General features: G+C 67.0%; 222 protein-coding genes, 5 tRNA genes and 1 pseudogene (2 of these 228 only partly in view). 150 read left to right on the top strand and 78 right to left on the bottom strand.

Annotated features, from left to right (window positions below; genetic code table 11):
- A protein-coding gene (locus OY559_RS15465) for a glycosyltransferase (protein ID WP_277727095.1) crosses the window boundary here: on the bottom strand, positions 1-103 show its beginning. The gene continues 1,994 nt to the left of window position 1, outside the view; the window shows 103 of its 2,097 coding nt (coding positions 1-103); the start codon lies at positions 101-103; its stop codon lies off the left edge, out of view.
- A gap of 95 nt (positions 104-198) precedes the next feature.
- Here OY559_RS15465 and mrcB point away from each other — a divergent pair, with 95 nt between their 5' ends.
- From mrcB to tsaB, 4 genes are all read left to right on the top strand, one after another.
- Positions 199-2,610, top strand: coding sequence for a penicillin-binding protein 1B (gene mrcB, locus OY559_RS15460; RefSeq protein WP_277727094.1), 2,412 nt, complete (start codon positions 199-201; stop codon positions 2,608-2,610).
- A gap of 29 nt (positions 2,611-2,639) precedes the next feature.
- The gene (locus tag OY559_RS15455; RefSeq protein WP_277730025.1) at positions 2,640-3,194 is read left to right on the top strand and encodes a hypothetical protein; all 555 of its coding nucleotides are present in this window, start codon (positions 2,640-2,642) and stop codon (positions 3,192-3,194) included.
- Between the two features lie 61 nt (positions 3,195-3,255).
- Entirely contained in the window at positions 3,256-5,301 is a 2,046-nt protein-coding gene (locus tag OY559_RS15450; protein WP_277727093.1) for a DNA repair helicase YoaA, read from the top strand.
- 55 nt (positions 5,302-5,356) lie between these two features.
- Positions 5,357-6,097: a tRNA (adenosine(37)-N6)-threonylcarbamoyltransferase complex dimerization subunit type 1 TsaB gene (gene tsaB / locus OY559_RS15445; protein WP_277727092.1), complete on the top strand. Its 741-nt coding sequence runs from the start codon at positions 5,357-5,359 to the stop codon at positions 6,095-6,097.
- Positions 6,098-6,108: 11 nt separating this feature from the next.
- Here tsaB and OY559_RS15440 read toward each other — a convergent pair whose 3' ends face one another.
- Together OY559_RS15440 and gshB are read right to left on the bottom strand one after the other, a co-directional pair.
- On the bottom strand, positions 6,109-6,984 hold the full coding sequence (locus OY559_RS15440) for an energy transducer TonB (protein ID WP_277727091.1): 876 nt from the start codon (positions 6,982-6,984) through the stop codon (positions 6,109-6,111).
- Between the two features lies 1 nt (position 6,985).
- On the bottom strand, positions 6,986-7,930 hold the full coding sequence (gene gshB, locus OY559_RS15435) for a glutathione synthase (RefSeq protein ID WP_277727090.1): 945 nt from the start codon (positions 7,928-7,930) through the stop codon (positions 6,986-6,988).
- A gap of 242 nt (positions 7,931-8,172) precedes the next feature.
- Between gshB and OY559_RS15430 the strand changes: the two genes are divergently transcribed.
- From OY559_RS15430 to OY559_RS15405, 6 genes are all read left to right on the top strand, one after another.
- On the top strand, positions 8,173-8,574 hold the full coding sequence (locus OY559_RS15430) for a response regulator (protein ID WP_055940451.1): 402 nt from the start codon (positions 8,173-8,175) through the stop codon (positions 8,572-8,574).
- Positions 8,575-8,628: 54 nt separating this feature from the next.
- A complete protein-coding gene (locus OY559_RS15425; protein WP_185742153.1) occupies positions 8,629-9,159 on the top strand; it encodes a chemotaxis protein CheW in 531 nt (176 codons plus the stop codon).
- A 34-nt stretch (positions 9,160-9,193) separates the two neighbouring features.
- On the top strand, positions 9,194-11,230 hold the full coding sequence (locus tag OY559_RS15420; RefSeq protein WP_277727089.1) for a methyl-accepting chemotaxis protein: 2,037 nt from the start codon (positions 9,194-9,196) through the stop codon (positions 11,228-11,230).
- Positions 11,231-11,320: 90 nt separating this feature from the next.
- Positions 11,321-17,440 carry an Hpt domain-containing protein gene (locus OY559_RS15415; protein ID WP_277727087.1) on the top strand — a complete coding sequence of 2,040 codons (6,120 nt, stop codon included), beginning with the start codon at positions 11,321-11,323 and terminating at the stop codon, positions 17,438-17,440.
- Positions 17,433-18,668: a chemotaxis protein CheB gene (locus tag OY559_RS15410; RefSeq protein ID WP_277727085.1), complete on the top strand. Its 1,236-nt coding sequence runs from the start codon at positions 17,433-17,435 to the stop codon at positions 18,666-18,668. Before OY559_RS15415 ends, OY559_RS15410 begins: the two co-directional genes overlap by 8 nt.
- A 10-nt stretch (positions 18,669-18,678) precedes the next feature.
- The gene (locus tag OY559_RS15405) at positions 18,679-19,149 is read left to right on the top strand and encodes a chemotaxis protein CheW (RefSeq protein ID WP_277727084.1); all 471 of its coding nucleotides are present in this window, start codon (positions 18,679-18,681) and stop codon (positions 19,147-19,149) included.
- A gap of 111 nt (positions 19,150-19,260) precedes the next feature.
- On the opposite strand, the gene OY559_RS15400 is transcribed toward OY559_RS15405, so the two are convergent.
- Both OY559_RS15400 and bioA read right to left on the bottom strand, forming a co-directional pair.
- Positions 19,261-19,992, bottom strand: a complete 732-nt coding sequence (locus OY559_RS15400; protein WP_277727083.1) for a 16S rRNA (uracil(1498)-N(3))-methyltransferase — start codon at positions 19,990-19,992, stop codon at positions 19,261-19,263.
- 166 nt (positions 19,993-20,158) lie between these two features.
- Positions 20,159-21,526 carry an adenosylmethionine--8-amino-7-oxononanoate transaminase gene (bioA, locus tag OY559_RS15395; protein WP_277727082.1) on the bottom strand — a complete coding sequence of 456 codons (1,368 nt, stop codon included), beginning with the start codon at positions 21,524-21,526 and terminating at the stop codon, positions 20,159-20,161.
- A gap of 101 nt (positions 21,527-21,627) precedes the next feature.
- On the opposite strand from bioA, the gene nudE reads away from it, so the two are divergent.
- The 5 genes from nudE to OY559_RS15370 all read left to right on the top strand — a co-directional run bounded on the left by nudE (position 21,628) and on the right by OY559_RS15370 (position 24,530).
- The gene (gene nudE / locus OY559_RS15390) at positions 21,628-22,176 is read left to right on the top strand and encodes an ADP compounds hydrolase NudE (protein WP_142125793.1); all 549 of its coding nucleotides are present in this window, start codon (positions 21,628-21,630) and stop codon (positions 22,174-22,176) included.
- On the top strand, positions 22,173-23,009 hold the full coding sequence (gene cysQ, locus OY559_RS15385) for a 3'(2'),5'-bisphosphate nucleotidase CysQ (protein ID WP_277727081.1): 837 nt from the start codon (positions 22,173-22,175) through the stop codon (positions 23,007-23,009). Before nudE ends, cysQ begins: the two co-directional genes overlap by 4 nt.
- The gene (mazG, locus tag OY559_RS15380) at positions 22,993-23,826 is read left to right on the top strand and encodes a nucleoside triphosphate pyrophosphohydrolase (protein ID WP_277730024.1); all 834 of its coding nucleotides are present in this window, start codon (positions 22,993-22,995) and stop codon (positions 23,824-23,826) included. The genes cysQ and mazG overlap by 17 nt, the downstream gene beginning before the upstream one ends.
- A 61-nt stretch (positions 23,827-23,887) precedes the next feature.
- Positions 23,888-24,211, top strand: coding sequence for a YnfA family protein (locus OY559_RS15375; protein WP_277727080.1), 324 nt, complete (start codon positions 23,888-23,890; stop codon positions 24,209-24,211).
- A gap of 16 nt (positions 24,212-24,227) precedes the next feature.
- Positions 24,228-24,530, top strand: a complete 303-nt coding sequence (locus tag OY559_RS15370; RefSeq protein ID WP_192310220.1) for an Mpo1-like protein — start codon at positions 24,228-24,230, stop codon at positions 24,528-24,530.
- Between the two features lie 92 nt (positions 24,531-24,622).
- On the opposite strand, the gene OY559_RS15365 is transcribed toward OY559_RS15370, so the two are convergent.
- The gene (locus OY559_RS15365; RefSeq protein WP_142125799.1) at positions 24,623-24,961 is read right to left on the bottom strand and encodes a DMT family protein; all 339 of its coding nucleotides are present in this window, start codon (positions 24,959-24,961) and stop codon (positions 24,623-24,625) included.
- 128 nt (positions 24,962-25,089) lie between these two features.
- On the opposite strand from OY559_RS15365, the gene OY559_RS15360 reads away from it, so the two are divergent.
- The 10 genes from OY559_RS15360 (at position 25,090) to OY559_RS15315 (ending at position 34,854) form a co-directional block, all read left to right on the top strand.
- Positions 25,090-25,791, top strand: a complete 702-nt coding sequence (locus OY559_RS15360) for a response regulator transcription factor (protein WP_055940490.1) — start codon at positions 25,090-25,092, stop codon at positions 25,789-25,791.
- 53 nt (positions 25,792-25,844) lie between these two features.
- A complete protein-coding gene (locus OY559_RS15355; RefSeq protein WP_277727079.1) occupies positions 25,845-27,116 on the top strand; it encodes a sensor histidine kinase in 1,272 nt (423 codons plus the stop codon).
- A gap of 96 nt (positions 27,117-27,212) precedes the next feature.
- Positions 27,213-28,748 (top strand): efflux RND transporter periplasmic adaptor subunit, encoded by a 1,536-nt coding sequence (locus OY559_RS15350; protein WP_277727078.1) that lies wholly within the window; start codon positions 27,213-27,215, stop codon positions 28,746-28,748.
- A gap of 2 nt (positions 28,749-28,750) precedes the next feature.
- Positions 28,751-29,476, top strand: coding sequence for an ABC transporter ATP-binding protein (locus OY559_RS15345; protein WP_277727077.1), 726 nt, complete (start codon positions 28,751-28,753; stop codon positions 29,474-29,476).
- A complete protein-coding gene (locus OY559_RS15340) occupies positions 29,473-30,714 on the top strand; it encodes an ABC transporter permease (protein ID WP_277727076.1) in 1,242 nt (413 codons plus the stop codon). The genes OY559_RS15345 and OY559_RS15340 overlap by 4 nt, the downstream gene beginning before the upstream one ends.
- Before the next feature lie 74 nt (positions 30,715-30,788).
- The gene (locus OY559_RS15335) at positions 30,789-31,745 is read left to right on the top strand and encodes an isoaspartyl peptidase/L-asparaginase family protein (protein ID WP_277727075.1); all 957 of its coding nucleotides are present in this window, start codon (positions 30,789-30,791) and stop codon (positions 31,743-31,745) included.
- Complete coding sequence (locus OY559_RS15330) at positions 31,746-32,462, top strand: RNA polymerase sigma factor (RefSeq protein WP_277727074.1); 717 nt, start codon at positions 31,746-31,748, stop codon at positions 32,460-32,462. It begins immediately after the preceding gene.
- Positions 32,441-32,818, top strand: coding sequence for a VOC family protein (locus OY559_RS15325; RefSeq protein WP_277727073.1), 378 nt, complete (start codon positions 32,441-32,443; stop codon positions 32,816-32,818). The genes OY559_RS15330 and OY559_RS15325 overlap by 22 nt, the downstream gene beginning before the upstream one ends.
- The gene (locus OY559_RS15320) at positions 32,819-33,331 is read left to right on the top strand and encodes a hypothetical protein (RefSeq protein ID WP_277727072.1); all 513 of its coding nucleotides are present in this window, start codon (positions 32,819-32,821) and stop codon (positions 33,329-33,331) included.
- A gap of 149 nt (positions 33,332-33,480) precedes the next feature.
- Positions 33,481-34,854: a S8 family peptidase gene (locus OY559_RS15315; RefSeq protein ID WP_277727071.1), complete on the top strand. Its 1,374-nt coding sequence runs from the start codon at positions 33,481-33,483 to the stop codon at positions 34,852-34,854.
- Positions 34,855-34,916: 62 nt separating this feature from the next.
- On the opposite strand, the gene OY559_RS15310 is transcribed toward OY559_RS15315, so the two are convergent.
- A complete protein-coding gene (locus tag OY559_RS15310; RefSeq protein WP_277727070.1) occupies positions 34,917-35,651 on the bottom strand; it encodes an SGNH/GDSL hydrolase family protein in 735 nt (244 codons plus the stop codon).
- A 213-nt stretch (positions 35,652-35,864) separates the two neighbouring features.
- Between OY559_RS15310 and OY559_RS15305 the strand changes: the two genes are divergently transcribed.
- From OY559_RS15305 to OY559_RS15270, 8 genes and pseudogenes are all read left to right on the top strand, one after another.
- Positions 35,865-36,245, top strand: coding sequence for a diacylglycerol kinase (locus tag OY559_RS15305; protein ID WP_192201937.1), 381 nt, complete (start codon positions 35,865-35,867; stop codon positions 36,243-36,245).
- A gap of 29 nt (positions 36,246-36,274) precedes the next feature.
- Complete coding sequence (locus OY559_RS15300) at positions 36,275-37,009, top strand: TerC family protein (RefSeq protein WP_142125807.1); 735 nt, start codon at positions 36,275-36,277, stop codon at positions 37,007-37,009.
- A 162-nt stretch (positions 37,010-37,171) separates the two neighbouring features.
- Positions 37,172-37,810 carry a LemA family protein gene (locus tag OY559_RS15295; RefSeq protein ID WP_277727069.1) on the top strand — a complete coding sequence of 213 codons (639 nt, stop codon included), beginning with the start codon at positions 37,172-37,174 and terminating at the stop codon, positions 37,808-37,810.
- Positions 37,811-37,829: 19 nt separating this feature from the next.
- Positions 37,830-38,711, top strand: a pseudogene (locus OY559_RS15290) (TPM domain-containing protein).
- Positions 38,711-39,202 (top strand): TPM domain-containing protein, encoded by a 492-nt coding sequence (locus OY559_RS15285; protein ID WP_277727068.1) that lies wholly within the window; start codon positions 38,711-38,713, stop codon positions 39,200-39,202. The pseudogene OY559_RS15290 and the gene OY559_RS15285 overlap by 1 nt, the downstream one beginning before the upstream one ends.
- Before the next feature lie 87 nt (positions 39,203-39,289).
- Entirely contained in the window at positions 39,290-40,180 is an 891-nt protein-coding gene (gene lgt, locus OY559_RS15280) for a prolipoprotein diacylglyceryl transferase (protein WP_277727067.1), read from the top strand.
- A gap of 22 nt (positions 40,181-40,202) precedes the next feature.
- Complete coding sequence (locus OY559_RS15275) at positions 40,203-40,997, top strand: thymidylate synthase (RefSeq protein ID WP_277727066.1); 795 nt, start codon at positions 40,203-40,205, stop codon at positions 40,995-40,997.
- A 6-nt stretch (positions 40,998-41,003) separates the two neighbouring features.
- Positions 41,004-41,498, top strand: a complete 495-nt coding sequence (locus OY559_RS15270) for a dihydrofolate reductase (protein ID WP_277727065.1) — start codon at positions 41,004-41,006, stop codon at positions 41,496-41,498.
- Positions 41,499-41,696: 198 nt separating this feature from the next.
- Here OY559_RS15270 and OY559_RS15265 read toward each other — a convergent pair whose 3' ends face one another.
- From OY559_RS15265 to OY559_RS15220, 10 genes are all read right to left on the bottom strand, one after another.
- Entirely contained in the window at positions 41,697-42,275 is a 579-nt protein-coding gene (locus OY559_RS15265; protein WP_277730023.1) for a DUF1287 domain-containing protein, read from the bottom strand.
- An 89-nt stretch (positions 42,276-42,364) separates the two neighbouring features.
- Positions 42,365-43,219, bottom strand: coding sequence for a symmetrical bis(5'-nucleosyl)-tetraphosphatase (locus OY559_RS15260; RefSeq protein WP_277727064.1), 855 nt, complete (start codon positions 43,217-43,219; stop codon positions 42,365-42,367).
- A 10-nt stretch (positions 43,220-43,229) separates the two neighbouring features.
- Positions 43,230-43,610 carry a Co2+/Mg2+ efflux facilitator ApaG/CorD gene (apaG, locus tag OY559_RS15255; RefSeq protein WP_277727063.1) on the bottom strand — a complete coding sequence of 127 codons (381 nt, stop codon included), beginning with the start codon at positions 43,608-43,610 and terminating at the stop codon, positions 43,230-43,232.
- Between the two features lie 50 nt (positions 43,611-43,660).
- A complete protein-coding gene (gene rsmA, locus OY559_RS15250) occupies positions 43,661-44,449 on the bottom strand; it encodes a 16S rRNA (adenine(1518)-N(6)/adenine(1519)-N(6))-dimethyltransferase RsmA (RefSeq protein ID WP_277727061.1) in 789 nt (262 codons plus the stop codon).
- A 38-nt stretch (positions 44,450-44,487) separates the two neighbouring features.
- On the bottom strand, positions 44,488-45,471 hold the full coding sequence (pdxA, locus tag OY559_RS15245; RefSeq protein WP_277727060.1) for a 4-hydroxythreonine-4-phosphate dehydrogenase PdxA: 984 nt from the start codon (positions 45,469-45,471) through the stop codon (positions 44,488-44,490).
- A 1-nt stretch (position 45,472) separates the two neighbouring features.
- Positions 45,473-46,801, bottom strand: a complete 1,329-nt coding sequence (locus OY559_RS15240) for a peptidylprolyl isomerase (RefSeq protein ID WP_277727059.1) — start codon at positions 46,799-46,801, stop codon at positions 45,473-45,475.
- Positions 46,798-49,266, bottom strand: coding sequence for an LPS assembly protein LptD (lptD, locus tag OY559_RS15235; protein ID WP_277727058.1), 2,469 nt, complete (start codon positions 49,264-49,266; stop codon positions 46,798-46,800). Before lptD ends, OY559_RS15240 begins: the two co-directional genes overlap by 4 nt.
- 117 nt (positions 49,267-49,383) lie before the next feature.
- A complete protein-coding gene (locus OY559_RS15230) occupies positions 49,384-50,292 on the bottom strand; it encodes a histone deacetylase family protein (protein ID WP_277727057.1) in 909 nt (302 codons plus the stop codon).
- A gap of 115 nt (positions 50,293-50,407) precedes the next feature.
- Positions 50,408-50,965, bottom strand: a complete 558-nt coding sequence (locus tag OY559_RS15225) for a cob(I)yrinic acid a,c-diamide adenosyltransferase (protein WP_277727056.1) — start codon at positions 50,963-50,965, stop codon at positions 50,408-50,410.
- A gap of 16 nt (positions 50,966-50,981) precedes the next feature.
- A complete protein-coding gene (locus OY559_RS15220; RefSeq protein WP_277727054.1) occupies positions 50,982-51,584 on the bottom strand; it encodes a hypothetical protein in 603 nt (200 codons plus the stop codon).
- Positions 51,585-51,681: 97 nt separating this feature from the next.
- Here OY559_RS15220 and ubiH point away from each other — a divergent pair, with 97 nt between their 5' ends.
- The 3 genes from ubiH to OY559_RS15205 are packed head-to-tail and all read left to right on the top strand — an operon-like array spanning position 51,682 to position 55,254.
- The gene (gene ubiH, locus OY559_RS15215; protein WP_277727052.1) at positions 51,682-52,890 is read left to right on the top strand and encodes a 2-octaprenyl-6-methoxyphenyl hydroxylase; all 1,209 of its coding nucleotides are present in this window, start codon (positions 51,682-51,684) and stop codon (positions 52,888-52,890) included.
- Entirely contained in the window at positions 52,887-54,074 is a 1,188-nt protein-coding gene (locus OY559_RS15210) for a UbiH/UbiF family hydroxylase (RefSeq protein WP_277727051.1), read from the top strand. The genes ubiH and OY559_RS15210 overlap by 4 nt, the downstream gene beginning before the upstream one ends.
- Positions 54,075-54,129: 55 nt before the next feature.
- On the top strand, positions 54,130-55,254 hold the full coding sequence (locus OY559_RS15205) for a Gfo/Idh/MocA family protein (RefSeq protein ID WP_277727049.1): 1,125 nt from the start codon (positions 54,130-54,132) through the stop codon (positions 55,252-55,254).
- 6 nt (positions 55,255-55,260) lie between these two features.
- On the opposite strand, the gene OY559_RS15200 is transcribed toward OY559_RS15205, so the two are convergent.
- The 6 genes from OY559_RS15200 to OY559_RS15175 form a co-directional block, all read right to left on the bottom strand.
- Positions 55,261-55,983 (bottom strand): hypothetical protein, encoded by a 723-nt coding sequence (locus OY559_RS15200; protein WP_277727048.1) that lies wholly within the window; start codon positions 55,981-55,983, stop codon positions 55,261-55,263.
- Positions 55,984-56,055: 72 nt separating this feature from the next.
- Positions 56,056-56,991 carry an SMP-30/gluconolactonase/LRE family protein gene (locus OY559_RS15195; protein WP_277727047.1) on the bottom strand — a complete coding sequence of 312 codons (936 nt, stop codon included), beginning with the start codon at positions 56,989-56,991 and terminating at the stop codon, positions 56,056-56,058.
- A 40-nt stretch (positions 56,992-57,031) separates the two neighbouring features.
- Positions 57,032-58,084: a 23S rRNA (cytidine(2498)-2'-O)-methyltransferase RlmM gene (gene rlmM, locus OY559_RS15190; protein WP_277727046.1), complete on the bottom strand. Its 1,053-nt coding sequence runs from the start codon at positions 58,082-58,084 to the stop codon at positions 57,032-57,034.
- Between the two features lie 90 nt (positions 58,085-58,174).
- Positions 58,175-58,735: a nucleoside deaminase gene (locus OY559_RS15185; protein WP_277727045.1), complete on the bottom strand. Its 561-nt coding sequence runs from the start codon at positions 58,733-58,735 to the stop codon at positions 58,175-58,177.
- Entirely contained in the window at positions 58,735-59,154 is a 420-nt protein-coding gene (locus OY559_RS15180) for a hypothetical protein (RefSeq protein WP_277727044.1), read from the bottom strand. Before OY559_RS15180 ends, OY559_RS15185 begins: the two co-directional genes overlap by 1 nt.
- A 77-nt stretch (positions 59,155-59,231) precedes the next feature.
- Positions 59,232-60,989 (bottom strand): glutamine--tRNA ligase/YqeY domain fusion protein, encoded by a 1,758-nt coding sequence (locus OY559_RS15175; protein ID WP_277727043.1) that lies wholly within the window; start codon positions 60,987-60,989, stop codon positions 59,232-59,234.
- A gap of 91 nt (positions 60,990-61,080) precedes the next feature.
- Between OY559_RS15175 and OY559_RS15170 the strand changes: the two genes are divergently transcribed.
- From OY559_RS15170 to msrA, 3 genes are read left to right on the top strand one after another with little or no spacing between them, the layout of a single operon-like run.
- Positions 61,081-61,749 (top strand): glutathione S-transferase family protein, encoded by a 669-nt coding sequence (locus OY559_RS15170; RefSeq protein ID WP_277727042.1) that lies wholly within the window; start codon positions 61,081-61,083, stop codon positions 61,747-61,749.
- 38 nt (positions 61,750-61,787) lie between these two features.
- A complete protein-coding gene (locus tag OY559_RS15165) occupies positions 61,788-62,057 on the top strand; it encodes a putative signal transducing protein (protein WP_277727041.1) in 270 nt (89 codons plus the stop codon).
- A 32-nt stretch (positions 62,058-62,089) separates the two neighbouring features.
- On the top strand, positions 62,090-62,740 hold the full coding sequence (msrA, locus tag OY559_RS15160; RefSeq protein WP_277727040.1) for a peptide-methionine (S)-S-oxide reductase MsrA: 651 nt from the start codon (positions 62,090-62,092) through the stop codon (positions 62,738-62,740).
- 94 nt (positions 62,741-62,834) lie between these two features.
- Here the strand turns inward: msrA and OY559_RS15155 are convergent, their stop codons facing one another.
- The 6 genes from OY559_RS15155 to ahpC form a co-directional block, all read right to left on the bottom strand.
- Positions 62,835-63,341, bottom strand: a complete 507-nt coding sequence (locus OY559_RS15155; RefSeq protein ID WP_277727039.1) for a hypothetical protein — start codon at positions 63,339-63,341, stop codon at positions 62,835-62,837.
- A gap of 131 nt (positions 63,342-63,472) precedes the next feature.
- The gene (locus OY559_RS15150; protein WP_277727038.1) at positions 63,473-64,438 is read right to left on the bottom strand and encodes a transaldolase; all 966 of its coding nucleotides are present in this window, start codon (positions 64,436-64,438) and stop codon (positions 63,473-63,475) included.
- A 788-nt stretch (positions 64,439-65,226) separates the two neighbouring features.
- A complete protein-coding gene (gene rnk / locus OY559_RS15145; RefSeq protein ID WP_277727037.1) occupies positions 65,227-65,667 on the bottom strand; it encodes a nucleoside diphosphate kinase regulator in 441 nt (146 codons plus the stop codon).
- Between the two features lie 111 nt (positions 65,668-65,778).
- A complete protein-coding gene (oxyR, locus tag OY559_RS15140; protein WP_277727036.1) occupies positions 65,779-66,750 on the bottom strand; it encodes a DNA-binding transcriptional regulator OxyR in 972 nt (323 codons plus the stop codon).
- A gap of 71 nt (positions 66,751-66,821) precedes the next feature.
- Positions 66,822-68,423 carry an alkyl hydroperoxide reductase subunit F gene (gene ahpF, locus OY559_RS15135; RefSeq protein ID WP_277727035.1) on the bottom strand — a complete coding sequence of 534 codons (1,602 nt, stop codon included), beginning with the start codon at positions 68,421-68,423 and terminating at the stop codon, positions 66,822-66,824.
- A 235-nt stretch (positions 68,424-68,658) separates the two neighbouring features.
- Positions 68,659-69,222 (bottom strand): alkyl hydroperoxide reductase subunit C, encoded by a 564-nt coding sequence (ahpC, locus tag OY559_RS15130; RefSeq protein ID WP_055940616.1) that lies wholly within the window; start codon positions 69,220-69,222, stop codon positions 68,659-68,661.
- 386 nt (positions 69,223-69,608) lie between these two features.
- Between ahpC and prmC the strand changes: the two genes are divergently transcribed.
- From prmC to OY559_RS15110, 4 genes are all read left to right on the top strand, one after another.
- Positions 69,609-70,481, top strand: coding sequence for a peptide chain release factor N(5)-glutamine methyltransferase (gene prmC / locus OY559_RS15125; RefSeq protein ID WP_277727034.1), 873 nt, complete (start codon positions 69,609-69,611; stop codon positions 70,479-70,481).
- A gap of 30 nt (positions 70,482-70,511) precedes the next feature.
- Complete coding sequence (pip, locus tag OY559_RS15120) at positions 70,512-71,453, top strand: prolyl aminopeptidase (protein WP_277727033.1); 942 nt, start codon at positions 70,512-70,514, stop codon at positions 71,451-71,453.
- Between the two features lie 26 nt (positions 71,454-71,479).
- Positions 71,480-72,373 carry a dienelactone hydrolase family protein gene (locus OY559_RS15115; protein ID WP_277727032.1) on the top strand — a complete coding sequence of 298 codons (894 nt, stop codon included), beginning with the start codon at positions 71,480-71,482 and terminating at the stop codon, positions 72,371-72,373.
- Positions 72,374-72,512: 139 nt separating this feature from the next.
- Positions 72,513-72,929 (top strand): DUF4019 domain-containing protein, encoded by a 417-nt coding sequence (locus OY559_RS15110; RefSeq protein ID WP_277727031.1) that lies wholly within the window; start codon positions 72,513-72,515, stop codon positions 72,927-72,929.
- Positions 72,930-72,935: 6 nt separating this feature from the next.
- Here OY559_RS15110 and OY559_RS15105 read toward each other — a convergent pair whose 3' ends face one another.
- Genes OY559_RS15105 through OY559_RS15095 form a run of 3 tightly spaced genes read right to left on the bottom strand, consistent with a single transcriptional unit; the run spans position 72,936 to position 75,036 of the window.
- Positions 72,936-73,502 carry an NUDIX hydrolase gene (locus OY559_RS15105; protein ID WP_277727030.1) on the bottom strand — a complete coding sequence of 189 codons (567 nt, stop codon included), beginning with the start codon at positions 73,500-73,502 and terminating at the stop codon, positions 72,936-72,938.
- 51 nt (positions 73,503-73,553) lie between these two features.
- Positions 73,554-74,462: a 5'-3' exonuclease gene (locus tag OY559_RS15100; RefSeq protein WP_277727029.1), complete on the bottom strand. Its 909-nt coding sequence runs from the start codon at positions 74,460-74,462 to the stop codon at positions 73,554-73,556.
- Positions 74,455-75,036 carry a nitroreductase family protein gene (locus OY559_RS15095; protein ID WP_277727028.1) on the bottom strand — a complete coding sequence of 194 codons (582 nt, stop codon included), beginning with the start codon at positions 75,034-75,036 and terminating at the stop codon, positions 74,455-74,457. Before OY559_RS15095 ends, OY559_RS15100 begins: the two co-directional genes overlap by 8 nt.
- Before the next feature lie 154 nt (positions 75,037-75,190).
- Between OY559_RS15095 and OY559_RS15090 the strand changes: the two genes are divergently transcribed.
- Together OY559_RS15090 and OY559_RS15085 are read left to right on the top strand one after the other, a co-directional pair.
- Complete coding sequence (locus OY559_RS15090) at positions 75,191-77,503, top strand: PacR family protein (RefSeq protein WP_277727027.1); 2,313 nt, start codon at positions 75,191-75,193, stop codon at positions 77,501-77,503.
- Between the two features lie 91 nt (positions 77,504-77,594).
- Positions 77,595-78,701: an NAD(P) transhydrogenase subunit alpha gene (locus tag OY559_RS15085; protein WP_277727026.1), complete on the top strand. Its 1,107-nt coding sequence runs from the start codon at positions 77,595-77,597 to the stop codon at positions 78,699-78,701.
- Between the two features lie 9 nt (positions 78,702-78,710).
- On the opposite strand, the gene OY559_RS15080 is transcribed toward OY559_RS15085, so the two are convergent.
- From OY559_RS15080 to OY559_RS15065, 4 genes are read right to left on the bottom strand one after another with little or no spacing between them, the layout of a single operon-like run.
- On the bottom strand, positions 78,711-79,154 hold the full coding sequence (locus tag OY559_RS15080; protein ID WP_277727025.1) for a DUF3106 domain-containing protein: 444 nt from the start codon (positions 79,152-79,154) through the stop codon (positions 78,711-78,713).
- Positions 79,151-79,555, bottom strand: a complete 405-nt coding sequence (locus tag OY559_RS15075; RefSeq protein ID WP_277727024.1) for a hypothetical protein — start codon at positions 79,553-79,555, stop codon at positions 79,151-79,153. Before OY559_RS15075 ends, OY559_RS15080 begins: the two co-directional genes overlap by 4 nt.
- On the bottom strand, positions 79,552-80,124 hold the full coding sequence (locus tag OY559_RS15070; RefSeq protein ID WP_277727023.1) for an RNA polymerase sigma factor: 573 nt from the start codon (positions 80,122-80,124) through the stop codon (positions 79,552-79,554). The genes OY559_RS15075 and OY559_RS15070 overlap by 4 nt, the downstream gene beginning before the upstream one ends.
- A 23-nt stretch (positions 80,125-80,147) precedes the next feature.
- A complete protein-coding gene (locus tag OY559_RS15065; protein WP_277727022.1) occupies positions 80,148-80,483 on the bottom strand; it encodes a hypothetical protein in 336 nt (111 codons plus the stop codon).
- A 166-nt stretch (positions 80,484-80,649) separates the two neighbouring features.
- Here OY559_RS15065 and OY559_RS15060 point away from each other — a divergent pair, with 166 nt between their 5' ends.
- Positions 80,650-80,949: an NAD(P) transhydrogenase subunit alpha part 2 gene (locus OY559_RS15060; protein WP_142125856.1), complete on the top strand. Its 300-nt coding sequence runs from the start codon at positions 80,650-80,652 to the stop codon at positions 80,947-80,949.
- Positions 80,946-82,334, top strand: a complete 1,389-nt coding sequence (locus OY559_RS15055) for an NAD(P)(+) transhydrogenase (Re/Si-specific) subunit beta (RefSeq protein ID WP_277727021.1) — start codon at positions 80,946-80,948, stop codon at positions 82,332-82,334. Before OY559_RS15060 ends, OY559_RS15055 begins: the two co-directional genes overlap by 4 nt.
- A gap of 75 nt (positions 82,335-82,409) precedes the next feature.
- Here the strand turns inward: OY559_RS15055 and OY559_RS15050 are convergent, their stop codons facing one another.
- The gene (locus tag OY559_RS15050) at positions 82,410-84,785 is read right to left on the bottom strand and encodes a TonB-dependent receptor (protein WP_277727020.1); all 2,376 of its coding nucleotides are present in this window, start codon (positions 84,783-84,785) and stop codon (positions 82,410-82,412) included.
- Positions 84,786-84,952: 167 nt separating this feature from the next.
- On the opposite strand from OY559_RS15050, the gene OY559_RS15045 reads away from it, so the two are divergent.
- Positions 84,953-87,133, top strand: a complete 2,181-nt coding sequence (locus OY559_RS15045) for an alkaline phosphatase D family protein (protein ID WP_277727019.1) — start codon at positions 84,953-84,955, stop codon at positions 87,131-87,133.
- A gap of 10 nt (positions 87,134-87,143) precedes the next feature.
- On the opposite strand, the gene OY559_RS15040 is transcribed toward OY559_RS15045, so the two are convergent.
- Positions 87,144-87,557 (bottom strand): hypothetical protein, encoded by a 414-nt coding sequence (locus OY559_RS15040; RefSeq protein WP_277727018.1) that lies wholly within the window; start codon positions 87,555-87,557, stop codon positions 87,144-87,146.
- A gap of 110 nt (positions 87,558-87,667) precedes the next feature.
- Between OY559_RS15040 and sufT the strand changes: the two genes are divergently transcribed.
- The 10 genes from sufT to OY559_RS14990 all read left to right on the top strand — a co-directional run bounded on the left by sufT (position 87,668) and on the right by OY559_RS14990 (position 97,490).
- Positions 87,668-88,219 carry a putative Fe-S cluster assembly protein SufT gene (gene sufT / locus OY559_RS15035; RefSeq protein WP_277730022.1) on the top strand — a complete coding sequence of 184 codons (552 nt, stop codon included), beginning with the start codon at positions 87,668-87,670 and terminating at the stop codon, positions 88,217-88,219.
- 51 nt (positions 88,220-88,270) lie between these two features.
- Positions 88,271-89,368, top strand: a complete 1,098-nt coding sequence (locus tag OY559_RS15030) for a branched-chain amino acid aminotransferase (protein WP_277730021.1) — start codon at positions 88,271-88,273, stop codon at positions 89,366-89,368.
- A gap of 379 nt (positions 89,369-89,747) precedes the next feature.
- Positions 89,748-91,541 carry a S8 family peptidase gene (locus OY559_RS15025; RefSeq protein ID WP_277727017.1) on the top strand — a complete coding sequence of 598 codons (1,794 nt, stop codon included), beginning with the start codon at positions 89,748-89,750 and terminating at the stop codon, positions 91,539-91,541.
- A 276-nt stretch (positions 91,542-91,817) separates the two neighbouring features.
- Positions 91,818-92,873 carry a hypothetical protein gene (locus OY559_RS15020; RefSeq protein WP_277727016.1) on the top strand — a complete coding sequence of 352 codons (1,056 nt, stop codon included), beginning with the start codon at positions 91,818-91,820 and terminating at the stop codon, positions 92,871-92,873.
- Entirely contained in the window at positions 92,870-94,234 is a 1,365-nt protein-coding gene (locus OY559_RS15015) for a hypothetical protein (protein ID WP_277727015.1), read from the top strand. The genes OY559_RS15020 and OY559_RS15015 overlap by 4 nt, the downstream gene beginning before the upstream one ends.
- A gap of 51 nt (positions 94,235-94,285) precedes the next feature.
- Positions 94,286-94,849, top strand: coding sequence for a hypothetical protein (locus OY559_RS15010; RefSeq protein WP_277727014.1), 564 nt, complete (start codon positions 94,286-94,288; stop codon positions 94,847-94,849).
- Positions 94,850-95,105: 256 nt separating this feature from the next.
- Positions 95,106-95,894 carry an alpha/beta fold hydrolase gene (locus OY559_RS15005; protein WP_277727013.1) on the top strand — a complete coding sequence of 263 codons (789 nt, stop codon included), beginning with the start codon at positions 95,106-95,108 and terminating at the stop codon, positions 95,892-95,894.
- A 173-nt stretch (positions 95,895-96,067) separates the two neighbouring features.
- On the top strand, positions 96,068-96,283 hold the full coding sequence (locus OY559_RS15000) for a DUF4287 domain-containing protein (protein WP_277727012.1): 216 nt from the start codon (positions 96,068-96,070) through the stop codon (positions 96,281-96,283).
- Positions 96,284-96,503: 220 nt separating this feature from the next.
- Positions 96,504-96,848, top strand: a complete 345-nt coding sequence (locus OY559_RS14995; protein ID WP_277727010.1) for a GNAT family N-acetyltransferase — start codon at positions 96,504-96,506, stop codon at positions 96,846-96,848.
- A gap of 159 nt (positions 96,849-97,007) precedes the next feature.
- On the top strand, positions 97,008-97,490 hold the full coding sequence (locus tag OY559_RS14990; RefSeq protein ID WP_277727009.1) for a hypothetical protein: 483 nt from the start codon (positions 97,008-97,010) through the stop codon (positions 97,488-97,490).
- 110 nt (positions 97,491-97,600) lie between these two features.
- Here the strand turns inward: OY559_RS14990 and OY559_RS14985 are convergent, their stop codons facing one another.
- The 4 genes from OY559_RS14985 to wrbA are packed head-to-tail and all read right to left on the bottom strand — an operon-like array spanning position 97,601 to position 99,739.
- Positions 97,601-98,086 (bottom strand): asparaginase domain-containing protein, encoded by a 486-nt coding sequence (locus OY559_RS14985; RefSeq protein WP_192201835.1) that lies wholly within the window; start codon positions 98,084-98,086, stop codon positions 97,601-97,603.
- Between the two features lie 2 nt (positions 98,087-98,088).
- Positions 98,089-98,811 carry a hypothetical protein gene (locus OY559_RS14980; protein WP_277727008.1) on the bottom strand — a complete coding sequence of 241 codons (723 nt, stop codon included), beginning with the start codon at positions 98,809-98,811 and terminating at the stop codon, positions 98,089-98,091.
- Complete coding sequence (locus OY559_RS14975) at positions 98,811-99,143, bottom strand: DUF2069 domain-containing protein (RefSeq protein ID WP_277727007.1); 333 nt, start codon at positions 99,141-99,143, stop codon at positions 98,811-98,813. The genes OY559_RS14980 and OY559_RS14975 overlap by 1 nt, the downstream gene beginning before the upstream one ends.
- On the bottom strand, positions 99,143-99,739 hold the full coding sequence (gene wrbA, locus OY559_RS14970) for an NAD(P)H:quinone oxidoreductase (RefSeq protein ID WP_277727006.1): 597 nt from the start codon (positions 99,737-99,739) through the stop codon (positions 99,143-99,145). Before wrbA ends, OY559_RS14975 begins: the two co-directional genes overlap by 1 nt.
- Positions 99,740-99,816: 77 nt before the next feature.
- Between wrbA and OY559_RS14965 the strand changes: the two genes are divergently transcribed.
- The 3 genes from OY559_RS14965 to OY559_RS14955 are packed head-to-tail and all read left to right on the top strand — an operon-like array spanning position 99,817 to position 101,929.
- Positions 99,817-101,094, top strand: coding sequence for a YihY family inner membrane protein (locus OY559_RS14965; protein ID WP_277727005.1), 1,278 nt, complete (start codon positions 99,817-99,819; stop codon positions 101,092-101,094).
- Positions 101,091-101,663, top strand: coding sequence for a TlpA family protein disulfide reductase (locus OY559_RS14960; protein ID WP_343228725.1), 573 nt, complete (start codon positions 101,091-101,093; stop codon positions 101,661-101,663). Before OY559_RS14965 ends, OY559_RS14960 begins: the two co-directional genes overlap by 4 nt.
- Positions 101,663-101,929 carry an acylphosphatase gene (locus OY559_RS14955; RefSeq protein WP_277727004.1) on the top strand — a complete coding sequence of 89 codons (267 nt, stop codon included), beginning with the start codon at positions 101,663-101,665 and terminating at the stop codon, positions 101,927-101,929. The genes OY559_RS14960 and OY559_RS14955 overlap by 1 nt, the downstream gene beginning before the upstream one ends.
- A 292-nt stretch (positions 101,930-102,221) precedes the next feature.
- Here OY559_RS14955 and OY559_RS14950 read toward each other — a convergent pair whose 3' ends face one another.
- The 8 genes from OY559_RS14950 to hemA all read right to left on the bottom strand — a co-directional run bounded on the left by OY559_RS14950 (position 102,222) and on the right by hemA (position 109,054).
- On the bottom strand, positions 102,222-102,626 hold the full coding sequence (locus OY559_RS14950) for a hypothetical protein (RefSeq protein ID WP_277727003.1): 405 nt from the start codon (positions 102,624-102,626) through the stop codon (positions 102,222-102,224).
- A 3-nt stretch (positions 102,627-102,629) separates the two neighbouring features.
- The gene (gene ppk2, locus OY559_RS14945; protein ID WP_277727002.1) at positions 102,630-103,409 is read right to left on the bottom strand and encodes a polyphosphate kinase 2; all 780 of its coding nucleotides are present in this window, start codon (positions 103,407-103,409) and stop codon (positions 102,630-102,632) included.
- Between the two features lie 27 nt (positions 103,410-103,436).
- Positions 103,437-103,772: a helix-turn-helix domain-containing protein gene (locus tag OY559_RS14940; RefSeq protein WP_192201819.1), complete on the bottom strand. Its 336-nt coding sequence runs from the start codon at positions 103,770-103,772 to the stop codon at positions 103,437-103,439.
- 16 nt (positions 103,773-103,788) lie between these two features.
- Positions 103,789-104,307, bottom strand: coding sequence for a molybdenum cofactor biosynthesis protein B (gene moaB, locus OY559_RS14935; RefSeq protein ID WP_277727001.1), 519 nt, complete (start codon positions 104,305-104,307; stop codon positions 103,789-103,791).
- A gap of 25 nt (positions 104,308-104,332) precedes the next feature.
- The gene (locus tag OY559_RS14930) at positions 104,333-106,057 is read right to left on the bottom strand and encodes an O-linked N-acetylglucosamine transferase, SPINDLY family protein (protein WP_277727000.1); all 1,725 of its coding nucleotides are present in this window, start codon (positions 106,055-106,057) and stop codon (positions 104,333-104,335) included.
- A gap of 204 nt (positions 106,058-106,261) precedes the next feature.
- A complete protein-coding gene (locus OY559_RS14925) occupies positions 106,262-106,708 on the bottom strand; it encodes a GNAT family N-acetyltransferase (RefSeq protein ID WP_277726999.1) in 447 nt (148 codons plus the stop codon).
- Positions 106,705-107,790, bottom strand: a complete 1,086-nt coding sequence (prfA, locus tag OY559_RS14920) for a peptide chain release factor 1 (RefSeq protein WP_277726998.1) — start codon at positions 107,788-107,790, stop codon at positions 106,705-106,707. The genes OY559_RS14925 and prfA overlap by 4 nt, the downstream gene beginning before the upstream one ends.
- The gene (gene hemA / locus OY559_RS14915) at positions 107,768-109,054 is read right to left on the bottom strand and encodes a glutamyl-tRNA reductase (protein ID WP_277726997.1); all 1,287 of its coding nucleotides are present in this window, start codon (positions 109,052-109,054) and stop codon (positions 107,768-107,770) included. Before hemA ends, prfA begins: the two co-directional genes overlap by 23 nt.
- Before the next feature lie 119 nt (positions 109,055-109,173).
- Between hemA and OY559_RS14910 the strand changes: the two genes are divergently transcribed.
- The 54 genes from OY559_RS14910 (at position 109,174) to OY559_RS14645 (ending at position 151,772) form a co-directional block, all read left to right on the top strand.
- Complete coding sequence (locus tag OY559_RS14910; RefSeq protein WP_277730020.1) at positions 109,174-110,817, top strand: tetratricopeptide repeat protein; 1,644 nt, start codon at positions 109,174-109,176, stop codon at positions 110,815-110,817.
- A complete protein-coding gene (lolB, locus tag OY559_RS14905) occupies positions 110,814-111,464 on the top strand; it encodes a lipoprotein insertase outer membrane protein LolB (RefSeq protein ID WP_277726996.1) in 651 nt (216 codons plus the stop codon). The genes OY559_RS14910 and lolB overlap by 4 nt, the downstream gene beginning before the upstream one ends.
- Positions 111,461-112,351, top strand: coding sequence for a 4-(cytidine 5'-diphospho)-2-C-methyl-D-erythritol kinase (gene ispE, locus OY559_RS14900; RefSeq protein WP_277726995.1), 891 nt, complete (start codon positions 111,461-111,463; stop codon positions 112,349-112,351). The genes lolB and ispE overlap by 4 nt, the downstream gene beginning before the upstream one ends.
- Positions 112,350-112,425 (top strand) — tRNA-Gln (locus OY559_RS14895). Before ispE ends, OY559_RS14895 begins: the two co-directional genes overlap by 2 nt.
- Before the next feature lie 36 nt (positions 112,426-112,461).
- Entirely contained in the window at positions 112,462-113,421 is a 960-nt protein-coding gene (locus OY559_RS14890) for a ribose-phosphate diphosphokinase (RefSeq protein WP_055940747.1), read from the top strand.
- 111 nt (positions 113,422-113,532) lie between these two features.
- Complete coding sequence (locus OY559_RS14885; protein WP_277726994.1) at positions 113,533-114,186, top strand: 50S ribosomal protein L25/general stress protein Ctc; 654 nt, start codon at positions 113,533-113,535, stop codon at positions 114,184-114,186.
- A gap of 51 nt (positions 114,187-114,237) precedes the next feature.
- Positions 114,238-114,819, top strand: a complete 582-nt coding sequence (pth, locus tag OY559_RS14880) for an aminoacyl-tRNA hydrolase (RefSeq protein WP_277726993.1) — start codon at positions 114,238-114,240, stop codon at positions 114,817-114,819.
- Between the two features lie 76 nt (positions 114,820-114,895).
- The gene (ychF, locus tag OY559_RS14875) at positions 114,896-115,987 is read left to right on the top strand and encodes a redox-regulated ATPase YchF (protein ID WP_142125895.1); all 1,092 of its coding nucleotides are present in this window, start codon (positions 114,896-114,898) and stop codon (positions 115,985-115,987) included.
- Between the two features lie 109 nt (positions 115,988-116,096).
- Positions 116,097-116,182, top strand: a tRNA-Tyr gene (locus tag OY559_RS14870).
- 38 nt (positions 116,183-116,220) lie between these two features.
- Positions 116,221-116,294: transfer RNA gene (locus OY559_RS14865), tRNA-Gly, on the top strand.
- 52 nt (positions 116,295-116,346) lie between these two features.
- Positions 116,347-116,422, top strand: a tRNA-Thr gene (locus tag OY559_RS14860).
- Between the two features lie 35 nt (positions 116,423-116,457).
- On the top strand, positions 116,458-117,648 hold the full coding sequence (gene tuf / locus OY559_RS14855) for an elongation factor Tu (protein WP_192272445.1): 1,191 nt from the start codon (positions 116,458-116,460) through the stop codon (positions 117,646-117,648).
- Positions 117,649-117,797: 149 nt separating this feature from the next.
- Positions 117,798-117,873, top strand: a tRNA-Trp gene (locus tag OY559_RS14850).
- A 62-nt stretch (positions 117,874-117,935) separates the two neighbouring features.
- Positions 117,936-118,325 (top strand): preprotein translocase subunit SecE, encoded by a 390-nt coding sequence (secE, locus tag OY559_RS14845; protein WP_277726991.1) that lies wholly within the window; start codon positions 117,936-117,938, stop codon positions 118,323-118,325.
- 13 nt (positions 118,326-118,338) lie between these two features.
- Complete coding sequence (gene nusG, locus OY559_RS14840) at positions 118,339-118,896, top strand: transcription termination/antitermination protein NusG (RefSeq protein WP_142126302.1); 558 nt, start codon at positions 118,339-118,341, stop codon at positions 118,894-118,896.
- Between the two features lie 200 nt (positions 118,897-119,096).
- A complete protein-coding gene (gene rplK, locus OY559_RS14835) occupies positions 119,097-119,525 on the top strand; it encodes a 50S ribosomal protein L11 (protein WP_055945202.1) in 429 nt (142 codons plus the stop codon).
- A 3-nt stretch (positions 119,526-119,528) separates the two neighbouring features.
- Positions 119,529-120,227, top strand: coding sequence for a 50S ribosomal protein L1 (gene rplA / locus OY559_RS14830; protein WP_142126301.1), 699 nt, complete (start codon positions 119,529-119,531; stop codon positions 120,225-120,227).
- A 370-nt stretch (positions 120,228-120,597) separates the two neighbouring features.
- A complete protein-coding gene (rplJ, locus tag OY559_RS14825; protein WP_192201795.1) occupies positions 120,598-121,134 on the top strand; it encodes a 50S ribosomal protein L10 in 537 nt (178 codons plus the stop codon).
- Positions 121,135-121,194: 60 nt separating this feature from the next.
- On the top strand, positions 121,195-121,566 hold the full coding sequence (rplL, locus tag OY559_RS14820) for a 50S ribosomal protein L7/L12 (protein WP_277726989.1): 372 nt from the start codon (positions 121,195-121,197) through the stop codon (positions 121,564-121,566).
- A 236-nt stretch (positions 121,567-121,802) separates the two neighbouring features.
- Positions 121,803-125,954: a DNA-directed RNA polymerase subunit beta gene (gene rpoB, locus OY559_RS14815; protein WP_277726987.1), complete on the top strand. Its 4,152-nt coding sequence runs from the start codon at positions 121,803-121,805 to the stop codon at positions 125,952-125,954.
- 91 nt (positions 125,955-126,045) lie between these two features.
- Positions 126,046-130,278, top strand: a complete 4,233-nt coding sequence (gene rpoC / locus OY559_RS14810; protein ID WP_277726986.1) for a DNA-directed RNA polymerase subunit beta' — start codon at positions 126,046-126,048, stop codon at positions 130,276-130,278.
- 234 nt (positions 130,279-130,512) lie between these two features.
- Positions 130,513-130,887, top strand: a complete 375-nt coding sequence (gene rpsL, locus OY559_RS14805) for a 30S ribosomal protein S12 (protein ID WP_055945224.1) — start codon at positions 130,513-130,515, stop codon at positions 130,885-130,887.
- A 12-nt stretch (positions 130,888-130,899) separates the two neighbouring features.
- Positions 130,900-131,367, top strand: coding sequence for a 30S ribosomal protein S7 (gene rpsG / locus OY559_RS14800; RefSeq protein WP_192201789.1), 468 nt, complete (start codon positions 130,900-130,902; stop codon positions 131,365-131,367).
- A 175-nt stretch (positions 131,368-131,542) separates the two neighbouring features.
- Entirely contained in the window at positions 131,543-133,633 is a 2,091-nt protein-coding gene (gene fusA / locus OY559_RS14795; RefSeq protein WP_192201787.1) for an elongation factor G, read from the top strand.
- Between the two features lie 74 nt (positions 133,634-133,707).
- Complete coding sequence (gene tuf / locus OY559_RS14790) at positions 133,708-134,898, top strand: elongation factor Tu (protein WP_192272445.1); 1,191 nt, start codon at positions 133,708-133,710, stop codon at positions 134,896-134,898.
- Positions 134,899-135,494: 596 nt separating this feature from the next.
- Positions 135,495-135,806, top strand: a complete 312-nt coding sequence (rpsJ, locus tag OY559_RS14785; protein WP_027070119.1) for a 30S ribosomal protein S10 — start codon at positions 135,495-135,497, stop codon at positions 135,804-135,806.
- Positions 135,807-135,817: 11 nt separating this feature from the next.
- The gene (rplC, locus tag OY559_RS14780) at positions 135,818-136,471 is read left to right on the top strand and encodes a 50S ribosomal protein L3 (protein ID WP_192310114.1); all 654 of its coding nucleotides are present in this window, start codon (positions 135,818-135,820) and stop codon (positions 136,469-136,471) included.
- Positions 136,472-136,482: 11 nt separating this feature from the next.
- Positions 136,483-137,088, top strand: coding sequence for a 50S ribosomal protein L4 (gene rplD / locus OY559_RS14775; RefSeq protein WP_142124597.1), 606 nt, complete (start codon positions 136,483-136,485; stop codon positions 137,086-137,088).
- Positions 137,085-137,384: a 50S ribosomal protein L23 gene (rplW, locus tag OY559_RS14770; RefSeq protein ID WP_055941273.1), complete on the top strand. Its 300-nt coding sequence runs from the start codon at positions 137,085-137,087 to the stop codon at positions 137,382-137,384. The genes rplD and rplW overlap by 4 nt, the downstream gene beginning before the upstream one ends.
- Before the next feature lie 11 nt (positions 137,385-137,395).
- Positions 137,396-138,223 (top strand): 50S ribosomal protein L2, encoded by an 828-nt coding sequence (gene rplB, locus OY559_RS14765; RefSeq protein ID WP_277726985.1) that lies wholly within the window; start codon positions 137,396-137,398, stop codon positions 138,221-138,223.
- A gap of 6 nt (positions 138,224-138,229) precedes the next feature.
- On the top strand, positions 138,230-138,505 hold the full coding sequence (gene rpsS / locus OY559_RS14760; RefSeq protein ID WP_183638682.1) for a 30S ribosomal protein S19: 276 nt from the start codon (positions 138,230-138,232) through the stop codon (positions 138,503-138,505).
- 11 nt (positions 138,506-138,516) lie between these two features.
- Positions 138,517-138,852: a 50S ribosomal protein L22 gene (gene rplV, locus OY559_RS14755; RefSeq protein ID WP_055943295.1), complete on the top strand. Its 336-nt coding sequence runs from the start codon at positions 138,517-138,519 to the stop codon at positions 138,850-138,852.
- A gap of 2 nt (positions 138,853-138,854) precedes the next feature.
- The gene (gene rpsC, locus OY559_RS14750) at positions 138,855-139,574 is read left to right on the top strand and encodes a 30S ribosomal protein S3 (RefSeq protein WP_142124596.1); all 720 of its coding nucleotides are present in this window, start codon (positions 138,855-138,857) and stop codon (positions 139,572-139,574) included.
- A 6-nt stretch (positions 139,575-139,580) separates the two neighbouring features.
- Positions 139,581-139,994 (top strand): 50S ribosomal protein L16, encoded by a 414-nt coding sequence (gene rplP / locus OY559_RS14745; protein WP_055941282.1) that lies wholly within the window; start codon positions 139,581-139,583, stop codon positions 139,992-139,994.
- Positions 139,994-140,179 (top strand): 50S ribosomal protein L29, encoded by a 186-nt coding sequence (rpmC, locus tag OY559_RS14740; RefSeq protein WP_055941284.1) that lies wholly within the window; start codon positions 139,994-139,996, stop codon positions 140,177-140,179. The genes rplP and rpmC overlap by 1 nt, the downstream gene beginning before the upstream one ends.
- Before the next feature lie 12 nt (positions 140,180-140,191).
- Positions 140,192-140,458, top strand: coding sequence for a 30S ribosomal protein S17 (gene rpsQ, locus OY559_RS14735; RefSeq protein ID WP_055941286.1), 267 nt, complete (start codon positions 140,192-140,194; stop codon positions 140,456-140,458).
- A 15-nt stretch (positions 140,459-140,473) separates the two neighbouring features.
- Positions 140,474-140,842, top strand: coding sequence for a 50S ribosomal protein L14 (gene rplN / locus OY559_RS14730; protein WP_013535986.1), 369 nt, complete (start codon positions 140,474-140,476; stop codon positions 140,840-140,842).
- Between the two features lie 15 nt (positions 140,843-140,857).
- Complete coding sequence (gene rplX / locus OY559_RS14725; RefSeq protein WP_142124593.1) at positions 140,858-141,175, top strand: 50S ribosomal protein L24; 318 nt, start codon at positions 140,858-140,860, stop codon at positions 141,173-141,175.
- Between the two features lie 11 nt (positions 141,176-141,186).
- On the top strand, positions 141,187-141,729 hold the full coding sequence (gene rplE / locus OY559_RS14720) for a 50S ribosomal protein L5 (protein ID WP_055941290.1): 543 nt from the start codon (positions 141,187-141,189) through the stop codon (positions 141,727-141,729).
- A gap of 20 nt (positions 141,730-141,749) precedes the next feature.
- On the top strand, positions 141,750-142,055 hold the full coding sequence (gene rpsN / locus OY559_RS14715; protein WP_062352415.1) for a 30S ribosomal protein S14: 306 nt from the start codon (positions 141,750-141,752) through the stop codon (positions 142,053-142,055).
- A gap of 204 nt (positions 142,056-142,259) precedes the next feature.
- Complete coding sequence (rpsH, locus tag OY559_RS14710) at positions 142,260-142,658, top strand: 30S ribosomal protein S8 (RefSeq protein ID WP_055941294.1); 399 nt, start codon at positions 142,260-142,262, stop codon at positions 142,656-142,658.
- 16 nt (positions 142,659-142,674) lie between these two features.
- Complete coding sequence (gene rplF / locus OY559_RS14705; protein ID WP_192201780.1) at positions 142,675-143,202, top strand: 50S ribosomal protein L6; 528 nt, start codon at positions 142,675-142,677, stop codon at positions 143,200-143,202.
- A 29-nt stretch (positions 143,203-143,231) separates the two neighbouring features.
- Complete coding sequence (gene rplR / locus OY559_RS14700; RefSeq protein ID WP_192201777.1) at positions 143,232-143,588, top strand: 50S ribosomal protein L18; 357 nt, start codon at positions 143,232-143,234, stop codon at positions 143,586-143,588.
- Positions 143,589-143,744: 156 nt separating this feature from the next.
- Positions 143,745-144,287, top strand: a complete 543-nt coding sequence (gene rpsE, locus OY559_RS14695; RefSeq protein WP_055941300.1) for a 30S ribosomal protein S5 — start codon at positions 143,745-143,747, stop codon at positions 144,285-144,287.
- Positions 144,280-144,471, top strand: a complete 192-nt coding sequence (gene rpmD / locus OY559_RS14690) for a 50S ribosomal protein L30 (protein WP_142124590.1) — start codon at positions 144,280-144,282, stop codon at positions 144,469-144,471. The genes rpsE and rpmD overlap by 8 nt, the downstream gene beginning before the upstream one ends.
- Complete coding sequence (gene rplO / locus OY559_RS14685) at positions 144,471-144,914, top strand: 50S ribosomal protein L15 (protein WP_185742067.1); 444 nt, start codon at positions 144,471-144,473, stop codon at positions 144,912-144,914. Before rpmD ends, rplO begins: the two co-directional genes overlap by 1 nt.
- A gap of 7 nt (positions 144,915-144,921) precedes the next feature.
- Positions 144,922-146,283: a preprotein translocase subunit SecY gene (gene secY / locus OY559_RS14680; RefSeq protein WP_277726983.1), complete on the top strand. Its 1,362-nt coding sequence runs from the start codon at positions 144,922-144,924 to the stop codon at positions 146,281-146,283.
- A 342-nt stretch (positions 146,284-146,625) separates the two neighbouring features.
- Positions 146,626-146,982, top strand: coding sequence for a 30S ribosomal protein S13 (gene rpsM / locus OY559_RS14675; protein ID WP_062352394.1), 357 nt, complete (start codon positions 146,626-146,628; stop codon positions 146,980-146,982).
- A gap of 12 nt (positions 146,983-146,994) precedes the next feature.
- Positions 146,995-147,387, top strand: a complete 393-nt coding sequence (gene rpsK / locus OY559_RS14670) for a 30S ribosomal protein S11 (protein WP_055941307.1) — start codon at positions 146,995-146,997, stop codon at positions 147,385-147,387.
- A 15-nt stretch (positions 147,388-147,402) separates the two neighbouring features.
- On the top strand, positions 147,403-148,032 hold the full coding sequence (gene rpsD / locus OY559_RS14665; RefSeq protein ID WP_055941309.1) for a 30S ribosomal protein S4: 630 nt from the start codon (positions 147,403-147,405) through the stop codon (positions 148,030-148,032).
- A 50-nt stretch (positions 148,033-148,082) separates the two neighbouring features.
- Positions 148,083-149,081 carry a DNA-directed RNA polymerase subunit alpha gene (gene rpoA, locus OY559_RS14660; RefSeq protein ID WP_142124588.1) on the top strand — a complete coding sequence of 333 codons (999 nt, stop codon included), beginning with the start codon at positions 148,083-148,085 and terminating at the stop codon, positions 149,079-149,081.
- A gap of 193 nt (positions 149,082-149,274) precedes the next feature.
- Positions 149,275-149,649: a 50S ribosomal protein L17 gene (gene rplQ, locus OY559_RS14655; RefSeq protein ID WP_142124587.1), complete on the top strand. Its 375-nt coding sequence runs from the start codon at positions 149,275-149,277 to the stop codon at positions 149,647-149,649.
- A gap of 161 nt (positions 149,650-149,810) precedes the next feature.
- Complete coding sequence (locus OY559_RS14650) at positions 149,811-150,326, top strand: disulfide bond formation protein B (protein ID WP_277726981.1); 516 nt, start codon at positions 149,811-149,813, stop codon at positions 150,324-150,326.
- Positions 150,327-150,377: 51 nt separating this feature from the next.
- The gene (locus OY559_RS14645) at positions 150,378-151,772 is read left to right on the top strand and encodes a class II 3-deoxy-7-phosphoheptulonate synthase (RefSeq protein WP_277726980.1); all 1,395 of its coding nucleotides are present in this window, start codon (positions 150,378-150,380) and stop codon (positions 151,770-151,772) included.
- A 22-nt stretch (positions 151,773-151,794) separates the two neighbouring features.
- On the opposite strand, the gene OY559_RS14640 is transcribed toward OY559_RS14645, so the two are convergent.
- From OY559_RS14640 to typA, 4 genes are all read right to left on the bottom strand, one after another.
- On the bottom strand, positions 151,795-155,316 hold the full coding sequence (locus OY559_RS14640; protein ID WP_277726979.1) for a bifunctional diguanylate cyclase/phosphodiesterase: 3,522 nt from the start codon (positions 155,314-155,316) through the stop codon (positions 151,795-151,797).
- A 101-nt stretch (positions 155,317-155,417) separates the two neighbouring features.
- Positions 155,418-157,019, bottom strand: coding sequence for an amidase (locus OY559_RS14635; protein ID WP_277726978.1), 1,602 nt, complete (start codon positions 157,017-157,019; stop codon positions 155,418-155,420).
- Positions 157,020-157,070: 51 nt separating this feature from the next.
- The gene (locus OY559_RS14630; RefSeq protein WP_277726977.1) at positions 157,071-157,541 is read right to left on the bottom strand and encodes a DUF2127 domain-containing protein; all 471 of its coding nucleotides are present in this window, start codon (positions 157,539-157,541) and stop codon (positions 157,071-157,073) included.
- 15 nt (positions 157,542-157,556) lie between these two features.
- On the bottom strand, positions 157,557-159,386 hold the full coding sequence (gene typA, locus OY559_RS14625; RefSeq protein ID WP_192201761.1) for a translational GTPase TypA: 1,830 nt from the start codon (positions 159,384-159,386) through the stop codon (positions 157,557-157,559).
- A gap of 329 nt (positions 159,387-159,715) precedes the next feature.
- Between typA and OY559_RS14620 the strand changes: the two genes are divergently transcribed.
- The 6 genes from OY559_RS14620 (at position 159,716) to prpE (ending at position 166,529) form a co-directional block, all read left to right on the top strand.
- Complete coding sequence (locus tag OY559_RS14620; RefSeq protein ID WP_277726975.1) at positions 159,716-160,213, top strand: peptidylprolyl isomerase; 498 nt, start codon at positions 159,716-159,718, stop codon at positions 160,211-160,213.
- A 52-nt stretch (positions 160,214-160,265) separates the two neighbouring features.
- Positions 160,266-161,048, top strand: coding sequence for a hypothetical protein (locus OY559_RS14615; RefSeq protein WP_277726974.1), 783 nt, complete (start codon positions 160,266-160,268; stop codon positions 161,046-161,048).
- Between the two features lie 127 nt (positions 161,049-161,175).
- On the top strand, positions 161,176-162,378 hold the full coding sequence (locus OY559_RS14610; protein ID WP_277726973.1) for a pyridoxal phosphate-dependent aminotransferase: 1,203 nt from the start codon (positions 161,176-161,178) through the stop codon (positions 162,376-162,378).
- Positions 162,379-162,457: 79 nt separating this feature from the next.
- Positions 162,458-163,444 (top strand): malate dehydrogenase, encoded by a 987-nt coding sequence (locus OY559_RS14605; RefSeq protein ID WP_277726972.1) that lies wholly within the window; start codon positions 162,458-162,460, stop codon positions 163,442-163,444.
- A gap of 87 nt (positions 163,445-163,531) precedes the next feature.
- Entirely contained in the window at positions 163,532-164,512 is a 981-nt protein-coding gene (locus OY559_RS14600) for a hypothetical protein (RefSeq protein WP_277726971.1), read from the top strand.
- Positions 164,513-164,627: 115 nt separating this feature from the next.
- Positions 164,628-166,529 carry a propionate--CoA ligase gene (gene prpE / locus OY559_RS14595; protein ID WP_277726970.1) on the top strand — a complete coding sequence of 634 codons (1,902 nt, stop codon included), beginning with the start codon at positions 164,628-164,630 and terminating at the stop codon, positions 166,527-166,529.
- 4 nt (positions 166,530-166,533) lie between these two features.
- Here prpE and OY559_RS14590 read toward each other — a convergent pair whose 3' ends face one another.
- Together OY559_RS14590 and OY559_RS14585 are read right to left on the bottom strand one after the other, a co-directional pair.
- Entirely contained in the window at positions 166,534-167,937 is a 1,404-nt protein-coding gene (locus tag OY559_RS14590; RefSeq protein WP_277726969.1) for a M14 family zinc carboxypeptidase, read from the bottom strand.
- Between the two features lie 87 nt (positions 167,938-168,024).
- Positions 168,025-169,251 (bottom strand): citrate synthase family protein, encoded by a 1,227-nt coding sequence (locus OY559_RS14585; protein WP_277726968.1) that lies wholly within the window; start codon positions 169,249-169,251, stop codon positions 168,025-168,027.
- A 145-nt stretch (positions 169,252-169,396) separates the two neighbouring features.
- Here OY559_RS14585 and prpB point away from each other — a divergent pair, with 145 nt between their 5' ends.
- From prpB to OY559_RS14570, 3 genes are all read left to right on the top strand, one after another.
- Entirely contained in the window at positions 169,397-170,281 is an 885-nt protein-coding gene (gene prpB, locus OY559_RS14580) for a methylisocitrate lyase (RefSeq protein ID WP_277726967.1), read from the top strand.
- Positions 170,282-170,434: 153 nt separating this feature from the next.
- Positions 170,435-171,583 (top strand): bifunctional 2-methylcitrate synthase/citrate synthase, encoded by a 1,149-nt coding sequence (gene prpC / locus OY559_RS14575; RefSeq protein ID WP_277726966.1) that lies wholly within the window; start codon positions 170,435-170,437, stop codon positions 171,581-171,583.
- Between the two features lie 299 nt (positions 171,584-171,882).
- Positions 171,883-172,371 carry a hypothetical protein gene (locus OY559_RS14570; RefSeq protein ID WP_277726965.1) on the top strand — a complete coding sequence of 163 codons (489 nt, stop codon included), beginning with the start codon at positions 171,883-171,885 and terminating at the stop codon, positions 172,369-172,371.
- A 19-nt stretch (positions 172,372-172,390) separates the two neighbouring features.
- Here OY559_RS14570 and OY559_RS14565 read toward each other — a convergent pair whose 3' ends face one another.
- The 10 genes from OY559_RS14565 to OY559_RS14520 form a co-directional block, all read right to left on the bottom strand.
- Positions 172,391-173,002 (bottom strand): glutathione S-transferase family protein, encoded by a 612-nt coding sequence (locus OY559_RS14565; protein ID WP_277726964.1) that lies wholly within the window; start codon positions 173,000-173,002, stop codon positions 172,391-172,393.
- A gap of 228 nt (positions 173,003-173,230) precedes the next feature.
- Positions 173,231-173,686 carry a cell wall hydrolase gene (locus OY559_RS14560; protein WP_277726963.1) on the bottom strand — a complete coding sequence of 152 codons (456 nt, stop codon included), beginning with the start codon at positions 173,684-173,686 and terminating at the stop codon, positions 173,231-173,233.
- 466 nt (positions 173,687-174,152) lie between these two features.
- Entirely contained in the window at positions 174,153-176,192 is a 2,040-nt protein-coding gene (locus OY559_RS14555) for an NADPH-dependent 2,4-dienoyl-CoA reductase (protein WP_277726962.1), read from the bottom strand.
- 88 nt (positions 176,193-176,280) lie between these two features.
- On the bottom strand, positions 176,281-177,507 hold the full coding sequence (locus OY559_RS14550; protein ID WP_277726960.1) for a Wadjet anti-phage system protein JetD domain-containing protein: 1,227 nt from the start codon (positions 177,505-177,507) through the stop codon (positions 176,281-176,283).
- A complete protein-coding gene (locus OY559_RS14545; protein ID WP_277726959.1) occupies positions 177,504-180,932 on the bottom strand; it encodes an SbcC/MukB-like Walker B domain-containing protein in 3,429 nt (1,142 codons plus the stop codon). The genes OY559_RS14550 and OY559_RS14545 overlap by 4 nt, the downstream gene beginning before the upstream one ends.
- On the bottom strand, positions 180,919-181,560 hold the full coding sequence (locus tag OY559_RS14540; RefSeq protein ID WP_277726958.1) for a DUF4194 domain-containing protein: 642 nt from the start codon (positions 181,558-181,560) through the stop codon (positions 180,919-180,921). The genes OY559_RS14545 and OY559_RS14540 overlap by 14 nt, the downstream gene beginning before the upstream one ends.
- Positions 181,557-183,002, bottom strand: a complete 1,446-nt coding sequence (locus OY559_RS14535; protein WP_277726957.1) for a Wadjet anti-phage system protein JetA family protein — start codon at positions 183,000-183,002, stop codon at positions 181,557-181,559. The genes OY559_RS14540 and OY559_RS14535 overlap by 4 nt, the downstream gene beginning before the upstream one ends.
- A gap of 212 nt (positions 183,003-183,214) precedes the next feature.
- Positions 183,215-184,231 (bottom strand): zinc-binding alcohol dehydrogenase family protein, encoded by a 1,017-nt coding sequence (locus tag OY559_RS14530; protein ID WP_277726956.1) that lies wholly within the window; start codon positions 184,229-184,231, stop codon positions 183,215-183,217.
- On the bottom strand, positions 184,228-185,292 hold the full coding sequence (locus tag OY559_RS14525; RefSeq protein ID WP_277726955.1) for an aldo/keto reductase: 1,065 nt from the start codon (positions 185,290-185,292) through the stop codon (positions 184,228-184,230). The genes OY559_RS14530 and OY559_RS14525 overlap by 4 nt, the downstream gene beginning before the upstream one ends.
- A 32-nt stretch (positions 185,293-185,324) precedes the next feature.
- Entirely contained in the window at positions 185,325-186,548 is a 1,224-nt protein-coding gene (locus OY559_RS14520; protein WP_277726954.1) for an MFS transporter, read from the bottom strand.
- Positions 186,549-186,647: 99 nt separating this feature from the next.
- On the opposite strand from OY559_RS14520, the gene OY559_RS14515 reads away from it, so the two are divergent.
- A complete protein-coding gene (locus OY559_RS14515) occupies positions 186,648-187,568 on the top strand; it encodes a LysR family transcriptional regulator (RefSeq protein ID WP_277726953.1) in 921 nt (306 codons plus the stop codon).
- Here the strand turns inward: OY559_RS14515 and OY559_RS14510 are convergent, their stop codons facing one another.
- On the bottom strand, positions 187,569-188,372 hold the full coding sequence (locus OY559_RS14510) for a dioxygenase family protein (RefSeq protein WP_277726952.1): 804 nt from the start codon (positions 188,370-188,372) through the stop codon (positions 187,569-187,571).
- Between the two features lie 329 nt (positions 188,373-188,701).
- On the opposite strand from OY559_RS14510, the gene OY559_RS14505 reads away from it, so the two are divergent.
- From OY559_RS14505 to OY559_RS14490, 4 genes are all read left to right on the top strand, one after another.
- Positions 188,702-189,775, top strand: a complete 1,074-nt coding sequence (locus OY559_RS14505) for an OmpA family protein (protein WP_277726951.1) — start codon at positions 188,702-188,704, stop codon at positions 189,773-189,775.
- Positions 189,776-189,969: 194 nt separating this feature from the next.
- Positions 189,970-190,473 (top strand): hypothetical protein, encoded by a 504-nt coding sequence (locus OY559_RS14500; protein ID WP_277726950.1) that lies wholly within the window; start codon positions 189,970-189,972, stop codon positions 190,471-190,473.
- A 49-nt stretch (positions 190,474-190,522) separates the two neighbouring features.
- Positions 190,523-191,314: a pseudouridine synthase gene (locus OY559_RS14495; protein WP_277726949.1), complete on the top strand. Its 792-nt coding sequence runs from the start codon at positions 190,523-190,525 to the stop codon at positions 191,312-191,314.
- Between the two features lie 75 nt (positions 191,315-191,389).
- Positions 191,390-191,677, top strand: a complete 288-nt coding sequence (locus tag OY559_RS14490) for a hypothetical protein (protein ID WP_277730075.1) — start codon at positions 191,390-191,392, stop codon at positions 191,675-191,677.
- A gap of 21 nt (positions 191,678-191,698) precedes the next feature.
- Here the strand turns inward: OY559_RS14490 and kbl are convergent, their stop codons facing one another.
- Positions 191,699-192,898 (bottom strand): glycine C-acetyltransferase, encoded by a 1,200-nt coding sequence (gene kbl, locus OY559_RS14485; RefSeq protein ID WP_277726948.1) that lies wholly within the window; start codon positions 192,896-192,898, stop codon positions 191,699-191,701.
- 225 nt (positions 192,899-193,123) lie between these two features.
- Between kbl and OY559_RS14480 the strand changes: the two genes are divergently transcribed.
- The 5 genes from OY559_RS14480 to OY559_RS14460 all read left to right on the top strand — a co-directional run bounded on the left by OY559_RS14480 (position 193,124) and on the right by OY559_RS14460 (position 197,980).
- Positions 193,124-194,143 carry a sulfate ABC transporter substrate-binding protein gene (locus OY559_RS14480; protein ID WP_277726947.1) on the top strand — a complete coding sequence of 340 codons (1,020 nt, stop codon included), beginning with the start codon at positions 193,124-193,126 and terminating at the stop codon, positions 194,141-194,143.
- Between the two features lies 1 nt (position 194,144).
- A complete protein-coding gene (gene cysT, locus OY559_RS14475) occupies positions 194,145-195,005 on the top strand; it encodes a sulfate ABC transporter permease subunit CysT (protein WP_277726946.1) in 861 nt (286 codons plus the stop codon).
- A gap of 2 nt (positions 195,006-195,007) precedes the next feature.
- A complete protein-coding gene (gene cysW / locus OY559_RS14470) occupies positions 195,008-195,967 on the top strand; it encodes a sulfate ABC transporter permease subunit CysW (protein ID WP_277726944.1) in 960 nt (319 codons plus the stop codon).
- A 10-nt stretch (positions 195,968-195,977) separates the two neighbouring features.
- Positions 195,978-197,027 carry a sulfate/molybdate ABC transporter ATP-binding protein gene (locus OY559_RS14465; protein ID WP_277726943.1) on the top strand — a complete coding sequence of 350 codons (1,050 nt, stop codon included), beginning with the start codon at positions 195,978-195,980 and terminating at the stop codon, positions 197,025-197,027.
- 206 nt (positions 197,028-197,233) lie between these two features.
- Complete coding sequence (locus tag OY559_RS14460; RefSeq protein WP_277726941.1) at positions 197,234-197,980, top strand: TorF family putative porin; 747 nt, start codon at positions 197,234-197,236, stop codon at positions 197,978-197,980.
- 60 nt (positions 197,981-198,040) lie between these two features.
- Here OY559_RS14460 and tdh read toward each other — a convergent pair whose 3' ends face one another.
- Positions 198,041-199,075 (bottom strand): L-threonine 3-dehydrogenase, encoded by a 1,035-nt coding sequence (tdh, locus tag OY559_RS14455; RefSeq protein ID WP_277726940.1) that lies wholly within the window; start codon positions 199,073-199,075, stop codon positions 198,041-198,043.
- 181 nt (positions 199,076-199,256) lie between these two features.
- Between tdh and OY559_RS14450 the strand changes: the two genes are divergently transcribed.
- From OY559_RS14450 to OY559_RS14415, 8 genes are all read left to right on the top strand, one after another.
- Positions 199,257-201,425, top strand: a complete 2,169-nt coding sequence (locus tag OY559_RS14450) for a S46 family peptidase (protein ID WP_277726939.1) — start codon at positions 199,257-199,259, stop codon at positions 201,423-201,425.
- A 111-nt stretch (positions 201,426-201,536) separates the two neighbouring features.
- Complete coding sequence (locus tag OY559_RS14445) at positions 201,537-202,181, top strand: histidine phosphatase family protein (protein ID WP_277726938.1); 645 nt, start codon at positions 201,537-201,539, stop codon at positions 202,179-202,181.
- Positions 202,182-202,213: 32 nt separating this feature from the next.
- Positions 202,214-202,792, top strand: a complete 579-nt coding sequence (locus OY559_RS14440; protein ID WP_277726937.1) for a hypothetical protein — start codon at positions 202,214-202,216, stop codon at positions 202,790-202,792.
- A gap of 1 nt (position 202,793) precedes the next feature.
- The gene (locus OY559_RS14435; RefSeq protein WP_277726936.1) at positions 202,794-204,185 is read left to right on the top strand and encodes a bifunctional folylpolyglutamate synthase/dihydrofolate synthase; all 1,392 of its coding nucleotides are present in this window, start codon (positions 202,794-202,796) and stop codon (positions 204,183-204,185) included.
- 68 nt (positions 204,186-204,253) lie between these two features.
- A complete protein-coding gene (locus OY559_RS14430; protein WP_277726935.1) occupies positions 204,254-205,246 on the top strand; it encodes an SPOR domain-containing protein in 993 nt (330 codons plus the stop codon).
- A 43-nt stretch (positions 205,247-205,289) separates the two neighbouring features.
- Entirely contained in the window at positions 205,290-205,901 is a 612-nt protein-coding gene (locus OY559_RS14425; protein ID WP_277726934.1) for a CvpA family protein, read from the top strand.
- Positions 205,902-205,908: 7 nt separating this feature from the next.
- Positions 205,909-207,378, top strand: a complete 1,470-nt coding sequence (gene purF, locus OY559_RS14420) for an amidophosphoribosyltransferase (RefSeq protein ID WP_277726933.1) — start codon at positions 205,909-205,911, stop codon at positions 207,376-207,378.
- Between the two features lie 15 nt (positions 207,379-207,393).
- Positions 207,394-208,191, top strand: a complete 798-nt coding sequence (locus OY559_RS14415) for a ferritin-like domain-containing protein (RefSeq protein WP_277726932.1) — start codon at positions 207,394-207,396, stop codon at positions 208,189-208,191.
- Between the two features lie 85 nt (positions 208,192-208,276).
- Here OY559_RS14415 and lpxH read toward each other — a convergent pair whose 3' ends face one another.
- Complete coding sequence (lpxH, locus tag OY559_RS14410; RefSeq protein ID WP_277726931.1) at positions 208,277-209,014, bottom strand: UDP-2,3-diacylglucosamine diphosphatase; 738 nt, start codon at positions 209,012-209,014, stop codon at positions 208,277-208,279.
- 158 nt (positions 209,015-209,172) lie between these two features.
- Here lpxH and gltX point away from each other — a divergent pair, with 158 nt between their 5' ends.
- Together gltX and OY559_RS14400 are read left to right on the top strand one after the other, a co-directional pair.
- Complete coding sequence (gene gltX / locus OY559_RS14405) at positions 209,173-210,579, top strand: glutamate--tRNA ligase (RefSeq protein WP_277726929.1); 1,407 nt, start codon at positions 209,173-209,175, stop codon at positions 210,577-210,579.
- Between the two features lie 13 nt (positions 210,580-210,592).
- Positions 210,593-211,081 (top strand): Fur family transcriptional regulator, encoded by a 489-nt coding sequence (locus OY559_RS14400; RefSeq protein ID WP_277726928.1) that lies wholly within the window; start codon positions 210,593-210,595, stop codon positions 211,079-211,081.
- An 88-nt stretch (positions 211,082-211,169) separates the two neighbouring features.
- Here the strand turns inward: OY559_RS14400 and OY559_RS14395 are convergent, their stop codons facing one another.
- The 3 genes from OY559_RS14395 to OY559_RS14385 all read right to left on the bottom strand — a co-directional run bounded on the left by OY559_RS14395 (position 211,170) and on the right by OY559_RS14385 (position 215,147).
- Positions 211,170-212,405 carry an MFS transporter gene (locus OY559_RS14395; protein WP_277726927.1) on the bottom strand — a complete coding sequence of 412 codons (1,236 nt, stop codon included), beginning with the start codon at positions 212,403-212,405 and terminating at the stop codon, positions 211,170-211,172.
- Positions 212,402-212,857, bottom strand: coding sequence for a MarR family winged helix-turn-helix transcriptional regulator (locus OY559_RS14390; RefSeq protein ID WP_277726926.1), 456 nt, complete (start codon positions 212,855-212,857; stop codon positions 212,402-212,404). The genes OY559_RS14395 and OY559_RS14390 overlap by 4 nt, the downstream gene beginning before the upstream one ends.
- 118 nt (positions 212,858-212,975) lie before the next feature.
- Positions 212,976-215,147: a TonB-dependent receptor gene (locus tag OY559_RS14385; protein ID WP_277730019.1), complete on the bottom strand. Its 2,172-nt coding sequence runs from the start codon at positions 215,145-215,147 to the stop codon at positions 212,976-212,978.
- A 91-nt stretch (positions 215,148-215,238) separates the two neighbouring features.
- On the opposite strand from OY559_RS14385, the gene OY559_RS14380 reads away from it, so the two are divergent.
- Together OY559_RS14380 and OY559_RS14375 are read left to right on the top strand one after the other, a co-directional pair.
- Entirely contained in the window at positions 215,239-215,646 is a 408-nt protein-coding gene (locus OY559_RS14380; RefSeq protein ID WP_277726925.1) for a MerC domain-containing protein, read from the top strand.
- A gap of 143 nt (positions 215,647-215,789) precedes the next feature.
- Entirely contained in the window at positions 215,790-215,966 is a 177-nt protein-coding gene (locus OY559_RS14375) for a 30S ribosomal protein THX (RefSeq protein WP_142124535.1), read from the top strand.
- 66 nt (positions 215,967-216,032) lie between these two features.
- Here OY559_RS14375 and hutI read toward each other — a convergent pair whose 3' ends face one another.
- Positions 216,033-217,259, bottom strand: coding sequence for an imidazolonepropionase (gene hutI / locus OY559_RS14370; RefSeq protein WP_277726924.1), 1,227 nt, complete (start codon positions 217,257-217,259; stop codon positions 216,033-216,035).
- A gap of 4 nt (positions 217,260-217,263) precedes the next feature.
- Entirely contained in the window at positions 217,264-217,494 is a 231-nt protein-coding gene (locus OY559_RS14365; protein WP_277726923.1) for a hypothetical protein, read from the bottom strand.
- Between OY559_RS14365 and OY559_RS14360 the strand changes: the two genes are divergently transcribed.
- From OY559_RS14360 to OY559_RS14345, 4 genes are all read left to right on the top strand, one after another.
- Entirely contained in the window at positions 217,493-218,749 is a 1,257-nt protein-coding gene (locus OY559_RS14360) for a formimidoylglutamate deiminase (protein ID WP_277726922.1), read from the top strand. The two genes, OY559_RS14365 and OY559_RS14360, sit on opposite strands and share 2 nt — an antisense overlap.
- A 145-nt stretch (positions 218,750-218,894) precedes the next feature.
- Positions 218,895-220,526, top strand: coding sequence for a serine hydrolase (locus OY559_RS14355; RefSeq protein ID WP_277726921.1), 1,632 nt, complete (start codon positions 218,895-218,897; stop codon positions 220,524-220,526).
- A gap of 2 nt (positions 220,527-220,528) precedes the next feature.
- A complete protein-coding gene (locus tag OY559_RS14350; RefSeq protein WP_277726920.1) occupies positions 220,529-221,746 on the top strand; it encodes a sensor histidine kinase in 1,218 nt (405 codons plus the stop codon).
- Positions 221,743-222,504, top strand: coding sequence for a LytR/AlgR family response regulator transcription factor (locus OY559_RS14345; RefSeq protein ID WP_277726919.1), 762 nt, complete (start codon positions 221,743-221,745; stop codon positions 222,502-222,504). The genes OY559_RS14350 and OY559_RS14345 overlap by 4 nt, the downstream gene beginning before the upstream one ends.
- 6 nt (positions 222,505-222,510) lie before the next feature.
- Here the strand turns inward: OY559_RS14345 and OY559_RS14340 are convergent, their stop codons facing one another.
- The 3 genes from OY559_RS14340 to OY559_RS14330 all read right to left on the bottom strand — a co-directional run.
- Complete coding sequence (locus tag OY559_RS14340; RefSeq protein ID WP_277726918.1) at positions 222,511-223,008, bottom strand: methylated-DNA--[protein]-cysteine S-methyltransferase; 498 nt, start codon at positions 223,006-223,008, stop codon at positions 222,511-222,513.
- A gap of 95 nt (positions 223,009-223,103) precedes the next feature.
- Positions 223,104-224,606, bottom strand: coding sequence for a DNA-3-methyladenine glycosylase 2 family protein (locus tag OY559_RS14335; protein WP_277726917.1), 1,503 nt, complete (start codon positions 224,604-224,606; stop codon positions 223,104-223,106).
- A 49-nt stretch (positions 224,607-224,655) separates the two neighbouring features.
- On the bottom strand, positions 224,656-225,705 hold the 3' portion of the coding sequence (locus OY559_RS14330) for an alkaline phosphatase family protein (RefSeq protein ID WP_277726916.1). The gene runs 204 nt beyond the window's last position; only the last 1,050 of its 1,254 coding nucleotides appear in the window; its start codon lies beyond the right edge, outside the window — the gene reads right to left on this strand; its stop codon occupies positions 224,656-224,658.

Below are 225,705 nucleotides of genomic sequence, written 5' to 3'. Positions count from 1 at the left end.
AGGTGGGGCCGAGGCCCCGCGTGCGCAGGCTGGCCAACCCTCGACGGACCAGGCCGCGCGCGCGTTCCAGCATGAAGCGCACGTCGGCCCACGACATCGACATTCCGTTGCAACTCCAGCTGAGCGAAGGGAAAACGGGCCGGGCGCACCCTCGGCGGCTGCGCTAGACTCGCCCGAATTCCCATTGTCGCATCCCCTGTGGCCCGCAACGACTACGACGACGAAGCGCTGGACGAAGACGACATCGATGACGGCGATGGGCCCGGCTGGCGTCAGCGCCTGCTGACCTGGGGTCTTGCCGCGGTGGGCCTGGGCCTGGGATTCCTGATCCCGTACACGCTGTATCTGAACCACCAGGTCACCGAACGCTTCGGCGAGCTGCGCTGGCAGATCCCTACCCGCGTCTATGCGCGTCCGCTGCAGGTCGCGCCAGGGCTGGCGATGGATGCGCAGACCCTGAAGACCGAGCTGGATGCGGCATCGTACCGCGACGACGGCGCGGGCGAGCGTCCGGGCACGTACATGCGCGAAGGCGGGCGCTTCACCATTTCCAGTCGCGGCTACATCGACGTGGACGGCCGCGTGGCGCCCCGGCGTATCCAGGTGAGCCTGTCCAGTGGCCGGGTGGCGACGGTCCGCGACGTCGTACGCAAGCAGAACCTGAAGGTGGCGCGGCTGGATCCGGCGCGCATCGCCACGCTGTACGGGCAGAAGCAGGAAGAGCGCCGGCTGGTGCGGCTGGAGGAAGTGCCGGAACTGCTGGTGACCGGCCTGCAGGCGGTAGAGGACCGTGACTTCAAGGATCACCACGGCGTCGACCTGTCGGGCATGGTACGCGCGGCATGGTTGCTGGTGCGCTCGGGCGGCGACACGCGCCAGGGTGCCAGCACGTTGACCCAGCAGCTGGCCCGCAGCGGCTTGCTGGGCATCGGCAAGGAACAGACGCCGACGCGCAAGTTCAACGAGATCCTGTATGCGCTGATCCTGGAAGCCCGCTACGACAAGCGCACCATCCTGGAAGCGTATTTCAACCAGGTGTATCTGGGCCAACGCGGCAGCCAGGCGATCCATGGCGTGGCAGCAGGGTCGGAATTCTGGTTCGGTCGCGATCTGGACAGCCTGACCACCGAACAGGTCGCGCTGCTGATCGGCATGGTGAAGGGGCCCTCGCACTACGACCCGCGACGCAATCCGGACCGCGCCAAGGAACGCCGCGACTACGCGCTGCTGAAGCTCCATGAGACCGGGCTAGTCGACGACGCCGAATACAAGCGCGCGCTCGCCGCGCCGCTCGGGGTGACGAAGACGCCGGACATGGCCGCTGCGAACCGCTTTCCGGCCTATGTGGACCTTGTGCGCCGCCAGTTGGCGCGCGACTACCCGGAGAGCGCGTTGCAGGGGGCGGGCCTCAGCGTGCTGACCGGCATGTCGCCGTCGGCACAGGCCTACGCGGAAGCGTCGGTGACGCGCACGATCAAGGCGCTGGAGAACAAGCGCCGCCCGCCGCTGCAGGCCGGCATGGTGGTGACCGACGTGCACGACGGCGATGTACTGGCCGTTGTGGGCAGCCGCAACGTGTCGGAGGTGGGCTTCAATCGTGCGGTGGAAGCGCAGCGGCCGGTCGGCTCACTGCTCAAGCCCTTCGTCTATCTGCTCGCGCTGGCGCAGCCGGACCAGTATTCGCTGGCCTCGTGGGTCGATGATTCGCCGGTGACCGTGCAACTGGGCAAGAACCGGCGCTGGACGCCGGCCAACGCCGACCGTCGCAGCCACGGCACCGTGCGCCTGGTCGACGCACTGGCGCGTTCGTACAACCAGGCCACGGTGCGGGTGGGCATGAAGGTGGAACCGGACCGCCTGGCGCAGCTGATCCGCGTGCTGGCCGGCATCGAAGCCGAGCCGAATCCCGCCTTGATCCTCGGTGCGACCGACCAGAGTCCGTACGCGATGGCGCAGCTGTACCAGTTCCTCGCGTCCGGTGGCGAAATCCAGCCGCTGCACGCCGTGCGCGGCGTGCTCGACCCGGATGGCAAGCTGCTCAAGCGCTACGACAAGACACCGGCCCCGGCGCAGGAGGGCGATTCCATCGCCGCCAACCTCATCACCGTTGCCCTGCAGCAGGTAGTGTCCAGTGGCACCGGCCGACAACTGGTCGGCGATGGCCTGGGCCGCCTGCAGTCGGCCGGCAAGACAGGTACCAGCAACGATGGTCGCGACAGCTGGTACGCCGGCTACACCGGCGATCACCTGGCCGTGGTGTGGATGGGCAACGACAAGAACGAACAGACCGGCCTGTACGGGGGCACGGGCGCGATGCGCGTGTGGTCCGGCCTGTTCGCGCGCCTGCCGACGGCACCGCTGAAGGTGTCGGACAAGGGCCTGGACTGGCAGTGGGTGGTCGCCTCCAACAGCACCGATCCGGGATGCCCCGGTGCGCGCCAGTTGCCGTTCGTGTCGGGCTTCGCGCCCCCCTATGCCGCGTGCGTGGTCGAGCAGCCACTGATCGAGGGCGAAGAGCAGGAAGGCGGCGGATGGCGCAGCTGGTTCGGCCTGGACCGTAAGGAAGAAGCCGCGCCGCCACCCGAAGAGACTCCCCCGCAGCAGCCGTGATCATGAAGTACGTATTCCTCCTGTTCCTGATGTTGCTGGCCGGTTGCGTGTCCGCACCCGTGCCGGAAACCCCGGTCGCCCGCGACCCGGTGACGCCCGGGCAGCGCGTCGCCGCCATCCATGCGGCGGCGGGCGATGATGATCGCGAACTCGCTGTACAGCCGCTGCGCGATCCGCAGGTCGAGGACCTGCGCGAACAGGCACAGCATGCGCGCGCGGCGGGCAATGTCGCCGCGGCGGCCGAGGCGCTGAACCAGGCGTTGCTGCTTGTGCCCGAAGATCCCGCCGTGTTGCAGGAGCGCGCCGAAGTCGCCCTGCTGCAGGGCGACTTCGCGCGGGCCGACACGCTGGCGCAACGTGCCTTCCAGTTGGGTTCCCAGGTGGGGCCCCTGTGCCGCCAGCACTGGGAAACCGTGCGCCAGGTCCGCCAACATGAACTCGCGGTGCAGCCTTCGCTGCCCGCCCGCCATACGCCCGAAGACGCCGCGCAGCATGCGGCGCGCGCGGCGACCACCCAGGCAGCGGTCACCGATGCCGAAACCCGGCGCGATGCATGCACCGTGCCGGTGATCGAGCGCATGTGAGGGCGCCGCGTCCGCCGCGACGCGGTACCCTTGCCGCCGCACGCCGCTTTCCGTTTCCACGATGTCCCAGCTAGCCCAGGCCAGCCGCGACGCCCTCAGCGAGGGGGGCGCACTGGCGGAACGACTCGATGCCTTCACGCCCCGCGACGCCCAGCAGCGACTGACGGCGGCGATCGCCGATGCCTTCGATGCGCGCGACGTGCTGCTGGCCGAAGCCGGTACCGGCACCGGAAAGACCTTCGCCTATCTCGTCCCGGCGCTGTTGTCCGGGCTGAAGACCATCGTCTCCACCGGCACGCGCGCATTGCAGGACCAGCTGTACCACCGCGACCTGCCGCGCGTGCGCGACGCGCTCGGCGTGGCCGGGCTGAAGTCGGCGCTGCTGAAGGGACGCAGCAACTACCTGTGTCGCTACCGTCTGAACCAGGCCAGGGGCGATCCGCAGGCATTGCGCACCACCTTCACCAGCCGTGAGCAGGTGGACCAGTTCCAGCGCATCGTCGCGTGGGGCGGGCGCACCAAGTTCGGCGACATGGCCGAACTGGCCGCGCTGCCGGACGATTCCCCGTTGCTGCCGCTGGTCACCTCGACCATCGACAACTGCCTGGGCACCGAATGCCCGTTCTGGGACGACTGCTTCGTGGTGCAGGCGCGGCAGCGCGCGCAGGCCGCCGACATCGTGGTCGTCAACCACCATCTGCTGCTTGCCGACCTCGCGCTGAAGCAGGAAGGCTTCGGCGAAATCCTGCCGGGTGCGCAGGCCTTCGTCATCGATGAGGCGCACCAGTTGCCCGAACTCGCCGCCAATTTCTTTGGCGAAGGCTTCGGTATGCGTCCCCTGCAGGAACTGGCGCGCGATTGCCTGGCCGAATCGAAGGACGCGGCCGGCGCCCTGTCGGCCCTGCAGCCGCCGGTGCGTGCGCTGGAGCAGTCCTTGCGTGAATTGCGCGCGGCAATGGAAGGGCTGCCGGCACGCGGCACGCGCGAGCGCTTGCTGGCGAAACCTGAGGTGGCGACAGGCTTCGATGCGCTTGCCGGCGCGCTCGGCGACCTGTCCGCGGCCCTCGCGCCTCTGGCGCCCGCATCGCTCGGACTGGAAGCGTGCGCGGCGCGGGCGAAGGAGTTCGGCACGCGGCTGTCGCGCTGGTACGAGGCGCCGTCCGGCGCGGGTGCGTTCGACGACGATGCTGCCAAGGCCGACGACGCCAGCGATGTGCTGTGGTACGAACTGACGCCGCGAGCCTTCCGCTGCCAGCGCACGCCGCTGGATGTCTCCGGTCCGCTGCGGCAGCACCGCGAGCAATCGCGCGCCGCGTGGGTATTCACCTCGGCCACGCTTGCGGTGGGCGGGCGCTTCGACCATCTCGCCGTGCGCCTGGGCCTGGATGATCCGCCCACCTTGCTGCAGCCCAGTCCCTTCGATTGGCCGCAGCAGGCGTTGTGCTATCTGCCCACCGGATTGCCCGATCCGAATGCGCCGGGCTATGGCCAGGGGCTGATCGCGACGCTGCGGCCCGTGCTGGAGGCATCGCAGGGGCGCGCGTTCCTGCTGTTCGCCTCGCATCGCGCCCTGCGCGAGGCGGCGGAGGCGCTGCGTGGCGGACCGTGGCCATTGTTCGTGCAGGGCGAAGCGCCGCGCGGCACGCTGCTGCAGCGGTTCCGCGAGTCCGGCAATGGCGTGCTGCTGGGCGCAGCGAGTTTCCGCGAAGGCATCGATGTGGTCGGCGATGCTCTGAGCGTGGTGGTGGTGGACAAGCTGCCATTCGCCGCGCCGGACGACCCGGTCTTCGAAGCAAGGCTCGAGGCCGTGCGTCGCGCCGGCGGCAATCCTTTCCGCGATGAACAACTGCCGCAGGCGGTGATCGCGCTGAAGCAGGCGGTCGGCCGATTGATCCGCAGCGAGACCGACCGCGGCGTGCTGGTGCTGTGCGATCCGCGCTTGACCGGCAAGCCTTACGGGCGCGTGTTCCTCGATTCGCTGCCGCCGTTCCGGCGTACCCAGCGCGTGCAGGACGTACAGGGCTTTTTCGGAGTGGAGGCCTCCCCGGAGCCGGTGGCCGCAGCCGGTGGCGGCGGCGATGACTGGTTCGCCGATGCCCGCTTCTGAGCGCGTCGCGGATCGCAGCGTTTAAGCTAGGCACCTCACGAACTCCCTGTCGCCCATGAAGCTGCTCGCCTTCGAGACCGCCACCGAAGCCTGCTCCGTCGCCGTGTACGTCGACGGCGAGGTGCGCGAACGTTTCGAGGTGGCGCCGCGTCGGCACGCCGAACTCGCCTTGCCGTGGGCGGAACAGTTACTGGCGGACGCCGGCATCGCGCGCGCGCAACTGGATGCCATCGCCCTCAGCCGCGGCCCGGGCGCTTTCACTGGCGTGCGCCTGGCCATCGCGTTGGCGCAAGGCATCGCGCTGGCGTTGGATCGGCCGCTGGTGCCGGTGTCCACGCTCGCGGTGCTGGCGTCGCAGGTGCCGGCGCCCCGCGTGACGGCGGGCGAAGGCGGCTGCGATGTCGGCATGGCGCATGCGATCCTGGCGGCGATCGATGCGCGCATGGGCGAGATCTACACGGGCACGTTCGTGCATCGCGGCGACCGGCTGGAGGCCACGTCAGCCGAAGCCGCGGTGGCACCGGCCGGCTACGCGCTGCCGGGCGCGGACAGCGACTGGGTAGGCGTGGGCACGGGATTCGCTGCAGCCGACGGCGTGCTCGTCGCGCGCCTGCAGGAACGCTTCCTTCGGGTCGATGCGCAGGCACTGCCGCATGCCGCCGACCTCGCGCGACTGGCGGCGGACGCCTTGCGCCGTGGCGAGGTCATTGCGCCCGAGCACGTCGAACCGGCGTACCTGCGCAACAACGTCGCCCTCACCCTCGAAGAGCAGAAGGCGCTGCGCGCCTCGCGCTGAAGGGCCGCACGTTACTCGTCGCGTACTTCACCGCCGGCCAGGAAGCGCCAGGTGCGGGTGACGTGCAGGACGTCCACGTTCTCGGCGGTTTCGGGCAGGGGCGGGAACGGCGAGGACAGCTGCACGATGCGCTGCGCGGTGGAGTCCAGCAGGGGGATGCCGCTGGACTGGATGATGCGGGTCTGTTCCACGCTGCCATCGCGGCGCACCGCCACGCTGATCACCAGCGTGCCGGCCAGGCGCTTGCGGCGCGCCTCGTCGGGGTAGTTGAGATTGCCCACGCGTTCGGCGCGATCGACCCAGGCCCGCAGATAGTTCGCGTAGACGTACTCCTTGGTGCTGGCCGAGACGAACTTGCGCTTTGGCCGCTTGGCGTAGAGCTCCGAGCGCAGGTGGTACTCGGCAGCGAGCCGCGCCATCTCGGCATCGCGCTGCACCTTCTGTTCGCCCTGGGGAAGCTCGGGCCGGTCGGGTTGCGGCCGTGCTTCCGGTACCGGTGCGCGGGCTTCGCCGTCGCGGGTGGTGACGACACGGCTCTCCGGGGGAGGCACCGGAGCCGTGGTCTGCGCACGCAGCGGCTGCGGCGCCAGGCCGGTGTCGGGTTGCGGGATCCAGCCAGCCTGGCTGTCGCGCGGGCGCCTGGCCTGGTCGTGTTCGCCGCCGCCTTCCTGGTTGGCGGCGGCCAGGAAGTCGGCTTCCTTCGGCGTCAGCGGCGTGCTGGTCTGGCTGAGGATCACGTCCAGCGTCGGCATCACCGGTGCCGCGTCGTCCAGCGCGAAGCCCACGCCCAGCACCAGCAACCCGTGCACGATCAGCGACAGCGCCAGCGTGGCGCCGAGGCGCTCGTTCGCGCCGATCTTCGGCGGGGTCATGGGAACCGCCGACATCTCAGGCCAGCTTCTTCTCGATGGCGTCGAACAGCTGGCCGGCGATGTTCAGGCCGAACTGCGCGTCCAGTTCGCGCACGCAGGTGGGGCTGGTGACGTTGACCTCAGTGAGATAGTCGCCGATCACGTCCAGGCCGACGAACAGCATGCCGCGCTGCTTCATCTCCGGGCCCACCTGCGCCGCGATCCAGCGGTCGCGTTCGCTCAACGGGCGGCCTTCGCCGCGGCCACCCGCCGCGAGGTTGCCGCGGAACTCGTCGCCCTGCGGGATGCGGGCCAGCGCATAGTCCACCGGCTCACCATCGACCAGCAGCACGCGCTTGTCGCCGTCCCTGATGCCGGGGATGAAGCGCTGTGCCAGGGTCAACCGGCCGTCCCCGACCAGCGTTTCCAGGATGACGTTGGTGTTGGGGTCGCCGGCCTTCACCCGGAAGATCGAGCGCCCGCCCATGCCGTCCAGCGGCTTCAGCACGGCCTCGCCATGTTCGGCCACGAACGCCTTGAGCGCGACCGGATCGCGGCTGACCAGGGTGGGAGGGCAGCACTGCGGGAAGAGCAGGGCGGCCAGCTTCTCGTTGTAGTCGCGCAGGCCCTGCGGGTCGTTGACGATCAGCGCGCCTGCCTGCTGGGCGATGCCCAGCACATGCGTGTCGTAGAGGTACTGGTCGTCGACGGGCGGATCCTTGCGCATCAGCACCACCTGGCCGGGACCGAACGCCAGCTCGCGCGCTTCGCCCAGGGTGTACCAGTCCGCCTTGTCGTCCCTGACAGTCAATGGGGCGACCTGGGCGGTGGCCTGCCCGTCCCGCAGGGCCAGCCGGCCCGGGACGACGTAAAGGAGGCGATGGCCGCGCCGCTGGGCTTCCAGCAGCATGGCGAAAGTGGTGTCCTTGGCGATCTTGATGGACCCGATCGGGTCCATGACGACGACGACGTCCAGCGGCATGGGGGCGGTTCTGCAGGAGACGCGGGGATGGTATCAGGCGGCGCGCATTCCACGCCCCGGCGCTGGCGGAACGCCGCGTCTGCCGGGTCGCCGCAAAATTGAGACGCAGTTCGCATCGCGCCGTTCAGCGGCAGGTGCGCTGAAGGTGTCGCTTGACAGTGCGCAAGGGGATTGGGATATAAGTAGCAACGCAGCGGGGCCGGTTCGTCAATGAAGCGCCGCGCGCATGGGGAAATCAGGTAATGACGCAGAACGAAGGCCAGGCCGGTGGACTCCACGGCCTACGGGTCATGGTGATCGATGACTCGAAAACGATCCGCCGCACCGCGGAAACCCTGCTCAAACGCGAGGGTTGCGAAGTCGTGACCGCGACGGACGGCTTCGAGGCCCTGGCCAAGATCGCCGACCAGCAGCCGCAGATCATCTTCGTGGACATCATGATGCCGCGCCTGGACGGGTATCAGACCTGCGCGCTGATCAAGAACAACCAGGTGTTCAAGTCCACGCCGGTCATCATGCTGTCGTCCAAGGACAGCCTGTTCGACAAGGCGCGCGGGCGCATCGTCGGCTCGGAGCAGTACCTGACCAAGCCGTTCACGCGCGAGGAACTCCTCGACGCCATCCGCGCCCACGTCAGCACCTGAGGGGGCTGGCGGCATGGCGACCATTCGCACTGAACGCACAGGGGGCGGGCCATGATCCGCACACCGTTCGATACGCTCGCCGAATACGAGCGCCGCAGCCTGGCGCACGCCGTGGCGCAGCCGGCGCGGGAAATCGCGCAGGACCAGTACCGCGGCGTCGGCTACCGGGTCGGCAAGCGCCGGCTGATCTCCAATTTCGGGGAAGTGGTGGAAATCGTGCAGATGCCGCCGGTCACGCCCGTGCCCGGCGCGCACCCGTGGTTGCTGGGCATCGGCAACCTGCGCGGAAACCTGTTTCCGGTGGTCGACCTGAAACAGTTCCTCGAGGGCGAGCGCACGGTGCTGCACGAAGGCCAGCGCGTGCTGGTCATGCGCCAGGCCGGTGGCGATGTCGCGCTGACCATCGACGAGTTGTACGGGCAGCGCAGCTTCCATGAATCGCAGCAGGTCGAGCCGGGGGAGCTGGCAGACGGCCGCTACGCGCATTTCATCGAGCGGGCCTTCGCGAGCGACGACCAGCGATGGGGCGTTTTCGCGCTGGGACTGCTCGCGCGCACGCCCGAATTCCGTCAGACCGCGCTTTGAGCGCGGACAACAAGAACAATCCAGGGGTTGAACGATGAGCACTGCGACGGATTCTCCCAGCGCCAGCAAGATCGGCAGTTTCGGCAACAGTTTCTGGTTGCTGCTGCTCGCGCTTTCGGTGCTGGTCTTCGGTGCCAATACCGGCGTGGCCACCTACCAGGGCAGCCGCTTGTCCGGTGCCAGCACCGGCGCATCCGACATGCGCGTGCTGTCGCAGCAGCTAGCCAACCAGGGTCGCGAGGCCGTGGCCGGCAATGCCGAAGCCTTCAAGGCCTTCAAGGAGACCAAGCAGTCGGTCGAGTCCACCGTCTCCGACCTGCAGAGCCGCTTCGGCAATGAAGGCGCCATCGCCGGGCCGCTGGCCAAGCTGACCACCACCTGGGCGCCGCTGGGCAAGAACGCCGACCAGATCGTGACCTCCGAAGCCGCCGTGCTGGCGTTGGCCGGCAACGCCGACCGTTTCGCGACCCAGGTGCCCAACCTGCAGGCGCAGCTCAATGAAGTCGTCCGCGCGATGTCCGCTGGCGGCGCACCTTCGTCGCAGATCTACAGCGCACTGCAGCAGGTCGTGCTGGCCGGCACCATGGCGCGCCGCGTGACCGAAATCCGTGCCGGTGGCGCGGGTGCGGCCACGGCCGGTGACGCGCTGGGTCGCGACGCCGTGCTATTCGGCCAGGTGCTGGAAGGCCTGCGCAACGGCAACCCCGACCTCGGCATCGCAGCGGTCCGCAATGGCGCCGCCCTGTCCGCACTGGACAATTCGCAAACCTTGTGGACCGCGATGAAGAAGGACCTGGACGCGATCCTGGCCAGCTCGCGCAACCTCTTTGCCGCGCAATCGGCCGCCGGCGCGCTGACCAACGGCTCGGGCCAGATGCTCCAGGACAGCACCAACCTGTTCCAGGCCTTCTCGGCATTCGGCTCGGTCCGCGACACGCGCCTGTTCCCGAACTTCTGGCTGGGCATCGCCTCGGGTATCGCGGCGCTGATCTCCATCATCGGCCTGCTGTGGTCGCTGTACCGCACCCGCCAGCGCGAGCAGGAAATGCGCTACCAGACGCAGGTGGAATACAACAGCCGCAACCAGCAGGCGATCATGCGGCTGCTGGACGAAATCAGCTCGCTGGGTGAAGGCGACCTGACGGTGAAGGCCTCGGTGACCGAGGACATGACCGGCGCCATCGCGGACGCCATCAACTACGCCGTGGACGAACTGCGCAATCTGGTGACCACGATCAACGACACCTCCGTGCAGGTGGCGGCATCGACGCAGGAAACCCAGGCCACCGCCCTGCAGCTGGCGGAAGCCGCCGGCCACCAGGCCGACCAGATCACCACCGCATCCGACCGAATCAGCGAAATCGCGACCAGCATCGACCAGGTGTCGAAGAACTCCACGGAGTCGGCCGAAGTGGCGCAGCGCTCGGTGCAGATCGCCACCGAGGGCGCCGGCGTGGTGCGCGAGACCATCCGCGGCATGGACCAGATCCGCGACCAGATCCAGGAAACCTCCAAGCGCATCAAGCGCCTGGGCGAGTCCTCGCAGGAGATCGGCTCGGTGGTGGAACTGATCAACGACATTTCCGAACAGACCAACATCCTGGCGCTCAACGCGGCCGTGCAGGCGGCCTCCGCCGGTGAAGCGGGCCGCGGTTTCGCGGTCGTGGCCGACGAAGTGCAACGCCTCGCCGAACGTACCTCGGGCGCCACGCGCCGCATCGAATCGCTGGTGCAGACCATCCAGGCCGATACCAACGAAGCGGTCAGTTCGATGGAGCAGACCACCGCCGAAGTGGTGTCCGGTGCGCGACTCGCCGAAGACGCGGGTACCGCGCTGGGCGAGATCGAGCGCGTGTCCAACGACCTGAACAACCTCATCAAGGGCATCTCCGGCGCCGCGCAGCAGCAGTCGGCCGCCGCGCTGGACATCACCCAGACCATGGGCGTGATCCGCCAGATCACCTCGCAGACCTCGCTGGGTGCGGGACAGACGGCGGAATCCATCGGTCACCTGGCGCAGCTGGCCGCGGACCTGCGCCGTTCGGTCGCCGACTTCAAGCTGCCGGGCTGAGGACGGGACGCACTGCATGAACTTCCTACGCCATCCCGCCTGCCAGCAGCGCAAGGCTGACGGTCCTGCCGTCGCCGCGGGAGCCTGCCCATGAGTGCGCTGCGCGAAGCCATGAGCCACGCCGTGCTCGGCTGGGTCAAGCCCGAGCTGGACGAGACCCTGCGCCTGGTGCGGCAGGAAATCGAAGCCTTTGTCGAAACGCCCGCCGATAGCAGCCGCATGCGCTTCTGCGCCGGCTACCTGCACCAGGTGCAGGGCACGCTGCGCATGGTGGAGTTGTATGCGCCTGCGATGGTCGCCGAAGAGCTGGAACTGCTCGCCAAGGCGTTGCAGGAAGGTGGCGTGGCCGACCGTGACGAAGCCTGCTCCACCTTGATGCGCGGCGCGGTGCTGCTGCCGGACTATCTGGAGCGGCTGCAGGACGGTCACCGCGACATTCCCATCGTGCTGCTGCCGTTGCTCAACGAGATCCGCGCGTCGCGTGGCGCATCGGGCCTCAACGAAAGCATGCTGTTCCCGCCGGGTGCCCGCGACGACGTGACGCCCAGCGAGGCCGAGATCGACCACGCACGCAGCAGCCTCAGTGGTCGCAATCGTGAACTGCTCGACACCGTCGGCAATGCGGTCAAGGAAGAGCTCCTGCGCGTGAAGGACGCGCTGGACCTGCACCTGCGCACCGGCAGCGAGGCGCGCGAACTCGAATCGCAGGTCGCCGAGCTCGGCAATGTGGCCGACACGCTGGGCATGATGGGCCTGGGCGTGGCGCGCGACGTGGTGATGCAGCAGCGCGACACGCTGCGCGAAGTCGTGGCGGGCGCCCGCCCTGCGGACGAAGGCACGCTGCTCGATGTCGCCGGCGCACTGCTGTACGTCGATGCCTCGCTGGATGACCAGGTCGCGCACCTTGGCAGCGCTGGCGATGCGGCACCCGATCCCAGCACCGCCGAATCGCAACGCACGGTCGAAGTGCTGGCGCAGGAGGCCATCATCAATTTCGCCGGTGCGCGCGAGCGTTTCGTCGCGTTCATCGAAACCAACTGGGACCATGGCGAACTCACCGACGTGCCGCGCCTGCTGGACGAGGTCGCGGGCGCGCTGCGCATGCTCGAACTGGCGCAGGCGGGCGATTACGTCATCGGTGTGCGCCGCTATGTCAGCGGTGAGCTGATCGGCAAGAAGCGCGTGCCCGGTGGCCAGCAACTGGACACCCTGGCCGATGCGATGGCCAGCCTCGAGTACTACCTTGAAGCCTTGCGCGAGCGGCGCCCGAATCGCGAGGACATCCTCGAGATCACCCGCGGCAGCCTGGAAGCGTTGCGCTACTGGCCGTTGCCGCCCGAAGCGCCTGCGGTCGAAGAAGCAGCCTCGCCAGCCGCTGTGGCGCCCGTCGCTGCGCCCATTGCCGAAGTGCCCGTTGTTGATGCGCCGGCGGCCGGCGGAGTGCCTGTCCCCGTAGAGGAAACGCCCGCGCCAGTCTCGTTCGCCGGGCTGTCGCTGGAGCCGATCGACACCGCACCCGCCGTGTCTTCGCCCGGCAGCGCCAATCCGTTCGATCCGGTCGGCTTCGAAGAAGCAGACGGTGATGCCGAGGCGGCCTCGCCGGTGTCCGTGCCGGAAGAGGCGATCGCGCCCGTCGTGGAAGCCGGCGATGCGCCTGTTGCCGGGGATCGCATCGAAACGGCCGCGGACGTGTCCGAGGCGGCGTCTGACATCGCCGGTATCGATGCCGATACCGATGCACTCCCGGATCTGCGCCACGAGATTGCCGCTGCGGCGGCCGCGCTGCCCGCGGCGGGCGTCATGGGCGGCTTCGATGGCGATGCGACCGATATCGACGACGAGATCCGCGACGTTTTCCTCGAGGAGTTCGACGAGGAAATCGTCAACCTGCGCCAGCTGCTGCCGGCCTGGCGCAGCAACCCCGAAGATTTCGATCGCCTGCGCCCGATCCGCCGCGTGTTCCATACCCTGAAGGGCAGCGGACGCCTGGTGGGTGCAAAGACGCTGGGCGAATTCAGCTGGAAGGTCGAGAACATGCTGAACCGGGTGCTCGACCGCACGCGTGCGCCGAGCCATGCGGTCGAAGTCCTGCTGGAGCAGGCCTGCGACGCATTGCCGCAACTCAACGCCGCGCTGCGCGGCCAGGGCAGCGTGACGGCCGACTTGGCCGGCCTGCAGGACGTGGCGGATCGCCTGGCCGCGGGCGAAGAGGCGTACTACAGCGCACAACCGACCGTGCTGGACGAGGAAGCGGACTTCATCGAGCCGACGTTGGCGCAGACGGCCGCGCCCGTGGTCGAAGACGTGCCTGCGGTGTTCGAACCCGAAACCGAAGGCACGCCGGCGTCCGTCGACGCGGTGCTGCGCGAGATCCTGGAAACCGAAGTCGACAACCACCTCGATACGGTCGATACCTGGCTGCAGAAGGCCCAGGTGGAGGCCACGCCGGTCACGGAAGAACTGTTGCGCGCCGTGCACACCATGAATGGTGCGCTGGCGATGGCGGACGTACCGGAAATCACCGATGTCACCTCGTCGGCGGAGCAGTACGTCAAACGCCTGCTGTCGGCGGTCGAAACACCGACGCCCGAGGGCGTGGCCGCGCTGGCCGACACCGCGCAGGCGATCCGCCGCAGCATCGCGGCCCTGCAGGCCCCGTCGCCGCGCATCCCGGTATTCGCGGCGCTGGCAGGCCAGCTCGCCGCGCTGCGCGACAGCCTGCCCGACCTGCGCCACGGCGCCCAGATCGTGGATGACGCACACCAGGGCACTTATGTCGGGCAGATGCCGACGATCGCACCGCCGGTCGCGCCGTCCGACATCGAACTCTCCGCGCTGGACCTGTCCGCGTATCTCGACGATGCCGCCAACGGCGCGGGCGATCCTGCCGCGACCAGGACGACGGACGACGTCACGCCGGAAGTACCGGCCGTCGAAGCGGCCGATGCTGCATCCGGCGCCGCGATGCCTGCGGAGGAATCCACCACGGTGGACCTGGGGCAGCCCGCATCGCAGGGCGTGACGTTCTACGACATCGACTACCGCATCCTGCCTCGCGCACGGCAATCGGAAGTCGGACACGCGACGCCGCCGGCAGAGGTGGGCGAAGACGTTCATGCCGGGGTGGCGGATGGCGCCATGATCGACATGGAGTCCTCCTCCGTTGCCGACGCATCGACGGAAGCCTCCATGGAGGCGCAGGAAGAAGACGCATTCGCCGCGCCGATCGATGACGCCCTGGTGGTGGACGCCGATCTGCCCGCGTTCCTGGTCGAAACCGATGCTGTCGCGGCCGACACGACCCCCGTTCTCGACGACGCGAACGAGGATGTGGCGGACGCTGAATCCGCCGCACGCGAGGATGACATCCCTGACGCGAACGAGCCCGCTGACGTTCCGGCGGCGGATGTTCTGGAAGCCGGTGAGCCTGATCCGGCGGAAGTGCCGGGCGACGTGGCCGCTACCGTCGACGCCTCCGATGAGGTGCCGTCCGATGTCGATGCCGCGGATGCGCCGGCGGCGACGCTGGATCACGAAGTCGTTGTCGATGATGCAGCACTGTCTGTCGTCGAAGAGCGGGATGCCGCAGAGCAACGCGCCGAGGCCCCTGCAGTCGAGGGTATCTCCCTCGAAGAAGCGGCGACCGAAGCGCCTGCCGACGGGGCGACCGGTTTCGATGCCGTCGTGGAAGAACCGTCGGTGGACGATGCCGTCGCGGTGGAGTACATGCCTGTCGAAGACGTCGTTGAGCCGGTTGAAGCAGCGGAAGACGCGGAAGCCCTCGAAGCTGCCGTACAAGCGCCGTCCGATGTCGTCGCCTCCGTGGAAGCCGAGGAGTCTGCCGTGACCAGTGCACCCGCCGACATGCCGGAGCCGGAAGAGGCCCTCGACCTGACCGGGCTCGACCTGGACCTGGTCGAGATCTTCATCGAGGAAGGCAACGACCTGCTCGACCACTCCGACGATCTGATCGCCAAGTTGCGCGACACGCCGGAAGACCGCGCGCTGGTCATCGGCCTGCAGCGCGACCTGCATACGCTTAAGGGTGGCGCCCGCATGGCCGGCATCCACGCCGTGGGCGACCTGGGCCATGCGATCGAATCGATGCTGGAATCGATCGCCGGCCAGCGCACCGAGCTGGACCGTCGCGCCATCCAGTTGCTGGAGCGCGGCTTCGACGCGCTGCACGCCCAGCTTGCCCGCGTCACCGCGCGTCGCGCCGTCGCCATTCCGGACGGCATGATCGCCGAGTTCAATGCCCGTGCCCGCGGCATCGAACTGCCTGATGCGCCGACGGCAGCCGATGCATCCACCGTCCCGGTCGAACTGGCGCCACTGTCGGCGCCGATCGAAACCGACGTGGCGGCCCCGGTGGAAGAAGAGTTCTTCCCGATGGGCCAGCAGGAGCAGGTGCGCGTGCGCGCGGACCTGCTGGATCGCCTGGTCAACAACGCCGGCGAAGTCGCGATCTACCGTGCCCGCCTGGAGCAGCAGCTGGGTGCGTTCCGCGGCGCGATGGCCGAACTGGACCGCACCAACATCCGTATGCACGACCAGTTGCGTCGTCTCGATCTGGAGACGGAGGCACAGATCGTCGCCCGCTACCAGCGCGAGCACGACAAGCAGGACCCGACGTTCGATCCGCTGGAACTGGACCGCTTCTCCACGCTGCAGCAGCTCAGCCGCGCGCTGGCCGAATCGGCGGCCGACATCAGCGGCCTGCAGGGCGTGCTCGACGACCTGGCGCGCCAGTACGACGGCCTGCTGCAACAGCAGTCGCGCGTGAGTTCGGAGCTTCAGGATGGCCTGATGCGCGCGCGCATGCTGCCGTTCGAAGGCATCGTGCCGCGCCTGCGCCGCGTGCTGAGGCAGGCCGCCACCGAGACGCACAAGCAGGTCAGCCTGCAGTTCTCCGGAACGCACGGCGAAATGGATCGCAACGTGCTGGACCGCATGACCGCGCCGCTGGAGCACCTGCTGCGCAACTCCGTCGCGCACGGGCTGGAATCTCCCAAGGAACGCCGCAAGGCGGGCAAGCCGGAAGAAGGCACCGTGCACGTGGCGCTGCGCCGGGAAGGCTCGGAAATGGTGCTGGAGGTGTCCGACGACGGCGCCGGCCTCAACCGCGATGCCATCCGCAAGCGCGCCGAACAGCGAGGCCTGCTGCAGCCGGGCGCAGTGCTGCCCGACAGCGCGCTGGACCGCCTGATCCTGGAGCCGGGGTTCAGCACCTACGACCAGGTCAGCCAGTTGGCGGGCCGTGGCGTGGGCATGGACGTGGTGTACAACGAAGTGCGCCAGCTGGGTGGCTCGCTGGAAATCAATTCGGTGCCTGGCAAGGGCGCGACCTTCACCCTGCGCCTGCCGCAGACGCTGGCGGTCAGCCAGGCCGTGTTCGTGCAGATCGGCGAAACGCAGTTCGCGGTGCCCGTGGCGGCGGTCAGCGGCATCGGTCGCATCAGCCACGCCCGCTTCAGTGCAGGGGCTGGCAGCTACCACTACGCCGGCGAGGATTATCCGCTCTACAACCTGGGCCACCTGGTGGGACAGGGGCCGGCCAAGGCGGAGGGCCAGCCGCAGGTGCCGCTGTTGCTGGTGCGCGCGGGCGATCTGCGCGCCGCCGTCGCGGTCGACCAGGTGCTCGGCAACCGCGAGATCGTGGTCAAGCCGGTGGGGCCGCAGATCGCGTCCATCCCCGGCATCTACGGTGCCACGATCACCGGCGACGGCAGCGTGGTGGTGATCCTGGATGCCGCGCCGCTGGTGCGCCGCCACCTGGCGCAGCCACAGCAGCCGACCCAGCAGGTCGCCGCGGTCGAACAGCGCCGCGTGCCGTTGGTGATGGTGGTCGACGACTCGCTGACCATGCGCAAGGTGACCAGCCGCGTGCTGGAACGCCACAACTTCGAAGTCAGCGCCGCGCGCGATGGCGTCGAAGCGCTGGAGAAACTGGAAGAGCGCGTGCCCGACCTGATGCTGCTCGACATCGAGATGCCGCGCATGGACGGTTACGAGCTGGCCACCGCGATGAAGGCCGATCCGCGTTTCAAGGACGTGCCCATCGTGATGATCACCTCGCGTACCGGCGACAAGCATCGCCAGCGCGCCTTCGATATCGGCGTGCAGCGCTACCTGGGCAAGCCGTACCAGGAGCTCGACCTGATGCGCAACGTCTACGACCTGCTGGGAATCGCCCGTGTCCGTGAGTGAAGCCAAACGCGTTGCCTTGCTGGCACGGCCGGGCGAAGCGCGCGAGCGCCTGCGTGTGGCGCTGCATGAAGCCGGCGCCGACATCGTGCTGGAAGACGATCCCAATGCGCTCGATGCGGAAGCCCTCGGCGGCAGTGCGCCGCAGGTGGTGCTGGTGGCGCTGGAGCCGGCCATCGAGGAGTGCCTGGAGCGCTTCGACAGCGTGCTGCATGACCCCTCGGTGGCCGTGATCTTCGACGAAGCCGAACTGGCTGCGCGGCGCCAGGGCTGGGAAGCCCAGCGCTGGGCGCGGCACCTGGCGGCGAAACTGCACGGCCACCAGGACGTGTTGCCGCCCGGTCGCGAAGAAGACGTCGGCCTGCAGCTCGAGCCCGGCCTGCCGGTGACGCCCGCGCAACTGCACGAGGGCGCGGAGATTTCGCTGCATCTGGAAGAAGCGGCCGACATGGCGTTCGAACTTCCGCGTGACGATTTCGCCTACACCGGTGGCCTGGCGACGCGCCCGGCCGCGGAGCCGGTCATCGACGCGGACGACTGGCTGCGTCATGCCACGGTCGACGCGGAGCCCATCGCTGCGCCCTCCCTGCCGCCGCCGCTCCCGGAAGCGCCCGTCGTGGCGCCACCGCCCGTGCCTGCTCCGACCTTCGACCTGTCCAGCCTGGAACTGGAGCCGCTGGAATCCGGCGGCGCTGCGGGCGCCGTGCGGGTGCAGGGCGCGGTACTGGTGTTCGCCGGCATCGGAGGGCCCGATGCCGTGCGCAAGTTGCTCGCCGAGCTGCCGGACGGATTCCCCAAGCCGGTGCTGGTGCATCTGCGCCTGGACGGCGGCCGTTACGACAACCTGGTCCGGCAGATGGAGCGCGTGGCGCACATGCCCGTGTTGCTGGCCGAAGCCGGGAAGCCCGCCGAAGCGGGCCATATCTACATACTGCCCGGTGACGTGGTGCCCTTCGTGGATGCGGGCGCGGTGAGCTTCCGCCCGGGCGCCGTGATCCACACGATGATCCCGCAGCTGCCGCCGGCCGACAGCGCGGTGCTGCTGCTCAGCGGCAGCGACAGCGCACTGGTGGACCCGGTCGCCGCGCTGGGCGAGCAGGGTGCACTCGTGTTGGGCCAGTCGCAGGATGGCTGCTACGACCCGGTGGCACCGAAAGCGCTGGCGTCACGCGGTGCCGAACTTGGCGCGCCCGTGCAGCTGGCACAGCGCCTGACCGACCGCTGGTTCTGAGGAACATACGATGGCCCATTCCAACGACGAAATCCGTGGCGTCCTGATCCAGGCCGGCGAGTACCGCCTGTTGCTGCCCAACGCCACCGTGGCCGAAGTGCTCACGCGTGCGCCGGTGGAGCCGATCGCGGACATGCCCGACTGGCTGCCGGGCCGGATCGACTGGCATGGCTGGTCGGTGCCGCTGGTCGCGTTCGGCCGCCTGAGCGGCAATCCGAACGAGCCGGTGGCCCTCAACAGCAAGATCGTGGTGCTGAAGGCGCTGAGTGGCGACAAGGATCGCCCGTACTTCGCGCTGCTGACACCCTCGTTCCCGCGCCTGGTGTCGGTGCCGCGCGATGGCCTGCTGGCCGACGCGACCGAAGAAGACCTGCCGGTCGGGGTGAAGGTGCGCGTGTTGCTCGGCGACGAAGCCGCCGTGCTGCCCGACCTGGAAGTCGTCGAATCGATGCTCGGTGACGCGCTGGCCAACGCGGCCTGAGATATCGCTATCGTAGGGTGGGCCTTGGCCCACCTTCACTCATCGCACGCAAGATGCATGGCCCGTGCTCAGGCCCACCCGATACCGCTCCGCGGCGGGCCAGGGCCCGCCCTACAGATCGCCGAAACGCGATTGCAGCGCGGCGATGGCGGCCAGTCCCGCGGTTTCGGTACGCAGGATGCGGGGGCCGAGGCGCAGCCCGATGAAACCCGCTGCGGACAGCGTGTCGCGATCGCGTGGCGACCAACCGCCTTCCGGTCCGATCGCCACCACCACCGCAGCCGAGGCCACCTGCACGGTGGTCAGAGACACGTCGCCGGCAGGATCCAGCGTCAGCCGCATCGCGTCGCCGTCGACCGCACGTACCGCCTCGGCCAGTGCGGCCGGTGGCGACAACGACGGCAGGCGGGCACGTGCGCTCTGTTCGCACGCGGACGCGACGACATTGCGCCAGTGCGCCACGCGTTTCTCGGCACGCTCGGCGTCCAGCTTCACTTCGGTGCGTTCGGCCGTCACGGGGATGATCGCGGCTACGCCGAGCTCGGTTGCTTTCTGCAGGATCAGGTCCATCTTCTCGCCCCGTGCGATGCCCTGCAGCAGGGTGATGTGCAGCGGCGATTCGTTGTCCACCGCGCGCATCGATACGATCTCGGCCACCACCTCGCGCTTGCCGACGGAGGCGAGGCGGGCGTCGTAGTCGTGGCCGTCGCCGTTGAACAGCACGCAGGCATCGCCCTCGCGCAGGCGCAGCACGCGTGTCAGGTGGTTGGCGCTGGCTTCGGGCAGCGCGAGCCGCGCGCCTTCGTGCAGCGGCAGGTCGACGAAGCAACGGGTCAGGCGCATGCGACGCTCCCTGGAGAAGTTCCAACCCGCGCCACGACGACATGTCCGCCGTCATGACAACGAACGCGCTGCAGCGCGCCCATCGAGTGAGTGGCCATGTCGGTTCTTCCGCAACCACAGGCGGCGCTGAAGCCCCTCGGGCGGGAATCGCTCTGGTCGTGGCACGTCATGCCGTCGCCTCGTCGATCGCCGCGCGGGTGACATCGGCCAACATCTGCAGCTGTTCCTCATCCACGCAGTACGGCGGCATCCAGTACAGCACGTCGCCGAGCGGGCGCAGCACCACGCCGCGGGCCAAAGCCGCGCGGTACGCCTTCAGGCCGATGCGGGCGCTGGACGGGAAGGGCGTGGCCTTGTCGCCGTCCTGGGTCAGTTCGAAGGCCAGCATCATGCCGGCCTGGCGCAGGTCCGCCACGTGGCGGTGCCTGGCCAGCGGCTCGGCCAGCGTCGCCATTGCGCGGGCCGTAGCGCGATTGCGCGCCAGCACGTCGTCGGCACGGAAGATGTCCAGCGAGGCCAATGCCGCCGCGCATGCCAGCGGGTTGCCGGTGTAGCTGTGCGAATGCAGGAAGGCGCGTTCGCGCGCGTCATCGAGGAAACCGTCGTAGATCGTCTCCGTCGCCAGGACGGCGGCCAGCGGGAGGAAGCCACCCGTCAACCCCTTCGACAGGCACAGCAGGTCGGGCATCACGCCGCTCTGCTCGCTGGCGAACAGCGTGCCGGTGCGACCGAAACCCACCGCGATCTCGTCGGCGATCAGGAACGCGCCGCTGGCGTCGCAGAGTTCGCGCACGCGCACCAGGTAGTCCGGATGGTGCATCCGCATGCCGCCTGCGCACTGCACGCGCGGCTCCACGATCACCGCGCAGACTTCGCCCGCGTGCTGGTCCAGCAGGGCCGCCAGTGCGTCCGCAGCGCGCGTTGCGCAGTCGGCCGGCGATTCGCCGGGCCGCGCGAGGTAGGCATCGGGCGAGGGGGCGAACAGCGCTTCGGTCAGCAGGGGCGCATAGACGCGCCGGTACAGCGGGATATCGCCCACCGCCAACGCTCCCAGCGTCTCGCCGTGGTAGCCATTCTCCAGCGCGATGAACTTGGTACGGCGGTGTTCGCCCCGGTTGTGGAACCAGTGGAACGCCATCTTCAACGCCACTTCAACGCCGGCAGAGCCGTTGTCGGCGTAGAACACCTTCGATAGCGGCGTGCGTCCCTGTTGGCGTGGTGCGACCGCAAGCAGGCGTTCGGCCAGTTCCACGGCCGGTGCATGGGTGAAGCCGGCCAGCATCACCTGTTCCAGGGCCATGGCCTGGGTGGCGATGGCGGCGCCGATGCGCGGTTCCGCGTGGCCGAACAGGTTGGTCCACCAACTGCTGACCGCGTCCAGGTAATGCCTGCCATCGTGTCCGATGAGCCATGCACCATCACCGCGCGCGATGGGTACCAGCGGCAAGGTGTGCGGGTGCTCACGCATCTGGGTACAGGGATGCCACACCACCGACAGATCGCGGGCACGCCAGTCGTCCGCCTCTGTTAGCATTCCAGCTTGATGATCCGTTTGTCGCATCCCCGCATGATATCGGCCCCCACCCCCTTCCGTCGCCACGCCCTGCGTGCCGGGCGTGGACGCCGCGCCGCCGCATGAGCCGACTTCCCACCATCCACGGCATCACCCAGCGTGCAGACGGGCCGGACCGGCATGTCGAGGAACTGGATCTGGAGTTCAGCAACGGCGAACGCCGTCGTTACCACCGGCTCCGTGCGCAGGGTCATGGCGCGGTGGTCGTGGTGCCGATGCAGGACGAGGACACCGTGCTCCTGGTGCGCGAATACGCCGCCGGCATGCACCGTTACGAACTGGGCCTGGTAAAGGGCCGGATCGACGCGGGCGAAACGCCGGAGCAGGCGGCCGACCGTGAACTGAAGGAAGAAGCCGGCTTCGGTGCGCGCCGTATCGACGTGCTGCGCGCCCTGACCCTGGCACCTACTTACATGAGTCACCAGTCCTGGCTGGTGGTGGCAAGAGATCTGTACCCCGAGCGCCTGCCGGGGGATGAACCCGAGGAGTTGGAAGTAGTGCCCTGGAAGTTGCAAGACCTCGACCAGTTGATGCTGCGCGAGGATTTTTCGGAAGGTCGTTCGCTGGCGGCTCTGTTCATCGCCCGCGAATGGTTGAAAGAGCGGACATGAGTCGCATGACCGCCGACCTGCACGAAGCCGTCATCGTCATCGCCCGCGAAGCGGGCCAGGCCATCATGGCCGTGTACGAGGATGCCTTCGATGTGCAGCGCAAGAGTGACGACAGCCCGCTCACCGCCGCCGACATGGCCGCACACCAGGTCATCGCCGACGGCCTGCGCCGGCTGACCCCGCAATGGCCGGTGCTGTCGGAAGAAGCCTCCGACATTCCGTGGGCCGAGCGCAGTCAGTGGCCCACTTACTGGCTGGTGGACCCGCTGGACGGCACGCGCGAGTTCATCAAGCGCAATGGCGAGTTCACGGTGAACATCGCGCTGATCGAACAGAACGAGCCCATCTTCGGCGTGGTCCATGCGCCGGTGACCGGCGAGACCTGGCACGCGCGCCAGGGCCGCAACGCGTACCGACGCGTCGGCGAAGTGGACGCGCAGATCCGCACACGTGCGCCTGCCAGGGGCACGCTGAAGGTGGCGGCCAGCCGCTCGCACCGCGACGCGCGCACGCAGGCTTTCCTGGACGGCATGGGCGGGATCGAGGAAGTGTCGCTGGGCTCCTCGCTCAAGTTCTGCCGCATCGCCGAGGGCACGCTGGACGTCTATCCGCGCTTCGGCCCCACCAGCGAGTGGGACACCGCCGCCGCGCAATGCGTGCTGGAAGCCGCGGGTGGCGCGCTGCTCGCACCGGATGGACGTGCCTTCCGCTACAACCGCCGCGAGACCCTGCTCAACGGCGATTTCGTGGCGCTGGGCGACATGACGCTGCCGTGGCGCGACTGGCTGGCACGGGCGCAGGACGGCGACCATGGACATGCCCGCAGCGCCTGATGGCGATATCGCGCGCCTGCTGGGCATCATGGCCCGGCTGCGCAATCCCGAGGGCGGTTGCCCGTGGGACCTGGAGCAGGACTTCGCCTCGATCGCACCGTACACGATCGAAGAAGCGTACGAAGTCGCCGACGCGATCGACCGCAATGACCTGCCGGCGCTGAAGGACGAACTCGGCGACCTGCTGCTGCAGGTCGTCTTCCACGCACGGATGGCGGAAGAGCAGGGCGCGTTCGCGTTCGGGGACGTGGTCGATGCCATCTGCGACAAGATGGTGCGGCGGCATCCGCATGTCTTCAGCGCTTCGACGGCCCCGGGACAGGTTGCCTCGTTCGCCGATGCGGAAGCGCAGACCGTCAACTGGGAGGCGATCAAGGCCGCCGAGCGCAAGGCGGCCGGCGAGGAAGACAGCTCTGCGCTGGCCGGCGTCTCGCGTGGCCTGCCCGAATGGCAGCGCGCGGTGAAGCTGCAGGCGCGCGCGGCGCGGGTGGGCTTCGACTGGCCGGATACCGCGCCGGTGATCGACAAGCTGCACGAGGAGATCGATGAGGTGCGCGTCGAACTCGCTGCTGATCCCTCGCCCGAGCGCGACGCACGGCTGGAGGACGAGATCGGCGACCTGCTGTTCGTCGCCGCAAATCTTGCGCGTCACGCCAAGGTGGACGTGGGTGGTGCGCTGCGCCGGGCCAACCTGAAGTTCGAGCGGCGCTTCCGTGCGATGGAGGCGTTGGCGGCCGAAGACGAGACCACGATGTCCGCACTGACGCTGGAGCAGCAGGAAGCGCTGTGGGTGCGGGTCAAGCTGCAGGGCGCGTAGGAGGGGCTTCAGCCCCGACCACGCAAGGCATCGGGGCTGAAGCCCCTCCTACAGGGATCCCATGAAGATCTTGATGCTCTTCCTGCTGACCGCACTGGCCGAGATCGTCGGCTGCTACCTGCCGTACCTGTGGCTGCGCAAAGGCGGCAGCGCCTGGCTGCTGCTGCCGGCCGCCGTCAGCCTGGCGCTGTTCGCCTGGCTGCTGACCCTGCACCCCACGGCCTCCGGTCGTGTCTATGCGGCTTATGGCGGCGTCTACGTCACCGTCGCCGTGTTCTGGCTTTGGGCGGTGGACGCAGTAAAGCCCACCCGCTGGGACCTGCTCGGCGCCGGCTTGTGCCTGGCCGGCATGGCGGTGATCATGTTCTCGCCACGCGCCGCCTGACCCTGTGGGAGGGGACATGAGCCGCTTCGCCAGCTTCCGCGAGTTCTATCCGTTCTATCTCAACGAACACAGCAACCGCACCTCGCGGCGGCTGCATTTCATCGGCAGCTGCGGCGTGCTTGCCCTGCTCGTGTTGGCCATCGTCGAGCGCAACGCCTGGTGGCTGCTCGCCGCACTGTTCTGCGGCTACGGCTTCGCCTGGGTCGGCCACTTCTTCTTCGAGAAAAACCGGCCCGCGACCTTCAAGCATCCGTTCTATTCCTTCGCCGGCGACTGGGTGATGTTCAAGGACATCCTCACCGGCAAGATCCGGTTCTGAGCCCTTTTCTCCTGTAGGAGCGCCCCATGGGCGCGATGCTCTTCTTACGGTCTTGCAAAAAGCATCGCGCCCATGGGGCGCTCCTACAGGGCTCACTCGTAGAACATCAGGAACGCCGCGCCCACGATCAGGGCGAAGGCCGCGTAGTGGTTCCATTTCAGCGGCTGGCCCAGGTACCAGGTGCTGAAGCCCGCGAAGACCAGCAGGGTCAGGATCTCCTGGATCGTCTTCAGCTGCACCACCGAGTAGACCGCACTGCCCATCCGGTTGGCCGGCACCATCAGCGTGTACTCGAAGAACGCGATGCCCCAGCTGGCCAGGATCGCGACGAACAGCGGCGAGGACTTGTACTTCAGGTGCCCGTACCAGGCGAAGGTCATGAAGACATTCGAGGCCAGTAGCAGGAACAGGGGCAGGACGCGTTCGATCATGGCAGGGCCGTTGGGGAGGGGTGGCGAAGCGTAATCCCAACTGTGGGCTGAATGAAGCCGCGGCCTTCACATGATGTCCACCGGGAGGCCGGTAGCTTCACAAACCTGAAGCCTCTGAAGGAGTTGTCATGCGACACAGTCAGGAAACCGCAGGTCTGGTGCTGGTGGTGGAAGACAACCGGAACATCTCGGAGATGATCGGCGAGTATCTCGAAGGCCGGGGTTTCGAGGTCGATTACGCCACCGATGGCCTGGACGGTTACCGACTGGCGGTGGAGAACAGCTACGACGTGCTGGTCCTGGACCTGATGCTGCCACGCCTGGACGGGATGGAAGTCTGCAAGCGCCTGCGCACCGAGGCCCGCAAATCCACGCCGGTGCTGATGCTCACCGCGCGCGATACCCTGGACGACAAGCTGACCGGCCTGAGTTCCGGTGCCGATGACTATCTCACCAAGCCTTTCGCCATCCAGGAACTGGAGGCCCGGCTCCGCGCACTGATCCGGCGCGAGCGCCGCCAGGTGGGTGCCGAAGTGCTGAAGGTCGCGGATCTGGTGCTGGACCCGGTCAGCATGCGCGCCACCCGCGGCGGCACCGAGCTGATGCTGTCGCCGATCGGCCTGCGCCTGCTCACCATCCTGATGCGTGAATCGCCACGCGTGGTGACCCGGCAGGAGATCGAACGCGAGATCTGGGGCAACGGCCTGCCGGATTCGGACACGCTCCGCAGCCATCTGTACAACCTGCGCAAAGTGATCGACAAGCCGTTCGACAAGCCGCTGCTGCATACGGTGCAGAGCGCGGGCTACCGTATCGCGGACATCGGCTGACCCGACCGCCGGGCGCACGCGTCATAATCCCGTCCTCGCCCGACGACACGCCGATGCGCCACGGCCTGCCCCGAAAACTCAGGATCGCCTTCATCCTGCAGGCCGTGATGGTCAGCCTGGCCATCGTGCTGGGCGTGTACCTGATCTCCGCGGTGATCAAGCACAGCCTGATGAATACCGCGCTGCAGGAAGAGGCGACGCACTTCTGGGAGCTGTACAGCGCCAGCACCGCGCAACCTCCGCCCAACACCCACAACCTGCGCGGCTACCTGGTAGTGAAGGGGCACTCCAACCTCGTGCTGCCGGAGAACCTGCGCAACCTCGCGCCCGGGTTCCACGAGCTGAAGCAGGACGACCAGCTGGTGCTGGTGGACGAGGAGCCCGCCGGTCGCCTCTACCTGGTGTTCCTGCGCTCCCAGGCCGAACGGCTGGCGTTCTACTTCGGCACCGTGCCGATCATCATGACGCTGGTGGCGATCTACCTGGTGTCCTGGCTGACGTATCGCGCCTCCAAGCGGCTGGTCTCGCCGGTCAGCTGGCTCGCGCGGCAGGTGGCGGAATGGGATCCGCGCCGTCCTGACGTCAGCGTGCTGGCCCCTGACCGGCTTCCCAATGACGTGCAGGGCGAGGCACGGCAGCTGGCTTCCGCCTTGCACGGGCTGGCGCAGCGCGTAAGTGCGCACGTGGCCCGCGAGCGCGACTTCACCCGCGACGCCAGTCATGAATTGCGAACGCCGTTGACCGTGATCCGCGTGGCCACCGACATGGGCATGGCCGAAGACGCGCCGCCGCGCGTCGTGCGCGCGCTGCAGCGCATCCAGCGTGCGGGCCGCGACATGGAGGCGGTGATCGACGCGTTCCTGATCCTGGCCCGTGAGGCCGAGGTCGAACCGCAGAGCGAGGACTTCGACGTTGCCGATATCGTCATGGACGAGGCCGAGAATGCCCGCGCCCTGTTGTTGAACAAGCCGGTGGACCTGGAGGTCACCCTGCACGCACGGCCGAGGCTTCATGCGCCACCGAGGGTGTTCCAGGTGGTGGTGAGCAACCTGCTGCGGAATGCGTGCGCGTACACCGACCGGGGCCGCATAGACGTCGTGCTGGAGCCGGACCGGGTGATCGTGCGCGACACCGGCATCGGCATGTCGGCCGAATCGATGACGCGGGTGTTCGAACCGTTCTACCGCGCAGACCCCACGCGTCCGCATGGCAGCGGCCTGGGCCTGTCCATCGTCAGCCGGCTGTGCGACCGCTTCGGATGGAAGATCGAACTGGACAGCGAGCCGGGTCACGGAACCACCGCGACGATCCGCTTCGTTCCGTAATCCATACCGGGGCTGACCGGCGACGCGGACTGTCAACCACGTCGCCTCCCAGGCGTTCCCTTGCACGACTCCCCACCTTCCGAGCCGACTCACTGCATGAGCCAGCCTGCACGCACCTCTCCCCGCAAGAAATCCCTGCTGCCCAACCTCCTGCTCGGCGTCGCCGTCGTCGCCATCCTGGGCGCGGGGGGCTGGTACTGGACCTCGCGCGAGGCCGACGGCGCCGAGAGCGCCTATCGCACCGCCACGGTCGAGCGCGGCGACATCCGCGTGGCCATCTCGGCCACCGGCACGCTCAGCGCCATCTCCACCGTGACCGTGGGCAGCCAGATTTCCGGCCAGGTCACTGACGTGCTGGTCGATTACAACAGCGAAGTGAAGAAGGGCGAGGTGCTGGCCCGCATCGACCCCAGCACCTACGAAGCGCAGATCGAACAGGGCAACGCGCAGATCGCCAACGCGCAGGCCAGCCTGAGGCAGGCGCAGGCAACGCTGGCGAACGCCGAGCTCGACTACGCCCGCAAGGCCGACCTGGGCAAGCAGAAGCTGGTCGCGCAGAGCGATGTCGACCTGGCGCGCGCCTCGCGCGACCAGGCGCGCGCCCAGGTCAACGCGGCGCAGGCGCAGATCCGCCAGCAGACCGCGTCCACCCAGACCACGCGGGTCAACCTGGACCGTACCGTCATCCGCTCGCCGGTGGATGGCGTGGTGCTGACCCGCACCATCGAGCCCGGCCAGACCGTGGCCGCCAGCCTGCAGGCGCCGGAGCTGTTCACCATCGCCGAGGATCTGTCGAAGATGAAGATCGAGCTGGCCGTCGACGAAGCCGACATCGGCCAGGTCAAGGTCGGGCAGGCGGTGTCGTTCACGGTGGATGCGTTCGCCGACCGCCAGTTCCGCGGCGAGGTACAGCAGGTGCGTTTGTCGGCGACCACCACCAGCAACGTGGTGACGTACCCGGTGGTGGTCAGCGTGGACAACAGCGACGGCACGCTGCTGCCGGGCCTGACCGTCAACGCCGAGATCGAAGTCAGCAAGCGCGACAACATCCTGAAGATCTCCAACGCCGCCCTGCGCTACAAGCCGACCGGTGAACAGTCGGGCGCGGCGTCGCCCGCGCAGGCGGCACCGCAGGGCGCACAGAATCGCGGTGGCGGCGTCAGCGACGACCTGGTACGGGTGGCCGGCACCCTGCAGCTGAAGCCGGAACAGCAAGCCGCCTTCGATACGGCGCTTGCCGCGCTGCGCGAACGCCAGGCCGCCCGCATGGCGCAGGCGCAACAGCGCGGGGCCAGCATGTTCGGCGGACCGGGTGGCGGGCAACGGTCCGGTGGCAACGCCGGAGGGGGTTCGGGCGCGCTGCAGGCGCAGATGCGCCAGCGCATGGCCGACCGCATGCAGCAGGATTTCGCCCCCTTCCGGGCCACGCTGGACGACCGGCAGAAGCAGCGCTGGGATGGCGAGCTGCGCACGCTGCTCGGTGCCAAGCGCGCGCCCCTGTACGCACTGGTCGACGGCAAGCCCGAGATGGTGCAGGTGCGCGTGGGAGCCAGCGATGGCACCAGCACCGAAGTCTCCGGGCCGGTGAAGGAAGGCGACGTGATGGTCGTGGGCGAGCGCGCGAAGGAATGAGCATGCCCTCAGCGAATGCCGGCGACCGCGTGCCGGTCATCCAGACGCACGCGCTGGGCAAGGTCTACTCCGCCGGCACCGAGGCGGAAGTGGTCGCGCTGCGCGGCGTGGACATGCGTGTGGACCGGGGCGATTTCGTCGCGATCATGGGCCCGTCCGGTTCGGGCAAGTCGACGCTGATGAACCTGATCGGCTGTCTGGACACGCCCAGCGATGGTGCCTATTTCTGCGACGGCATCGACGTGGCCACGCTGGATGCCGAACAACTGGCCGTCCTGCGCCGCGAGAAGATCGGCTTCGTATTCCAGGGCTTCCACTTGCTGCCGCGCATGACCGCGCTCGAGAACGTGGCCATGCCGCTGGGCTACGCGCAGGTGCCACCGGGCGAGCGCGCCGAGCGTGCGCGGCAGGCGCTGGCTGCGGTCGGCTTGGCCGAACGCGCGGGCCATCGCCCGAACGAACTTTCCGGCGGCCAGCAGCAGCGCGTCGCCATCGCGCGCGCGCTGATCAACCAGCCCCCGATCCTGCTGGCCGATGAGCCCACCGGCGCGCTGGACAGCAAGACCGGCGAGGAAATCCTCGCCCTGTTCAAGCGTCTGCGCGATGACGGCCATACGGTCATCCTGATCACCCACGACGCCGAAGTCGCCGCGCATGCCGACCGCATTCTGGTGATGCGCGACGGTGAGCTGCACGAGGATATCGAGCACGCCGGAGGCCATCCATGAAATTCTCCGACATCCTGCGCACCGCGCTGCATGCGTTGCGCGGCAACTGGATGCGCAGCGCGCTGACCTCGCTCGGCGTGATCATCGGCATCGCCGCCGTCATCGTGATGGTGTCGGTGGGGCAGGGCACGCAGGCGGAAATCGACAAGCTGGTCTCCGGCCTCGGTTCCCAGCGCTTGGACATCAGCCCGGGTGCCGGCCGGGGCCCCGGCGGCGGTGGCGTGCGCATGAGTTCCAGCAGCTTCTACACCCTCAAGGAGGGCGACGTGGAGGCGATCCGCAACGAGATCCCGGAAGTGCAGTACGTGGCCGGCGCGTTGCGCGGCAACACGCAGATCGTGTTCGCCGAGAACAACGCGTCGACCAGCTGGCAGGGCGTGCAGGCCGACTTTTTCGACATCAACGGCTGGGTCATCGCCAATGGCGAGGGCTTCGATGCGCAGGATTATTCCAGCGCCGCCAAGGTCGTCATCCTCGGCGAGACGGTGCGGCGCACGCTGTTCGGCGAGGACAGCGGCGTCGGCCAGACCGTGCGTCTCGGGCGGGTGCCGTTCACCGTGGTGGGCACGCTGGCGCCGAAGGGGCAGGGTGGCTTCGGCCAGGACCAGGATGACGTGATGATGGTGCCGCTGGAAACCGCGCGGCGCCGACTGCTGGGCTCGATGGGCCTGCCGCCGGGCGCGGTGATGCAGGTGGCATTGACCGTGGCCGATGCCAAGGATCTCGGCTACGTGCAGGGCGAAGTGGAGGCGCTGCTGCGACAGCGGCACAAGATCGATCCGGGCGAAGAGGACGACTTCAACGTCCGCAACATTTCGGAGATCGTCGCCACCCGCACCGCGACCACCAAACTGATGTCGTTGCTGCTGGGCGCGGTGGCCACCATTTCGCTGATCGTGGGCGGCATCGGCATCATGAACATCATGCTGGTCTCGGTGACCGAACGCATCCGCGAGATCGGCCTGCGGATGGCCGTGGGCGCGGGCCCGGGCGACGTGCGCCGACAGTTCCTCGCCGAGGCCATGCTGCTGTCGCTGGGCGGCGGTGTGCTGGGCATCGTCATCGGTGTGGTCGGTGCGCTGCTGGTGGGTCGATTCAGCGAACTGCCGGTGGCGTTGAACGGGCAGGTGATCGGGCTCGCCGCGGGCTTTTCGATCGCCACCGGCCTGTTCTTCGGTTACTACCCGGCGCGCAAGGCCTCCCAGCTCGATCCCATCGAAGCGTTGCGCTCGCAGTAGCCCCCGATGCGGCTGGTGCGGTGCGACGGCGGGAGTATGCTGGAGCCCCGTCGTGCCCACCGGTGCCTGCCGCCATGAGCCCGCATTCCGTCCGCCGGCCGCTTGCCCTGGCCATCCATGGAGGCGCCGGCGTCATCGAACGGGACAGCCACGGTGTCGAGCTGGAAACGGCGATCCATGCCGAGCTTGCACGTGCGCTCGATGTCGGCCATGCGATCCTCGCGACCGGCGGCAGCGCCCTGGATGCGGTGGAAGCGGCGGTGACCGTCCTCGAGGATTCCCCGTACTTCAACGCCGGGCGTGGCGCGGTATTCACCGCCGACGGCAGGCATGAACTGGATGCTTCCATCATGGATGGCCGCCACCGCCGTGCTGGCGCGGTTGCCGGCGTCATGACCGTGCGCCACCCGGTGCGTCTCGCGCGGCGCGTGCTGGAGGATTCACCGCACGTGTTCCTGATCGGTGATGGTGCAGAGCAGTTCGCCGACACCCAGCCCGGCATCGATCGGGTGCCGAACGGCTGGTTCTCGACCGAGGCGCGGCGCGTGCAGTTGCGTGATGCGCAGCAACGCGAGCAGCGGGCATGGCATGGCAACGACGATCTGCGCGGCCGGTACTTCGGCACCGTCGGCGCCGTGGCGCTGGACAGCCGCGGCCACGTGGCGGCCGCGACCTCGACCGGCGGCATGACCAACAAGCGCTGGGGTCGCGTGGGCGATTCGCCGGTGATCGGTGCAGGCACCTGGGCGGATGCGCGCTGCGCGGTGTCGTGCAGCGGCTGGGGCGAGTTCTACATCCGCAATGCGGCGGCGCACGACATCGCCGCGCGCGTGGCCTACCGCGGTGATCGCCTGCGCGACGCCGTGGAGGACGTGATCCTCGGCGAAGTGCCGCAGCATGGCGGCGATGGCGGCGCCATCGCGGTGGATTGCGACGGCAATGTCGCGCTGGTCCTCAACACGCGCGGCATGTATCGCGGCTGGGTGCTGCCGGACGGTACGCGCGGTACCGCCATCTACCAGGACGCCTGAATGCCTGCTCCACCGGGGAAGGACGCCGCTGCGTTGACGCTCGCCGATCACCGCGCCCTCCGTGCGCAGGCCCTGCGCCTGTGCCGTCGTGCGCACGAAGCGGATGACCTGGTGCAGGAAACGCTGCTGGCCGGCCTGCTCGCCGGACGCCACGATCTGCCCTGGCTGTCGGGCGTATTGCGGCGCCAGGCAGCAATGGCGGCACGTGCGGGTGTCCGGCGCCGACGGCGCGAGGTCCTGGCCGGCACGGCGATGGATGACGCCGCCGAGCCGGCCGCCGCCCGGGACACATGGGTTCCAGCGCAACCCCCGGCGTGGCTGGCGACGCTGCCGCCGTCGGCGCGCCGGCTGGCGGTGCTCGCGTTGCACGGACTGTCGGCGGACGAGATCCGCTGGATCCTGCGCATCGAACCCACCGCATTCCGCCAGCGCCTGACCCGCATCCGCAAGGCGCTTTCCGCGCAATCCCCATCGTTGCGCGCGGAGAGCATCGCCCTGGCCTATCTGCGCGACCCCTCGCGCAGCGCGGACCTGCCATTCGGCCTGGTCCGGCGTGCGCTGAAGGCCGCCATGCGTGCAGGCGAGGGCCTGGGCACGCACGATCCGGACGGGCACCTGGTCCTGATCGATGCCGGTGCTCACACATGGCCTTCCCGCGGCAACCTGCAGACGGGAATCACACAGGAGGACAGCCCATGCTCACGCACTGCAAGGTAGGCGCCATCGTGTTCTTTGTTTCCGACCTCGCACGGTCGGTGGATTTCTATCGCGGCACGCTGGGCCTGCCGATCGACGCACTGGACGGTCACGATGGTCCGTGGGCGATGGGGGACGTCGGCGAACTGACCCTGGTCTTCATCCCGCGCCCCGCACGGGCGGGCGAATCGCCGGTCGTCGTCTTCAGCCTCGACGGCGGCATCGACGACCACGCGGAGGCGCTGGCCGCGAAAGGCGTGGAGATCGTCGTGCCGGTCAGCGAATCGCCCGATGGTGGACTGTCGCTGGATTTCCTCGATCCGGACGGCAATGTGCTGAGCCTGCACCAGCCGCCCGGTGCGGCCAGGAGAGCGTGAATGATGCTTGCGCGCATCGTGCTGGCGATGATCTCCAGTGTCGGCATCGTCGATGCGGCGCACAGCACGACCGTGTGGGATCGGTTGGCCGGACATTGGCAGGGAACCGGTGACGTCAGCGGCATGCAGGCGACGCTGGCCCTGAGCTTCGCACCCGTGCTGGAAGGGAAGGCGTACCGCCTTTCCTTCAGCAACCGCATGCGCGCTGCCGATGGCAGGGAGTGGCCGTTCGCGGCGGAAGCGACCTATCTCTGTCACGTCGACACGTCATGTCGTGGCCACTGGTACGACACGCGCGGCATGATCCTGCCGCTGGCCGCGACAGCGCAGGCCGATGCGCTTGCCGTCGAATGGGGCGACGCCACCACCGAGCGTGGCCGCACCACCTACCGGCTGGACGCCGACACCCTGCATGTCACCGATGAGGTGCTGGACAAGGAGGGGCAGTGGAAGGTGTTCGGGCGATCCCGGTTGCAGAGATCCAAGGAGGCTACGGGCGAAGATGCCAGGTAAACGGTGTCATGCGACAGTCATCGTGTCGCTCGCATGGCACATAAAAAATGTGAGCTGAAAACCCATATCTAGAACGAAAATTACAAGTTAGATTCGACCCACTGCGCTGTCCTGCGCGGCAATCACAACACTCGGAGTCGGATCGGCTTATGAAGAAGAATCGCATGGCGATGTGGGTGGGTTTGGTACTCGTGACGATGGGCGCGGCGCAGGCCGCCAACGCGGGTGGCAGGCCGGATCTGGTGATCAAGGGATTGAAGGCAGGCCAGCCCCACGTCAGTGGCGAACTGCTGGTGAAGTACCGCGATGGCGCGGCGTCGGCCGATCGCGACGCGGTGGTGCAGGGCCTGGGCGCGCAGAAGCTGGAAACCGTGCGCCGCGGCAACGGCCGCAACGGCGAAATCGCACTGCTCAAGCTGCCGGGCAACGTGGATCTGTCGGCGGCCGTGCAGGTACTCAGCGCCGATCCTGCCGTCGAATACGCCGAGCCGAACTGGACCTACCAGCACAACGCGGTTTCCAACGACACGTATTCCACCAACGGTTCGCTGTGGGGCATGTACGGTGATGCGGGCACGCCCGCAAACGCGTACGGCTCGCAGGCCTCCGAAGCATGGGCTGCCGGCCACACCAGTTGCGGCAATGTCGTCGTCGGCGTGATCGACGAAGGCATCTACTTCAACCACGAAGACCTGGCGGCCAACATCTGGGCCAATCCGTACGACCCGGTCGATGGCGTGGACAACGACGGCAACGGCTACGTCGATGACGTGCGCGGCTGGGACTTCGATGGCAACAGCAACAACATCAATTCCGGCGGCGCCAACGACGACCATGGCACGCACGTGGCGGGCACCATCGCCGGCGTCGGCGGCAACGGCAAGGGCGTGGCGGGCGTGTGCTGGAGCGGCGTCAAGCTGATCAGCGGCAAGTTCCTCGGCCGCCGCGGCGGCAGCACGGCCAATGCGGTCAAGGCGCTGGACTACTTCACCGACCTCAAGACGCGCCATGGCCTGAACCTGGTGGCGACCAACAACTCGTGGGGCGGTGGCGGCTACTCGCAGGCGCTGAGCGATGCCATCGACCGCGCCAGCCAGGCCGAGATCCTCACGGTCGTCGCGGCCGGCAACGACAGCGTCAATTGCGAAGGCAACACGTCGGGTGCGTGCTATCCGGCGGCCTATCCCAATGCCGGCATCCTGTCGGTGGCGGCGATCCGCTCCACGGGCGCACTGGTCTACAACTACGGCGTCACGACCGTGGACCTGGGCGCGCCCGGCTATGGCATCTGGTCGACGGTGCCCAAGGCATCCAAGGGCAACGTGGTGTCCGGCTACGCCAGCTACAACGGCACCTCGATGGCGACGCCGCACGTGACCGGCGCTGCGGCCCTGTACGCGTCGACCCGCCCGGGCGTGACGGCTGCACAGGTCAAGGCCGCCATCCTCAACGCCACCGTGCCGACGCCGTCGCTGCAGGGCAAGACGGTCACCGGCGGACGACTCAACGTCAGCGGCTTCTGACGCAACGCGAGCATGAACGAAGAAGCCCGGCATCGCCGGGCTTCTTTTTTTCTCGGCCTTGCCTACTTCACGTAAGGCGCGATCACCCGCTGCCAGATGTCGTAGCCGGCAGCATTCATGTGCAGGCGGTCGTCGATGAACAAGGCCTCGTCGGGCTGGCCCTTGGCATCCAGCATCGGCGTGAAGATGTCGATGTAGTCCACGCCGAGCCGCTTTGCTTCAGCCTGCACCAGCGCGTTGGCCTCGCGCTGCACCGGCAACAGGTGCGCACGCGATGGGCTGGGCTTGGTGCTGATGTAGGCGATCTTCGTCTTCGGCAGATCGCGACGCACGCGCTCGACGAAGGCGATGAAGTCCACGCGCAGTTGCTGCGGCGTGCGGCCGGCGTTGATGTCGTTGTCGCCTGCGTAGATCACGACCTGCCGAGGTGCATACGGCACGATGGTGCGGTCCGCGTACCAGGTGCTGTCGCGCAGTTCGGATCCGCCGAAGCCGCGGTTGATCACCGGCACGCCGGGGAAGTCCTGCGCCAGCGTGTCCCACAGGCGGATCGACGAGCTGCCGGTGAACACCACGCCGCCGCGCGGTGGCGGCGATTGCGCGTCTTCGGCCGCGAACCGCTGCATGTCGGTTTCCCAGGCGGCGTTCGACACCTGCTCCGGGATGCGCGGGGCGGTCGTTGCGGTGGCGTTCGTGGCCACGTCGGGCGTCGTGGGCGGGCTGCCGGCACAGGCGGCCAGCAGGGCCAGCAATGCGCTGGCGAACACGGCGGGGCGAACGGGGTTCAGGAAAGACACAGGGGAGGGCTCCTTCGGTTCAGGCAGGCCCCAGTGGACCAGCCGAGGGCAGCCGATGCAAACCGCGGCGGGGCGGTCCGGGGGTGCCTTGTGGCAAAATTGCGCAGTTGGCGCGGCGTCCGCGCCGGTTCCACCCGATCCGACCTCCCGCTGGCCCAGGCCCCGCCTGCCCGGCCAGGGACGATGCGGGGCCTCCTTCGCACCGACCTGCCCATGGCTGACGAAACCGGACACCTTCCCCGCGGCCCTGGCCGCATCCTCAAAGCCACCGTGTGGTCCTTCCAGGGACTGCGTGCGGCGTGGATGCATGAATCCTCCTTCCGGCTGGAGGTGTACCTGCTCGTCGTGCTCGCGCCGCTGGCGCTGTGGCTGGGCGGAACCGGTCTGGAGCGCGCGCTGATGATCGGCAGCTGCCTGCTGGTGCTGGCCGCCGAACTGCTGAACTCCGCCGTGGAAGCCGTGATCGAACGCTACGGTCCCGAGCACCACGAACTCGCCGGCCGCGCGAAGGACATGGGGTCGGCGGCGGTCTTCGTGCTGATGATGAACGTGCTGCTGTGCTGGGGACTGATCCTCGCGCCGCGCTACCTGTGAAATCCTGATATGAACAAGGTGTTTACCCGATGATGGAATTGCTTACCGATCCGCAGGTGTGGATCACGCTGATCACGCTGAGTGCGATCGAAATCGTGCTGGGCATCGACAACCTGGTCTTCATCTCCATCGCGGTCAGCAAGCTGCCGCCGCATCAGCGCGAAGTCGCGCGCAAGTTCGGCATCGCGGTGGCGTGCATCACCCGCATCCTGCTGCTGTTGACGCTGGCCTGGCTGGCCGGCCTGACCGCCGACCTGTTCACGCTGTTCGGGCAAGGCATCTCGGTGCGCGACCTGGTGCTGATCCTGGGTGGTGTGTTCTTGCTGGTGAAGGGCACCAAGGAAATCCTGGAACTGGTGAAGGGCGAACCCGATTCGGAAGACGTGCACACGCGCCCGGCCGTGTCGTTCGCCGGCGTGATCGCGCAGATCGCGGTGATCGACATCGTGTTCTCGCTGGACTCGGTGATCGCTGCGGTCGGCATGGCCAACCACACCCCGGTGATGGTGGCGGCGATCCTGCTGGCGGTGGCGGTGATGCTGCTGGCGGCCAAGCCGCTGGGACAGTTCATCGACAACAACCCGACCATCAAGATGCTGGCGCTGGCTTTCATCGTGGCTGTCGGTGCCTACCTGCTGCTGGACGGTTTCGAGATGCATATCCCGAAGGGCTACCTCTACGGCGCGATGGGCTTCTCGGCGGTGGTCGAGTGCCTCAACCTGTGGGCGAAGAAGCGGGCTGGCCGGCGCATGCTGCGCGAGTGAGCCTTGCATCCACCGCGTACCGCAAAGGGCTCCTCCGGGAGCCCTTTGCTTTTCACGTGAGGCTAACAAGTCGACGTGCCACGCACTGTGACGTGGCGGATGCTTGCGTGGTCATGGGCAAGGTGCTGCAATCGCCGCGTCTGTCCAAAGGAGTGTCGTGCCATGCAGGTTTCGCGTCTGTGGTTGCTCGTCGTGTTGACCGTGCTGCTGTCCGGCTGCGGTTACAACACCATCCAGCAGAAGGACGAAGCCGTGAAGGCAGGCTGGTCCGAGGTGCTCAACCAGTACAGGCGTCGTGCCGACCTCATTCCCAACCTGGTCAAGACCGTGCAGGGCTATGCGCAACAGGAGCGCCAGGTGCTGACCGACGTGACCAACGCGCGCGCCCGCGTGGGCCAGATCCAGGTCAATGCCGACGATGCCGCCTCGCTGCAGCAGTTCCAGCAGGCGCAGGGTGAACTGTCTGGCGCACTGTCGCGGCTGCTGGTCGTCACCGAGAACTACCCGAACCTGAAATCCGACCAGTCCTTCCGCGATCTGCAGGCGCAGCTGGAAGGCACCGAGAACCGCATCACCGTGGCACGCGGGCGTTATATACAGACGGTGCAGGACTACAACACCTACATCCGCCAGTTCCCGCAGGTGATCACCGCCAAGGTCACCGGTGCGAAGGAAAAGCCGAACTTCACCGTCGAGAACGAAGCCGCGATCTCGGAAGCGCCCGCCGTCGACTTCGGTACGCCGGCCCCGGTGACGCCGCAGGCGCCGACACCGCCGCCTCCGCCGCCGCCCGGCAACTGATCGGCGTCCCGGCGCTTCCATGCTGCGTGCGCTGGCGCTCTGCCTGCTGCTGATTGCAGCGCCCATCTGGGCGCAGTCGCTGGCGGCGATTCCCGCGTTCGATTCGCCGGTGGTCGATACCACCGGTACGCTGGATGCCGCGCAGAAGCAGCAACTGGAAGCGCAGGCATTGGCGTTGCGGCAGCGCAAGGGCAGCCAGCTGCAGGTGTTGATGGTGCCCAGCACGCAGCCCGAAACCATCGAACAGTACGCGGTGCGCGTGTTCGAACAATGGAAGCTGGGCCGCAAGGGCGTGGATGACGGCGTACTGCTGCTGGTGGCCAAGGACGACCGCCGCGTTCGGATCGAAACAGGCTACGGACTGGAGGGTGCGATTCCCGACGCCATCGCCAATCGCGTGATCCAGGAATACCTGGCGCCGAAGTTCCGTGCGGGTGACTACGCGGGCGGCATCACCGATGCGACTGCGACGCTGGTGAAGCTCATCGACGGCGAAGCGTTGCCCGAACCGGTCAGCACGCATCGCGTTTCCGGAGAGCGCGGCAAGGGTAGCGACCTGCTGTTTGCCGCATTCGCCGCCTTCATCGTGGCCACCATCGTGCGCGGCATGTTCAGCCGCGCGCCGTCCGGTATCCGCGGATTGTTCACTGGCGGTGCGGCCGGTGGAGTTGCGCTGCTGCTGTCGTCACTGCTTGCCGTCGGCGGTATCGCCGCCGTGCTGGGACTGCTCTACGGCCTGATGTCGGTGTCGACCCGCGGCGGATATGCCCGGCACCGGGACTGGGGCGGCTGGGGTGGAGGAGGCGGTGGCTTTGGCGGGGAGGCGGCGGCTTCGGCGGAGGCGGCTGGGGTGGTGGCGGTGGCATGTCGGGGGGGCGGTGGCGCCTCGGGGAGTTGGTGATGCGCGTTCTCCGCCATCTGTTCGCCCGTTCGGCGCGCCGGCTGTTCCCGGAATCGACCCTGCACCACATCACCGACGCCATTGCCGAAGGCGAACGCAGGCACCGCGGCGAAGTGATGTTCGCGGTGGAGTCGGACCTGCCATTGGGTGCGGTACTTTCCGGGGTGGATCCGCGCGAGCGCGCGCACGAGGTGTTCGTGCGGCTGCGCACCTGGGACACGGAAGCCAACAACGGCGTGCTCATCTACCTGCTGCTGGCCGACCACCGCATCGAGATCATCGCCGACCGCGGCTTGAACGGCCTCGTCAGCGACGCGGCATGGCGCGAGGTCTGCCATCTGATCGAAGTGGGCATGGTGGACAACAGGGCGGAACAGGCCGTCATCGACGGCATCCGCGCGGTTTCGGACCTGTTGGCGCTGCATTTTCCGCAGTTCGACGGTCATCCGGACGAGGACGAACTGCCCAACCGGCCGCACGTGCTGGATTGATCCGCCGATCCCGGATCAGTCCGGGATCAGCCACGCGCGGGCAGGGTGGGGCAAAATAGCCCATCTCCACCGGCCAAGCCGAGGCGCATGATCTACCTTCACCAGATCGATCCGATCATCCTTTCGCTGGGGCCGCTGAAGCTGCACTGGTACGGCCTGATGTACCTGCTGGCGTTCGTCACGGCCTGGTGGCTGGGACGCATGCGCGCATCGCAGGGGCGATTGCCCGGCGTGGATGCCAACGCGTTCTCCGACCTGATGTTCTACGGCATGCTGGGCGTGGTGCTCGGGGGCCGTATCGGCTATGTGCTGTTCTATGGCTTCGGCACCTTCCTCGAAAATCCCCTGTCGATCTTCAAGGTCTGGGAAGGCGGCATGAGCTTCCACGGCGGCCTGCTGGGCGTGATGGCCGCCGCATGGTGGTGGTCGCGCAAACATCGCCTGCATTTTTTCGACACGATGGATTTCGTTGCGCCGGTGGTCGCTCCCGGGCTTGGCTTTGGCCGTCTGGGCAACTTCATCGGCGCCGAGCTGTGGGGCAAGCCGACCGGTGCCGACTGGGGCGTCATCTTCCCGACCGATCCCGCGCTGCGCGGGCTGGATGCGGCGCAGTTGCAGGCCCAGTATGCGGCGGGCGCGCTGGATCAGTTCGCGCGCCATCCTTCGCAGCTCTACCAGGCGTTTCTCGAGGGGCTGGTGATGTTCGTGGTGCTGTGGGCGGTATCGCGCAAGCCGCGGCCGCGCTACACCATCTCCGGCCTGTTCGCCCTGATGTACGGCGTGTTCCGTTTCGTGGTGGAGTTCGTGCGCGTGCCTGATGCGGACATCGGCTACCTGGCCTTTGGTTGGCTGACGATGGGCCAGGTGCTGAGCCTGCCGCTGGTGGCACTGGGCCTGTTCCTGCTCGCGTTGTCGCGTCGCGCCCCCACCCTGCAGCCTGTCGCGCCCACCCCGGCCGCCGGCAAACAGACCACATGACGCCATTCGCCGGAGGCAGATGATGAAGCAGTACCTCGACCTGCTGCGCCACGTGCTGGAGCAGGGCACCGAAAAATCCGACCGCACCGGCACCGGCACGCGCAGCGTGTTCGGCTGGCAGATGCGCTTCGACCTCAACGAAGGCTTCCCGCTGGTCACGACGAAGAAGCTGCACCTGCGCTCGATCGTGCACGAACTGCTGTGGTTCCTGAAAGGCGAAACCAACATCGCCTATCTCAAGGACAACAAGGTCAGCATCTGGGACGAATGGGCCGATGCCGACGGCGAACTCGGCCCGGTCTACGGCAAGCAGTGGCGGCGCTGGGCCACGGCCGACGGCGGCGAGATCGACCAGATCAAATGGGTCGTCGACGAGATCAAGCGCAACCCGGACTCGCGCCGACTGATCGTGTCGGCTTGGAACGTGGCCGACCTGCCGAAGATGGCGCTGATGCCCTGCCACACGATGTTCCAGTTCTACGTGGTGGAGGGAAAGCTCAGCTGCCAGCTTTACCAGCGCAGCGGCGACATCTTCCTGGGCGTGCCGTTCAACATCGCCAGCTATGCGCTGCTGACGCACATGGTGGCGCAGGCCTGCGGGCTGGGTGTCGGCGACTTCGTGCACACCCTGGGCGACGCGCACCTGTACTCGAACCATTACGACCAGGCGCGCGAGCAGTTGGCGCGCGAGCCGCGCGCGCTGCCCAAGCTGCACCTCAATCCCGACGTCACGGACCTGTTCGCCTTCACCTACGAAGACATCGAGATCCACGGCTACGACCCGCATCCTGCGATCAGGGCGCCGGTGGCGGTCTAGGTTTCCGTGCGCATCTCGCTGATAGTGGCGCTTGATCGCCATCGCGCCATCGGCCGTGACAACGATCTGCCGTGGCGACTGCCGGATGATCTGAAACGCTTCAAGGCGCTGACGCTGGGCAAGCCGGTGTTGATGGGACGCAAGACGGCCGAATCCCTGGGCCGTGCGTTGCCGGGCCGGCTCAACCTGGTACTGACGCGCCGTGGCCACGTGCCGTTCGAAGGCATGCGGGGGGTGGCCTCGGTGGATGAGGCGATCCGGATCGCGGCGGAGCAGGGGAGTGAAGAACTGTGCGTGATCGGCGGCGGCGAGATTTACGCGCTGGCACTTGGCCGTGCGGACGTGCTGCAGGTGACCGAGGTCGATACCGTGGTCGAGGACGCGCATGCCTTCTTCCCCGAGTTCGATGCCGCGCAGTGGCATGAGATCGCGCGCGAACGGCATCCCGTGGACGCGAAGCACGCGTTGGCCTTTGACTTCGTCGAGTACCGGCGCACCTGAAAGCAGGCGGTACGCCTTCATCCCTGCTCCGTCATTCCGGCGAAAGCCGGAATCCATTGATTGTCAGCTGACGCACATCTGACCGCAGGATCAGGATGGATTCCGGCTTTCGCCGGAATGACGGGCGGAGTCCACCACTGCCGTCTTTGGGCGGGTCCGCAGTGAGCGGACGGCCTGCGGCATCGAGCGGGTCCTGCGCTAGGGAAGCGCGCCCGGCGTACGCGCTTCCGGTTGCCGGTAGTGTCCGATGATGGCGTGGCGGAACAGGATGTCGTCTTCCTGCGTGCCGGCGTTGATGTTGTGCAGGATCAATGGCGTGCCGTCGTGGCTGCGGCGGTCGGAGACGATGCCGATGTGCAGCAGGCCATTGCTCGTCAGTGTCCACGCGACGATGTCACCAGGCGCGAAGTCGTCGGCGCTTCGGCCGGTGGGCTGGCTCCATCCGTGCCGCTCGAACCAGCGCATCTGGTTGGGCACACGGCGGTGGTCGATGCTGCGGTCGGGTTGGCTGAGGTCCCATCGGTTCGGATAAAGATCGAAGTGGGAGAGCATGTCCTCATGGATCATCTGCTGCAGGTCGAGCCCCTGAATCCGCAATGCGCGGATCACGACGTCCGTGCACACGCCACGGTCGGCCGGCACGTCCCCGCCGGGATACGACAGTCCGAAGTAGGTGGGATCGTAGGTGCGGACTACACCGATCTGCGCACGTGCCGCCGCGACCAGAGGAGGCGATGTGGGCGGCTGGGCAACCTGTGTCGAAGCCTCCGCCGGCATGGGCTTGGAGGCGGACGGGGCGCCGTCGCGGCAGGCGCACAAGAGGGCGGGCAACAGACACAGCGTCAGGAGCCGCGCCAGCCGCATGCTCAGTCCTTCGGCAGTTCGCCCTTGGGCGGTGGCGGCACGTCGCGGCCGGGTACCTGCACGAGCCGGATATCGTCCGTATCCAGCTGCAACGCGGTGAGCTTGCCGCCCCACACCGCACCGGTGTCGATTGCATGCACGCCGTGCCCGATCATCAGCCCCAGCGTGGACCAGTGGCCACAGACGATCTTCAGGTCGCGCTCGGCGCGGCCCGGCACTTCGTACCAGGGATACAGGCCCTGGGCCTGCCGGCCCGGCGCACCCTTCTCCTCGATCGCCATGCGGCCGCGCGGCGTGCAGTAGCGCATGCGGGTGAGCACGTTGATGATGGCGCGCGAACGGTCATGGCCGGCAAGGTGCGGTGCCCAGTTCGGCTTGTCGCCGTACATGTTGCGGAACAGCTTGCGGTAGGCGTTGCCGTGCAGCTGCTGCTCGACCTCGCGCGCATGCTTCTCGGCCAGCGTGGTGGTCCACTTCGGCGCCAGGCCGGCGTGCACCATCATCCAGCCCAGGTCGCGGTCCACGTGCACCAGCTTCTGCAGGCGCAACCAGTCCAGCAGCATGCGCGCATCGTCTGCCAGCACCACGCGTTGCAGATCGGGATTGACCTTGCGCTGCTCGTCCGGCGAACGCTCGCCGATCGCAAGCAGGGACAGGTCATGGTTGCCCAGCACGACGACGCTGTGCTCGCGCAGCGAATGCACCAGCCGCAGCGTTTCCAACGACTGTCCACCGCGGTTGACCAGGTCGCCGCAGAACCACAGCCGGTCCTGCGCGGGATCGAAGCGGATCTTCTCGAGCAGTCGCTGCGTGGCGTCGTAGCAGCCCTGGAGGTCGCCGATGGCCCAGACCGTCATCGCGGCGGGCTCAGTGCAGCGTCCGCGGAACGGACAGGGTGAACGTGGCGATGGGGGCGTCGAAGCGGGTGCCGTCGTCGGCCAGCATGTCGTAGCTGCCTTGCATGGTGCCAAGCGCGGTTTCCAGGATGGCACCGGATGTGTAGCGGAAATCTTCGCCCGGTCTCAACCAGGGTTGTTCGCCAACGACGCCTTCGCCTTCCACTTCCTCCACCTTGCCGTTGGCATCGGTGATGACCCAGTGGCGGCGCAGCAGCTGCGCGGGCACGCGGCCGCGGTTGTGGATGCGGATGGTGTACGCGAACACGTAACGCCCGTCCTCGGGCGCGGACTGGTCGTCCAGGAAGCGCGTGGCGACATCGACGTCGATGGCGTAGTCGGGGGAATCCATGCGGGCAGTGTATTCAAACCCGGGTGAAAGCGGAAACCATCCGCCCCGTCTCAGGCAGCGGTCACCAGATTCGCCAGCCGGATGAAGTCTTCCACCGCGACCTGCTCGGCACGCGCATCCGGACGCACGCCGGCGGCTTCGATCTGCTCGCTGGTGCAGACATCCGACAACGCATTGCGCAGTGTCTTGCGGCGCTGGCCGAAGGCGGCGCGCACGACATGCTCGAAGCGCTTCGGGTCGCGGATGCCGATGCTCGCGGGATCGCGCGGGACCAGGCGGGCGACGGCGGAATCCACTTTCGGCGGCGGACGGAAGGCGCCCGGCGGCACCACGAACAGTGCATCCACCCTGCAGTACGCCTGCAGCATCACGCTGAGGCGGCCGTAGACCTTGCTGCCCGGCTCGGCAGCCATGCGGTCGACCACCTCCTTCTGCAGCATGAAGACCATGTCGGTGATCGCCGCCGCATGTTCGATGGCGTGGAACAGGATCGGGGAGGACAGGTTGTAGGGCAGGTTGCCGACCAGGCGCAGCTTGTCTTCGCCGGCCAGCTTGCCGAAGTCCACCGACAGCACGTCCTTGTGGATGATGGTGAGCCGCCCGATGCCTTCCGATGCTTCCATCAATGGCGTGATCAGATCGCGGTCGAACTCGATGGCGGTCAGCTCGCCATGCTTCTTCAGAAGCGGGAAGGTGATCGCGCCCTGGCCCGGGCCGATCTCCACCAGGCGGTCGCCGGGTTGCGGATTCACTGCCCTCACGATCTTGTCGATGTAGCTGCCGTCGGTCAGGAAGTGCTGGCCGAGGGACTTCTTGGGGGGAGCCTTGAAATGCGACATGGGCGGATTATGCGGGAACGCTCGCGTACTGCGTGGCGTCAGGCGCGGCCCGCGATGCGTTGGGCGGCCATCCGCGCGCAGGTCGCGACAGCCGCGAACAGGCTGGACGGGTCCGCGATGCCTTTGCCGGCCAGGTCCAGTGCCGTGCCGTGGTCGACCGCCACGCGCGGGTAGGGCAGACCCAGGGTCAGGTTCACCGCCTGCTCGAACCCGCTGTACTTGAGCACGGGCAGGCCCTGGTCGTGGTACATCGCCATGACAGAGTCGAACCCGCGCAGTTTCTGCGGCAGGAAAGCGGTGTCGGCGGGCAGCGGGCCTTCCAGGCGCATGCCTTCCGTACGCAGGGCGGCGAGCACGGGCCCGATCACCTCGATCTCCTCACGCCCGAGATGCCCGGCTTCGCCTGCGTGCGGGTTGAGTCCCAGGACGGCGATGACCGGCTCGTCGATACCGAAGTCCAAGCGCAGGGATGCGTGGGTGATGCGCAGGACGTCTTCCAGCAAAGCAGGCGTGATCGCTTCCGGGACATCGCGCAACGGCAGGTGCGTGGTCGCGAGCGCGACGCGGACGATGTCGTTGGCGAGCATCATGACGACCTTGCGACCTGCGTGTTCCGCCAGCAGCTCGGTGGTGCCGCTATAGGCGATTCCGCCTGCGTTGATGGCGGCCTTGTGCACGGGGCCAGTCACCATGCCATCCAGCGATGCCTGCAGGCATGCATCGGCGGCCTGCGTCAGCGCATCGATGACGGCGCGCGCATTGCGGGGATCGGTACCGCCAAAGGTGTTGGGCGCCGCATTGGGCACCGCCCGCAAGCGCAGGTCACCCGGCTCGACGGCGACGACGGCTTCGTCGAGCAGGCGCAGTGGCAGACCGAGTGCGTCGGCCGCGGCGCGGAGTGTGGCGGGATCACCGAACGCGAGCAGGGTACAGTCGCTGCGCGGGTGCTGCGCGAGCCGTACGCAGAGTTCGGGGCCGATGCCGCCCGGCTCGCCCGGTACCAGCGCCAGCCGCGGGATCACCTCAGCCGCTCGGCGTGGTCTCGGCGCGGTCGCCGCTGCGGAAGCTGACGTAGGCTTCGCCGCGCAGTTCCTGCAGGTAGCGGTTGTACTCGTCCTCGGCCTTGCGGCGGCCGATGGTGTCGCGGATCTGCGCGCGGCGGTTCTGGTCGGTCACGTCAGTCTGGCGGCTGCCCACGCGCTGGACGATGTGCCAGCCGGCATCGGTGCGGAACGGTGCGCCGACCTGGCCGTCCTGCAGCGCGGTCACCTGCTGGCCGAAGGCCGGACCGAACGCGTCGGCGGGGAACCAGCCCAGGTCGCCACCATCATCCCGGCTGTTCGCATCCTCGGTGGACTCCTTCGCCACGGCGACGAAGTCGGCACCGCCGGCGATGCGCGCACGCAGGGTGTCGATCTTGGCCTTGGCGGCTGCGGCATCCTGGGTTTCGGTGATCCGCACCAGGATGTGCCGCGCGTTGTACTCGGTCACGCTGCGTTTTTCGGCCTGGGCGGCATCGCGTACTTCCACCAGCTTCAGCAGTTGGAAACCGCTGGGGCCGCGCAACGGGCCGACCGACTGGCCGGGTGACATGCCCTTCAGCATCTCCACGAAGGCGGTGGGAATCTCGTCGAGGCTGCGCCAGCCGAGGTCGCCGCCTTCCAGTGCATTCGGGCTGTCGGAATAGCGGACGGCGGCGGCAGAAAAGTCCAGTTCGCCCTTGTCGATCAATGCCTTGATGCCATCGATCTTGCCCTGGCCGGCGGTGATCTGCTCGGCGGTGGCACCGTCCGGCAGGCTGACGAGGATATGCGCCAGATGGTATTGCGCACCGCTGTTCGCCTGCATGGCCAGCGCGGCGTCGACTTCACCCTCGCTCACCTGTACGCGGCTCTGCGCGAAGCTCTGCTTCAAGCGCTGGATGGTGATTTCGTCGCGCATCGAGTTCCGGAACTCGGCGAACGACATGCCATCGGCTTCAAGCCGCTGGCGCAGGCCGTCCGGCGTGGTTCCGTTCTGCTGGGCCACGGCATTCACGGCGTTGTTGAGGTCGGCATCGCTGACGCGGACACCGGTTTCTGCGGCCCGTGCCACCTGCAACTTCACCAGCACCAGGCGCTCCAGCACCTGGCGCTCAAGCACGGCGCGCGGAGGCAGCTGGCCGGGTTGATTGGCGTACTGGGCGAGGACGTTGCGGACAGCGCGGTCCAGTTCGCTCTGCAGGACGACATCTTCGTTGACGACGGCGGCGATCCGGTCCAGCGGCTGCAGGGTCTGCGCCGCGACGGGAGTTGCGGCTGCCGACAAGGCCAGCAGGCCGGCGATCAGGAGGTGGGAAAGAGGCTTGTTCATGGCATCGGATCCGGATCGTAGGTGTTGTCGTCCGGACGCTGCGCGATATTGCTCGGCGGGACGAGATAGAGGTCGTCTCGGTAATAACCGAGGATAGCACGGCGCAGGGTGCGGTCCGTGTTCTGGCCCGCCGAACCCAGGCCCTTCAGGACGAATTCGACCTGGAAGCCGGTGTTCATGTCGCCCTCGCGATTGCGGACATAGCGACGGACCAGCGCGCGCACGGCGAGGCAACAGCTGTCCCATTGCACGCCAGCCACGCCTTCCAGCAGGCCGGGCTCCTGGTCGGTGGCGGCATCGCGGTAGAAGGAGTGGTAGTAGCGACCCACTACGCTCCACGATGGCGTGACCGGATAGAGGAACGAGAAGTCGGCCTGTTCCAGCAGGTCGCGGCGACGGCGGTAAGTGATGTTGACCACGCCATCGTCAGGTAGCAGGTAGCGCGCACGGACGCTGGCAAGATCCTCGCGACGGAACTTCGGGTCCCACTGGTAGGAAGCGCCGATCGTCCACCGGTCGGTGGGCGCGTAGTTGGCGTCCACCACCCAGGCCGACTTGCCTTGTTCAAGCGGCGTTTCTGCAGACGAATAGGTGACCAGGCTGTCGTCGAAGTAGCGGATCTGGCCGATGCTGGCCGACAGCCGTTCGAAGCCGTCCTTCTGCCGCAGCAGGCGCGTGGTCAGTGCCAGCGTCAGCTGGTTGGCATCGGCCTGGCGGTCGGGGCCCGTGTAGCGGTTGTCGCGGAACAACTGGCCGTAGCTGAAGTTGAACGGACGGGTATCGAATATCGGCAGTCCGTCCTGCTCGCGGTACGGTGCGTTGAGGTAGAACAGGCGCGGTTCAAGCGTATGCAGGAAGCGGTCGCCCTTGATCTCGGTCTCGCGGTCGAAATAGACGCCCGCATCCAGCGAGCCGATCGGCAGGCTGCGGCTGGGCGAGCGGTCGTAGAATTCCGCCACCATCGCGGGCGTCACCTGTGCAGCCGGCACGCCGTACGCCTCGACGGCGCGATTGGTGGCGATCTCCTGCGCCAGATCAGCGTCGAGGCGGTACTCGGTATGGCGGTACGCCAGCGTGGGCGTGATGTACCAGGATGCACCCTGCAACGGGAACGAGATGGTCGGCTTGATGTCGATGCGGCTTCCGCCGGGCTTCTCGTCGTGCTGGAACTTCACCGCTTCCGCGTGCCCGCCCACGCTGATCCAGCTGCCCAGGGGCTGGTTCCAGTTGAGGTAAGTGCGCGGCAGGCGGTTGTAGGGCAGTGAACGCTCGGTGCTCAGGTAGTCGGCCAATTGCCAATGGTCTGCCATCAGCCCGGCGGCCCAATATTCACCAGACCCGTATATACCTGCGGTGCTGGTCACCGACGAGTAGGCTTGGCCGTACAGCGAACTGCCGAAATCTTCCTGGTAGCGTGCGTCGCTGAGCCACATCAGGTTCGCGCGCGCCTGCCAGTTGCGACTGAACCGGTGCGAGCCTGCATACGAGAAATAACCTCGACCGTCGTCCGGGTCAGGGTTGTTTGGATTGAGCGGGTCGTAGTCCGCCTCATTCATCCGGTCGCGGACCAGGTCGTCCTTGTTCATCCAGGCGCCCTGGATCTCGCCGCGGCCTTTTTCGTACAGGTAGCGGAATTCCGCACCCAGCTGGAATCCGCGCTCGCTCATGTAGCGCGGCTCCAGGGTGGCATCGTAGTTCGGTGCCAGGTTCAGGTAGATCGGCTGCTGGTAGTCGAAGCCATTGCGGCCGGACAGTCCCACTGCCGGGTACAGCAGGCCGGTGTGGCGCTGGTCGTCGATCGGGAACTTCAGGTATGGCACGTAAAGCACCGGCACCTTGCCCAGCCGGATCGTCGCGCCGCGCGCCACGCCCCAGCCGTCGTCGGTGTTGATGTCGATGCGACGCGAACGCAGTTCCCAGCGGCGGTCTTCGGGATCGCAGGTGGAGTAGGTCGAATGCAGCAGGCTGCCTTCCGGCCCCTTCATGTCGATGCGGTCGGCGCCGCCGTTGCCGCGCCGGGAGACCAGCTGGTAGCGGACGTTGTCGATCTGGTGCGAGTCGGCGCCCTGGTCGCCGCGGGCGCTGTCGGCGATCAGGCGGATGCCGGCATCCTGGTAGCGGATGTGGCCGTCAGCGACGTAGGTGTCCTGCGCCTGGTCATACTTCAGATTGTCTGCGCCGAGGAACTGGTCCCCGCGGGTGAGGACGACCTCGCCGCTGTACTGGGGATTGGCCTCGGTGCCGGAGAGCTGGTCGCCCTCGATCGAGGTCGGTTGCTCGGCGCGCTGCTCCCGCGACGCCTGGGCGCTACCCGCAGCCGGTGGCTGCGGCGCACCCCCGAATGTCGGAATCACATCCTGGATTGGACACAGCGCCCAGCTTTCGGGCTTTTCGTCAGCCGCCAGCGCGGGCAGGCACAGGGCAATGCTGAAGGGCAACGGGAGCAGGCGAAGGGCAGGGCGCACGCGGTGCTGGGCTCGCTGTCGAACGAAAAACGGCCGTTAGCTTGCCCCATCCCATGCATGCGGGCAATGAAGGCCTTCGGCCGATGTCGGGCGGGGTTCAGCGACAGGCCCGGGGTCTCAGCGCAGCGCGTCCAGGTGGGCCACGGCACATTCCCGAAGGGCTTCCAGGTCGTAGCCCCCCTCGAGCATCGAGACGATCCGTCCTCCGGCATGGCGCTGTGCCAGGGCGCGCAACTGCCGGGTCAGCCACCCGAAGTCTTCGGTCTCCAGCATCAGGTCCGCCAGCGGATCCCGCATGTGCGCGTCGAAACCGGCCGAGACCAGCAGCAACTGGGGCTTGAAGTCGTCCAGCGCAGGCAGAAGTTCGTCCGCCCAGGTGTTCTGGAAACGGAAACCGCCACTGCCCGGCGGCAGCAACGCGTTGAACACGTTGCCCACGCCTCGCTCGTAGGGCGCGCCGCTGTGCGGGTAGATCCCCGACTCGTGGCTGCTGAAGTAGGCCACCCGTGGGTCGTCGTAGAAAATCGCTTGGGTGCCGTTGCCGTGGTGCACATCGAAGTCGATGACGGCCACGCGCTCCAGCCCGTGCTTGTCGCAGGCGTACGCGGCCGCCACGGCGATGTTGTTGAACAGGCAGAAGCCCATGGCGGCACTGCTGGTCGCGTGGTGGCCGGGTGGCCTCACCGCGCAGAACGCGGTCAGGTCCTCGCCATTCATCACGGCATCCACCGCCGCTACGCCGGCACCGGCGGCACGCAGGGCGGCGGCACGCGAGGCCGGGCACAACACCGTATCCGGATCGAGCATGCGGTAGCCGGACACATCCGCTTCCAGCACTTCGCGCACGAGCGCCTCGTCGTGCACCCGGCGCAGGTCGCCGAGCTTCGCCATCGGGGCCTCGCGCCAATCGGCGTCGCCATGGTGCAGCCGGAGTGCCTCGAGCACTACTTCGAGCCGCGCCGGCCGCTCCGGATGGTCGGGGCCGGGATCGTGCAGCAGGCAGGCGGGGTGGGTGAAGATGATCAAGGTGCCGGCGTTGCCCTCGACGGGGCGGGATCCGCCTCTCCGCAATGGAAGTCCGGCGCCATTCTAAGCGCGGGGCCGGGTGCGCCGGCATCCGACCTTGGGGGAAGACGCCCGCTCAGGAATGGCGTCGTTCGTGCTTCCACAGCACTTCGCCCTGGCCGTCGGCGCGCGCCAGTACGCGGGCCAGCACGAACAGCAGGTCCGAAAGCCGGTTGAGGTAGCGGATCGCTTCCGGCCGCACCGCGTCGTGGCGGGCCAAGGTCACGGTCTCGCGCTCGGCGCGGCGCACGATGGTCCGGGCCAGATGGCAGCGCGACGCGGCCTCGCCGCCGGCCGGCAGGATGAAATCCTTCAGCGGCGGCAGGTCGTCGTTGTAGTGGTCCAGCTGCTTTTCCAGCGCATCCACGTCGTCGCCGGTGATCGCGGCATGGCCGGGGATGCACAGCTCGCCGCCCAGGTCGAACAACTGGTGCTGCACAGTGGTCAACAGCGCGCGGATGTCCTCGGCCACGCCGGGCACCGCGAGCAGCACGCCGATGGCCGAATTGGCTTCGTCCACCGTGCCGTAGGCGGTGACGCGCGCGGAATCCTTGCCCACGCGCGTGCCATCGCCCAGCCCCGTACTGCCGTCGTCGCCGGTGCGCGTGTAGATCTTCGAGAGGCGGTTGCCCATCGTGTCGCCGACCCGGTCAGTCCGCGGTGCGGCCGTGCGGCTTGGCCAGGCGCACGACCTGTTCGACCATCACGTGCACGATGACGGCCAGGCCCACGTAGATCGCGGCCACGCGCAGGTACGGCAGGTACCAGTCGCTGAAGTTCTTCCACCAGCCGGCCAGCGTCGGTTCGCTGACGACCGGGCTCAGCCAGTAGAAGCTGCCCTGGCTCAGCAGGTGGCAGACGGTGACCGAGGCCAGCAGGCTGCCGACCAGCAGCGCCAGCGTGCGGCCATGATTCGCGGTCTGGTAGCGGCGCAGCATCGTGCCACTCAGCCAGAGCGCGCCGTAGGCCGGCAGCAGGAACCAGTACGCCGGCGATACGCAGTAGTGCGTCCAGAAGTTGATGCCCTGGCCGCTGATGACGATGTAATCCACCACGACCGCTGCCGCCATGAACAGCGGGAACGCCCAGCGCGACCACGTGCGCAGATAGTAGCCGCCGATGAAGAAGGCGGCCCAGCTGGCGTCGGGCAACGGGCCGATGTGGCCGAACGTGGTGGGCAGGTGCAGGCGGGTGAGGACCAGCAGGGCGGCGACCAGCGCCAGCACGAGGGCGCGTTGGAAAGTGGTGTTCATCGGCAGGGTTCCGGAGACTCAGCCCCGCATTCTACCGGAGCCTGCGTCCGGCAGGCCGCAGGAAGGGGCCTGGAGACCGGGGCGGTATCATGGCCGCATGACAGAACGGCATGACGTGGTGATCGTGGGCGGCGGGCTGGTGGGTGCAAGCCTGGCCATCGCCCTGGACCGGCAGGGACTGGACGTGGGGCTGGTCGAAGCGACGCCTGCGGGCCAGATGCCGGCGGTGTTCGACCAGCGCAACCTCAGCTTCGCGGCGGCCACCGTCAATGCGCTGACCGTGCTGGGGGTGATGCAGCAGCTGCGTGCGCCGACCGGCCCGATCCGCCGCATCCACATCAGCCGGCAGGGCGATTTCGGTCGCGTGCAGCTCGATGCAGGCGACTATGGCCGCGAGGTCTTCGGGCAGGTGGTCGTCGCGCGCGATGTCGGCGAGGCGCTGGAAACGCGGCTCGACCAGCTGACGAGGCTGACGCGGTATCGGCCGGCACGCTTTGTCGGGTTCGCGTCGGGCGATGCGGGATGCCGCGTCCTGCGCATCGCCGATGCCGGCGGCGAACGCGAACTGCGCGCGCGGCTGGTGGTGGCTGCCGATGGCACGCGCAGCGCCGTGCGCGATGCGCTCGGCATCGGGGTGGACGAACACGACTACCTGCAGACCCTGTTCGTCGCCCGGGTGCGCGCCGCGCGTGCGCCGGATGGCACGGCATACGAGCGTTTCGGTGGTGCCGGTCCCACGGCGTTGCTGCCACGTGGCGATCGCCACTGGGGCGTGGTGCACGGCGTGGCACGCGCGGAGGCCGACGCCGTTGCGGCGCTGGACGAGGCTGCCTGGCTTGCGCGCTTGCAGCGCGAGGCAGGCTGGCGTATCGGCAGGCTGGTCGGCAGCGGGGAGCGCAGTGCCTACCCCCTTGTGCGTGTCGTTGCGCAGCGGCTGGTCGCCGAGCGCGCAGTGCTGCTGGGCAATGCCGCGCAGACGATCCATCCGATCGGCGCGCAGGGTTTCAATCTGGGCCTGCGGGATGCGCTGACGTTGGCGGAAGAGATCGCCCGCAGCGACGATCCCGGCGAGGCGGGCAGCCTCGCGGCCTATGCGACGCGCCGGCAAGAAGACCGCGAACGCACGCTGGCGTTCTCCGACGGGCTGGCGCGACTGACCGCCAACCCGTCGCCCCTGCTGAAACCGCTACGCAGCCTGGGCCTGGTGGCGGTGGATGCGCACGCTTCGCTGCAGTCGTTCCTGGTGGGAGGCGCCATGGGATTCCGCGGGGATGTGCCGGCGTTGTGTCGCGGGGAGACCGCATGAAACGTCGCGGACAGATCGATGTGGCCGTCGTCGGTGGCGGCGTGGTGGGTGCGGCATGCGCCCTGGTGCTGGCGCGCGAAGGATTGCAGGTGACGCTGGTCGAAGGCCGCGAGCCTCCGCGCTGGTCGCAGGACCAGCCGGACCTGCGTGTGTACGCGTTCGCGCCCGACAATGCGGCCCTGCTGGAGGAGGCTGGCGCATGGCACGCGGTGCGCGATGCGCGCGCGCAGCCCTATCGGCGCATGCGCGTGTGGGATGCCGCCGGTGGCGATGAACTCCAGTTCGATGCCGATGCCCTGGGGCGTTCGCAACTGGGCTGGATTGTCGAGAACGCATTGCTGGTGGACCGGTTGTGGGCGGCCCTGCCGGCGGCGGGCGTGCAGGTGTGCTGTCCCGCCCGCGTGGACGCGATGGAACAGGACGAAGCGGGCGTGACGTTGATGCTTGACGACGGCGCGCGCGTCGACGCCAGGCTTGCGGTCGCCGCCGATGGCGCCGACTCCACGCTGCGCCGGCTCGCTGGCCTGGATGTCGCCTCGCACGATTACGCGCAACAGGGCGTCGTGGCCTTCGTGCAGACGCAGCGGCCGCACGAGGACACGGCGTGGCAACGATTCCTGCCGACCGGTCCCCTGGCTTTCCTGCCCTTCACCGACGGCCGCAGCTCGATCGTCTGGACGCTCCCCGACGCCGAAGCTGCTCGGGTGCTGGCGCTCGACGATGCGGCGTTCGGCCATGAACTCGCGCTGGCGATGGGCGGGCAACTCGGCGAGGTGGTGGTGGCATCGGCGCGGGCGGCCTTCCCGCTGCGGCGGCAACTGGCGAAGGACTATGTCGCCGGCCGCGTGATCGTTGCCGGCGACGCGGCGCACGTGGTGCATCCCCTGGCCGGGCAGGGCGTCAACCTGGGCCTGCGTGATGTGGCGGCCTTGCGCGAAAGTGTCCGTGACGCGTTGGCCCGGCATGCGGACTGGTCGGCGCCCCACCGGCTTGAACGGTGGGCAAGGCAGCGACGCAGCGAGAACGCGACCGCCGCCCATGCTTTCGACGGCATCAACAAGGTGTTCTCGAACGATGAGATGCACCTGACCCTGGTGCGCGGGCCCTTGCTGGGCCTCGCGGGCAAGGTGCCGCCGCTGGTGGACTTCCTCTGGCGGCACGCGGCAGGACAACGCACGCGCTGACGACGCGCATGCAGCGCATGCGGTAGCCTCGGCGTTCCCGGCCGGAGTATCCGCGATGAGTCCTGCGCACCCCTCCCATGACCCTTCACGCCGCCGTGTGCTGGGCGGGCTTGGCGCCGCCGGCCTGATCGGCATGCTTCCTGCGGCGCGTGCGAAGCAGCAACGTCCGCTCGGCATCGCCCTGGTCGGCCTGGGCTACTACAGCCGCGACCTGCTCGCACCCGCGCTGCAGATGACGAAGCAGTGCCGGCTGGCCGGCATCGTGACCGGCACGCCGGCCAAGGCGGAGGAATGGCAGCGTCGTCACCGCATTCCCGACCGCAATATCTACGACTACGCAGGCTTCGACCGTATCGCCGACAACCCCGACATCGACGTCGTCTACGTCGTCCTGCCGAACCACCTGCACAAGCCGTTCACCCTGCGCGCCGCGGCGGCGGGCAAGCACGTGTGGTGCGAGAAGCCGATGGCGATGGACGCGGCGGAGGCGCGCACGATGATCGAGGCCTGCCGGCACCATCGCGTGCAGCTGACCATCGGCTACCGCATGCAGCACGAACCCAATACCCAGGCGGTCATGGCATTGGCCCGGTCGCACCCGTTCGGGCGCCTGCAGCGCATCCGCGCGGAAGCTGGCTTCCGCGGATTCGACGGTGCGAGCGGCGACAACTGGCGCCTGGATCCCGTGCGTGGCGGCGGCGCGATGTACGACATGGGCGTGTACGCACTGAATGCCGCACGCTATACCACCGGTACCGAGCCCATCGCGGTGACGGCGACGCCGCATGTGGAGCGCGCCGACATCTTCCGCGGCGTCGACGAGTCGATGCGCTTCCGGCTCGAATTCCCCGATGGCGTCATGGCCGACTGCGCGACCAGCTTCGGCCGCAACATGAACCTGCTGCACGCCGACTGCGCGGACGGATGGTACGAACTGTCGCCGTTCCAGGCTTACGAAGGCGTTCGCGGCGAAGCCAGCGACGGGCGCCGGTTCGATGCGGTGATCGGCGCGACACCCGCGCAGCAGGCGAGGCAGATGGACGCCGACGCGCTGGCCATCTTGCAGCGGACGCCGCCGCGCGTGCCGGGCGAAGAGGGATTGCGCGACATGGTGGTGCTGGACGCGATCTTCGCTTCTGCGCGTACCGGCGGCGCGCGGGTGGAGATTGCGGCGGCCTGAACCGGGTCAGCCCGGGATGAAAGGGAACACGATCTTCAGCAGCCCCTTCAGGCCGCCCTCGGCTGTGCTGGTCACCGCCTTGGCACCGAGGCTGTTGAGCGCATTGCGCGCGTCCTGCCAGCGCAGTTTGGTGACGTCTTTCTTCAGCAGGTCGGCGACCTCTTCGGCCGTGGGCACCAGCTTTTTCAGTTCGGCCGTCACGGCAGCCGGATCCGGTTGCAGATAGCCCCATCGCTCCGCGATGGCCAGCAGCGTATCGAATCGCACCGCCACCACGTCGCGATTGCGCTCGTACACGGGCAGCGCGCCCACGTCGAGGATGGCCTGTTCGAACTGCTGATGGTCGTCGGGATGCTCGATGCGGATGGCGAGGAAGCCTTCCTTGCGGCTGCGTTCGCTGACATGCTTCGCACCCGATTTCAGGTTGGTCTCGGTCAACGCCGTCGCGACGATGCGTTGCAGGGCGGCATCGCGCTCCTCGGGTACCAGTGCCCGCCAGCGTGCGTAACCATCACGACGCAGCGCCTTGATCTTGGCCGGCGTCACCCGCAGCTTGCCGGCGACGGTGAAATTGGATTCGTCGCGGCCGATGGCGCCGTCGCGTTCCAGCAGCACGAAGATCAGCAGTTCAAGGTCGCGCTTGGTCAGCGACTGGAAGCCCTGCAGCAGGGTCAGGCGCAGGAACTCGTTGCCGAAACCGGCGGGGTCCTTGAGTTCGATCGGCAGCATCGCGGGTCTCCATGTCAGGGAGGCATCTTGCCACGCCGGGGTGTCAGCGCCTGAGACGTCCGCGGCACGCCGTCACAGGCCGGTCTCGCGGCCCGGATAGTCCGCGCGGAAGGCTTCGATGGCGCCCCGGTCCTGAAGGGTGACGAAGACGGTGCGTCCATCCGGTCCGCCGAAGGCGACATTGGTGGGTTTCTGGCCCTTCAGCTTCACTTCGCGCAGGACCTCGCCCTGCGGCGACACCACCGCTACCGTGCCGGCCCCATAACGGGCGATATAGAGGTTGCCCCGAACGTCCGTGCGCATGCCATCCAGGCCGTGGTCGGGGAAGGCGACCAGCAGGCGCTTGCCGGAGATTTCGCCACTGCCGTCGAGATCGTAGGCCCACACGCGCCGCTGCACGCTCTCGTTGACGTACAGCACATCGCCCTTTGGGCCGACTTCCACGCCGTTGGTGGTGCCCATGCCGGTTTCCAGCAGCGAGGCCCTGCCATAGGGGAGGATCCGCCACAGCTGGCCGGTGCCGGTGCGCCAGTCGGGATCGCTGGCGTAGAACATGCCATTGGGCGCGAACGCGATGTCATTGGGCTGGTGCGCGCCCGGCAGCGTGGCGAACACGCCCACCGAACGGTCGCGCGGATCGATGCGCAGGATATGGTGGCCGGTGTAGTCGGCCACGTACATGAAACCGTCCGCATCGAAGCGGATGCCGTTGCCCGTGCTGCCTTCGGGCAACGTCATGAACAGGTCCGCGCGCCCGGTGCCGTCCGGATCGAACGTCACCCGACCGATAGTGCCGTCGTGGCCGAAACTCACTGCATAGAGTGCGCCGTCGGGACCGGACGCAGGCCCCTCGATGCCCGCACTGAAGACGCCATCGCCGACCACGTCGTACGCGACGTGCAACTTTTCCTGCTGCGGGGTTGGCACGGCTTCGTCCGTGTGGATGCAGCCGGTCAGTCCGGCGACCAAAGCCAGTGCGAGCAGCTTCTTCATTCCATGCAACGTCATCCGTATCCCCTCCGGTGGCGTGTAGGCCGGTCTCCCCGGCTCAGCCGGGCGTGGCGAACACCGTGATCTCTTCGCGGTCGTGGTAGAGCTGACGCGCGCGGACCTCCAGCGACCGGCCGGCCTGGTCGGCGAACAGGTCCAGGCAAAGCTTGGTCTCGTCCCAGCGCTTCTTCATCGGCAGCTTGAGATTGAACACCGCATGCCGGCACCAGCCTTCGCTGAACCACTGCGCCATGCGTTCGGCCACGCGCCGCGGTTGCTCCACCATGTCGCAGACCATCCAGTCCACCGGCTGCGAGGGTTTCCAGTGGAAGCCGTCGGCGCGCAGGTGCTCGACAAGTCCGGTCGCCAGTACATGCTCGCGCAAAGGGCCGTTGTCCACGCTGGTCACGCGCAGATGGTGGCGGGTGAGGACCCAGGTCCAGCCGCCCGGCGCTGCACCGAGATCGGCGGCCGTCATGCCCGGCTTCAGCAGCGCCTCGCGCTGGTGTTCGTCGAGCAGCGACAGGAAGGCTTCTTCCAGCTTCAGCGCCGAGCGCGATGGCGCATCGGGCAGCAGCTTCAGGCGGGGGATGCCGAGCGGCCAGGGCGCACTGTCGCGCGCGTCGGCGACGCACAGGAACAGGTGGTCGCCCTGCACGAACACCACGTGCAGGCGCGGCAGGCGCGCATCGTCCTTCTCGCTGAGGAAACCGGCCTTGCGCAGCGCCGGACGCAGCGCGTTGCCGAAACTGCGCGCCAGCCCGGCCAGCGGCTTGGCGCTGTCCGAATCCGGATGCTCCACCCACAGGTCGCCGTAACGTCCGCTGCCGGCCAGCGCGGCAAGCAGCGGCGTGATGCGGTCCTTCGGGTCGATGCCGCGCAGTTCGGCGAGCAGCCGCAGCTTCTGCCGGGCGAAGATCAGGTCACGCCAGGGCAAGGCGCGATCCAGCGCCACCGCCTCTTCGCAGACGAACGCGACGTAGCCATCGTTGCGCTGCGCGCGCGCATAGCCGCCGAACCCGGCCAGCGCGGCGCGCTCGGTCAGTTCGGCAGCAAGTTCGGGTTCGAATCCCTGGCGGCAATAAGCCAGCAGGCCGGTCGTCGATGACATGGCACGGTCGCGTGAAGCGGATGGCTGCGGCTCCTGCCGCGAGGACAGGGTACAGGAGAAGCCGCGGGCGATGGCTTCTCCGTGCGTCGCTCAGTATTTGTCGCCGCCCGACTCGCCGTACTGCTTGAGCACCGCACGCGCGTCGTCCCGGCACAGGTCGCGCACGACCTCGATGCCGCGCTTGTTGAGCTCGCCCACCCAGTCCGCCGGCAGCGGGCCTTCGTCGAACTCGGTCAGTTCCATCACGTCTTCCGCGCGCGCGCCGATCAGCAAGCGGTCGATACCGGCCCATACCGTCGCGCCGTAGCACTGGCAGCACGGCTGCGAGGAGGTGGCCAGCACCACCGGTGCGATGCGGTCGTTGAGGCGAGGCGTCTGCAGGCGCTGCTGCGCCAGCATGTAGGCCATGTTCTCGGCATGCGCCAGCGAGCAGGTGTGCGGCATCACGCGATTCACGCCGAAGGCGATGACGCGGTGGTCCGGGCCGAACACCACCGCGCCGAACGGTCCGCCGGTGTTGGCGTCCACGTTGCGGCGCGACAGGTCGATGGCCAGCGCGACCTTGTCCTCGTCGCTCGCGAACGTCGCGGCGGGATCGAGAAGGTCGTGGGTCCAGGCGGGCAGGGTGAGATGGATCTGTTGGTAGAGCATCAACGTGCGGGCAGTTTTGAGGAAGAGGAATCGGATTCGCAGCGGCCGCTGACGCACTGGCACGCGGTCACGTCGGCGAAGCCGCAGACGCCCATGCGACCGCTGGCCGCGCACTGCGCTTTCACGCCTTGTGGATCGGTCGGACTGTTCTTGTTGACGCACGCCGGCATCGTGCCGCAGCAGTTGCCCACGTCCTTCACCGCACAGTCCGCGCTGGTCTTGCAGGCGTAGTCGACGGTGATCGCGCCGGCTTCGCGTGGTGGCAGATTCCCGCCGGTCGGCTTGGGGGTGGGCGTCGACGCGGGTGGCGGCTCGGCCGCCACGCCATCGGAGGACGCCGGTGCCGCGCACCCCGTCATGGCGAGCAGGAACAGGCAGGACAGCAAGGCAGGCAACAGGCGCAGCGCGATGCGGGACATGGCGGACTCCTTCCTCGGTGGTGGTGTGCCGCCAGCCTGCCTTTCGCCACCTCAAGAAGCGGTGAAAGGCGCCGGCATCAGGCCTTGGTGGCCCAGGTGTCGCGCAGGGTCACGCTGCGATTGAATACGGGACGTTCCGGTGTGTGGTCGTAGCGGTCGGTGACGAAATAACCGGTGCGCTCGAACTGGAACGACTGCTCGGGCGCTGCACTCGCCGCTGCCGGTTCGACATAGCCGGTCACCGTGCGGCGCGATTCCGGATTCATGTAGTCGCGGTAGGTCTTGCCTTCCGACTCGTCGTCCGGGTTGGCGACGGTGAACAGGCGGTCATACAGGCGGATCTCGGCGGCCACCGCGTGCTTCGCGCTGACCCAGTGGATGGTGCCCTTGATCTTGCGCTCCGCACCGGCCATGCCGGGGCGCGATTCCGGGTCCAGCCAGCCGCGCAACTCGACGATCTCGCCGGTGTCGTTCTTGACCACTTCATCGCAGCGCACGATACCGGCGCCGCGCAGGCGCACTTCACCACCGGTGGTCAGGCGCTTGAAGCCCTTCGGCGGCACTTCCTCGAAGTCCTCGCGCTCGATCCACAGCTCGCGCGAGAACGGCACGCTGCGCTGGCCGAAGGATTCGTCCTTCGGGTGGTTGGAGAATGTCAGCGATTCCTCGTGGCCTTCCGGCAGGTTCGCGAGTACCAGCTTCACCGGGTCGATCACGCCCATGCGGCGCGGCGCGGCGGCATCCAGATCCTCGCGCAGCGCACCTTCCAGGATGGAGATGTCCAGCAGCGAGTTCTGCTTGCTGATGCCCACGCGGTCCACCATCAGGCGCAGCGCCGCCGGCGTATAGCCGCGGCGGCGGATGCCCTGCAGGGTCGGCATGCGCGGGTCGTCCCAGCCGTCGACCAGCTTGTCTTCCACCATCGCGAGCAGCTTGCGCTTGCTCATCACCAGGTAGTTGAAGTTCAGGCGCGAGAATTCGATCTGGCGCGGTTTGCTCGCTTCCTTCGGCAGGCCCTTCGCCAGCAGCGGCGCGATCAGGTCCGGCGAGTTGGCCAGGTCCACCTTGTCCACGCACCAGTCGTACAGCGGCCGGTGGTCTTCGAACTCCAGCGTGCACAGCGAATGGGTGATGCCTTCCACCGCATCGCTCAGCGAGTGCGCGTAGTCGTACATCGGATAGATCGGCCAGTCGTTGCCGGTGTTCTGGTGCTCGACGTGCTTGATGCGGTACAGCGCCGGGTCGCGCAGGTTGATGTTGCCGCTGGCCATGTCGATCTTGGCGCGCAGCGTGCGCGCGCCGTCCGGGAACTCGCCCGCGCGCATGCGGCGGAACAGGTCCAGGTTCTCTTCGACACTACGGTCGCGGTACGGCGAGTTGCGGCCGGGCTCGGTCAGCGTGCCGCGGTACTCCCGCACCTGCTCGGCGGTGAGATCGCAGACGAACGCGTCGCCCTGGCGGATCAGCTTCTCGCCGGCCAGGTACAGCACCTCGAAGTAGTCCGAGGCGTGGCGCAGGTCGTGCCAGTCGAAGCCCAGCCAGCGCACGTCGTCCTGGATGGCGCGGACGTACTCGGGGTCTTCCTTGGCCGGATTGGTGTCGTCCAGGCGCAGGTTGCACACCCCGCCGAACTCCCCGGCAATGCCGAAGTCCAGGCAGATCGCCTTGGCGTGGCCGATGTGGAGGTAGCCGTTGGGCTCGGGTGGGAAGCGCGTCTTCACCGCGGTGTGGCGACCGCTAGCCAGGTCCTCGCGCACGATCTGGCGGATGAAGTCCCGCTTTTCCGGGGCGGCATCGTCAGAAGGGAGGGCGGATGGGGCGGCGGTATCGGACATCGGGGTGGGGAGGCGTGGAAAAACGCCAGTTTAGCCGGTCTGGCGCCCGCGCTGGTCTATCCTGAACAGCCCGACGCGCGTGGATCCCCGCATGAGCCTTCCCGTCCTGGTCATCGGCAACAAGAACTACTCCTCATGGTCGCTGCGCCCGTGGCTGTTGCTGCGACATTTCGGCGTGGCGATCGAGGAAGTTCGCCTGCCCCTCGACACGCCCGAGTTCGCCACGGAGGTCGGGCGGCACTCGCCGACCGGCAAGGTGCCCGCCCTGCACGATGGTGGCGTGCACGTCTGGGATTCGCTGGCGATCTGCGAGTACGCCAACGAGCGTTGGCTGGATGGCCAGGGCTGGCCGCGCGACCTCGCTGCGCGGGCGGTGGCGCGTGCCGCTGCAGCGGAGATGCATTCCGGCTTCACGGCGCTGCGCACGCAGCTGCCGATGAACAGCAGGCGCACACCGGACGCCTACCGCTGGGATGCCGCCGCCCAGCGCGACATCGACCGCGTGCAGGCGGTGTGGCGCCAGCTTCGCGATACGCAAGGCCGTGGCGGGGACTTCCTGTGCGGTGATTTCGGCATCGTCGACGCGATGTATGCGCCGGTGGCGATCCGCTTCGACGGCTACGGCGTGCCGGTCGACGCCGTCGCGCGCCGCTACATGGACGCGCTGTTCGCGCTGCCGGCAATGCGTGAATGGCGCGAGGCGGCCGCGGCGGAAACTGAATCGGTTGCAGCCACCGATGCATTGCGCGCTCCGCTGTAACGGACGGCCGGTGTAGGCTGGTCGCGGAGGACACATCCATGCGCGTGGTCTACCTGGCCGACAACCTGTTCGATGCCCACCTGGTGAAGCACGCGCTGGAGGAGGCGGCGATCCCGGCGTTCGTCTTCGGCGAATCGCTGCTGGGGGGCATGGGCGAACTGCCGCTGTTCGGCGTACTGCGGGTCTGTGTGCCGGACCCGGCGTTTCCCGAGGCAGAGGGCATCGTGCAGGCGCTGGGGCTGGAATCGCGCGACGACGGCCCCATCTTGGAAGGCGACGATGAAGGTGTCGGCATCCTGCCCGCCTGATCCGTCCTTCCCCCACGATCACGAGGTTCGCCATGCTGGGTATCGGAGCCTACAAGCAGCGCATGCCGCGCACGGAAGACATGCTGCCGGGACGCAGCACGCCGTTGCCGCTGCACAACGTGCATTTCGTCAACGGACACCCACTGCGCGACACGTTCGACGGACTGGAGCAGGTCGAATTCGGCCTGGGCTGCTTCTGGGGCGCGGAACGCAAGTTCTGGAGCGTGCCGGGCGTGTACAGCACGTCCGTCGGCTATGCCGGCGGCGGTACGCCGAACGCGACCTACGACGAAGTCTGCTCCGGCCAGACCGGCCACAACGAAGTCGTGCGCGTGGTCTACGATCCGGCGCAGGTGTCGTTCGAACGCCTGTTGCAGGTGTTCTGGGAAAGCCACGATCCCACCCAGGGCATGCGCCAGGGCAATGACGTTGGCACGCAGTACCGTTCCGGCATCCACTGCCATACACCCGAACAGCGGGCCGCCGCGGAAGCGAGCCAGCAGGCCTACCAGCAGCACTTGAAGGCGGCGGGCTACGGCGATATCACGACCGAGGTCGTGTATCCGGCGCCTCCTTTCTACTACGCCGAGGACTACCACCAGCAATACCTGGCGAAGAATCCGAACGGGTACTGCGGCCTGGGCGGCACCGGCGTGAGTTGCCCGATCGGGCTGGACGCCTGAGGAAAGCTGGTGTGGGAGCGACGTGAGTCGCGAAGCCGTTTGAGCTGGCCTTGGCGGTTCGCGACTCACGTCGCTCCCACGACAGCCTCTTTTCCTACAGCCGGGTGATGCCACAGACGTAGATGACCTCGCAGGTGCCGCCGCCGGTGTCGGTGCGGCTGGTGGAACTGCGCCAACGCCAGCCGTCGCGCGCCTCCGCTTCGACCAGCCATCCGTCGATGCGCACGCGCTCTCCCTGACGGACGCCTGCGAGCGTCTGTGCGATGGCATCGCTGCCCGGGATCATGTGCATGTTGGCGCTGCTGCTGGCGATCTCGCGCGGTGGCAGCGGCGGCTGGTCGCTCCAGTGGTAGCGATACCAGCGCGAGGGCTGGCTGATATCGAGCGCGGCGATCACGGCATCGTCGGCCATGCGGTCCCAGCCGAGGGCAAGGTCGGTGGGCGAGAGATCCGATTCGCGACCCCTGTCGTAGTCCTCCCGCGACAACACGCGTGCGTCCACGCTGAAGCCGGCGATCGGCGTCAGCGTGGCGGCGTCCAACGAGAACGGCAACAGGTTGCCGGGTACGTACGTCTGCGGCGGCGGCTCGCCCGCCGCCACGCGGGGTGGCAGCGGGCAGGCAAGCGACAGGTCACCGGCTGCGGCCGGTGCGCGCGGGCCCGCACGATGGTCGGAAAATCACCAGCCGGCGACACAGGCCAGCATGGCGAGGACGAGCAGCGTGCGCAGGCTCAAACAGTGAGCTTCTCGCGGATGGTCGTGCGCAGCGCTGCCAGGTCCTTGGCGAACGCATCGATGCCGGTAGCCAGTTTTTCCTTCGCCATCGGATCGGCCTCGATCGCGGCGGCGAAGCTCTCGGCGGTCACCGGTGCGACGTTCACCGCCTCTGCGGCGCCAGGCGACAGCTTGCGGGGCAGGTCGCCCGTTTCCTGCTCCAGCTTCTCGAGCAGGTCCGGCGAGATGGTCAGGCGATCGCAGCCCGCCAGCGCTTCGATCTGCGCGGTCGAGCGGAACGAGGCGCCCATCACCACCGTCGCGGAACCACGCCGCTTGAACTCCGCGTACACGCCGCGCACGAACACCACGCCCGGATCCTCATCGATGTTGGCCGGTGCTTGGCCGTTGGCGACATACCAGTCGAGGATGCGGCCCACGAACGGCGAGATCAGGAACGCACCGGCTTCCGCGCAGGCGATGGCCTGGGTCGGGTTGAAGATCAACGTCAGGTTGCAGTCGATGCCTTCGGCCTGGAGTTGACGTGCCGCTTCCACGCCTTCCCAGGTGGAGGCGACCTTGATCAGGATGCGGTCGCGGCCGATACCCTGGTCGGCATACATCTGCACGAACTTGCGCGCCTTGGCGACGGTGGCGGCGGTGTCGTAGGCCTGGTCGGCATCGACCTCGGTCGAGACGCGGCCGGGAATCAGGCCGGCAAGCTTCGCTCCCACGCCGACGGTCAGGCGGTCCACTACTTCGTCCACCAGCGCTTCTCCGCCGCCCTGCGCGCGCGCCCATGCCAGTTGCTCTTCGATCAGGTCGGCGTACACCGGCAGATCCAGTGCCTTCTTCACCAGCGTGGGATTGGTGGTGCAGTCCACGGGCTTGAGGCGCTTGATGGCGTCGTAGTCGCCGGTGTCGGCGACGACGACGGACAACTCGCGGAGTTGCTGGAGTTTGGTGGATGCGGTGGAGTTCATGCGGTGGCTCGGCGGGCACAGGATGGGGAGGGGAAGTATGCCCTGTCACTCGGTGCGAAGGCTTGTGGCAGGCGGCGGAAATTGGCTTTGTTTTGGCATGGTGCCGCTCGTCGAAGAGAAAGGCTTGATGGCCATGGCCGCGCGGATCAAGCCCCTCTCCCTGCGGGAGAGGGGTTGGGGAGAGGGCCAACGAAACCGGTTTCTTCAGGCTACCTCTGGCGTCACCACAACCGCGATAGTCTTTGGTTCGATGGCCTTGCGGGATGTATCTTCTTTCAAGAATTATGGCGCCGCTCGCCGCGGAGGGCGTCCCTTTCTTTGCTCGTGCAAAGAAAGGAACCAAAGAAACACGCCCCAGGCGGCACGCCCTCCGCGCTGCGCGCTCCGGGTCCGCGAGTGAGCCGGGAATTTTCGTAAGGCACATCCATGTGCCATACGAAAACGCCGTCATCCATGACGGCGCCCTTCGGGTTTTGCCCGGCCCACTCGCCGTGCCTCATGGGGCCCCAAAAGCACGGGCAAAAGCAAATACGGCGCGTGCTGACGCAGCTTTGGCTCCTGGGCCCCCTGAGGTCCCGCCGGGACGGCGCACCCGCCGCTTGCGGCGGGCGGACCGCCGGGGTGTGCTTTCTTTTGCCTACTTTTCTTTGCACAAGCAAAGAAAAGTAGGGCCCCGCGGCGAGCGGCGCCATCTCCAACTACTCATAAAAATCGCCGCGAGCCGCCTGCGTTCTAGCGTCGACAACGTCCGCCGACGCCACCGGTCCGCATGTCGATCAAGGAATCAATCAGCGATGCAGGTCGCCGCTCGCTTCCGGCTGATAGTCGATCGCGGTGACCCGCAAGCGCAAGGGTCGATTGCCGGCTGCCTGCCAGTCGATCGTCTGCCCCACCGACAGTCCCAGCAGCGCACTGCCGACCGGCGCTAGTACGGAGACCAGGCCGGTCTCGACGTTCGCTTCGTGGGGGTACACCAGGGTGAGGCGATGGTGTTCGCCGGTGAGTTCGTCTTCGCACTCGACGCGCGAATGCATCGTCACCACGTTGCCGGGCATGTCGTCCGGCGCGCGCACGTCGGCGCGGTTCAATTCATCCATCAGGGCCAGCGCGGCGGGGTGCCGGCGCAGCACGGGCGTGTCGAGCAGGGCCTCCAGGCGTGACAGGTCGCGGCTGGAAATGACGAGCGGGGGCAGCGACGGCGGCAGGCCGCTGGTGCGGGTGTTGTTCATCGTGTGTTCTCTGGTTTTGGGGTCGCGCAAAAGGAAACGGGCGACGCGTTGCCGCGCCGCCCATCGGAGTCCTGTTTTGCGGGCCTACCGTAGCCCGGAAGCGGCGGGGGTTCAAGCCAGCGACGGCGGCCGGGACGATGGGGTGCGGTCGTGCGCTGCCTGCGCGCCGACGAAGGGCGCGTCCGGTTCGAAAAGGCTGGGCGGCAGCTCGCGGAACACGTTGGCGAGTTCCAGCAGGAAATCGTTCATGGCCGAGCTCTTGCGCCACACCATCGCGATCTGTCGGCTGGGATGGGAATCGCTGAATCCCAGCAGGTGGATGTTCTCGTAACGCGCGACGGGTGGCTTCACCGCCAATGTCGGCAGCAGGGTGATGCCGACATCGGCGGCGACCATCTGCCGCAGCGTTTCAAGGCTGGTGGCGCGGAACTCGGACTTCTCGTTCGCGCCGGAGAGGCGGCACACGTCCAGTGCCTGTTCGCGCAGGCAATGCCCGTCCTCAAGCAGCAGCAACTGGTGCTGCGAGAGTTCGGCCAGCGTCAGCGACTCGCGTTTCGCCAGCGGGTGCGATTCCGGCACGGCGAGCAGGAAGGGTTCCTCGAACAGGAACTCGGTATGCAACTGGTCGTCCGCCACGGGCAACGCCAGCAGGCCGGCATCGAGCTTGCCTTCGCGCAGGCGCGACAGCAGCACGTCGCTCTTCTCTTCGATCAGCAGCAGTTCCAGATGCGGAAACCGCGCGCGCAGCCGCGGGACCACATGCGGCAACAGATAGGGGCCGAGGGTGGGGAAGAGTCCCAGGCGCACCGTGCCGGCTTCGGGGTCCTGGCTGCGGCGCGCGGCCTCCTTCATCTGTTCGACTTCGGCGACGATGCGGCGCGCGCGGTCGGCCGCATCGCGGCCAGCCGGCGTCAGCATCACCTTGCGCGGCGCGCGCTCCACCAGCGGCACGCCCAGTTCGTCTTCCAGCTTCTTGATCTGCGTCGACAGCGTGGGCTGGCTGACGTAGCACGCGGCGGCGGCGCGGCCGAAATGCTTGTGGTCGGCCAGTGCCACCAAGTACTTCAGGTCGCGGAGATTCATCGGACTCCTCCCTCAGGGAACGGCGTTGCGTGCGACGGGGCGCGAACCAGCGTATGGCCCGCGCCCATGCATCATGCCGCTACCGCGTCCGGCGTTTCCACCGGCGCCGACGTGCGGATCAGATGATCGAAGGCGCTGAGCGCGGCCTTGGAACCCTCGCCCATGGCGATGACGATCTGCTTGTACGGCACCGTGGTGGCGTCGCCGGCGGCGAACACGCACGGCACGCTGGTCTGGCCGCGGTCGTCGACGATGATCTCGCCGCGCGGGCTCAACGCCACCACGCCCTTCAGCCATTCCGTGTTCGGCAGCAGGCCGATCTGCACGAAGATGCCTTCCAGTTCCACGCGATGCGTATCGCCGCCGGTACGGTCCTTATAGACCAGGCCATTGACCTTGCTGCCGTCGCCCAGCACTTCCGTCGTCTGCGCGCCGGTGACGATGCGTACGTTCGGCAGACTGCGCAGCTTGCGCTGCAGCACGTCATCGGCGCGAAGCTGGCTGTCAAATTCGATCAGGCTGACATGCGCCACGATGCCGGCCAGGTCGATCGCGGCCTCGACGCCGGAGTTGCCGCCGCCGATCACCGCCACGCGCTTGCCCTTGAACAGCGGGCCATCGCAGTGCGGGCAGTAGGCCACGCCCCTGTTGCGGTATTCGTTCTCGCCGGGCACGTTCATCTGCCGCCAGCGCGCGCCGGTGGACAGGATCACCGTCTTCGACTTGAGCGAGGCGCCGTTGGCGAGCTGCACTTCCACCAGGCCATCCTGGCCGGCGGGCAGCAACTTCTCCGCGCGCTGCAGGTTCATCACGTCGACCTGGTAGTCGCGCACGTGCTGCTCCAGCGCGGCGGCGAGCTTCGGGCCTTCGGTGTAGGGTACGGAAATGAAGTTCTCGATGGCCATGGTGTCCAGCACCTGGCCGCCGAAGCGTTCCGCCGCCACGCCGGTGCGGATGCCCTTGCGCGCGGCGTAGATCGCGGCCGCGGCGCCGGCGGGGCCGCCACCGACGACGAGCACGTCGTACGGCGCCTTCGCCTTGATCTTCTCGGCCTCGCGCTTGCCGGCATTCGTATCCAGCTTGGCCACGATCTCTTCCACTCCCATGCGGCCGGCGCCGAACACCTCGCCGTTGAGGAAGATCGTCGGCACCGACATCACTTCGCGCTGCTCGACTTCCTGCTGGAACAGTGCACCGTCGATGGCGACGTGCTGGATCTTCGGATTCAGCACCGCCATCAGGTTCAGCGCCTGCACCACATCCGGGCAGTTCTGGCACGACAGCGAGAAATAGGTTTCGAAGCGGTAATCGCCGTCGAGCGAACGGATCTGCTCGATCACGTCCTGCGCCAGCTTCGACGGATGGCCGCCGACCTGCAGCAGCGCCAGCACCAGCGAGGTGAACTCGTGGCCCATCGGCAGGCCGGCGAAGGTCAGGTGGATGTCATGGCCCGGCGAGGTCAGCGCGAACGACGGCGTGCGTTCGCCGCCGCGCTGTTCGTCGACGCGCTGTTCGTCGACGCGGATCTTGTCCGACACGTCCTGCAGATCCTTCAGCAGCGCCTGCAGTTCGGCCGAACCGGCGCTGTCGTCCAGGTGGGCGGTGATGTGGATGGGGCGCACGGCCTTTTCCATGTAGGCCTTCAGCTGCGTCTTCAGATTGGCGTCCAGCATGGCGAACGTCTCCGTGTAGGAAATCGGGGAAGGGGAGGTCAGGCGTTTGCAGGAGCGGCATGCGCCGGGGGAGGGAGCCGGCCAGGGAGAGAGAAACCGGCAAGCGGCACATGCCGCTGCTGCAAACGTCCGTCGGGGAGACCGACCTCCGGGCGCGTGGCCCGGAGGTGGCTTGATGCGTGTTCGTGGAGCGCGGCGCATCCATCGGACGGATGCGCCGGTGTTGCGGAGCGACTTAGATCTTGCCCACGAGGTCCAGCGACGGGGCGATCGTCTGCGCGCCTTCCTTCCACTTGGCCGGGCAGACCTGGCCGGGGTTGGCGGCGGTGAACTGCGCCGCCTTCAGCTTGCGCAGGGTTTCCGACACGTCACGGGCGATCTCGTTGCTGTGGATCTCGGCGGTCTTGATGACGCCTTCCGGGTTGATGACGAAGGTGCCACGCAGGGCCAGGCCTTCTTCTTCGATGTGCACGCCGAAGGCGCGGGTCAGCTGGTGGGTCGGGTCGCCGACCAGCGGGAACTGGGCCTTGCCCACCGCCGGGGAGGTTTCATGCCACACCTTGTGCGAGAAATGCGTGTCGGTGGTGACGATGTAGACCTCGGCGCCGGCCTTCTGGAACTCGGCGTAGTTGGCGGCGGCGTCTTCCACTTCGGTTGGGCAATTGAAGGTGAAGGCGGCCGGCATGAAGATCAGGACGGACCACTTGCCCTTCAGGGTGCCGTCGGTGACTTCGACGAATTCGCCGTTGTGGAAGGCGGTGGTCTTGAACGGCTGGACCGGGGTGTTGATCAGGGACATCGGAGATCCTCGTGAGTGGAGTGGGTGTGGTGAATCGATGGCGCCATGGTAGGCAGGGACTATTGATATCTCAAATCGATTGATGGAATTGAATAGATAGTTTTTAACTATCGAAATCCCGGCGCCGATGCGCTACCTGGCGACCGTGATGCCTGACGTAGGGATTAAAGTCATGTTTTTCAACAAGTTGAAGGAGATCCGGCTGGCTCATCATTCATGCCTGCTACGCGCATGCGATATCCGGCGGGCGCCCGGCACGCCGTGAACAGGGAAATGGTCCGGAGCAGGGTGGCCAGCCAGGCTCCATACGCCATTGAGCACCATGATGGTGCGCCGCGGCGATACGGCTGGGTCCTGCGGGCCCCGGCCCGCTACCATGCGCGGCAATGCCCGCCGACCTGATCACTGCCCGACTTGACCTGGCCCTGCGCGCCGCCGCGTCCCGCTTGCCCGGACCCGACGCGCGGCACGAGGCCGAGCAGCTGCTGCTGCATGTGCTGGGCCGCGACCGGGCGTGGCTGTTCGCGCATGGCGACGACCCGTTGCCAGAACGGGAGGCCGCGGCGTTCGACGCCCTGCTGGCGCGGCGTATCGCGGGTGAGCCACTGGCGTACCTGCTGGGCCGGCGCGGGTTTTGGACGCTGGACCTGGAGGTTTCCCCCGCCACGCTGATCCCGCGCCCCGAGACCGAGCGACTGGTCGAACTGGCACTGGAGCGGCTGCCGGGCGAGCGTCCGCTGCGCATCGCCGACCTGGGCACCGGCAGCGGCGCCATCGCGCTCGCGCTGGCCAGCGAAAGACCGTTGGCGCAGGTCGTCGCGACCGACCTCAGTGAAGAAGCCCTGCGGGTGGCGCAGTCGAACGCGCACGCGCACGGTCTGGCCAACGTCGCGTTCCGCCGCGGCAGTTGGCTGGTGCCATTGGCAGGAGAGCGCTTCGACCTGATCGCCAGCAATCCGCCCTACATCGCCGACGGCGATCCCCACCTGGTGCAGGGCGACCTGCGCTTCGAACCGCCCACGGCGCTGTCGTCCGGCGCCGACGGACTCGATGCGATTCGCGAGATCGTGTCCGCGGCCCCCGCGCACCTGCTGCCGGGTGGCTGGCTGCTGCTGGAGCACGGCTGGGACCAGGGCGAGGCGATCCGCGCACTGTTGGCCGGTTCGGATTTCATCGACGTGGCGACCTTGGCCGACCTTGAAGAGCGCGACCGCGTCACCCTCGGGCGCGTCACGGAAGGGCAGGACCGCAGCCGCTAGACTGTCGCTTTCATCCAGGACTGGCCGCCCATGCGCACGCTGTACCCCGATATCGAGCCGTTCGACACCGGCACGCTCAAGGTCGATGACCGCCACACGCTGTACTACGAGCAGTGCGGCAATCCACAGGGCAAGCCCGTGGTGCTGCTGCACGGCGGGCCGGGCGCCGGCTGCAGCCCGAAGATGCGCCGCTTCCACGATCCGGCGAAGTACCGCATCGTGCTGTTCGACCAGCGCGGCTCCGGCCGCTCCACGCCGCATGCCGATCTGGTCGACAACACGACGTGGGACCTGGTGGCCGACATCGAGAAGCTGCGCGAGACGCTCGGCATCGAGCGCTGGCAGGTGTTCGGCGGCAGTTGGGGCTCCACGCTGGCGCTGGCCTATGCCGAAACGCATCCGCAGCGCGTCACGGAGCTCGTGCTGCGTGGCATCTTCATGCTGCGCCGCTGGGAACTGGAGTGGTTCTACCAGCAAGGCGCGAGCCGTCTGTTCCCCGATGCCTGGGAGCACTACATCACCGCGATACCGCCGGTGGAGCGCCACGACCTGATTTCCGCCTTCCACCGCCGGCTGACGTCCGACGACAAGGCGACGCGCCTGGCCGCCGCGAAGGCGTGGAGCGTGTGGGAAGGGGCGACCAGCTTCCTTCACGTGGACGCGGATTTCATCAGCGGTCACGAGGAGCCGGAGTTCGCGCTGGCGTTCGCGCGCATCGAAAACCACTACTTCGTCAACGGCGGCTTCTTCGAGGTCGAAGACCAGTTGCTGCGCGATGCCTCGCGCATCGCCGACATCCCGGGCGTCATCGTGCATGGGCGCTACGACGTGGTCTGTCCGATCGCCAATGCGTGGGAACTGCACAAGGCGTGGCCGAAGGCGAAGCTCGAGATCACGCCAGCCTCGGGCCACTCGGCTTTCGAAGCCGAGAATGTCGACGCCCTCGTGCGCGCGACCGACGCCTTCGCCTGACGCCCCATCGCAGACGGGAGAACACCATGGAGCATTCGCGCGCCACCGCATCCGCGTTCGACCAGCGTGTGCTGGACCTGTACGACGACTACGTCCATGGCCGCGTCGACCGGCGCGGTTTCTTGGCTGGTGCCGCGCAGTTCGCCGTGGGCGGCACCACGGCGGCCGCGCTGTTGGCGGCGCTGACGCCGCAGTACGCGTTCGCGGCACAGGTGGCCGTGGATGATCCACGCATCACCACCGTCTACCGGACGTTTCCCGCGCCGCAGGGCCATGGCGAAGGCCGTGGCCTGCTGGCGATGCCGCGCGCGACGGGCCCGTATCCGGTCGTGCTGGTAGTGCACGAGAATCGCGGCCTGAATCCTTACATCGAAGACGTCGCTCGCCGGCTGGCGGTGGCGGGCTTCATCGCCTTCGCCCCCGACGCGTTGTATCCGCTTGGCGGCTATCCGGGTAACGACGACGCCGGGCGCGAGATGCAGGCCACGCTGGATCGCGCCAAGGTGCTGGCGGACATGGAGGCTGCAGCGCATTTCGCGCACGGGCTCCCGCGCACCAACGGCAAGCTGGGCGTGGTCGGATTCTGTTTCGGTGGCCTGGTCACCAACCTGCTGGCGGCGCGGCTGCCCGACCTGGTGGATGCTGGTGTGCCGTACTACGGCGGCCAGCCCCCAGCGGAGGAGGCGGCGCGCATCAAGGCGCCCTTGCTGCTCCAGTTCGCCGAACTGGATACGCGTGTCAACGCGGGTTGGCCTGCCTACGAACAGGCGCTCAAGGCAGCCGGCGTGCCCTACATGGCGCATGTCTATCCGGGCGTCAACCATGGATTCCACAACGACACCACGCCCCGTTACGATCAGGCGGCCGCCGACCTCTCCTGGCAACGCACGCTCGCGTTCTTCCGCCTGCAGCTCGCCTGATCGGCGCGCAGCCCACCGCGCCACCCGCGATGCGCCGGACGTGTCCGGTGCGCGCACAGCGGTGCGATCCAGTCGTGTGGGTGCCGCTCCTTCCTTGAGGCGTGACGGCGCAGGCCACGTGATGGGGGCGGATCGAGCAATGACGGCACACGCGGCAACGCAGGCGGGCGAGGCGAGGATCGGGCTGGAAGATGTCGACATCCCGCGGCTGGGGATGGCGGCCATGCGGTTCATCAAGGCGATCGAACAGGGTCAGCACGATGTCTTGTGGGATGCTGCCTCCGCATCGATCCGTCGTGCGATGGGACGTGAGGCGTTCGTCGCGTTGATGGCGCAGCGGCACGGTTCGCTGGGTCGGGGCCGCGGCCGTCGCTGGGCGGCCGTGCGGGTCGACCAACCCAGCCAGCGGCCGCGATGGCAGCCGGGCACGTATGCCGTGCTGGAGTTTTCGGTGATGTTCGGCGAAGCCGGCGCGCCGCATCGCGAAACGGTGACGCTGCGGCGCGAGGAGGAAGGCGTCTGGCGGCTGGCAGGCTATGCGGTCAAGGCGGACTGAGGCGCGTCAGTCCCGCGGCGTGCCGTCCAGGGTGTGGTCGATCATCCAAAGCCCCGCCCAGAGCTTGGCGTCCAGTTCGTATCCCTCCCGCATCTTCTGCACCAGCCACGCAGCCGCACGCACGCGCGGGATCGCATGTACGGTGATGTCTTCGTCACCGTCACCCCCGCCTTCTCCGATCCTACGCAACCCGGTCGCGCGGACGAAGGCGATCTTCTCGCTGCTGCTGCCGGAAGATGTCGGGCCGATCATCAACACCTCGGCACGCTCCGCCGTCCAGCCGGTTTCTTCCTCCAGTTCCCGGATGGCGGACACCTCGATCGATTCGCCGGCATGGATGTCGCCGACCAGGCCCGCCGGCATCTCGATGGTCCGCGCCTGCAACGGCACACGGAACTGCTCCACGAACAGCACATCGTCATCCGGCGTCACCGCGATGATGATGGCCGCCAGCCCACCGGCATGCGCGCGTTCCACGTATTCCCACGTGCCGCGGACCATCATTCGCTGGTATTTGCCCTGCCACACCACATGGGCGGGCTGTTGGCGCTTGTCGTCATCACGATCATTCATGGGGCGATGCTATCGGGTGCGCGTGACGATTCACAGCGGTTGATCGCGGGGCTATTCCAGCCCCGCCGCCACCCGCAACCTCCGCCGGGTCATCGGGCCGAAGCGCAATGCATCCGAGAGGCCGGCCAGCATGTCGCCATCGGCCTGGCCACGTGCGTGACCGGTTTCCACCTCGCCGAGCGGTGCGTCCAGGACGATCGTGGTGAGCTGGCGCCACAACAGGGCATGCTCGCGCTGCTCGCGCAGGCGCACGGCGAGTGTCGCGGCACCGCGCAGCCTCAGGAACGCGACTTCATCCATGCGTGCGAGCAGGGTGTCCAGATCGCCGAAGTGCGCCAGCAGCACGGCGGCGGATTTCGCGCCGATCCCGGTGACACCGGGAATGTTGTCCACCGCATCGCCCGTCAGCGCCAGGTAGTCGGCGATCTGCCGTGCTTCCACACCGTGCCGCGCCTTCACGCCCTGCATGCCCCAGCGCTGGCCGCGGGCGAAGTCCCATTGCTCGTCGTGCTCCTGGAGGAGTTGCGACAGGTCCTTGTCCGCGGACACGATGATGCCGCGGAACCCTTGCGGCCTTGCGGCATGCAATGCGCTGCCGATCAGGTCGTCTGCTTCGTATTCGCCATGGGCGAGCACGCTCAGTCCGAGCGCGGCGCAGAGCGCCTTGCAGTGCGTGAACTGTCGCCGGAGTTCTTCCGGCGCAGGATCGCGATTGGCCTTGTAGGCCGGATAGAGGCGATTGCGGAAGCAGCTGTCCAGTGCCTCGTCGAAGGCGATGGCGATGTGCGCGGGGCGCTCCTTTTCGAGCAGTTCCAGCAGGAAGCGCGCGAAGCCGTGCACCGCATTGGTGGGCCAGCCATCGGCATCCTGGAATTCGTCCGGCATCGAGTGCCAGGCGCGGAACACGTACAGGCTGGCGTCGACCAGGTGGAGCGGACGCATCACGGCCTGCTCAGGCATGGGGCGTCCAGTCGCTGAGCAGCGCGGCGGGATCGGGGCGTTCGCGTTCGGGGGCGTCCAACTGCGGTGTGCCGATGTGGATGAAGCCGGCGATCTTCTCGTTCGCAGCCAGGCCGAGCGTTTCCGCCACGGCATCGTCGTACGCCATCCAGCCGGTCAGCCATTGCGCGCCGAAGCCGAGTGCCTGCGCGGATTGCAGCAGGGCAAAGCAGACGCTTCCCGCAGTGAGCAGTTGCTCCTGCTCCGGCACCTTGTGGCCCGAGGTGAGGCGCGCGACCACGGTGATGATGAGCGGCGCATGCGAGAAGCGCGCGCGGTCCTTCGCGACCACGGCGTCCGCCGCAGCGGGATCGAGATGCAAGGTGCGTGCCGCCAGGCGTTCGCCGAGCGCATGCCGCGCTTCGCCCTGGATGCGGAGGAAACGGAACGGCACCAGCTTGCCGTGGTCCGGTACGCGGACCGCGGAAGCGAGCATCCTGAGCAACGTGGCGTCGTCAGGGCCGGGGGCGCCGAGCTGTTTGGAGGGCACGGAACGGCGTGCGTCGAGGAAGCGCAGGGGATCGGTAAGCGACATGCGTCAAGTTTACCGTGTCACATCTTGTTGCATGGCACTAAAATGCCGAGGCCATCACGGTTGCCGGTCCGCCGGATTTCCTACGATGTCTTCGCGGATCCCCGGTCCGTATCCCCCGAACTCCTTTCGCCTGCCAAGGCGGGGAACCTTGCGCATGTCGAACGTCCTCAATATCGCCGATCGGCCCGGTCGCGACACGCGCCTGCTGGATCAGGCGCGTGATGCGGCGATCCCGCCGCTGGTGGACGCCTTCGCGGTGGCGCTGGGTCGTTTCGACGATGCGCTGTTCGACCGCGCCGAGCGGGCCGGCCCCTCGCAGATGGCCTTCCTGGACGCGATGCGTGAACTGCGCCGCCGCCGCGAAGACATCATCGTGCGTTTCCGCGCCCACCTGCAGCGGGCCTGGAGCGCGCTGCAGGAAGGGCAGCCACTGTCCATGGAGCGCGCATTCGCGCAGGGGTCGGAAGACGGACTGACCCTGATAACGGACCAGGAGCTGGAATCCCGGCTGGCCGTACGCAACCTGGCCAGCGTCATCCAGCGCGACTGCAAGCCCGTCCTCGCGCGGCTGGACCGCCGCCTGGGCTGGATCGCCGGCAATGTCGTGCTGGACGTGGAGCTCAACCCCATCGGCCCCGAGCACATCGGCGTGGCCGTCCACCAGGCGTTCTCGGCGTGCGACCTCACGCCCGAGGTCCGGCTGGTGGTGATCAAGCTGTGCGAACGGGACCTCGTGCCCGCGATCGCGCGCATCTATGCATCGTTGGACCAGCGGCTCATGCAGGTCGGCGTGATGCCGGACCTGCCGTCGCGCCGCGCGCCGAAGCCGGAAGCTGGCGCGGCGCCGGACATGGAGAACGAGGGTGAAGGCGGTGAGGAGCCCGGCGCACCTGCGTGGGCAGCGCGTTTCCTCAATCGCATGGCCGGCGTGAGCCGTGGCCTCGAAGCCACGCGCGCCAACCCGATGATGGGCGGTTTCGGCGATGTGCCGCCAGGTTACGGCGCCGCACCCGGCGCACAAGGCGTCCTGCTTGAAGCGCTGCATCACCTGCTGCAGGAGTCGCGCCGTGGTCGCGATGCGGGCGATGCGGCGGAAGCGCGCGCGGCCGACCAGCGCCAGCGCGACCTGTCGCAGCGGGAAATGCTCTCGGTGCTGTCCCTGTTGCAGGCCACGCCCAGCGCCACGCTGCGTGCGGCGATCGGCGACAACGGAGAGTCGCTGGCGCAGCGTCTGAAGAACGAAGTGCTCAGCAGCGCCATGCAGCTCGGCGTGGACCCATCCACCGCGCGTCTGGCGCCCGTGGACGAGGACGCAATCGATCTGGTCGGCATGCTGTTCGACGTGATGCTGGACGAGCGCGACCTGGAGGGCCGTCCGCGCGAACTGATCGGCCGCCTCGTGGTGCCGTTCGTCAAGGTGGCGCTGCTGGACCGGCGCATGTTCGTGCAGAAGACACACCCGGCGCGCCGCCTGCTCAACGTGTTGGCGGAGGCCTGCGAGGGCAACAACGGCGAGAGCGCGGCCGAGCGCACGCTGCTCACCAAGGTGGAGGAGGTTGTCGACCGCCTGGTCGCCGAGTTCAACGAGAACCTCGCGATCTTCCTGACGCTGGAAGAAGAGTTCCGTGCCTTCCTGGAGCAGCATCGCCGCCGGATCGAGATCGCCGAACGCCGTGCCGCCGAGATCCAGCGCGGACAGGAGCGCCTGGAAGCCGCGCGCGCGCGCATGAACGCCGAACTGGACGAACGCCTCGCGGATCGCCGCGTCCCGCAGGCCATCGAGGATTTCCTGCGCCAGCCGTGGGCGCACCACGTCACCATGACGGTGCTGCGCGAAGGCGAGGAAGGCGAGGGCCTGCGCGAATCGCTCGCACTGGCGGACGGCGTGCTGGAGGAACTCACCGAAGCGCAGCGCCATGTCATCGGCAAGCCTTGGTTGCAGGCGTGGCGACCGGCGTTGCTGAAGGTGTTCGCCAGCGTCGGCATGAACCAGGATGCCGCGGGTGGCGCCGTGGATGCATTGCACGACACGCTGCAGGCGGTGGCCGCAGCGCGTCCCGACCTGGAAAAGGCGCTGCCGGAACTGCCGCAGGTGGTGCTGCCGAAACCGGTCATCGACGAGGAAGCCACGCCGATCCAGCTGGTCGCGGGCGCGGATACGCTCGAGTTCGACCACAGCGATGCCGACCACTTCCGCAACCTTGCGATCGGCACCTGGCTGGACTTCATCGACAAGGACAACAAGGTGCAGGCGGGCAAGCTGTCGTGGGTCAGCCCGATCTCCTCGCGCCTGCTGTTCGTCAATCGCCGCGGCGTGCGCTTCTGTGTCGCCTCGCCGGAAGAACTGGCCGCGATGGTGCGCCTGGGCCGCCTGCGCACGCACCAGAGCGAGGACGCGTTCGACAGCGCCATGCAGGGCGTGATCGAGCGCCTCGAGCCCGCCCCGTCCCCCGCCGCGGCGATCTGACCGTCCGACCCACCGCCGGTCCTCCGCTTCCGCGCGGGGATGCCGCGCTCTGTTAGCATCCAGACACGGATGACCTAACGACGAGGGGCGCATGGCGGTCGAAGTTCGGGTACTGAAGGAAACCGCGACCGGTGAGCGCCGCGTGGCTGCGACGCCGGAGACGGTCCGCAAACTGCTGGCCGCAGGCGCACGGGTGACCGTGGAGCGCGGCGCGGGCCAGGCGGCCGGTTTCGTCGATCAGGCGTATGCCGATGCGGGGGCGGAGCTCGTCGATGGCGAAGGCCGGGAGGGTGCCGACCTGCTGCTCTGCGTGCAGCCGCCGGCGCCAGACGCCATCCGCCATTTCAAGACGGGCGCCACGCTGGTAGGCGTGCTGCAGCCATCCGCCGATCCCGCGCGCGACGAAGCGCTTCGCGCACGCGGCATCCAGGCGTTCCCGCTCGAGCGGTTGCCGCGCACCACGCGTGCACAGGCGATGGACGTGTTGAGTTCGCAGGCGGGCATGGCCGGTTACAAGGCGGTGTTGATCGCCGCACAGCTGGCACCGCGTTTCTTCCCGATGTTGACCACGGCCGCCGGCACCATCCGGCCATCGAAGGTATTGATCGTGGGCGCTGGTGTGGCGGGCCTGCAGGGCGTGGCCACGGCCAAGCGCCTGGGCGCGCAGGTGGAGGGCTTCGACGTGCGTCCGGAAACGCGCGAGCAGATCGAATCGCTGGGCGGGAAGTTCCTCGACCTGGGCGTCAGCGCGGCAGGCGATGGCGGGTATGCGCGCCAGCTGACGGACGAAGAGCGTGCGCTGCAGCAGCAGCGACTGGCGGATCACCTGAAGGGTATCGACGTGGTGGTGTGCACCGCGGCGGTGCCGGGGCGGTCCGCGCCGAAGATCATCAGTGCGGCGATGGTGGAGGGCATGAAGCCCGGCAGCGTCATCGTCGACCTGGCCGCCGAAACCGGCGGCAACTGCGAACTTACCCGGCCGGGCGAGACCTACGAGCACCAGGGCGTAACCCTGGCCGGGCCGCTGAATCTCGCCAGTCTCGGCGCTGTCCACGCCAGCGAGATGTATGCCCGCAACGTGCTCAACTTCGTGTCGCTGTTCGTCAGGGAAGGTGCATTGCAGTTCGATTGGGACGACGAACTGCTGGCGAAGACGGTGTGGCCGGAGCGGCCGTTGGCGACGCCCGCCGTCGCCTGACGACGGATCTCAACGGTCTGGCCGCCGGTCGCGGTCGCGCGGCGGCGGCGCGTTGTCGCGCATCCAGGCCTCGCGCTGTTCGGGCGTCATCTTCTTCCACTGCTCGCGCAGCTCGGCGCGCTGCTCGGGGGTGAGCGTCTTCATGCGGCCATAGAGCGCACGCGCCTGTCGGCGTTGCTCCGGGTTCATGCCCTCGAAACGCTTCATGCCATGCCGTGCCTGCGCACGTTGTTCCGGTGTGAGCGCTTGCCAGCGCTGGGCGCGATCCATCATGCGCCGGCGCTCGTCCGGCTCGCGGTTCCAGCGATCGCGCACGGGTGCGATGAGCGCTTCGCGTTGCTGCGGTGTCAGCTTCTCCCACTCGGGCAGCGGCGCGGGCGTGGACTGCGCCCATGCGTGGCCGCTGGCAAGCAGCAGGCCAAGGACGAAAAGACGGGTGGCGCGGGCAATCATGGGGTCGACTCCATGGCGAGAGGCTGGGCATCGGCGGAAGCCAGCCACAGATACAGGTCGGGGTCTTCATCAAGCGCGCTGGGGACGCCGAGCGCGTCGGCCGTGATGTCGCTGGCCTGGGCATTGGACGATGTCGTGGCCACCGGGGAGGGCACAGGTGCATCCGGCGCACGCGGCAGCCACTGCAGTCCAAGCCCCACCGCGAGCACTGCGGAGAACGCTGTCGCCGTCAGCCAGCCCCAGGCGCGCGGGGTACCGGCCGCTGGCGCGCGACGCTGGTTCTCGTGGCGGGCGATCCGCAGCCGCAGCAGCGTCTGTGGCGACACCTGCGCCACAGCAGCCTGATGCAGGCGACGGGCCTGTTGGTCGAGGCCGTGGCCGTTGTCATGGGCGGGGTTCATCGGAATTCCTCCAGTTGCCGTTGCAGGGCATCGCGTGCCCGGGACAGGTGGGTCTTCACCGATCCCTCCGAGCAGCCCATCGCGCGCGCCGTGTCGGCCACATCCAGGTCTTCCAGCACGCGCAGGGTAAAGGCTTCGCGCTGCCGGGCGGGCAGATTGCGCAGGGCATCCACGAACCGCGCGTAGGCTTCACGTTGGTCGTGCGCCTGCGAAGGGCCGGCGCCGTGGTCGGGCGCCCAGTCCACCGGGCCTTCTTCGCCGCGGTCGCCGGTCGGCAGCAGCCAGCGCAGCCGGAAGCCCGCACGGCGCTGCAGGTCGACGATGCGCCGGCGCAGGATGCTCCAGAACAGGGGCGTCCATTCCGCAGCAGGGCGGTCGGCGTACACCAGCATCTTCATCATGGCGTCCTGCACGGCGTCCAGCGCATCCTCGCGATGGCGCAGGCCGGCTTCGGCGAAGCGGAACGCGCGCGGCCCGATGTCAGCCAGGAACAGATCGAGCGTCGCCGCCAGTGGGCTGGGCGACGACGTTTCCGGCGACGGACGGGGGGCGGTGGTGCTCACCAACATAGCTTAGCGGCCTGTGGCGTGAATCAGCCGCGACGGTCCAGCCGGCGATCGATGCGGTCGCCGCGACGGTCCCAATGCGCTTCGGCGCGCTCGCCCTTGCGGTCCAGGCGGCCGTCGATGCGGTCGCCACGGCGTTCCAGATGCTTCGCTGCGCTGGCGTGGCCATGGGTGTCGGCCCACTGCGCGCTGCGGTCGAAGCGCCGCTCGATGCGGTCGCCGCGCGCATCCATGCGGTGCTCCACGCGCTCGCCCTTGCGATCCAGCCGGTGGTCGATGCGGTCTCCTGCATCGCGCGCGGAGGCGACGCCGGTGGTGCCCAGCAGCAGTGCAACCAGGGCCAGCAGTGACACGTGCTTCATGGTCGGATCCTCGGGGTGGTGGGGTGCAGGGATGGGAACGCATCGCGCGGAACACGGTTGACAGGCCGGGAGGCGACGCCCGCCGGGTTCAGGTACGGTTATGATGCGGAGCACACCCTGCGCGCCGCGCTGCGGTGTCGACAACATGGACAGGATGGGGGAGCGGATGAGCGACGGGTTCGTGGCGCTGTACATCTTCATGCTGGCGGCCATCGCCGGGCACGTGATCATTTCGCGGGTGCCGGTGATCCTGCATACGCCGTTGATGTCCGGCTCCAATTTCATCCACGGCATCGTGCTGATCGGTGCGATGGTGGTGCTGGGCCATGCCGATACCACGCTGGAGAAGGCCATCGGCTTCATCGCCGTGCTGCTGGGTGCCGGCAACGCGGCCGGCGGCTATGTGGTCACCGAGCGCATGCTGGACATGTTCAAGAGCAGCAAGAAGCCGGGAGACGCCAAATGAGCGCGCTCACCCTGGTAAAGCTGAGCTACTTCGTGGCCGCCACGCTGTTCCTGCTGGGCCTGCAGCGCATGGCCAGCCCCAAGACCGCGCGCAGCGGCATCCAGTGGGCCGGCGCGGGCATGCTGATCGCCACCGTCGCCACGTTCTTCCTGCCGGGGCTGCACAACATCGGCCTGATGATCGCGGCCATCGTGATCGGCGTGGGCCTCAACTGGATCTGGGGCAAGAAGGTCGCCATCACCGACATGCCGCAGATGGTCGCGCTGTTCAACGGCATGGGCGGTGGTTCTGCGGCGGCCATCGGTGCCGTGGAACTGGTGCGCTATTCGTCCGGTGAACCGGCGCCATCGACCTTCACCTTGTCGCTGGCCGTCATCGGCGCACTGATCGGCGCGGTGTCGCTGACCGGCTCGGTGATCGCCTGGGCCAAGCTCGACGGGCGCATGGACAAGCGCTACACCTTCCCGGGCCAGCAATGGTTCAACGCGCTGGTTGCCCTGGCAGCGGTGGTATGCGGCGTGATGGCACTGACCACGCTGGCGATGCCGTGGATCGTCGCCTTCTTCGTGCTGTCGCTGGCGCTCGGCGTGCTGATGACGCTGCCCATCGGTGGCGCCGACATGCCGGTGGTGATCTCGCTGTACAACGCGTTCACCGGCCTGGCGGTGGCGTTCGAGGGTTACGTGCTGGGCAACGAGGCGCTGATCATCGCCGGCACCATGGTCGGCGCGGCCGGCATGCTGCTGACGCGGCTGATGGCCAAGGCGATGAACCGGAAGATCACCAACGTGCTGTTCTCCAACTTCGGCGGCGGTGGCGCGGCCATGCAGGAGATCGGCGGTTCGATGAAGCCCATCGAGGCCGCCGACGTCGCCGCGATGATGGCCTACGCCGAACGCGTGGTGATCGTGCCCGGCTACGGCCTGGCCGTGGCGCAGGCGCAGCACAAGATCTGGGAACTGTCGCAGAAGCTGATGGAGCGCGGGGTCAAGGTGAAGTTCGCCATCCATCCGGTCGCCGGCCGCATGCCGGGCCACATGAACGTGCTGCTGGCGGAAGCCGGCGTGCCGTATGACCTGATCGCCGACATGGACGACATCAACCCCGAGTTCGCCAATACCGACGTCTCGCTGGTGATCGGCGCGAACGACGTGGTGAACCCGGTGGCGAAGACCGATCCTGCCTCGCCGATCTACGGTATGCCGATCCTCGACGTGGTGAACTCGAAGAACACCATCGTCATCAAGCGCGGCAAGGGCACCGGTTTCGCCGGCATCGAGAACGCGCTGTTCTACGCCGACAACACCCGCATGCTGTACGGCGACGGCAGCGAGATGGCGAACGCGCTGGTCAGCGAACTGAAGGCGCTGGACGGCGGGCACTGAACGCACGTACCCGCACCCGTGGCAAAGAAAAAGCCGGGCATCGCCCGGCTTTTTCATGGAGTGCGGCACGCCGTATCAGAACCTGACCTTGGCGGTGATGCCGTATGCGCGCGGCTGGCCGGCGACGAACGTGGGCGTACCGAACTGGCGGCCGGTGTTGCCGGCATCGATCAAGTACTCCTCGCCGGTCAGATTGCTGCCCCACACGCCCAGGTCCCAGCGGCCATCGGCCAGCGTCACGCCCATGCGCAGGTTGAACAGGCCGTAGGCGTCCTGTTCCAGGCCGGGGGTGTTCTCGTCCTCGAAGTACACCTTCGACTTCCAACTGTAGGAGGGGCGCAGGTAGAAGCTGGCGCCGCCCATCGGCACGCGCCAGTCCATGCCGATCGCGGCGGCGTGGTCGGGCGTCAGGCGGAAGCGGTGGCCGGCGTAGAGCTGCGGATTGCCGTCGTCGTCGCGGTCGTCGAAGCGCGCATGCGTCCACGCGTAGTTGGCGAACAGCACCAGTCCGGTCGCCAGCTCGCCGGTGATCGAGGCTTCCACGCCCTTGGCCGTGGCGTTGCCGCCGTTGGTGGGGATCAGGAACGGGGTGCCGCCGCTGGGGTTGGGGATCTGCGTCTGGAAGTCGCTGTAGTCGTACCAGTACGCGGACACGTCATAGGCCAGGCGGCCGCCGGACGTGCCGCCTTTCAGGCCGATCTCGTAGCTGTTGACGATCTCCGCCGGCAGCACCTGGCTGCCTTGCGGGTTGATGTCGATCACGTTGGGGCGGCGACCGCGCGAGATGGTGGCGAAGGCACTCAGCGTCGGCGAGAAGGCATAGCGCGCGGCCACGCGGCCGACCACCGAATCGAAGTCCTCGCTGCGCTCCAGCTTGCCGGCCGTGGCGCTGTTGAGGATGTTGTTGCCGGCCAGCGGCGCGGGCGCACCGGCACCCAAGCCGTTGAACAGCGTGGGCGCGTTGCCCGCGAAGCCCTGGTAGCCCGCGGTCTGCTTCTCCCACGTCGCGCGCAGGCCCGCGCTCAGTTCCAGTGACGGCGTGACCCGCCAGGTGCCGTCGACGAACACATCCCAGGCCTTGGTCGTGCCGTAGTTGGCGAAGGCTTCGCGATGGTCCGGGTTGAGCAGCGTGTGCAGGCCACCCGGCAGGGTGTAGCCCACCAGCGGATCGCCATCGGGCCCGAACAGCGGGATCGCGGGGAACGGAATGCCGCCCAGCAGCGCGCCGATCTGCTGGCGGAAGGCGGCATTCTGCGAGAGCAGCGCGAGCAGGCTGCGTTCGTCGGTGGCGAAGGGCACGTACTGCGAGCCGTCCTCGACGAAGTAGCTGGCGCCGAAGAAGCCTGCGAAGGTGTCGCCGTTGTCGAAGCTGAAGCGGACCTCCTGGCTGAACTGGTCGCCTTCGGCGATCTCGGCGAACTCCATCGCCTTCAGGCGCGAGCCGTCGGCGTCGAATTCCTCATGCGAGTCGAAGCTGCGCCAGCCGCCGATGGTGTCCAGCGTCCAGTTTTCGCCCAGCGCGAACGAGCCCAGCGCGGTCAGGCTGCGCACGGTGCGGTCCAGGCCGAGTTCATCGCCGCGGTTGAGTTCGGCATCGGCATACGGGCTGGTGCTGCCCTGGCGGTTCGGGATCGTGCCGCTGATGAAGGCCGTGCCCGTCGGCGTGTCCTTCTGGTAGTTGGCGATCAGGTCGATCCGGCTGGCCTCGCCGATCATCGCGCCCAGGCTGGCGCGCAGCGCGGTGGTGTCCTTGCCGTTGAGCGTGCCGCCGGCGGCGTTTTCGATGCTGCCGTCGCGTTCTTCGTGGAAGACCGCTACACGCGCGGCCAGTGCTTCCGGTGCGATCTGCGCGTTGAAGTAGCCGCTGGCCAGGCGCTGGCTGTCGCTGCCCACGCCCAGTTCGAAGGCACCGCTGGTGGCGTCCTTGGCCTTGTTCTGGATGTAGTGCACGGCGCCGACCTGCGCGGCGCGGCCGAACAGCGTGCCCTGCGGGCCGCGCAGCACTTCCACGCGCTCCATGTCGAACAGGGCGGCCGAGGCGCCGCGCGAGCGGCTGATCGACACGCCGTCCTGGAACACCGAGATGCGCGGCTGCACGTTGGCTTCGCCGCTGTCCGAGGTGATGCCGCGGATCACGTAGCCGGGATTGTTCGGGCTCTGTTCCTGCACCTGCAGGCCGGGCACGAAACCGGCCAGATCGCCCAGCGTGGTCATGCCCTGGCGGTCGAGGAAGTCGCCGGAATACGCCGTGATCGCGATCGGCACTTCCGACACCTGCTGCTCGCGCTTCTGCGCGGTCACGACGATGGTGTCCAACTGCGTGGCAGTGCCGGCATCGGGTGCGTCGGCCTGTTGCGCGAGCGCGAGGGCAGGACTGGCCAGCACCACGCAGAGTGCGACGGTGAGGGAGCGGCGGGCAAGGTGACGCGTTGTGCGGGTGCTGGGAGTCATGGCAGGCCGGTGGAGGGAGGAGGGAAGGCGATGCGCCGCGCGCGAGGCATGGCGAAGCGACGGCACAGGCTGACCGCTTGATGTTGCTGCGCCATGACGGGCCCGACTGCCATATCACCGCAACCTCCGCCGGCGATGCTGCGCGGCTTCGTGACATGGAGCACTGCGTGAACGCATCCGATCCTTCTGCGCTGCGCCCGTCGCGGCGCACGTTCCTCAAGCTGACGCTGATCGCCGCCAGCCTGCCGTTCGCGAGCCGCTGGTTTCCCGCGCAGGCCGCGCCTGCGGTGAGGCGCGATGCGTTCCCGCAGTCGGTCGCGTCGGGTGATCCGCGGCCGGACCGCGTGCTGCTGTGGACGCGTGTCCCCGATGCGGCGGGTGGCGATGTGGCCGTGCGCCTGCAGGTGGCGGACGACGCGGCGTTCTCGCAGCTGCGCATCGAGCGCGAGCTCACCGCGCGCGCGGAGCACGACCACTGCCTGCGCGTGCGCGTGCAGGAGTTGCAGCCGGGACGGCGCTACTACTTCCGCTTCCTGCGCCGCGAGGGCAGCGCGTGGATCTCGTCGCCGCTGGGCATGACGCGCACCGCACCCGCCGCCGATGCGCCGACACCATCCCTGCGCTTCGCCTTCATGAGTTGCCAGGACTATGGCGGGCGCTGGTACAACAGTCTGGTGCCGTTGCTGCAGGAAGACCTCGACTTCGTGCTGCACCTGGGCGACTTCATCTATGAGTCGGTAGGCGATACGAGTTTCCAGCGCGCCGATGGCGCGCGCGGCATCGTCTTCGACGACATGGACGGCGCGTTGCGGGTCGGTGCCGAGGGCGGCGGCTACCTCGCGGCCGCCAGCCTGGACAACTACCGCCAGTTGCATCGCCAATACCGGACCGACAGCGTCCTGCAGGCACTGCTGGAACGCGCGCCGTTGGTCGCTATCTGGGACGATCACGAGTTCAGCGACGATTGCTGGCAGGACCACGCCACCTACGAAGAAGGACGCCGCGACGAAGGTGATGTGCGTCGGCGCCGCAACGCCGAGCGCGCCTACTTCGAATACATGCCGGTCGATGTGGCCGTCGGCGAAGTGGATGCCACCGGTGCACACACCGTGGACGACGACCGCCTGCACCCGAATGGACAGCTGTGGCGCCGACTGGACTACGGGCGCGACGTCAGCCTGTTGCTGCTGGACTACCGCAGCCACCGTCCGGACCATCCGATTCCCGAGGATGCGTTCCCCGGCGCGCTGGCGTACGACGAAGCTGCGCTGCGCCGGCTGGCGCCCGGCATCGGCATGGACTGGTCGGTCCTGTCGACAGCGCTGATCCCTTACCTCGATCTTGGCGACGAGCACTGGAAGCCCTTGCGCAAGCCGCTGCGGCGCGCGCTGACGAAGGCATACACCGACGCGGGCGTGGACAAGCGCGATGCCACGGCACGCGCCACCACATTGTCCATGCAGCCGATGGCGGTCTACGTGGTCCGCGATGTGCTGACGCGCTACAACGCGGCAGTGCCGGGCTTCATGGAAGTCGATCTTCCGCCGGACGCCCACGACGACTATCTGCGTGGCCTGCCCTGGCTGGCCTTCGGCAAGAGCGCGCTCTTCAGCCACCTGGGCAGCCGCTACATGGTGGTGAAGGAGAGCTACGACCTGCTGCTGGCGCTGCGCCGTGCGGACGGGGCGTTGCCGTCCGCGCTGGGGGATGCGCAGCAGGCATGGCTGGCCACGCAACTGTCCGACGCACCGACGCGTTCGTTCTTCGTGGCCAGTTCGGTCTCGATGACGCCGATGGTGCTCGACCTGTCCAACCCCGCGCTCGATGCGCCGCCGCTGTTGCGCCGGAAGTTCTACCTCAACGTCGACCAGTGGGACGGCTTCGGACTGCAGCGCGATGCGCTGGTCGCGGCGCTGGACCGCTCGGCCGGCGCGGTGGTGCTGTCGGGCGACATCCATGCCAGTTTCGCCACGCAGCATTCGGCACGCACGGTGGAATTCACCGCGCCCGCGATCTCGTCATCCACGCTGTCGGCCATCATGGCGGATGCGGCGAAGGCGGATCCCGCCACGGCGTCCGCGGGCGAGCGGCTCGTCGCCGGCCTGGACGCCTTGCTGGCGGCGGGCGAGCCGCGCATCCGGCATGCGCAGACGCGCCACCATGGCGTCGGTCTGTTCCAGCGCGATGCCGGGGGCGACTGCGAGGTGCAGTTCCTGCTGCTGCCGGCGGACCTGTGCAGCCAGCGGCTTTACGACGACACGGCGCAAATCGATGCCGCACTCGTGCGCGAGCGGTTCGACCTGGTGACCGGGGCAACCGGTGAGCGGGTTTTGAAGAAGCAGACCTGACGCTGCGGCGTCAGCGCGTCCACCAGGCCGCCAGCAGCGGCGCCGCCACCAGGGCCGCGACATCCAGCGGCGTGGTGGTCAGGGACACCAGCGTCCACGCATGGTCCGAGCCCAGCCGCAGCACCGAATCCCATGGATTGAGTCCGAACGCGAAGCCCATCTGGGTCGCCGCGATGGTCCACAGCGCCAACGCGGCGATCGCGCCGGTGGCCAGCGCCCCCAACACGGCACGACGCGGTCCCGCGGGCATGCCGCACAGGCGCAGCACCAGCACTACGTCAAGGGCGGCGGCCAGGGCCATCCAGCCGGCCTGCCGCTGCAGGTAGAGCGCCAGCGCCACCCAGATCACCAGCACGCTGCCACCGGCCAGCACGAGCATGAGGGGAACAAGCCACGGGGCGGAACGACGCTGGGCGGGGGACATGGAGACTCCGACAGGGCCGCCAAGGATACGGCCTGAACGCGACCGCCGGGGCGCGGGCGCTACAATAGGCCGCCTTGCAGCGCCCCACGCGCGCCCCCATCTGGTCCGGCATGTACTCCCGCAGCAGCGAACCCGTCCAATTCTCCCGCGATTGCGCCGCCGTACTGGTGCCGCAGGGCGAACTCGTCACCCTGCCGGCCGGCAGCTATGGCTACATCACCCAGGCCCTCGGCGGCAGTTATACCGTCTTCGTCGAAGGCAACCTGATGCGCATCGCCGGCAGGGATGCGGATGCCATCGGCAAGGAACCCTCCGAACCCCTCTCGCTCCCCGACGACGCCAGCGACGAGGAAGTTGAGGCGCTGGTGTGGAACCAGCTGCGCACCTGCTTCGATCCGGAAATCCCCTTCAACATCGTCGACCTCGGCCTGGTCTACGAGGCCAACCTCACCACCCGCGAGGACGGCCAGCGCGGGGTCGACGTGAAGATGACGCTGACCGCGCCCGGCTGCGGCATGGGCGAGATCCTGGTCGATGACGTGCGCAGCAAGCTGGAAATGATCCCCACCGTGGCCGAGGCCGATGTCGAACTGGTGTTCGATCCGCCCTGGGGCCGCCACATGATGTCCGAAGCCGCCAAGCTGGAAACCGGCATGCTCTGAGCCGCCGGCTCACCCGAAGCAGAACCCGTCAGGAAGGAAGAGATGAACGTGATGAACGCCGCCCCGTTGACCTACCGCGTGACCCGCAACGAGAAGGCCCGCACGGCCGCCGAGCGCGACGCCATCCTCGCCAGCCCCGGGTTCGGCCTGCACTTCACCGACCACATGGTCACCATCAGCTGGGACAAGGCCCAGGGCTGGCACGGTGCGGAAGTCCGCGCCTATGGTCCGCTGTCGCTCGACCCGGCTGCGTCGGTACTGCACTACGGCCAGGAGATCTTCGAAGGCATCAAGGCGTACCGCCACGCTGATGGTTCCATCTGGACCTTCCGTCCCGACGCCAACGGCGCGCGCCTGCAGCGTTCGGCCGCACGCCTGGCGCTGCCGCAGCTGCCGGTGGCCGAGTTCGTCGAATCGCTGCGCCAGCTGGTCGCCATCGACGGCGACTGGGTGCCGTCGGCGCCGGAGACCAGCCTGTACTTCCGTCCCTTCATGATCGCCACCGAAGCCTTCCTCGGCGTGCGCGCCGCGCATGAAGCCGGCTACTACGTCATCGCCAGCCCGGCCGGCGCGTACTTCGCCAAGGGCGTGGCGCCGGTGTCCATCTGGCTGTCCGAGGACTATGCCCGCGCCGCCAAGGGCGGTACCGGTGCCGCCAAGTGCGGCGGCAACTACGCCGCCTCGCTGTTGCCGCAGCAGGAAGCCCAGGCGCAGGGCTGCTCGCAGGTGCTGTTCCTCGACCCGGTGGAAGGCAAGTACCTGGAAGAACTCGGCGGCATGAACGTCTTCCTGGTCTACAAGGACGGCCGCATCGTCACGCCGGAACTGTCGGGCAGCATCCTGGAAGGCATCACCCGCTCCAGCATCCTGCAGATCGCACGCGACCGCGGCCATGCGGTGGAAGAACGCAAGGTCTCCATCGACGAGTGGAAGCAGGGTGTCGCGTCCGGCGACATCGTCGAAGTGTTCGCCTGCGGCACCGCCGCCGTCATCACCCCGATCGGCCAGTTGAAGGGCAAGGGCTTCGAAGTGGGCGACCTCAACGCGCCCGCAGGCGAGGTGACTATGGGCATCCGCAAGGAACTCACCGACATCCAGTACGGCCGCATCCCCGACCGTCATGGTTGGCTGGTGAAGTTGCGCGACTGACTGCTGTCGAGCGACCAGAAAAAGCCCGCTGAGTAGCGGGCTTTTTTTTGCGTAATCGCATGGCATCGATGCGAATAAAAAATTCGCTTTGCTCACGCGCGCAAGACGTAAATGAATCTACCAACGCATGTCCACCGGTAGCTCCGCTACATGCGTGTATTCCGACGATTACGTTTGCAACATCTCGCTGCGAAGTGTGTCTTTCATCGCTGATTCATCTCCGTGCTCTCCGTTAGCGTCGTCGTTGCGTCGTGCGTTGCACGACGTGCACCTGGTCGAACGCAACCGCCCGTCCACCCCCTCCCGTAGCAGCCCTGCGCCCTCGACCGGGCCATTGCCGCATTGGCGGCTTTTCATTTCATCGTTGAGGGAGAGTCTGATGTCTGGAATTGCAAAGCGTGGTTCGCGTATCCGCCTGCTGTGCCTGTCGTCCGCCGTGCTCGCATCGCTCTACGCGTTGCCGGCGATGGCCGGTCGCGTCGACATGAGCGGTCTGCAGGTGGAAGAACCCGGCGGCTACGACCGCTTCATCGTGAAGTACCGCGATGGCAGTACGGAAAGTTCCGATGCGGCACAGTTGCAGCGTTCGCTCAGCACGGCCGCCAGTACCGGCGTCGCCAAGCGCGGCGGTCGCGCGCTGGGCGTGCAGAAGCTGCGCCGGCTGGCGGCGGGGGGTGCGGACGTCGTGCGCGCCGACCGCAAGCTGGACCGCGTGGAAGCCGAATCGCTGATGCGGCAGCTGGCGGCGGATCCGAATGTCGAGTACGTGGAAGTCGACCAGCGCATGTACGCCGTGCTGACGCCGAACGACACGCGCTTCTCCGAGCAGTGGGGCTTCGGCACCACGGCGTCCGGCATCAACGTGCGTCCGGCCTGGGACAAGTCCACCGGCACGGGCGTGGTGGTGGCCGTCATCGACACCGGCATCACCAACCATGCCGACCTCAACGCGAACATCCTGCCCGGCTACGATTTCATCAGCGACACGTTCGTCTCGCGCGATGGCAACGGCCGCGATTCCAACCCCAACGACGAAGGCGACTGGAATCCTGTCGCAGGCGAGTGCTATGCCGGCTCGCCGGTCACCAACTCCAGCTGGCACGGCACGCACGTGGCGGGCACGGTGGCGGCGGTGACCAACAACGCCACCGGCGTGGCCGGTACCGCGTTCGGCGCCAAGGTGGTGCCGGTGCGCGTGCTGGGCCGCTGCGGCGGCTATACGTCCGACATCGCCGACGCGATCACCTGGGCTTCCGGCGGCACGGTCAGCGGCGTGCCCGCCAATGCCAACCCGGCCGAAGTGATCAACATGTCGCTGGGCGGCGGCGGCACCTGTTCCAGCACCTACCAGAATGCGATCAATGGCGCGGTGGGTCGCGGCACCACCGTCGTGGTCGCGGCCGGCAACAGCAACACCAACGTGTCCAGCGCCGTGCCGGCGAACTGCCCGAACGTCGTCGCCGTCGCAGCGACCACCTCGGCCGGTTCGCGCGCCAGCTTCTCCAACTACGGCACCGGCATCGACATCTCCGCGCCGGGCGCCAGCATCCTGTCCACGCTCAACACCGGCACCACCACGCCGGGCAGCGCCAGCTACGCGTCGTACAACGGCACGTCGATGGCGGCACCGCACGTGGCCGGCGTGGTCGCACTGATGCAGGCGGCGGCCGCGTCTCCGCTGACGCCGGCGCAGGTGGAGAGCACGTTGAAGAGCACGGCGCGTCCGCTGCCCGGCACGTGCTCGGGCGGGTGCGGTGCGGGCATCGCCAATGCGGATGGCGCGGTGACGGCGGTGCAGGGAGGTGACCCCGATCCGGATCCGGGCACCCAGACCTACACCAACGGCACCGATGTGAGCATTCCGGACAACAACAACACCGGCGTGACCAGCACCATCGCCGTGTCGGGGCGTACGGGCAATGCGCCCAGCAACGCGCAGGTGGCGGTGAACATCGTGCACACGTACAAGGGCGACCTGATCGTCGACCTGCTCGCGCCGGATGGCTCGGTGTACAACCTGCACAACCGCAGCGGCGGCAGTGCCGACAACATCAACCAGACCTACACGGTCAATCTGTCCAGCGAAGCCCTCAACGGCAACTGGCGCCTGCGCGCCCGCGACCGTGCCAGCATCGACACCGGCTACATCAACAGCTGGAGCATCACCTTCTGAGGATCGTCCCCGAGGGGACGCACAGGGAGGTGCAGGAAGAACCCCGGCCTTGGCCGGGGTTCTTTTTTGTCACTTTCTCCACCGGAGTCGGAGGCTTCGCATCAATCACATTCTCTGCAGAACCTGCCAAGTCGCATCGGCCTGTGGCGTCAGCCAGGATGAGGCACATGCATTCGATGTGCGATTGATGTAGATATGGCAGTGAGCGCGGACTTGCTCTGGCGGAATTGAAGGACCAGCGACGACGCGCCAGCATTGATCAACAGGAGGTTGTAGATGCAAAGGAAGCTTCTCGCCATTCTCACAATGGCGGCGGCCATGAGCGCGTGCGGCGCCGTTCACCGCAACGCATCCAACCAGCCGAGGACGCTCTCTCCAGGACCCTTCTCGCTGGGCTCGATACTTCCGGGCGCGCCGCCAATTACTCCCGATCCCTGGACTCCCTATGAAGTGGAGAAGGGCATGGGCGCGGAGTGGTGTCCGGAAGACCCCGGCGACGATAGCGGCAGAACACGATATGGCGGGCTCAACAGAGCATGCTTGGGTTTGCTGCCCCGGCATCTTGCCGAAGTGCTCATCGCCATCCCGACAGAGCACATCTTTCTCCCGACTGACGTCCGAGCCGATCAGGCACGCCGACCGCAGCCCTACCTGGCGCTGCCAGGGCGTGGGAAACGGCCAGACTTCATGGCAAGTGTTGATATTCTGGAAGGCATCCAGATGCGCTCGTTCGAGGGAACGCAGCCGTCCGACGCCGTCTATCTGGTGATCGGTCCTTTCAAGTGCATCGATGACGATCCCTTGATAACACGGGAAGGCGAATATCTGGTGGAGACGGAAGCCTGCAAGGCGGCGCATGCCGAGCCGCGGCTTTACAAGTGGTCGCGCAAGGGGAGTCTGCGTGACGTTACCAGGGAGTACCTCCCAGAGCCTGCGATGACGCAGGCTGAGCAGGCATTGACCGCGCCCTTCGTGCCCTATCTGGAGACTACGAAACTGGAGCGTGCGCCGGTCATGCGGTGGACCATACCCCTCAAGGACGCCTCTCCTCCCGGTCGGGCAGACGACCATGACTACGATCCGGTCCCGATGCCCGACTGGGTACCTGAGGCCCGGCGATTGGGAAGTAGATTGCATCTTGGCTTTGCGGTCTGGAACGGGAAGAACTTCGAGCTCCAGCAGCGAGTCCCCAGAGTGCTATGGCCCCTGCCCAACTGCGATCCACTGCGGCCGGATGTGAGATGTCGTGCCGGTGACCCGGTTCAAGGCCGAAACGAGGATCCGTTCGTCGACAAGGACGACATTGAGCAAACGACGGGGTCAACCCCATGACCAACCCCCATCCCACGGATGTAACGGATATCGACATTCGTGCCGTCGCGGATCGAGTGATCGCACAGATGCGGCAAGGCCAACCCGACCAGGCATTGCACCTACTTGAAACCGAAAGGCAGGGTGAGCGCAGGGTCGTGCAGGAGGCGTTGGATCGGTACGTGTCCGTTGGTGCACGGGCACAGATCGATGAGATTCATCAGTCTGGTGGGTTGCGATCGCCGGAGTTCGTGCCCGCGCTCGAACGTTTGAGGCAGGCTGGGCAGCCCCCCAGAGTCCCGGACTACAACGGTCGAGAGATCAACCAGCCCAATGAACTGGTTGGCCTGACCAGTGCGCAGAAGTTCGACGTCTATGCCAGCATCGTGACGACGCGAGGAAGCCAGGCGGCATCGGATGCACTGCAGAACGAGGAGAGCGTGCTGCTTGGATTGCGCAAGGAAACATCCACGTTAGCCTCGATGGGTGATCGTGACTCGCGCGGAACTGGGGTCTATGACGACCATATCGTCGTGCTTCGAAAGCAGGCGAATGGCGAGCGTCACGTGTTCATCGCTGATCGCGCGAGTACCGAGCCAACCGCCCAATATGACGAACGCGCGCAACCTGGTCTGCGCCGCGAGAACACGCCATACGCCAATGTGGCATGGCGCCGAAGCGAGGGCGAGGACGTTAACCGGGATGGCATCAGTGATATGGGTAGACTGGCCGAGGGGACCATCGAGATGGCGGATGCCGACCATCCGAACCCGCGATTGGCCAGGACAACTGACGCATTCAGGCCTTCAGCCGAGCAGTTGAGGGCGCCGCGAGACGCGCATCGGTTGCAGCGCGACAGCAATGGCGATGGCTGGTTCACCCACAATGACATCAACGGTGTGCAGGACCTGAATCGAAGCTTCAAGATTCATAGCGGCTCGCGCGCGAATACAGATTCGGCCGGTTGCCAGACGATCCACCCCGAGGATTACCTCGCTTTCAACAATGCTGCCCGAGCCAATCCTCAACAGACCCGCTGGCAATACGTGCTCACGTCGACGGAGGGAGACCTGTTTCATGACGTGAACCGCGGCGGTGAGCAGGAGCAGGAGCCACGGCAACTGCCACTCCCTCAGAGGCCCGATGCTCCCGCTGATGACCGGCAGGGCCGACAACGGCATGAGTTGGGTTCCAGTGACTCCTCGGTAGATCGCTACCTCGCTGCGGTAATGTCCGGCGACAGTGCAGCCGCTGATCGAGCAGCAACCGAGTTCGCACGCTCAGCAGAAGGCCGGCACATGGAAGCGCAGGGAAGCCAATGGCTCGCCCAACACCAGGCCGCAGAGCAGGCGCAGTCGCAGGGCCGGCAGATGGCGCGCTAGGTTATCGCCGGAAAGTCCCATCCACACGGAAATCGAGAACAAGGAGTTGTCATGGAAGACATCAACGCTATGCCCGCCGCCGCGATACCACCCGAGGCCATCAAGGCGCTGATGACGCTGCGTGCCGAAATGGTCCAGCGCGAGACACGCATGAGCGCGGCGATCAATGAGCAAGTGCAGTCACTGCGGCAGGAGGCAGGCCAGTTCCGTCGTGATCTGGCCGCTATGGTGGAAGCGGCCGGCACGCGGATTGCGCAGGATGCCCGCGAAGCGGTTTCTCCCGTTGCCGCGGAGTACGGCCATGCCGTATCCGCCACGTCCGCGCAGTTGCGCAGCGTGGGCAGAACGGTGTGGCTGTGGTTTGCCGCCATCGGCACGACCCTGCTGCTGGTGCTGTTGGTGGCTTGGACGGTGCTGGGCTACTACCGCCGCGAACTGTCCGCCACGAAAGAGGAACTCCAGCGCTATGAAGACGCCGTGCCGGTCGTGCAGGCCTTCTATGCCTCGGATGCGGTGATATGCGGCGACGTCATCTGTACCAATGTCGATCCAGACGGACGGCGTGCGGGTGACAAGGGGCAGTACCGCGCGGCCAAAGTCCGGGTAGCGCGCTGAGCGGGCTGCAGTCTGGCGGGCCAGGAACGCGCTGCAACGTAAACGAATGACCCCGGCCATCCCCGGGGTTTTTCAATTGTGTTGCGCGCCTCCCCGAGGGTCCCGAGCATTTGGTGAGGGGTGATTCGGCAGGAGAGGCGGACCGGTACGATTTATCAAGTTTAAAGGACTATAGGCAACGTATCGTCCTCTGGTGGATTGCAAAGTAGTCCTGCCGGCAAACCCGCCGAACCCACCACCCCCCGAGGATACGACCATGTTCAAGCTGATCCCTGCCTTGCTCGCCGCCGCCCTGGCGGCCACCCTGTCTCCCGCTGCGCAGGCGCGCGATGCTGCGTCTGGTCACCACGATCCGATCAAGAACGTCGTCCTGGTGCACGGCGCCTTCGCTGACGGTGCCGGCTGGCGCCCGGTCTACGACGACCTGACCGCGCGCGGTTACCGCGTCTCGATCGTGCAGAACCCGCTGACCTCGCTCGCCGACGACGTGCAGGCCACCCGCCGCGTGCTGGACCGCCAGGACGGGCCTGCCATCCTGGTCGGCCATTCATGGGGTGGCACGGTCATCACCGAAGCCGGCGTGCACGACAAGGTGGCCGGCCTGGTCTACGTGTCCGCGCTGGCGCCGGACGCCGGCGAAACCACGGCCCAGCAGTACACGGGCTTCGCGCCCACACCGGAGTTCGTGATCGACACCTCCAGCGACGGGTTCGGCTTCATCCGTGCGGATAAGTTCAAGGCGGGCTTCGCCCACGACACCACCGATGTCGATGCGGCCTTCCTGCGCGATTCGCAGGTGCCCATCAACATGTCCGCGTTCGGCACCGTGCTGACAAACGCGGCGTGGCGCAGCAAACCCAGCTGGGCCGTGATCGCCACCGAAGACAAGGCCTTCGACCAGGCCATGCTGATCCACATGGCCGAGCGCATCAACGCGCGCATCACCAAGGTGTCCGCCAGCCACGCCGTCTTCATGACGCAGCCCAAGGTGGTCGCCGACACGATCGATAGTGCGGCACGGCAAGCGGACCAAGCCGCCGAGTAACCGCGCCAGACAACGACGGCTCTGCGACGCCGAGCCGTTGCTGTTCCCAAGGAAGGGCCGCGAGCAGCGGAGCCGGCATGTCGATCCGGGATCCGCTCCTTCGTCGGACAAACAGGGGCAGGTCATGGCCGCCAGCGTGGCGGCCACTGCCTCATTCCATTGAGGAGCGATGCATGACGACGAACGAGAAGGTGAAAGGCCCGGCTTCCTACTTCCCCTCGATAGAGAAGCAGTACGGCAAGCCGGTGGAGCACTGGTTCAAGGTGCTGGATGCCGTCAGCGACCGGAAGCACATGGAGCAGGTGGCCCTGCTGAAGGCGGAACACAAGATGGGCCACGGGCATGCGAATGCGCTGGTGGCGTACCACAAGGCGAAGCGTGGGGGTTAGGAAGCGACGCCCGTTATGCGTGTGGTGACATTCGCGACAGAACACTGCGCTCACCCCAACCTATGGCCTTGGTCGCGCGGAACCGCTTGGAGAGGGTATTCTGGCCGCCGTTTCCGGACCCCTGTTTCCCCCTTGCCCTGGCCGCGAGGCGGCCCGGCTTGACTCAGGTGTTCGGCCATAGCAGACAAGTAGAGAACCATTGAAAGCAAACGATCTCCAAATGAAAACAGACTGGCGCTTCGAAGAGAGCGAGCAGCGGCGGCACTATGTCATTGAGCCGTGGCTCGATGGTCGCCGGGTAGGTCGTGCTCATGGCTGGTTCGAGCCCGGAGAGAGCTTTGTGCTGGAGAAGATCGAGATTGATTCACGGCAGCGCTCACGTGGCTATGGAAGTACGGTGATTGAGCAGCTGCGGCAGAAGGCGCGTGACAAGGGGTGCCGCGAGCTTGTGATCAACAATGTGCGTTCGAGTAACCACAGGGCTATCTCGCTGTATGAGGCCATGGGTGCGAAGGCCGTCCCGCTGTCGGCAAGCCTCTGCGCATTTGTCATTTCACCGCCATAGGCCAGTTCCGAAGCAGGGTTAGAGAACCTTTGCCGGATCCCGGATCCACCCGTTCAGAATTAGGGGTCAGAGTCGATTTTCCCCGGGGAAGTACGGCGATCTGGAAAAGGTACTCTGACCCCTGTTTCGGGGGTAAAGCCAAAGCAATGGTATTTTTCTATGATCAAGCAAGAATCCATGTCGAGGCTTTACTTGCCTAGATTTTTCCGGCCACTTTTTTTGCTGCTGTCGGTCGTGGCACTGCTTTCGTGCACGCCGTATGGCGCTGATGTCGAGGTTGAGCTTGAGGCCGGGAAAAATCTCAACATTACGGTCAAGAATAGGTCTGACGATGTGTTGATCGTGGATGATCGATTGCTGGGGTTGATCAATGATTCGGTGATCAAGGTGGAAGTGGCGCATCCGAACGGGACCATCGTTCCGTTCTGCAACTACATCGACTATGTGGCTTCTGGGAAGAGAGTGTCTTTGGTGCCTCATGGGGAGTCGGTCATCTCGATTCCCCTCACTGCCATTACCGCGACGCACTGCCTTCCAGCCAACAAACAATATCTGTTCCGAGCAGTGCGGGTTTCTGGAGGCGAAGTGGTTTCGCGCTCCGACTGGGTGGCGTTCCAAGCCAAGTCTCTTCTTGAGGGATGAACAGCAGGCGATGGCCGACGGCAGTAGCCGAAATCATTGTCTCGCTTCACAAAGAACAAGGCCCGCATGAGCGGGCCTTGTTCTTGTGCCGGTATGGGAACGCGCCGGCGTCAAACCGCCTCGAACCGATTCGCTGCCACGTTCTTCCGCACCTTCGCCGGATCCCAGATCCGCCCGTTCATGGCGATGTACACGCCTGCCGGCAGCGACTGCACCGCGCCGATCGCGCAGCCGATGTTGAACTCCGCGTCCGAGCCGCGGAAGCGGGCCGGGCTGAGGGCGCCGGTCATCACGATGGTCTTGTCCGGGATGGAGGCCAGCACATGGCCCGTCTGCACCATGCTGTCGGTGCCGTGCGTGACCAGCACATGCTTCGTCGGCTGCGCGGCGATGGTCGCGCGGATCAGCTCGCGGTCCTCGTCGGTGATGTGCAGCGAATCCTTGCGCAGGATCGGGATGACGGTGAAGCGGAACGTCACGCCCAGCTCGCGCAGGATCATGCCGATCTGCGGGTCGCCGATCTGGTAGTCGGACTTGTCGTCGAAGTAGATCTTGTCGATCGTGCCACCGGTGGTGACGATCAGCAGCTCGTCCATCTCTATGCTCCTGCCGGCGCTCGCGGCGCGCCTGGCGTTGTATCCGGGGGTGTCAGGTCGTACGGCTCGCCGTAGTGCCGGCAGATCGCTTCCAGCGCGGGCGACGGCGGTGCGACGACCACGCGATTATCGCCGCGTTGCCGGGTGAACGTGCATTGCACGCTGGTGACGTTGCCGTCGTCGTCGCCACCGGCATCCACCTGCACCATCAGGTCCATGCTGTCGTAGTCGAGCGGTCCGGCGCGTGGTGTCTCCAGGCGCCACAGGTGGAATTCCCAGCTGCAGCAACTGCTGCGCCCGGATTCCACCAGCCAGCCATCGATGACCTGCAATTCGTAATAGCCGCCGCTGAAAAAGTGGCGCAGCGTCCGCGTGGCCGGATCGATCCGGTACACATCGCCCTCGCAGTTGGGCCCGGCGCCGCACATGCCCCGGACTTCCACCTCGTGCATCCCGTCCCCGTCCAGGTCCACCAGGCCGGCGTGGCCCATTGGCGTCTCGGTGACATCCTGCTCGACCTGCAGGCGGTCGCATACAAGGCCGTCGGCACATATCAGCTCGGCGACGTAGCGGCGCATGGCGGAAGTGGAACACTCGGTGCGCAGCGACAACGTACTGCCATCGCGGTTCTCCACGCGTGCCGGATTGCGCGGCTCGCAGAGGGCATCCTGCGCCCATGCACTGGGCGACAGCAGGCATAGCAGCAGCGCGGCAACGAAACGCATCACTCCTTCCTGCCGAACCGCTTGGCGAAGGCGGGCCAGCTGGTAGCCAGCACGATGCCGATGGACAGCACGATGCCACCCCAGGCGAACGGCGCCTTCACCGGATCGGCCCACGCCACCATCACCGCATGCGAAAACCAGAACAGCGCGAAGACGCCCGCCCAGAACGCGGCCGTGCGCCGGCGCGCCATCACCCCGATCATCAGCAGGATCGGCGGCAGGGCGAACACCAGCAGTGCCAGCGTGTACTGGCGGTCGCCGTAGAACCACACGGCATACAGGATGGCCAACAGTTGCAGCAGCGCGGCCAGCAGAAGACGTGAGCGATCCATCAGCGCACCTCCAGCCGGCGGGCGATGTCGGCCACGCGGCGCCCCAATGCACGTGCGAGTGCGGCTTCATCATCGCTGGGCTGCGGATCGTCCTCGCCACCGGCCACATGGCTTGCGCCGTAGGGCGTGCCCCCCGTGCGCGTGCTGCTGAGCTGGGGCTCGGTGAACGGAATGCCCACGATCACGCAGCCGTGATGCAGCAAGGGCACCTGCATCGACAGCAGGGTCGATTCCTGCCCGCCGTGCTGGGTGGCGGTGGAGGTGAACACGCCTGCAGGCTTGCCCACCAGCGTGCCGCTGGCCCACTCCGCGCCCAGACCGTCGATGAAGTGCTTCACCGGCGCGGCCATGTTGCCGAAGCGGGTGGGGCTGCCCAGCACCAGGCCCGCGCATTCGGCCAGGTCCTGCCGGTCCACGTAGGGGGCGCCGTCCTCGGGCACCGGCGGTGCGGCCTGCTGCGTCACGGCGGCCACGGGCGGCACGGTACGCAGCCGCGCGGACATGCCCTCCACTTCGCCCACGCCCCGCGCGATCTGCCGCGCCAGCTTCGCCACGGACCCGCCGCGGCTGTAGTAGAGCACCAGGATCTCGGGCATCGGACCGTCTTCGTCACCGGGGAAGTGCCTAGTATCGGCGATGTCGCCTCCATGACGCATCGGTTACCCTTCCGCCCATGGAGCCACTGGACTCGTTGAACCGCTGGACAGAACGCATGCGCGACCGCGCGCGCATGGGCACGTTCTTCCGCTTCCTGGCCAAGCGCTTCCTCGACGACCGCCTGTTCCAGGCCGCCGGTTCGCTGGCCTACACCACGCTGTTCGCGCTGGTGCCGCTGGCGATGGTGGTGTTCGGCGTGCTGTCGGCGTTCCCCGTGTTCCAGGAGTGGAGCGCGCAGCTGCGCGACTACATCTTCGCCAATTTCCTGCCGGGGGCGGCGGTCAGTTTGAAGGAGAAGCTGGACGGCTTCCTCGCCAACACGGGCAAGTTGACTGCGGTGGGCGTGATCGCGCTGGTGGCGTCGCTGCTGATCACGCTCAACAGCATCGAGGCCACGTTCAACCGCATCTGGCGCGTGCGCAGCGCGCGGCCGAAGCTGTCGCGCTTCCTGGTCTACTGGACGGTGCTGACGCTGGGCGCGCTGATGGCCGCGGCATCGCTGGCATTGTCCGCGCGTTTCTACGCCTTGCCGGTGTTCGCGACCAGCGGGGGGCGTTGGCTGCAGACGCTGTCGCTGAGCGTGGCGCCGGTACTGATCGAACTGGCGGCCATCGTGGTGATCTACCGCGTGGTGCCGCACCGGACCATCAAGTGGCGCTATGCGATGGCGGGCGCATTGCTGGCGACCGTGTTGCTGGAACTGGCGAAGTGGGGCCTGGGCGCCTACCTGGGCAGCTTCAATACCTACCAGAAGATCTATGGTGCGGTGGCGGCCGCGCCGATCCTGCTGCTGTGGATCTACCTGTGCTGGATTGCGGTGCTGTTGGGCGCGTCGCTGGCGTCGGGCATGGCCGCGTTCCGTTACCAGCCGGTCGCGTTGCGGTTGCCGCTGGGCTACGAGATCTATGGCTTGCTGCGCATGTTGGGGCGCTTCGCGCAGGCGCGCGAGAAGGGGCGCGGCCTGCACAGCGACCAGATCCTCGCCCTGGAGCCGATGCTGACCGATTCGCTGATCCAGCAGATGCTGGGCCAGCTGTCCGAGATCAACCTGCTGCGCCGTGACGAGGAAGGCGAGTGGCTGCTGGCACGCGACCTGGACGACCTGACCCTGTGCGACCTGTACGAAGCCTGCCAGTTGCGTATTCCCGTTGCGGAGGCGCATCTGCCGTTCCACGATGATGCCTTGGGCTGCGCGGCGCGCCGTGCGCTGGACGACCTGCGCATGCCCTTGCGCGAACTGCTGAAGAAACGCGTCAGCGATCTGTTCACCGAATCCCACCAGGAGCCCGCATGAAGTCCGTTCCCTCCCTTTCGCTGGCTGCCATCCTGCTGTTGGCCGCGTGCAACGCAGGGTCGGCCCCCGCCGAGGTGGCGGAACCGGCGATCGAAGCGCATGTGCAGTCGGTGGACCCAGCCGCCGAGAAGCCCGCCGACCGCACCGCGGACGTCCCGGCGCTGCAGGTTAAGACACTCGACGGTGCCGATTACACGCTGGCCACGCGCCGCGGGAAATGGGTGGTGGTGAATTTCTGGGCCACCTGGTGCGCGCCCTGTCTGAAGGAGATGCCCGATCTTTCCGCGCTGGACAGGGACAACGAGCACATCGAGGTGATCGGACTGGCGTACGAGGAAATCGAAACAGATGAGCTGAAGGCCTTCCTGGCCGAACGGCCGGTGGTGTATCCGATCGCCATCCTCGATGTGTACAACCCCCCGGCCGATTTCGCCACGCCGCGCGGCCTGCCGCTCACGTACCTGATCGCGCCGGACGGCAAGGTCGCCAAGCAGTTCCTCGGCCCGGTGACCGGCAAGGAGATCGCGGCGGCCATCGCGGCGGCGGGCGGTCCGGCAGCGAAGGCCTGATGGCGGCGGCGCGCTTCCTGGTCAGCGGCAAGGTGCAGGGCGTGTTCTTCCGCGCGTCCACGCGAGAGCGCGCATTCGATCTGGGGCTGAGCGGTCGCGCCACCAACCTTGCGGACGGACGCGTGGAAGTGATCGCCCAGGGCGATGCGACGGCACTCGATGCGCTGGAGGCGTGGCTTCGCCAGGGACCACCCGCCGCGCGCGTGGACGCGGTCGTGCGTGGGGTGTGGATGGGCCCGGTGAACGACGGGTTTGTCACGGGCTGATCGGGTCGAGCCGGGGAAACGCGGGATCACGATCAGGCAAGCGTAGCCGTTCGGATCCCTTCGTGGTGAGCTCGTCGAACCACGCTTTTCACGGCAAAGCGGGGTCGTCTTGATCTGCAGATTCAACGCAGGGAGCGTGGTTCGACAGGCTCACCACGAACGGGATCTACGACAGGCTCACCATGAGCGGGGTCCACGACAAGCCCACCGCGAACGGCGTCTTCGACAGGTTCACCACGCCCTGAGTCTTTGACGGTTTCACCACGAACGAGGTCAGTGAATCAGCGATGGCCTAGGGCTGGTCGCCTGCATTGTGCAGGCGCAGGGCGCGCGCGGCCTGCTGGTCGTCCAGTGGTGGTGGCCGCGCGGTCGCCGGTTGCTCCGGTTCTTTCCACCCGGGGATCTTCCGCGCACCCTTCTGCACCTGTTGTGCGGCCAGCCCGACGAGGACGGGCACGATGCCGCCGTTCTTGCCGAGTTGTTCCAGGCTGGTCGGTTCCTTCCAGCGACGGCTGAATACCGTGGGTGCGACGTCGACGGGATTCTCGAAGCGGTAGAGGTCCACCACTTCTTCCGGGTCCGGCCGCACGGTGAGGGTGTCCAGCGTCGTCGCGGCTGGGTCCGTGGTCGTGGCGGCGTCCTGCGCCATCGCGGGCGCGGAGACCAGCCACAGCGTGGCCATCAGTGCCGATCGCATCGATCAGCCGCCGCGGCGCGGCTTGATCGGCTTGAGCACGCCGTAGCGTTCCTTGTGCAGCTTGCCCTTCAATGGGGGCAGGCCCAGCGGTTCCAGCGGTACCTGCGTATCAGGCAGGCGGTCCAGCAGGTCGCGGATCAGGGTGAGGCGGCCGCTGCGCTGGTCGTTGAAGTCGACCAGTGTCCACGGCGCATGCTGCGTGTGCGTCGCCTTGAGCATCGCTTCGCGCGCGGCGGTGTAGTCGGCGTATTTCTCGCGCGCTTTCAGGTCGATCGGCGACAGCTTCCAGCTCTTCAGTGGCTCGTCGGCGCGTTCGGCGAAGCGCTCCTCCTGCTGGGCCTGGTCCACGCACAGCCAGTACTTGAACAGCAGGATGCCGTCGTCGGTGATGCCTTTCTCGAACACCGGCGCCTGTGCGAGGAATCGCGCGTGTTGTTCATCGGTGCAGTAACCCATCACCTTCTCGACACCGGCGCGGTTGTACCAGCTGCGGTCGAACAGCACGATCTCGCCGGCGGCCGGCAGGTGTGTGATGTAGCGCTGGAAGTACCACTGCGTGGCTTCGCGTTCGCTGGGTTTCGGCAGTGCCACCACGCGGCATTGGCGTGGGTTGAGGTGTTCGGTGATCGCGCCGATGGCGCCGCCCTTGCCGGCGGTGTCGCGGCCTTCCATCACCACCACGATGCGGGCGCCGCAGTGCGACGCCCAGCGTGCCATCGCCGCCAGTTCGAGTTGCAGGGGCTTGAGCCGGTCTTCGTAGTCCTTGCGTTTGAGGGTCTTCATCGCGTGTCCTGTGCGGTGGCGGGGGATTCAGCGTTTGCGGCGGGCATGGCCTGCCATGCCGCGTGCGACTTCCAGCAAGGCGCCTTGCTGGCGGGTGTTGAGGGCGCGGTAGGCGGCCAGCAGGTCGTGCTCGCCCCGTGTGCGTGCGGGGTCCAGCGTCGTCGCCAGTTCCGACAGCAGCGCGCCTGCGGGAACGCCGAAGGCACGTGCCAGGGCGGCGAGCTGGTCGCCGCCGGGCAGCTTCTCGCCGGCCAGCCACGATTTCACCGTGGCCACGCCGGCGCGCGGGATGGCGGCGGCGAGATCGGCGGCGGTCAGGCCGCTGGCCTTGGTCAGCAGGCGCAGGGTGGCATCGAGCGACATGGCGGGCTCTCCTTGCTCATTCCTTCAGGCGGGGGCGCAGCGTGGCCAGGTTGCAGGGCCGTGTGCGTGCGTCGAGTTGGGCGCGGATGATCTTCTCCCACGCCGTGCGGCAGGCCGAGGTGGAACCCGGCAGGCAGAACAGGAAGGTCTGGTTGGCGAGCCCGGCGAACGCGCGCGACTGCAGCGATGACGTGCCGATCTCCGCGACGCTGACGTGCCGGAACAGTTCGCCGAAGCCCGGCATTTCCTTGTCCAGCAGCGGGAGCAGGGCTTCCGGCGTGGAGTCGCGACCCGTGAAGCCGGTGCCGCCGGTCACCAGGATGCCGTCGACTGCGGGATCGGCGATCCACTGCGAGACCTGCGCGCGCAGGCGGTAACGGTCGTCGGGCAGCAGCGCGCGGTCATGCAGGTGGTGTCCTTCCTGCGCGAGCGCCTCGGCGAGGTAGTCGCCGGAGCGATCCTCGGCGAGTGTGCGGCTGTCGGAGACGGTCAGCACGCACAGGTGCAACGGGATCAAGGCGTCGGCATGGCTCATGCCCGAAGGGTAGCGCAATCGCGGGTCAGCCGAGCGGCGCGGGTGGCAGCCCCTTGCGGTGCCGGTCAGCCATGCGCCAGGCGACGTCGGCGAAGCCTTCCGCGAACCGCGGCATGTCGAACAGCGGCGCGTGCGCGATCGCGGCCTGCAGGCGCACGCGCAGGTCCGTGCGTGCCGCGGCATCGCGGCCCAGCCGGATCCCTGTCGCGACGAAGGCCTCGTCGTCGGTCACGTTCATCTCGTGAAGGCCGAGATGATGGTTGAGGCTGCCTGCGACGCGTGCCGCGAACGTCTCACCCGGGCAGGTCAGTGCCGGGCAGCCTGCCCACAGCGCGTCGGACGCGGTGGTGTGCGCGTTGTAGGGGTGCGTGTCGAGGAACAGGTCCGCATGCCGGTAGCGCGCCAGGTACTCCGCATGCGGCAGCTTGCGCGTGAACACCAGGCGCGCCGGATCCACGCCGCGCGCCTGCGCCGCTGTGCGCAGGCGGTCGTCGGCCCGCCCCGGGCCGGAGAGCAGCCACAGCACGCTGTCGTCGACGTTCGCCAGTATGTCGAGCATCCGGGCCAGGCTGCGAGCGTTCACCTTGTAGCTGTTGTTGAAGCAGGCGTAGACCACGCCGGTGCCGGGAAGGCCGCAGGCCTCGCGCGGGGGTGGCGTGTCGAGCGTGCGACGCGTATCGGACGGTTGGAAGGCGCCGGGCAGGTAGGCGACGGCTTCGCTGTACGCCGGCACCAACGCCTCGGGCAAGGCGAAGCGATCCGCCAGCACGTAGTCGATCCACGGCGCACCGGAGGTGCCGGGATAGGCCAGCCAATTGACCTGCACGGGCGCGGGCCGCATGGCCAGCACTTCCGGCGTGCCGCCCCCACCCCAGCCGCGCAGGTCGTAGAGCACGTCGATGCGCTGGTCGCGGATGGCCTGCGCGATGCGCGCATGCGGGAGGCTCGCGAGATCGTACAGGTGCGTCGCCGTCGCCAGCCGTTGGCGGATGGGGCTGCCATCGTCGGGCGTGAGGGCGAACAGGTGCGTGGATACCGTGGCGTGCGCCTGCAGGGCTTCGAAGAACGCCACCGTCAGCAGACCGGTGGGATGCGCGCCGAAGCCATTGGACAGGAAGCCCAGGCGCAGCGGCGCGTCTTCCGTCGCGGGCGATGCGGGCGGCAGCGGACGGACGACCGACGCCAGCGCCTGTGCCCGTTGCCGTGCGCATGCCAGCTGCTCCTGCGGGGTGGCGTCTTCGCTGAGGAAGGCGAACGGCTCCACCACGCCGCGACCCTCGCGCACGGCGCGCCGCACCTGCGCCGACAGCGCATCGAGGTCACGCCAGTCGCAGAGTTTGCGGCGCCAGTTCAACAGGTGGGCGGCGAACATGGGCTCGCCCGGCAGCAGCCGGTAGGCCTGCTCGTAGGCCTGCGCGGCGGACTCGGCGTCACCGGCGTCTTCGAGGGCATGGCCGAGCCACAGCGCGATGCCCGGGTGCTGGGGCGCCTGCGCAGCCGCCTCGCTCAATGCCTGTGCCGCCTGCGCGTGCCGACCCGACAACCAGTGGCTGCGGCCGAGACGCGCGAGGGCTTCCGGGTGGCGCGGGCGCAGATCCAGTGCGCGCTCGGCGGCACGCCGGCCTGCGTCCGTATCACCGTGGTCCAGCTCGGCATCCGACAGCATGACCCACGCGATGAAGTCCTGCGGCGCCTGCCGTACGTGCAGCTGCAATCGCGCGCGCTCGTCGCGTGGATCGTCAACGGTCACCGCGACCGCCTGGCTTGAGGGAGCAGGTGGCGCTGGGGGGCGTGGTGGCGATCATGGACGGCAGCCTAGCGAGCATCGACAGCGCACGACAAGCCTTGCACTACGCGCGATGCATGTGGGAGTGACGCCCGTCGCGAACGGCGCACCCATGTCGCGAATTTGGTCGCTCCCACATCGGGGAAGCAGGCTCCCACGTCGTGCAGGCTAGAGCGGCAGGCGGAAACGCAGCGTGCCGTCGTACGGCACCCAGCCCATCGCGCGGTAGAGCGCCTGTGCGGTGGCGTTGTCGTGGTCGGTTTCCAGTTCCAGCCGCAACGCTCCGTCGGCGTGCGCGAAATCGGCAGCGGCCGACAGCAATGCGCGCGCAACGCCCTTGCGGCGCGCCTCCGGCAGTACGAGCAGGTCGTTGAGGATCCAGACCCGCGACGCGCTGACGGAAGAAAAGGCGGGATACAACTGGGTGAAGCCGACGGCCGCGTCGTCTACCCACGCCAGCAGGATGACGGACTCGTCGCGCTCCATCCGCTCGCGGATGAAATCCCGTGCCAATGCCGGGTCCGAGGGCTGACCGTAGAAGCCGCGGTAGTGGTCGAACAGGCGGGCGACGACGTCCAGGTGCGTCAGTCCCGTCCGGCGGACCACCGTCGTCATGCCGCCTCCGTCAGTCGTGCCAGTTCGTCCGCCAGGTGCTCGCGGCCGAGACGGTCGATCAGTTCGTCCAGGCTGCCCTGGATGATGTTGGGCAGGTCGTACAGCGTGAGGCCTTCGACGCGATGGTCGGTGATGCGGCCCTGCGGGAAGTTGTAGGTGCGGATGCGCTGGCTGCGGTCGCCGCTGCCGACCTGCAGTTTGCGCGATTCGGCCTGCGCGGCCTGCTGCCTGCTGCGTTCGGCATCCAGCAACTGTGCCTTCAGCCGCTTCATCGCCTTGTCGCGGTTGGCGTGCTGGCTGCGCTCGGTCTGGCATTCCACCACCACGCCGCTGGGCACATGGGTGATGCGGATCGCGGACTCGGTCTTGTTGACGTGCTGGCCGCCGGCGCCGGAAGAACGGAAGGTGTCCACCCTCAGGTCGGCCGGGTTGATGACGATGTCGTCGACCTCGTCGACGTCGGGAATGATCGCCACCGTCGCGGCGGAGGTGTGGATGCGGCCCTGCGATTCGGTTTCCGGGACGCGCTGCACGCGATGGGTGCCGGATTCGAACTTGAGCTTCGAATAGGCGCCGCGGCCGACGACGCGCGCCACGATTTCCTTGTAGCCGCCGTGCTCGCCCGGGCTGTCGGATTCGATCTCCACCTTCCAGCCCTGGCGTTCGGCATAGCGCGCATACATGCGGAACAAGTCACCGGCGAAGATCGCCGCTTCGTCGCCACCCGTGCCGGCGCGCACTTCGAGGAACAGGTTGCCCTCGTCGCGGTTGTCCTTGGGCAGCAGCAGCAGCATCAGCTCGTCGTCCAACTGCGCCAGGCGCTGCTGTGCGGCGGCGATCTCTTCGTCGGCCAGTTCGGCCAGCTCGGGGTCGCCACGCATCGCCTGCGCGGCGGCCAGGTCGGCCTGCGCACGCTTTTCTTCCGCCATCGCGGTGGCAACGGGCTCCAACTGGGAAAACTCACGCGAGAGATTCCGGAAACGGTCGCTGTCGCCGATCACGCCCGGATCGGCGAGCAGGCGTTCGAGTTCTTCCCGGCGTTCGGCCAGCGCTTCGAGCTTACGGCGCAGCGTCGGCGTCATCGTCTTTGTCTTTCTTCAGGTGGGAGTAGGGCGGTTGCGCGGGGAACAGACGATCGGCGGCGCGCGCCAGTTCGGCGTCGCCACTCACGGCGGCCTCGCGCAATGCAGCGGTGGGCGGGTGCAGCAGGCGGTTGGTCAGCGTGTGGGCGAGGAACTCCAGTACCTGCTCCGGTTCGCGGCCGTTGGCGAGTTGTTGCCGCGCCTTCGCCAGTACGTCCTCGCGCGTGGACTCGCCCAGCGCGCGCAGGCGCTTGAGCGGTTCCTGGCGGGATCCGGCCAGCAGGCTTTCCATGAAGCGGCCGACCTGCACGTCGATGATGGCCTCGGCGGCGTCGGCGGCTTCCCGCCGGCTGCGGCGGTTGTCTTCGACCGCGCGCTCCAGGTCATCGACCGTGTAGAGGTAGGCATCGCGCAACTCGGCCACGGATGCCTCGATGTCGCGCGGGACGGCCAGGTCGAACAGCAGCATCGGCTTGTGCTTGCGCTTGGCCAGTGCGGCGGCGACCTGCGCCTGCAGTACGACGGGTTCGCGCGCAGCGGTAGCGGAGAACACCACGTCGGCTTCGGCCAGGTGGCGCTCCAGTTCGGCCAGCGGCAGGGCGTAGCCGCCGTGGCGGGTGGCCAGTTCCTGTGCGTGCGCGAGCGTGCGGTTGGCGACCAGCAGGCGGCGCACGCGACCTTCGCTGAGGTGCTTGGCGGCCAGCTCGATGGTTTCACCGGCGCCGACCAGCAGCACGGTGGAGTCGCTGAGGCGGGCGAAGGAGTTCTGTGCCAGGCGCACTGCCGTCGAGGCGACGGATACCGGATTGGCCCCCACGCGGGTGTCGGTGCGTGCGCGCTTGGCGACGGCGAAGGTCTGCTGGAACAGGCGGTCCAGGCGGTTGCCCAGCGCGCCGTGTTCACGCGCCGTGGCCCAGGCATCCTTCACCTGGCCGAGGATCTGCGGCTCGCCCAGCACCATCGAATCCAAGCCCGTCGCGACCCGGAACAGGTGGCGGACGGCATCCGCATCCCGGTGACGGTAGAGGTAACCTTCAAGGCCCTCGGCATGCGTGGCCAGCCAGCTCGCCAACACGTCGCCGTCTTCCGCCACCGCATACAGCTCGGTGCGGTTGCAGGTGGACAGCAAGGCGGCTTCGACCACATCGGGCAGCGCCCGCAGCGACGACAACGCATGCGGCACCGTGCCGGCGTCGAACGCCACCCGTTCGCGCAGGTCGACCGGCGCGGTCTGGTGGTTCAATCCGAGGACCCACAACGTCATCGTTCAGGCGCTTGCAGTAAGCTGCTGGCTCATATCAGGGCCGCCATTTTACGGCCGACGTGACGTTCATGCCCGAAATGATTCGCACCTTGTTTGCCGCGCTGGCGATGGCGGCCGCCATGCCGTCGGCGCTGGCCGCATCGTCGGCCTCGCCCGGCCAGCGGCAGGACGACGCGCTGACCACGGTGATGGCGGGCGAGTTCGCCCTGCAGGCGGGCCAGTTGCCGGATGCCGCGCGCTGGTACCTGGACGCGGCGCGGGAGCAGGACGATGACGCCGGGCTGGCCGAACGCGCCACCCGCATTGCGCTGCTGGCCAAGGACGATGCCCGTGCCGGCGAAGCGATCAAGCTGTGGCGTGAGCGTTCGCCCCGCACCCTTGCGCTGCGCGGTGCGGAGGCCACGCTGGCACTGCGCAAGGGGCAGAGGCGGGCTGCGCTGCGCGAGTTGGCCGGGCTGATGAAGGATCCCGACGAACTGGGTTGGCGTTACGCGCTGACGGCGTTGGCAAGTGGCGGGAAGGACCCTGAGCTGCCGGCGCGGCTGCTGCGCGACCTGCTCGACGATGGCGCCATGCCCGACAAGCTGCAGGCCTGGCTGGCATTTACCGGCCTGGCCCAGCAGATGGACGAGCCCGCGCTGGCCGAACGGATGGTCGGCGATGTGGTCAAGCGCTTCTCAGGGGAGCCGCTGGTCGCCCTGCTGCAGGCCAGCCAACTGTTGCAGGCGGATCGTAAGCAGGAGGCCCGGGCAGTGCTGGACGGTCTGCTTCCCAAGGCCGCGGGCGACGCAGCGCTGCGACTCAAGCTGGCCGAGGAGTACGACAGGTTGGGCGATCCGGCGGCGGCCTCGCGCGCGCTGGGCCAAGGGCCGCAGGACACGCTGACCTATGGTCTGCGGGCGCAGTTGCTGGCCAAGGCGGACGATACGGCGTCTCTGGGCGAGCTGTATGAGGAGCTCAAGCAGGCGGCTTCGGGTGCGGGGCAACCGACCCAGTACAGCCCGGATCGCCGGTTGCTGCTGGGGCAGATGGCGGAGTTCCTGAAGCGTCAGGATGAGGCGCTGGCGTGGTACCGGAGCGTGCCCGCCGGCGAACAGCGGGCGGAAGCGCGTCTGCGCGCGATCAACACCCTGTTCGAACTGGAGCGGAAGGACGAAGCCTTCGCGGAGGCCCGCAAGTTGCAGGGCGATGCCAGCGTCGAAGACGGCACCCGCCGCGACGCGTATCTGATGGAGGCCGAGCTGCAGCAGAAAGACAAGCAGGACGAAGGCCAGATGGAGGTCTTCGCCCGCGGGCTGGCGGCGTACCCCGATGACCTCGCGCTGTTGTATTCGCGCGGACTGGCCTGGGAGCGGCGAGATCGCATCGACCATGCCGAGGCCGACTTCCGGCGCATCCTGGTGATCGAGCCGGACAACGTGGCCGCGCTCAATGCGCTGGGCTACACCTTGGCCGACCGCACCACGCGCTATCAGGAGGCGCTGGAACTGATCGATCGGGCGCGCACCGCCGCGCCGGAAGATGCGGCCATCATCGACAGTTATGGCTGGGTGCTTTACCGGCTGGGGCGCAATGCGGAGGCGCTGGTGGAATTGCGTCGTGCGTTCACGCTGCAGAAGGACCCCGAGATCGCCGCCCATGTGGCGGAAGTGCTGTGGGTGATGGGGCAGAAGGACGAGGCGCGCCGTTATTTCGAAGAAGCCCGCAAGCTCGACCCCGATAACCGCTCGCTGCTGCGGGCGCTGGAGAAGACAGGCGCATGAAGGTTTCAGGATTCCTGCTGGCGGGGCTCGCGGCCCTGTCGATGGCGGGCTGCGCCACGCGCGGTACCACGGTGGACTCGCCTGTCCTGCGCGATCCCGCGGCGCTGGCGGCGGCGCAGGCCGCCCAGGCCACGCGCACGGCATGGCTGGCCTCGCAATCCGACTGGTCGTTCGCTGGGCGCGTGGCGGTCAATGCGAACGGAAAGGGGGGCAGTGGCCGCATCGACTGGCAGCAGACCGGGTCGAGCTATCTGGTCGCGCTGAGCGCCCCGGTCACCCGCCAGAGCTGGCGCCTCAGCGGGGACCTGCGCACCGGCGCTGCTCGGCTGGAAGGGTTGGAGGGCGGGCCGCGCGACGGTGCGGAGGCGGGCGACCTGTTGCGTGCCGCTACGGGCTGGGACATTCCGGTCGCCTCGATGGTCCACTGGGCCCGGGGCGTCGCGGATCCCGCGGCGCCGGCGGAAGGCATGGAATACGGTGCCGACGGCAGGCCGAGGACCCTGATGCAGCACGGGTGGCGGGTCGATTACCTGGACTGGCTCCCGGCCGAGGGTGCGCAGCCCGCCATGCCGCGGCGCATGGAGGCGCGCCGGCAGGATGCCACGGTGAAAGTCGCTGTCGACCAGTGGCACCTGACGCCGCCATGAGCCCCTTCCCCCGGGAAGAGGGCTGGTCGGCCTGGCCTGCCCCGGCCAAGCTCAACCTCGCATTGCAGATCACCGGTAGGCGCGCCGACGGTTACCACCTGCTGCAGACCGTGTTCCGCTTGCTGGAATGGGGGGACACCGTCCATGTCCGGCTTCGCACGGAGGAGCGCGTGTGTCGGGTCGGCGCGTCCGTTCCCGGTGTCGCCGAAGCAGACGATCTCCTCGTGCGGGCAGCCGAACTCCTGAGAAAAGAGGCCAATGTCGCCCAAGGCGTCGATATCGGCATCGAAAAGCGGATTCCTGCCGGAGGCGGTTTCGGCGGGGGTTCCTCGGATGCGGCCACCGTGCTCGTGGCGCTGGATCATCTGTGGGGTTGCCGGCTGGGGTGGGGGGCGCTGGCGTCCCTGGGCCTGCGGCTGGGTGCGGATGTGCCCGTCTTCGTGCGTGGTGAGAATGCCTGGGCCGAAGGCGTGGGCGAAATCCTGACGCCGCTGGTGCTGCCTCCGGCCTGGTATCTGCTGGTCGATCCCGGTGTCCACGTGCCCACGGCGGCACTTTTCGCATCACCGGATTTGACGCGTGATGCTGCACCCGCGAAAATATCGGACTTCGTTTCGGGATCACTGCTCGGCAACGCGTTCGAGCCGGTCGTGCGTCGCCGGGAGCCTGCCATCGAGGCAGTCTTCCAGGCCCTTTCGCACATCGGCACGCCACGTTTGACGGGTTCCGGTGGCGGCTGCTTCGTGGAGTTCGCCGACCGGGCCTCTGCCGAGGCTGCGCTGGCGACCTTGCCTTCCGGGCTGCATGCCCGGGTGGTGGAGGGCGCCGTGCGATCGCCACTGCTGCGCGCGCTGGAGTCGTGTCGCGAGACGGAGAAAAACGCCTAGGGGCGTCGCCAAGTGGTTAAGGCACCGGGTTTTGATCCCGGCATTCGTAGGTTCGAATCCTTCCGCCCCTGCCAATTCACTGTGTCCTAGCCGCACCTGCCGAGACGACCATGCAAGACGAACGCAACCTGCTTGTCTTCTCCGGCAACGCCAACAAGCCGTTGGCGAATAGCATCTGCCGCGAACTGGGCGTGCGTCCGGGCAAGGCGCTGGTATCCCGTTTCTCGGACGGCGAAGTGCAGGTCGAGATACAGGAGAACGTGCGCCGGCAGGAAGTGTTCGTCGTGCAGCCGACCTGCGCGCCGAGCGCCGAGAACCTGGTGGAGTTGCTGGTGCTGATTGATGCGCTGAAGCGCGCCTCGGCCAGCAGCGTCACCGCGGTGGTGCCGTACTTTGGCTACGCCCGTCAGGATCGCCGCATGCGCTCATCGCGCGTGCCGATCACGGCGAAGGTGGCGGCGAAGATGTTCGGCGCCGTCAGCGCCGATCGCGTGCTGACGGTCGATCTGCACGCGGACCAGATCCAGGGGTTTTTCGACATCCCGGTCGACAACGTGTACGCGTCCCCGCTGCTGCTGGCCGACATCTGGCGCGCCTACGGCACGGAGAACCTGCTGGTCGTGTCGCCCGACGTGGGCGGCGTAGTGCGCGCCCGTGCAGTGGCCAAGCGGCTGGATGACGCCGATCTGGCCATCATCGACAAGCGCCGTCCGCGCGCCAACGTCGCCACGGTGATGAACATCATCGGCGACGTGGAAGGCAAGGACTGCGTGCTGGTGGACGACATCGTCGACACCGCCGGCACCCTCTGCGCCGCTGCGGCGGCGCTGAAGCAGCACGGCGCCAACAAGGTGGCGGCGTACTGCACCCACCCCGTGCTTTCCGGCCCGGCGGTGGACAACCTGAACAACTCGGTGCTCGACGAACTCGTCGTCACCGACACCATCCCGCTCTCGCCGCAGGCGCAGGGCTGCAGCAAGATCCGCCAGCTGTCGGTGGCGGAACTGCTGGCGGAAACGATCCGCCGCATCGCTTTCGGCGAATCGGTCAGCTCGCTGTACGTGGATTGATTCTCCGCCGCACGCCGGGACACCGGCGCGTGGCTTTCCGGGTTCATCTGGTCGCGGATGAGCCTTCATCAGATCGCCACACGGCGGTCCAACAACTAGGTAGTGAAGCAAATGGCTAAGACACATGAAATCAAGGTCGAGCGCCGCGAAGACGAGGGTAAGGGTGCGAGCCGCCGCCTCCGTCACGCGGGCACCGTGCCTGCCATCGTCTACGGTGGCGAACTCAAGCCGGTCAGCATCCAGCTGAACCACAACGAAGTCTGGCTGGCCTCCCAGCACGACTGGTTCTACTCGTCGATCCTGGACCTGAGCCTCAATGGCGACATCCAGAAGGTCCTGCTGCGTGACATGCAGCGCCACCCGTTCAAGCAGCAGATCATGCACCTGGACTTCCAGCGCGTGAACGAGAACGAGACCCTGCGCACCGCGGTGCCGCTGCACTTCCTCAACGAAGACAAGTCGCCGGCCGGCAAGTCCGCCGAAGTCGTGGTCACCCACGAGCTGAACGAAGTCGTCGTCGAGTGCCTGCCGAAGGACCTGCCGGAATTCATCGAGATCGATCTGGCCGACCTGGCCATCGGCGCGGTGATCCACCTGTCGGAAGTGAAGCTGCCGGCCGGCGTCACGATCCCCGAGCTGAAGCTGGGCAAGGAGCACGACGTCGCCGTCGTGATCGCCAAGCACGGCAAGGAAGAGGTCGAAGAAGCTCCGGCGGAATCGGCCGAAGTGCCGGCCGCCAAGGTCGCCAAGAAGGACGACAAGTAATCGCGTGAGCCTTCGCCCGCTCCGGCGGGCGAGGGTGCGCGGTGCGTCCCCATGGCAGGCTTGCGCCTCATCGTCGGACTGGGCAATCCCGGTGCCGAACATGCCCGAACCCGGCACAATGCCGGGTTCCATTTTGTCGACGCCCTGGCGGAGCGGCAGGGTGAGCGGTTCGGGCTGGACAGCAAGCTGTTCGGCGAGACCGCGAAAGTCGTGGTCGCGCGTCAGCCGGTCTGGCTGCTGAAACCGGCCACCTACATGAACCTCAGCGGCAAGTCGGTCGCGGCGGCGTTGCGTTTCTGGAAGATCGCCCCGGAGGAGGCGCTGCTGGCGCATGATGAGCTGGATCTGGCGCCCGGCGCGGCGCGGCTGAAGTTCGACGGCGGCCACGGCGGCCAGAATGGCCTGCGCGACACCATGCAGCATCTTGGGCACGGCAAGTTCCATCGGTTGCGGATCGGCATCGGTCATCCCGGCCACAAGGACCGGGTGACCAGTTGGGTGCTGGGCAAGCCGGGCAAGGACGACGAGATCCTGATCGCGCGGGCGATCGACGACGCCCTGGATGTGCTGCCGCTGGCGGTGGCGGGCAACTTCATGGATGCGATGACGCGGCTGCACACGCAGAAGCCGTGATTGGTGATTGGTGATTTGCAGGGCACGGATCGGGCCGCGAATCACCAATCACGAATCACGAATCCCGGATGTAGACATGGGTATCAAATGCGGCATCGTAGGCCTGCCGAACGTAGGCAAGTCCACCCTGTTCAACGCGCTGACCAAGGCGGGCATCGCCGCGGCCAACTTCCCGTTCTGCACTATCGAGCCGAATGTGGGCGTGGTGCCCGTGCCGGACCTGCGCCTCAACCAGCTGGCCGAGATCGTCAAGCCGCAGAAGGTCATCCCGACCGCGGTGGAATTCGTCGACATCGCCGGCCTGGTGGCGGGCGCCGCCAGTGGTGAAGGTCTGGGCAACAAGTTCCTGGCGCACATCCGCGAAGTGGATGCGATCACCCATGTGGTTCGCTGCTTCGAGAACGATGACGTCATCCACGTCAACAACCGGATCGACCCGCTTTCGGACATCGACACCATCGACACCGAACTGGCGCTGGCTGACCTGGAGAGTGTCGAGAAGGCGCTCAACCGTGCCGAGCGCTCCGCCAAGGCGGGCGAGAAGGACGCCATTGCCCGCAAGCCCGTGCTGCAGAAGCTGCAGGCCGGCCTCAACGACGGCAAGCCCGGCCGCGCGCTGGGCCTCGATGACGAAGAAAAGGCGCTGGTCCGCGACCTGTTCCTACTGACCCTGAAGCCGGTGATGTACGTGGCCAACGTGCTGGAGGACGGGTTCGAGAACAACCCGCACCTGGACGCCGTGCGCGCCCGTGCCGCCACCGAGGGTGCCCAGGTGGTGCCGGTGTCGGCCGCCATCGAGGAAGAACTGTCCCAGCTGGATGATGCCGACCGGGACGCCTTCCTGACCGATCTCGGCCTGGACGAGCCTGGCCTGAACCGGGTCATCCGGGCGGCGTATACGCTGCTGGGCCTGCAGACCTACTTCACCGCCGGCGTCAAGGAAGTGCGCGCGTGGACGGTGCGGGCCGGGTCCACCGCTCCCCAGGCGGCGGCCGTGATCCATACGGATTTCGAGAAGGGCTTCATCCGGGCCGAGACCATCGCCTTCGACGACTTCCTCAAATACAAGGGTGAGGCGGGCGCCCGCGACGCGGGCCGCCTGCGGCTGGAGGGCAAGGAGTATCGTGTGCAGGAAGGCGATGTCCTGCATTTCCGGTTCAACGTCTGAGAAAAAAGTGTGTCCGGCGCGTTGACAGATGGACCGGCACACGCCAAAATCTCGGGCTGTTTCACCCTGGTTTGATTTGGCCCACCAGCCCAGTCAGTCCGGTGATCCCGGAGGGATACCCAAGCGGCCAACGGGGGCAGACTGTAAATCTGCTGGCTTACGCCTTCGGTGGTTCGAATCCACCTCCCTCCACCAGTTTTCGTTGTTGCTTCGTGTTGTAGTGGTCTCCCGGTGCGGGAGTAGTTCAATGGTAGAACTGTAGCCTTCCAAGCTACTAGTGCGGGTTCGATTCCCGTCTCCCGCTCCACTGAACATCCGTGCAGGATCTGCGGCAATCCAGGCGACACAACCGGTTTCACGCTCACGTAGCTCAGTCGGTAGAGCACCTCCTTGGTAAGGAGGAGGTCGAAGGTTCGATTCCTTTCGTGAGCACCACTTCCATCCATTGATCCACTCGAGAACCAGCAGCCATGGCAAAGGGTAAGTTCGAACGCACCAAGCCCCACGTGAACGTGGGCACGATTGGTCACGTTGACCACGGCAAGACGACGCTGACGGCGGCGCTGACGAAGATCGGCGCGGAGCGTTTCGGTGGCGAGTTCAAGGCCTATGACGCGATCGACGCAGCGCCGGAAGAGAAGGCGCGCGGCATCACGATCTCCACGGCCCACGTGGAATACGAATCCGCCTCGCGCCATTACGCGCACGTGGATTGCCCGGGCCACGCCGACTACGTGAAGAACATGATCACCGGTGCCGCCCAGATGGACGGTGCGATCCTGGTGTGCTCGGCCGCCGACGGCCCGATGCCGCAGACCCGCGAGCACATCCTGCTCTCGCGCCAGGTCGGTGTGCCGTACATCGTCGTGTTCCTGAACAAGGCCGACATGGTGGACGACGCCGAGCTGCTGGAGCTGGTGGAGATGGAAGTTCGCGAGTTGCTGAGCAAGTACGAGTTCCCGGGCGATGACACCCCGATCATCTCGGGCTCGGCCCGCCTGGCGCTGGAAGGCGACCAGAGCGAGATCGGCGTGCCGGCGATCCTGAAGCTGGTCGATGCGCTGGACACCTGGATCCCGACCCCGGAGCGCGACGTCGACAAGCCGTTCCTGATGCCGGTGGAAGACGTGTTCTCGATCTCGGGTCGCGGCACCGTGGTGACCGGCCGTATCGAGCGCGGCGTGATCAAGGTGGGCGAGGAAATCGAGATCGTCGGTATCCGTCCGACCCAGAAGACCACGGTCACGGGCGTGGAAATGTTCCGCAAGCTGCTGGACCAGGGCCAGGCGGGCGACAACGCCGGTCTGCTGCTGCGCGGCACCAAGCGTGACGACGTGGAGCGTGGCCAGGTGCTGGCCAAGCCGGGTTCGATCACCCCGCACACCGAGTTCGAAGCCGAAGTCTACGTGCTGAGCAAGGACGAAGGCGGCCGCCACACCCCGTTCTTCAAGGGTTACCGTCCGCAGTTCTACTTCCGCACGACCGACATCACCGGTGCGGTGACCCTGCCGGAAGGCGTGGAAATGGTCATGCCGGGCGACAACATTAAGATGGTGGTGACGCTGATCAACCCGGTGGCGATGGACGAAGGCCTGCGTTTCGCGATCCGCGAAGGCGGCCGTACTGTCGGCGCCGGCGTGGTGGCCAAGATCATCAAGTGACGTCCTGATCCGGGTGGGCGCTGCCCACCCGGCTTCGTCCGGCCGTCATCCCCGCGCAGGCAGGGATCCATGGCCTGATGAAGCGACAAGGGCGGACCGGAACCTCGGTCCGCCTTCGCCGTCTAAGGGAAGGTTGTAGCTGTATCGATACGCCAGTAGCTCAATTGGCAGAGCAGCGGTCTCCAAAACCGCAGGTTGGGGGTTCGAGTCCCTCCTGGCGTGCCACTTCCTTCCTCGCGGAGTCCGGGTCTACCGTGCTCCCCTCGAGCTAAAGAGCGACAACTGACTTGAACAGCAAGGTCGAACAATCCAAAGCCGGCACGCCCGCAGCCGACATCGCCAAGTACGTCCTGGCGCTTGCGCTGGTCGTCGGTGGCCTAGTCGCGTGGTGGTGGTTCAATGGCCAGTGGGCCACGCCGCTGCGTTCGCTGGCGGTGGTCGCGGGGCTGGTGCTGGGTGCGCTGGTGTTCCTGCAGACGGGCAAGGGCCGTGATACGCGCGAATTCCTGTCCGAGTCGCGGTTCGAGCTGCGCAAGGTTGTGTGGCCGACCCGGGAAGAGGCGACCCGCACGACGTGGGTGGTGATCATCGTGGTGATCGTGCTCAGTCTGATCCTGGCCGGTTTCGACTTCGCCATCCAGGCGTTGATCGAATGGTTCCTGAATTTTGGCCGTTGAGGAGAGTCGCTCAGTGAAGCGCTGGTATGTCGTCCATGCTTATTCTGGCTTCGAGAAGTCGGTAGCCCAGGCCCTGCGCGACCGCATCGTCCGCGATGGCATGCAGGAGAAGTTCGGCGACGTGCTGGTCCCGACCGAAGAAGTCGTGGAAATGCGCTCCGGCCAGAAGCGCCGTTCCGAGCGCAAGTTCTTCCCCGGTTATGTGCTGGTCCAGATCGAAACCCATGACGAGGGCGGCATCCCGCGCATGGACAACGAAAGCTGGCACCTGGTGAAGGACACGTCCAAGGTGCTTGGCTTCATTGGTGGCACCGCCGATCGCCCGCTGCCGATCCGTGACGAAGAGGCGGCTGCCATTCTCGACCGCGTCCAGGAAGGCGTCGAGAAGCCCCGGCCCAAGGTGCTGTTCGAGCCCGGTGAGATGGTCCGCGTCACCGATGGTCCGTTCAACGACTTCAATGGCGTGGTCGAGGAAGTCAATTACGAGAAGAGCCGCCTGCGCGTGGCGGTGCTGATCTTCGGCCGCTCCACCCCGGTGGAGCTGGAATTCGGGCAGGTCGAGAAGGCCTGACCCCGCAGGTCCGGCGCGTTCAGCCGGGCCCGTGAAACCCTGATATACTGCGCGGCTCCCTGACGGCGACGCCGGGCAGGAACCATGGCCGCCTTCGGGCGGCCATTGGTGCGTTCAAGAAAACGCGATGCCGGGACGCGTGATTTTCCCGGTCCGATGGGGAGCCTGACACCAGGCGCTAGCACCCGGAGAGTACTCACATGGCAAAGAAAGTTGTCGGTTACATCAAGCTGCAGGTGAAGGCCGGTCAGGCCAACCCCTCGCCGCCGGTCGGTCCTGCGCTGGGTCAGCGCGGCCTGAACATCATGGAATTCTGCAAGGCCTTCAACGCCGCCACGCAGAAGCTGGAGCCGGGCCTGCCGATTCCGGTGGTCATCACGGCCTATTCCGACCGTACCTTCACCTTCATCACGAAGACGCCGCCGGCGTCGATCCTGCTGAAGAAGGCCGTCGGCATCACGTCCGGCTCCAAGCGCCCGAACACCGAGAAGGTGGGCAAGGTCACCCGCAAGCAGCTCGAGGACATCGCCAAGGCGAAGGAACCCGACCTGACCGCGGCCGACCTGGACGCAGCGGTGCGTACGATCGCGGGCTCCGCCCGCTCCATGGGCCTGACGGTAGAGGGTTAAGAGATGGCACAGAACAAGCGACAGAAGGCCATCCTGGCCGCCGTGACGCCCGGCAAGGCGTACGCCATTGACGAGGCCCTGAAGATCGTCAAGACCGCCACCAAGGCGAAGTTCGTCGAGTCCGTCGACGTTGCCGTGCGCCTGGGCGTGGATGCCAAGAAGTCCGACCAGCAGGTGCGCGGTTCCACCGTGCTGCCCGCCGGTACCGGCAAGTCGGTCCGCGTGGCGGTGTTCGCCCCGGCCGGCGCCAAGGCTGACGAAGCCGCCGCTGCCGGCGCCGAAGCCGTCGGCATGGACGATCTGGCCGAGAAGATGCTGGCTGGCGACATCAACTACGACGTGGTCATCGCCACGCCGGACGCGATGCGCGTGGTCGGCAAGCTGGGTACGGTCCTGGGCCCGCGCGGCCTGATGCCGAACCCGAAGGTCGGCACCGTGTCGCCGAACCCGGCCGAGGCGGTGAAGAACGCCAAGTCGGGCCAGGTGCGCTACCGCACCGACAAGGCCGGCATCATCCACTGCACCATCGGCAAGGCCAGCTTCGACGACGAAGCGCTGAAGTCGAACCTGCAGGCGCTGCTGATCGACCTGGTGAAGGCCAAGCCGGCCACCTCCAAGGGCCAGTACCTGCAGAAAATCTCGGTCAGCTCGACCATGGGCCCCGGCGTGACCGTGGACCAGTCCTCGCTGTCCCTGAAGTAATCGCATCATCCCTGCTCCGCGACGCGGGGCAGGGCGCAACGAATTTTGAGGGCAGTCGCCCAGGCCGGATAACGGTGCAAGCGACAGCCGTCAAAGACCGCAGGTGCGCTCAGCGCGCTACGACGACGGGCACGGAAGCTCGTGTTGGCAAGGAATCGCCGTCGTGGCCAGCGGGACCGCTTAATCCATTCCCCCGGGAATGCGCCTGCGTAGATGGTGCCGCCTTCTGGAAGTTTTCTGGAGCACGACCGCAAGGTCGCCAGTCAGACAGGCCACCGCCGGGACCTCTGCGTCCCCGGCATCCAGGATGGATGCCGTCCAGGACCGCGAGCGGCAGGAGCCGCGAGCGGAGTCAATAAGTGAGGAGTGTATGGCTCTCAATCTGTCCCAGAAGCAAGAAGTAGTCGCCGAACTGGCAGACGTCGCCGCCAAGGCGCACTCCCTGGTCGCCGCCGAATACGCAGGCACCACGGTCAGTCAGATGACCGCGATGCGCAAGAAGGCCCGCGAAACCGGCGTGTACTTGAAAGTTGTCAAGAACACGCTGGCCGTGCGTGCCGTGGCCGGTACCGAGTTCGAGGTTGTCCAGGACAAGCTCGTCGGTCCGCTGCTGTATGCGTTTTCGACCGAGGAGCCCGGCGCCGCCGGTCGCCTGATCAAGGAATTCGCCAAGGGTAACGACAAGCTGCAGCCGAAGGTCGTCTCCGTGGGTGGCCAGCTGTATCCGGCCAGCCATGTGGAAGTCCTGGCATCGCTGCCGACCCGCGATCAGGCGCTGGCCATGCTGGCCCGCGTGCTGGCCGAGCCCGCCGCGATGTTCGCCCGTGCCGTCAAGGCCGTGGCCGACAAGCAGGGTGGTGGCGAAGCGCCGGCGGAAGCCGTTGCCGAAGCCCCGGCTGAAGCCTGAGTTCGACGTCTTTACGGTTCTACGAACCCTAATCCCAGATAATTTCCAAAGGTAAACACAATGTCCCTTTCCAACGAACAGATCGTCGACGCCATTGCCGGCAAGACCCTGATGGAAGTGATGGAGCTGGTCAAGGCCATCGAAGAGAAGTTCGGCGTCTCCGCCGCCGCCCCGGTCGCCGCCGCTGCCGGTCCGGCCGCCGCTGCCGCCCCGGTCGAAGAGCAGACCGAGTTCACTATCGTCCTGAAGGACGCCGGTGCCAAGAAGGTCGACGTCATCAAGGCTGTCCGCGCCATCACCGGCCTGGGCCTGAAGGAAGCCAAGGACCTCACCGAGGCCGGCGGCGTGCTGAAGGAAGGCGTGTCGAAGGAAGATGCCGAGAAGTTCAAGAAGGACCTCGAAGCCGCTGGTGCGAGCGTCGAAGTCAAGTAAGCCGTATCCGTCGCCGGTTCACCCAGGCGACAACCCGAGGCCGGGGGCGAAAGCCCCTGGCCTTCGGTCGTTTCAAGACGTAGCGATGTAAACGCGAGTTTGTAGTTGGAAGTAGCGGCAGAAGGCGTGCTGGTGCCGGCAATACCAGCGACTTCCAACTGAAAATTCCCCCGTTCGAAAGAATGTCCCCCGTGTGGTCGCGGACGCGCGCCCCACGCTGCCAAAGGCACAGTCACATGACGACATATTCGTTCACCGAAAAGAAGCGCATCCGCAAGGATTTCGGCAAGCAGCGGTCGATCCTCGAGGTCCCGTTCCTGCTCGCCATCCAGGTCGACTCCTACCGCGAGTTCCTGCAGGAGCACACCGATGCCGCCAAGCGCGAAGACCGTGGCCTGCATGCCGCGCTGAAGTCGGTCTTCCCGATCGCCAGCTACAGCGGCAACGCCGCGCTGGAATATGTCGGCTACAAGCTCGGCGAGCCGGTGTTCGACGAGCGCGAGTGCCGCAACCGCGGCCTGAGCTACGGCGCACCGCTGCGCGTCACCGTCCGCCTGGTGATCTACGACCGCGAGTCGTCCACCAAGGCCATCAAGTACGTGAAGGAGCAGGAGGTCTATCTGGGCGAAATCCCGCTCATGACCGACAACGGCACCTTCATCGTCAACGGCACCGAGCGCGTCATCGTCTCCCAGCTGCACCGCTCGCCGGGCGTGTTCTTCGACCACGACCGTGGCAAGACCCACAGCTCGGGCAAGCTGCTGTACAGCGCCCGCATCATTCCTTACCGCGGCTCCTGGCTGGACTTCGAGTTCGACCCGAAGGACGCGCTGTTCACGCGCATCGACCGTCGCCGCAAGCTGCCGGTCTCGATCCTGCTGCGCGCGCTGGGCTACTCCAACGAGGAGATGCTCAACGAGTTCTTCGACGTCAACACGTTCCACATCCTGCCGGAAGGCGTGCAACTGGAACTGGTCGCCGAGCGCCTGCGCGGCGAAACGCTGAACTTCGACCTGGCCGATGGCGACAAGGTCATCGTGGAAGCCGGCAAGCGCATCACCGCGCGCCACGTGAAGCAGCTGGAACAGTCCGGCATCGCCGCCCTGGCCGTGCCGGATGAATACCTGGTCGGCCGCATCCTCTCGCACGACGTGATCGACGCCAACACCGGCGAGCTGCTGGCTTCCGCCAACGATGAGATCACCGACGACCAGCTGGCCAAGTTCCGCAAGGCCGGCGTGGACGCCGTGGGTACGTTGTGGGTCAACGATCTGGACCGCGGCCCGTACCTGTCCAACACCCTGCGCATCGATCCGACCAAGACGCAGCTGGAAGCGCTGGTCGAGATCTACCGCATGATGCGTCCCGGCGAACCGCCGACCAAGGATGCCGCGCAGAACCTGTTCCACAACCTGTTCTTCACCTTCGAGCGCTACGACCTGTCGAACGTCGGTCGCATGAAGTTCAACCGTCGCGTGGGCCGCAAGGAAACCACCGGCGAAGCCGTGTTGTACGACAAGAAGTACTTCGGCGCGCGCAACGATGAAGAAGCCAAGCGCCTGGTCGCCAGCCTCGGCGAGACCTCGGACATCCTGGATGTCATCAAGGTCCTGACCGAGATCCGCAACGGCCGCGGCACCGTCGATGACATCGACCACCTGGGCAACCGCCGCGTGCGTTCGGTCGGCGAAATGGCCGAGAACGTCTTCCGCGTGGGCCTGGTTCGCGTCGAGCGCGCCGTGAAGGAGCGCCTGTCGATGGCCGAGTCCGAAGGCCTGACGCCGCAGGAACTGATCAACGCCAAGCCGGTGGCCGCCGCGATCAAGGAGTTCTTCGGCTCCTCGCAGCTGTCGCAGTTCATGGACCAGAACAACCCGCTGTCGGAAGTCACGCACAAGCGTCGCGTTTCGGCCCTGGGCCCGGGCGGCCTGACCCGCGAGCGCGCCGGCTTCGAAGTCCGCGACGTGCACCCGACCCATTACGGCCGCGTCTGCACCATCGAGACGCCGGAAGGCCCGAACATCGGCCTGATCAACTCGCTGGCCGTGTACGCCCGCACCAACGGTTATGGCTTCCTCGAGACGCCGTACCGCAAGGTCGTGGACGGGATGATCACCGACGAGATCGAGTACCTGTCGGCGATCGAGGAAAACGAGTACGTCATCGCGCAGGCCAACGCGCTGCATGACGCCAAGAGCCGCCTGACCGAGCAGTTCGTGCCGTGCCGTTACCAGGGCGAATCGCTGCTGAAGCCGCCGAGCGAAGTGGACTACATGGACGTCTCGCCGATGCAGACCGTGTCGGTCGCTGCGGCGCTGGTGCCGTTCCTGGAGCACGACGACGCCAACCGCGCACTGATGGGCGCCAACATGCAGCGCCAGGCCGTGCCCACGCTGCGTGCGCAGAAGCCGCTGGTCGGCACCGGCATCGAGCGCGCCGTGGCGCGCGACTCGGGCGTGACCGTGAACGCCCGCCGTGGCGGCGTGGTCGAGCAGATCGACGCCGGCCGCATCGTGGTCAAGGTCAACGAAGTCGAAATCTCCGGCGAAACCGATGCCGGCGTCGACATCTATTCGCTGATCAAGTACACGCGCTCCAACCAGAACACCTGCATCAACCAGCGTCCGCTGGTGAACGTGGGCGACGTGGTCGCGCGCGGCGACGTGCTGGCCGACGGTCCCTCGACCGACATCGGTGAGCTGGCGCTGGGCCAGAACATGCTGATCGCGTTCATGCCGTGGAACGGCTACAACTTCGAAGACTCCATCCTGCTCTCCGAGCGCGTGGTGGAAGAGGATCGCTACACCACGATCCACATCGAAGAGCTGACCTGCGTCGCGCGCGACACCAAGCTGGGACCGGAGGAAATCTCCGCGGACATCCCGAACGTCTCCGAGCAGGCGCTGAACCGCCTGGACGAGAGCGGCGTGGTGTACATCGGTGCGGAGGTGCGCGCCGGCGACATCATGGTGGGCAAGGTGACGCCGAAGGGCGAGAGCCAGCTGACCCCGGAAGAGAAGCTGCTGCGCGCGATCTTCGGCGAGAAGGCGTCCGATGTGAAGGACAGCTCGCTGCGCGTGCCCCCGGGCATGGACGGCACCGTCATCGACGTGCAGGTCTTCACCCGCGACGGCATCGAGAAGGACAAGCGCGCGCGCCAGATCGAGGAAAACGAGATCAAGCGCGTCAAGAAGGACTTCGATGACCAGTTCCGCATCCTGGAAGGCGCCATCTACGCCCGCCTGCGCTCGCAGCTGGTCGGCAAGGTCGCCAACGGCGGTCCGGGCACGCTGAAGAAGGGTGATGCGATCACCGATGCCTACCTCGACGGTCTGAAGAAGTCCGAGTGGTTCACCCTGCGCATGAAGGACGATGACGCGTCCGACGCCATCGAACGCGCCCAGATGCAGATCCAGGCGCACGAGAAGGAGTTCGAGCGTCGCTTCGCCGACAAGCGCGGCAAGATCACCGCCGGCGACGACCTCGCTCCGGGCGTGCTGAAGATGGTCAAGGTGTACCTGGCCGTGAAGCGCCGCATCCAGCCGGGCGACAAGATGGCCGGCCGCCACGGCAACAAGGGTGTGGTGTCGACGATCGTGCCTGTCGAGGACATGCCCTACATGGCCACCGGCGAGACCGTGGACATCGTGCTGAACCCGCTGGGCGTGCCGTCGCGCATGAACATCGGCCAGGTGCTGGAAGTGCACCTGGGCTGGGCCGCCAAGGGGCTGGGTCGCAAGATCCAGAACATGCTGGAAGCCCAGGCCAAGGTCGCCGACCTGCGCAAGTTCCTGACCCAGATCTACAACCACGACCAGAAGCTGGGCGAGGACCGCGTGGACCTGGACCAGTTCAGCGACAAGGAACTGATCGCGCTGGCGCAGAACCTGACCGACGGCGTGCCGATGGCCACCCCGGTGTTCGACGGCGCGGCGGAAACCGAGATCAAGCACATGCTCGAACTCGCGGACCTGCCGATCAGCGGCCAGACCCAGCTGTACGACGGCCGCACCGGCGAGGCGTTCGACCGCCACACCACGGTCGGCTACATGCACATGCTGAAGCTGAACCACCTGGTGGACGACAAGATGCACGCGCGCTCCACCGGTCCGTACTCGCTCGTCACCCAGCAGCCGCTGGGCGGCAAGGCGCAGTTCGGTGGCCAGCGCTTCGGTGAAATGGAAGTCTGGGCGCTGGAAGCCTACGGCGCGGCGCACACCCTGCAGGAAATGCTGACGGTCAAGTCGGACGACGTGCAGGGCCGCAACCAGATGTACAAGAACATCGTCGATGGTGCCCACGAGATGGTCGCGGGCATGCCGGAATCCTTCAACGTGCTGGTGAAGGAAATCCGCTCGCTCGCCATCAACATGGAACTGGAAGACTGATCGCAACGGCGCGGCGGCCCTCAGCGGCCCCGCGCCTTCCGGATACGGTCAACCCGCCCTCGACAAAGATTCCTCCTGACGGAGAAACAAAATGAAAGACCTGCTCAACCTCTTCAACCAGCAGCGCCAGACGCTGGACTTCGACGCGATCAAGATCGCGCTGGCCTCGCCGGACCTGATCCGTTCGTGGTCCTTCGGCGAAGTGAAGAAGCCGGAAACCATCAACTACCGCACCTTCAAGCCGGAACGCGACGGCCTGTTCTGCTCGGCCATCTTCGGCCCGATCAAGGACTACGAGTGCCTGTGCGGCAAGTACAAGCGCATGAAGCACCGCGGCGTGGTCTGCGAGAAGTGCGGCACCGAAGTGACGCTGGCCAAGGTGCGCCGCGAGCGCATGGGCCACATCGACCTGGCCAGCCCGGTCGCGCACATCTGGTTCCTGAAGTCGCTGCCCTCGCGCATCGGCCTGATGCTGGACATGACACTGCGCGACATCGAGCGCGTGCTGTACTTCGAAGCCTACGTGGTCACCGAGCCGGGCCTGACCTCGCTCGAGCGCCGCCAGCTGCTGACCGAAGAGCAGTTCATGCAGGCGCGCCAGGAACACGGCGACGACTTCGACGCCGCCATGGGCGCCGAGGCCGTTTACGACCTGCTGCGTACGATCGATCTGCAGGCCGAGATGGTGAACCTGCGCGAGGAAATCGCCAGCACCGGTTCGGAGACCAAGCTCAAGCGCCTCACCAAGCGCATCAAGCTGATGGAAGCGTTCCTGGAATCGGGCAACCGTCCGGAATGGATGGTCATGACCGTGCTGCCGGTGCTGCCGCCGGACCTGCGTCCGCTGGTGCCGCTTGACGGTGGCCGCTTCGCGACCTCCGACCTGAACGATCTGTATCGCCGCGTCATCAACCGCAACAACCGCCTGCGCCGCCTGCTGGAGTTGAATGCTCCCGACATCATCGTGCGCAACGAAAAGCGCATGCTGCAGGAATCGGTTGATGCCCTGATGGACAACGGCCGTCGCGGCCGCGCCATCACCGGCACCAACAAGCGCCCGCTCAAGTCGTTGGCCGACATGATCAAGGGCAAGCAGGGCCGCTTCCGCCAGAACCTGCTGGGCAAGCGCGTCGACTACTCCGGCCGTTCGGTCATCGTGGTCGGCCCGACCCTGCGCCTGCACGAGTGCGGCCTGCCGAAGAAGATGGCGCTGGAGCTGTTCAAGCCGTTCGTGTTCGCCAAGCTGCAGCGTCGTGGCCTGGCCACCACCATCAAGGCCGCCAAGAAGCTGGTCGAGCGCGAAGAAGCCGACGTCTGGGACATCCTGGAAGAGGTCATCCGCGAGCACCCGGTGCTGCTGAACCGTGCACCGACGCTGCACCGCCTGGGCATCCAGGCGTTCGAGCCGGTGCTGATCGAAGGCAAGGCCATCCAGCTGCACCCGCTGGTCTGCACGGCGTTCAACGCCGACTTCGACGGTGACCAGATGGCCGTGCACGTCCCGCTGAGCCTCGAAGCCCAGCTGGAAGCACGCGCGCTGATGATGTCGTCCAACAACATCCTGTCGCCCGCCAACGGCGAGCCGATCATCGTGCCGTCGCAGGACGTCGTGCTCGGTCTGTACTACATGACCCGCGCGCTGGAGAACAAGAAGGGCGAGGGCATGGCGTTCGCCAACATCGCCGAGGTCAAGCGCGCCTACGACAACCGTGCCGTCGAGCTGCATGCGAAGGTCAAGGTCCGCATCAGCGGCACCGTGATCGACGAGGAAGGTGGCCGCAGCAAGCAGACCAGTATCGTGGACACCACGATCGGTCGCGCCCTGCTGGCCGAGATCCTGCCGGAAGGCCTGCCGTTCGCCCTGGTCAACACCGAGTTGAACAAGAAGGCCATCAGCCGCCTGATCAACTCCAGCTACCGCATGCTGGGCCTGAAGGACACGGTCGTGTTCGCCGACAAGCTGATGTACACCGGCTTCGCGTACGCCACGCGCGCCGGCGTCTCCATCGGCATCGACGACATGCTGATCCCGGCCGAGAAGAAGGGCATCCTGGGCGAAGCCGAACAGGAAGTGCTGGAAATCCAGGAGCAGTACCAGAGCGGCCTGGTCACCGCGGGTGAGCGCTACAACAAGGTGGTCGACATCTGGTCGCGCACCAACGAGCGCATCGCCAAGGCGATGATGGAAACCATCGGTACCGACAAGGTGCAGAACGCCAAGGGCGAGACCATCAACGAGAAGTCGATGAACTCGCTGTACATCATGGCCGACTCCGGTGCCCGCGGCAGCCAGGCGCAGATCCGCCAGCTGGCCGGCATGCGCGGCCTGATGGCCCGCCCCGATGGTTCGATCATTGAGACGCCCATCAAGGCGAACTTCCGCGAAGGCCTGAACGTGCAGGAGTACTTCAACTCCACCCACGGTGCCCGAAAGGGTCTGGCCGATACCGCGCTGAAGACGGCGAACTCCGGTTACCTGACCCGCCGCCTGGTCGACGTGGCGCAGGACGTGGTGATCACCGAGGTCGACTGCGGTACGTCGGAAGGCCTGATGATGACCCCGATCGTGGAAGGCGGCGACGTGGTCGAACCGCTGCGTGACCGCGTGCTGGGCCGCATCGTGGCCGAGGACGTGTTCCTGCCGGGCAACGACGAGGATCCGATCGTCACCCGCAACACGCTGCTGGACGAAGCCTGGGTGCAGAAGCTGGAAGACGCCGGTGTGCAGGCGCTGAAGGTGCGCTCCACCATCACCTGCGAATCCGATTTCGGCGTCTGCGCGCACTGCTACGGTCGCGACCTGGCCCGTGGCCACATCGTCAACATCGGCGAAGCGGTTGGCGTCATCGCCGCCCAGTCGATCGGCGAGCCCGGCACCCAGCTGACCATGCGTACGTTCCACATCGGTGGTGCGGCATCGCGTGCGGCGGCGGTCGACAACATCACCGTCAAGACCACCGGCTCGATCAAGTTCAACAACCTCAAGTTCGTCGAACACGCCAACGGCAGCCTGGTCGCGGTGTCGCGTTCGGGTGAACTGTCGGTGCTCGACGGCCACGGTCGCGAGCGCGAGCGCTACAAGCTGCCCTATGGCGCCACCATCAACGTCAAGGACGGCGACCAGATCACCGCCGGCCAGGCCGTGGCGAACTGGGATCCGCATAACCACCCGATCGTGTCGGAAGTGGCCGGCTTCGTGCGCTTCGTCGACTTCGTGGATGGCGTCACCGTCATCGAGAAGACCGACGACCTGACGGGCCTGGCCTCGCGCGAGATCACCGATCCGAAGCGTCGCGGTTCGCAGGGCAAGGACCTGCGCCCGATCGTCCGCATCGTGGACAAGGACGGCAAGGACCTGAGCATCCCGGGTACCGACCTGCCGGCGCAGTACCTGCTGCCGCCGCGCTCGATCGTCAACCTGCAGGACGGCGCGCCCGTCGGCGTGGGCGACGTGGTCACCAAGGTGCCGCAGGAAGCGTCCAAGACCCGCGACATCACCGGCGGTCTGCCGCGAGTCGCCGACCTGTTCGAAGCCCGCAAGCCGAAGGATCCGGCGATCCTGGCCGAGCGCTCCGGCATCATCAGCTTCGGCAAGGACACCAAGGGCAAGCAGCGCCTGATCATCAAGGACACCGATGGTTCGGAGCACGAAGAGCTGATTCCGAAGTTCCGCCAGATCATCGTGTTCGAAGGCGAGCACGTGGCCAAGGGCGAAACCATCGTCGACGGCGAGCCGAGCCCGCAGGACATCCTGCGCCTGCTGGGCGTCGAGCCGCTGGCGGCCTACCTGGTCAAGGAGATCCAGGACGTCTACCGCCTGCAGGGCGTGAAGATCAACGACAAGCACATCGAGGTCATCACGCGCCAGATGCTGCGCAAGGTGGAGATCACCGACGCCGGCAACAGCAAGTTCCTGGCCGGCGAGCAGGTCGAGAAGCAACGCTTTATCGAAGAGAACGCCAAGCTGTTGGCCCGTAACGAGCTGCCTGCGAAGTACGACCCGGTGCTGCTGGGCATCACCAAGGCCTCGCTGGCGACCGAGTCGTTCATCTCGGCGGCCTCCTTCCAGGAGACCACGCGCGTGTTGACCGAAGCGGCCGTCCGCGGCACCCGTGACACCCTGCGCGGACTGAAGGAAAACGTCATCGTCGGCCGCCTCATCCCGGCGGGTACCGGCCTGGCGTACCACAACCAGCGCCGTCGCAATGCTTCGGGCCTGACCGAGGCGGAAGTGAATGCCCTGTCGGGCGGCAGCGCCGAGGCCGCTCCGGCGACCGCGGCCGCCGCCATCGACGAAGCCGGCGAGGAGTCCAGCGCCAGCTAAACCGTACTACCTGACGGCCTCCGGGCCGTCCCAGACCACGAAAAGAGGCGCAGGAAGCGCCTCGTTTTCGGCCCAGGATGGGCGGGATCGCAGTCAGTTGGCAGGCACCCACCTCCGTCGCGTTGACGGTCGGGCGGGATGCCGGCTATACTTTTCCGTCTAGGTGGGCCGTCTTGCGGCCTGCCTTCGTTTTCATGTCAAACAAGGCTCCGGCCTTCACACGAAGAACCCACTATGGCAACCGTCAATCAGCTGGTCCGCAAGCCGCGGCAGGCCCCCACGTACAAGAGCCAGTCGCCCGCGCTGGACAACTGCCCGCAGCGTCGCGGCGTGTGCACCCGCGTCTACACGACCACCCCGAAGAAGCCCAACTCGGCCCTTCGCAAGGTCGCTAAGGTGCGCCTGACCAACCAGGAAGAAATCATCAGCTACATCGGCGGTGAAGGCCACAACCTGCAGGAGCACTCCGTGGTGCTCGTGCGCGGCGGTCGCGTGAAGGATCTGCCGGGCGTGCGCTATCACACCGTGCGCGGTTCGCTCGACGCCTCGGGCGTCGCCAAGCGCCGCCAGGGCCGTTCCAAGTACGGCGCCAAGCGTCCCAAGGCCTAAGGAAAAAGAATCATGTCGCGTAAAGGCTCTGCCCCCCAACGTGAAGTCCTGCCGGATCCCAAGCACGGCAGCCAGACGATCGCCCGCTTCATCAACATGGTGATGCTGAGCGGCAAGAAGTCCGTCGCCGAGAAGATCGTCTACGGTGCGATGGATGTCATCGGCGAGAAGAACCCCAATGCCCTCGAACTGGTCGAGAAGGCGCTGGACAATGTGTCCCCGGCGGTCGAAGTGAAGTCGCGTCGCGTCGGTGGCGCCACCTACCAGGTGCCGGTCGAAGTGCGTTCCTCGCGTCGCATGGCGCTGGCGATGCGCTGGCTGATCGAATCCGCCCGCAAGCGCGGCGAGAACTCCATGCCGCGCAAGCTGGCTGCCGAGCTGCTGGATGCCTCCGAGAACCGCGGCGGCGCCATCAAGAAGCGTGAAGAGACCCACCGCATGGCGGAAGCGAACAAGGCGTTCGCGCACTACCGCTGGTAACGGCCTCCGGGCCCTTGCGAACAAGGGCCTTTGGCACCATGTAGGTGCCCTTGGAGCGCACTCCAGCGCTCCTCCCCGAAGGCCGCCGAAAGGCGGCATTCGGCCATCTGAAGATCCGCCCTCCACGGAAGGCCCAGGCATCCCGCCGGCCCTCCATCAGAAAAGAGAGACTGTCGTGGCTCGCACCACTCCCATCGAGCGTTACCGCAATTTCGGCATCATGGCGCACATCGACGCCGGCAAGACCACCACGTCCGAGCGCATCCTGTTCTACACCGGCGTCAGCCACAAGATCGGTGAAGTGCACGATGGTGCCGCGACCATGGACTGGATGGAGCAGGAGCAGGAGCGCGGCATCACCATCACGTCCGCCGCCACCACGGCGTTCTGGACCGGCATGGACAAGTCCCTGCCGCAGCACCGCTTCAACATCATCGATACCCCCGGCCACGTCGACTTCACCATCGAAGTCGAGCGTTCGCTGCGCGTGCTCGATGGCGCGGTGTTCGTGCTGTGCGCCGTCGGTGGCGTGCAGCCGCAGTCCGAGACCGTGTGGCGCCAGGCCAACAAGTACGCCGTGCCGCGCCTCGCGTTTGTCAACAAGATGGACCGTACCGGTGCCGACTTCGCCAAGGTCGTCGACCAGTTGAAGTCGCGCCTGGGTGCCTATCCGGTGCCGATGCAGGTGCCGGTCGGCGCCGAGGACGGCTTCGAGGGCGTCATCGACCTGCTGAAGATGAAGTACATCCACTGGGATGTGGCTTCCCAGGGCACCAAGTTCGAGTACCGCGACATCCCCGCCGAGTTGGCCGACAAGGCCGCGACGGATCGTGCCTTCATGGTGGAGGCTGCGGCCGAAGCCAGCGAAGCGCTGATGGACAAGTACCTCAACGAAGGCGATCTCTCCGAGGCCGAAATCATCGCGGGCCTGCGCGAGCGCACGCTGAAGGTGGAAGTGATCCCGGTCTACTGCGGCTCCGCGTTCAAGAACAAGGGCGTGCAGGCCATGCTGGACGGCGTGATCCAGCTGCTGCCGTCGCCGACGGATCGTCCGCCGGTGCAGGGCATCGACGAGAACGAGAAGGAAGACACCCGCAAGGCGGGTGACAACGAGCCGTTCTCCGCGCTTGCCTTCAAGATCATGACCGACCCGTTCGTCGGCTCGCTGACGTTCTTCCGCGTCTACTCGGGCGTGCTGAATTCCGGCGACGCGGTGTACAACCCGGTCAAGTCGAAGAAGGAACGCGTGGGCCGCATCCTGCAGATGCACTCCAACCAGCGTGACGAAATCAAGGAAGTGCGCGCTGGCGACATCGCCGCCGCCGTGGGCCTGAAGGACGTCACCACCGGTGACACGCTGTGCTCGCTCGACCACATCATCACCCTGGAGCGCATGGTGTTCCCGGAGCCCGTCATCTCGATGGCCGTGGAGCCGAAGACCAAGTCCGACCAGGAGAAGATGGGCTTGGCCCTGGGTCGCCTGGCGCAGGAAGATCCCTCTTTCCGCGTCAAGACCGACGAGGAATCCGGCCAGACGATCATCTCGGGCATGGGCGAGTTGCACCTGGAAATCCTCGTGGACCGCATGAAGCGCGAGTTCAACGTGGAAGCCAACGTCGGCAAGCCGCAGGTGGCCTACCGCGAGACCATCCGCAAGGCGGTCAAGCAGGAAGGCAAGTTCGTGCGCCAGTCGGGCGGTCGCGGCCAGTACGGCCACATCGTCATCGAGATGTCGCCGGTCGAGCGTGGTGTCGGCTTCTCGTACGAAAGCGCCATCGTCGGTGGCGTGGTGCCGAAGGAATACGTCGCTGCAGCAGGCAAGGGCATCGAGGACGCATTGAAGAGCGGTCCGCTGGCCGGCTTCCCGGTCGTCGACATCGCCATCAAGGCGGTCGACGGTTCGTTCCATGACGTCGACTCGAACGAAATGGCGTTCAAGGTCGCCGGCTCGATGGCCTTCAAGGAAGCTTTCAGCAAGGCCCAGCCGGTCCTGCTGGAGCCGATGATGAAGGTCGAGATCGTCACCCCGGAGGACTACCTGGGCGACGTGATGGGCGACGTGAGCCGTCGTCGCGGCATCCTGCAGGGTCAGGACGACAGTCCGTCCGGCAAGGTGATCGCCGCGATGGTGCCGCTGGGCGAAATGTTCGGCTACGCCACCACGCTGCGTTCGATGTCGCAGGGTCGCGCCACGTTCTCGATGGAGTTCGACCACTACGCGGAAGCGCCAGCCAACATCGCCGACGCGGTCGTCAAGAAGAACTAAGAGTTGGGGCAGGGCATCGCGACTGCGATGTCCTGCATTCCCGTCACGAATCACGCATAACAAGGTAGAAGACAATGGCAAAGGGTAAGTTCGAACGCACCAAGCCCCACGTGAACGTGGGCACGATTGGTCACGTTGACCACGGCAAGACGACGCTGACGGCGGCGCTGACGAAGATCGGCGCGGAGCGTTTCGGTGGCGAGTTCAAGGCCTATGACGCGATCGACGCAGCGCCGGAAGAGAAGGCGCGCGGCATCACGATCTCCACGGCCCACGTGGAATACGAATCCGCCTCGCGCCATTACGCGCACGTGGATTGCCCGGGCCACGCCGACTACGTGAAGAACATGATCACCGGTGCCGCCCAGATGGACGGTGCGATCCTGGTGTGCTCGGCCGCCGACGGCCCGATGCCGCAGACCCGCGAGCACATCCTGCTCTCGCGCCAGGTCGGTGTGCCGTACATCGTCGTGTTCCTGAACAAGGCCGACATGGTGGACGACGCCGAGCTGCTGGAGCTGGTGGAGATGGAAGTTCGCGAGTTGCTGAGCAAGTACGAGTTCCCGGGCGATGACACCCCGATCATCTCGGGCTCGGCCCGCCTGGCGCTGGAAGGCGACCAGAGCGAGATCGGCGTGCCGGCGATCCTGAAGCTGGTCGATGCGCTGGACACCTGGATCCCGACCCCGGAGCGCGACGTCGACAAGCCGTTCCTGATGCCGGTGGAAGACGTGTTCTCGATCTCGGGTCGCGGCACCGTGGTGACCGGCCGTATCGAGCGCGGCGTGATCAAGGTGGGCGAGGAAATCGAGATCGTCGGTATCCGTCCGACCCAGAAGACCACGGTCACGGGCGTGGAAATGTTCCGCAAGCTGCTGGACCAGGGCCAGGCGGGCGACAACGCCGGTCTGCTGCTGCGCGGCACCAAGCGTGACGACGTGGAGCGTGGCCAGGTGCTGGCCAAGCCGGGTTCGATCACCCCGCACACCGAGTTCGAAGCCGAAGTCTATGTGTTGAGCAAGGACGAAGGCGGCCGTCACACCCCGTTCTTCAAGGGTTACCGTCCGCAGTTCTACTTCCGCACGACCGACATCACGGGTGCCGTGACCCTGCCGGAAGGCGTGGAAATGGTCATGCCAGGCGACAACATCAAGATGGTGGTGACGCTGATCAACCCGGTGGCGATGGACGAAGGCCTGCGTTTCGCGATCCGCGAAGGCGGCCGTACCGTCGGCGCCGGCGTGGTGGCCAAGATCATCAAGTGACGTGACGGCGCGTCCGCGCCCAAGGCGCGGACGCCTATGCCGGAACGTCATCCCCGCGGTTTTCAACAGCCGAATGGCTGGTCAAGCGGGGATCCAGCGTCCGGCAGGCTGCAAACGGGCGGACCGGAACCCCGGTCCGCCTCTTTTTTGCAGAAATCCCGCGTTTTATGCGATGGGATGCTGCAAAACAGCAAAACCTGCGTTATGATGCGCGCCCCCTGATAGCCGCTTGGCTTGACGGGAATCGCATGATCCGCCAGCGCCCCCTGGGAGGCCGCTGGTTCTACCGCGAAAAGAGGTGCAGGAAGCGCCTCGTGTTCGCCAGACACGGAGTGTCGCGTGCCTTCCTGCGGACCTTGGGGTCGGGCAGGGTGTCCCGGTGGTTGACGGGGTTTGTCACGCGTCCTATACTTTCATGTCTGGGCGGGCCGGTTTACCGGCCTGCCTAGTTTTTCAGGAAGAATCCCCAGCCGATTCCGGCGCTGCCCGTCCGTGGAGTCCACGCGGCCGGTGGGGAGCTGGAACAGCTTGGACTATTCGGGGCAAGGCATCCCAGAGGCCGCGCCCGTCGCTCTTTAACGAAGGAAATTTCCGTCATGGCGGACCAAAAGATCCGAATCCGGCTCAAGGCGTACGATCATCGTCTGATCGACCGCTCGGCCAGCGAGATCGTCGAGACAGCCAAGCGGACCGGCGCGCAAGTGCGCGGCCCGATCCCGCTGCCGACCAAGATCGAGCGCTACACCATCCTGGTTTCCCCGCACGTCGACAAGGACGCGCGTGACCAGTACGAAACCCGCACGCACAAGCGCGTGCTCGACATCGTCGACCCGAACGACAAGACCGTGGACGCGCTGATGAAGCTCGAACTGGCGGCTGGCGTCGACGTCCAGATCAAGCTGACCTGAGGCCAACGACCATGACCGCGAAGAAATATTCGTTGGGTCTCGTCGGCCGCAAGGCTGGCATGACCCGGGTGTTCACCGAGGACGGCAAGTCCATTCCGGTGACGCTGATCGAAGCTACCCCGAACCGCATCACCCAGATCAAGACTCCGGAAGCCGATGGCTACAGCGCCGTGCAGGTTGCCGTGGGTACCCGTCGCGCCTCGCTGATCACCAAGCCGGTCGCCGGTCACCTGGCCAAGGCCAAGGTCGAAGCCGGTCGTGGCCTGTGGGAGCTGCGTGTTGAGGCCGACAAGCTGGGCGACTTCACCGTCGGCGGCGAGATCAAGGCCGACATCTTCGAAGTCGGCCAGATCGTCGACGTCCAGGGCGTCACCAAGGGCAAGGGCTTCCAGGGCACCATCAAGCGCTGGAACTTCCGCATGGGCGACGCCACCCACGGTAACTCGCTGTCGCATCGCGCGCCGGGTTCGCTGGGTCAGCGCCAGACGCCGGGTCGCGTGTTCCCGGGCAAGAAGATGTCCGGTCACATGGGTGCCGTGCAGCAGAGCACGCAGAACCTGGAAGTCGTCCGCGTGGACGCCGAGCGCGGCCTGATCGCCGTTCGCGGCGCCGTGCCGGGTGCGCCGGGTGGTGACGTGATCGTGCGTCCGGCAAGCAAGGGTTGAGGAGAACGACCATGGAACTAGCCATTACAGGTAGCGCCAACAAGCTGTCGGTCTCCGACGACGTGTTCGGCCGCGAATTCAGCGAAGATCTGGTCCATCAGGTCGTCGTTGCCTACCGCAACGCCGGTCGTGCCGGCACCAAGGCGCAGAAGACGCGCGCCGAAGTCAACGGCACCACCAAGAAGTCCAAGAAGCAGAAGGGTGGCGGTGCCCGTCACGGCGCCCTGACCGCGCCGATCTTCGTCGGCGGCGGCGTGACCTTCGCGGCCAAGCCGCGCAGTTTCGCGCAGAAGGTCAACCGCAAGATGTACCGTGCGGCCATCAGCTCGATCCTGTCCGAGCTGAACCGCCAGAACCGCCTGAAGGTCGTGGAATCGTTCGACGTGGACGCCACCAAGACCAGCGCCCTGATCGAGAAGCTGAAGGGCCTGGACCTCGGTCGCCGCCCGCTGATCGTCACCGAAGAGGCTTCCGAGCATCTGTACCTGTCCGCCCGCAACCTTCCCTACGTGGAAGTGCGCGACGTGCAGGGTCTGGATCCGGCGGCGCTGGTCGGTGCCGACTCCGTGCTGATCACGGCCGACGCCGTCAAGAAGATCGAGGAGTGGCTGGCATGATCAGCAACGAAAAGATTTTTGCCGTGCTGCGTGCTCCGCGCGTCTCCGAAAAGACCGTGCGCCTGCAGGAACTCTCCAACCAATACGTCTTCGAAGTCTCGAACGATGCCACCAAGGCCGATGTCAAGGCCGCGGTCGAGCAGCTGTTCGACGTCAAGGTCGAGACGGTCAACGTGGTCAACGTGAAGGGCAAGAACAAGTCCTTCCGTAACCGCGCCGGCCGTCGCGGCGACTGGCGCAAGGCGTACGTGCGTCTGGCCGATGGCCAAGCCATCGACGTGTCGGCCAAGGCCTGAGGTAGACCCACATGCCATTGATGAAATTCAAACCCACCTCTCCCGGTCGCCGCTCGGCGGTCCGCGTGGTGACGCCTGACCTGCACAAGGGTGCCCCGCATGCTGCGCTGCTCGAGAAGCAGAGCAAGTCCGGCGGTCGCAACCACCACGGTCGCATCACCACCCGTCACATCGGTGGTGGCCACAAGCAGCATTACCGCCTCATCGACTTCAAGCGCGACAAGGAAGGCATCCCGGCGCGCGTGGAGCGGATCGAATACGATCCCAACCGCACCGCGCACATCGCGCTGCTGTGCTACGTCGATGGCGAGCGTCGCTACATCATCGCCCCCAAGGGCCTGAAGGCCGGTGACCAGGTCATCGCCGGCAGCGATGCGCCGATCAAGGCCGGCAACACGCTGCCGCTGCGCAACATCCCGGTCGGTACGACGGTCCACGGCATCGAGCTGAAGCCCGGCAAGGGCGCGCAGATCGCCCGTGCCGCCGGTGCCGCCGTGCAGCTGGTCGCCCGTGAGCAGGGCTTTGCCACGCTGCGCCTCCGCTCCGGCGAAATGCGCAAGGTGCAGGTCGAGTGCCGCGCCACGGTGGGCGAAGTCGGCAACGACGAGCACAGCCTGGAGAAGCTCGGCAAGGCCGGTGCCAAGCGCTGGCGCGGTATCAAGCCGACCGTCCGCGGTGCGGCCATGAACCCGGTCGATCACCCGCACGGCGGTGGTGAAGCCAAGGCCGGCCAGGGCAACCCGCATCCGGTCACCCCGTGGGGTGTGCCGACCAAGGGTTACAAGACGCGCAAGAACAAGCGCACGCAGCAATTCATCGTCCGCGATCGTAGGGGCTAATCGACCATGGCACGTTCACTCAAGAAGGGCCCGTTCGTCGATCACCACCTCATCAAGAAGGTGGAGGCCGCGGGCGGCAGCAAGAAGCCGATCAAGACCTGGTCGCGCCGTTCGATGATCCTGCCGGAAATGGTGGGTTTCACGATCGCCATCCACAACGGCAAGAACCACGTTCCCGTGCTGGTCAACGAGAACATGGTCGGCCACAAGCTCGGCGAGTTTGCCGTCACCCGGACCTTCAAGGGTCACGGTGGCGACAAGAAAGCCGGCGGCAAGAAGTAAGGGAGATGACCATGGAAGCGAAAGCCATCCTGCGCACCGCGCGCATCTCCCCCCAGAAAGCCCGCCTGGTCGCCGACCAAGTGCGTGGCCTGCCGGCCGAGCGCGCCGTCAACCTGCTGAAGTTCTCGGACAAGAAGGCTGCCCACCTGATCAAGAAGGTCGTGGAGTCCGCCATCGCCAACGCCGAGAACAACCAGGGCGCCGACGTCGACGAGTTGAAGGTCAAGACCATCATGGTCGACGAAGGTCCGATGCTGAAGCGTTTCATGGCCCGTGCCAAGGGCCGTGGTACCCGCATTCTGAAGCGCACCAGCCACATCACCGTGGTCGTGGGCGAGGGTAAATAAACATGGGTCACAAAGTTCATCCGACCGGTATCCGCCTGGGCATCGCCAAGGACTGGAATTCCAAGTGGTTCGCCAACAAGCGCGACTACGCCGAGTACCTGGCCGCGGACCTCAAGGTGCGCGAAATGCTTCGCAAGAAGCTGGCGCAGGCGGGTATTTCCAAGATCCTGATCGAGCGTCCGGCCAAGACGGCCCGCGTGACCATCCACACCGCCCGTCCGGGCGTGGTGATCGGCAAGCGCGGTGAGGACATCGAGAAGCTGCGCAAGGAAGTGAGCGACCTGATGGGCGTCCCGGCGCACATCAACGTCACCGAGGTGCGCAAGCCCGAGCTGGACGCGCAGTTGGTGTCCGAGTCGATCGCACAGCAGTTGGAACGCCGCATCATGTTCCGCCGCGCCATGAAGCGCGCCGTCGGCAACGCGATGCGCCTGGGTGCCCTGGGCATCAAGGTCAACGTGGCAGGCCGCTTGAACGGTGCGGAAATCGCCCGTTCGGAGTGGTACCGCGAAGGCCGTGTGCCGCTGCACACGCTGCGTGCCGACATCGATTACGGTTTTGCCGAGGCGAAGACCACCTACGGCATCATCGGCATCAAGGTGTGGGTCTACAAGGGCGAAATCTTCGATTTCAGCCAGGTGGGTCAGGAGAAGCAGGACGACGCGCGCCCCGAGCGCAGCGAACGTCCGTCGCGCCCGGCTCGTGACCGCGACGCGAGGTAATCAGTCATGTTGCAACCCAAGCGAACCAAATACCGCAAGATGCACAAGGGCCGTAACGAAGGCCTGAGCTGGAGCGGCAATCTCGTCAGTTTCGGCGAGTACGGCCTGAAGGCCACGGCGCACGGTCAGCTGACCGCGCGCCAGATCGAAGCAGCGCGTCGTTCCATCAGCCGTTACGTGAAGCGTGGCGGCAAGATGTGGATCCGTGTGTTCCCCGACAAGCCGATCACCAAGAAGCCCATCGAAGTCCGCATGGGTTCCGGTAAGGGTAACGTCGAGTACTGGGTCGCCCAGATCCAGCCGGGCCGCATGATCTATGAAATCGAAGGCGTCAGCGAGGACATCGCACGCGAGGCGTTCCGCCTTGCTGCAGCCAAGCTGTCGGTCACTACCACTTTCGTGACCCGGACGGTGCGCTAATGGAACTCAAGCAACTCCGCGAGAAGTCGGCTGACGAACTGAAGGCCCACCTGACCGAGCTGCGCAAGGAGCAATTCTCCCTGCGCATGCAGAAGGTGACCGGCCAGCTGCCGAAAACGCATGAAACCCGCCGGGTCCGCCGCGAGATCGCTCGCGTCAAGACTCTGCTGGGCAGCCAGAAGTAAGGAGCGACCAAGATGAGCGATAACAAAGACAAAGCGCAACGCACCATCGAAGGCCGCGTCGTCAGCAACAAGATGGACAAGACGGTCACCATCCTGGTGGAGCGTCAGGTCAAGCACGCCCTGTACGGCAAGTACATCAAGCGTTCCACCAAGCTGCACGCGCACGACGCGGACAACAGCTGCAAGGAAGGCGACGTGGTGCGCGTGACCGAGATCGCCCCGATGTCCAAGACCAAGAACTGGCGCGTGGTGGAAATCATCACCCGCGCGGCTGAATAAGAGGAGATCTGAATCATGATCCAGATGCAGAGCTACCTTGACGCGGCCGACAACTCCGGCGCCAAGGAACTGATGTGCATCAAGGTGCTGGGCGGCTCCAAGCGCCGTTACGCCGGCATCGGCGACATCATCAAGGTGACCGTCAAGGACGCCATTCCGCGCGGCAAGGTCAAGAAGGGCGAGGTTTACGATGCCGTGGTCGTGCGTACCCGCAAGGGCGTTCGCCGCCCCGACGGTTCGCTGATCCGCTTCGATGGCAACGCCGCCGTGCTGCTCAACAACAAGCAGGAGCCGATCGGTACCCGCATCTTCGGGCCTGTGACCCGCGAGCTGCGTTCCGAGAAGTTCATGAAGATCGTTTCGCTCGCGCCTGAAGTGCTCTGAGCGGAGGACATAGAAATGGCAAACCGTATCAAGAAGGGCGACCAGGTAGTCGTCACCGCCGGCAAGGACAAGGGCAAGAAGGGCGACGTGGTGCGCGTGGACGGTGACCGTGTGGTCGTCTCCAACGTCAACGTCGTCAAGCGCCATACCAAGCCGAACCCCCAGGCCGGCGTGGCTGGTGGCGTGGTCGAGCGCGAAGCCTCGATCCACATTTCCAATGTCGCGCTGTTCAACCCGGCGACGGGCAAGGGCGAGCGTATCGGTTTCAAGGTGCTGGAGGATGGACGCAAACTGCGTGTGTTCCGCTCCAGCGGTGAGGCGCTCGACGCCTGAGGAATGAGGACATGACCACCCGTCTCGAAAAAATCTACAAGGAAGAAGTGGCGCCGGCTCTGATGAAGAAGTTCGGCTACACCAATCCGATGGAAGTGCCGAAGATCACCAAGATCACCATTAACATGGGTGTGGGTGAAGCGGCGACCAACAAGAAGATCCTGGAAAACGCCGTGGCCGACCTGGCCAAGATCACCGGCCAGAAGCCGATCACGACCAAGTCCCGCGTCTCGGTGGCTTCGTTCAAGATCCGCGACGGCTGGCCGATCGGCTGCAAGGTGACCCTGCGCCGCGCCAAGATGTACGAGTTCCTGGATCGCCTGATCAGCATTTCGCTGCCGCGCGTCCGCGACTTCCGTGGCGTGTCCGGCCGTTCGTTCGACGGTCGCGGCAACTACAACATGGGTGTGAAGGAACAGATCATCTTCCCGGAAATCGACTTCGACGCCGTCGATGCGATCCGCGGCATGGATATCGCCATCACGACGACCGCCAAGAACGACGCCGAAGCCAAGGCGCTGCTCGAAGCGTTCAAGTTCCCGTTCCGCAACTGATTCGCTAGGAAAACGACATCATGGCAAAGACCTCGATGGTCAACCGCGACATCAAGCGGGAAAAGCTGGCCAAGCAGTACGCCGCCAAGCGCGATGCGCTGAAGAAGATCATCTCCAGCCAGAACGCTTCGTACGAAGAGAAGGCCGACGCGGTCGTCAAGCTGCAGAAGCTGCCGCGCGACTCCTCGCCGAGCCGCCAGCGCAACCGCTGCGAGCTGTCCGGTCGTTCGCGTGGCGTGTACCGCAAGTTCGGCCTGGGCCGCAACATGCTGCGCAAGGCCACCATGAACGGCGACGTGCCCGGCCTGCGCAAGGCCAGCTGGTAAGGACGCCAGGGGTGCCCGATCAGGGCTCCCCCGTGGTTTCAAGGACAAGTCCGGCACGCGCCGGACTTGTTGTTGTACAATGTTCGGCTCCCGCGACCCGGTCGGGGGAGGGCCGGGGAACCGGCTACCCGCCTGGGGGATTCCAGGGACAACACAAGATTTTCGCGAAAGCGGATATCGGTGCTACTCATAAGGCAGACTCTAATGAGCATGACTGATCCCATCGCCGACATGCTGGTGCGCATTCGCAATGCCGCCGCTGTTGGCAAGCCGACGGTGAAGATGCCGTCCTCCAAGATCAAGACCTCGATCGCCAACGTCCTCAAGGCGGAAGGCTATATCGGCGACGTCCGCGTGACGCCGACCGAGAACAACAAGGCCGAACTCGAGATCGTCCTGAAGTACTTCGAAGGCAAGCCGGTCATCGAGAAGCTGAGCCGCGTGTCCCGTTCGGGCCTGCGCCAGTACCGTGGCAAGGCTGAACTGCCCAAGGTCCTCGGTGGCCTCGGCGTCGCCATCATCTCCACTTCCAAGGGCATCATGACCGATGCGCAGGCCCGTGCGGCCGGCGTGGGTGGTGAAGTCCTGTGCTTCGTGGCCTAAGCGAAGGAGCCCAGACATGTCCCGCGTAGCCAAGAAGCCGATCAATCTCCCCAAGGGCGTCGAACTGAATGCCCAGGGTGAAACCCTCAACGTCAAGGGCCCGAAGGGCACCCTGTCCATCGCCAAGCCGGCCGGCGTCGAACTCAATGTCGACAACGGTACGGTGAACCTGTCGCCGGTCACCCCGGCCGACGACGCCATCACCGGCACCATCCGTGCGATCCTGGCCAACATGGTCAAGGGCGTGTCGGACGGTTTCGAGCGCAAGCTCGAGCTGGTCGGCGTGGGTTACCGCGCCGCGATGCAGGGCAAGGACCTGAATCTGTCACTGGGTTTCTCCCATCCGATCCTGTTCAAGACGCCGGAAGGCATCACCATCGCCACCCCGACCCAGACCGAAATCCTGGTGCAGGGCGCCGACAAGCAGCGCGTGGGTGAAGTCGCCGCCAAGATCCGCGGTTTCCGTCCGCCGGAGCCCTACAAGGGCAAGGGCGTGAAGTACTCCGACGAAACCATCATCCGCAAGGAAGCGAAGAAGGCCTAACCGGGCTTTCGGCTTCGAGGAACCAGATCATGAGCATCAAGAACACCGCCCGCCTGCGTCGCGCCAAGTCCACCCGCGCGCACATCCGCGAACTCGGCGTGCCGCGCCTGTCGGTGCTGCGCACCGGCCAGCACATCTACGCCCAGCTGTTCACCGCCGATGGCTCGAAGGTCATCGCGTCGGCCAACACGCTGCAGTCCGATGTCAAGGATGGCCTGAAGAACGGCAAGAACAGCGATGCCGCTGCCCGCGTGGGCAAGTTCATCGCCGAACGCGCCAAGGCCGAGGGCATCGAAAAGGTTGCGTTCGATCGTTCGGGCTACCGCTACCACGGCCGCATCAAGGCCCTGGCAGATGCGGCCCGCGAAGGCGGCCTGCAGTTCTAATCCTGAAAGGCATGGGGGCAGCCCCATGCCTTGACCTGCCGGCGCGGGCTGCGCCGGGCGCGGTCGCTCTTCTGCAGCGGCCGTTGCGTCACCGCTCCATACCACAACCATAAGCGGCCAAGCCGTACATACCCTATCAACCAAGGAATTCAAGCAATGGCAGAAGAACGTCAGCCGCGGGGTCGTGATCGCGACCGCAACCGCGAAGAGAAAGTCGACGACGGCATGATCGAGAAGCTGGTCGCGGTCAATCGCGTCAGCAAGACCGTCAAGGGCGGTCGCCAGTTCACCTTCACCGCACTGACGGTGGTGGGCGACGGAAACGGCAAGATCGGTTTCGGTTACGGCAAGGCGCGCGAAGTGCCGGTCGCCATCCAGAAGTCGATGGAATATGCCCGCAAGGGCATGCTGAACGTCGACCTGAACAACGGCACCCTGTGGCACCCGGTCAAGGCCGGCCATGGTGCGGCGCGCGTGTTCATGCAGCCGGCTTCGGAAGGTACGGGCGTGATCGCCGGCGGCGCCATGCGCGCCGTGCTGGAAGCGGTCGGCGTGAAGAACGTGCTGGCCAAGGCCGTCGGTTCGCGCAACCCGATCAACCTGGTCCGCGCCACGCTGAAGGGACTGAGCGACATGCAGTCGCCGACCCGCATTGCGGCCAAGCGTGGCAAGAAGGTGGAGGAACTCCTCAATGGCTAACGAGTCCAACAAGACCGTCAAGGTGCGCCTGGTGCGTGGCCTGCGTGGTTCCCGGGCCGTGCACCGCTTGTCGGTGAAGGCGCTGGGCCTGAACAAGTTGAACGATGTGCGTGAACTGAAGGACAGCCCGCAGGTACGCGGCCTGATCAACAAGGTTCACTACCTCGTCAAGGTCGAGGAGTAATTCAGATGCGTCTCAACACATTGAAGCCCGCAGACGGCGCCCGCACCGAGCGCACCCGCGTTGGTCGCGGCATCGGCTCCGGCCTGGGCAAGACGGCCGGTCGCGGTCACAAGGGTTCTTTCGCGCGTTCGGGCAAGGGCAAGATCAAGGCCAAGTTCGAAGGCGGCCAGATGCCGTTGATCAAGCGTCTGCCGAAGGTCGGCTTCCGCTCCAAGCTGAAGCTGGACTGCGCCGAGGTGCTGTCGTACCAGTTGGAGAAGCTGGAAGCCGGTGAGATCGACTTCGCCGCGCTGCGTGCCGCCAAGCTGGTGCCCAGCACCGCCAAGCGCGCCAAGATCGTCAAGAAGGGCGAACTGACCAAGAAGTTCGTGCTGAAGGGCGTGGCCGCCACGGCCGGTGCCAAGGCCGCCATCGAGGCTGCCGGCGGCAGCGTGCAGGAGTAACGGACGCATGGCGCAGGGTAATGCCGCCGGTGCGCTGGCAGGCGCGGGCAAGTTCACCGAACTCCGCCAGCGCCTGCTGTTCGTGCTGGGCGCGCTGATCGTCTACCGGATCGGCTGTTTCATCCCGGTCCCGGGCGTCAATCCCGATGCCATGCTTGCGATGATGCAGGCGCAGGGCGGCGGCATCGTGGACATGTTCAACATGTTCTCGGGCGGCGCCCTGCATCGTTTCAGCATCTTCGCGCTGAACGTCATGCCCTACATTTCGGCATCGATCGTGATGCAGCTGGGCGTGCACATCTTCCCGAGCCTCAAGGCGCTGCAGAAGGAAGGCGAGTCCGGTCGCCGCAAGATCACCCAGTACTCGCGCATCGGTGCCGTGCTGCTGGCCATCGTGCAGGGTGGCAGCATCGCCACCGCGCTGCAGAACCAGGTCGCGCCGGGCGGCATGCCGGTGGTGTACGCGCCGGGCATGGGCTTCGTGCTGACCGCCGTGGTCGCGCTGACCGCCGGCACCATCTTCCTGATGTGGATCGGCGAGCAGGTGACCGAGCGCGGTATCGGAAACGGCGTCTCGCTGATCATCTTCGCGGGCATCGTGGCCGGCCTGCCGGGCGCGGTCATCCAGACCGTGGGCGCTTTCCGCGACGGCACGCTGAGCTTCATTTCGCTGCTGGTCATTGCCGTGGTGGTGCTGGGCTTCACGTTCCTGGTGGTCTTCGTGGAACGCGGGCAGCGCAGGATCACGGTGAACTACGCGCGCCGCCAGGGCGGCCGCAACGCGTACATGAACCAGACCTCGTTCCTGCCGCTCAAGCTCAATATGGCCGGCGTGATCCCGCCGATCTTCGCCTCGAGCATCCTGGCGTTCCCGGCCACGCTGGCGATGTGGTCCGGCCAGAATAGTGGCGCGACCACATGGCTGCAGCGCATTTCCAATGCGCTGGCTCCGGGTGAACCGCTGCACATGATCGTGTTTGCGGCGATGATCATCGGTTTCGCGTTCTTCTACACGGCGCTGGTGTTCAACTCGCAGGAAACCGCCGAGAACCTGAAGAAGTCGGGCGCGCTGATCCCGGGCATCCGTCCCGGCAAGGCGACGGCCGACTACGTCGATGGCGTGCTGACGCGGCTGACGGCGATCGGTTCGATGTACCTGGTCGCGGTCTGCCTGCTGCCGGAAGTGATGCGGACGCAGCTGGGCACCTCGTTCTACTTCGGTGGCACCTCGCTGCTGATCGTGGTGGTGGTGGTGATGGACTTCATTGCGCAGATCCAGGCGCACCTGATGTCGCACCAGTACGAGAGCCTGCTGAAGAAGGCCAATCTGAAAGGTGGCTCGCGGGGCGGTCTTGCCCCGCGCGGCTGAGGTATAATCGCGGGCTTCCCGCACCAGTCCGGCCCTCATGGCCGGCTGACTTAGATGGGCGGCCCCCGCAGCGATCCGGTGCGGGGGTGCGAGCCAGCCAGTCCCTGCGCCAGAGTAGCGCGGGCGGAGCAGGGCAGGGGGAAACCCGTGCCCCGCACCAGGCAGGTTCCGGCGCCGGAGCATGGGCACACTCCCCATGCCGGTCCGTGGTCGGCTCAGCCGGCACGGGCTTCCCGTAAACACCGGATCTTGTTACAATTTCCAGTTCACTCCGCCTGTCTGCGCAAATCCCGCAAGGGATGACCGTACACGGGCCAATACTCACAGTTGGAGAACCGCGTCATGGCGCGTATTGCAGGTGTCAACCTGCCTGCCCAGAAGCATGTCTGGGTCGGTTTGCAAAGCATTTTCGGCATTGGCCGTACCCGTTCCAAGAAGGTCTGCGAAGCCGCCGGCGTCGCCTCGACCACCAAGATCCGCGACCTGTCGGAGCCGGAAGTCGAGCGCCTGCGCGCCGAAGTCGGCAAGTACGTGGTCGAGGGCGACCTGCGCCGTGAAGTCGGCATCGCGATCAAGCGCCTGATGGACCTGGGTTGCTATCGCGGTCTGCGCCATCGCCGCGGCCTGCCGCTGCGTGGCCAGCGCACCCGCACCAATGCCCGTACCCGCAAGGGTCCGCGCAAAGCCATCAAGAAGTAAGGGGCGACCATCATGGCCAAGCCAGCTGCTGCCAAAGTCAAGAAGAAGATCAAGCGCGTCATCACCGACGGCGTCGCCCACGTCCACGCTTCTTTCAACAACACCATCGTCACCATCACCGACCGCCAGGGCAATGCGCTCTCGTGGGCGACGTCGGGTGGTGCCGGTTTCCGCGGTTCCCGCAAGTCCACGCCGTTCGCGGCGCAGGTCGCTGCCGAAAAGGCCGGCCGTGCAGCTCTGGACTACGGCGTGAAGTCGCTGGAAGTCCGCATCAAGGGCCCGGGTCCGGGTCGTGAGTCGGCCGTGCGTTCGTTGAACAACGTGGGCTACAAGATCACCAACATCATCGACGTGACGCCTATCCCGCACAACGGGTGCCGTCCGCCGAAAAAGCGTCGCGTCTAAAGGGGGCGATAAGAAATGGCTCGTTATATCGGTCCTACCTGTAAGCTCGCGCGCCGTGAAGGCGCCGACCTGTCGCTCAAGAGCCCGGCCCGTGCGCTGGACTCCAAGTGCAAGCTGGAGCAGAAGCCCGGCCAGCACGGCGCGACCGCCCGCAAGGGCAAGCTGTCCGACTACGCCACCCAGCTGCGCGAGAAGCAGAAGGTCAAGCGTATCTACGGTCTGCTGGAGCGTCAGTTCCGCAACTACTACAAGAAGGCCTCGACCAAGAAGGGCAACACCGGCGAGAACCTGCTGCAGTTGCTCGAGACCCGTCTCGACAATGTCATCTACCGCATGGGCTTCGCCGTGACCCGTCCGGCCGCTCGCCAGCTGGTCTCGCACCGTGGCGTGCTGGTCAACGGCAAGCCGGTCAACCTGCCTTCGTACCAGGTCAAGGCCGGCGACGCGATCGCGCTGTCGGAGAAGGCCCAGAAGCAGCTCCGCGTGCAGGAGTCGCTGACGGTCGCCGAGCAGCTCGACCTGAACCCCTCGTGGGTCGAAGTCGATGCGAAGAAGTTCAGCGGCGTGTTCAAGGCGGTTCCAGCGCGTTCGGACCTGCCCGCCGACATCAACGAAGCGCTGATCGTCGAGTTGTACTCGAAGTAATTCATTCACGCACCCCCGGGCGACCGGGGGACCGCAGGAGACAAAGCAACATGACGGGTATTACTCAGCAAGTGCTGCGCCCCCGCGGCCCGCAGATCGAGCGCCTGAGCGGCAATCGCGCGAAAGTGGTCATCGAGCCGCTGGAGCGTGGTTACGGTCATACGCTCGGCAATGCGTTGCGCCGCGTGCTGCTGTCGTCGATTCCCGGCTTCGCGATCACCGAAGTCGAGATCGATGGCGTGCTGCACGAATACAGCACCATCGAAGGCATGCAGGAAGACGTGCTGGAAGTGCTGTTGAACCTGAAGGATGTGGCCATCCGCATCCACAGCGGCGACTCGTCCACGCTCAGCCTGGCCAAGCAGGGCCCGGGCGTGGTCACCGCCGGCGACATCAAGACCGACCACAACGTCGAGATCCTCAATCCGGAACTGGTCATCTGCAACCTGACCAAGGACACGGCGCTGAACATGCGCCTGAAGATCGAGCGTGGTTTCGGTTACCAGCCGGCCGCCGCGCGCCGTCGTCCGGATGAAGAAACCCGTGCGATCGGTCGCCTGGTGCTGGACGCCTCGTTCTCGCCGGTCCGTCGCGTCGCGTACGCGGTGGAAGCCGCGCGCGTCGAGCAGCGCACCGACCTGGACAAGCTGGTCCTGGACATCGAAACCAACGGCACGATCGATGCCGAGGAAGCCGTGCGCACCGCCGCCGACATCCTCAGCGACCAGCTGTCGGTGTTCGGCGACTTCACGCACCGCGACCGCGGCGCGCCGAAGCAGGCGGCCAGCGGCGTGGACCCGGTGCTGCTGCGCCCGATCGACGATCTGGAGCTGACGGTGCGTTCGGCCAACTGCCTGAAGGCCGAGAGCATCTACTACATCGGCGACCTGATCCAGAAGACGGAAGTCGAACTGCTCAAGACCCCGAACCTCGGCAAGAAGTCGCTGACCGAGATCAAGGAAGTCTTGGCGCAGCGCGGCCTGTCCCTGGGCATGAAGCTGGAGAACTGGCCGCCGGCCGGTGTCGCCCAGCACGGCATGCTCGGCTGATGATGCGATACGGAACTCCCGCGTTCGCGCGGGAGTTCCGCTGTTTCAAATGCAATACCAACGCCGACGGACCTGAAGGTCCGCGGCTATCCGGTCAAGGACGGCCGGTTCGGACCATCCGCAGTCCACGGCACCAACGCCACGATGGCGACAGCGAAATCCAACGTCCCACTCTTCATCAGGAATCCAACCCATGCGCCACCAGAAAGCCGGTCGCAAGTTCAACCGCACCAGCGCCCATCGCGAAGCGATGTTCCGCAACATGGCCGCCTCGCTCATCAAGCACGGTCTGATCAAGACCACCCTGCCGAAGGCCAAGGAACTGCGCCGCGTCGCGGAACCGCTCATCACCCTCGGCAAGATCGATGGCGTCGCCAACCGCCGCCTTGCCTTCTCGCGCCTGCGCGACAAGGAAGCCGTCGGCACCCTGTTCACCACCCTCGGCCCGCGCTACCAGTCGCGTCCGGGTGGCTACCTGCGCATCCTGAAGTGCGGCTTCCGCGCTGGCGACAATGCGCCGATGGCATACGTCGAGCTGGTCGACCGTCCGGAAGCGGCGGCTGAGTAAGCTTCCCGTCCTGCAGGACACCAGAAACCCCGGCCCGCGCCGGGGTTTTTGTTTTCGAGGCGCCGTTTCGCGCCTGGCCCGGATGCGCCAGGGTGTCGCAGGGTGACGTGCAGGGCGGCAGGCATGGATAATGCGGGCACGACCTCACGTCATGGGTGCCGATGAATCCTCTCCGCTGGAGTTTCCGCGCGCAGTGCTTCCTGGGTTTCGCGATCTGTGCGGGGCTGCTCGGCTATGCCCTGTACGTGCAGTTCGTCCATCAATTGGAACCTTGCCCGTTCTGTATCTTCCAGCGGCTCGCCTTTGCGGCGACCGGCGTACTGTTCCTGCTGGGGGCGCTGCATGGTCCCCGCCGTCCGACGGGACGTCGTGTCTACGGGCTCCTGGCTTTCCTTGGTGCTGCCACCGGCATCGGGATCGCGGGCAAACACGTGTGGGTGCAGCTCTATCCACCGCTGATGCCGAGTTGCGGCCCCGGATGGGACTACATGATCGAGAACAACACCTGGCTCGGTGTCGTACAGAAAGTGCTCTCCGCCAAGGGCGACTGCAGCACCATCGACTGGAGCTTCCTCGGGCTCACAATGCCGATGTGGAGCCTGGTGTGGTTCGTCCTGCTCGCGGTCTGGGCGCTGTGGATCGGCTTCCGCCCCCGGAAAACCTCGACCTTTCGTTGAATTGACGCGGCGCACCATTCTGTCACCATGGTGGGCCGCAAGGAGCCCGCCATGAATCCCACCGACCGCAATCTTCGTGCCGTTCAGTTGCCCGCCCAGTGGGCGCCGGACAGCTGGCGCGCGCGGCCGGCCGTGCAGCTGCCGACCTATCCCGATGCCGGCGCCCTGGAAGCCGCGGTCGGCGAATTGAAGCAGCTGCCGCCGCTGGTGACGTCATGGGAGATCTTCTCGCTGAAGAAGCAGCTGGCCGAAGCGCAGGAAGGCAAGCGCTTCCTGCTGCAGGGCGGCGACTGCGCGGAGAGCTTCAGCGACTGCGAATCCGGCCTGATCTCCAACCGGCTGAAGGTCCTGCTGCAGATGAGCCTGGTACTGGTGCATGGCTTGCGCCTGCCGGTGGTACGCGTGGGCCGCTTTGCGGGCCAGTACGCCAAGCCGCGTTCGGCCGACATGGAAACGCGCGATGGCGTCACGCTGCCCAGCTACCGCGGAGACCTGGTGAACGCGCCGGAGTTCACTGCGGAAGCGCGGTTGCCGGATCCGCGCAGGATGATCAAGGCGCATGCGCGCTCGGCGATGACGATGAACTTCGTGCGCGCGCTCATCGATGGTGGCTTCGCCGACCTGCATCATCCGGAGTACTGGAATCTCAACTGGGTGGGCTACTCGCCGCTGGCGAACGAATACCAGCACATGGTCACCTCGATCGGTGATGCGGTGAAGTTCATGGAGACGCTGTCCGGCGCGGAAGTGCACAACCTCAACCGCATCGATTTCTACACCTCGCACGAGGCATTGCTGCTTCCGTACGAAGAAGCGTTGACGCGCGAGGTGCCGCGCCAGTGGGGCTGGTTCAATCTCAGTACGCACTATCCCTGGATCGGGATGCGGACGGCGGCGGTGGATGGCGCGCACGTGGAATACCTGCGCGGCGTGCGCAATCCGATCGCGATCAAGGTCGGTCCGTCGGTCACGTCCGACCAGTTGCTGCGCCTGATCGACGTACTGAACCCGGAAGACGAAGCGGGCCGCCTGACCTTCATCCATCGCATGGGCGCTGCGCAGATCGCGGACAAGCTGCCGCCGCTGCTGGATGCCGTCCGTCGTGACGGACGCCGCGTGCTGTGGGTGTGCGATCCGATGCACGGCAATACCGAAAGCACCAGCAACGGATTCAAGACGCGTCGCTTCGACAACGTGCGTGGCGAGGTGGAACAGTCGTTCGACCTGCATGCGGCGGCCGGTACGCGCCTGGGCGGCGTGCATCTGGAACTGACCGGTGAGGACGTCACCGAATGCACCGGGGGGGCGCGGGAACTCACGGACGTGGATCTGGAGCGCGCCTATCGTTCCACTGTCGATCCGCGCCTGAATTACGAGCAGTCGCTGGAGATCGCCATGTGCATCGTGCGCAAGCAGAACCAGGTGGCGGCGCCAGCGGTACGGTAGGCCCCGCTTCCGTTGCCCGCCATCACGACCAGTGTGCGTGGATGGCGGGGGCCACCTGCGGGATGTGCCATGTCTTGCCGCGCGCGTACAAGCGTGCGAATTCCGCCGCGGGCACCGGCTTGCTGAAGTAGTTGCCCTGCAGTTCATCGCAACCGTTGGCTGCCAGCCATGCGGCTTGTTCCGGCGTTTCAACACCCTCGGCGATCGTGCGGCACTGCAGTTGCGCGGCCAGGCTGATGATGGCGCGCGTGATCGCGGCCTGGTTGGGTTCCGCCACGTCGCGGACGAACGACTGATCGATCTTCAGTACATTGAAACCGTAGTTGCCCAGGTAGCTCAGACTCGAGAAGCCGGTGCCGAAGTCGTCGATGGCAATGCGCACGCCCAGCGCCTTCAGCGCGCGCAGGGTGCGGTCCGTCCGCTGCACATCGCGCATCAGCGTGGTTTCGGTGACTTCCAGTTCGAGGAATTCCGCAGCCAGACCGCTATCCGTCAGTGCGTCGACCACGGTATCGACGAGGTCATCGGTATCGAAATTGGCGGCGGCGATGTTGACCGACACGCGGATGGGCGGTAGCCCGGATTGCTGCCAGATACGGTTCTGCCGACATGCGGCGCGGATGGCCCATTGGTCGATGTCGACGATCAGGTTGGTCTCTTCGGCGATCGGCAGGAATTCGCCGGGCATCATGAGCCGGTCGCCGCGCTGCCAGCGCGCGAGTCCTTCCACGCCCACGATGCGGCCGCTGATGCGGTCGATCTGTGGTTGGTAGTGCAGGGAAAGATCGCCATTGCGCAGGCTGCGGCGCAGGCTGTTTTCCAGTTCGATGCGCGCATCCACGCTGGACGCCAGCTCGCGCGTATAGAAGCGGGTGGCGTTGCGGCCGTTGCGCTTGGCCAGATACATGGCCGCATCGGCGCGCATCATCAGGGTGCCGGCGTCGTAGCCATCTTCCGGGAACAGGCTGATGCCGATACTGAAGGCCTGGTGCAGTTCGTGCGAGGCCACGGTGTAGGGCGTGCCGCCGAGTGCGAGCAGACGGTCGGCGACCTGCAGCACGTTGTCCCTGGCCGCGACGTTGGGCAGCAGCACCACGAACTCGTCGCCACCGGTGCGATACACCGTGCCGAGGTTGCCGATGTTGCGCTGGATGCGACGGGCAACCTGCTGCAGCAGTTCATCGCCCGTGTGATGCCCGAGTGCGTCGTTGACGTGCTTGAAGAGGTCCAGGTCGAGGAACAGCACGGCAATGCCGTTGCCGTGGTTGGTCGCATGCGTGATCGCCTGGTTCAGTCGTTCGTTGAGCTGCAGTCGGTTCGGCAGGCCGGTCAGCGCATCATGGTGGGCGAGGTAGGTCATGCGCGAACTCCACGCACGGGATTCGGTGATGTCGCGCAATACCATGACGGTGCCTACCAGCCGCTCGTCGCGGTCGCGGATGGCGGACAGCGAGCGTTCGACCAGCATGCGGCTGCCGTCCTGGCGCAGCACCTGCAGGTCGCCGGGCTGGCCCGGCGGGTGCGGTCCTTCATCGGGCGCATCCTGCGTCTCCACCAGCGCCAACGGAGCGATGCGTTCCAGTGGCTGGCCCAACGCCTGTTCCAGGCTCCATGCGCAGAGGGATTCTGCCGCTGGATTCATGTAGGTCACCCGGTTCTCGACATCGACCGTGATGACGGCCTCGCTGATGGCGGTCAGCGTCACCTCGGCCAACTCGTTTGCGTTGTGCAGCGCATGCTCGAGCCGCGCCTTCTCGGTGATGTCGATGGCCATGACGAAGAAGCCGCACACCCTGCCGGTCTCGTCGATGTCCGGCGTGTAGAAGCTGTGCATGCTGCGCGTGCCATCGACGGTGGCGAAACTGCTTTCGAACTCGCCATCGCGCCCGGCCAGCGCGGCATCGATCTGTGGCATCCGTCGCAGGTACGCATCCTCACCGAAGAGATCCCGCATGTGCACGCCGGCCTGTGGCGGCATCCGCCAGCGGACCTGTTCGGCAAACGCACGGTTGCGGAAGACGAGGCGATGCTGCGTATCGAACTGCGCGATCAGCGCTGGCAGGCGATCGGTGACGCGTTTCAGGTGATCGCGCGCCATCGCCAGCTCGCGATGCGCCTGGCGCTGCTCGCTGACGTCATTGCCCATCAGGTACCAGCCGACGATCTTCGAGCCGGGCTCGACGTCGGGTACCAGGTACAGGTGCACCGGGCGCGGGGGTTGTCCCAGGTCCGCGTCCCACGCGATCCAGTGGTCTGGCGTGCAGCTCTGCATGGCGCGCGTGAGCGACGCGAGGAATTCGGGATCGGTCGCGTGCACGTCTTCCACGTACCGTTCGCTCCACCCTTCCTGCGTGCCCGACCAGGCGCGGCATGCGCGATTGGCGAAGCCGTAGCGGCCGTCGCCGCCGATGTAGGCGATCAGTGCAGGCAGGTGGTCGGCGACCGCGTCCAGCAGCGCCCGGCTGCGGCGCTCGGTGCGCGCGAGATTGTGCAGCAGCAGGAAGAGCAGCAGGCCCAGGCCTATCCCGCACAGGGTCAGCAGCAGGATGGATGCCTGCCCGGGCAGCGCCTCGTGCAGCGGCGGCGAATGCAGGACCAGGCGCCATTCGTTGCCCAGCAGATGGAGATCACGCTGGGCGGTGAAGGCAGGTTGCCACGCCTCACCGTAGCGCTCCCTCATCGCGCGCGTCTGGAAGATCGGTTCGTCGCCATGGTCCAGTGCAAGGAGTTGCAGATCGAACTCGTCCCCGTCGGTTCGACCGACGGCGTCCTCCATGACCCGCTGCCAGCCGAAGCCGGCGGTGGCGAAGCCGCGCAGCAGCGTGCGGCGCGCCTCCACGCCACTGCGTGCGGCGACAGAATCCGCATAGACCGGCGCATACAGCAGGAAGCCGGGCAGTCCGGTGTTGCCTTTGGAGGCGTCGCCCAGTGCAACCAGCGGGGCAGCCGCCAGTTCGCCGGTGTCGCGGGCGGATTCGATGGCGCCACGGCGCACGGGTTCCGCCATCACGTCCTTGCCCAACAGGGGACGCATGCCCGGCGTATCCGGATACAGCAGGTCGATGACGACGTATTCGCTGCGATCGCCGGCGGGGTGGATCGCAAACGCGTCCCCATAGCGCGCGCGCTGACCGGCGACGTAGGCCTCGCGTTCTTCCATCCGCACGTGGCGTGCGAAGCCGAGTCCATGCACGCCCGACTGCCGCGTGGGCACCTGCAGCTTCTCGACAAAGGCATAGAAGCTGTCCTGCTCGATGTCCTGCCGCCCCTCCAGCACGGCGGCCGCCGCGCGCACGGTGTCTTCGTAGGCGTTCATGTGGGTGGATACGGCGGTGGCGACAGCGTCTGCCCGCGCATCGAACCGGGCGTGCGCATGGTCGCGTGCCTGCTGCCACGCCGTCGTCCCGGACCACAGCGAGAGCAGGCAGGCGATGACAAGCACGCCCCATGCCAGCGAATTCAGGTTGCGCTGCCGCCTGCGGGCCGTGGATCCCGATCCACTGAACGCCCGCAGCTCCGATACCCGGTCCGCGCCTGACTCCACGCGTCAATCCCCGCCTGCTGGTTGATGGCTATGACGCCACGAACCCGGAGCGCCTGCAAGCACTCTTGCGTCGGGAATGGCTCACACTTGCAGCATGCGCCTCAGCGACGTGTCGCGCGGGGCGGCAGCGAGGGCCAGTATTCCGGTGGCTTGCGGGCCCGCGTGCGCTGCTCGTAGTCGTACCCCAGGGCAATCAGGCGCGCTTCGCTCCACGCCGGGCCCATGAATACGATCCCCAGCGGCAAGCCGTCGCTGTGGCCCATGGGAATGGTGAGGCTGGGATAGCCCGCCACTGCGGCAGCCCCGTAGCCGGCACCCGGGAAATGATCGCCGGCCTTGTGGTCGGTCAACCATGCGGGCCCGGTGGTGGGCGCCACCAGGATATCCAGTTGCTGCGCCTTGAGCGCGGCGTCGATGCCTTCCGGTCCCGCCAGCCGCCGTGCGCGACTGCGGGCGGCAATGTAGGCGGCTTCGCCAAGCCCGCCCTTGGCGTTGGCCCGTTCGAACAGGTCCTGGCCGAAATAGGGCATCTCGGACAACCGGTATTGCTCGTTGTAGCCGATCAGTTGGGTCAGCGTGGTCAACGGCGCGTTGCGTTCGGCGAGGTAGCGCTCCGCGCCGTGCTTGAACTCGTAGAGCATCAGTTCCAGTTCGTCCGCGTTCCACTGCCCGTCGGTGGGAATCTCCGCATCGACCACGGTAGCGCCGGCTTCGCGCATCACCTCGATGGCGCTTTCCAGCGCCGCTGCGGCATCGGGATGGATCGCGGCCTTGCTGCGCAGCACGCCGATGCGCGCCCCCTTGAGCGCGCCAGGTGTGAGGCGTGCGCTGTAATCCAGTGTGGTGTTCCAGGTGGCCTGCATCGTGGCGGCGTCTTCCGGATCCCGGCCTGCAAGCGCGGCCAACAGGAGGGCGGCGTCCGCAACGCTGCGGGCGATGGGGCCGGCGGTGTCCTGACTGTGCGAGATCGGCAGGATGCCCTGCCGACTGACCAGGCCGACCGTCGGTTTCAGGCCCACGACGCCATTGATCGCTGCCGGGCAGAGAATGCTGCCATCGGTTTCGGTGCCCACGCTGACCGCCGCCAGGTTGGCCGATACCGCCACCGCGCTGCCCGAGCTCGAGCCGCATGGATTGCGGTCCAAGGCGTAGGGGTTGCGGGTCTGGCCGCCGCGCCCGCTCCAGCCCGACGTGGAATGCATCGAGCGGAAGTTGGCCCATTCGCTCAGGTTGGCCTTGCCGAGGATGACGGCGCCCGCTTCGCGCAGGCGGCGGACCAGGAAGGCATCTTCGCCCGGGCGGAAATCCTTCAATGCCAGCGAGCCAGCGGAGGTGGCCATCGGCACTGCATCGATGTTGTCCTTCAGCAGCACGGGGATGCCGTGCAGCGGTCCGCGCACCGCATTCGCGCGGCGCTCCACATCGCGCAGGGCGGCTTCCTTCAACGCGTCGGAGTTGAGTTCGATCACGGCGTTCAACTGCGGCCCCGCCTTGTCGATGGCGGCGATGCGGTCCAGGTAGGCCTGGGTCAGGCGGCGGCTGTCCAGTTCGCCGGACTGCATGCGTGCTTGCAGGTCGGCGATATCCAGTTCGGCATAGATGAAATCGGTGGGCGCGGTCGGTGCCGCTGCATCCGGTGTCGTCGCCGGCTGGCAGGCTGCCAGGGCGAGCATCAGGCCAAGCGGCAGCAGGGATCGGCGCATGCGGACACCTTCACGGAGTTGCCGCAGGCTACGCAGGCGCTGGCCCGCGCGTCAAATCCGCTTGCGGCGCCGGATATCGCGCCAGAGCACCCACACGATCACCAGGTTGACGATCAGCAGCGCCCAGGTGTGCCAGCCGGGGTGGTGGTAGAGCGCGTAAACGTCCAGCGGGAGGTAGGCGGCCGAGCCGATGCAGCCCAGCCACGAGGCCCAGGCGCGGGCCCGCCACAGGCCCCAGGCTTCCAGCAGCCGCATGCCGGCGTACACGGCGATGATCAGCACGGCCACGTGGACCGACTCGGGATTGATGCGCTCCATCCACTGGCTCACCACGCCGGGGCCGGCGTCGGGGATGAAACGGCTGACGATCGCCTGCACGCTGTCGCGCAGACGATCCGGGCCGACCGCCAGCAGGCCGCCGGCGAAGGCCAGGGCCAGCACGCCCTTGGCGCCCTCGAACAGGGCGATGGCATGCAGGCCGGGATGCGCCTTGGGGTCCGGGTTGTACGCGGGCGTCTCCAAGGCGCGGTGCGACGATCAGGCGGCGCGCGAGGCGCGCTTGCGGTCGCTTTCGGTCAGGAACTTCTTGCGCAGGCGGATTTCCTTCGGCGTGATCTCGACCAGTTCGTCGTCGTCGATGAAGTCCAGGGCCTGCTCCAGCGAGAACTTGATCGCCGGCGTCAGCTGGATGGCGTCATCCTTGCCCGAGGCGCGCATGTTGGTCAGCGGCTTGGTCTTGATCGCGTTGACGGTCAGGTCGTTGTCCTTGGAATGGATGCCGATCAGCTGGCCTTCGTACACGTTGTCGCCTTCGGCGGCGAACAGCTTGCCGCGCTCCTGCAGCGGGCCGAGCGAGTAGGCCGGCGTGGCGCCCGGCGCGTTGGCGATCATCACGCCGTTGAGGCGCTTGGCGATGGCGCCCTGTTCCTTCGGACCGTAGTGGTCGAACACGTGGAACAGCAGGCCCGAGCCCTGCGTCAGCGTCTTGAACTCGTTCTGGAAACCGATCAGGCCACGCGCCGGAATCTGGTAGTCCAGGCGCACGCGGCCCTTGCCGTCCGGTTCCATGTTCTTCAGCTGGCCCTTGCGCACGCCCAGCTTCTCCATCACGCCGCCCTGGTGGGTTTCCTCCACGTCGACGACGAGCTGCTCGATCGGCTCCATCAGCTGGCCGTCGATCTCCTTGATGATCACTTCCGGACGCGACACGGCCAGTTCATAGCCCTCGCGGCGCATGTTCTCGATCAGCACCGACAGGTGCAGCTCGCCACGGCCGGAGACCAGGAACTTGTCCGCGTCTTCCAACTGCTCGACCTTCAGCGCCACGTTGTGCACGGTCTCGCGCTCCAGGCGCTCCTTCAGCTGGCGGCTGGTCAGGAACTTGCCGCCCGACAGGTCCTTGTGGCCGGCGAACGGCGAGTTGTTGACCTGGAACGTCATGCTGATGGTCGGCTCGTCGACGGTCAGCGCCGGCAGTGCTTCCGGGGTGTCCAGCGCGCAGACGGTGTCGGAGATGGTCAGGTCCTGGATGCCCGAGATGGCGACGATGTCACCGGCCTCGGCGCTGTCCTGCTCGATGCGCTCCAGGCCCAGGAAACCCAGCACCTGCAGCACCTTGCCCTGGCGCTTCTTGCCTTCGCGGTCGATGACCGCGACGGGCATGTTCTTCTTCAGCGTGCCGCGCTGGATGCGGCCGATGCCGATCACGCCGACGAAGTTGTTGTAGTCCAGCTGGCTGATGCGCATCTGGAAGGCACCATCCGGATCCACTTCCGGCTTCGGCGCGTGCTTCATGATGGCTTCGTACAGCGGGGTCATGTCGCCGCCGCGGACGGTGTCTTCCAGGCCGGCGTAGCCGTTCAGCGCCGAGGCGTAGACGATCGGGAAGTCCATCTGCTCCGGCGTGGCGCCCAGGCGGTCGAACAGGTCCCACACCTGCTCCACGACCCACTCGGGACGCGAGCCGGGGCGGTCGACCTTGTTGATCACCACGATGGGCTTGAAGCCCATCGCGAAGGCTTTCTGGGTGACGAAGCGGGTCTGCGGCATCGGGCCGTCCATCGCGTCGACCAGGATCAGCACGGTGTCCACCATCGACAGCACGCGCTCGACCTCGCCGCCGAAGTCGGCGTGGCCAGGGGTGTCGACGATGTTGATGCGGTTGCCATTCCAGGTGATGGCGGTGTTCTTGGCCAGGATCGTGATGCCACGTTCCTTTTCCTGGTCATTGCTGTCCATCACGCGCTCGGCCAGCACGGTGCGCTCGGAGAGGGTGCCGGACTGCTTCAGCAGCTGGTCGACGAGGGTGGTCTTGCCGTGGTCGACGTGAGCGACGATCGCGATATTGCGGAGGTTTTGGATGGACATGCCGAAGGGGCGCGAACGTGCGCGCTCAGAGTGGGGAAAGGAAGCGGCGTATTATAGCGGGCTGCGTTGCGCTAAGCACCTGATTTATCGAAAAACGCCAGAATGAACGCCGCCGCCGGGGCCTGCCCTTGAATTCCCCGTCCGGCGCCGTGATCTGGCAACAGGGCCGGACCTGCCTGGCAGGTCCGGCCTGACCCATCGCAGCCCCGGTCGTCGCTGACCGGGGCGGCGGGCCAGCCCCGTCCCCGTTCCGCGACTGCCGCAGGGCAGGCGGAAGGACGCGGGCCACCTCCCGCAGCTTCTTTATTTCACCCCTGGAGAACCGTTCCATGAGTCAGCTGACCGCCACCTTCGACACCTCGCGCGGCCCGATCACGATCGAGCTGTACCCCGACAAGGCCCCGCTGACGGTGGCCAACTTCGTCAACCTGGCCAAGCGCGGCTTCTACGACGGCCTGAATTTCCACCGCGTGATCCCCGACTTCATGATCCAGGGCGGCTGCCCCGAAGGTTCCGGCCGCGGCGGCCCGGGCTACCGTTTCGAGGACGAGACCACCAACGGCGTGCGCCATGAGCGCGGCGTGCTGTCGATGGCCAATGCCGGTCCGAGCACCAACGGCAGCCAGTTCTTCATCACCCACGTGCCCACCCCGTGGCTGGACGGCAAGCACACCGTGTTCGGCAAGGTCACCGAGGGCCTGGACGTGGTCGATGCGGTGAAGCAGGGTGACCTGATCAGCAAGGTCACCATCGCCGGCGACGCCGATGCCGTGCTGGCCGCCAAGGCCGACCGCGTGGCGGAGTGGAACCGCGTCCTGTCCGCGTGATGCAATGGAGGGCCGGTCACTGACCGGCCCTTCTTCTTTACGGAGCAGCACCATGAAGGATCGCCATCCGCGCCCGTTACGCGTGCTGCTGCTGTTCGCCGCCGTGCTGGTGCTGGCGGCCTGTCGCCAGAATGCCGACACCGATCCGGTCGCCGCAGCGCCGGACGTCGAGCAGCCGTCGGCCGAACGTTTCCAGCAGAGCCTCGAGGGTCTCTGGAGCACCGAAGAGAATGAAGGCGATGACGCGGAAACGCTCTACGCATTCGAATGGCAGGCCGAAGGCGGTCTGCGCGTCGTGCGAGACGGCACCTGGCTGGACGGCAAGGTCGAGGATGTCGATCTGGACAACGGCACGCTGGCCCTGCACGTGACCTCGGACACGGGTCCCAGCGAGACCGTCACGGTGCGCAAGGTCCCGGATCCGGAGACGCCGGATGCCTTCAGTCTGCGCATCACCTGGGGAGGTGGCCAGACCGAGGCGCTGGGCTTCGTGCGGCGCTTGACCCGGCGGGATCGCGAGGGGGTGGCGGAGGCGATCAGTGCCGCGGCCCAGCGGGGTGACGGAAGCGCGGCCTGCGACACCGATGCGCCCGCCGGCAGCGTACGCGCGGCTCTGGTCTGCGGGCACGAGGAGTTCGGCGTCCTGGATGCCGGCATGCGCAAGCAGCTCAAGGAACTGGCGGACCGCTACCCCGATGGCGACCGCACGGTCGAGGCGGCGACCCGGCAGCTGGATGCCTGCGAGACGCCCGCCTGCCTGCGCGCGGCCTATGCGCAGTGGCAGGCCTACTTCGACGAGAACTACGATCTGGGCGACGTCTTGGACTACCAGTGATGGCGCCCTGCTGACCTGCCCGATGTAGACCATGGGCTAGTCGGTCGCGTCGGGGTGGCGTGATACCATTTTGCGCCGCAAAAAGACGGCGGCGACGCTCCCTGACCTTTCCACGCGAGGTTGTGCAATGCCCCTGCTTGCCCGGCGCATCGGTCGCGCCAAGCCAAGTGCGATCATGGCGGTGGCCGAGAAGGCCAAGAAGCTCAAGGCCGAAGGCCGCGACATCATCAGCTTCTCGATCGGCGTTCCCAATTTCCTGCCCGGCGACCATGTCTACCAGGCCGCACGCGATGCCTTGGCGAAGGACTCCGGCCAGTACGGCAGCAACCGCGGCACCGACGCGCTGCTGGATGCCTTCCTGCAGCACATCGAGGCGCTGGGCCTGACCGGCTACACGCGCGCCAACGTATCCACCGGCATCGGCGCCAAGCACATCCTGTACAACCTGGCCGAGTCGCTGCTGGACGAAGGCGACACCATCGTCTATCCGTCGCCGTACTGGACCACGTATGCCGACATCGCCGACATCGTCAACGCCAAGGCCGTGCCGCTGCCGTGCCCGGCCAGCCAGGACTACAAGCTGATGCCCGCGCAACTGGACGAAGCACTGGCGACGCACACGCCCAAGGTGTTCCTGTTCAACAACCCGTCCAACCCGACGGGCATGGTCTACACGCGCGAGGAAGTCGCCGCGCTGGCCGACGTGCTGGTGAAGTATCCGGACACCTGGATCATCACCGACGACATCTACAACCGCATGCTGTTCGACGGCCTGGCGTACACCAATTTCGTGCAGGCGCGGCCCGAGTTGCGCGACCGCACGGTGTTCGTCGATTCGCTGTCGAAGACGTACGGCATGCCGGGCTGGCGCGTCGGTTTCATGGCCGGGCCGGAGGTGGTCGCCAAGGCGCTGACCACGATGAACTCCAACCACATCACCAACGTGCCGGAAGTCGTCACTGCAGCGGCCATCGCCGCGCTGACCGGACCGCAGGACGTGCCCACGCAGAAGAACGCTGAATTCCAGGCCAAGCGCGACCAGGTGCTCGCCGCGATGAATGCGATTCCCGGCGTCGTCTGCCCGCGTCCGCAGGGCGCGTTCTACGTGTTCCCCGACATCAGCTGCGCGTTCGGCAAGTCGCACAATGGCGTGAAGATCGAGAACGACATCGATCTCTGCAATGCGCTGCTCGACGCCAAGGGCGTGGCCTGCGTGCCGGGTTCGGCCTTCGGCGAGCCGCGCGCGCTGCGCATCAGCTATACCTGTCCGACGCCGCAGCTGGCACCGGGGCTGCAACGCTTCCAGGAATTTTTCGCCGAACTGAAGTAACCGTCGCGTGGGCCTTGGCCCACCTTTTCCCCACGCGGCGGGCCTGGGCCCGCCCTACGTAACCCCGAGGATCCGCATCATGAAAACCCCCGTCCGTGTTGCCGTCACCGGCGCTGCTGGCCAGATCGGCTACGCGCTGCTGTTCCGCATCGCTTCCGGTGAAATGCTGGGCAAGGACCAGCCGGTCATCCTGCAGCTGCTCGAACTGCCGCTGGAGAAGGCCCAGGCCGCGCTGAAGGGCGTGATCATGGAGCTGGAAGACTGCGCGTTCCCGCTGCTGGCCGGCGTCGTCGGCACCGACGATCCGGAAGTCGCGTTCAAGGACGTCGACGTGGCCCTGCTGGTCGGTGCGCGTCCGCGCGGCCCGGGCATGGAGCGCAAGGATCTCCTCCTTGAAAATGCCAAGATCTTCACCGCCCAGGGCGCCGCGCTGAACAAGGTCGCCAGCCGCAACGTGAAGGTGCTGGTGGTCGGCAACCCGGCCAACACCAACGCCTACATCGCGATGAAGTCCGCGCCGGACCTGCCGGCGAAGAACTTCACCGCCATGCTGCGCCTGGACCACAACCGCGCGCTGTCGCAGCTGGCCAACAAGGCCGGCGTCGCGGTCGGCGACATCGACAAGCTGGTCGTGTGGGGCAACCACAGCCCGACCATGTACCCGGACTACCGCTTCGCCACGGTCAACGGCCAGTCGCTGAAGGACAAGATCAACGACGCCGACTGGAACGCGAACACCTTCATCCCGCAGGTCGGGAAGCGCGGTGCCGCGATCATCGAAGCGCGCGGCCTGTCGTCGGCGGCGTCGGCCGCCAACGCCGCCATCGACCATGTGCGCGACTGGGTGCTGGGCAGCAACGGCAAGTGGGTGACGATGGGCATCCCGTCCGACGGCAGCTACGGCATCCCGGAAGGCGTGATGTTCGGTTTCGCCGTCACCACCGAGAACGGCGAGTACACGATGGTGAAGGATCTGCCGGTCGACGCCTTCAGCCAGGCCGCCATCGACAAGACACTGGGCGAACTGGAAGAAGAGCGCAGCGGCGTTGCGCACCTGCTGGGCTGATCGTCCCGGCATGGTGTACAAGAAGCGCCGGGTATCCCGGCGCTTTTTTTGCTTTGCGTGGGGCGGCGACCGTAGACAGGGGTGTGCATGATCGTTCCGCAGTACTGGGCCGAAGGGCGGTTGCAGCATCGCGCGAAAGGCAGGCAGGTCACCGTGCGTCGCTTCGGCTGGTCGGACATCAGCCAGCAGGATGCCCAGGCACTCGCCGATGCCCGCACGCGTGAAGCGTTCGAGCGGGTGTTGGCAGGCGAACCGCTGCCGCGCCGTGAAGACAAGCGTCCTTACAACGGTGCGGTGGGCGTACCGATCCGCGAGGAGATCATCGCGCGCGAAGGCGACAGCGTGATCACACGCAATTCCTATGGCGCGCTTTGCCTCAACACGCCGAATGCGTTCTTCTTGGACATCGATTTCGACGATCCCGGGCCCGACGCGGCCCTGAAGCGCAAGGTCAGGATGCCGCTGCTGGCGCTGGCGGTGCTGGCCGGCGTGGTCGCCAAGTCGTGGATGGTCGGCATTGCGTCGGCCATCGTGGTGCTGGTGCTGGCCGCATGGATGATCCGCCGCTTCCATGCGGCGCGCATGCGTCGGGATGGCGGCCCCGAAGCGTGGGCGAATGCTCGCATCGAAGCCTTCATCACAGCCCATCCCGACTGGTGCCTGCGCCAGTACCGCACGCCTGCAGGGTTCCGCCTGCTTGTCATGCATCGCCTCTTCGATCCGGCCGATCCGGAGGTCGAAGCCTGCTTCAACGCGCTGAAGACCGATCCACTGTACGCCCTGATGTGCGTGCGCCAGCATTGTTTCCGTGCACGTGTCACTCCGAAGCCATGGCGCATCGGCATCGCCAGGCACCTGAGGCCGCGGCCGGGCACATGGCCCATCAAGCCCGAGCGCATGGCGGAACGCCGGCAATGGGTGGCGGACTACGAGCGGCGTTCGGCTGGATTTGCTGCATGCGGGTACGTACGCACGCTTGGCGAGGGCCGCGTCGATCCCCGCGTGGACGCCGTGCGCGAGTTGCACGACCGCCTGTGCCGTGCCGACAGTGGGCTCCCGCTGGCCTGATTCCCGCGGTCTCCATGTGCGGGTGCGACGGAATGTCCCATGCGACCAAGGTAGGAAGGTTGCGGCGGTGGCGCAGGTCTATGCTGATCCCGGCGGCAGCATCTGGGAGCATCGCATGGCATACGAAGACGTCTACCGGCGCTCGATCGAGCAGCCCGAGGCCTTCTGGGGCGAGGAGGCGAAGGCCATCCATTGGCACGTGCCGCCGCGGCAGATCCTCGACTATTCCAATCCCCCTTTCCGGCGCTGGTTCGTCGGCGGGCAGACCAACCTCTGCTACAACGCGGTGGATCGCCACCTCGCCGAACGCGGCGACCAGCTGGCGCTGGTGGCGGTGTCCACCGAAACCGATGTCACCCGCGAGCTGACCTATCGCGAACTGCATCGCGAAGTGAATGCGTTCGCCGCCGTGCTGAAGCGGCTCGACGTCGGGCGCGGCGACCGCGTAGTCATCTACATGCCCAACATGGCCGAGGCCGTGTTCGCGATGCTGGCGTGTGCGCGCATCGGTGCGGTGCACTCGGTGGTGTTCGGCGGTTTCGCCGCGCACAACCTGGCGCTGCGCATCGACGACGCGCAACCGAAGCTGTTGATCGCCGCCGACGCCGGCAGTCGCGGTGGCAAGGTCATTCCGTACAAGGCGCTGGTCGATGAAGCCTGCACGAAGGCGGCCACGCCGCCGGCCAAGGTGTTGATCGTCTCGCGCGGGCTGGATGCCGCCGAGCCGAAAGTGGTGGGCCGCGATGAAGACTACGCCACGCTGCGCGCCGAGGTTGGCGATGTCGACGTGCCCGTCGAATGGCTGGAATCGAACGAGCCCAGCTACCTGCTCTACACCTCCGGCACCACCGGCAAGCCCAAGGGCGTGCAGCGCGATGTCGGCGGCTATGCCGTGGCTATGGCGCTGTCGATGCGCACCGTGTTCGACGTGGGACCGGGGCAGGTGATGTTCTCGACCTCCGATGTCGGCTGGGCCGTCGGGCATTCCTACAACGTGTACGGTCCGCTGATCGTCGGTGCGACGTCGGTGCTGTACGAAGGCCTGCCGACCGCCCCGGACGCCGGCATCTGGTGGGCGCTGTGCGAACAGTACGGCGTGCGCACCATGTTCTCGTCGCCGACGGCAGTGCGCGTGCTGAAGAAGCACGATATCGACTTCATCAAGCGCCACGACCTGTCCGAACTGAAGTACCTGTTCCTTGCGGGCGAACCGCTGGACGAACCGACTGCACACTGGATTACCGACGCGATCGGCAAGCCGGTGATCGACAACTACTGGCAGACCGAGACCGGTTGGCCGGCGCTGACACTGCTGCCGGGCCTGGACATGAAGCCGGTGCGATTCGGTTCGCCCGGGTTCCCGAACCTCGGCTACAAGATGAAGGTGATCGACGAAAGCACCGGTGACGAAGTCGGCCCTGGTCAGAAAGGCGTGCTGGTGATGCAGCCGCCGCTGCCGCCGGGTTGCATGACGACCATCTGGAACGACGACGCCCGTTTCCTGTCCAGCTACTTCAGCCATTTCAAGGAACTGCTGTACAGCTCGCTGGACTGGGCGATCCGTGACGAGGACGGCTACACCTTCATCCTGGGCCGCACCGACGATGTCATCAACGTGGCCGGGCACCGCCTGGGTACGCGCGAGATCGAGGAATCCGTGTCAGGGTTCCCCGCGGTGGCGGAAGCGGCCGTCATCGGCGTGGCCGATGAACTGAAAGGACAGGTGCCTGTGGTGTTCGCCACATTGCGGCAGGCGACCGACGAGCCGCACGAGCGGGTGCAGGCCGCCGATGGCATGCGGCGCACGGTCGAGCAGAGCCTGGGGGCGGTCGCGCGGCCGGCGCGGGTCTACATCGTCAATGCCCTGCCGAAGACGCGCTCCGGCAAGCTGCTGCGGCGCTCGTTGCAGGCGCTGGCGCAGGGCGCCGATCCCGGCGATCTTTCCACGCTGGATGATCCGAACGCGCTGGAAGAAGTGAAACGCGCGCTGCTGCGCGGACCCGACGTGGGCAGCTGATCCGTCAGTGCGCCGGTGAAGGCGTCCCGGGATCCACGCTGCCGTCCAGCGTCCACACCACGTCGCGGCCCTGCGGATCGCGGCTCAATACGAACCGTGCGCTGGCGCCGGGCGTGAGCGGCAGCGGCGAGCGGGGTTCGTCGTTGTCGCCCTCGTCGTTCGCTTCGATCACCGTGCGCTCGCCCTCGCGCCCCGGCAGCGGCACGATGAACAGTCCGCGCGCATCGATGCTGCGACGCGCCTTCCTCGTACCCAGGTCGCCCACGTCGGCGACGGCGCCGTCTGTTTCGGCCAGCGGGTTGCGGAAATTCACCAGCACGTCGGCGCGCGTCGGCGGTTGGCCCGGCAGGGACAGCGTGCCGCCGCGGACCAGCAGGTCAGGCCATACGTCGCCGTTCTCCGGCAACTCGCGGTACAGCGCGTGCGGCACCCCGGCGTGGCTGCCGGTGGCGATGCTGTCCAGCGCGGCCACCAGGCCGAGGAAATAGAGCTTGCGCAGGCGCTGCTTCTGCACATCGCCCTCGATGCCGCCGGCTTCGATCAGCACGGTGCTGGCGCCCCACTGCGTGGTGAGGTCGCCGAACGCGCGCGGGTCGAAGGTTTCGTCCCAGCGCGCGATGTGGCCGGCCAGGTAGGGTTCCAGTGCGGTGCGGATGACGCCGGCCACTTCGATGGCGCGCGTACGCACGTCGTTCACGTCGGCGGCATGGTTGTACGGCGGCGACAGCAGCGCGATGGCGGTGCCGCGGTCGGAATCGCCGGCGCGGTAACCCACGCGCTGGTCGTGCAGGTTGAAACCGTAGGTCGGCTCCACCTGGTCGAACAGGGCCTTCAAGGTGCGCGCCTCGGGGGTCGCCAGCCTCCGTGCATCGCGGTTGAGGTCGATGCCCTGCACGTTGCGGCGCTGGAATCGCGCGGCACCGTCCGGGTTGACGATGGGAAAGAAGTGCAGCGTGGTGTTCGCCCGCAGCGCCTGCACGCGCGGATCGTCGGGATGTTCGCCGAGGAAGCGGAACAGGTCCGCCAATGCCATCGATGCCGTGCTCTCGTCGCCATGCATCTGCGACCACAGCAGGACCGACGTCTTGCCCGTGCCCCAGCGCACATGGCGCAGCGGACGGTCCTCCACGCTGCGGCCGATTTCTTCGACGCGGAACCCACGCTTGCGCTCCAGCAATGGCGTGGCGACCGACCACCAGTGCTCCGCGCTGAACGTGCGGTCGTCCAGGCCCGCCGCACGCAGGCCGGCGTCGTAAAGAGCGTCAATGTCGGACAACCACGCGGGCGGCGACGGTATCGGCGTCGACGCGGGCGCGACGGCGGGCGCGTTGGCGTTGTCGGTGTTCCGGGCGATGGTGGTGGGAGTCATCATCGTCAGCAGCAGGCACAGGACCAGGGCAGGGCGCATTGCAGCAGCGGGAAGCGAATGGGCCCGCGCAGGGTCACCATATGCGTCGACGATGTCAAACGCATGCCGGTGCGCGAGGGGAGTGCATCACGTTGATGTCGCCGGTGGGGTAATGCCGGTGTAGCGCGCGCGCGGGCGGATCAGGCGGCCCTGCGCCTGCTGTTCCAGCGCGTGCGCCAGCCAGCCCGCCAGGCGTCCTGCGGCGAACATCACCAGCGCCGGTGTTGCCGGCAGCCGGTTGAGATGGCAGATCGCGGCGAGCATGAAATCGATGTTCGGCCGCAGGCCGCTGATCTCCTCGGTGGCGACGATCAGCGTTTCCAGTGCGGCCATCTCGCGCGTGCCTGCATGTCGGTCGCGTGCGCGCGCCAGCAGTTCCGCGCCGCGTGGATCACCCTGCGGGTACAGCGCGTGGCCGAAGCCGGGCAGGTCGTCGCCGCGCTGCCAGCGTTGCGCGATGAAGCCACGCGGAGACTTGGCCTGCTGCGCATCGGCGATGAGGGCGTAGGCGCGTGTCGTCGCGCCGCCGTGGCGCGGCCCGGACAGCGCCGCCAGGCCGCTGCAGGCCGTGGCATGCAGGTGCGCGCCGGTGGAGGCCACCACGCGCGCGGCGAAGGCGGACACGTTGAGTTCGTGGTCGGCGCACACCACCAGCGCAGCGCGCACCAGTTCGGCGAATCCATCGTCGCCCGGACGCCAGGCGCCCGCGAGCACACGGTGCACCGGCGCATCGGACGGCGGCTGCGCGACCAGCAGCGCCGCGCTGTGGCGCAACAGTCCGGCCGCGATCTCGTGGCGCACGCGCGGGGCGGAACTGAAGGAGTGGCGCACGTCCAGCGCCAGCAGCGGTATGGCGGCCATCGCCCGCTCCAGCGGCGGCAACGAGGCATCGGTGGCGAGCGGCGCGACCACCGGCGGCCACTGCGTCGATGACGGAGTGGCAAAGGGGTCGTCCTCGCCGCCGTCCCACAATTGCCGTGCCACGTCTTCCAGTGTGGCGCCTTCCCGCACCATCGCGATCGCCGAGCGGCCACGGTAGTAGGGGCCGTCGGCCCTGATCAGCGAGATGCGCGTTTCCAGCACCGGCAGGCCACGGTCCAGGCTCTGCGCCGCGCCACGGGCCGCGCCGCGGCCCACCTGCTTGCGCTGCGCCAGCCGCTCCACGTCCTGCAGGAGGTATAGGCGGCTGCGATGATCCTTGCCGGGGCGCGATTCCAGCAAGCCCCGGCTGACGTAGGCGTACAGCGTGGCCTGGCTGATGCCGAGCAGGCGGCAGGTCTCGCGGGCGGTCAGCAGGTCGGTGGCGGAAGCCATGCGGAAATATTGATTTATTCGATCAAGATTGATCAACCTTGTGGATGGTGCCAGATTTGCGTCCCGAAGAGGGGCGTACCCTTCACGCACCTCCGGCCCCGGCCTTGCGCCGGGCCCGTTCGCTGACCGAGAGGAGTCACGTCGCATGAGCACACCGTCCGCAGGCGCGAAGTTTCGCGCCGCGCTCGCCGCCGAATCGCCGCTGCAGGTGATCGGCGCGATCAACGCCAACCATGCGCTGCTGGCCAAGCGTGCCGGCTACCGGGCGATCTACCTGTCCGGCGGCGGTGTCGCCGCAGGCTCGCTGGGACTGCCCGACCTGGGCATCAACACGCTGGAAGACGTGCTGATCGACGTGCGCCGCATCACCGATGTCTGCGACCTGCCGCTGATGGTCGACATCGACACCGGCTTCGGTCCCAGCGCGTTCAACATCGAGCGCACCGTGAAGTCGCTGATCAAGGCGGGCGCCGCCGCCTGCCACATCGAAGACCAGGTCGGCGCCAAGCGCTGCGGCCATCGCCCCGGCAAGGAAATCGTGTCGGCCGGCGAAATGGTCGACCGCGTAAAGGCGGCCGCCGATGCGAAGACCGATCCGGACTTCTTCCTGATCGCGCGCACCGACGCCATCCAGGTCGAGGGCGTGGACGCGGCGATCGAGCGCGCCATTGCGTGTGTCGAAGCCGGCGCCGATGGCATCTTCGCCGAAGCCGCCTACGACCTGCCGACCTACAAGCGCTTCGTCGACGCGGTGAAGGTGCCGGTGCTGGCCAACATCACCGAGTTCGGCAAGACGCCGCTGTTCACCCGCGACGAACTGGCTTCGGTCGGCGTGGCCATCCAGCTGTACCCGCTGTCCGCGTTCCGCGCAATGAACAAGGCCGCGGAAAACGTCTACGAATCCATCCGCCGCGACGGCCACCAGAAGAACGTGGTCGACAGCATGCAGACCCGCGAAGAGCTGTACGACCGCATCGGTTACCACGCGTTCGAGCAGAAGCTGGATGCTCTCTTCACTGCAAAAAAATAGCCATATCCCTTCTCCCTTTGGGAGAAGGTGCCCGAAGGGCGGATGAGGGTACGGTGAAGTCAGTGATGTCCCAGGCGCATGGACTTCGCCGCACCCTCACCCCAACCCCTCTCCCGGTGGGAGAGGGGCTTTACATCATCAAGAGGTGTTGACATGTCAGACGCTGCCGTTCCCTTCAAACCGAAGAAATCCGTCGCCCTGTCGGGCACCGCCGCCGGCAACACTGCGCTGTGCACCGTCGGCCGCACCGGCAATGACCTGCACTACCGCGGTTATGACATCCTCGACCTGGCGACGACCAGTGAGTTCGAGGAAGTCGCCTACCTGCTGGTGCACGGCAAGTTGCCCAACCGCGCCGAACTGGCCGGCTACAAGGCCAAGCTGAAATCGCTGCGCGGCATCCCGGCCGCCGTGAAGGCCGCACTGGAAGAGCTGCCGCCGTCGGCGCACCCGATGGACGTGATGCGCACCGGCGTGTCCGTGCTGGGCTGCGTATCGCCGGAAAAGGACGACCACAACCACCCGGGTGCGCGCGACATCGCCGACAAGCTGATGGCGTCGCTGGGTTCCATGCTGCTGTACTGGTATCACTGGAGCCATAACGGCCGCGCCATCGACGTGGAAACCGACGACGACTCCATCGGTGGCCATTTCCTGCACCTGCTGCACGGCGAGAAGCCGCGCGAGTCGTGGGTGCGCGCCATGCACACGTCGCTGATCCTGTACGCCGAGCATGAGTTCAATGCGTCCACCTTCACCTGCCGCGTCATCGCCGGCACCGGCAGCGACATGCATTCGGCCATCGCCGGCGGCATCGGCGCGCTGCGCGGCCCGAAGCACGGCGGCGCGAACGAAGTGGCGTTCGAGGTGCAGAAGCGCTACGAAACGCCCGATGAAGCGGAGGCCGACATCAAGGCGCGCGTCGAGCGCAAGGAAGTGGTGATCGGCTTCGGCCATCCGGTCTACACCGTCGGCGACCCGCGCAACGGCGTGATCAAGCAGGTCGCGAAGGACCTGTCGGCCGAGCAGTCGAATATGAAAATGTACGACATCGCCGAGCGCCTGGAGTCGGTGATGTGGGACATCAAGAAGATGTTCCCGAACCTGGACTGGTTCAGTGCGGTCAGCTACCACATGATGGGCGTGCCGACGGCGATGTTCACCCCGCTGTTCGTCATCGCCCGCACCAGCGGCTGGAGCGCGCACGTCATCGAGCAGCGCATCGACGGCAAGATCATCCGCCCCAGCGCAAATTACACGGGGCCTGAGGATCTGGAATTCGTCCCGCTGGACCGGCGCTGATCGAAGTCGAACCCGCATGGCACCCACTTCCCCTCTCCCGCTTGCGGGAGAGGGCACAGGGTGAGGGCATGGTTGCACCGGCCTGGAAGACCTGGCCTTCGTGCCGATAGACCAGCGCTGAGCCGATCCGGGGTATGGCGGGGCCGTTTCGACGAAGGTCGGGCGGCCCCGTGTCGTTTGTGTGACCCGTGTGGCAGCCGGGAACAGGCTCGCCGGGTTACTACTTGCGGTCGCAAGGGGTGCGTCGCAGCGAGCGGGAGGGGCCCGCCGCGCGGCGCTGGGGGACGCCTATGCAGACCATGTGGTGCAAGACCGAGGCCGGACGCAACGAAATCCAGCAGCGCACGCGCAAGCTGCCGGCGGGGTTGCGTTCCATCCTGTTGCTGGTGGATGGCCAGCGCAACGACGAAGAGCTGCGCGCGATGATGAGCGGGCTGCATGCGCCCGACGACGCACTGCAGCAGTTGGCAGCCGACGGATTGATCGAGCGGCGCTCGGGCGCGGCGTCGCTGCTGGCCGCTGTTGCCGCGCCGAAGGCCGGCGACGGGACGCAGGCGACGACGATGACATCCGCCGAGCGCTACAACCTGCTCTATGCGCGGATCACCGACGACATCCGTTCGCACATCGGACTGAAGGGCTACTTCCTGCAGCTCAAGGTCGAGCGTTGCGCCGACGCGGACGAACTGGCCGCACTGCTGCCCGACGTGGCCACGGCGCTGACGAAGGCACGCGACCACACCTTCGCCACGCGCTGGCTGGAGGATGTGCGCGCGTCGATGGCCTGACGCGCGCGCCGCCTGGAGGTCACGCCAGGCCTTCGGCCCTCAAGGCGGCCTGCACGCCGGCATCGGCGTCCATCCGCTGCTTGAATGCTGCGATGTTCGGCAGGTCCTTCAGGTCCACGCCGGTGCGCTCGGCCCAGCGCAGCGTGATGTAGAAATACGGATCGGCGAAGCTGCGGAACCCGGCCAGCCAGTCGCGTCCTTCCAGCTGCTTCTCCGCGCTTTCGAACAGGCCCCGCAGGCGCTTGCGTGCGGCGACCTTGATCGCGTCGAACGATGCTTCGTCACTGATGAAACGCGCCGGCCCGAACAACGGGTGGAACGCCGGGTGCAGGTCGGAGTTGACGAAGGCCAGCCACTTCGCCGCCTGCGCACGCTGTCGCGGCGAGCCATCGCCGGCGAGGTGCGCCTGCGGATACGTGTCGGCGATGTAGCCCATGATCGCCGCGTTCTGGGTCAGCACGAAGTCGCCATCGACGATCGCCGGCACCGCGCCGGTGGGATTGATCGCCAGGTACGCGGGCTCCTTCATCTCGGCGGCCGTCATCACCTGCACCTCGAACGGCTGGCCGGTCCATTGCAGCGCGATGTGGTCGGCGGTCGAGCACGCGCCGGGCTTGGTGTAGAGCTTCATGGTGTTCCCGTGGAAAAGAAAAGGCCCGCGATTATCGCGGGCCTTCAATGTTTCCAGCGTGATGCGCTGTGCAACGGATCGTCGCGTTCGGTGCGATGTGCTCCGTCGCATCGCGGCCGTCGGCCCTCACCCCTTGCCCTCTCCCGCAGGGGCGCCCCCTGAAGGAATGGCTATGGTGAATTCAAACGCGTCGCAACGCGCCCGGATGGAGAAGGGCTTGGGTTACCTTCAGGAGCGCGGCTTGAGCTTCTGCACGCGCAGGAAGGTGTGATCCCCGATGGTGGCCACGTGGTACGCGTTGCGCCAGCTCGGGCTGGCGATCTGGTGCGCCATGAAATGGCTGGCGCCAGGCACGATCTCCTGGCGCTGGCCGGGCGGCAGGGCCCAATTGCGCTCGGCGTTCAGGGCGACGCTGACCGACTTGGCCCAGGCGTCCGGGTTCTTCAGGCGGGTGTTCGGGCCGACGATGGTCGGTGCGAACTGCTTGCGGGCGGTCACCACGGAGCAGACGGAGTCGCCCCACAGGCCGCTGTCGCGGCGGCGCAGGGCGACCTCGGCGACGGCCTGCTGACCGCGGAGGGTCTGGTCGCGGGCTTCCAGGTACACGGTGGTGCTGAGGCAAAGCGAATCGGCGGCCGGCTGCGGCAACATCTGCGACAGCCATAGGATCCAGGCCAGTTTCATGGGAACTCCTTGCTCCGTCTTTCCCGCGCCCCTGCCTCTCCCGTTACGCAGGGAAGGACATCTGTGGGACAGCGGCTAGGGCGTCATGGGGAGGCAGCCTTCACACGGGCTGCCCGGGGACCGGCAAGGCCGGACCAAGAGGGTCCGAGCGCCGGGCTCAACCCGCCTGAGACTGGGCGGCGGGCCGGAAAGTGGGCGCAAGGTAGGCGGGGGAGACCCAACTCGGCCTGAACGGGCCGGCTTGACGGAGGGGGCCTCGATCTGGCTGGGAAACTGTGAGCGAGGTCGCACCTGCCACGTGTGTGAGGGGTGCGGCAAGCGCGAAAGAACGTCGCCCGAGGGTCGGAGGCGCCTCTTTGTAGGAGCGCCCCATGGGCGCGATGCCGCTCGTGGCGGCTAAGAAGCATCGCGCCCATGGGGCGCTCCTACAAAGCGGGTGTACGGGCCGCGTGGTAGGCCGGAGGCCTTACAGGCTTGCTGCCAGCCGGCTGCCCTGGTCGATCGCGCGCTTGGCATCCAGTTCGGCGGCCACGTCGGCGCCGCCGATCAGGTGCGGTGCCTTGCCCGCTCCGATGAGATCCGCCTGCAGGTCCCGGCGCGGCTCCTGGCCGGCGCATATCACCACGTGGTCGACCGGCAGCAGGTGTTCCTTGCCGTCCATCTTGATGCGCAGGCCGGCGTCGTCCACGCCCAGGTACTCCACCCCGCCCAGCATCTTCACCTGCTTGGCCTTCAGCGTGGCGCGGTGCACCCAGCCGCTGGTCTTGCCCAGGCGGGCGCCCGGCTTGCCGGGGCTGCGCTGCAGCAGCCAGACCTCGCGTGCCGGTGGTTCCGGCTGCGGCTTGACCAGACTCCCGCGGGTCTCGAAGGTCGGGTCCACGCCCCATTCGGCCATCCAGCGGGCGGGATGCAGCGATGGCGAAGGGCCTTCGTGGGTCAGGTATTCGGCGACGTCGAAGCCGATGCCGCCGGCGCCGATCAGCGCGGCGCGTGCGCCCACCGTCACCCGGCCGGACAGCACGTCCACATAGCTGACGACCTTCGCGTGGTCGGTGCCGGGGAAGGCGACCTTGCGCGGCGTGATGCCGGTGGCCAGCACGATCTCGTCGAAGCCGGCCAGGTCGGCCGCCGTGACCGGCGTCGACAGCTTCACATCCACGCGCGTCTCCTCGAGTCGGTGACGGAAGTAGCGCAGGGTCTCGTGGAATTCTTCCTTGCCTGGAATCCGCTTGGCATAGTTGAACTGCCCGCCGATCTCGCCGGCTGCATCGAACAGCTTCACACGGTGGCCGCGCTCGGCGGCGACCGTCGCGCAGGCCAGGCCGGCAGGACCTGCGCCGACCACGGCGACGGTCTTGGGCGCGAAGGTCTTCTGGTACGTCAGGTCCGTCTCGTGGCAGGCGCGCGGATTGACCAGGCAACTGGCCAGCTTGTTCTCGAACACGTGGTCCAGGCACGCCTGGTTGCAGGCGATGCAGGTATTGATGGCCTGTGGCGTGCCGGCGCGCGCCTTGGCCGCCCACTGCGGATCGGCCAGCAGCGGCCGCGCGAGCGAGACCATGTCCGCCTTGCCGGCGGCCAGGATGCCTTCGGCCACGTCCGGCATGTTGATGCGGTTGGTCGCCACCAGCGGCACGCGCACGTGCGGCTTGAGCTTGGCGGTCACGTCCACGAAGGCCGCGCGTGGCACCGAGGTGACGATGGTGGGGATGCGTGCCTCGTGCCAGCCGATGCCGGAATTGATGAGGGTGGCACCGGCGGCTTCCACCGCCTTGGCCTGCTGGACGATCTCGTCCCACTGGTTGCCTTCCTCCACCAGGTCCAGCAGCGACAACCGGTAGATGATGATGAAGTCGGGACCGACGGCCTCGCGCACGCGCCGCACGATCTCCACCGCGAAGCGCATGCGCTTCTCCGGCGAACCACCCCAGGCATCATTGCGCTTGTTGGTGCGCGGCGCGGTGAATTCGTTGATGAAGTAGCCTTCCGACCCCATGATCTCCACGCCGTCGTAGCCGGCGTCGCGCGCCAGCTTCGCGGCGTTGGCGTAGGCGTTGATCTGGCGTTCGATGCCGCGTGCGGAGAGTGCGCGCGGGGTGAACGGATTGATCGGTGCCTTCAGCTTCGACGGCGCCACCGTCAGCGGGTGGTAGCCGTAGCGGCCGGCATGCAGCAGCTGGGCGCAGATCTTCGCGCCGTGTTCGTGCACCGCCTTGGTCACGAACTTGTGCGGCCGCGCTTCCCACGGCCACGACAATTTGCCGCCGAAAGGCTTCAGCCAGCCCACCAGGTTGGGCGAAAAGCCGCCGGTGACGATCAGGCCGACGCCGCCGGCCGCGCGTTCGGCGAAGTACGCGGCCAGGCGCGGGAAATCCTTCGCCCGGTCCTCCAGCCCGGTGTGCATCGACCCCATCAGCACGCGGTTGCGCACCGTGGTGAAGCCCAGGTCCAGCGGCGTGAACAGGTGGGGGTAGGGCGTGGGATCGGTGGCGGTGGTCGACGTCATGCGGGCAGTGGATACGCGGGCGTATGGGTGGGCGCACGATGCCGCGAATCACCCGGGCACGCAAGCGCGATCAAGGCGGCGGTGAAGATCATCGCGCGGCGAGGGTGTCGGAAGGCAATCGGGCGGGCAGGGCTTCCTGCTCGAGGTGCAGCGGCTGCGCGCGCAACGCCTCGGCGACGCCCGCCCAGCCCGCGCGTTCGGCCCAGCGGCACATGGCCTGCAGCACGTCGGATGCGGGCACCGACGCGTCGTGCCCGGGGATGGGCAGGACGTCTGCAGGCGACATCTGCCATGGCTGCAACCGATGGCCGCTGGCGGTGACGGTCTCCGCGAGGACGGCGGCGATGCGGAAGCCGCCCTCGTCGATGTCTCCCCAGTGCCACACCGGCACGTCCGGCGGCAGCGAACGCAGCAGTCGGGCATAGGCGCGTCGCCAGGCTGGCGACGGCATGCCACCGGTGTAGACCACCAGCATGCGGTCGGCGCCAGTCGCACGGGCAGCGTCGTGGAAGCTGGCCAGGTTCTCGACGCTCAGCACGCATACGGCGTCCGTCCGCACGCCCTCGACGGCGTCGAGCGGTACGCCGAGGAAGGTCGTGGCGAGCGGCAGTTCCACGTCGCCGTCCAGCAGCAGCGTGCCGGTACCGGCGACCAGCAGCGGCTGCGGCTCGCGGCGAAGGCCCAGCGAGGCCCAGACGTGCTCCTTCTCGAGCGGACCGTCGGCAACCAGCTGCCCGCTACCCAGCAGGTCCAGCCACGGGGTGAGCTGTTCGAGCCGCTTGCTTGCCTGCGCGCGTCCCGCGAACAAGCGTGCGCTCTCGCGGCGGAGGATGCATTCGTGGGCCTCGTCGGCGAGGCGGGCGCGCACCGCCAGCGCAGCGTCGGCCAGGTCGGGCGCCGCTTCGGGACCGTGGCCGCGCACCTTGCGGTCGGCCCGCCATGCCGCCAGCACGTCATTCAGCACCGGGAAGTCCGTCAACCACGATGACAGCACCTCGGCGGCTTCGCGGACGCGGGCGTCCAGCAAGGGCACGCCCAAGTGGTCGGCCAGTACGTCGAGATCGATCACCGTGAGCCGCAGCAGACGCTCACCGTCGCCACGATGCCGGTCGCGCTCGACCGTGACCGCGCCGGCGCGTTCGGCGATGGCGACCTGCGCGTGGAAGGTCTCGCGTTCGGCCAGCGTGCGCAGCGACACATAGTCGCGCGCGCTGGCTTCGGTCATCGGCAGCGAGGCGTGGGCGGCATCGCCGCGCAGCCGGGCGCGTTCGCCCTTGCGCAGCAGCCGCTCCAGCACGCGCCGGGCGTCGCTCACACCGGCGCCTGCTGCCTTTCGACGCGGGCGGTTTCCTCGACCAGCAGTTCCGGATGCAGGTCGAACTGGTCGGAAAGCAGCAGTGCGCGCGCGGCGGCCTGCACCTCGATGCGCTCGGCCTGCAGCAGGTCGCCATCGCGGAACAGTTCGATGTAGCTGTCCAGCACGCCGCTCAGCGTGCCCTGTGCCGTGTCCGGCGCGGCCAACACCAGTTGCAGCCCCAGCGAGCGCAGGTAGTTGGTGGTGGCGCGCGCGTTCTGCGCGTCGATCTTGTCGCCGAACTCGTCCAGCAGGATCAATCCCAGGCCGCCCGGATGCGCCTCGCTCTTGCCGTAGGCCGCTGCCAGCGCGGCACCGGCGATCACGTACAGCGGGGCGCGGTGCTCGCCCCCCGAGCCCGAGCGCATGCGCTCGCTGAGCGTGCCGATCACGGTGTCGTCCTGGCGGATCTGCACTTCGAAGCGGAAGAAGCGGCGATAGTCGTCCAGCGGGGAGGTGGCGGTACGTGCGGCAGCACCGTCCTCGATCAGCTCGCGGAACGCCGCCGGCACTTCGCCGGCCGTGCCGAACAGATTGTCTTCACCGCCGATATCCACGGCGCGCTTGATGAAGCGCTCCAGGTCGCGGAACTCCGGCACCACGTCGTAGTGGAACTGGTAGCGCTCGTTGTTGGAAAACGGCGGGCTGCTGCGCAACGTCCGGTTGAGCGTGGCGATCTGCTGGCGCAGGCGGATGAAGTTGTCGTTGAGCGCGGCGGCGACGCCGGCGCGGAAGGTATCCACGGCGGTGTCGTAGGCCTGGCGCGCCTCGCCTTCGTAGCGCACCAGGTCGGTGTCGCGCAGCTGGGTGAGTTCGCGCAGCAGCAGCGCCAGCGCCGGTCGCCACGCACTCGCGTCGAAATCCACGTCCAGGCGGTGATCGCGCGCGTACTGCGCCAGCGCGCTCCAGGCCTCCGGCAGCAGTTTGGCGAGCTGCCGGTCGCTCTCGTCGGCACGTCGCTCGCAGGTGGCGCCGCGTTCCTCCAGCGACTCGACCTTCGCGTCCAGTTCGTCGCGGTGCCGTTCGATCAGGTTGGGGTCGACATCGGGATCCCTGAAGGCGTCCACCGCACGGCGGGCGACGAGCTCCTCCTGCTGGCGCAGGCCTTCAAGCAGACGACGGCTGCGATCGAGATCGGCGACCGCCACCGCTTCCCGCCCGACCAGGGCGTCGGTACGCGCCTCGCACTCGCCGAGTTGCGCAGCGAGTTCACGCACCGCGTCGGACAGGCGGAGCAGGTCGGGATCCAGCGCGGCGAGGCGGCTTTCCTGCGCAGCGCGATAGCGTCCCGCGACCTGGCGGTGCTCGATCGCGCGCTCATGCAGCGCCTGCGCGACCGCATCGGCATCGGCCAGCCGCGCCAGGCTGCGCTGGCTCTCGTCGGCGCGGCGCAAGTGCGGCTCGATCTCGCGGACCTCGCGTTCGGCTTTTTCGATCTCTTCATGCAGCACGCGCAAACGGGCCCGGTTGTCGGACGCGCCGATGCGCAGCTCGCCGGCGGCAGGCAGGCGCAGGCGCTCGATGCTGCCGCCGCGTGCCAGCAGGCCGTCGCGGGTCAGGCCCTGGCGGCTGCGCACCAGCTCGGCTTCGGTGTCCACGCAGCGCAGTTCGCCAAGCTGCCGGCGCAGGAACGCCAGGGCATCCGCATTGACGCCCTCCAGCAGCGCGGCGACGCTGCCGGCCGCGGCGTCCTTGCCGCGCACATCGCGCGCCTGGCTGGACAGGGCCAGTTTCACGCCGTAGACCGAACGCCCGCCGGACAGGCCGCGATACAGCTTGACCGCGCGCTCTTCGTCGGCGGCGGGAATCAGCAGCGCCTCGACGTTGCTGCGCAGGTAGGCTTCGATGGCGGGCTGCCATGCGGCATCGGCGACGCGTACCAGGTCGCAGACCGGGCGGGCATCGATGCCGGCCTCGCGCAGATAGCTCATCAATCGCACGGTGTCGGCATGCAGTTCCGCCTGGCCGGCGGCCAGGCGCTTCTGGTTCTGCCGCGCGGCCAGCAGCGCGTCGCGCGCCTTGTCGTGTGCGGCATGCAGGTGGCGGGCGTGCTGGTCGACCTGCTCGCGCAAGGGCGCGGCCGTGCGCAGTGCCTGGCGCGCGCGTGCGAACAGGTCTTCCGGCGTCCAGGGCAGCGTGTCCCCGTCGGTCAACGACGACAGCGCTGCGTGCCATGCATCCCACTCCGCGCGCGCCGCGTCCACGGCGCCGGCCTCGACGCCGCCGAGCGCGAGCGCATCGAGTTGGCGGAAGGTGTCGCGGACGAAACCGATCTCGCGCAACAGATCCCTGTTCAAGTGGGCCAGGCGTTCGAGATCGCGGCCGGCCAGTTCGTCGAGTTGCGCCTGTTCGCCATAACCGCTGCTCCCCTGCAGGCGGGCGGTCGCACGTGCCTGCTCATCGCGCAGGGTGTCGCGCTCGGCGCGCGTATCGACCAGGCGGCGGCGGGTGTCGGCCAGGGCGTCTTCCGCGGCGGTGACCGCACCTTCGGCCCGTTCCAGTTGTTCGCCGTACAGATCCCGCGCGTACTCGGCGGCCAGTGCGCGGTAGGACGCTGCCCGCACGGCCTGGGTGGCGATGCGGTCGTATTGCCGCTCCACGCCTTCGGCCGCTTCGATGCGCTGGCGCACCTGTTCGATGCGGTCGCGGATCTGGCGGAAGCTCTCCAGCAACGCACGGAAGCGGGCGATGTCGGTGGGCCGGTCCTCGGCGACCAGGGTGCGCACGAACAGGTCCACGTCCTCCACACGCTGCAGGTTGAGTGCGTTGAGGAAGGCCTTGCGGTAGGCGTTGATGTCGGGGTTGGCGGTGGGCGAGGCACGCAGGCGCAGCAGCAGATCCTTGACGAAGCGCTCGGCCACGGTGTGCAACTCGGGCTGCCCGCCGGCCGCCTTGCAGCGGCGCAAGGCCATCTCGCGGAAGGTCGGCCAGGCCAGCGGCAGTTCCTTGCCCTTGAGCTGTTCCACGTGGTCGGCCAGGTCCAGCGCCACACCCGGCAGAAGATACAGCCCGTGCAACCGATGATCGGGCTCGTCCACCGATGCGCCGAGCGCGATGCCGGCGGTCAGGACGTCGCCGGTGTCGGTGTCGCGGAACACCAGCGAGATGTACGTGGTGGCCGTGCGCCGCTTGCGTCCCTCGTCGCCGCTGCGGAACACGCCCAGGCAGTAGTCGCGGATGGTGCGCGCGCGGTGGCTGCCGCCGGCCTGTGCGTTGAAGCGGATGCGGCTGCGGTCGCCACCCAGCAGCACGATCTGCAGCGCATCCAGCAACGCACTCTTGCCCGCGCCATTGGGCGCGATGATGGCGGTGGTGGCGTCCAGCTCCAGGGTCTGCGCCTCGAACAGGAAGAACTGCACCAGGTGCACGCGCTCAAGCTGCTGCATCGCCGTCCTCCATGACGTCGTCGTTGTCGGCCGCGTCGGCATCGTCGTCGCGGTTGTGCTGGTCGAGCCGTTGCAGCCATTGTTCGCCGACGATCTCCACGATGGCCGGCCTTACGTGCAGGTGGAACGGCTGGGGATCGTCCGGTTCCGACTCCACCAGTCGACACGTGCCCCAGCGCTTCAGCGTGCGGGCCAGTTCGCGCAAGGTGCCGACATCCGGCATCGGCCGCCCGGCCAGCGCCTGGTAGGCCTCCTGCAACTCGGGCAGTTCCACGGTGACGACACCTTCGTCTTCCACCATGCCTTGCCGCATCGCTTCGTCGTAGCGCTGCCGCAGGACCAGCAGCAACAGGGTTTCGGCCAGCGTCACCGGCACGCCCTCGGCATGCGCGGGCAACGCCACCACGTAGCGGTAGTGGGCGTTGCGCTCCAGGCGGATGCCGAGCGGCGCCAGTGCGGCGATGAAGTCGTCGAAGTGGTCTTCCACCAGGTGGTAGGCCAGGCGCGTGCTGCGGTCGCTCGCGTACAGCACCTGCTCCAGCACCAGGCGGTAGGCGGCGCGTTCGAAGTCCTGCACGGCGTAGACGCCGTTGGAGAGTTGGCTGAGCGTGTTCCAGCTGCGTTTCATGCGGTTTTCCGTGAGGGCGTACCGATGCGGCGCACGACGAAGCGTGGCGCGCGCAGATAGCCGTTGTCGTCGTGGCCACCGGCATCGAGCAGTTCGACGCGATAGCCGCGCAGCAGGCGGCCCAGCGGATCCTCGCGCCGCAGGCCACCTGCGCGATGGCTGCGCAGCGCCAGCGTCAGCAGGGTCTGGTAGGCGCGCAGGTCTTCGATGCTGGCGATGGAGAATGCGCCGGAGTCGACGGCGTCCGTCGTCTCCAGGTGCGGGCCGACATAGCGCGCCATGTCTTCGGCGGTGACCAGGCGCGCGCGCTTCATCCGGCGCAGCAGGCTGAGCCTGGCGAGTTGTTCCGGCGTCGGCGGCTGGGTGGCATTGGCGCTGCGCGGGATGGGCTGGGGCTTCAGCCGCGGCGGGCGCAGGCGGTTGGCGTCCATCAGCGCGCCCGGCGCCACCGGCAGGCGCAGGGCGTCTTCCGGCGCATGCTGCACGCCACGGCAGGCGCGGCGCAGCAGGATGTCCAGCTTGTCGGGCGCACGCAGGCGGTAGTCGAGGAAGGCGAGCGCGCGCCGGTTGGCCTGGCGGATGTCGTCGTCCAGCCGGCCCAGGTATTCGTCGATGCGGTCCAGTTCGCGCAGGCGTCGCAGGCTGCGCGCGAACCGCTGTCCTCCGCGCTCGCCGTCGCCGCCGCCCACATGCTCGCGGTACCACGCCAGCAGCGCCGTACGACGCTCGCCGGTCTCGATCTGCTGCGCCATCGACAGGATCGCGCTGCGCCGCGCCAGCGGATGGTCGCCCTTGTGCAGTTCGGCGTAGTCGCCGATGAAGAATTCGCTCACGTAGCGCTCGAACCACTGGCGCGCGAACTGCGCGGTGGATTCGGCCTTGCTGAGCTCCGGCATCAGGTCGCGGACCTGCAGGCTCATCGACGACAGCGACACCAGCAGCCGCCGTGCCTGGTCGGCGGCCTCATCCAGCGCATCGCCGGCGGCCTTGCCTTCTGCCACCTGCTGCAACTGGTGTTCGATCGAGCGCATCTTCGCCGACACGAAGGTCGGGCCATGTTCGGCGAACTCGACGAGCAGCGAGAGGAACTGGTGCACGACGGGCGGCATGGTGACCATCTCGCGCGCACCTACGCGCTCCTGCCGCAGCCAGCCCGCGCCACGGAAACGGTCGTAGATGTTGTTGACCCTGACCGGCAGCGGCGTGTCCGGGGTGTCGCCGTCTTCGTCTTCCCAAGGGTCGTCGGCGAGCAGGTAGCGCTCCAGCGCTGCCGTGATCTCGCGACGCTGGAAGCCCATGCTCGGCGGGACCGGCGCGTCAGGCCCGAAGAACTCGTCGAACAGCCGGCACAGCAGCAGCCAGTAGTGTTCCCGGTTGGGCGACGCCAGCGGGCCGAACAGACCGCTGGGCAGCAACGGGAACAGGGCGGGCGCCTGCGTCATGGCCGCACGCACCGCCGCGGTGGGCTGGCATTGTGATATGGCGGGCGCGGCAGCGCCGGGGAAAAGAGCATGGCGGGATCGGAAAGGCGGGCGGATCGCGCCGGAGCGCGCTGCGGCCAGCCACGATATCGCAAGTCGCCGGGGCGCCGGTAGCCGTTCCCGCCCAGCGACCGGCGCCCTTCCATCCCGCATGCTGGGAGGTGCGGGTGGGTCTACCAGCCGGCGAGCACCAGCTTGCCGATGGTGGTGCCGGACTCCAGCCGGCGATGTGCTTCGCGCAGGTTCGCCGCATTGATCGGTGACAGGGTGTCGGTCAGCGTGCCGCGCAGCGTGCCGGCGTCGATCAGCGCCGCCACGCGGTCCAGCAGTGCGCCCTGTTCGCCCATGTCGGCGGTGCGGAAGCGTGGGCGGGCAAACATCATTTCCCAATGGATGCCGATGCTCTTGGCCTTGTACGGATCACCGATGCGCAGCTCGCCGCGCGGCTCGACGATCAGGCCGACGTGGCCGAGCGGCGCCAGCAGTTCGCCCAGTTCCGTCCAATAACGGTCGGTGTCGGCCAGGTTCAGCGCCGCGTCGACGACATCGAAGCCCAACGCCTTCAGCTGCGGACCCAGCGGTTCGCGATGGTTGATCACGTGGTCGGCGCCCAGCGTCCTGCACCAGTCGATCGTGTCCTGGCGCGACGCGGTGGCGATGACGGTGAAGCCGGCGCGCTTGGCCAACTGGATCGCGATCGAGCCGACGCCGCCGGCACCGGCGATCACCAGCAACGACTTGCCATCGCCGCCGCCCGCGAGGGCGTAAGGCATGCGGTCGAACAGCAGTTCCCACGCGGTGATCGTGGTCAGCGGCAGCGCGGCCGCTTGTGCGAAGTCCAGCGATGTCGGCTTGCGGCCGACGATGCGTTCGTCGACCAGCTGGAACTGCGCGTTGCTGCCGGGGCGGGTGATGTCGCCCGCGTAGTAGACCGCGTCGCCGGGCCTGAAGCGCGTCACTGCCTCGCCGACGGCTTCGATCACGCCGGCAGCGTCGTAGCCCAGCACCTTCGGCTGCGCTTCGACCTGCGGCTTCGGCGCGCGCACCTTGGTGTCCACCGGATTCACGGAGACGGCCTCCACGCGCACCAGCAGGTCGTGGCCGGCGGGCGAGGGCGTGGGAAGCTCCACATCGGAAAGCGATTGCGGATCGTCGATGGGCAGGTAACGGGTAAGTGCTACAGCTTTCATGTGGCGGCTCCGGCATGTGGGGGAAAGGCCTGGACAGGCAGCGGACTGCGTTCGGAGAAATGCCCGCGCCAGTACGGATAGTAGGGATACGGCGTCTCCACAGCGCTGGCAGCATCCAGGCGCGCGATCTGGTCGGACGACAACTGCCAGCCGATGGCGCCCAGGTTCTGTCGCAGCTGTTCCTCGGTGCGTGCGCCGATCAGCACCGTCGACACGGTGGGACGCTGCAACAGCCAGTTGATCGCGATCTGCGGAATCGACTTGCCGGTTTCCCCGGCGACAATTTCCAGTGCGTCGATGATGCGGAACAGGCGTTCCTGTTCCATCGGTGGCCCGATGTCGGCGGTGTCGTGCAAGCGACTGGTGGCAGGCAGCGGTTGCCCGCGTCGCAGCTTGCCGGTCAGCCGGCCCCAACCCAGCGGACTCCACACCACCGCACCTACTCCCTGGTCGATGGCCAGCGGCATCAGTTCCCATTCGTAGTCGCGGCCGACCAGCGAATAGTAGGTCTGGTTGGCGACATAACGCGTGTAGCCGTAGCGTTCGGCGACGCCGAGCGATTTCATCAACTGCCAGCCGGCGTAGTTGGATACGCCCAGATACCGCACCTTGCCGGCACGCACCAGGCCATCGAGCGTCGACAGGGTTTCCTCGACCGGCGTCAGCGCGTCGAAGGCGTGCAGTTGCAGCAGGTCCAGGTAGTCGGTGCCGAGCCGCTGCAGCGACGCATCCACCGCCTTCAGCAGGCGGAAGCGCGATGCGCCGGCATCATTGGGGCCTTCGCCCAGGCGCAGGCCGGTCTTGCTGGACAGGATGACCTGGTCGCGCCGACCTTGCAGAGCCGCACCCAGGATCGATTCGGACGCACCATCCGAATAGACATCGGCAGTGTCGAAGAAGGTGAGGCCCGCATCCAGACTGATGTCGATCATGCGGCGCGCCTGCGCGGTATCGGTGTTGCCCCAGGCGCCGAACAACGGTCCCTTGCCGCCGAACGTGCCGGCGCCGAAGCCAAGCGCCGAGACCTTCAGGCCGGAACGGCCGAGAAAACGGGTTTCCATGGAAAACTCCTCAAGCATTCAAGGGAAGTGGGTCAGGCGCATCCGTCGGCCTGCAACGCCGGCGCGACACCTGCTGCGTGAGTCGCCTGGCGGCGCTCCAGCGCAAGCGCCCACAATGCGACGGCGAAGGCGGAGGCCGGCACCAGCGCGGCGACCCACGGCAGCGCCGACAGGCCCAGGCCTTGCGAGATCACCACGCCGCCCAGCCACGCGCCGAGCGCGTTGCCGAGGTTGAAGGCGCCGATGTTGAGGCTGGATGCCAGGCTCTGCGCGTCGCTGGCCTTCTGCAGCACCCACAGCTGCAGCGGCGAGACGGTCGCGAACGCGGCGGCGCCCAGCAGGCCGGTGAAGAGGATCATCGCCCAGCGGCTGTGCAGCGCGAAGCTCATTGCGCCCATCACCAGCGCCAGCAACGCCAGCGTGCCGAGCAGGGCCGTCGCCAACCGGCGATCGGCGAAGCGTCCGCCCAGCAGGTTGCCGACGATCATGCCCACGCCGAAGACCAGCAGGATCGGCGAGACCGCCGCATCGGCGAAGCCGGTCACCTGCGTCAGCAGCGGCTGGATGTAGGTATAGACGGTGAACATGCCGCCGAAGCCCAGCACGGTCATCAGCAGGCCCAGCAGCACCTGCGGGCGGCCGACCACGCGCAGTTCGTCGCGGAACGACAGCGGAGTCGGCGCGCTGCGGTCGGCCGGGACCAGCGTGGCGATGATCACGGTGGCGAATACGCCGATGGCGGTGACGGCCCAGAACGTCGCGCGCCAGCCATACTCCAGCCCCAGCCAGGCGCCCGCGGGCACGCCCAGCAGCGTGGCCACGGTCAGGCCGGTGAACATGATCGAGATGGCCGATGCCTTGCGATCTTCGCTGACCAGGCCGGTCGCCACGACCGCGCCGACACCGAAGAACGTGCCGTGCGCCAGCGACGTGATCACGCGCGCAGCCATCAGCAGTTCGTAGTTCGGCGCCAGGGCGCAGGCGAGGTTGCCGAGCGTGAACACGATCATCAGTGCCACGAGTACGGCTTTGCGCTGCATCCGGTTGGTCGCGGCGGTCAGCAGGGGAGCGCCGACGAACACGCCCAGCGCATAGCCGGAGATCAGCAGGCCTGCGGCGGCGATGGACACATGGAGATCGGTCGCGACCTGCATCAACAAGCCCATGATGACGAACTCGGTGGTGCCGATGCCGAAGGCGCCGGCGGTGAGCGCGTACAGGCCCAACGGCAGCCGGGAGGAGGGAGTAGGAGGCATGGGAGTGGGTGGGTAGAAGAACGAGGCGCGCAGCTTGCGCCTTCCCATGATGATGAAAAACAGTGAATATGCCGAATCACTATCAATTGAATGTTGATAATGGACCGTATCGGTGACCTGACGCTGTTCCTGCGCGTGCTCGATCTCGGGTCGATCACGGCAGCGGCGCACAGCCTGGACCTCTCTGTTGCCGTGGCCAGCCAGCGCCTGAAGCGGCTGGAGAAGGAACTTGGCGTGCGCCTGCTGCACCGGACGACACGTCGCCTGCATCCCACGCCGGAGGGCGCCGCGCTCGCCGAGCAGGGCCGGGTGCTGGTGGAGGAACTGGAGACGCTGGGCAGTGGCCTGCGCGAAGCCGCGCGCGAGGTCGCCGGCACGCTGCGGGTGACGACGTCCGCGTCCTTCGGGCGGCAATACGTCTCGCCGCTGCTGCCGGCCTTTCTTGCGCGCCACCCGAAGCTGAGGCTCAGCATCCACCTCAGCGACAACGTGGTGGACCTGGTCAGCGAAGGCTTCGACCTCGCGATCCGCATCGGTGCGTTGGACGACTCGCGCCTGGTAGCGCGACGGATCGCTCCCAATCGCCGCGTGCTGTGCGCGTCGCCCGACTACCTGCGCCGGCGCGGTCGGCCGAACACGCCCGACGAACTCGCCGATCATGACTGCCTGCTGCTGTTCGGCAGCGGCGGCCGCCAGGATGTGTGGCGATTGGGCACACCGGAGGGCGGGGAAGTCGCCGTCCGGGTGCAGGGACGCTTCGAGAGCAACTTCGGCGAAGTCCTGCGAGACGCCTCGCTGGCGGGCGAGGGCATCGTCATCCATTCGCTGTGGCATGTCGCCGACGACCTGCGCGCCGGTCGGCTTGACGTGGTGCTGCCGGCCTATCCGCTGGCCACGACCGCGATCAGTGCAGTGATGGCGCAGCGCCGCCTGATGCCGCCGCGCGTGCGGGCCTTCACCGACTTCCTGATCGAGCAGTTCGGTGACAACCCGCCCTGGGAGCAAGGGCTGCAGGCCTGATCAGGCCGGCTCGAACGCGAAGGCATCCAGGGCCAGACCACCCATCTCGACATCGCGATGGAGCAGCCGGCCCCTGGCGCCATCGCCGCCAGCGCCCAGGGCCACGTACAGCGGGAACAGGTGCTCGGTGGTGGGATGGTTGCGGTGGGCGTCCGGCAGGGCGGTCCAGTCCAGCGCGCCCGCAATGTCGCCGGCCAGCAGCCGCTCGCGCAGGGCGTCGGTGAACGCCGCCACCCAGTCGTATGGCGCCGTCTGCGCGTGTTGCCAGTCCAGGGCACGCAGGTTGTGCGAGAACCCGCCGGATCCGACCACCAGCACGCCCTGCGTGCGCAGCGGTGCCAGGGCCCGTCCCAGCCGGTAATGCCACTCGGCTGTCTGCGCCGGGTTCACCGACAGCGCGATCACCGGGATGTCAGCGTCGGGATACATCCGTCGCAGCGGCACCCAGACCCCATGGTCCAGTCCGTGGTGGCCATCGATCTGGACAGGGAAACCGGCGTCCCGCAGCAACCCGGCGATCTGATGCGCCAGCGCTGGGGCGCCCCCGACCGGGTACTGGATGCGGTAGAGCGCCTCGGGGAAGCCGCCGAAGTCGTGGATCGTGTCGGGTGCGGGCGTGGCCGTGACGGTGGGACGCGCCTGGATGAAGTGGGCCGATGCCACGACGACGGCCCGGGGGTGCGGCAGTCGTTCGCCAAGGTGGTCCAGGAAGCGGCCGGTAGGAGAGTCCTCGATCGCCATCATGGGAGAGCCATGCGACAGGAAGAGGCTCGGGAGGTGTACGGCGGGGATGGGCAGGTTCATGATGCGAACATCGGCTCCTGCGGAGGACTTGCCAAGATGCTTCCGTGCACCGGTGTGTTGCCCACGGGAATCTCGTCATGCGTCCCCATGGACCGGACGCCATGCGTCGCTGCCCCCGTGAAGATCTGCGCCAGTTCCCTTCAAGAGTGTTAACCTTGCCCGACTTGTTATGGTACCGTTAACACAGTCTTCACGTATCGACGCATAATCTGTTCAGCAAGGCGATGGGTCCCTGTCGTCTCGAATAACAACTAGAAACGCCGGAACCACCGCAACAGACGTATTTCGGTTTCTCTACAACTGAACTTTTACAAGGAAAGGAGCTGCAAATGAACAAGAAGATTCTCTGCGCCGCGCTGCTGGGCGGCCTGAGCCTCGCTAACCACGCGATGGCGCAGGAGTTCGACGACCGTTGGTATCTGACCGGCTCCGCCGGCTTCAACCTGCAGGACGACGATCGCCTCACGCGCAACGCCCCGTTCCTGGGTCTGGGCCTTGGCAAGTTCATCAGCCCGAACTGGTCGCTCGATGGCGAGCTGAACTACCAGAACCCGAAGTTCGAAGACAACCGTGACGCCCTGTGGAGCCAGTACGGCATCTCGCTGGACCTGCGTCGCCACTTCGTGCAGGAAGGTCGCGGCTGGAACCCGTACATCGTCGCCGGCCTCGGCATGCAGCGTTCGGAAGAAGAGTCGCTGATCAACGCGTCGAACCAGACCCGTGACAACAACCTGGCGGCCAAGCTGGGCGTCGGTCTGCAGACCACGCTGGACAAGCGCGTCGGCGTTCGCGCCGAACTGGCCTACCGTGCAGACTTCAACGACCAGAGCGCTGCTGCTCCGCAGGAAGACTGGTTCGGTGACGTGCTGGCCTCGGTCGGCGTCGTGATCCCGCTGGGCCCGAAGGCGGAAGCCGCCCCGGCGCCGGCTCCGGCTCCGACCACCACCTGCGCGGACCTGGATGACGACGGTGACGGCGTCAACAACTGCGACGACAAGTGCCCCGGTTCGCAGGCTGGCCAGACCATCGGTCCGGACGGCTGCCCGGTGCAGGTGTCGATCGACCTGAAGGGCGTGAACTTCGACTTCGACAAGTCGACGCTGCGTCCGGACGCGATCGCCATCCTGAGCGAAGCTGCCGAAATCCTGAAGCGTTACCCCGACCTGCGCGTCGAAGTGGCCGGTCACACCGACCTGTGCGGTGCCGATGCCTATAACCAGTCGCTGTCGCAGCGTCGTTCGCAGACCGTGTACGACTACCTGACCAGCAACGGCGTGGACGCCTCGCGTCTGGTGGGCCCGGTGGGTTACGGCGAGAGCCGTCCGCTGGAGCCGACCGCGCAGACGCTGCCGGGCTGCAAGAGCGAGCGCAACCGTCGTACGGAACTGAACGTCCAGAACTGATAGGACGCTTTTCCCGCAACACCCGAAGCCCGGCCCAGTGCCGGGCTTCGTTTTTTCAGAAGGCGTACGCGGGATTTGCGTGACCACGTTTCCGTCTTGCGCAATGCGGGACGGTGAAGGCCTGCAATTCCTTGCCATGCCAGGAGGGGCTGCCTAAACTCGCCGCACGAACAGGAATACTCAGGAGTTCCACGATGCGCCGTCACGTCCTCGCCAGTCTGCTGTGCATCGTCGCGATTCCTGCCGCCCATGCCGCACCCGACTGCACGGGCAGCCTCGTGCCGGTGCCGTTGAAGCGATCCAACACGGTGATCGCGCCGGTCGCACCGGAATTCACTGCCACCGCCACGCAGTTGGGTGCTCCCAGCGGTGTGCTGGCGTCGCATGCATTCGACGAAGCGCAGTCGGTGGACCGCGTGCTGATGCGCCTGCGTATCGAGGGATGTCGCAACGTTGCCAAGGCGCTGCCCGCGCCCGCGGCTGCAACGGCTGCCACTGCGAGCCCGGCGGCATACCAGCCGAAGACCGCGCACGACAACTCGCCCTGGCGGTTCGACATGAGCCAGAACGGCAAGCGCATGACCGCCGATGAGTTCGATGCCTGGATGAAGTCGCGTGGCGTGCGCGTGGTCAAGGCGCCTGGTGCGCCGGCCGCTGCACCGGCGCCGGCTCCCGCCGAGCCGGCGAAAAAGAACTGATCGACGAACGGCCGGTACCCCCGGCCGTTTTTTCCTGCCGGACACCGCCATGCCTCAGCGCAGAACGCCTCGCGATACGCGGACGACCGCGCGTCAGGGCGTGCCCGGCAGTCCCGCAGCGCGACACGGATTGGCGCGCATTCTGTCCAAACAGGGCGTCTGCTCGCGAACGGAAGCCGCGCGCTGGATCACCGACGGCAGGGTGTCCGTCGACGGGCGCATCGTTCGCGATCCGGAATTCCCGGTGGTTGCCGGCCATGCCGTCGTGCGCGTGGATGGCCAGGCGGCTGCGGCTGCGGATCGCCATTACCTGATGCTCAACAAGCCTCGCGGCCTGGTCACGACGACGCGCGACGAACGCGGGCGCGATACCGTCTATCGTTGTCTGGAAGGTGCAGGCCTGCCATGGACCGCGCCGGTCGGGCGGTTGGACAAAGCCAGCGAGGGTCTGCTGCTTTTCACCAACGATCCGGAATGGGCCTCACGCGTCACGGATCCTGCGTACGGGCCCGACAAGACCTACCACGTGCAGATCGATCGGGTGCCCGACGAGGCATTGTTGCGCGCGCTGCAAGCGGGTATCCACGTCGGAGGGGAACATCTGGCTGCGCGCCAGGCACGCCTGTTGCGTGCCGGCGAACGCAATGCCTGGGTGGAGATCGTGCTCGATGAAGGCCGCAACCGGCAGATCCGGCGACTGCTTGAGGCTTTCGACATCCGCGTGTTGCGGCTGGTCCGGGTTGCCATCGGACCGTTGGTGCTGGGCACGTTGGCGAAGGGCGCATGGCGCATGCTCGATGCAGCGGAACGCGAAGCGCTGGCGCCGATGACCGGCTGCTGATTGCGCGACAGCGGTCAGGGTTCGCGGCGGTGTGCTTGCCTACACTCGCTCACGCCTGACCACTGGGGAATTGCCATGCTCGACCTGACGGCGCGCTTGCCTGCGCGTTTCGCTGTTCTGTTTGTCATCGGTATGGCGGCGGGTTGCGCCTCGAAACCGCCACACGCCAGTACCGCCGGCGCGAAGGAGGATGTCGTCAGCGTACGCCCGGGGCCGCATGGCCATCGCTTCGACATGCAGCAGAACGGCCGCAAGATGACGGCGGAAGAGTTCGATGCCTGGATGAAGGCGCGCGGCATTCGCGTCGCCAAGGGCGCGCCAGCCAAGCCGAAGCCTTCCGCCATCGCCAAACGCGCCCGCTGACCGCGGGCGCACAGGCTTCGGCTACGCCTTCAGTACGCCCAACTCGCGACCGATGCGGGTGAAGGCATCGATGGCGCGATCCAGATGTTCACGCGTGTGCGCGGCGCTCATCTGCGTGCGGATGCGGGCCTGGCCCTTCGCGACCACCGGGAAGAAGAAGCCGATCGCATAGATCCCTTCCTCCAGCAGGCGCTCGGCGAAGCGCTGTGCAAGCGGTGCGTCGTACAGCATCACCGGGCTGATGGGGTGCACGCCCGGCTTGATGTCGAAGCCGGCAGCGGTCATCTTCTCGCGGAAGTAGGCGGTGTTGGCGGCCAGCGTCTCGCGCAGGTCACCGGCCGCATCGAGCATCTCGAAGGCCTTGATGCCGGCGGCCACGACATGCGGCGGCAGCGAGTTGGAGAACAGGTACGGTCGCGAGCGCTGGCGCAGCAGTTCGACCACTTCCTTCCTCGCCGTGGTGAAGCCGCCCAGCGCGCCGCCCATCGCCTTGCCCAGCGTGCCCGTGATGATGTCGATCCTGTCCAGCACGCCCTTCACTTCGGCTGAGCCGCGGCCCGTCGCACCGAGAAAGCCGGTCGCGTGGCATTCGTCGATGTGCACCAGGGCGTTGTATTTCTTCGCCAGCGCGGTGATCTCGTCCAGCGGTGCGATGAAGCCATCCATCGAGAACACGCCGTCGGTGGTGATCAGCTTGGTCTTGCAGCCGGCCGCATCGGCCGCTTGCAACTGCGCTTCCAGGTCGGCCATGTCGCAGTTGGCGTAGCGGAAGCGCTTGGCCTTGCACAGGCGCACGCCGTCGATGATCGATGCGTGGTTCAGTGCATCGGAAATGATCGCGTCGTCTTCGCCCAGCAGCGGCTCGAACAGGCCGCCGTTGGCATCGAAGCAGGCCGCGTAGAGGATCGTGTCCTCCGTGCCGAAGAAGTCCGCGATCGTCTTCTCCAGCTGCTTGTGCAAGTCCTGCGTGCCGCAGATGAAGCGCACCGAGGCCATGCCGAAGCCGTGCGTGTCCAGCGCGTCCTTCGCCGCCTGGATGATGTCCGGATGGTCGGCCAGCCCCAGGTAGTTGTTGGCGCAGAAGTTCAGCACCGTGCGCCCGTCGGCCAGCGTGATTTCCGCCGACTGCGGGCTGGTGATGATCCGCTCGGCCTTGAACAGGCCCTGGGCGCGGATCTCGTCGAGGGTGGTGGCGTAGTGGGCGGTGAGCGGGTTGGACATGAGGGGCGGACTGGAAGGGAAGGCCGCCATTCTACCTTTCCGCCCCGGAGCAGCCCGGCGTCATGCGGGAAGGACATAAGCGCTTGCCATTTGGTTATTTCCCCGCCGGCGGGTGCGCAAGCAGCATTGCGTTCCGGCCGGCAACGGCCCGTCCACCCTGGACCCGGGCTGGATGCATGAGACCACTCTCCCGCGCACGGGCCGCCTGCGGCCTCCAGAACCTCGATGAATACCTATCCGTTCCGACGCCATGCCCGCAATGCCCTGCTCGCGTTGAGCCTGACGCTGGCAGCCGCCGCGGGTGCCAGGGACATCAAGCTGCTCAATGTGTCCTACGACCCGACGCGCGAGTTCTATCGCGAGTTCAATGCCGCCTTCGCCGCCGAGTGGCAGAAGACCAAGGGGCAGAAGGTCAGTATCGAGACCTCGCACGGCGGTTCCGGCAAGCAGGCGCGCTCGGTCATCGATGGCCTCGAGGCCGATGTGGTGACGCTGGCGCTGGCCTACGACATCGACTCGATTTCCCGGCGCGCCGCGCTGTTTCCGGCGAACTGGCAATCGCGCCTGCCGGAGAACAGCGCGCCGTACACCTCGACGATTGTCTTCCTGGTGCGCAAGGGCAATCCGAAGAAGATCCGAGACTGGCACGACCTGGTGAAGCCGGGCATCTCGGTCATCACGCCGAATCCGAAGACCTCGGGCGGCGCGCGCTGGAACTACCTGGCCGCATGGGCCTACGGCCTGACCATATTCAAGGGCGACGAAGCGAAGACGCGCAGGTTCGTGCGTGCGTTGTTCCGCAACGTGCCCGTCCTTGACACCGGCGCGCGCGGCTCGACCACCACGTTCGTCCAGCGCGGCATCGGCGACGTCCTGCTGGCGTGGGAAAACGAGGCCTTCCTGTCGATCGAGGAACTGGGCCCCGACAAGTTCGACATCGTGGTGCCGTCGTTGTCGATCCTGGCCGAGCCGCCGGTGGCGCTGGTGGATCGCAATGTCGACAGGCACGGTACGCGTGAAGCGGCGCAGGCGTACCTGAAGTACCTGTATTCGCCAACGGGCCAGCGGCTCGCGGCCAGACACTACTATCGTCCGCGTTACCCGCAGCATGCGGCGCAGGAAGACATCGCGCGCTTCCCGAAGCTGGAACTGGTGACGATCGACGGCATTTTCGGTTCCTGGGCGAAGGCGCAGGCCACGCACTTCGCGGACGGTGGCGTGTTCGACCAGATCCAGGCGAAGTAAGGTGGCGGCCGTTCAACCATGGCCGGGAAAGGCGCGCGCCAGGCGCGTCATCCCCGGTTTCGGCCTCAGCCTGGGGTATACGCTGGCCTGGCTGGGGCTGATCGTGTTGATTCCGCTGGTGGGTGTGTTCGCCAAGGCCAGTGGGCTGGGTGCGGCGGGTATCTGGGCGATCTGGACCGAGCCACGTGTGCTGGCGGCCTTGCGTGTCAGCTTCGGCACGGCGCTGGCAGCCGCCGCATTCAACGCCGTGATGGGTACGCTGGTCGCCTGGGTGTTCGTGCGCTACCGCTTCCCCGGCAAGCGCGTGTTCGACGCGATGATCGATCTGCCGTTCGCGCTGCCTACCGCTGTGGCGGGCATTGCGTTGACCGCGTTGTACGGGCCCACCGGTTGGATCGGGCAATGGCTGGAAGCCGCCGGCATCAAGGTGGCGTACACACCGCTCGGCATCACCGTGGCGCTGGTGTTCATCGGATTGCCTTTCGTCGTGCGCGTGGTGCAGCCAGTGCTTGCGGAAATCGAGACGGAGCTGGAAGAAGCGGCCGCCACCCTGGGGGCGAACCGCTGGCAGACGGTTCGCCACGTGGTGCTGCCCACGCTGTGGCCGGCCGTGCTGGCCGGCTTCGCGCTGGCCTTCGCACGCGGCGTGGGCGAGTACGGATCGGTGATCTTCATCGCCGGCAATCTGCCGGGCGTCTCGGAGATCGCGCCGCTGCTGATCACGATCAAGCTGGAAGAGTTCGACTACGAGGGTGCCACGGCGATCGCGGCGGCCATGCTGTTGCTGTCGTTCGCGTTGCTGCTGCTGATCAACACGTTGCAGGCGCGTCTGCAGCGCACCGGCAAGCGGGCAGGGGGCTGACGATGGACGGCGCCGCTTCCGCCGTCACCGCCATTCTCCCGGAGTCGTCCGTCGTGGAAGCACAAGTACGTCCTGCGCGTCGCAATGCCGCCACGACCGAACCCGTATGGGTCCAGGTGCTGCTGGTGCTGGGCGCGCTCGCCTTCCTGCTGTCGTTCCTGCTGCTGCCGCTGGCGCTGGTGTTCGTCGAAGCGCTGCGGGGCGGCTGGGTGGCGTTCGCGGCCGCCATCACCGAGGTCGATGCATTGGCTGCGGTGAACCTGACGCTGCTGGTGACCGCCATCGTCGTGCCGCTGAACCTGCTCTTCGGCGTGGCAGCGGCATGGGCGGTCAGCAAGCATGAGTTCCGAGGGAAACGCTGGCTGGTCACGCTGATCGACCTGCCGTTCGCGGTGTCGCCGGTGGTGGCGGGCCTGATCTACGTGCTGATCTTCGGTGCGCAGGGCTGGGCGTATTCGCTGGTCGACGAGGGCTGGCGCTTCACGCTGCCGCTGCTGGGCGACCTGCACCTGCAGTTGCCGAAGATCATCTTCGCGCTGCCGGGCATCGTGCTGGCGACGATCTTCGTGACGTTTCCGTTCATCGCGCGCGAGCTGATGCCATTGATGGAGCAGCAGGGCACGGACGAGGAACTGGCGGCACTCAGCCTGGGCGCGAATGGCTGGCAAACCTTCTGGCGGGTGACACTGCCGAACATCCGCTGGGCGTTGCTGTACGGCGTCCTGCTGTGCAGTGCGCGCGCGCTGGGCGAGTTCGGCGCGGTGTCGGTGGTGTCCGGCCACATCCGCGGGCGCACCAACACGCTGCCCCTGCATGTGGAGATCCTCTACAACGAGTACGCCTACAGCGCGGCGTTCGCGGCGGCCTCGCTGCTGGCGCTGACTGCACTGGTGACACTGGTGCTGAAGACCTGGCTGGAGTGGCGCCACGGCGAAGCGCTGGCCGCCAACCACCGTCATTGAGAAAACGACCATGGGCATCAAGATCGAACACCTGGACAAGCAGTTCGGCGACTTCAAGGCGCTGGACGATGTATCGCTCGACATCCGCCAGGGTGAACTGCTGGCGCTGCTGGGGCCGTCGGGGTCCGGCAAGACCACGCTGCTGCGCGTGATCGCCGGGCTCGAACATGCGGACGGTGGACGCGTGCTGTTCGATGGCGAGGACGCGACCCGCCTCAGCGTGCAGGCGCGGCGTGCGGGTTTCGTGTTCCAGCACTACGCGCTGTTCCGCCACCTGACGGTGGAGGAGAACATCGCGTTCGGTCTGCGCGTGCGGCGCGGCCACGAGCGGATGCTGGATGCCACCATCCGCGCGCGCGTCGCGGAACTGCTTTCGCTCGTGCAACTGGACGGATTCGGCACGCGGTATCCGGCGCAGCTGTCAGGCGGCCAGCGGCAGCGCGTGGCGCTGGCGCGTGCGCTGGCGATAGAGCCGCGCGTGCTGCTGCTCGATGAGCCTTTCGGCGCCCTCGATGCGCAGGTCCGCCGGGATCTGCGTCGCTGGCTGCGGGAACTGCATGACCGCACGGGTCTGACCACCGTGTTCGTGACGCACGACCAGGAAGAAGCGCTGGAACTGGCCGACCGCGTGGCGATCCTCAACCGGGGACGCATCGAACAACTCGGCAGTCCGGCGGATACCTATGATGCGCCGGCCTCGCCCTTCGTCTATTCCTTCGTTGGTGCGGTCAATCGCCTGCCCGCGCACTGGGAAGCAGGCACGCTGCGGGCTGCAGGGTTGCCGCTGCCGCCGCGTGAGCAGGCAGGGCAGGGACAGGGCGAAGTCTTCGTGCGCCCGGAGGACCTGCGGGTGGTGGAAGAGGGGCCCGGCTGGCCGGCGACGATCATCGGCGCGCAGCGGAACGGTCCGCGCCTGCGCCTGCGGGCGCGGCTCCAGGGCGATGCCATCGAGGTCGACGTGGACTTGCCCGCCGACCACGAAAGCCCGGCCACCACCCCCGGACAGCCGGTGCACCTGGCACCAAAACGGTTCGGATGGTTTCCCCTAAAGGGTGCGTAGGCACCAACGTGATGCGATGTAAGCTGCTGAATTGATTGAAAAAGAAACCAATTATCCGACGTGCGGACAGGCACTTGACGTCGACGATTGTTGCGGCGCACTATCGGGGCGCAGTTAAAAAACCGTGAAGCTGCGATTACGGTCTCACGACCGCCATCACCGCCACGCCAGCCGCCACCGTCCGCCCATCGACCAGGAGAATCCGGATGAAGCCCGTCAAGCTCTGCACCGCCCTTGCCACTGTCCTGTTGCTGGCGCTTCCGCTGTCCGCCTTCGCCCAGGATGCCGAGGAAGAAGCGTCCTCCCCGTTCAGCGCGACCTTCGCGGTGACGACGGACTACGTGTTCCGCGGCGTGTCCCAGACCGACAACGAACCGGCATTCCAGGCCGGTGCCAGCTACTCCGCGCCCTTCGGCCTGTATGCGGGCGTATGGGCGTCGAACGTGGATTTCGGAGAGGGCGGCCCTGACTATGAGGTCGACTACTACGTCGGCTGGAACAAGGATCTCAACGACAGCTGGAACCTGGACCTGGGTGTGAACCGCTACACCTATGAAAGCGCTTCCGATGGGTACGGGGATATCGATTACAACGAATACATCGCGAAGGTGACCTGGAGTGGCCCCGTGACCGTAGGCGGCATCCTCGCGTACGCCGACGACTACAGCAACACCGGCGCGGAAGAAATCTATGCGGGCCTGTCGGCCAGCTACGACATCGGCGATTCCGGCTTCTCGGTGGGTGCCACCACGGGCTACACCTCCATCGATGCCGGCAGCGATGGCCGCGCCGACTTCTACGATGGCTCCGTTACCCTCTCCAAGGGCTTCGGTCCTGCGACGGCGACGCTGGGCTACTACGACACCTTCGGTTCGGACGCGTCCGAGCTGCGTCGTGGCTCGGACATCTACAAGCCGGGCCTGGTGTTCACGATTGCCGTTGCCGTTCCCTGATAGGGGATGACGCAAAAAAGGCGCCGCAAGGCGCCTTTTTTGTGGGTGCCGGGATGCGGATCAGTTCCAGCTCAACACCACCTTGCCAGCCTTGCCCTGTTCCATCAGATCGAAGCCCTTCTGGAAATCGTCGATCGGCAGCTGGTGCGTCAGCACCTTGCCCAGCGGGAAGCCGCCCAGCACCAGTTGCGTCATCTTGTACCAGGTCTCGTACATCCTGCGGCCGTAGATGCCCTGCACGGTGAGGCCCTTGAAGATGATGCGGTCCCAGTCCACGCCGGCGCCCTTGGGCAGGATGCCGAGCAGCGCAATCTTGCCGCCGTGGTACATGCAGTCCAGCATGTCGTTGAAGGCGCGCGGGTTGCCGCTCATCTCCAGGCCCACGTCGAAGCCTTCCATGTGCAGGTCCGCCATCACGTCCTTGAGCGACTGGTTGGCCACGTTGACCACGCGCGTGGCGCCCATGTCGGCGGCCAGCTTCAGGCGGAAGTCGTTGACGTCGGTGACCACCACGTTGCGTGCGCCGATGTGCTTGCAGATGCCCGCGGCGATGATGCCGATGGGGCCAGCGCCGGTGATCAGCACGTCCTCGCCGACCACGTCGAACTCGAGCGCGCAGTGCGCCGCGTTGCCATAGGGATCGAAGAACGCAGCCAGTTCGCTGGGGATCTGATCCGGGATCGGCCACAGGTTGCTGGCCGGCATCACCATGTACTCGGCGAAGGCGCCGTTGCGGTTCACGCCGATGCCCACGGTGTTCGGGCACAGGTGCTGGCGGCCGCCGCGGCAGTTGCGGCAGTGGCCGCAGACGATGTGGCCTTCGGCCGAGACGCGCTGGCCGACCTCATAGCCGGTGACGGCGGAACCGAGCTGCGCGATGCGGCCCACGAATTCGTGGCCGATGGTCAGGCCGGGCTTGATGGTGCGCTGGCTCCATTCGTCCCACAGGTAGATGTGCAGGTCGGTGCCGCAGATCGCGGTCTTCTCCAGCTTGATCAGCACCTCGTTGGGGCCGGGCTGCGGGACGGGGAGTTCCTCCATCCAGATGCCCTTGCCGGCCTCGCGCTTCACCAGCGCCTTCATCGTCTGTGCCATCGGACGTCGATCCAGGGAATGAGGGCGCGGATTATACGCCCCGGTCCCCGGCGCCCCTGTTGCGACGCCTCTTGACAGGGATGGCGCGCGACATCTCTCGGCGGCATAGGACATAAGTCATGGCCGGCGCGGATGACGGGATCATTACAATCGGGACTTTCCTGCCAGTCCCGGGGTTTCCATGCGTCCTAACCTGCTCGCCGCCGCCGTCGCGGTCCCGCTGTCCCTGCTCGCCGCCCAGATCGCCCATGCGGGCGAGGGCATGTGGGTGCCGCAGCAACTGCCCGAGATCGCCGGGCCGCTGAAGAAGGCAGGCCTGAAGCTGTCGCCGCAGCAGATCTCCGATCTCACCGGCGACCCGATGGGCGCCGTGGTCGCGCTGGGTGGCTGCACCGCCAGCTTCGTGTCGCCGAACGGCCTGGTGGTCACCAACCACCACTGCGCCTACGGCGCCATCCAGCTGAACTCCACGGCCGAGAACAACCTGATCAAGAACGGCTTCAACGCGCCGACGACGGGCGATGAAGTCAGCGCGGGCCCGAACGCGCGCGTGTTCGTGCTGGATGAAATCACCGACGTGACCAAGGATGCGCAGGCCGCCATCGCCTCCGCCGGCAACGATGCCTTGGCGCGCACGAAAGCGCTCGAGGCATTCGAGAAGAAGCTGATCGCTGACTGCGAGGCCGATGCCGGCTTCCGCTGCCGTCTGTACAGCTTCTCCGGCGGCAACACCTATCGCCTGTTCAAGAACCTGGAGATCAAGGACGTGCGCCTGGCGTACGCACCGCCGGGCAGCGTCGGCAAGTACGGCGGCGACATCGACAACTGGATGTGGCCGCGCCACACCGGCGACTTCGCGTTCTACCGTGCCTACGTGGGCAAGGACGGCAAGCCGGCCGCGTTCTCCAGGGACAACGTGCCGTACCAGCCGAAGCACTGGCTGAAGTTCGCCGACCAGCCGCTGGGCGAGGGCGATTTCGTCATGGTGGCGGGCTATCCGGGTTCGACCAACCGCTACGCGCTGGCGGCCGAGTTCGACAACACCGCGCAGTGGACCTATCCGACCATCGCGCGCCACTACAAGAACCAGATCGCGATGGTGCAGGAAGCCGGCAAGAAGAACGCCGACATCCAGGTGAAGTACGCCGCCACCATGGCCGGCTGGAACAACACCAGCAAGAACTACGACGGCCAGTTGGAAGGCTTCAAGCGCATCGACGCCGCCGGCCAGAAACAGCGAGAGGAAGCCGCCGTGCTGGGCTGGCTGAAGGGCCAGGGCATCAAGGGCCAGGCGGCGCTGGACGCGCATGCGAAGTTGCTCGCGCTGCTGGAGCAGAACAAGGCCACGCGCGAGCGCGACCTGACGCTGGCGCTGTTCAACAACACCGCGATGCTGGGCTCCGCCTCGCAGCTGTACCGCCTGTCGATCGAACGCGAAAAGCCGAATGCCGAACGCGAATCCGGCTACCAGGAACGCGACCTGCCGGCCATCGAGGGCGGCCTGAAGCAGCTCGAGCGCCGCTACGTGGCCGCGATGGATCGGCAGTTGCAGGAATATTGGTTGAACGAATACATCAAGCTGCCCGCCGGCCAGCGCGTCGCCGCGATCGATGCATGGCTGGGCGGCAACGATGCCGCGGCGGTGAAGCGCGCGCTCGACCGACTGGCCGGCACGAAGCTCGGCAGCACGGAAGAGCGGCTGAAGTGGTTTGCCGCCGACCGCAAGGCATTCGAAGCCAGCAACGATCCGGCCATCCAATACGCGGTCGCGGTAATGCCGACACTGCTGAAGCTGGAGCAGGAGCGCAAGACGCGTGCCGGCGAGAACCTGGCCGCCCGCCCGGTCTACCTGCAGGCGCTGGCCGACTACAAGAAGAGCCAGGGCGAGTTCGTCTATCCCGATGCCAACCTGTCGCTGCGCATCACCTTCGGCAACGTGATGGGTTACGCACCGAAGGACGGCGTGGAGTACACACCGTTCACCACCCTGGAAGGCGTGGTGGCGAAGGAAACCGGACAGGATCCGTTCGATTCGCCGAAGGCGCTGCTCGATGCGGTGGCCGCCAAGCGCTACGGCGGGCTGGAAGACAAGCGCATCGGTTCGGTGCCGGTGAACTACCTGTCCGATCTGGACATCACCGGCGGCAACTCCGGTTCGCCCGTGCTCGATGCGCACGGCAAGCTGGTGGGCCTGGCCTTCGACGGCAACTGGGAATCTGTCAGCTCCAACTGGGTGTTCGATCCGGAAATGACCCGCATGATCGCCGTCGATGGCCGCTACCTGCGCTGGATCATGCAGGAGGTCTACCCGGCGCCGCAGTTGCTGAAGGAAATGGACGTAGGCAAGTAACACCTGCAACGGCTGCGGCAGACACGGGACGGGAGCGGTTATCATCCGCTCCCGTCTTCGTTTCCGGCCCCCGGAAACCGGACCGTTTTCCTCGAATGGACACACCGACGCATGCGCATCCTGCTTGCCCGCCACGGCGAAACGCCGTGGAACGCCGAAGGCCGTTACCAGGGCCAGATCGACATCCCGCTTTCGCCGGTCGGCGAAGGTCAGGCGACTGCGCTGGGCCAGCGCCTGAAGGACGTGCGCATCGATCGCGCCGTGGCCTCGCCGCTGTCGCGCGCGCAGCTCACCGCGCAGCTGGCGCTGGGTGAAGCGCGCGCCGATCTGCTGCAGACGGATGCCGACCTGCAGGAAATCGCCCACGGCGAATGGGAAGGCCTGCTCGCCAGCGAAATCCAGGAGAAGGACCCGGCGCGTCTGCTCGCCTGGCGTGAGGAGCCGGATACCGTCCTCATGCCGGGCGGCGAATCGCTACGCCAGGTGCTGGACCGTTCCTGGCGCGGCCTCGCGCGCGCTGCCGACGGGCTGGGCGATGACGACACCTTGCTGGTCGTCGCGCACGATGCGGTCAACCGCGTCCTGCTGTGCCGCATCCTGGGCCTGCCGATCGCGAAACTCTGGACGTTCCGCCAGGCCCCGACCACGCTCAATCTGCTGGAAGGGCCGTCGGTCGACCAACTCGAAGTCGTGCGCCTCAACGATTGCGCGCACCATACGCCGTTCTTCGGCGAAGCGAAGCATCGGGCGTTGTAGAGTCCGGCGGCGGCGACACCCTGCGAGCGCAGATGGGTTGGAAAGCGGTCTGGTTCGGCTCGGACGCGCCTGCGCCTGGTCAGGTCGCCGCGACCGTGGCGGTACTTGGCACCTGTGCGTTGGCGCTGATGGGTCTGTTCGTCGACTTCGTGCCTGCGCCCGCCTTGCACGGCCTCCATGTCGCCCTGCTGTTCCTGGTCGGTGGCGTGATCGGAACGGCGTTGTTGATCGGCCATGCCCGCCGCCATGGACGCACGGCCCTCCTGCTCGACCAGGGGTTCCTCAAGTTCCTGTTCCTTCTTTGCGGGATGCCCGTGATGCTGGGCCTCGTTGGCTGGCTGGTGTTGGCCAGGTCCTTGCCATGGGCGTGGACGTGCGTGTTCGGGGAAGCATTCCGCGAATCCCACATCATGCAGACGCACTACACCCCCAACCGTCGTGCATGCGACTACCGATTGCGAGGCGGCCCGATGGAGCAGGCCTTTCCGCGCTACTTGTGTATCCGTGAAGCGTTCTATCATCGCCATCCCGAGCAACAGGTGTCGGTGGTGCTGAGCGGCCGACGGTCGCTGTTCGGCTCCAGCATCCGGCATATCGAATCCGGCAACTGACATGTCACGCGCGCTGCTTACCCTCGACGACTGGCTCGAATACATCGAGCAACAGCATCCCAACTCCATCGACATGGGCTTGGACCGCGTGCGCGAAGTCGCAATGCGGCTGGCGCTCGGCAAGCCCGCCACACGCGTGATCACCGTCGGCGGCACCAACGGCAAGGGCTCGACCGTGGCCTTCATCGAGACCATCGCGCGTGCCGCCGGCTGGAAGGTGGGTGCGTACACCTCGCCGCACCTGCTGCGCTACAACGAGCGCGTGCGCATCGATGGCGTGGAGGTGGATGACGCCTCGCTGGTCGAAGCATTCGCTGCCGTCGAAGCGGCGCGCGTGAGCCCCTCTACCGGTGGGAGAGGGGTTGGGGTGAGGGTCGAACGAAGCGCGCGTGTTTCCGATAGCGACGCGACACCATCCCCACCCAACCCTCCCCTTGAAGAGGAGAGCCCCGGCATTCCGCTGACCTATTTCGAGTTCGGCACACTGGCCGCGCTGTGGCTGTTCGAGCGCGCGGGGCTTGATCTGGTCGTGCTGGAGATCGGGCTGGGCGGGCGACTGGATGCGGTGAACATCGTCGAACCCGATGTCGCCGTCATCACCACGGTCGACATCGACCACACCGACTGGCTGGGCAACGACCGCGAGGCCATCGGCGCCGAGAAGGCGGGCATCGCGCGTGCCTGGAAACCGCTGGTGCTCGGCGAAGTGGATTCGCCGTCCAGCGTGTTGCGCCATGCCTACGCCATCGGCGCGAATGCACTCCGGCTGGGCAGTGACTTCTTCCACGAACCCATCGACAGCCAGCGTTGGCGCTGGCGCGAAGTCGGGGCCGAACTGGAACTGCCGGTGCCCGCCTTGTCCGCGCCGTCGCAGCGTGCGAACGCGGCAACGGCGATCGCTGCGCTGCGTGCACTGCCGGGCGTGGTGATCGCTGACGAGGCTTTCGCTGCCGGCGTCGCGAGGGCCGCATTGCCGGGGCGACTGCAGACGTTCGAGCGCGATGGCGTGCAGGTGGTGCTGGATGTAGGCCACAACCCCCAGGCGGCGCGCGAGCTTGCGTCATGGCTGCAAAGGAACCCGGTAGCGGGCACCACCCGTGTCGTGTTCGCCGCGCTCGCCGACAAGGATGTACACGGCATCGCGGGTGCGCTCAGCGATGCACCCCTGCACTGGTTCCTGGCCGGATTGAAGGTCGGTCCGCGATCGCAGACTGCCGAACAGCTCGCGGCTCGGCTGCAGGGCGCCATCGGGGAGAGGGTGGATCAGCACGCCGGCGTGGCGGATGCGCTGCATGCCGCCCTCGAAGCGTCAGCGCCGGGAGATCGCGTGCTGGTGTTCGGTTCGTTCCATACCGTCGCCGACGCGTTGCAGGCCCTGCATTCAGGTCGATGACGGGGAGCGCGCCGATGCGCGCCGTATAATCGCCGCGGCATTCCCGCCGCAGCTGCCCGTGGACCTGGATGGATACTGCCCTGAAACAGCGCCTGATCGGCGCCGTCGTGCTGGTGGCGCTGGCCGTCATCTTCCTGCCCATGCTGGTGAAGGGCCCTGCGCCCGACAGCGGTGTGTCCGACGTGCCGCTGGACGTGCCGCCCGCCGCCGATGGCGAATTCGAGACGCGTGAACTGCCTCTGGTGACGCCAGGCAATGCGCCCGCAACCGGCGCCGTGGGACTGCAGGGCCAGGTTGCCGCACCTGCCGCGGAACCCGCACCGGCTACCGGCACGGTGCAGCCGGCCGCCACGGCAGGCGGCGACTTCGCCGTCAGTTTCGGCGCCTATGCCACGCAGGCCGATGCCGATGCCGTACTGGCGCGCGTGAAGCAGGCCAAGCTGCCGGGCTTCGTCGAACCGGCGACCATCAATGGCAAGCCGGCATTCCGGGTGCGCGTCGGTCCCTACGCCGACCGTCCGCAGGCCGAAGCCGCGCGACTGGACGCGATCAAGATCCGAGGCGACGTCAACGCGCAGGTCGTGACGCTGGACGTTGCCGATACCGAGCCGGCCACCGCATCGCCTGCGGCCACGGCGTCGGTCGCGTCGGCCGCCCCCACCACGCTGGCGGTTACCACCCGGACGCTGCCGCCCGAACCCGCCAAGCCCGCGCCGAAGCCGGCTGCGCCCGAAGCGAAGCCGGTGGCTACGAAACCGGCGCCTGCCACCACCCCGGCAGCGTCCACGCCCAAGCCTGCCGAGGCACCGAAACCGGCGGCCTCCGGCACCGGCTTCGCCGTGCAATTGGGCGCGTTCTCGAATGCCGCCGACGCCAATGCCTTGCGCGACCGCGCGCGCGGCGCCGGATTCAGCGCCTTCGTCGAACAGGTCCGCACCGACAAGGGCACGCTCAGCCGCGTGCGCGTCGGGCCGGTCGCCAACCGTGCCGATGCGGACCGCCTGAAGGCACAGGTGGCGTCCAGGATCGGTGTCGACGGCATGGTCCGTCCGCATCCTTGATGGATGTGCCCTGTTGCGCGACTGATTGCCACGGGCGCGTCGCGTGAGCGCCCTCGACCTGACCCTGCTGGCCATCGTCGGCGTGTCGACCCTGTTCGGCGTGATGCGAGGTTTCATCAGTGCATTGGCGTCGATGGTCGCGTGGTTGCTGGCCGGCTGGGTGGCCTTCCACTACGGCGGAGACGCGGCGCATTGGCTGTCCAGCGACGGCCAGCCCTCCGCTAGCGAACTGCTGGGCGGTTACGCGCTCAGCTTCATCGGCGTGATGATCTTCGTCGGATTGACGGGGTGGGCCATCCGCCACCTGGTCAAGTCGGTGGGGCTGTCGGGCCTGGATCGCGTGCTCGGACTGGCGCTGGGGTTCGCGCGCGGTGCTTTCGTCGCCTGCATCGTCCTGCTGCTGGCGGCCTTCACGGATCTGCCGCGCGAACCTGAATGGCGCGGCTCGCCCATCGTGCCGATGCTGCTGCCCGGCGCGCAATGGCTGTCGCAGTGGCTGCCGGAATGGACCGTGCAGGAATTGGACTTTGGCAACGGACGCCCGGCGGGCGATAATGCGCGCCTGCAAAACCTGCTCCCCATGCCGCTGGAAGACACCGGCGCACCGCAGGACCACGCCCCCTCGTCCGCCTCACCCGCGTCGAAACCGGAGTAGATCCACCATGTGCGGCATCGTCGGAATCGTCGGCAACCAGAACGTCGCCGGCCAGCTTTATGACGGGCTGACCGTCCTGCAACACCGCGGACAGGACGCCGCAGGCATCGCCACCGCCGACGGCACGCGCCTGCGCGTGCACAAGGACAACGGACTGGTGCGGGACGTCTTCAGCGCCAAGGCGATGAGCGTGCTGGAAGGCCGCGTGGGCATCGCCCACTGCCGTTATCCGACTGCCGGATCCGAAGGCATGGACGAAGCGCAGCCGTTCTACGTGAACTCGCCGTACGGCATCGCGCTGGCGCACAACGGCAACCTGATCAACACCGAGGCCCTGCGCCAGGACGTGTTCGCGCAGGACCGCCGCAACATCAACACCGATTCGGACAGCGAAGTGCTGTTGAACGTGTTCGCGCATGAGCTGGACCTGCAGCGCACGCTCAGCCCGGAGGCCGCCATCCGTGCGGTGGCCGGCGTGCATCGCCGCGTCAAGGGAGGATATGCGGTGGTCAGCGTGGTGCTGGGCCTGGGCCTGGTGGCGTTCCGCGATCCGCATGGCATCCGCCCACTGGTGCTGGGCAAGCGCGAGCACAGCGAAGGCACCGAGTACATCATCGCCTCCGAGTCTGCGGCGCTGGATATCCTCGGCTTCACGCGCATGCGCGACGTGCAGCCGGGCGAGGCCATCGTGATCACTGCGCGCGGCGAGCTGTTCAGCGAGATCGTCGCCGAGCCCCAGGACCACGCGCCGTGCATCTTCGAGTACGTGTACTTCGCGCGTCCCGATTCGATGATCGACAACGTGTCGGTGCACAAGGCGCGCATGCGCATGGGCGTGAAGCTGGGCGAGAAGATCCTGCGCCTGCGCCCCGACCACGACATCGACACCATCATCCCGATCCCGGACACCTCGCGCGACGCCGCGCTGGAAATCTCCAACGTGCTGGGCGTGAAGTACCGCGAAGGGTTCATCAAGAACCGCTATGTCGGCCGCACGTTCATCATGCCGGGGCAGGGCGAACGCGTGAAATCCGTGCGCCGCAAGCTCAACCCGATCAACCTGGAATTCCGCAACCGCGTGGTGCTGCTGGTCGACGACTCCATCGTGCGCGGCACCACATCCAAGCAGATCGTGCAGATGGCGCGCGATGCCGGCGCCCGCAAGGTCTACCTGGCCAGCGCCGCACCGCCGGTGCGCCACCCCAACATCTACGGCATCGACATGCCGGCGGCCGACGAACTGGTCGCGCATGACCGCAGCATCGAGGAGATCGAGACGCTGCTCGGCTGCGACTGGCTGATCTACCAGGACCTGGAAGACCTCGAGGCGGCCGTGCGCGAAGGCAATCCGCAGCTCGCCGATTTCGATTCCTCGTGCTTCGATGGCAAGTACGTCACCGGCATCGAGCCGGGATATTTCGAACGCATCGAGCAGGCACGTTCGGACGAAGCCAAGCGCAAGCGCCGCGTAGGCTGAAGCGGCGCGCACGCCATGGCGACGCTGTTCGAGGCTGCGCGTGCCTGCCTGGACGCGACGGACGTGGACGACAAGGTCGCGCTGACACGGCGATACGCTGATGCGTTCGCGCGCGGTGAGCTGGCGGTTCCCGCCGACGCGCCACCGCCCGAACCCATCCGCATGCCGGGGCGACCGGCGAAGCCGACCCTCGTGCATCCGCGCGATCTGCCGCGGCGTGGACTCGGCAGCGTGCCGGGCAGGGCCGCCTTCATCCATGCCATCGCGCATATCGAACTCAACGCCATCGACCTTGCCTGGGACGCGGCATACCGCTTCCGTGGTCTGCCGGCGGCGTTCCATGCCGACTGGGTGCAGGTGGCCCACGACGAGGCGCGCCACTTCGTGCTGCTGCGCGACCGCCTGCGCGAACTCGGCTACGACTACGGCGATTTCGACGCCCACAACGGCTTGTGGGAGATGACCGAAAAGACTGCGCATGACGGGCTGGCGCGGATGGCGCTGGTGCCACGCGTGCTGGAAGCGCGTGGCCTGGACGTCACGCCGGGGATGATCGTCAAACTGCGCGAACTCGGCGACGAAGCCACCGTGGCGATCCTCGAGCTGATCCTGCGCGAGGAGATCGCGCATGTCGCCGCCGGTTCGCGCTGGTACCGCTGGTACTGCGCACAACGCGGCATCGAACCGCGCGCACGCTTCCGCGAACTGCTGAGGGAATATGCCGGCGGCTACCTGCATGGCCCGTTCAACATCGAGGCGCGGCTGTTGGCCGGCTTCGACGAAGACGAGCTGGCGGCGTTGGAAGCCCCGTAGGGGATGAGGGTGTGGGAGCGACGTAAGTCGCGATGAGCTACCGCGGAAACATCATCGCGACTTACGTCGCTCCCACATCTAAGACCTACAGACGCTCCAGCGTCATTACATGCGGTTCCACGCGCAACACCGAGCCCTGCTCGTACCAGTCGCCCAGCACGATGCGGCGGCACGCTTGGCCATGGACGGTCAGGTCGTGGATCGCCGGCCGGTGCGTGTGGCCATGGATCAGCATGTCGATGCCGAACTGGGCCAGCGTGGCATCCACCGTCGCGGGCGCCACGTCGGTCAGCGTCTCGAACTGCGCCTTGTCGCTCTGCTTCATGCCGCCCTGGTGCGCAGCACTGGCGGCACGCGCCTGTGCAGCGAAGGCCAGTCGGGCAGCCAGCGATTGGGCCAGGAATTGCGCCTGCCACGCCGGATTGCGCGTCTGCGCACGGAACGCCTGGTAGGCCGTGTCGCCCGTGCACAGCAGGTCGCCATGCATCAGGATCGTCGGCTTGCCGTACAGCATGACGACCGCTGGATCGGGCAGGATGCGCATGCCGGCGCGGCGGGCGAAGGCGTCACCGAGCAGGAAATCGCGGTTGCCGCGGATGAAGAACACCGGTACGCCGGCATCGGCGACCTCGCGGATGCGGGCCGCGACGTAGGCACCGGTTTCAGACGGGTCGTCATCGCCCACCCAGGCTTCGAACAGGTCGCCCAGGATGTAAAGGGCGTCGGCCCCAACGGCCTCCCGTTGCATGAACGTGCCGAACAGTTCGGTTACAGCAGGGCGTTCGGGATCCAGGTGCAGGTCGGAGATGAAGAGCGTGGTCATGCCGTGATTCTAAGCCCTCCCCACCGGGCTTCCTTCATCGGCAAGGCCTTCCGGGCGCCTCGCCGAGCGGGCGCGCTGCGGCGCGTTCGGGCCGGCGAGGCGCGGCAGAACCGTCGCGGCGCGGTAAAATCGCGGGATTCCGTATTCAGAGCTCCTCCATGGCCTGCCGTACCCGCTTCGCTCCCAGTCCCACCGGCTACCTGCACATCGGCGGCGCCCGCACCGCGCTGTACTGCTGGCTGGAAGCGCGCCACCGCGGCGGCGATTTCATCCTGCGCATCGAGGACACCGATCGCGAGCGCAGCACGCAGGCGGCGATCGACGCGATCCTCGATGCGATGGACTGGCTGGGCCTGAACTACGATGAAGGCCCGATCTACCAGACCCATCGCGTCGACCGGTACCGCGAGGTCGCCGAACAGCTGGTGGCCGACGGCAAGGCCTATTACGCCTACGAGACGCGCGAAGAAGTTGACGCGATGCGCGAGGCGGCGATGGCGAAGCAGGAGAAGCCGCGCTACAACGGTGCCGCGCGCGAGCAGAACCTGCCGCGTCGCGACGACCCCAACCGCGTCATCCGCTTCAAGAATCCGCTCGACGGCGTGGTCGCCTTCGACGACCTGATCAAGGGCCGCATCGAGATCGCCAACAGCGAACTCGACGACATGGTGATCTTCCGTCCGGACGGCTACCCGACCTACAACTTCGCCGTGGTCGTGGACGACTGGGACATGGGCATCACCGAGGTCATCCGCGGCGACGACCACATCAACAACACCCCGCGCCAGATCAACATCTACGAAGCGCTGGGCGCGCCGGTGCCGAAGTTCGCGCACATGCCGATGATCCTGGACGAGCAGGGCGCCAAGCTCTCCAAGCGCACCGGTGCGGCCGACGTGATGCAGTACAAGGATGCCGGCTACCTGCCGCACGCGCTGATCAACTACCTGGCGCGGTTGGGCTGGTCGCACGGCGACCAGGAACTGTTCACGCGGCAGGAACTGATTGACCTGTTCGACGTGAAGGACGTGAACTCCAAGGCCGCGCGGCTGGACATGGCCAAGCTGGGCTGGGTGAACCAGCACTATCTGAAGACCGATGCGCCGTCGGACATCGCACCGCACCTGGTCCACCAGTTGGAAAAGCTGGAGATCGATCTCTCCCGTGGTCCCGCACCGGCCGATGTCGTGGTCGCCCTGCGCGACCGCGTGCAGACCCTCAAGGAGATGGCCGAGAAGGCGATGGTCTGGTATCAGCCGCTGACGGTGTACGACGAGGCCGCCGTGGCCAAGCATCTGGGGGCCGCCGCCCACGCTCCGCTGGGCAAGGCCCGCGAGTGCCTGGCAGCGCTGGCGGAGTGGAGCGCGGAAAGTGTGTCCGTCGCGCTGCACGAGGCTGCCGCAGCGCTCGGACTCGGCATGGGCAAGGTGGCGCAGCCGCTGCGCGTGGCCATCACAGGCACCCAGGTCAGCCCCGATATTTCGCAGACCGTCTACCTGGCCGGTCGCGACGAAGCCTTGAAACGCATCGATGCTGCACTTATCAAAGTGGATACGTCCGCCTGACTCCGGATCGCTCATGTCAAACGCCCATGCCTGTACCGACCCGCACCATCACGTCCACGACGCGCAGGCGTTCGTGGCGGCGGTCGAGCGCGCGTGCCAGGAGCGCGGCCTGCGACTGACGCCGATCCGTGCCCGCGTGCTGCAGCTGATCGCGGAAGCCGGCAAGCCGGTGAAGGCCTATGAATTGCTGGAATGGGTGCGCGCCACCAAGGGCGTGGGCGCCGACGCGCCGCCGACGGTGTACCGCGCGCTGGACTTCCTGATGGCCAACGGTTTCGTGCACAAGCTCGAATCCGTGAATGCGTTCGTGGCCTGCCATCACCCGAACAGCGCCCAGCATTCGGTGCCGTTCCTCATCTGCGACCGGTGCCACAGCGCGGTGGAGCTGGAGGATCGCGACGTGGTGGCGGCCTTGGATGCGCGCGCCAAGGCACTGGGTTTCCAGCCACAGGCGCAGACGCTGGAAGTACATGGCCTGTGCGCGCGCTGCGCGGCGACGTGAAACCCGCCGGCTTGCTGTGGGAGCGACGTAAGTCGCGATGGGCCACCGCGGCCCGTCATCGCGACTTACGTCGCTCCCACAAGGATCCTCAGGCCGCGGCCGGTACCGCACTCGGTGAACGTTCCCGGATCGGCAGGTTGGCCAAGGCGGCAATCAACGCCAACGCCATGTCCGCGTACCACATCCACGTGTAGTCGCCGAAGCGTTCCAGCGCCAGGCCGCCCAGCCACGCGCCGAAGAAGCCACCGATCTGGTGCGACAGCAACGTCAGCCCGAACAGCGTGCCCAGGTAGCGCGGGCCGAACAGCTTGCCGACCAGGCCTGCCGTCGGCGGTACGGTCGCCAACCAGGTGAAGCCGAGCGCAGCAGCGAATACGTAGAACGTCAACGGCGTCGGCGGCGCCATCAGGTAGAGGGCGATCATCACGGCGCGACTGGCGTACATCGCCGCGAGGATCCACTTCATGCGCATGCGCTGACCCAGGGCGCCCGCGACCAGGCTGCCAGCCACGTTGAACAGGCCGATCAGCGCGATCGACACCGCCGACACGCTGGGCGACAGACCGCACAACGCGATTTCGCCAGGCAGGTGCGTCACCAGGAAGGCGATGTGCACGCCGCATGTGAAGAAGCCCAGGTGCAGCATCCAGTAGCTGCGGTCGCGCAGGGCGATGGCGATCTGTTGTTTGAGCGAAATGTCGCCGACGGCAGTGGCCGGTGTCGTGCCCGTCGAAGGCGTCGCCTTCCTGCGCAACGGGAAGGCCAGGGGAATCGCGAGCAATGAGGCGACGGCAAGCGTGTACATCGCGCTGGCCCAGCCGGCGACGGCGATCACGGCCTGCACCAGGGGCGCGAAGACGAACTGGCCAAGCGACCCCCCCGCGTTGATGAAGCCCGCGGCGAACGAACGCTTCTCCGGTGCAAGCTGCTGTGCGGTGGCGCCGATCAGGATCGAGAAGCTGCCCGCGCCTGCGCCCGCCGCCGTCAACAAGCCCAGCGTGAACATCAGGCCCCACGGCGAGGTGAGGTGTGGCGTCAGCACCAGGCCAAGCGACAGAAGGATTCCGCCGGCCACCAGCACGCCCGTGGAGCCACGCTTGTCGGCGATTGCCCCGAAGACGGGTTGCACCGCGCCCCATGTGAACTGACCGATCGCCAGCGCGAAGCTGATCGCGGCGATACCGATGCCGGTGTCCTGGTGGATCGGCGTCACGAACAGCCCGGTGGTCTGCCGCGCTCCCATCGTGATCATCAGCATGCCCGCAGCGGCTAGAAGCAGGCCCCAGTGCATGCGCGGAGCGGGCGTTGTGGCGGCGGGGCTCATGCGGCTTCTCCCAGGTGCTTGCGCAGCAGGGCGTCGAGGTGGTCCAGGTCTGCGTGCAGCCGGTGGATGCCGGCGTCACCGAGCATCGCGTCGATGGTGTCCTGCGCGCGTCGCCACCTGGGCTTGGCGGCAAGGAGTCGATGGCGCCCCTCTTGCGTCAGCGCGATCAGGCGCTGGCGTGCGTCGTGGCCGCGGACGATTTCCACCAGGCCTGCATCCACCAGCGGCGACAGATTGCGGGTCAGGGTGGTGCGATCCATGCCGAGTTCCCCGGCCAGGTCGCCCAGCACGCGTGGCTCGCGTTCGCTGCGGCGCAGGATGGAGTACTGATTGAGGCTCAGGCCGACGGGCGCCAGTTCGTGGTCGTATACCTGGGTGACGCGGCGGCTTGCGCGGCGCAAGCGGAAGCAGGTGCACATGCTCGGCGTCGCCGAGGCGGAAGGGGTGGGCATGGTGGGGGGATCACACTGGCAGCGATGCGTCAATTATGTGTATATGCACATAACGGATGTCAAGAAGGGCGGCTGCCATCCAGGCCAGCCGCCCCGGGGGAGGACCGTCAGCCGTGGATCAGAAGTACGCGCGGATGCCGAAGGCCACGCCGCGGCCCGGCAACGGCGCGTAGTCGCGCAGCAGCGAGGTGTGCGGGCGGGCTTCTTCGTCGGTCAGGTTGCTGCCATCCAGGAACACTTCCCAGCTTGATGCCGTGCGATCCCAGCGATACGCCAGGTGCGCATCCACCAGCGTGTAACCGTCGCTCGGCTCCTCGTTCTGCGCCACGTCGTCCTGCTTGCTGTAACGCACTGCGCCCAGCGAGGCGCGCCAGCCGCCCAGCGACCAGCCCAGGTCGGCGCCGACGCGCATCGGCGAGATGCGGGGCAGGTAGCCGCCCTGCGCGATGTCGACCTCATAGCCGTGCGTGTGGTCGCCATGTGGCACTTCGAAGGCCACCGTCCGCAGGCCATTGCCGTCCAGCTTCGCCCGGACGTAGTCGCCGTACATGCGCAGCTCCCATGCGCCGGCCGTCGTGTCGGCCAGCTGGATCTTCGCTTCGGCCTCGGCGCCGGTGAAGGTGGCGTCGTCCTGCGTCCACAGCCGCACGGGATAGCCTTCTTCTTCCACGCCGGTATCGGTGAGATAGATGAAGTCCTTGAACTTCGTCTGGTACACCGCGAGCTTCAGGTCCACGCGATCGGTATGCCAGTGCGCACCGATCTCTGCGCGCACTCCCTTTTCCGTGTCCAGCGAGGCGTCGCCGATCTCGATCGACTGCGTGGCCACGTGGGTGCCGCCGGCGAACAGTTCCTCATTGGTCGGCGCACGCTCGGAGCGGTCCAGCCCGAAGCGCAGGTCGAAGCCATCGCTCAGGCGCCAGATCGCGGCGGCGGACAGGTTGATGGCGTCGAAATCGGTGGAGGCGCGATCCTCCGGCTTCAGTTTGACCTGATCGTAGCGGCCGCCGAGTTCCAGCTTCCACGGGCCGAAGTCCTTCTGCTGCAACACGAACAGGCCCAGTGTTTCGGTGACCGTCGAAGGCACGAAGGCCTCTGCGCCCACCGCGCTGAAATCGGTACTGCCGAACTGCAGTCCGAACGCGCCGCGCCAGCCGTTCCAGGTCTTCTGCACCGCTTCCAGGCGCGCGTCGTAGCCTTCATTGGTGAAGCGCGTGCCGATCTCGTCGCCTTCGAGCTCGAGGTGCTCGTAGTCGTTCCAGGCGGCGCGCAGGTTGATGCTCTCCAGGAACGAGACCGGGTCGTACACGCCGGCCTTCATGTCCACGCGGTTCTGCACCATGTCGATGCGCACGGGGCCTTCCTCGTGCGCTTCGTCGTCGTGGTCTTCTTCGCCGTCATGGTCGTGATCGTGGTCCTCTTCGCCATGCTCGTGCGCGCCGGCCGGAATGCCGTAGTTGCTGCGGTACGTGCTGGCGGCCAGGCCGACGTAGCCGCGGTCGCCCAGATAGGTCGCGCCGACGGCACCGGCACGGGTCTTCACCGAACTGTTCGGCAGCGTGCCGTTGGGTTGGGGTTCTTCCTCATGTTCTTCGCCCTCCTCATGGTCGTGCAGGATGGCCACGCCCGGGATGTCGTAGTCGTCGGTGTCGCGGACCAGGCCGTCGACATGCAGCACCCAGTTCCCGTTGACGCCGTCGAGGCGGAACATGCCGGTACGTTCGTCGTTGACGGTGTTGCCGCGCACTTCCGCGCGGCCGCTCAGCGGCTGGTCCGGGATCGATTCGGCCAGCCGGCCATCGACCACGTTGACGGCACCACCGATGGCACCGCTGCCGAACAGCAGGGTGGCGGGCCCCTTCAGCACTTCGATCTGGTCGGCTAGGAACGGCTCGATGCTGACCGCGTGGTCGGCGGAGACCGTGGAGGCGTCCATCGAGCCGATGCCGCCGGACAGCACCTGCACGCGCGGGCCCTCCTGGCCGCGGATGATCGGGCGACCCACGCCCGTGCCGAAGTAGGTGGTCTGCACGCCCGGCAGCTTCGCCACCGTCTCGCCCAGGGTGCCGGCCTTGGCCTTGTCCAGCGCCTCGCCGTACAGCACCTCCACCGGGGTGGCGACGGATTCGGCATTGCCCTTCAACGGTGAGGCGGTCACCACCACGGCGTCCAGATCCTTGGCCTGGGGGGCTCCGGCGTCGTCCGCCAGCGCGGCGGGAGAGGCAAGCGCCAGGGCGAGGGCGGCGGCGAGCAGGTGGGGGGCGGGGAGGGCGCGACGCAGGGATGGCATGGGCGTGGATTCACTCATGGTGGGGAGATTGAAGATGTTATAATATACCAACAGTGACAATATAACCCTCCCGGAAGTCATACTTGTCCCCATGAAGTCCTCCCTCCGCTTCTTCATCGATCGCTTCGCCGCAGCCGGATCGCTGGTGTGTGCATTGCATTGCGCGATCACCCCCCTGCTGTTGGCCGCGATTCCCTCGCTGGGCCTGTCCGTATGGCTGGGCGACGGCTTCGAGCGTGGCTTTGTGACCTTCGTGACCGTGCTGGGGCTTTTCAGCCTGGTCTGGGGTTATCGCCGCCACCGCGCGTTCCGTGCGCTGGGCATGCTGCTGTTCGGACTGGCCGCCCTGTGGGCGGGGGTGTTGTATGCGCCCCTGCATGAAGCCGTGGTGCCGCATGCCATCGTCATGACCGTGGGCGGCATGCTGGTGGGCCTGGCCCACCTGCTGAACCTGCGCCTGAACCACTGGCACATCCACGACGCCAGCTGCGCGCACTGAGCGCCTTGCCATAACGCGGGCAGGGGCCGAGGAGGCCCCGCTGTGGTAGGCTTTGCGGCCTCGCGCGCAGCGCCCCGGTCCGGTGGTCGCACGTGCAATCGCCCCGACCCGGGCGTACTTTTCAGTGAATCAGGAGAACAAAGATGGGCAAGGGTGATCGCAAGACGGCCAAGGGCAAGCGCTATTCGTCCAGCTACGGCAATGCGCGCAAGCACACGGTCGCCAAGGCGGGCGTGGCTGCCACCGCCACCGCCAAGAAGTCGGTCGTGAAGACCCCGGCGAAGAAGGCCGTGGCCAAGAAGGCCGTCGCCAAGGCGTAAGCCAACCGCGCCGGCAAGCCCGGCAGCGCGTGCGAAACCCCGGCCTGCGCCGGGGTTTTCGTTTTTCTAGCCAGCGGTAACGAGGCGGCCGCCCACGTGCACGGCCGACACCAGGTCGCCGCCCAGCCAGTAGGCGAGTTGCGCGGGCTGGTCGATGCGCCAGCGCACGAAGTCCGCGCGTTGCCCGACCTGCAGGCGTCCACGATCCGACAGGCCCAACGCCTGTGCCGCGTGCACGGTGGCGCCGCGCAAGGCTTCCTCGGGCGTCAGCCGGAAATGCGTGCATGCCAGCGACATCGCCAGCCGCAGGGATTGCAGCGGTGACGTACCGGGATTGCAGTCCGTCGCCACCGCCATCGGCACGCCCTGTGCACGGAAGGCATCGAGTGGCGGCAATCTGGTTTCGCGCAGCACATGGAACGCGCCCGGCAACAGCACCGCGACGCAGCCTGCCTGCCTCATGGCGACGACACCGGCTTCCGAGGTGTACTCCACGTGGTCCGCCGACAGTCCGCCAAAGCCGGCCACCAGCGCCGCACCGCCACCATCGCTCAACTGGTCCGCGTGCAGTTTCACGGGGAGTCCCAACGTGCGTGCGGTTTCGAACACCCGCTGCGTCTGCGCCGCGGTGAAGCCGATGCGTTCGCAGAAAGCGTCCACCGCATCCACCAGTCCTTCCGCATGCAGCAACGGCAGCCAGTCGCACACGGCGCCGATGTAGTCGTCGGCACGTCCTGCGTACTCCGGCGGCAACGCATGCGCACCCAGGAACGTGGTGCGCACCGTGATGCCGAGCGCAGCGCCGATGCGCCGGGCCACGCGCAGCATCTTGCGCTCGTTTTCCAGATCGAGGCCATAGCCGGATTTGATCTCCAGCGTGGTCACGCCATCGTCGCGCAGCGCGCGCGCACGCGGCAGCGACTGTGCGAACAGGTCGTCCTCGCTGGCGGCACGGGTGGCTCGCACCGTGGACACGATGCCGCCTCCTGCACGCGCGATGTCTTCATAGCTGGCGCCCTGCAGGCGCTGTTCGAACTCGCCGGCGCGGTCGCCGCCGAACACGGCATGCGTGTGGCAATCCACGAGGCCGGCCGTCACCCAGTCTCCGCCCGCATCGATGACGGTATCGGCCAGCGCATCCGGTGGAGCGGGCAGGCCGTCCATCGCGCCGGAGAACACCAGCACGCCCTCGCGCCAGCCCAGGGCGCCGTTTTCCACCACGCCGTAACCGGTGTCGCCTGCCAGCGTCACCAGTCGCGCATTCACCAGCAGGCCATCCCAGCGGAGCGTCATGCGATCAATCGCCTCCGCCGTCGCCGCCGCCATCCGCGTCGCCCTCGAAGCCGTGGACGCTGCCGTTGCCGCCGTCGTCACGATCGGTCCTTGCGGCCTTCAGGAACACGAAGACCGCGAAAAGGGCCGCCGCGACGAACAGCAGGGCGATTTCAAGAGCATCCATGGGCGTGCCAGAGCAGGGAGCGACGCGGTAGCCTAACGCACCCTCGTCACCAGCCGTAAGCATCGCCATGTCCCAGCATGACTCCCACGAAGCCCTGGCCGTCGCCACCGACGGCGGCTGGCGCGTGCCCGGCATCGCCAACCTGCATTCGCATGCCTCCCAGCGCGCGATGGCCGGCCTGGCGGAGCGTCAGACGCATCCGGAGGACAGCTTCTGGACCTGGCGCGAGATCATGTACCGCTTCACGGCCCGCATGACGCCCGACAGCATGTACGCGGTGGCGACGCAGCTGTATGCGGAAATGCTGGAAGCCGGTTACACGCACGTGTGCGAATTCCACTACGTGCACCACCAGCCGGATGGCACGCCTTATGCCGACCCGGCGGCGATGTCGAAGGCGGTGGTGGCGGCCGCGCGCGACACCGGCATCCGGATGACGCTGCTGCCCGTGCTGTACATGACCGGGGGCTTCGACGGCCGCGCGCTGTCGCCACGGCAGCAGCGGTTCGGGCACGACGTGGACGGCTTCCTTCGCCTGTTCGACGGCCTGCGCGCCCTGCAGGACGACGGGTTGCGCGTGGGCTGCGCGTTCCACAGCCTGCGTGCGGTGCCGGAAACCGCGATGCGGCGTGTGCTGGCGGCACTGCCCGCCGACGCGCCGGTGCACATCCACATCGCCGAACAGGTAGGTGAAGTGCAGGACTGCCTGGCGCTGCGCCAGGCACGGCCGGTCGAATGGCTGCTGGGCGAATGCCCGGTCGATCGCCGATGGACGCTAGTGCATGCCACGCACCTCACCGAAGCGGAGACGCGTGGCATCGCTGCCAGCGGCGCCACGGTGGCGATCTGTCCCACGACCGAAGCCAACCTGGGCGATGGCCTGTTCCCGCTGCGCGACTATCTGCAGGCGGGCGGGCGGTGGGGCATCGGTTCGGACTCGCATGTGTCGGTGTCGCCCGTGGAGGAACTGCGCTGGCTGGAGTATGGCCAGCGCCTGGTCACGCGCCATCGCAACATCGCCGTGACGCCGGCATCCACCAGCGTCGGCGAGACGCTGCTGCGCGGTGTGCTGGCGAGCGCAGCGGATGCCACCGGCTTCGCGGGTACAGGCGGGGATTGCGTCGTCCTGGATGGACGCGCTCCCGCACTGGCGGGCGCCACGCAGGACGATGTCATCGACCGCTGGCTGTTCGCCGGCAATCGTCCGCTGGTCGGGGAAGTCAGGGTGGCCGGGCGCCAGGTCGTCGCCGACGGGCGGCATGTGGCAGGCGACGCCATCGCGCGCCGCTACGGCGAAACCCTTCGACAACTCCTGCGCGGGTGACGGCATGCCGGACGGAATGCCGCCGTTGCCGGTGCCATCCGCCGGATCGGGGGTTCCGTCGTGCGGATTGCCGTCTCCATCCGATGCCGGCACGGCGCGGGAGCGGGTGCGGCAGCATGGTGGCCATCCCATCAGGAGCCACGCCATGACGTTCGCGCATTCCCTCGCCCTGACGCTGGCCGTCGCCAGCGGTTCCGCCCATGCCATGAGCGATGACGCGCTGGGCGATCTCGTCAGCCAGCGCCTGCAGGGTGATCGTACCGGCGCATGCATGGCCGTCGCCGTGATCGAGGACGACACCGTGGCGCGCGCGTTCCGATGTGCGGATGGGCAGGACACCGCGCGCATCGGCGCCGATACCGCGTTCGAGATCGGCTCCGTCAGCAAGACTATGACGGCCGCGCTGCTGGCCGACCTGATCCGGCAGGGCAAGGGCTCGCTGGATGACCCGCTGTCCGCGTGGCTGCCGGCGGGCACGAAGCTGCCGGACTACCAGGGCAAGCCGATCCTGATCCGCCACGTGGTGACACACAGTTCGGGATTGCCCGCACTGCCGTCGCGCATGGCCGCGCCGAGCGTGGACGATCCCTACGCCAGGCTGGACGAAGCTGCGCTGCTGGCTTCGCTCGGCGACGTCACCCTGACGGCTGCGCCGGGCACGACGTTCCAGTACTCGAACTTCGCCTCGATGGTGCTGTCGTACGCCGTCGCCCGCCGCGCCGGCACGGATATGGAAACCTTGCTGAAGCAGCGGCTGTTCGCGCCGCTCGGCATGCAGCACGCCTACATCGACCAGGCACCGCCCGGCGTGCGTGCCGCGGTGGGGCATACGCCGAATGCACGCCCGGCTTCCGCCTGGCATTTCCAGGCCAACCTCGCAGGCGTGGGCGGCGTGCGCGCCACGCTCGACGACATGGTCCGCTACGTGCAGGGTCAGCTCGGCGGCGAGCCGACATCCATCTCGCCGGCCCTGGAACTGTCGCAGCGGAAGATCTCCGACGCGCCGCCGATGGCGATGAACTGGATGCTGATGCCGGTCGGAGAGCGCGTCGTGCACGTGCACGAAGGCGGTACCGGTGGCTTCTCGTCCTTCGTGTCGTTCGACAAGGAAAGGCGGCGGGGCGTGGTGATCCTGTCCGACACCACATGGAACTCGATCGGCAGCCTGGGCTCGCTGGGCCTGCATCTGGTCGACCCCGCCTTTCCGCTGGGCAAGCCCCGTCGCGAGGCGACGCCGGATGGCGCCCTGCTCGATGCGCTCGCAGGCGAGTACCAGTTGTCCAGCGGCTTGAAGATGGTGCTGCGCCGCAAGGGTGACGCGCTGGAGATCCAGCCTGCGGGGCAGGGTGTCCATGCCATGGGGTACGACAGTGCCGGCGATTTCTATCCGCGCGATTTCGACGCCATCCTGCGACCGCAGCGCCAGGCGGATGGTTACGCCTTCACCTGGATGCAGATGGGCGGCGTGATGTCCGCCAAGCGCGTGGATGCCACCATGCGCAAACCCGCGCTGCGGGTGGACGCTGCCATCCTGAAGGACTACGAGGGCGAGTATCCGCTGGTGCAGGGGTTCGCCTTGAACGTGAAAGTGCAGGACGACGCCCTGACCATCCAGGGCACCGGCCAGCCGGCGCTGCCCGTGCAGGCGGTGGCGCCGGACGTGTTCGTGATGGATGCCGTCGGCGCCGAGATACGCTTTGAGCGCGACGGGGCGGGCGAAGTGGTCGCATTGACGCTGAAACAGGCCGGCCAGGAGCTGCGCGGGGAGAAGAAGTAGCCATGGATCGCGATTACTCCCTGCGCCAGAAGCTGCCGGCGGAGGTGCTGGTCGGTGGCAACGCCGTGTGGAGCCGGTATCGCCAGTACCCGGTGTTCGGCCGGCAGTGGCTGCTCGGTCGCAGTGTGCTGTTCTGCAGCGTGATCGCACTTGTCGCCGCTTTCATCGGAGCCGGTGTCGGCGTGGCGGTGCAGGATCCCGCCATCGCAGTCAAAGTGGCGGCGACGCAGTTCGTCGCCTTCAGCCTGATGGCGACGCTGGGGCCGGCGCTGGCCACGGCCGTGCGGCACCGACGCTGGCGCTTGTCATTGGAGCGCAAGGCCGTCGTGGTGGCGGTGCTGATGGGCATGGTGCTGAGCTACTTCGTGGACCAGCTGGCCTCGTCCTACGTCGAGCAGCTGACCAAGCCGGGATTCGCCGCAGCCGGCCTGCAAACGCGACCGCCGGACCTGTCGCCATGGGCAAGGGCCATTGGCCTGGCCATCAACATCGCGGTGCTCATCGTGATCTACGGGTTGTTCGGCGGTGGGCTGGCGTTGCGTGCCTACTTCAGCGAGCACCGGCGCTGGGATGCGCATCGCCATGACCGCGAACTGAGCGCGCTGGAGCACCGCGTGCACGAGGCGGACCTGCGCCTGGGCGTACTGCAGGCGCAGGTGGAGCCGCATTTCCTGTTCAACACCCTGGCCTCGGTGCGCGCACTGGTGCGGCAGGATCCGGCCCAGGCGGAGAACACGCTGGACGCGCTGGTCGCCTTCCTGCGCGCCACCATCCCCAAGCTGCGCGATGACCGCGGCCTGCATGCCACGCTGGGCCAGCAACTCGACATCGCGGCCAGCTACCTCGCGTTGATGCAGGTGCGCATGGGTGGGCGACTGACCTATGCGGTGCAGGCGGACGATGCGCTCCGCGTGCTGCCGTTCCCGCCGTCATTGCTGATCACGCTGGTGGAGAACGCGATCAAGCACGGCATCGAACCGCACCCGGGCCCGGTGCACATCGAGGTGGCGGCGGTCGTTGAAGGCGGGAAGTTGTGCGTCCGGGTCACCGACGACGGCGCCGGCCTGCAGCCTGGCCTGAGTACCGGCGTGGGGCTGGCGAACGTGCGTGAGCAACTCGCCGCACGCTACGGTGCGCAGGCGGACTTCGCGCTGTCGCCGCGGGCGGGCGGGCGCGGGGTTTGCGCCGGGATCCGCGTGCCGCTAGGGTCGCCGGCATGAGCCGCATCACCGCCGTGATCGCCGAAGATGAAGCGCCGCAACGGCGCGCGCTGCAGCAACAGCTGCATGCGGCGTGGCCCGAACTCGATATCGTGGCGGTGTGCGAAGACGGCGTATCAGCGCTGGAGGCCGTGACGCGGCACCGTCCCCGCATCGCCTTTCTCGACATCCGCATGCCGGGCGTGAACGGACTGGACGTGGCCCGCAAGGTGGTGGAGCAGGGTGGCCTGGTGGTCTTCACCACCGCTTACGAGGACTACGCGATCCGCGCCTTCGAGGCGGGCGCCGTGGACTACCTGCTCAAGCCTGTGCAGGACGTGCGGCTGGCGCAGGCGGTGGAGCGCGTGCGGGAGCGGCTTGCCGACCCGCACGCGCCGGATCTGCGTGCGCTGATCGACGATCTCGAGGCGCGCCTGCGCCCGCAGGGTGATCGGCTCATCCGCTGGATCACCGCCAGCGTCGGCGACAGCGTGCGCATGATCGCCATCGATGACGTGCTGTTCTTCCAGGCGCAGGACAAGTACGTGCGCGTGGCGACCGCCGATGATGACGCGATCATCCGCATGCCGCTGAAGGAATTGCTGGCGGGACTGGATCACGATGTGTTCTGGCAGGTGCACCGCGGCGTGCTGGTGCGCGTGCAGGCCATCGACCGCGTGCGCAAGGACGAGCTTGGCCGCCACCAGCTCAGCGTGAAAGGCCGCCAGGACGTGCTGCCGGTCAGTGCCGCGTTCCAGCAACGTTTCCGCGGCATGTAGGCCGACTCAGCCGAACAGGTCGTCCGCCTTCGCCAGCGCGCCTTCCAGTTCCAGTAGGAACTGCTTGGTCGGAAGGCCACCGCCGAATCCCGTCAGCGAGCCATCCGCGCCGATCACGCGATGACAGGGCAACACGATGGGCAGCGGATTGCGTCCGTTGGCGGCGCCGACGGCGCGCATCGCGGTGGGTTTCCCGACGCGCTGCGCCAGTTGCGCGTAGCTGATCGTTTCCCCGTAGGCGATGCCAGCCAGCGCCAGCCACACCACGCGCTGGAAATCGGTGCCGCGCGGCGCCAGCGGAAGATCGAACGCGCGGCGCTCCTCGGCGAAGTATTCCCCCAGTTGGCGTGCGGCCAGTTCGAGCACGGGATGCTTCCCCTCCGTCCATCCAGCACGGTTCGCGGGATGGCGGTTGCGCGGGAACTCGATCGCATGCAGGCCGTCGTCGGTCGCGGCCAGGGTGAGCGTGCCGACGGGGCTGTCGAGGTGGCGGAAGAGGATCATGGCGGGCAGGATAAAGGAGCTCGAATGTAGGAGCGACGCAAGTCGCGACCGCATGAGTGGAATGTTCGCTGTCGTTGAAGGATCCCGGTCGCGACTTACGTCGCTCCTGCAGGAGAGCGTGGCTTCTGCGCCGCCATGCTCGCCTTCCACACATGGATCACCGCATACGCGCGCCACGGCCGCCAGGCTTCCGCGCGTGCCGTCAGCGCCTTCGCTGTCATCCGCGTGCCATCCGTCGGCACGGCCTTCTGCAGGACCAGGTCGTCGGCGGGAAACGCGTCCGGATGGCCGAGTGCGCGCAACGCCATGTAGTGCGCCGTCCACGGGCCGATGCCGGGCAGGGCCACCCAGCGTGCGGTGAAATCGTCCAGCGTGCGCTCCGGGTTGAAATCCACGCGCCCTTCGATCACCGCGCGTGCCAGCCCCCGTATCGTCGCGGCGCGCGCGCGGGTCAGGCCGATCTCGGTCAGGTCGACATCGGCGATCGCGTCAGGCGTCGGGAACATCTGTGTCAGTGCCCCGAACGGCGTCGCCAGCGCGGTTCCATACCGTTGCGCCAGGCGCGCGGTCAGCGTGCGTGCGGCGGCCACGCTGACCTGCTGGCCGATGACGGCGCGCACCGCGATCTCGAAGCCCTCCCAGCCGCTGGGCAACCGCAGGCCCGGCCGCTCGCGCAGCAACGGACGCAGGCGCGCGTCGCCCTCCAGCGCGTGCGCGATGGCCTGTGGGTCTGCATCCAGGTCGAACATGCGTCGCAGGCGGTGCACGATCCCCAGCAGTTCAGCGGGCGCCGCGCCGTGCAATTCCAGTTTCAATGCATGCGGGTCCTTTCCATCCCATGCGCTGACCCGCAACCAGCCCGGCGCAGCACCCGTGCCGATCACGCGAGCGTAGCCGTGTTCATCCACGGTTTCCACGCCGGGCAGGGCGCGTCCGCGCAGGAAATCCAGCATCGCGGCGAAGTCGTACGGTGGCCGGTAGCCGAGGCGGAGCGTCATCACCTCGCGTGAAGGCAGCGCATCGCGCTTGCGCAGGTCGCGCGGCGCCATGCGGTATTCCTCGCGGAAGGTGGTGTTGAACCGGGTCAGGCTGCCGAAGCCCGCCGCCAGGGCCACCTGCGTGATGGGCAGCGCGGTGTCGGTGAGCAGTTGCTTGGCGAACAGCAGGCGCCGCGTGCCGTGCACGCCTGCGGGCGTCGCGCCCAGGCGTTCGGTGAACAGGCGCCGCAGCTGCCGTTCGCCCACTCCGACTTTTCTGGCCAGCGCGGACAACGGCGCGTCCACCAGCGCGCCCTGTTCGATCAGCTTCAGTGCACGCGCCACCACCGCATCGCCGCGCCGCCAGGTGCCGTCGCCCGGCGCAAGTTCCGGGCGGCAGCGCAGGCATGGGCGGAAACCGGCGGCCTCTGCCGCAGCGGCGTGGCGGTAGTAGACGATGTTCGCCGGCTTCGGCGCGGGCGCCGGGCACACCGGACGGCAGTAGATGCGGGTACTGGTGACGGCGGTGAAGAACAGGCCGTCGAAGCGCGCGTCGCGGCTCAGGCGCGCCTGTTCGCAGACGTGCGGGTCGGGCAGGGCGGTGGCGTCGTTGGGAAGCATGCCCGCAGGCTAGCACCGGCCCCGCGCGCGGACTCCCCGTTTCCGGACATCAATGCGGCGTGTCCGCCCGCGGTGCGAGGGCAGGTGCGAACGTCTTCAGGGTGCCGTCGTTCGCTGCGGCCCGGATGCGCAGCAGGTGGGCCAGCAGCGGATACACGTCGACATTGTCGAAGGCGGGCAGTTCCACGCCGGGCACGAAATCCGGTCCTGACGCGACGAAGAACGCGCGCATCTGCGGATCCTCCGGCACGAAACCGTGCTCGCCCTTCAGGGCCTGCGGCGGCAGCGGGTGGCGACGCAGCTGCAGTCGCCAGCCCGTGTCGGACTGGCAGACGATGGGCGCGATGCGCGCGTTGCGCCCGTAATGCCATGCGGCGGGCAACGTGTCCCTGTTCCAGCAGGTGTAGTGGTCGTGCCGACCGATCAGGCGGCGCGCGACCTCGGCCTCCTGTCCTGCGCGCGGGGTGATGTGCGCCACGGGGCCGAGCGACGACCACGAGAACATGGGCTCCGGCAGCACGTCGTCCAGGTAGGCCGTGTCGGACGTGCGCACGTCGGCCATGCCGTGGTCGGACAGCACGACCAGGTTGGTGCTGTGGCGCAGATGACGCGCCTCCAGGCCACGCAGCAGTGTTGCCAGGGCGGCATCGATGGTGTGCATGGCATCCACGGCCTGGGGCGAGAACGTCCCGGCCGCATGCGCGGCCACGTCGTACTGCTCCAGATACAGCGTGATGAAGCGTGGACGTTCGGCTGCCGGCAGGTCCAGCCACGCCAGCACTTCGGCCACGCGCTGGTCCGGGGTCAGGGCACCGTTGAAGGGGCGCCAGTGGTCCGGACGCCCTCCCGCGATCTCCGCTTCGGAACCGGGCCAGAACATCGTCGCGGTCTTCAGGCCCGCGCGTTGTGCGCTGATCCAGATCGGCTCCCCTCCCCAGAAGCGGCCATCGCGGCCGGACGCCTTTTTCGATTCGAACCGCCCCAATGCAGCGTCCTTGAGGTCGTTGTGGACGATGCCATGGCGGTCCGGCCGCAGGCCGGTCACCAGGGTGTAGTGGTTGGGGAAGGTGAGCGTGGGATACGACGGATTGACCCACGC

Source organism: Pseudoxanthomonas sp. SE1 (assembly GCF_029542205.1).
In the GTDB taxonomy this organism is placed as follows: domain Bacteria; phylum Pseudomonadota; class Gammaproteobacteria; order Xanthomonadales; family Xanthomonadaceae; genus Pseudoxanthomonas_A.
This window is presented reverse-complemented; position numbering and strand designations above follow the sequence as displayed.

Bases quoted from the DNA above. Each gene is read 5' to 3' on its own strand.
- OY559_RS14460 (WP_277726941.1), top strand. From the start codon at position 197,234: ATGAAGCCCGTCAAGCTCTGCACCGCCCTTGCCACTGTCCTGTTGCTG.
- OY559_RS14505 (WP_277726951.1), top strand. From the start codon at position 188,702: ATGAACAAGAAGATTCTCTGCGCCGCGCTGCTGGGCGGCCTGAGCCTC.
- OY559_RS15345 (WP_277727077.1), top strand. From the start codon at position 28,751: ATGCCCTCAGCGAATGCCGGCGACCGCGTGCCGGTCATCCAGACGCAC.
- OY559_RS15405 (WP_277727084.1), top strand. From the start codon at position 18,679: ATGGCCCATTCCAACGACGAAATCCGTGGCGTCCTGATCCAGGCCGGC.
- OY559_RS15175 (WP_277727043.1), bottom strand. From the start codon at position 60,989: ATGTCCGATACCGCCGCCCCATCCGCCCTCCCTTCTGACGATGCCGCC.
- OY559_RS14620 (WP_277726975.1), top strand. From the start codon at position 159,716: ATGAGTCAGCTGACCGCCACCTTCGACACCTCGCGCGGCCCGATCACG.
- OY559_RS15355 (WP_277727079.1), top strand. From the start codon at position 25,845: ATGCGCCACGGCCTGCCCCGAAAACTCAGGATCGCCTTCATCCTGCAG.
- rpsM (WP_062352394.1), top strand. From the start codon at position 146,626: ATGGCGCGTATTGCAGGTGTCAACCTGCCTGCCCAGAAGCATGTCTGG.
- pth (WP_277726993.1), top strand. From the start codon at position 114,238: ATGGCAGGCTTGCGCCTCATCGTCGGACTGGGCAATCCCGGTGCCGAA.
- OY559_RS15340 (WP_277727076.1), top strand. From the start codon at position 29,473: ATGAAATTCTCCGACATCCTGCGCACCGCGCTGCATGCGTTGCGCGGC.
- OY559_RS15070 (WP_277727023.1), bottom strand. From the start codon at position 80,124: ATGTTGGTGAGCACCACCGCCCCCCGTCCGTCGCCGGAAACGTCGTCG.
- OY559_RS15220 (WP_277727054.1), bottom strand. From the start codon at position 51,584: ATGAACACCACTTTCCAACGCGCCCTCGTGCTGGCGCTGGTCGCCGCC.
- rpsK (WP_055941307.1), top strand. From the start codon at position 146,995: ATGGCCAAGCCAGCTGCTGCCAAAGTCAAGAAGAAGATCAAGCGCGTC.
- OY559_RS14885 (WP_277726994.1), top strand. From the start codon at position 113,533: ATGGCTAAGACACATGAAATCAAGGTCGAGCGCCGCGAAGACGAGGGT.
- tdh (WP_277726940.1), bottom strand. From the start codon at position 199,075: ATGGCACAGACGATGAAGGCGCTGGTGAAGCGCGAGGCCGGCAAGGGC.
- OY559_RS15430 (WP_055940451.1), top strand. From the start codon at position 8,173: ATGACGCAGAACGAAGGCCAGGCCGGTGGACTCCACGGCCTACGGGTC.
- OY559_RS15240 (WP_277727059.1), bottom strand. From the start codon at position 46,801: ATGAACAAGCCTCTTTCCCACCTCCTGATCGCCGGCCTGCTGGCCTTG.
- rplA (WP_142126301.1), top strand. From the start codon at position 119,529: ATGGCACAGAACAAGCGACAGAAGGCCATCCTGGCCGCCGTGACGCCC.
- OY559_RS15100 (WP_277727029.1), bottom strand. From the start codon at position 74,462: ATGCCTGAGCAGGCCGTGATGCGTCCGCTCCACCTGGTCGACGCCAGC.
- OY559_RS14345 (WP_277726919.1), top strand. From the start codon at position 221,743: ATGAGCCGCATCACCGCCGTGATCGCCGAAGATGAAGCGCCGCAACGG.
- rpsN (WP_062352415.1), top strand. From the start codon at position 141,750: ATGGCAAAGACCTCGATGGTCAACCGCGACATCAAGCGGGAAAAGCTG.
- rplB (WP_277726985.1), top strand. From the start codon at position 137,396: ATGCCATTGATGAAATTCAAACCCACCTCTCCCGGTCGCCGCTCGGCG.
- OY559_RS14500 (WP_277726950.1), top strand. From the start codon at position 189,970: ATGCGCCGTCACGTCCTCGCCAGTCTGCTGTGCATCGTCGCGATTCCT.
- rplD (WP_142124597.1), top strand. From the start codon at position 136,483: ATGGAACTAGCCATTACAGGTAGCGCCAACAAGCTGTCGGTCTCCGAC.
- OY559_RS15080 (WP_277727025.1), bottom strand. From the start codon at position 79,154: ATGATTGCCCGCGCCACCCGTCTTTTCGTCCTTGGCCTGCTGCTTGCC.
- OY559_RS15185 (WP_277727045.1), bottom strand. From the start codon at position 58,735: ATGCTCTACCAACAGATCCATCTCACCCTGCCCGCCTGGACCCACGAC.
- ubiH (WP_277727052.1), top strand. From the start codon at position 51,682: ATGACAGAACGGCATGACGTGGTGATCGTGGGCGGCGGGCTGGTGGGT.
- ahpC (WP_055940616.1), bottom strand. From the start codon at position 69,222: ATGTCCCTGATCAACACCCCGGTCCAGCCGTTCAAGACCACCGCCTTC.
- prfA (WP_277726998.1), bottom strand. From the start codon at position 107,790: ATGACGCCGACGCTGCGCCGTAAGCTCGAAGCGCTGGCCGAACGCCGG.
- OY559_RS14375 (WP_142124535.1), top strand. From the start codon at position 215,790: ATGGGCAAGGGTGATCGCAAGACGGCCAAGGGCAAGCGCTATTCGTCC.
- rpoA (WP_142124588.1), top strand. From the start codon at position 148,083: ATGACGGGTATTACTCAGCAAGTGCTGCGCCCCCGCGGCCCGCAGATC.
- msrA (WP_277727040.1), top strand. From the start codon at position 62,090: ATGCTGGGTATCGGAGCCTACAAGCAGCGCATGCCGCGCACGGAAGAC.
- OY559_RS14365 (WP_277726923.1), bottom strand. From the start codon at position 217,494: ATGGCGATGCTTACGGCTGGTGACGAGGGTGCGTTAGGCTACCGCGTC.
- OY559_RS15205 (WP_277727049.1), top strand. From the start codon at position 54,130: ATGAGTCCTGCGCACCCCTCCCATGACCCTTCACGCCGCCGTGTGCTG.
- rplE (WP_055941290.1), top strand. From the start codon at position 141,187: ATGACCACCCGTCTCGAAAAAATCTACAAGGAAGAAGTGGCGCCGGCT.
- OY559_RS15025 (WP_277727017.1), top strand. From the start codon at position 89,748: ATGTCTGGAATTGCAAAGCGTGGTTCGCGTATCCGCCTGCTGTGCCTG.
- ppk2 (WP_277727002.1), bottom strand. From the start codon at position 103,409: ATGAAGACCCTCAAACGCAAGGACTACGAAGACCGGCTCAAGCCCCTG.
- OY559_RS14965 (WP_277727005.1), top strand. From the start codon at position 99,817: ATGGAGCCACTGGACTCGTTGAACCGCTGGACAGAACGCATGCGCGAC.
- OY559_RS15300 (WP_142125807.1), top strand. From the start codon at position 36,275: ATGATGGAATTGCTTACCGATCCGCAGGTGTGGATCACGCTGATCACG.
- OY559_RS15055 (WP_277727021.1), top strand. From the start codon at position 80,946: ATGAGCGCGCTCACCCTGGTAAAGCTGAGCTACTTCGTGGCCGCCACG.
- OY559_RS14530 (WP_277726956.1), bottom strand. From the start codon at position 184,231: ATGAAAGCTGTAGCACTTACCCGTTACCTGCCCATCGACGATCCGCAA.
- OY559_RS14560 (WP_277726963.1), bottom strand. From the start codon at position 173,686: ATGAAACTGGCCTGGATCCTATGGCTGTCGCAGATGTTGCCGCAGCCG.
- OY559_RS14585 (WP_277726968.1), bottom strand. From the start codon at position 169,251: ATGGCTTCCGCCACCGACCTGCTGACCGCCCGCGAGACCTGCCGCCTG.
- pip (WP_277727033.1), top strand. From the start codon at position 70,512: ATGCGCACGCTGTACCCCGATATCGAGCCGTTCGACACCGGCACGCTC.
- OY559_RS14570 (WP_277726965.1), top strand. From the start codon at position 171,883: ATGTGGTGCAAGACCGAGGCCGGACGCAACGAAATCCAGCAGCGCACG.
- OY559_RS15020 (WP_277727016.1), top strand. From the start codon at position 91,818: ATGCAAAGGAAGCTTCTCGCCATTCTCACAATGGCGGCGGCCATGAGC.
- OY559_RS14940 (WP_192201819.1), bottom strand. From the start codon at position 103,772: ATGTCGCTCGATGCCACCCTGCGCCTGCTGACCAAGGCCAGCGGCCTG.
- rpoB (WP_277726987.1), top strand. From the start codon at position 121,803: ATGACGACATATTCGTTCACCGAAAAGAAGCGCATCCGCAAGGATTTC.
- OY559_RS14545 (WP_277726959.1), bottom strand. From the start codon at position 180,932: ATGCAGCAGCTTGAGCGCGTGCACCTGGTGCAGTTCTTCCTGTTCGAG.
- OY559_RS15105 (WP_277727030.1), bottom strand. From the start codon at position 73,502: ATGAATGATCGTGATGACGACAAGCGCCAACAGCCCGCCCATGTGGTG.
- rplW (WP_055941273.1), top strand. From the start codon at position 137,085: ATGATCAGCAACGAAAAGATTTTTGCCGTGCTGCGTGCTCCGCGCGTC.
- OY559_RS15090 (WP_277727027.1), top strand. From the start codon at position 75,191: ATGTCGAACGTCCTCAATATCGCCGATCGGCCCGGTCGCGACACGCGC.
- OY559_RS14385 (WP_277730019.1), bottom strand. From the start codon at position 215,147: ATGCCATCCCTGCGTCGCGCCCTCCCCGCCCCCCACCTGCTCGCCGCC.
- bioA (WP_277727082.1), bottom strand. From the start codon at position 21,526: ATGCTAACAGAGGCGGACGACTGGCGTGCCCGCGATCTGTCGGTGGTG.
- OY559_RS15060 (WP_142125856.1), top strand. From the start codon at position 80,650: ATGAGCGACGGGTTCGTGGCGCTGTACATCTTCATGCTGGCGGCCATC.
- OY559_RS14925 (WP_277726999.1), bottom strand. From the start codon at position 106,708: ATGACGACGGTGGTCCGCCGGACGGGACTGACGCACCTGGACGTCGTC.
- OY559_RS15285 (WP_277727068.1), top strand. From the start codon at position 38,711: ATGCGCGTTCTCCGCCATCTGTTCGCCCGTTCGGCGCGCCGGCTGTTC.
- OY559_RS15095 (WP_277727028.1), bottom strand. From the start codon at position 75,036: ATGTCGCTTACCGATCCCCTGCGCTTCCTCGACGCACGCCGTTCCGTG.
- secY (WP_277726983.1), top strand. From the start codon at position 144,922: ATGGCGCAGGGTAATGCCGCCGGTGCGCTGGCAGGCGCGGGCAAGTTC.
- rpmD (WP_142124590.1), top strand. From the start codon at position 144,280: ATGGCTAACGAGTCCAACAAGACCGTCAAGGTGCGCCTGGTGCGTGGC.
- OY559_RS14635 (WP_277726978.1), bottom strand. From the start codon at position 157,019: ATGCGCCGATCCCTGCTGCCGCTTGGCCTGATGCTCGCCCTGGCAGCC.
- OY559_RS15170 (WP_277727042.1), top strand. From the start codon at position 61,081: ATGAGCCTTCCCGTCCTGGTCATCGGCAACAAGAACTACTCCTCATGG.
- OY559_RS14360 (WP_277726922.1), top strand. From the start codon at position 217,493: ATGTCCCAGCATGACTCCCACGAAGCCCTGGCCGTCGCCACCGACGGC.
- OY559_RS14975 (WP_277727007.1), bottom strand. From the start codon at position 99,143: ATGGATCGCTCACGTCTTCTGCTGGCCGCGCTGCTGCAACTGTTGGCC.
- OY559_RS14515 (WP_277726953.1), top strand. From the start codon at position 186,648: ATGGACCGTATCGGTGACCTGACGCTGTTCCTGCGCGTGCTCGATCTC.
- OY559_RS14465 (WP_277726943.1), top strand. From the start codon at position 195,978: ATGGGCATCAAGATCGAACACCTGGACAAGCAGTTCGGCGACTTCAAG.
- ahpF (WP_277727035.1), bottom strand. From the start codon at position 68,423: ATGCTGGACGCCAATCTGAAGACGCAGCTGAAGGCCTACATGGAAAAG.
- OY559_RS15015 (WP_277727015.1), top strand. From the start codon at position 92,870: ATGACCAACCCCCATCCCACGGATGTAACGGATATCGACATTCGTGCC.
- OY559_RS15415 (WP_277727087.1), top strand. From the start codon at position 11,321: ATGAGTGCGCTGCGCGAAGCCATGAGCCACGCCGTGCTCGGCTGGGTC.
- OY559_RS15050 (WP_277727020.1), bottom strand. From the start codon at position 84,785: ATGACTCCCAGCACCCGCACAACGCGTCACCTTGCCCGCCGCTCCCTC.
- rpsS (WP_183638682.1), top strand. From the start codon at position 138,230: ATGGCACGTTCACTCAAGAAGGGCCCGTTCGTCGATCACCACCTCATC.
- OY559_RS14525 (WP_277726955.1), bottom strand. From the start codon at position 185,292: ATGGAAACCCGTTTTCTCGGCCGTTCCGGCCTGAAGGTCTCGGCGCTT.
- cysQ (WP_277727081.1), top strand. From the start codon at position 22,173: ATGAGTCGCATGACCGCCGACCTGCACGAAGCCGTCATCGTCATCGCC.
- nudE (WP_142125793.1), top strand. From the start codon at position 21,628: ATGAGCCGACTTCCCACCATCCACGGCATCACCCAGCGTGCAGACGGG.
- OY559_RS15370 (WP_192310220.1), top strand. From the start codon at position 24,228: ATGAGCCGCTTCGCCAGCTTCCGCGAGTTCTATCCGTTCTATCTCAAC.
- ychF (WP_142125895.1), top strand. From the start codon at position 114,896: ATGGGTATCAAATGCGGCATCGTAGGCCTGCCGAACGTAGGCAAGTCC.
- lpxH (WP_277726931.1), bottom strand. From the start codon at position 209,014: ATGACCACGCTCTTCATCTCCGACCTGCACCTGGATCCCGAACGCCCT.
- OY559_RS14445 (WP_277726938.1), top strand. From the start codon at position 201,537: ATGCGCATCCTGCTTGCCCGCCACGGCGAAACGCCGTGGAACGCCGAA.
- OY559_RS15000 (WP_277727012.1), top strand. From the start codon at position 96,068: ATGACGACGAACGAGAAGGTGAAAGGCCCGGCTTCCTACTTCCCCTCG.
- OY559_RS15200 (WP_277727048.1), bottom strand. From the start codon at position 55,983: ATGCTGCCGATCGAACTCAAGGACCCCGCCGGTTTCGGCAACGAGTTC.
- OY559_RS14985 (WP_192201835.1), bottom strand. From the start codon at position 98,086: ATGGACGAGCTGCTGATCGTCACCACCGGTGGCACGATCGACAAGATC.
- OY559_RS14340 (WP_277726918.1), bottom strand. From the start codon at position 223,008: ATGATCCTCTTCCGCCACCTCGACAGCCCCGTCGGCACGCTCACCCTG.
- rplC (WP_192310114.1), top strand. From the start codon at position 135,818: ATGACCGCGAAGAAATATTCGTTGGGTCTCGTCGGCCGCAAGGCTGGC.
- OY559_RS15225 (WP_277727056.1), bottom strand. From the start codon at position 50,965: ATGGGCAACCGCCTCTCGAAGATCTACACGCGCACCGGCGACGACGGC.
- OY559_RS15115 (WP_277727032.1), top strand. From the start codon at position 71,480: ATGGAGCATTCGCGCGCCACCGCATCCGCGTTCGACCAGCGTGTGCTG.
- ispE (WP_277726995.1), top strand. From the start codon at position 111,461: ATGAGCCCCTTCCCCCGGGAAGAGGGCTGGTCGGCCTGGCCTGCCCCG.
- typA (WP_192201761.1), bottom strand. From the start codon at position 159,386: ATGTCCATCCAAAACCTCCGCAATATCGCGATCGTCGCTCACGTCGAC.
- OY559_RS14650 (WP_277726981.1), top strand. From the start codon at position 149,811: ATGAATCCTCTCCGCTGGAGTTTCCGCGCGCAGTGCTTCCTGGGTTTC.
- OY559_RS14555 (WP_277726962.1), bottom strand. From the start codon at position 176,192: ATGACGTCGACCACCGCCACCGATCCCACGCCCTACCCCCACCTGTTC.
- tuf (WP_192272445.1), top strand. From the start codon at position 116,458: ATGGCAAAGGGTAAGTTCGAACGCACCAAGCCCCACGTGAACGTGGGC.
- OY559_RS14390 (WP_277726926.1), bottom strand. From the start codon at position 212,857: ATGCCCACCCCTTCCGCCTCGGCGACGCCGAGCATGTGCACCTGCTTC.
- OY559_RS14980 (WP_277727008.1), bottom strand. From the start codon at position 98,811: ATGCGTTTCGTTGCCGCGCTGCTGCTATGCCTGCTGTCGCCCAGTGCA.
- OY559_RS15195 (WP_277727047.1), bottom strand. From the start codon at position 56,991: ATGACGTTGCATGGAATGAAGAAGCTGCTCGCACTGGCTTTGGTCGCC.
- OY559_RS14535 (WP_277726957.1), bottom strand. From the start codon at position 183,002: ATGACGCAGGCGCCCGCCCTGTTCCCGTTGCTGCCCAGCGGTCTGTTC.
- rplP (WP_055941282.1), top strand. From the start codon at position 139,581: ATGTTGCAACCCAAGCGAACCAAATACCGCAAGATGCACAAGGGCCGT.
- OY559_RS14355 (WP_277726921.1), top strand. From the start codon at position 218,895: ATGACGTTCGCGCATTCCCTCGCCCTGACGCTGGCCGTCGCCAGCGGT.
- rplQ (WP_142124587.1), top strand. From the start codon at position 149,275: ATGCGCCACCAGAAAGCCGGTCGCAAGTTCAACCGCACCAGCGCCCAT.
- rplR (WP_192201777.1), top strand. From the start codon at position 143,232: ATGAGCATCAAGAACACCGCCCGCCTGCGTCGCGCCAAGTCCACCCGC.
- rplJ (WP_192201795.1), top strand. From the start codon at position 120,598: ATGGCTCTCAATCTGTCCCAGAAGCAAGAAGTAGTCGCCGAACTGGCA.
- sufT (WP_277730022.1), top strand. From the start codon at position 87,668: ATGTACTCCCGCAGCAGCGAACCCGTCCAATTCTCCCGCGATTGCGCC.
- rpsJ (WP_027070119.1), top strand. From the start codon at position 135,495: ATGGCGGACCAAAAGATCCGAATCCGGCTCAAGGCGTACGATCATCGT.
- OY559_RS15150 (WP_277727038.1), bottom strand. From the start codon at position 64,438: ATGAACTCCACCGCATCCACCAAACTCCAGCAACTCCGCGAGTTGTCC.
- OY559_RS15295 (WP_277727069.1), top strand. From the start codon at position 37,172: ATGCAGGTTTCGCGTCTGTGGTTGCTCGTCGTGTTGACCGTGCTGCTG.
- rpsD (WP_055941309.1), top strand. From the start codon at position 147,403: ATGGCTCGTTATATCGGTCCTACCTGTAAGCTCGCGCGCCGTGAAGGC.
- rpsL (WP_055945224.1), top strand. From the start codon at position 130,513: ATGGCAACCGTCAATCAGCTGGTCCGCAAGCCGCGGCAGGCCCCCACG.
- OY559_RS15065 (WP_277727022.1), bottom strand. From the start codon at position 80,483: ATGAAGCACGTGTCACTGCTGGCCCTGGTTGCACTGCTGCTGGGCACC.
- OY559_RS14990 (WP_277727009.1), top strand. From the start codon at position 97,008: ATGATCAAGCAAGAATCCATGTCGAGGCTTTACTTGCCTAGATTTTTC.
- OY559_RS14910 (WP_277730020.1), top strand. From the start codon at position 109,174: ATGCCGTCGGCGCTGGCCGCATCGTCGGCCTCGCCCGGCCAGCGGCAG.
- OY559_RS14440 (WP_277726937.1), top strand. From the start codon at position 202,214: ATGGGTTGGAAAGCGGTCTGGTTCGGCTCGGACGCGCCTGCGCCTGGT.
- OY559_RS15005 (WP_277727013.1), top strand. From the start codon at position 95,106: ATGTTCAAGCTGATCCCTGCCTTGCTCGCCGCCGCCCTGGCGGCCACC.
- OY559_RS15335 (WP_277727075.1), top strand. From the start codon at position 30,789: ATGAGCCCGCATTCCGTCCGCCGGCCGCTTGCCCTGGCCATCCATGGA.
- OY559_RS15040 (WP_277727018.1), bottom strand. From the start codon at position 87,557: ATGTCCCCCGCCCAGCGTCGTTCCGCCCCGTGGCTTGTTCCCCTCATG.
- OY559_RS14380 (WP_277726925.1), top strand. From the start codon at position 215,239: ATGAAGTCCTCCCTCCGCTTCTTCATCGATCGCTTCGCCGCAGCCGGA.
- OY559_RS15450 (WP_277727093.1), top strand. From the start codon at position 3,256: ATGTCCCAGCTAGCCCAGGCCAGCCGCGACGCCCTCAGCGAGGGGGGC.
- rnk (WP_277727037.1), bottom strand. From the start codon at position 65,667: ATGAACAACACCCGCACCAGCGGCCTGCCGCCGTCGCTGCCCCCGCTC.
- OY559_RS14590 (WP_277726969.1), bottom strand. From the start codon at position 167,937: ATGCGCCCTGCCCTGGTCCTGTGCCTGCTGCTGACGATGATGACTCCC.
- OY559_RS14645 (WP_277726980.1), top strand. From the start codon at position 150,378: ATGAATCCCACCGACCGCAATCTTCGTGCCGTTCAGTTGCCCGCCCAG.
- prpE (WP_277726970.1), top strand. From the start codon at position 164,628: ATGGCATACGAAGACGTCTACCGGCGCTCGATCGAGCAGCCCGAGGCC.
- rplX (WP_142124593.1), top strand. From the start codon at position 140,858: ATGGCAAACCGTATCAAGAAGGGCGACCAGGTAGTCGTCACCGCCGGC.
- OY559_RS14995 (WP_277727010.1), top strand. From the start codon at position 96,504: ATGAAAACAGACTGGCGCTTCGAAGAGAGCGAGCAGCGGCGGCACTAT.
- OY559_RS15315 (WP_277727071.1), top strand. From the start codon at position 33,481: ATGAAGAAGAATCGCATGGCGATGTGGGTGGGTTTGGTACTCGTGACG.
- OY559_RS15320 (WP_277727072.1), top strand. From the start codon at position 32,819: ATGATGCTTGCGCGCATCGTGCTGGCGATGATCTCCAGTGTCGGCATC.
- rplN (WP_013535986.1), top strand. From the start codon at position 140,474: ATGATCCAGATGCAGAGCTACCTTGACGCGGCCGACAACTCCGGCGCC.
- OY559_RS14395 (WP_277726927.1), bottom strand. From the start codon at position 212,405: ATGAGCCCCGCCGCCACAACGCCCGCTCCGCGCATGCACTGGGGCCTG.
- OY559_RS14890 (WP_055940747.1), top strand. From the start codon at position 112,462: ATGCAAGACGAACGCAACCTGCTTGTCTTCTCCGGCAACGCCAACAAG.
- rpsG (WP_192201789.1), top strand. From the start codon at position 130,900: ATGTCGCGTAAAGGCTCTGCCCCCCAACGTGAAGTCCTGCCGGATCCC.
- OY559_RS14600 (WP_277726971.1), top strand. From the start codon at position 163,532: ATGATCGTTCCGCAGTACTGGGCCGAAGGGCGGTTGCAGCATCGCGCG.
- OY559_RS14480 (WP_277726947.1), top strand. From the start codon at position 193,124: ATGAATACCTATCCGTTCCGACGCCATGCCCGCAATGCCCTGCTCGCG.
- rpoC (WP_277726986.1), top strand. From the start codon at position 126,046: ATGAAAGACCTGCTCAACCTCTTCAACCAGCAGCGCCAGACGCTGGAC.
- rpsQ (WP_055941286.1), top strand. From the start codon at position 140,192: ATGAGCGATAACAAAGACAAAGCGCAACGCACCATCGAAGGCCGCGTC.
- OY559_RS15260 (WP_277727064.1), bottom strand. From the start codon at position 43,219: ATGACGGTCTGGGCCATCGGCGACCTCCAGGGCTGCTACGACGCCACG.
- OY559_RS14610 (WP_277726973.1), top strand. From the start codon at position 161,176: ATGCCCCTGCTTGCCCGGCGCATCGGTCGCGCCAAGCCAAGTGCGATC.
- OY559_RS14400 (WP_277726928.1), top strand. From the start codon at position 210,593: ATGTCAAACGCCCATGCCTGTACCGACCCGCACCATCACGTCCACGAC.
- OY559_RS14540 (WP_277726958.1), bottom strand. From the start codon at position 181,560: ATGAAACGCAGCTGGAACACGCTCAGCCAACTCTCCAACGGCGTCTAC.
- OY559_RS14520 (WP_277726954.1), bottom strand. From the start codon at position 186,548: ATGCCTCCTACTCCCTCCTCCCGGCTGCCGTTGGGCCTGTACGCGCTC.
- OY559_RS14510 (WP_277726952.1), bottom strand. From the start codon at position 188,372: ATGAACCTGCCCATCCCCGCCGTACACCTCCCGAGCCTCTTCCTGTCG.
- OY559_RS14335 (WP_277726917.1), bottom strand. From the start codon at position 224,606: ATGCTTCCCAACGACGCCACCGCCCTGCCCGACCCGCACGTCTGCGAA.
- OY559_RS15275 (WP_277727066.1), top strand. From the start codon at position 40,203: ATGAAGCAGTACCTCGACCTGCTGCGCCACGTGCTGGAGCAGGGCACC.
- oxyR (WP_277727036.1), bottom strand. From the start codon at position 66,750: ATGAATCTCCGCGACCTGAAGTACTTGGTGGCACTGGCCGACCACAAG.
- purF (WP_277726933.1), top strand. From the start codon at position 205,909: ATGTGCGGCATCGTCGGAATCGTCGGCAACCAGAACGTCGCCGGCCAG.
- rplL (WP_277726989.1), top strand. From the start codon at position 121,195: ATGTCCCTTTCCAACGAACAGATCGTCGACGCCATTGCCGGCAAGACC.
- wrbA (WP_277727006.1), bottom strand. From the start codon at position 99,739: ATGCCCGAGATCCTGGTGCTCTACTACAGCCGCGGCGGGTCCGTGGCG.
- OY559_RS15440 (WP_277727091.1), bottom strand. From the start codon at position 6,984: ATGTCGGCGGTTCCCATGACCCCGCCGAAGATCGGCGCGAACGAGCGC.
- OY559_RS14605 (WP_277726972.1), top strand. From the start codon at position 162,458: ATGAAAACCCCCGTCCGTGTTGCCGTCACCGGCGCTGCTGGCCAGATC.
- prpC (WP_277726966.1), top strand. From the start codon at position 170,435: ATGTCAGACGCTGCCGTTCCCTTCAAACCGAAGAAATCCGTCGCCCTG.
- OY559_RS15265 (WP_277730023.1), bottom strand. From the start codon at position 42,275: ATGCCGGCGGAGGCTTCGACACAGGTTGCCCAGCCGCCCACATCGCCT.
- lgt (WP_277727067.1), top strand. From the start codon at position 39,290: ATGATCTACCTTCACCAGATCGATCCGATCATCCTTTCGCTGGGGCCG.
- OY559_RS15075 (WP_277727024.1), bottom strand. From the start codon at position 79,555: ATGAACCCCGCCCATGACAACGGCCACGGCCTCGACCAACAGGCCCGT.
- OY559_RS15110 (WP_277727031.1), top strand. From the start codon at position 72,513: ATGACGGCACACGCGGCAACGCAGGCGGGCGAGGCGAGGATCGGGCTG.
- cysW (WP_277726944.1), top strand. From the start codon at position 195,008: ATGGACGGCGCCGCTTCCGCCGTCACCGCCATTCTCCCGGAGTCGTCC.
- OY559_RS14350 (WP_277726920.1), top strand. From the start codon at position 220,529: ATGGATCGCGATTACTCCCTGCGCCAGAAGCTGCCGGCGGAGGTGCTG.
- OY559_RS15455 (WP_277730025.1), top strand. From the start codon at position 2,640: ATGTTGCTGGCCGGTTGCGTGTCCGCACCCGTGCCGGAAACCCCGGTC.
- OY559_RS14960 (WP_343228725.1), top strand. From the start codon at position 101,091: ATGAAGTCCGTTCCCTCCCTTTCGCTGGCTGCCATCCTGCTGTTGGCC.
- OY559_RS15085 (WP_277727026.1), top strand. From the start codon at position 77,595: ATGGCGGTCGAAGTTCGGGTACTGAAGGAAACCGCGACCGGTGAGCGC.
- OY559_RS15180 (WP_277727044.1), bottom strand. From the start codon at position 59,154: ATGTCCCGCATCGCGCTGCGCCTGTTGCCTGCCTTGCTGTCCTGCCTG.
- rplK (WP_055945202.1), top strand. From the start codon at position 119,097: ATGGCAAAGAAAGTTGTCGGTTACATCAAGCTGCAGGTGAAGGCCGGT.
- hutI (WP_277726924.1), bottom strand. From the start codon at position 217,259: ATGACGCTCCGCTGGGATGGCCTGCTGGTGAATGCGCGACTGGTGACG.
- tuf (WP_192272445.1), top strand. From the start codon at position 133,708: ATGGCAAAGGGTAAGTTCGAACGCACCAAGCCCCACGTGAACGTGGGC.
- OY559_RS14950 (WP_277727003.1), bottom strand. From the start codon at position 102,626: ATGCGATCGGCACTGATGGCCACGCTGTGGCTGGTCTCCGCGCCCGCG.
- OY559_RS15010 (WP_277727014.1), top strand. From the start codon at position 94,286: ATGGAAGACATCAACGCTATGCCCGCCGCCGCGATACCACCCGAGGCC.
- OY559_RS14435 (WP_277726936.1), top strand. From the start codon at position 202,794: ATGTCACGCGCGCTGCTTACCCTCGACGACTGGCTCGAATACATCGAG.
- tsaB (WP_277727092.1), top strand. From the start codon at position 5,357: ATGAAGCTGCTCGCCTTCGAGACCGCCACCGAAGCCTGCTCCGTCGCC.
- OY559_RS14450 (WP_277726939.1), top strand. From the start codon at position 199,257: ATGCGTCCTAACCTGCTCGCCGCCGCCGTCGCGGTCCCGCTGTCCCTG.
- OY559_RS15330 (WP_277727074.1), top strand. From the start codon at position 31,746: ATGCCTGCTCCACCGGGGAAGGACGCCGCTGCGTTGACGCTCGCCGAT.
- OY559_RS15360 (WP_055940490.1), top strand. From the start codon at position 25,090: ATGCGACACAGTCAGGAAACCGCAGGTCTGGTGCTGGTGGTGGAAGAC.
- OY559_RS15375 (WP_277727080.1), top strand. From the start codon at position 23,888: ATGAAGATCTTGATGCTCTTCCTGCTGACCGCACTGGCCGAGATCGTC.
- moaB (WP_277727001.1), bottom strand. From the start codon at position 104,307: ATGAGCCATGCCGACGCCTTGATCCCGTTGCACCTGTGCGTGCTGACC.
- OY559_RS14955 (WP_277727004.1), top strand. From the start codon at position 101,663: ATGGCGGCGGCGCGCTTCCTGGTCAGCGGCAAGGTGCAGGGCGTGTTC.
- rpsH (WP_055941294.1), top strand. From the start codon at position 142,260: ATGAGCATGACTGATCCCATCGCCGACATGCTGGTGCGCATTCGCAAT.
- gshB (WP_277727090.1), bottom strand. From the start codon at position 7,930: ATGCCGCTGGACGTCGTCGTCGTCATGGACCCGATCGGGTCCATCAAG.
- hemA (WP_277726997.1), bottom strand. From the start codon at position 109,054: ATGACGTTGTGGGTCCTCGGATTGAACCACCAGACCGCGCCGGTCGAC.
- rsmA (WP_277727061.1), bottom strand. From the start codon at position 44,449: ATGTCGCATTTCAAGGCTCCCCCCAAGAAGTCCCTCGGCCAGCACTTC.
- OY559_RS14495 (WP_277726949.1), top strand. From the start codon at position 190,523: ATGCCTCAGCGCAGAACGCCTCGCGATACGCGGACGACCGCGCGTCAG.
- OY559_RS14565 (WP_277726964.1), bottom strand. From the start codon at position 173,002: ATGAAGCTCTACACCAAGCCCGGCGCGTGCTCGACCGCCGACCACATC.
- OY559_RS15325 (WP_277727073.1), top strand. From the start codon at position 32,441: ATGCTCACGCACTGCAAGGTAGGCGCCATCGTGTTCTTTGTTTCCGAC.
- apaG (WP_277727063.1), bottom strand. From the start codon at position 43,610: ATGGATTCCCCCGACTACGCCATCGACGTCGATGTCGCCACGCGCTTC.
- OY559_RS14415 (WP_277726932.1), top strand. From the start codon at position 207,394: ATGGCGACGCTGTTCGAGGCTGCGCGTGCCTGCCTGGACGCGACGGAC.
- lolB (WP_277726996.1), top strand. From the start codon at position 110,814: ATGAAGGTTTCAGGATTCCTGCTGGCGGGGCTCGCGGCCCTGTCGATG.
- OY559_RS15030 (WP_277730021.1), top strand. From the start codon at position 88,271: ATGAACGCCGCCCCGTTGACCTACCGCGTGACCCGCAACGAGAAGGCC.
- OY559_RS14430 (WP_277726935.1), top strand. From the start codon at position 204,254: ATGGATACTGCCCTGAAACAGCGCCTGATCGGCGCCGTCGTGCTGGTG.
- rplF (WP_192201780.1), top strand. From the start codon at position 142,675: ATGTCCCGCGTAGCCAAGAAGCCGATCAATCTCCCCAAGGGCGTCGAA.
- prpB (WP_277726967.1), top strand. From the start codon at position 169,397: ATGAGCACACCGTCCGCAGGCGCGAAGTTTCGCGCCGCGCTCGCCGCC.
- rpsE (WP_055941300.1), top strand. From the start codon at position 143,745: ATGGCAGAAGAACGTCAGCCGCGGGGTCGTGATCGCGACCGCAACCGC.
- OY559_RS14490 (WP_277730075.1), top strand. From the start codon at position 191,390: ATGCTCGACCTGACGGCGCGCTTGCCTGCGCGTTTCGCTGTTCTGTTT.
- rplV (WP_055943295.1), top strand. From the start codon at position 138,517: ATGGAAGCGAAAGCCATCCTGCGCACCGCGCGCATCTCCCCCCAGAAA.
- OY559_RS15365 (WP_142125799.1), bottom strand. From the start codon at position 24,961: ATGATCGAACGCGTCCTGCCCCTGTTCCTGCTACTGGCCTCGAATGTC.
- rlmM (WP_277727046.1), bottom strand. From the start codon at position 58,084: ATGTCATCGACGACCGGCCTGCTGGCTTATTGCCGCCAGGGATTCGAA.
- kbl (WP_277726948.1), bottom strand. From the start codon at position 192,898: ATGTCCAACCCGCTCACCGCCCACTACGCCACCACCCTCGACGAGATC.
- prmC (WP_277727034.1), top strand. From the start codon at position 69,609: ATGCCCGCCGACCTGATCACTGCCCGACTTGACCTGGCCCTGCGCGCC.
- OY559_RS15400 (WP_277727083.1), bottom strand. From the start codon at position 19,992: ATGCGCCTGACCCGTTGCTTCGTCGACCTGCCGCTGCACGAAGGCGCG.
- OY559_RS15305 (WP_192201937.1), top strand. From the start codon at position 35,865: ATGGCTGACGAAACCGGACACCTTCCCCGCGGCCCTGGCCGCATCCTC.
- mazG (WP_277730024.1), top strand. From the start codon at position 22,993: ATGCCCGCAGCGCCTGATGGCGATATCGCGCGCCTGCTGGGCATCATG.
- OY559_RS15350 (WP_277727078.1), top strand. From the start codon at position 27,213: ATGAGCCAGCCTGCACGCACCTCTCCCCGCAAGAAATCCCTGCTGCCC.
- gltX (WP_277726929.1), top strand. From the start codon at position 209,173: ATGGCCTGCCGTACCCGCTTCGCTCCCAGTCCCACCGGCTACCTGCAC.
- rpmC (WP_055941284.1), top strand. From the start codon at position 139,994: ATGGAACTCAAGCAACTCCGCGAGAAGTCGGCTGACGAACTGAAGGCC.
- OY559_RS14615 (WP_277726974.1), top strand. From the start codon at position 160,266: ATGAAGGATCGCCATCCGCGCCCGTTACGCGTGCTGCTGCTGTTCGCC.
- OY559_RS15210 (WP_277727051.1), top strand. From the start codon at position 52,887: ATGAAACGTCGCGGACAGATCGATGTGGCCGTCGTCGGTGGCGGCGTG.
- rpsC (WP_142124596.1), top strand. From the start codon at position 138,855: ATGGGTCACAAAGTTCATCCGACCGGTATCCGCCTGGGCATCGCCAAG.
- OY559_RS15165 (WP_277727041.1), top strand. From the start codon at position 61,788: ATGCGCGTGGTCTACCTGGCCGACAACCTGTTCGATGCCCACCTGGTG.
- OY559_RS15420 (WP_277727089.1), top strand. From the start codon at position 9,194: ATGAGCACTGCGACGGATTCTCCCAGCGCCAGCAAGATCGGCAGTTTC.